Source organism: Bradyrhizobium sp. CCGUVB4N (assembly GCF_024199945.1).
Classification (GTDB): domain Bacteria; phylum Pseudomonadota; class Alphaproteobacteria; order Rhizobiales; family Xanthobacteraceae; genus Bradyrhizobium.
In genome coordinates, this window is record NZ_JANADP010000001.1 from 3652154 (window position 1) to 3882839 (window position 230686).

206 protein-coding genes (2 of these 206 cut by a window edge) are annotated in these 230686 nt (G+C 63.8%); 108 read left to right on the forward strand and 98 right to left on the reverse strand.

Translation table 11 applies throughout. The annotated features are described in order from the left end of the window. Positions 1-971: the 3' portion of a dihydropyrimidinase gene (gene hydA, locus NLM31_RS16440; RefSeq protein WP_254130355.1), read on the forward strand. It extends 439 nt beyond the left edge of the window; the window shows 971 of its 1410 coding nt (coding positions 440-1410); its start codon lies beyond the left edge, outside the window; the stop codon is at positions 969-971. A gap of 22 nt (positions 972-993) precedes the next feature. On the opposite strand, the gene NLM31_RS16445 is transcribed toward hydA (NLM31_RS16440), so the two are convergent. Further along, entirely contained in the window at positions 994-2127 is a 1134-nt protein-coding gene (locus NLM31_RS16445; protein ID WP_254130356.1) for an MFS transporter, read from the reverse strand. Positions 2128-2773: 646 nt separating this feature from the next. Between NLM31_RS16445 and NLM31_RS16450 the strand changes: the two genes are divergently transcribed. The 7 genes from NLM31_RS16450 to NLM31_RS16480 all read left to right on the forward strand — a co-directional run bounded on the left by NLM31_RS16450 (position 2774) and on the right by NLM31_RS16480 (position 10944). Beyond that, positions 2774-3703 (forward strand): N-carbamoyl-D-amino-acid hydrolase, encoded by a 930-nt coding sequence (locus NLM31_RS16450; protein WP_254130357.1) that lies wholly within the window; start codon positions 2774-2776, stop codon positions 3701-3703. A 60-nt stretch (positions 3704-3763) separates the two neighbouring features. Next, the gene (hydA, locus tag NLM31_RS16455) at positions 3764-5233 is read left to right on the forward strand and encodes a dihydropyrimidinase (protein WP_254130358.1); all 1470 of its coding nucleotides are present in this window, start codon (positions 3764-3766) and stop codon (positions 5231-5233) included. Between the two features lie 238 nt (positions 5234-5471). Further along, positions 5472-7076, forward strand: a complete 1605-nt coding sequence (locus tag NLM31_RS16460; protein ID WP_254192894.1) for an ABC transporter substrate-binding protein — start codon at positions 5472-5474, stop codon at positions 7074-7076. 17 nt (positions 7077-7093) lie between these two features. Next, a complete protein-coding gene (locus NLM31_RS16465; protein WP_254130360.1) occupies positions 7094-8035 on the forward strand; it encodes an ABC transporter permease in 942 nt (313 codons plus the stop codon). Next, the gene (locus tag NLM31_RS16470; protein ID WP_254130361.1) at positions 8032-8955 is read left to right on the forward strand and encodes an ABC transporter permease; all 924 of its coding nucleotides are present in this window, start codon (positions 8032-8034) and stop codon (positions 8953-8955) included. The genes NLM31_RS16465 and NLM31_RS16470 overlap by 4 nt, the downstream gene beginning before the upstream one ends. 19 nt (positions 8956-8974) lie before the next feature. After that, on the forward strand, positions 8975-9964 hold the full coding sequence (locus tag NLM31_RS16475) for an ABC transporter ATP-binding protein (RefSeq protein ID WP_254130362.1): 990 nt from the start codon (positions 8975-8977) through the stop codon (positions 9962-9964). Beyond that, positions 9961-10944 (forward strand): ABC transporter ATP-binding protein, encoded by a 984-nt coding sequence (locus NLM31_RS16480; RefSeq protein ID WP_254130363.1) that lies wholly within the window; start codon positions 9961-9963, stop codon positions 10942-10944. The genes NLM31_RS16475 and NLM31_RS16480 overlap by 4 nt, the downstream gene beginning before the upstream one ends. A gap of 4 nt (positions 10945-10948) precedes the next feature. On the opposite strand, the gene NLM31_RS16485 is transcribed toward NLM31_RS16480, so the two are convergent. Both NLM31_RS16485 and NLM31_RS16490 read right to left on the reverse strand, forming a co-directional pair. Next, positions 10949-12289, reverse strand: a complete 1341-nt coding sequence (locus tag NLM31_RS16485; RefSeq protein WP_254196200.1) for an aspartate aminotransferase family protein — start codon at positions 12287-12289, stop codon at positions 10949-10951. Between the two features lie 24 nt (positions 12290-12313). After that, complete coding sequence (locus NLM31_RS16490) at positions 12314-13258, reverse strand: GntR family transcriptional regulator (RefSeq protein ID WP_254192895.1); 945 nt, start codon at positions 13256-13258, stop codon at positions 12314-12316. Between the two features lie 66 nt (positions 13259-13324). Here NLM31_RS16490 and NLM31_RS16495 point away from each other — a divergent pair, with 66 nt between their 5' ends. Genes NLM31_RS16495 through NLM31_RS16515 form a run of 5 tightly spaced genes read left to right on the forward strand, consistent with a single transcriptional unit; the run spans position 13325 to position 19421 of the window. Continuing rightward, entirely contained in the window at positions 13325-14485 is a 1161-nt protein-coding gene (locus NLM31_RS16495) for a C45 family peptidase (protein ID WP_254192896.1), read from the forward strand. Further along, complete coding sequence (locus NLM31_RS16500) at positions 14485-16050, forward strand: ABC transporter substrate-binding protein (protein WP_254192897.1); 1566 nt, start codon at positions 14485-14487, stop codon at positions 16048-16050. The genes NLM31_RS16495 and NLM31_RS16500 overlap by 1 nt, the downstream gene beginning before the upstream one ends. 13 nt (positions 16051-16063) lie before the next feature. Further along, positions 16064-17008: an ABC transporter permease gene (locus NLM31_RS16505; RefSeq protein WP_254192898.1), complete on the forward strand. Its 945-nt coding sequence runs from the start codon at positions 16064-16066 to the stop codon at positions 17006-17008. Beyond that, complete coding sequence (locus NLM31_RS16510) at positions 17005-17817, forward strand: ABC transporter permease (RefSeq protein ID WP_254192899.1); 813 nt, start codon at positions 17005-17007, stop codon at positions 17815-17817. Before NLM31_RS16505 ends, NLM31_RS16510 begins: the two co-directional genes overlap by 4 nt. Further along, a complete protein-coding gene (locus NLM31_RS16515) occupies positions 17814-19421 on the forward strand; it encodes an ABC transporter ATP-binding protein (RefSeq protein ID WP_254192900.1) in 1608 nt (535 codons plus the stop codon). Before NLM31_RS16510 ends, NLM31_RS16515 begins: the two co-directional genes overlap by 4 nt. A gap of 51 nt (positions 19422-19472) precedes the next feature. Here NLM31_RS16515 and NLM31_RS16520 read toward each other — a convergent pair whose 3' ends face one another. Further along, entirely contained in the window at positions 19473-20819 is a 1347-nt protein-coding gene (locus NLM31_RS16520) for a glycosyltransferase (RefSeq protein WP_254130370.1), read from the reverse strand. Between the two features lie 277 nt (positions 20820-21096). Here NLM31_RS16520 and NLM31_RS16525 point away from each other — a divergent pair, with 277 nt between their 5' ends. The 6 genes from NLM31_RS16525 (at position 21097) to NLM31_RS16550 (ending at position 27976) form a co-directional block, all read left to right on the forward strand. Beyond that, positions 21097-22041 carry a cytochrome c gene (locus NLM31_RS16525; protein WP_254192901.1) on the forward strand — a complete coding sequence of 315 codons (945 nt, stop codon included), beginning with the start codon at positions 21097-21099 and terminating at the stop codon, positions 22039-22041. Positions 22042-22444: 403 nt separating this feature from the next. Next, positions 22445-23170 (forward strand): response regulator, encoded by a 726-nt coding sequence (locus tag NLM31_RS16530; protein WP_254130372.1) that lies wholly within the window; start codon positions 22445-22447, stop codon positions 23168-23170. A gap of 191 nt (positions 23171-23361) precedes the next feature. After that, positions 23362-23844, forward strand: a complete 483-nt coding sequence (locus NLM31_RS16535) for a DUF1127 domain-containing protein (protein ID WP_254192902.1) — start codon at positions 23362-23364, stop codon at positions 23842-23844. 234 nt (positions 23845-24078) lie between these two features. Beyond that, positions 24079-25077, forward strand: coding sequence for a cytochrome-c peroxidase (locus tag NLM31_RS16540; protein ID WP_254192903.1), 999 nt, complete (start codon positions 24079-24081; stop codon positions 25075-25077). Next, positions 25074-27578 carry a two-component system VirA-like sensor kinase gene (locus NLM31_RS16545; RefSeq protein ID WP_254192904.1) on the forward strand — a complete coding sequence of 835 codons (2505 nt, stop codon included), beginning with the start codon at positions 25074-25076 and terminating at the stop codon, positions 27576-27578. Before NLM31_RS16540 ends, NLM31_RS16545 begins: the two co-directional genes overlap by 4 nt. A gap of 146 nt (positions 27579-27724) precedes the next feature. Then, complete coding sequence (locus NLM31_RS16550; RefSeq protein ID WP_254192905.1) at positions 27725-27976, forward strand: hypothetical protein; 252 nt, start codon at positions 27725-27727, stop codon at positions 27974-27976. A gap of 5 nt (positions 27977-27981) precedes the next feature. Here NLM31_RS16550 and NLM31_RS16555 read toward each other — a convergent pair whose 3' ends face one another. Then, complete coding sequence (locus NLM31_RS16555) at positions 27982-28986, reverse strand: helix-turn-helix domain-containing protein (RefSeq protein WP_254192906.1); 1005 nt, start codon at positions 28984-28986, stop codon at positions 27982-27984. Positions 28987-29302: 316 nt separating this feature from the next. Here NLM31_RS16555 and NLM31_RS16560 point away from each other — a divergent pair, with 316 nt between their 5' ends. Further along, positions 29303-32161, forward strand: coding sequence for a winged helix-turn-helix domain-containing protein (locus tag NLM31_RS16560; RefSeq protein ID WP_256561391.1), 2859 nt, complete (start codon positions 29303-29305; stop codon positions 32159-32161). A 12-nt stretch (positions 32162-32173) separates the two neighbouring features. On the opposite strand, the gene NLM31_RS16565 is transcribed toward NLM31_RS16560, so the two are convergent. From NLM31_RS16565 to NLM31_RS16590, 6 genes are all read right to left on the reverse strand, one after another. After that, positions 32174-32893, reverse strand: coding sequence for a hypothetical protein (locus NLM31_RS16565; RefSeq protein WP_254192907.1), 720 nt, complete (start codon positions 32891-32893; stop codon positions 32174-32176). Between the two features lie 140 nt (positions 32894-33033). Then, positions 33034-33984, reverse strand: coding sequence for an alpha/beta fold hydrolase (locus NLM31_RS16570; protein WP_254192908.1), 951 nt, complete (start codon positions 33982-33984; stop codon positions 33034-33036). A 45-nt stretch (positions 33985-34029) separates the two neighbouring features. After that, complete coding sequence (locus tag NLM31_RS16575; protein WP_254130380.1) at positions 34030-34170, reverse strand: hypothetical protein; 141 nt, start codon at positions 34168-34170, stop codon at positions 34030-34032. Positions 34171-34281: 111 nt separating this feature from the next. Continuing rightward, positions 34282-34980 (reverse strand): type 1 glutamine amidotransferase domain-containing protein, encoded by a 699-nt coding sequence (locus NLM31_RS16580; protein ID WP_254130381.1) that lies wholly within the window; start codon positions 34978-34980, stop codon positions 34282-34284. A gap of 198 nt (positions 34981-35178) precedes the next feature. After that, complete coding sequence (locus tag NLM31_RS16585; RefSeq protein ID WP_254192909.1) at positions 35179-35886, reverse strand: hypothetical protein; 708 nt, start codon at positions 35884-35886, stop codon at positions 35179-35181. A gap of 118 nt (positions 35887-36004) precedes the next feature. Continuing rightward, positions 36005-38842, reverse strand: coding sequence for a winged helix-turn-helix domain-containing protein (locus tag NLM31_RS16590; protein WP_254192910.1), 2838 nt, complete (start codon positions 38840-38842; stop codon positions 36005-36007). Positions 38843-39171: 329 nt separating this feature from the next. Between NLM31_RS16590 and NLM31_RS16595 the strand changes: the two genes are divergently transcribed. From NLM31_RS16595 to NLM31_RS16630, 8 genes are all read left to right on the forward strand, one after another. Continuing rightward, complete coding sequence (locus NLM31_RS16595; protein ID WP_254192911.1) at positions 39172-39843, forward strand: sensor histidine kinase; 672 nt, start codon at positions 39172-39174, stop codon at positions 39841-39843. Between the two features lie 141 nt (positions 39844-39984). Beyond that, entirely contained in the window at positions 39985-40674 is a 690-nt protein-coding gene (locus NLM31_RS16600; RefSeq protein WP_254192912.1) for a VOC family protein, read from the forward strand. Between the two features lie 255 nt (positions 40675-40929). Further along, entirely contained in the window at positions 40930-42243 is a 1314-nt protein-coding gene (locus NLM31_RS16605) for an epoxide hydrolase family protein (protein WP_254192913.1), read from the forward strand. Between the two features lie 65 nt (positions 42244-42308). Continuing rightward, positions 42309-43157, forward strand: coding sequence for an enoyl-CoA hydratase/isomerase family protein (locus NLM31_RS16610; RefSeq protein WP_254192914.1), 849 nt, complete (start codon positions 42309-42311; stop codon positions 43155-43157). A 114-nt stretch (positions 43158-43271) separates the two neighbouring features. After that, positions 43272-43694 (forward strand): OsmC family protein, encoded by a 423-nt coding sequence (locus NLM31_RS16615; protein ID WP_254192915.1) that lies wholly within the window; start codon positions 43272-43274, stop codon positions 43692-43694. A 21-nt stretch (positions 43695-43715) separates the two neighbouring features. Continuing rightward, positions 43716-44150: a cupin domain-containing protein gene (locus NLM31_RS16620; RefSeq protein ID WP_254192916.1), complete on the forward strand. Its 435-nt coding sequence runs from the start codon at positions 43716-43718 to the stop codon at positions 44148-44150. Positions 44151-44186: 36 nt separating this feature from the next. Further along, positions 44187-44702 (forward strand): peptide-methionine (S)-S-oxide reductase MsrA, encoded by a 516-nt coding sequence (gene msrA / locus NLM31_RS16625; protein WP_254130389.1) that lies wholly within the window; start codon positions 44187-44189, stop codon positions 44700-44702. 2 nt (positions 44703-44704) lie between these two features. After that, positions 44705-44998 (forward strand): DUF1330 domain-containing protein, encoded by a 294-nt coding sequence (locus NLM31_RS16630; RefSeq protein WP_254130390.1) that lies wholly within the window; start codon positions 44705-44707, stop codon positions 44996-44998. Between the two features lie 101 nt (positions 44999-45099). Here NLM31_RS16630 and NLM31_RS16635 read toward each other — a convergent pair whose 3' ends face one another. Further along, positions 45100-45723, reverse strand: coding sequence for a TetR/AcrR family transcriptional regulator (locus tag NLM31_RS16635; protein ID WP_254192917.1), 624 nt, complete (start codon positions 45721-45723; stop codon positions 45100-45102). Between the two features lie 139 nt (positions 45724-45862). On the opposite strand from NLM31_RS16635, the gene NLM31_RS16640 reads away from it, so the two are divergent. From NLM31_RS16640 to NLM31_RS16650, 3 genes are all read left to right on the forward strand, one after another. Next, entirely contained in the window at positions 45863-47008 is a 1146-nt protein-coding gene (locus NLM31_RS16640) for an HlyD family secretion protein (protein WP_254192918.1), read from the forward strand. Next, positions 47005-48501, forward strand: a complete 1497-nt coding sequence (locus NLM31_RS16645; RefSeq protein WP_254192919.1) for a DHA2 family efflux MFS transporter permease subunit — start codon at positions 47005-47007, stop codon at positions 48499-48501. The genes NLM31_RS16640 and NLM31_RS16645 overlap by 4 nt, the downstream gene beginning before the upstream one ends. A 92-nt stretch (positions 48502-48593) precedes the next feature. Then, complete coding sequence (locus tag NLM31_RS16650; protein WP_254192920.1) at positions 48594-49532, forward strand: aldo/keto reductase; 939 nt, start codon at positions 48594-48596, stop codon at positions 49530-49532. 82 nt (positions 49533-49614) lie between these two features. Here the strand turns inward: NLM31_RS16650 and NLM31_RS16655 are convergent, their stop codons facing one another. After that, entirely contained in the window at positions 49615-52455 is a 2841-nt protein-coding gene (locus tag NLM31_RS16655) for a winged helix-turn-helix domain-containing protein (protein WP_254130395.1), read from the reverse strand. A 369-nt stretch (positions 52456-52824) separates the two neighbouring features. On the opposite strand from NLM31_RS16655, the gene NLM31_RS16660 reads away from it, so the two are divergent. Beyond that, entirely contained in the window at positions 52825-53814 is a 990-nt protein-coding gene (locus NLM31_RS16660; protein ID WP_254192921.1) for a tripartite tricarboxylate transporter substrate binding protein, read from the forward strand. A 151-nt stretch (positions 53815-53965) separates the two neighbouring features. Here NLM31_RS16660 and NLM31_RS16665 read toward each other — a convergent pair whose 3' ends face one another. From NLM31_RS16665 to NLM31_RS16760, 20 genes are all read right to left on the reverse strand, one after another. Further along, positions 53966-54592: an NAD(P)H-dependent oxidoreductase gene (locus NLM31_RS16665; protein WP_254130397.1), complete on the reverse strand. Its 627-nt coding sequence runs from the start codon at positions 54590-54592 to the stop codon at positions 53966-53968. Positions 54593-54595: 3 nt separating this feature from the next. Further along, positions 54596-56173: an isochorismatase family protein gene (locus NLM31_RS16670; protein WP_254192922.1), complete on the reverse strand. Its 1578-nt coding sequence runs from the start codon at positions 56171-56173 to the stop codon at positions 54596-54598. A gap of 21 nt (positions 56174-56194) precedes the next feature. Beyond that, the gene (locus NLM31_RS16675; protein WP_254192923.1) at positions 56195-57043 is read right to left on the reverse strand and encodes an N-acyl homoserine lactonase family protein; all 849 of its coding nucleotides are present in this window, start codon (positions 57041-57043) and stop codon (positions 56195-56197) included. 30 nt (positions 57044-57073) lie between these two features. Next, a complete protein-coding gene (locus NLM31_RS16680) occupies positions 57074-57958 on the reverse strand; it encodes an amidohydrolase (protein WP_254192924.1) in 885 nt (294 codons plus the stop codon). Next, complete coding sequence (locus tag NLM31_RS16685) at positions 57955-59076, reverse strand: VWA domain-containing protein (protein ID WP_254192925.1); 1122 nt, start codon at positions 59074-59076, stop codon at positions 57955-57957. Before NLM31_RS16685 ends, NLM31_RS16680 begins: the two co-directional genes overlap by 4 nt. Continuing rightward, complete coding sequence (locus tag NLM31_RS16690; RefSeq protein WP_254192926.1) at positions 59073-59954, reverse strand: MoxR family ATPase; 882 nt, start codon at positions 59952-59954, stop codon at positions 59073-59075. Before NLM31_RS16690 ends, NLM31_RS16685 begins: the two co-directional genes overlap by 4 nt. A 12-nt stretch (positions 59955-59966) precedes the next feature. Then, complete coding sequence (locus NLM31_RS16695; RefSeq protein WP_254130403.1) at positions 59967-60989, reverse strand: xanthine dehydrogenase family protein molybdopterin-binding subunit; 1023 nt, start codon at positions 60987-60989, stop codon at positions 59967-59969. Continuing rightward, entirely contained in the window at positions 60990-62585 is a 1596-nt protein-coding gene (locus NLM31_RS16700; RefSeq protein WP_254192927.1) for a xanthine dehydrogenase family protein molybdopterin-binding subunit, read from the reverse strand. A gap of 12 nt (positions 62586-62597) precedes the next feature. Beyond that, on the reverse strand, positions 62598-63074 hold the full coding sequence (locus tag NLM31_RS16705) for a (2Fe-2S)-binding protein (RefSeq protein WP_254130405.1): 477 nt from the start codon (positions 63072-63074) through the stop codon (positions 62598-62600). 6 nt (positions 63075-63080) lie between these two features. Beyond that, complete coding sequence (locus tag NLM31_RS16710) at positions 63081-63899, reverse strand: xanthine dehydrogenase family protein subunit M (protein ID WP_254192928.1); 819 nt, start codon at positions 63897-63899, stop codon at positions 63081-63083. After that, positions 63900-64343, reverse strand: coding sequence for an SRPBCC family protein (locus NLM31_RS16715; protein WP_254192929.1), 444 nt, complete (start codon positions 64341-64343; stop codon positions 63900-63902). 3 nt (positions 64344-64346) lie between these two features. Then, positions 64347-64784: an SRPBCC family protein gene (locus tag NLM31_RS16720; RefSeq protein ID WP_015686997.1), complete on the reverse strand. Its 438-nt coding sequence runs from the start codon at positions 64782-64784 to the stop codon at positions 64347-64349. An 11-nt stretch (positions 64785-64795) separates the two neighbouring features. Further along, entirely contained in the window at positions 64796-67699 is a 2904-nt protein-coding gene (locus tag NLM31_RS16725; protein ID WP_254192930.1) for a flotillin family protein, read from the reverse strand. Positions 67700-67725: 26 nt separating this feature from the next. Then, the gene (locus NLM31_RS16730) at positions 67726-68559 is read right to left on the reverse strand and encodes a phosphoenolpyruvate hydrolase family protein (protein WP_254130409.1); all 834 of its coding nucleotides are present in this window, start codon (positions 68557-68559) and stop codon (positions 67726-67728) included. Positions 68560-68562: 3 nt separating this feature from the next. Further along, positions 68563-70779, reverse strand: coding sequence for an ABC transporter permease (locus NLM31_RS16735; RefSeq protein ID WP_254192931.1), 2217 nt, complete (start codon positions 70777-70779; stop codon positions 68563-68565). Then, entirely contained in the window at positions 70772-71554 is a 783-nt protein-coding gene (locus tag NLM31_RS16740; RefSeq protein ID WP_254192932.1) for an ABC transporter ATP-binding protein, read from the reverse strand. The genes NLM31_RS16735 and NLM31_RS16740 overlap by 8 nt, the downstream gene beginning before the upstream one ends. Next, positions 71547-72635, reverse strand: a complete 1089-nt coding sequence (locus tag NLM31_RS16745) for a branched-chain amino acid ABC transporter permease (RefSeq protein WP_254192933.1) — start codon at positions 72633-72635, stop codon at positions 71547-71549. Before NLM31_RS16745 ends, NLM31_RS16740 begins: the two co-directional genes overlap by 8 nt. Position 72636: 1 nt before the next feature. Continuing rightward, positions 72637-73647 (reverse strand): branched-chain amino acid ABC transporter permease, encoded by a 1011-nt coding sequence (locus NLM31_RS16750; RefSeq protein WP_254130413.1) that lies wholly within the window; start codon positions 73645-73647, stop codon positions 72637-72639. A gap of 201 nt (positions 73648-73848) precedes the next feature. Next, on the reverse strand, positions 73849-74676 hold the full coding sequence (locus NLM31_RS16755; protein WP_254192934.1) for an AraC family transcriptional regulator: 828 nt from the start codon (positions 74674-74676) through the stop codon (positions 73849-73851). 130 nt (positions 74677-74806) lie between these two features. After that, a complete protein-coding gene (locus NLM31_RS16760) occupies positions 74807-76057 on the reverse strand; it encodes an ABC transporter substrate-binding protein (RefSeq protein WP_200468655.1) in 1251 nt (416 codons plus the stop codon). A gap of 560 nt (positions 76058-76617) precedes the next feature. On the opposite strand from NLM31_RS16760, the gene NLM31_RS16765 reads away from it, so the two are divergent. The 3 genes from NLM31_RS16765 (at position 76618) to NLM31_RS16775 (ending at position 80444) form a co-directional block, all read left to right on the forward strand. Further along, positions 76618-78198, forward strand: coding sequence for a sugar ABC transporter ATP-binding protein (locus NLM31_RS16765; protein ID WP_254192935.1), 1581 nt, complete (start codon positions 76618-76620; stop codon positions 78196-78198). Continuing rightward, positions 78195-79187 carry an ABC transporter permease gene (locus NLM31_RS16770; RefSeq protein WP_254130415.1) on the forward strand — a complete coding sequence of 331 codons (993 nt, stop codon included), beginning with the start codon at positions 78195-78197 and terminating at the stop codon, positions 79185-79187. Before NLM31_RS16765 ends, NLM31_RS16770 begins: the two co-directional genes overlap by 4 nt. Positions 79188-79292: 105 nt before the next feature. Continuing rightward, the gene (locus tag NLM31_RS16775) at positions 79293-80444 is read left to right on the forward strand and encodes a substrate-binding domain-containing protein (RefSeq protein ID WP_254192936.1); all 1152 of its coding nucleotides are present in this window, start codon (positions 79293-79295) and stop codon (positions 80442-80444) included. Between the two features lie 81 nt (positions 80445-80525). Here NLM31_RS16775 and NLM31_RS16780 read toward each other — a convergent pair whose 3' ends face one another. Then, complete coding sequence (locus NLM31_RS16780) at positions 80526-81320, reverse strand: DeoR/GlpR family DNA-binding transcription regulator (protein WP_254192937.1); 795 nt, start codon at positions 81318-81320, stop codon at positions 80526-80528. A gap of 230 nt (positions 81321-81550) precedes the next feature. On the opposite strand from NLM31_RS16780, the gene deoC reads away from it, so the two are divergent. The 8 genes from deoC (at position 81551) to NLM31_RS16820 (ending at position 91028) form a co-directional block, all read left to right on the forward strand. Beyond that, positions 81551-82579: a deoxyribose-phosphate aldolase gene (gene deoC, locus NLM31_RS16785; protein WP_375167489.1), complete on the forward strand. Its 1029-nt coding sequence runs from the start codon at positions 81551-81553 to the stop codon at positions 82577-82579. Between the two features lie 2 nt (positions 82580-82581). Next, complete coding sequence (locus NLM31_RS16790; RefSeq protein WP_254192938.1) at positions 82582-84969, forward strand: aldehyde dehydrogenase family protein; 2388 nt, start codon at positions 82582-82584, stop codon at positions 84967-84969. 80 nt (positions 84970-85049) lie between these two features. Then, positions 85050-85505 carry an RbsD/FucU family protein gene (locus tag NLM31_RS16795; RefSeq protein ID WP_254130419.1) on the forward strand — a complete coding sequence of 152 codons (456 nt, stop codon included), beginning with the start codon at positions 85050-85052 and terminating at the stop codon, positions 85503-85505. A gap of 5 nt (positions 85506-85510) precedes the next feature. After that, entirely contained in the window at positions 85511-86434 is a 924-nt protein-coding gene (gene rbsK / locus NLM31_RS16800; RefSeq protein WP_254192939.1) for a ribokinase, read from the forward strand. A 7-nt stretch (positions 86435-86441) separates the two neighbouring features. Beyond that, positions 86442-87317, forward strand: a complete 876-nt coding sequence (locus NLM31_RS16805) for a carbohydrate ABC transporter permease (RefSeq protein WP_254130421.1) — start codon at positions 86442-86444, stop codon at positions 87315-87317. Then, positions 87314-88351 (forward strand): carbohydrate ABC transporter permease, encoded by a 1038-nt coding sequence (locus NLM31_RS16810; protein ID WP_254192940.1) that lies wholly within the window; start codon positions 87314-87316, stop codon positions 88349-88351. The genes NLM31_RS16805 and NLM31_RS16810 overlap by 4 nt, the downstream gene beginning before the upstream one ends. Before the next feature lie 49 nt (positions 88352-88400). Next, positions 88401-89840, forward strand: coding sequence for an extracellular solute-binding protein (locus tag NLM31_RS16815; protein WP_254196203.1), 1440 nt, complete (start codon positions 88401-88403; stop codon positions 89838-89840). A gap of 96 nt (positions 89841-89936) precedes the next feature. Then, positions 89937-91028 carry an ABC transporter ATP-binding protein gene (locus tag NLM31_RS16820; RefSeq protein WP_254130424.1) on the forward strand — a complete coding sequence of 364 codons (1092 nt, stop codon included), beginning with the start codon at positions 89937-89939 and terminating at the stop codon, positions 91026-91028. Positions 91029-91104: 76 nt separating this feature from the next. Here NLM31_RS16820 and NLM31_RS16825 read toward each other — a convergent pair whose 3' ends face one another. Next, positions 91105-91797 carry an SDR family NAD(P)-dependent oxidoreductase gene (locus NLM31_RS16825; protein ID WP_254192941.1) on the reverse strand — a complete coding sequence of 231 codons (693 nt, stop codon included), beginning with the start codon at positions 91795-91797 and terminating at the stop codon, positions 91105-91107. Positions 91798-92036: 239 nt separating this feature from the next. Here NLM31_RS16825 and NLM31_RS16830 point away from each other — a divergent pair, with 239 nt between their 5' ends. The 9 genes from NLM31_RS16830 (at position 92037) to NLM31_RS16870 (ending at position 100858) form a co-directional block, all read left to right on the forward strand. Continuing rightward, the gene (locus NLM31_RS16830) at positions 92037-92840 is read left to right on the forward strand and encodes an SDR family oxidoreductase (protein WP_254192942.1); all 804 of its coding nucleotides are present in this window, start codon (positions 92037-92039) and stop codon (positions 92838-92840) included. Continuing rightward, positions 92833-94035 carry a pyridoxal phosphate-dependent aminotransferase gene (locus tag NLM31_RS16835; RefSeq protein WP_254192943.1) on the forward strand — a complete coding sequence of 401 codons (1203 nt, stop codon included), beginning with the start codon at positions 92833-92835 and terminating at the stop codon, positions 94033-94035. The genes NLM31_RS16830 and NLM31_RS16835 overlap by 8 nt, the downstream gene beginning before the upstream one ends. 221 nt (positions 94036-94256) lie before the next feature. Next, positions 94257-95189: an ABC transporter permease gene (locus NLM31_RS16840; protein WP_254130428.1), complete on the forward strand. Its 933-nt coding sequence runs from the start codon at positions 94257-94259 to the stop codon at positions 95187-95189. Beyond that, positions 95189-95992, forward strand: a complete 804-nt coding sequence (locus NLM31_RS16845) for an ABC transporter permease (RefSeq protein WP_025576071.1) — start codon at positions 95189-95191, stop codon at positions 95990-95992. Before NLM31_RS16840 ends, NLM31_RS16845 begins: the two co-directional genes overlap by 1 nt. A 28-nt stretch (positions 95993-96020) precedes the next feature. Beyond that, positions 96021-97085, forward strand: coding sequence for an extracellular solute-binding protein (locus NLM31_RS16850; protein ID WP_254192944.1), 1065 nt, complete (start codon positions 96021-96023; stop codon positions 97083-97085). An 11-nt stretch (positions 97086-97096) separates the two neighbouring features. Continuing rightward, complete coding sequence (locus NLM31_RS16855; protein WP_254130431.1) at positions 97097-98191, forward strand: ABC transporter ATP-binding protein; 1095 nt, start codon at positions 97097-97099, stop codon at positions 98189-98191. 138 nt (positions 98192-98329) lie between these two features. Further along, positions 98330-99025: a 5-oxoprolinase subunit PxpB gene (gene pxpB, locus NLM31_RS16860; protein WP_254130432.1), complete on the forward strand. Its 696-nt coding sequence runs from the start codon at positions 98330-98332 to the stop codon at positions 99023-99025. Further along, complete coding sequence (locus NLM31_RS16865; RefSeq protein WP_254192945.1) at positions 99022-99999, forward strand: biotin-dependent carboxyltransferase family protein; 978 nt, start codon at positions 99022-99024, stop codon at positions 99997-99999. Before pxpB (NLM31_RS16860) ends, NLM31_RS16865 begins: the two co-directional genes overlap by 4 nt. A gap of 91 nt (positions 100000-100090) precedes the next feature. Continuing rightward, positions 100091-100858 carry a LamB/YcsF family protein gene (locus NLM31_RS16870; RefSeq protein ID WP_254130434.1) on the forward strand — a complete coding sequence of 256 codons (768 nt, stop codon included), beginning with the start codon at positions 100091-100093 and terminating at the stop codon, positions 100856-100858. On the opposite strand, the gene NLM31_RS16875 is transcribed toward NLM31_RS16870, so the two are convergent. From NLM31_RS16875 to NLM31_RS16900, 6 genes are read right to left on the reverse strand one after another with little or no spacing between them, the layout of a single operon-like run. Further along, entirely contained in the window at positions 100851-101276 is a 426-nt protein-coding gene (locus NLM31_RS16875) for an acetyl-CoA carboxylase biotin carboxyl carrier protein subunit (RefSeq protein ID WP_254192946.1), read from the reverse strand. The two genes, NLM31_RS16870 and NLM31_RS16875, sit on opposite strands and share 8 nt — an antisense overlap. Next, a complete protein-coding gene (locus NLM31_RS16880) occupies positions 101267-102244 on the reverse strand; it encodes a biotin-dependent carboxyltransferase family protein (protein ID WP_254130436.1) in 978 nt (325 codons plus the stop codon). The genes NLM31_RS16875 and NLM31_RS16880 overlap by 10 nt, the downstream gene beginning before the upstream one ends. Continuing rightward, complete coding sequence (gene pxpB / locus NLM31_RS16885) at positions 102241-102903, reverse strand: 5-oxoprolinase subunit PxpB (protein WP_254192947.1); 663 nt, start codon at positions 102901-102903, stop codon at positions 102241-102243. Before pxpB (NLM31_RS16885) ends, NLM31_RS16880 begins: the two co-directional genes overlap by 4 nt. Beyond that, positions 102900-104255: an acetyl-CoA carboxylase biotin carboxylase subunit gene (gene accC / locus NLM31_RS16890; RefSeq protein WP_254192948.1), complete on the reverse strand. Its 1356-nt coding sequence runs from the start codon at positions 104253-104255 to the stop codon at positions 102900-102902. Before accC ends, pxpB (NLM31_RS16885) begins: the two co-directional genes overlap by 4 nt. Continuing rightward, positions 104255-104713 carry an acetyl-CoA carboxylase biotin carboxyl carrier protein gene (gene accB, locus NLM31_RS43225; RefSeq protein ID WP_254192949.1) on the reverse strand — a complete coding sequence of 153 codons (459 nt, stop codon included), beginning with the start codon at positions 104711-104713 and terminating at the stop codon, positions 104255-104257. The genes accC and accB overlap by 1 nt, the downstream gene beginning before the upstream one ends. A 47-nt stretch (positions 104714-104760) precedes the next feature. Further along, entirely contained in the window at positions 104761-105519 is a 759-nt protein-coding gene (locus tag NLM31_RS16900) for an SDR family oxidoreductase (RefSeq protein ID WP_254130440.1), read from the reverse strand. Positions 105520-105720: 201 nt separating this feature from the next. On the opposite strand from NLM31_RS16900, the gene NLM31_RS16905 reads away from it, so the two are divergent. The 3 genes from NLM31_RS16905 to NLM31_RS16915 all read left to right on the forward strand — a co-directional run bounded on the left by NLM31_RS16905 (position 105721) and on the right by NLM31_RS16915 (position 108486). Beyond that, positions 105721-106692, forward strand: coding sequence for a LysR substrate-binding domain-containing protein (locus tag NLM31_RS16905; RefSeq protein WP_254192950.1), 972 nt, complete (start codon positions 105721-105723; stop codon positions 106690-106692). Between the two features lie 96 nt (positions 106693-106788). Next, positions 106789-107460 (forward strand): 4-carboxy-4-hydroxy-2-oxoadipate aldolase/oxaloacetate decarboxylase, encoded by a 672-nt coding sequence (locus NLM31_RS16910; RefSeq protein ID WP_254130442.1) that lies wholly within the window; start codon positions 106789-106791, stop codon positions 107458-107460. Between the two features lie 39 nt (positions 107461-107499). Beyond that, positions 107500-108486 carry a peptidyl-alpha-hydroxyglycine alpha-amidating lyase family protein gene (locus NLM31_RS16915; RefSeq protein WP_254192951.1) on the forward strand — a complete coding sequence of 329 codons (987 nt, stop codon included), beginning with the start codon at positions 107500-107502 and terminating at the stop codon, positions 108484-108486. Between the two features lie 61 nt (positions 108487-108547). Here the strand turns inward: NLM31_RS16915 and NLM31_RS16920 are convergent, their stop codons facing one another. The 5 genes from NLM31_RS16920 to NLM31_RS16940 all read right to left on the reverse strand — a co-directional run bounded on the left by NLM31_RS16920 (position 108548) and on the right by NLM31_RS16940 (position 112027). Beyond that, complete coding sequence (locus tag NLM31_RS16920) at positions 108548-109057, reverse strand: Lrp/AsnC family transcriptional regulator (protein WP_254130444.1); 510 nt, start codon at positions 109055-109057, stop codon at positions 108548-108550. A 54-nt stretch (positions 109058-109111) separates the two neighbouring features. Next, entirely contained in the window at positions 109112-109264 is a 153-nt protein-coding gene (locus NLM31_RS16925; RefSeq protein ID WP_254192952.1) for a hypothetical protein, read from the reverse strand. Between the two features lie 199 nt (positions 109265-109463). Then, positions 109464-109790 (reverse strand): hypothetical protein, encoded by a 327-nt coding sequence (locus NLM31_RS16930; RefSeq protein WP_254192953.1) that lies wholly within the window; start codon positions 109788-109790, stop codon positions 109464-109466. Between the two features lie 32 nt (positions 109791-109822). Continuing rightward, positions 109823-110638 carry a MetQ/NlpA family ABC transporter substrate-binding protein gene (locus tag NLM31_RS16935; RefSeq protein WP_254192954.1) on the reverse strand — a complete coding sequence of 272 codons (816 nt, stop codon included), beginning with the start codon at positions 110636-110638 and terminating at the stop codon, positions 109823-109825. A 45-nt stretch (positions 110639-110683) separates the two neighbouring features. After that, positions 110684-112027, reverse strand: coding sequence for an LLM class flavin-dependent oxidoreductase (locus tag NLM31_RS16940; protein ID WP_254192955.1), 1344 nt, complete (start codon positions 112025-112027; stop codon positions 110684-110686). A gap of 508 nt (positions 112028-112535) precedes the next feature. Here NLM31_RS16940 and NLM31_RS16945 point away from each other — a divergent pair. The 4 genes from NLM31_RS16945 to NLM31_RS16960 are packed head-to-tail and all read left to right on the forward strand — an operon-like array spanning position 112536 to position 116259. Continuing rightward, on the forward strand, positions 112536-113462 hold the full coding sequence (locus NLM31_RS16945; protein ID WP_254192956.1) for a TauD/TfdA family dioxygenase: 927 nt from the start codon (positions 112536-112538) through the stop codon (positions 113460-113462). Between the two features lie 22 nt (positions 113463-113484). Beyond that, entirely contained in the window at positions 113485-114543 is a 1059-nt protein-coding gene (locus NLM31_RS16950; RefSeq protein ID WP_254192957.1) for an ABC transporter substrate-binding protein, read from the forward strand. Then, positions 114540-115400 (forward strand): ABC transporter ATP-binding protein, encoded by an 861-nt coding sequence (locus NLM31_RS16955; RefSeq protein ID WP_254192958.1) that lies wholly within the window; start codon positions 114540-114542, stop codon positions 115398-115400. Before NLM31_RS16950 ends, NLM31_RS16955 begins: the two co-directional genes overlap by 4 nt. After that, the gene (locus NLM31_RS16960; RefSeq protein WP_254192959.1) at positions 115393-116259 is read left to right on the forward strand and encodes an ABC transporter permease; all 867 of its coding nucleotides are present in this window, start codon (positions 115393-115395) and stop codon (positions 116257-116259) included. The genes NLM31_RS16955 and NLM31_RS16960 overlap by 8 nt, the downstream gene beginning before the upstream one ends. On the opposite strand, the gene epsC is transcribed toward NLM31_RS16960, so the two are convergent. Genes epsC through NLM31_RS16990 form a run of 6 tightly spaced genes read right to left on the reverse strand, consistent with a single transcriptional unit; the run spans position 116256 to position 121600 of the window. After that, complete coding sequence (gene epsC, locus NLM31_RS16965; protein WP_254192960.1) at positions 116256-117200, reverse strand: serine O-acetyltransferase EpsC; 945 nt, start codon at positions 117198-117200, stop codon at positions 116256-116258. The genes NLM31_RS16960 and epsC overlap by 4 nt on opposite strands. 6 nt (positions 117201-117206) lie before the next feature. After that, positions 117207-117779 carry a flavin reductase family protein gene (locus NLM31_RS16970; protein ID WP_254130454.1) on the reverse strand — a complete coding sequence of 191 codons (573 nt, stop codon included), beginning with the start codon at positions 117777-117779 and terminating at the stop codon, positions 117207-117209. 41 nt (positions 117780-117820) lie between these two features. Continuing rightward, positions 117821-119053, reverse strand: coding sequence for an acyl-CoA dehydrogenase (locus tag NLM31_RS16975; RefSeq protein WP_254192961.1), 1233 nt, complete (start codon positions 119051-119053; stop codon positions 117821-117823). 23 nt (positions 119054-119076) lie between these two features. Further along, positions 119077-120081, reverse strand: coding sequence for an NrtA/SsuA/CpmA family ABC transporter substrate-binding protein (locus NLM31_RS16980; RefSeq protein WP_254130456.1), 1005 nt, complete (start codon positions 120079-120081; stop codon positions 119077-119079). A gap of 17 nt (positions 120082-120098) precedes the next feature. Continuing rightward, positions 120099-120827 (reverse strand): ABC transporter ATP-binding protein, encoded by a 729-nt coding sequence (locus tag NLM31_RS16985; protein WP_254192962.1) that lies wholly within the window; start codon positions 120825-120827, stop codon positions 120099-120101. Then, positions 120824-121600 (reverse strand): ABC transporter permease subunit, encoded by a 777-nt coding sequence (locus NLM31_RS16990; RefSeq protein ID WP_254196204.1) that lies wholly within the window; start codon positions 121598-121600, stop codon positions 120824-120826. Before NLM31_RS16990 ends, NLM31_RS16985 begins: the two co-directional genes overlap by 4 nt. 357 nt (positions 121601-121957) lie before the next feature. Between NLM31_RS16990 and NLM31_RS16995 the strand changes: the two genes are divergently transcribed. Then, positions 121958-123049, forward strand: a complete 1092-nt coding sequence (locus NLM31_RS16995) for an LLM class flavin-dependent oxidoreductase (RefSeq protein ID WP_254192963.1) — start codon at positions 121958-121960, stop codon at positions 123047-123049. 1 nt (position 123050) lies between these two features. Here NLM31_RS16995 and NLM31_RS17000 read toward each other — a convergent pair whose 3' ends face one another. From NLM31_RS17000 to NLM31_RS17010, 3 genes are all read right to left on the reverse strand, one after another. Further along, entirely contained in the window at positions 123051-124391 is a 1341-nt protein-coding gene (locus NLM31_RS17000; RefSeq protein ID WP_254192964.1) for an LLM class flavin-dependent oxidoreductase, read from the reverse strand. Between the two features lie 38 nt (positions 124392-124429). Continuing rightward, positions 124430-125395 carry an aliphatic sulfonate ABC transporter substrate-binding protein gene (locus tag NLM31_RS17005; protein WP_254192965.1) on the reverse strand — a complete coding sequence of 322 codons (966 nt, stop codon included), beginning with the start codon at positions 125393-125395 and terminating at the stop codon, positions 124430-124432. A 211-nt stretch (positions 125396-125606) separates the two neighbouring features. Further along, the gene (locus NLM31_RS17010) at positions 125607-127181 is read right to left on the reverse strand and encodes an MFS transporter (protein ID WP_256561398.1); all 1575 of its coding nucleotides are present in this window, start codon (positions 127179-127181) and stop codon (positions 125607-125609) included. Positions 127182-127360: 179 nt separating this feature from the next. Here NLM31_RS17010 and NLM31_RS17015 point away from each other — a divergent pair, with 179 nt between their 5' ends. Further along, on the forward strand, positions 127361-128215 hold the full coding sequence (locus NLM31_RS17015) for a LysR family transcriptional regulator (RefSeq protein WP_254192966.1): 855 nt from the start codon (positions 127361-127363) through the stop codon (positions 128213-128215). Positions 128216-128226: 11 nt separating this feature from the next. Here the strand turns inward: NLM31_RS17015 and NLM31_RS17020 are convergent, their stop codons facing one another. After that, positions 128227-129633 (reverse strand): LLM class flavin-dependent oxidoreductase, encoded by a 1407-nt coding sequence (locus NLM31_RS17020; protein WP_254192967.1) that lies wholly within the window; start codon positions 129631-129633, stop codon positions 128227-128229. Between the two features lie 255 nt (positions 129634-129888). Here NLM31_RS17020 and NLM31_RS17025 point away from each other — a divergent pair, with 255 nt between their 5' ends. The 11 genes from NLM31_RS17025 to NLM31_RS17075 all read left to right on the forward strand — a co-directional run bounded on the left by NLM31_RS17025 (position 129889) and on the right by NLM31_RS17075 (position 139646). Next, complete coding sequence (locus tag NLM31_RS17025; RefSeq protein WP_254192968.1) at positions 129889-131208, forward strand: O-acetylhomoserine aminocarboxypropyltransferase/cysteine synthase family protein; 1320 nt, start codon at positions 129889-129891, stop codon at positions 131206-131208. Between the two features lie 36 nt (positions 131209-131244). Beyond that, positions 131245-132042 carry a MetQ/NlpA family ABC transporter substrate-binding protein gene (locus NLM31_RS17030; RefSeq protein WP_254192969.1) on the forward strand — a complete coding sequence of 266 codons (798 nt, stop codon included), beginning with the start codon at positions 131245-131247 and terminating at the stop codon, positions 132040-132042. Positions 132043-132071: 29 nt separating this feature from the next. Beyond that, entirely contained in the window at positions 132072-132323 is a 252-nt protein-coding gene (locus NLM31_RS17035) for a hypothetical protein (protein ID WP_254192970.1), read from the forward strand. Positions 132324-132366: 43 nt separating this feature from the next. Then, the gene (locus NLM31_RS17040; RefSeq protein WP_254192971.1) at positions 132367-133149 is read left to right on the forward strand and encodes a MetQ/NlpA family ABC transporter substrate-binding protein; all 783 of its coding nucleotides are present in this window, start codon (positions 132367-132369) and stop codon (positions 133147-133149) included. Positions 133150-133173: 24 nt separating this feature from the next. Beyond that, positions 133174-134802 carry an FAD-dependent oxidoreductase gene (locus NLM31_RS17045; RefSeq protein WP_254192972.1) on the forward strand — a complete coding sequence of 543 codons (1629 nt, stop codon included), beginning with the start codon at positions 133174-133176 and terminating at the stop codon, positions 134800-134802. Then, positions 134799-135119 carry a ferredoxin family protein gene (locus NLM31_RS17050; protein ID WP_254130467.1) on the forward strand — a complete coding sequence of 107 codons (321 nt, stop codon included), beginning with the start codon at positions 134799-134801 and terminating at the stop codon, positions 135117-135119. Before NLM31_RS17045 ends, NLM31_RS17050 begins: the two co-directional genes overlap by 4 nt. 50 nt (positions 135120-135169) lie before the next feature. After that, positions 135170-136798: an FAD-dependent oxidoreductase gene (locus NLM31_RS17055; RefSeq protein ID WP_254192973.1), complete on the forward strand. Its 1629-nt coding sequence runs from the start codon at positions 135170-135172 to the stop codon at positions 136796-136798. Then, entirely contained in the window at positions 136795-137178 is a 384-nt protein-coding gene (locus NLM31_RS17060) for a ferredoxin family protein (protein WP_254130469.1), read from the forward strand. The genes NLM31_RS17055 and NLM31_RS17060 overlap by 4 nt, the downstream gene beginning before the upstream one ends. A 141-nt stretch (positions 137179-137319) precedes the next feature. After that, positions 137320-138312 (forward strand): NAD(P)-dependent oxidoreductase, encoded by a 993-nt coding sequence (locus NLM31_RS17065; protein ID WP_254192974.1) that lies wholly within the window; start codon positions 137320-137322, stop codon positions 138310-138312. Between the two features lie 16 nt (positions 138313-138328). After that, entirely contained in the window at positions 138329-139111 is a 783-nt protein-coding gene (locus NLM31_RS17070; RefSeq protein ID WP_254130471.1) for a class II aldolase/adducin family protein, read from the forward strand. Between the two features lie 133 nt (positions 139112-139244). Next, a complete protein-coding gene (locus tag NLM31_RS17075; RefSeq protein WP_254192975.1) occupies positions 139245-139646 on the forward strand; it encodes a VOC family protein in 402 nt (133 codons plus the stop codon). Between the two features lie 26 nt (positions 139647-139672). On the opposite strand, the gene NLM31_RS17080 is transcribed toward NLM31_RS17075, so the two are convergent. Then, positions 139673-140587 (reverse strand): LysR family transcriptional regulator, encoded by a 915-nt coding sequence (locus tag NLM31_RS17080; RefSeq protein ID WP_254192976.1) that lies wholly within the window; start codon positions 140585-140587, stop codon positions 139673-139675. 90 nt (positions 140588-140677) lie between these two features. Between NLM31_RS17080 and NLM31_RS17085 the strand changes: the two genes are divergently transcribed. Beyond that, a complete protein-coding gene (locus NLM31_RS17085; RefSeq protein WP_254192977.1) occupies positions 140678-141601 on the forward strand; it encodes a hypothetical protein in 924 nt (307 codons plus the stop codon). Next, entirely contained in the window at positions 141598-142611 is a 1014-nt protein-coding gene (locus NLM31_RS17090) for a DUF2891 domain-containing protein (RefSeq protein WP_254192978.1), read from the forward strand. The genes NLM31_RS17085 and NLM31_RS17090 overlap by 4 nt, the downstream gene beginning before the upstream one ends. 10 nt (positions 142612-142621) lie before the next feature. Here NLM31_RS17090 and NLM31_RS17095 read toward each other — a convergent pair whose 3' ends face one another. Genes NLM31_RS17095 through NLM31_RS17115 form a run of 5 tightly spaced genes read right to left on the reverse strand, consistent with a single transcriptional unit; the run spans position 142622 to position 148003 of the window. Continuing rightward, positions 142622-144337, reverse strand: coding sequence for an ABC transporter ATP-binding protein (locus tag NLM31_RS17095; protein ID WP_254192979.1), 1716 nt, complete (start codon positions 144335-144337; stop codon positions 142622-142624). Then, the gene (locus NLM31_RS17100; RefSeq protein ID WP_254192980.1) at positions 144316-145158 is read right to left on the reverse strand and encodes an ABC transporter permease; all 843 of its coding nucleotides are present in this window, start codon (positions 145156-145158) and stop codon (positions 144316-144318) included. Before NLM31_RS17100 ends, NLM31_RS17095 begins: the two co-directional genes overlap by 22 nt. Beyond that, positions 145155-146165, reverse strand: a complete 1011-nt coding sequence (locus tag NLM31_RS17105) for an ABC transporter permease (protein ID WP_254192981.1) — start codon at positions 146163-146165, stop codon at positions 145155-145157. The genes NLM31_RS17100 and NLM31_RS17105 overlap by 4 nt, the downstream gene beginning before the upstream one ends. A 12-nt stretch (positions 146166-146177) precedes the next feature. Beyond that, positions 146178-147830 carry an ABC transporter substrate-binding protein gene (locus tag NLM31_RS17110; protein WP_254192982.1) on the reverse strand — a complete coding sequence of 551 codons (1653 nt, stop codon included), beginning with the start codon at positions 147828-147830 and terminating at the stop codon, positions 146178-146180. A 29-nt stretch (positions 147831-147859) separates the two neighbouring features. Then, positions 147860-148003, reverse strand: coding sequence for a hypothetical protein (locus tag NLM31_RS17115; protein ID WP_254192983.1), 144 nt, complete (start codon positions 148001-148003; stop codon positions 147860-147862). Positions 148004-148191: 188 nt separating this feature from the next. Between NLM31_RS17115 and NLM31_RS17120 the strand changes: the two genes are divergently transcribed. From NLM31_RS17120 to NLM31_RS17140, 5 genes are read left to right on the forward strand one after another with little or no spacing between them, the layout of a single operon-like run. Then, positions 148192-149142: a PDR/VanB family oxidoreductase gene (locus NLM31_RS17120; RefSeq protein WP_254192984.1), complete on the forward strand. Its 951-nt coding sequence runs from the start codon at positions 148192-148194 to the stop codon at positions 149140-149142. A gap of 17 nt (positions 149143-149159) precedes the next feature. Continuing rightward, on the forward strand, positions 149160-150500 hold the full coding sequence (locus NLM31_RS17125) for an aromatic ring-hydroxylating dioxygenase subunit alpha (RefSeq protein ID WP_254192985.1): 1341 nt from the start codon (positions 149160-149162) through the stop codon (positions 150498-150500). Then, entirely contained in the window at positions 150497-150973 is a 477-nt protein-coding gene (locus NLM31_RS17130; RefSeq protein ID WP_254192986.1) for an aromatic-ring-hydroxylating dioxygenase subunit beta, read from the forward strand. Before NLM31_RS17125 ends, NLM31_RS17130 begins: the two co-directional genes overlap by 4 nt. A gap of 7 nt (positions 150974-150980) precedes the next feature. Continuing rightward, complete coding sequence (locus NLM31_RS17135) at positions 150981-152591, forward strand: ATP-dependent acyl-CoA ligase (RefSeq protein ID WP_254192987.1); 1611 nt, start codon at positions 150981-150983, stop codon at positions 152589-152591. A gap of 2 nt (positions 152592-152593) precedes the next feature. After that, positions 152594-153322 carry an SDR family NAD(P)-dependent oxidoreductase gene (locus tag NLM31_RS17140; RefSeq protein WP_254192988.1) on the forward strand — a complete coding sequence of 243 codons (729 nt, stop codon included), beginning with the start codon at positions 152594-152596 and terminating at the stop codon, positions 153320-153322. 10 nt (positions 153323-153332) lie between these two features. On the opposite strand, the gene NLM31_RS17145 is transcribed toward NLM31_RS17140, so the two are convergent. The 4 genes from NLM31_RS17145 to NLM31_RS17160 form a co-directional block, all read right to left on the reverse strand. Further along, on the reverse strand, positions 153333-153815 hold the full coding sequence (locus tag NLM31_RS17145) for a MarR family winged helix-turn-helix transcriptional regulator (protein ID WP_254192989.1): 483 nt from the start codon (positions 153813-153815) through the stop codon (positions 153333-153335). Next, positions 153815-154309 (reverse strand): MarR family winged helix-turn-helix transcriptional regulator, encoded by a 495-nt coding sequence (locus tag NLM31_RS17150; protein WP_254192990.1) that lies wholly within the window; start codon positions 154307-154309, stop codon positions 153815-153817. Before NLM31_RS17150 ends, NLM31_RS17145 begins: the two co-directional genes overlap by 1 nt. A 151-nt stretch (positions 154310-154460) precedes the next feature. After that, positions 154461-156023 carry an indolepyruvate oxidoreductase subunit beta family protein gene (locus tag NLM31_RS17155; RefSeq protein WP_254192991.1) on the reverse strand — a complete coding sequence of 521 codons (1563 nt, stop codon included), beginning with the start codon at positions 156021-156023 and terminating at the stop codon, positions 154461-154463. Further along, positions 156020-158179, reverse strand: coding sequence for an indolepyruvate ferredoxin oxidoreductase subunit alpha (locus NLM31_RS17160; protein ID WP_254192992.1), 2160 nt, complete (start codon positions 158177-158179; stop codon positions 156020-156022). Before NLM31_RS17160 ends, NLM31_RS17155 begins: the two co-directional genes overlap by 4 nt. Before the next feature lie 127 nt (positions 158180-158306). On the opposite strand from NLM31_RS17160, the gene NLM31_RS17165 reads away from it, so the two are divergent. From NLM31_RS17165 to NLM31_RS17185, 5 genes are read left to right on the forward strand one after another with little or no spacing between them, the layout of a single operon-like run. Further along, complete coding sequence (locus tag NLM31_RS17165; protein ID WP_254192993.1) at positions 158307-159326, forward strand: carbon-nitrogen hydrolase family protein; 1020 nt, start codon at positions 158307-158309, stop codon at positions 159324-159326. A 15-nt stretch (positions 159327-159341) separates the two neighbouring features. Then, on the forward strand, positions 159342-160448 hold the full coding sequence (locus NLM31_RS17170) for a cupin domain-containing protein (RefSeq protein WP_254192994.1): 1107 nt from the start codon (positions 159342-159344) through the stop codon (positions 160446-160448). A gap of 52 nt (positions 160449-160500) precedes the next feature. Further along, positions 160501-161409 (forward strand): fumarylacetoacetate hydrolase family protein, encoded by a 909-nt coding sequence (locus tag NLM31_RS17175; protein ID WP_254192995.1) that lies wholly within the window; start codon positions 160501-160503, stop codon positions 161407-161409. Continuing rightward, entirely contained in the window at positions 161409-161846 is a 438-nt protein-coding gene (locus NLM31_RS17180) for a thioesterase family protein (RefSeq protein WP_254192996.1), read from the forward strand. The genes NLM31_RS17175 and NLM31_RS17180 overlap by 1 nt, the downstream gene beginning before the upstream one ends. After that, entirely contained in the window at positions 161843-162550 is a 708-nt protein-coding gene (locus NLM31_RS17185) for a hypothetical protein (protein WP_254192997.1), read from the forward strand. The genes NLM31_RS17180 and NLM31_RS17185 overlap by 4 nt, the downstream gene beginning before the upstream one ends. A 135-nt stretch (positions 162551-162685) precedes the next feature. Here the strand turns inward: NLM31_RS17185 and NLM31_RS17190 are convergent, their stop codons facing one another. Next, entirely contained in the window at positions 162686-162901 is a 216-nt protein-coding gene (locus NLM31_RS17190; protein WP_254192998.1) for a hypothetical protein, read from the reverse strand. Positions 162902-163183: 282 nt separating this feature from the next. Here NLM31_RS17190 and NLM31_RS17195 point away from each other — a divergent pair, with 282 nt between their 5' ends. After that, positions 163184-163456 carry a hypothetical protein gene (locus NLM31_RS17195; RefSeq protein WP_254130494.1) on the forward strand — a complete coding sequence of 91 codons (273 nt, stop codon included), beginning with the start codon at positions 163184-163186 and terminating at the stop codon, positions 163454-163456. 136 nt (positions 163457-163592) lie between these two features. On the opposite strand, the gene NLM31_RS17200 is transcribed toward NLM31_RS17195, so the two are convergent. Further along, positions 163593-164036 carry a CBS domain-containing protein gene (locus NLM31_RS17200; protein WP_254130495.1) on the reverse strand — a complete coding sequence of 148 codons (444 nt, stop codon included), beginning with the start codon at positions 164034-164036 and terminating at the stop codon, positions 163593-163595. Between the two features lie 318 nt (positions 164037-164354). Further along, complete coding sequence (locus NLM31_RS43020) at positions 164355-164591, reverse strand: DUF1127 domain-containing protein (RefSeq protein ID WP_254130496.1); 237 nt, start codon at positions 164589-164591, stop codon at positions 164355-164357. A 151-nt stretch (positions 164592-164742) separates the two neighbouring features. Here NLM31_RS43020 and NLM31_RS17205 point away from each other — a divergent pair, with 151 nt between their 5' ends. Next, complete coding sequence (locus tag NLM31_RS17205; RefSeq protein ID WP_254196206.1) at positions 164743-166320, forward strand: winged helix-turn-helix domain-containing tetratricopeptide repeat protein; 1578 nt, start codon at positions 164743-164745, stop codon at positions 166318-166320. A 140-nt stretch (positions 166321-166460) separates the two neighbouring features. Here NLM31_RS17205 and NLM31_RS17210 read toward each other — a convergent pair whose 3' ends face one another. The 3 genes from NLM31_RS17210 to NLM31_RS17220 form a co-directional block, all read right to left on the reverse strand. Next, positions 166461-166991, reverse strand: a complete 531-nt coding sequence (locus NLM31_RS17210) for a DUF2380 domain-containing protein (RefSeq protein ID WP_254192999.1) — start codon at positions 166989-166991, stop codon at positions 166461-166463. A 137-nt stretch (positions 166992-167128) separates the two neighbouring features. Further along, the gene (locus tag NLM31_RS17215; RefSeq protein ID WP_254193000.1) at positions 167129-167578 is read right to left on the reverse strand and encodes a hypothetical protein; all 450 of its coding nucleotides are present in this window, start codon (positions 167576-167578) and stop codon (positions 167129-167131) included. A gap of 290 nt (positions 167579-167868) precedes the next feature. Then, entirely contained in the window at positions 167869-168468 is a 600-nt protein-coding gene (locus tag NLM31_RS17220) for a DUF2865 domain-containing protein (RefSeq protein WP_375143642.1), read from the reverse strand. Between the two features lie 581 nt (positions 168469-169049). Here NLM31_RS17220 and NLM31_RS43430 point away from each other — a divergent pair. Together NLM31_RS43430 and NLM31_RS17225 are read left to right on the forward strand one after the other, a co-directional pair. After that, positions 169050-169484, forward strand: coding sequence for a bleomycin resistance protein (locus NLM31_RS43430; protein ID WP_375167490.1), 435 nt, complete (start codon positions 169050-169052; stop codon positions 169482-169484). Positions 169485-169800: 316 nt separating this feature from the next. Beyond that, positions 169801-170976 carry a succinylglutamate desuccinylase/aspartoacylase family protein gene (locus tag NLM31_RS17225; protein WP_254193001.1) on the forward strand — a complete coding sequence of 392 codons (1176 nt, stop codon included), beginning with the start codon at positions 169801-169803 and terminating at the stop codon, positions 170974-170976. Positions 170977-171223: 247 nt separating this feature from the next. Here NLM31_RS17225 and NLM31_RS43025 read toward each other — a convergent pair whose 3' ends face one another. Then, positions 171224-171409: an ABC transporter substrate binding protein gene (locus NLM31_RS43025; protein ID WP_256562169.1), complete on the reverse strand. Its 186-nt coding sequence runs from the start codon at positions 171407-171409 to the stop codon at positions 171224-171226. Between the two features lie 114 nt (positions 171410-171523). On the opposite strand from NLM31_RS43025, the gene NLM31_RS17235 reads away from it, so the two are divergent. After that, complete coding sequence (locus tag NLM31_RS17235) at positions 171524-173314, forward strand: adenylate/guanylate cyclase domain-containing protein (RefSeq protein WP_254196208.1); 1791 nt, start codon at positions 171524-171526, stop codon at positions 173312-173314. A 200-nt stretch (positions 173315-173514) separates the two neighbouring features. Here NLM31_RS17235 and NLM31_RS17240 read toward each other — a convergent pair whose 3' ends face one another. The 6 genes from NLM31_RS17240 to NLM31_RS17265 all read right to left on the reverse strand — a co-directional run bounded on the left by NLM31_RS17240 (position 173515) and on the right by NLM31_RS17265 (position 180982). Next, complete coding sequence (locus tag NLM31_RS17240; protein ID WP_254193002.1) at positions 173515-174483, reverse strand: polysaccharide deacetylase; 969 nt, start codon at positions 174481-174483, stop codon at positions 173515-173517. Between the two features lie 229 nt (positions 174484-174712). Next, positions 174713-175897, reverse strand: coding sequence for an acyltransferase (locus NLM31_RS17245; RefSeq protein ID WP_254193003.1), 1185 nt, complete (start codon positions 175895-175897; stop codon positions 174713-174715). A gap of 375 nt (positions 175898-176272) precedes the next feature. Next, positions 176273-176986, reverse strand: a complete 714-nt coding sequence (locus NLM31_RS17250) for an ABC transporter ATP-binding protein (RefSeq protein WP_254193004.1) — start codon at positions 176984-176986, stop codon at positions 176273-176275. After that, positions 176983-178752, reverse strand: a complete 1770-nt coding sequence (locus NLM31_RS17255) for an ATP-binding cassette domain-containing protein (RefSeq protein WP_254193005.1) — start codon at positions 178750-178752, stop codon at positions 176983-176985. Before NLM31_RS17255 ends, NLM31_RS17250 begins: the two co-directional genes overlap by 4 nt. Further along, positions 178749-179792 (reverse strand): branched-chain amino acid ABC transporter permease, encoded by a 1044-nt coding sequence (locus tag NLM31_RS17260; protein WP_254130507.1) that lies wholly within the window; start codon positions 179790-179792, stop codon positions 178749-178751. The genes NLM31_RS17255 and NLM31_RS17260 overlap by 4 nt, the downstream gene beginning before the upstream one ends. A 41-nt stretch (positions 179793-179833) precedes the next feature. Further along, positions 179834-180982 (reverse strand): ABC transporter substrate-binding protein, encoded by a 1149-nt coding sequence (locus NLM31_RS17265; protein WP_254193006.1) that lies wholly within the window; start codon positions 180980-180982, stop codon positions 179834-179836. Positions 180983-181612: 630 nt separating this feature from the next. Between NLM31_RS17265 and NLM31_RS17270 the strand changes: the two genes are divergently transcribed. From NLM31_RS17270 to NLM31_RS17300, 7 genes are read left to right on the forward strand one after another with little or no spacing between them, the layout of a single operon-like run. Next, complete coding sequence (locus tag NLM31_RS17270) at positions 181613-182395, forward strand: aspartate/glutamate racemase family protein (protein ID WP_254130509.1); 783 nt, start codon at positions 181613-181615, stop codon at positions 182393-182395. 30 nt (positions 182396-182425) lie between these two features. Beyond that, positions 182426-182854, forward strand: a complete 429-nt coding sequence (locus NLM31_RS17275) for an organic hydroperoxide resistance protein (protein ID WP_375167491.1) — start codon at positions 182426-182428, stop codon at positions 182852-182854. A 25-nt stretch (positions 182855-182879) separates the two neighbouring features. Further along, complete coding sequence (locus tag NLM31_RS17280; protein ID WP_254130510.1) at positions 182880-184058, forward strand: thiolase family protein; 1179 nt, start codon at positions 182880-182882, stop codon at positions 184056-184058. Continuing rightward, the gene (locus NLM31_RS17285; protein ID WP_254193007.1) at positions 184055-185296 is read left to right on the forward strand and encodes an SDR family NAD(P)-dependent oxidoreductase; all 1242 of its coding nucleotides are present in this window, start codon (positions 184055-184057) and stop codon (positions 185294-185296) included. The genes NLM31_RS17280 and NLM31_RS17285 overlap by 4 nt, the downstream gene beginning before the upstream one ends. 34 nt (positions 185297-185330) lie before the next feature. Continuing rightward, positions 185331-186113 (forward strand): cyclase family protein, encoded by a 783-nt coding sequence (locus NLM31_RS17290; RefSeq protein WP_254193008.1) that lies wholly within the window; start codon positions 185331-185333, stop codon positions 186111-186113. A 57-nt stretch (positions 186114-186170) separates the two neighbouring features. Next, the gene (locus NLM31_RS17295; protein ID WP_254196210.1) at positions 186171-187328 is read left to right on the forward strand and encodes an ABC transporter substrate-binding protein; all 1158 of its coding nucleotides are present in this window, start codon (positions 186171-186173) and stop codon (positions 187326-187328) included. A gap of 9 nt (positions 187329-187337) precedes the next feature. Continuing rightward, positions 187338-189002, forward strand: coding sequence for an ATP-dependent acyl-CoA ligase (locus NLM31_RS17300; protein WP_254193009.1), 1665 nt, complete (start codon positions 187338-187340; stop codon positions 189000-189002). Between the two features lie 13 nt (positions 189003-189015). Here the strand turns inward: NLM31_RS17300 and NLM31_RS17305 are convergent, their stop codons facing one another. Then, complete coding sequence (locus NLM31_RS17305; protein WP_254130514.1) at positions 189016-189522, reverse strand: MarR family winged helix-turn-helix transcriptional regulator; 507 nt, start codon at positions 189520-189522, stop codon at positions 189016-189018. Positions 189523-189875: 353 nt separating this feature from the next. On the opposite strand from NLM31_RS17305, the gene NLM31_RS17310 reads away from it, so the two are divergent. The 5 genes from NLM31_RS17310 to NLM31_RS17330 all read left to right on the forward strand — a co-directional run bounded on the left by NLM31_RS17310 (position 189876) and on the right by NLM31_RS17330 (position 196737). Then, entirely contained in the window at positions 189876-191054 is a 1179-nt protein-coding gene (locus tag NLM31_RS17310; RefSeq protein ID WP_254193010.1) for an acyl-CoA dehydrogenase family protein, read from the forward strand. A gap of 18 nt (positions 191055-191072) precedes the next feature. After that, the gene (locus NLM31_RS17315) at positions 191073-191504 is read left to right on the forward strand and encodes a RidA family protein (RefSeq protein WP_254193011.1); all 432 of its coding nucleotides are present in this window, start codon (positions 191073-191075) and stop codon (positions 191502-191504) included. A gap of 511 nt (positions 191505-192015) precedes the next feature. After that, entirely contained in the window at positions 192016-193197 is a 1182-nt protein-coding gene (locus NLM31_RS17320) for a calcium-binding protein (protein WP_254193012.1), read from the forward strand. A gap of 214 nt (positions 193198-193411) precedes the next feature. After that, the gene (locus tag NLM31_RS17325; protein WP_254193013.1) at positions 193412-195232 is read left to right on the forward strand and encodes a type I secretion system permease/ATPase; all 1821 of its coding nucleotides are present in this window, start codon (positions 193412-193414) and stop codon (positions 195230-195232) included. A 260-nt stretch (positions 195233-195492) separates the two neighbouring features. Next, positions 195493-196737, forward strand: a complete 1245-nt coding sequence (locus NLM31_RS17330) for an HlyD family type I secretion periplasmic adaptor subunit (protein WP_254193014.1) — start codon at positions 195493-195495, stop codon at positions 196735-196737. Between the two features lie 59 nt (positions 196738-196796). On the opposite strand, the gene NLM31_RS17335 is transcribed toward NLM31_RS17330, so the two are convergent. The 3 genes from NLM31_RS17335 to NLM31_RS17345 form a co-directional block, all read right to left on the reverse strand. Beyond that, positions 196797-197300 (reverse strand): type VI secretion system-associated protein TagO, encoded by a 504-nt coding sequence (locus tag NLM31_RS17335; RefSeq protein ID WP_254193015.1) that lies wholly within the window; start codon positions 197298-197300, stop codon positions 196797-196799. Between the two features lie 110 nt (positions 197301-197410). Then, a complete protein-coding gene (locus tag NLM31_RS17340; RefSeq protein WP_375167546.1) occupies positions 197411-198424 on the reverse strand; it encodes a TAXI family TRAP transporter solute-binding subunit in 1014 nt (337 codons plus the stop codon). Between the two features lie 48 nt (positions 198425-198472). After that, positions 198473-200005, reverse strand: a complete 1533-nt coding sequence (locus tag NLM31_RS17345; protein ID WP_254193017.1) for a hypothetical protein — start codon at positions 200003-200005, stop codon at positions 198473-198475. Positions 200006-200110: 105 nt separating this feature from the next. On the opposite strand from NLM31_RS17345, the gene NLM31_RS17350 reads away from it, so the two are divergent. Together NLM31_RS17350 and NLM31_RS17355 are read left to right on the forward strand one after the other, a co-directional pair. Further along, positions 200111-200317, forward strand: coding sequence for a hypothetical protein (locus tag NLM31_RS17350; RefSeq protein ID WP_254193018.1), 207 nt, complete (start codon positions 200111-200113; stop codon positions 200315-200317). Between the two features lie 386 nt (positions 200318-200703). Beyond that, positions 200704-201219 (forward strand): DsrE family protein, encoded by a 516-nt coding sequence (locus NLM31_RS17355; protein WP_254130523.1) that lies wholly within the window; start codon positions 200704-200706, stop codon positions 201217-201219. Positions 201220-201266: 47 nt separating this feature from the next. Here the strand turns inward: NLM31_RS17355 and NLM31_RS17360 are convergent, their stop codons facing one another. The 7 genes from NLM31_RS17360 to NLM31_RS17390 form a co-directional block, all read right to left on the reverse strand. Continuing rightward, positions 201267-202682 (reverse strand): lipopolysaccharide biosynthesis protein, encoded by a 1416-nt coding sequence (locus NLM31_RS17360; protein WP_254193019.1) that lies wholly within the window; start codon positions 202680-202682, stop codon positions 201267-201269. A 58-nt stretch (positions 202683-202740) separates the two neighbouring features. Further along, positions 202741-203565 carry an AAA family ATPase gene (locus NLM31_RS17365; RefSeq protein WP_254193020.1) on the reverse strand — a complete coding sequence of 275 codons (825 nt, stop codon included), beginning with the start codon at positions 203563-203565 and terminating at the stop codon, positions 202741-202743. A gap of 52 nt (positions 203566-203617) precedes the next feature. Next, complete coding sequence (locus NLM31_RS17370; protein ID WP_254193021.1) at positions 203618-205150, reverse strand: hypothetical protein; 1533 nt, start codon at positions 205148-205150, stop codon at positions 203618-203620. Next, positions 205147-207129 (reverse strand): Wzz/FepE/Etk N-terminal domain-containing protein, encoded by a 1983-nt coding sequence (locus NLM31_RS17375; RefSeq protein WP_309143691.1) that lies wholly within the window; start codon positions 207127-207129, stop codon positions 205147-205149. Before NLM31_RS17375 ends, NLM31_RS17370 begins: the two co-directional genes overlap by 4 nt. 33 nt (positions 207130-207162) lie before the next feature. Then, a complete protein-coding gene (locus tag NLM31_RS17380) occupies positions 207163-208620 on the reverse strand; it encodes an O-antigen ligase (RefSeq protein ID WP_254193022.1) in 1458 nt (485 codons plus the stop codon). 50 nt (positions 208621-208670) lie between these two features. Next, a complete protein-coding gene (locus NLM31_RS17385) occupies positions 208671-209516 on the reverse strand; it encodes a hypothetical protein (RefSeq protein WP_254130529.1) in 846 nt (281 codons plus the stop codon). A gap of 111 nt (positions 209517-209627) precedes the next feature. Further along, entirely contained in the window at positions 209628-210869 is a 1242-nt protein-coding gene (locus tag NLM31_RS17390) for a glycosyltransferase (protein WP_254193023.1), read from the reverse strand. 764 nt (positions 210870-211633) lie between these two features. Between NLM31_RS17390 and NLM31_RS17395 the strand changes: the two genes are divergently transcribed. Together NLM31_RS17395 and NLM31_RS17400 are read left to right on the forward strand one after the other, a co-directional pair. Then, the gene (locus NLM31_RS17395) at positions 211634-213757 is read left to right on the forward strand and encodes a type I secretion system permease/ATPase (protein WP_254196212.1); all 2124 of its coding nucleotides are present in this window, start codon (positions 211634-211636) and stop codon (positions 213755-213757) included. Then, on the forward strand, positions 213744-215168 hold the full coding sequence (locus tag NLM31_RS17400) for an HlyD family type I secretion periplasmic adaptor subunit (RefSeq protein ID WP_254193024.1): 1425 nt from the start codon (positions 213744-213746) through the stop codon (positions 215166-215168). Before NLM31_RS17395 ends, NLM31_RS17400 begins: the two co-directional genes overlap by 14 nt. A 117-nt stretch (positions 215169-215285) precedes the next feature. On the opposite strand, the gene NLM31_RS17405 is transcribed toward NLM31_RS17400, so the two are convergent. The 7 genes from NLM31_RS17405 to NLM31_RS17435 all read right to left on the reverse strand — a co-directional run bounded on the left by NLM31_RS17405 (position 215286) and on the right by NLM31_RS17435 (position 222543). Further along, entirely contained in the window at positions 215286-215942 is a 657-nt protein-coding gene (locus NLM31_RS17405) for a helix-turn-helix transcriptional regulator (RefSeq protein WP_254130532.1), read from the reverse strand. A gap of 247 nt (positions 215943-216189) precedes the next feature. Next, positions 216190-217449, reverse strand: a complete 1260-nt coding sequence (locus tag NLM31_RS17410) for a polysaccharide biosynthesis/export family protein (RefSeq protein WP_254130533.1) — start codon at positions 217447-217449, stop codon at positions 216190-216192. Between the two features lie 139 nt (positions 217450-217588). Then, the gene (locus NLM31_RS17415; protein ID WP_254193025.1) at positions 217589-218596 is read right to left on the reverse strand and encodes a GDP-mannose 4,6-dehydratase; all 1008 of its coding nucleotides are present in this window, start codon (positions 218594-218596) and stop codon (positions 217589-217591) included. Positions 218597-218619: 23 nt separating this feature from the next. Continuing rightward, positions 218620-219306, reverse strand: a complete 687-nt coding sequence (locus NLM31_RS17420) for a sugar transferase (RefSeq protein WP_254130535.1) — start codon at positions 219304-219306, stop codon at positions 218620-218622. Further along, positions 219303-220439 carry a DegT/DnrJ/EryC1/StrS aminotransferase family protein gene (locus NLM31_RS17425; RefSeq protein WP_254130536.1) on the reverse strand — a complete coding sequence of 379 codons (1137 nt, stop codon included), beginning with the start codon at positions 220437-220439 and terminating at the stop codon, positions 219303-219305. Before NLM31_RS17425 ends, NLM31_RS17420 begins: the two co-directional genes overlap by 4 nt. A gap of 72 nt (positions 220440-220511) precedes the next feature. After that, the gene (locus NLM31_RS17430) at positions 220512-221231 is read right to left on the reverse strand and encodes a sugar phosphate nucleotidyltransferase (RefSeq protein WP_254130537.1); all 720 of its coding nucleotides are present in this window, start codon (positions 221229-221231) and stop codon (positions 220512-220514) included. Between the two features lie 445 nt (positions 221232-221676). Continuing rightward, positions 221677-222543 carry a response regulator transcription factor gene (locus tag NLM31_RS17435; RefSeq protein ID WP_254130538.1) on the reverse strand — a complete coding sequence of 289 codons (867 nt, stop codon included), beginning with the start codon at positions 222541-222543 and terminating at the stop codon, positions 221677-221679. A gap of 742 nt (positions 222544-223285) precedes the next feature. On the opposite strand from NLM31_RS17435, the gene NLM31_RS17440 reads away from it, so the two are divergent. Further along, a complete protein-coding gene (locus NLM31_RS17440) occupies positions 223286-223882 on the forward strand; it encodes a response regulator transcription factor (RefSeq protein WP_254193026.1) in 597 nt (198 codons plus the stop codon). A 106-nt stretch (positions 223883-223988) separates the two neighbouring features. On the opposite strand, the gene NLM31_RS17445 is transcribed toward NLM31_RS17440, so the two are convergent. Next, positions 223989-224225, reverse strand: coding sequence for a DUF6894 family protein (locus NLM31_RS17445; protein ID WP_254130540.1), 237 nt, complete (start codon positions 224223-224225; stop codon positions 223989-223991). A 517-nt stretch (positions 224226-224742) separates the two neighbouring features. Between NLM31_RS17445 and glmS the strand changes: the two genes are divergently transcribed. Both glmS and NLM31_RS43230 read left to right on the forward strand, forming a co-directional pair. Beyond that, positions 224743-226569: a glutamine--fructose-6-phosphate transaminase (isomerizing) gene (gene glmS / locus NLM31_RS17450; RefSeq protein ID WP_254193027.1), complete on the forward strand. Its 1827-nt coding sequence runs from the start codon at positions 224743-224745 to the stop codon at positions 226567-226569. A 387-nt stretch (positions 226570-226956) separates the two neighbouring features. Beyond that, positions 226957-230686: the 5' portion of an alkaline phosphatase family protein gene (locus tag NLM31_RS43230; protein ID WP_254193028.1), read on the forward strand. Its footprint extends 3449 nt past the window's final position; the window shows 3730 of its 7179 coding nt (coding positions 1-3730); its start codon is at positions 226957-226959; its stop codon lies off the right edge, out of view.

The window sequence follows — 230686 nt, forward strand, 5'->3', positions numbered from 1 at the left end:
ACGGCTACACCTCGTTCAAGGTCTTCATGACCTATGATGACCTCGTACTCAACGACAAGCAGCTGCTCGAAGTGTTCGATGTCGCGCGCCGCGAGGAGGCGCTCGTCATGGTCCATTGCGAGGGCTACGACGCCATTCGTTTCCTCACCGCCAAGCTCGAACGAGAAGGCCACATCGCGCCCTATTATCACGGCACTTCGCGACCCCAGGCCGTCGAACGCGAGGCGACGCATCGCGCCATCAGCCACGCCGAGGTGATCGGCGTTCCCATCATGATCGTTCATGTCTCGGGGCGCGAGGCGATGGAGCAGATCCGGTGGGCCCAGCAGCGCGGCCTGCCGGTGCATGCGGAGACCTGCCCGCAATACATCACGCTGACGGCCGACGACATGAAGGGGCTGAACATGGACATCACGGGCGCGAAATACGTGTGCTCGCCGCCGCCGCGCGATGTCGAGAGCCAGCAGGCGATCTGGGAAGGCATCACGTCGGGCGTATTCCAGACCTTTTCGTCCGACCACTGCCCATTCCGCTACGACGATCCCAAGGGCAAGCTGACGCCGAATGCCCGCACCTCGTTTCGCTGGGTGCCGAACGGCATCCCCGGCGTCGAGACACGGCTGCCGATCTTGTTTTCCGAGGGCGTCTCGAAGGGACGTATCACGCTGCAGAAGTTCGTCGATCTGACCGCGACCAACCACGCGCGCATCTACGGCCTCTATCCGCGGAAGGGCTCGATCGGTGTAGGCTTCGACGCCGACATCGTGTTGTGGGACCCGAAGCTCACGAAGCCGATTCGGCAGGCCGACCTGCATCACGGCTCCGACTACACGCCCTGGGAGGGTTTTGATGTCACCGGCTGGCCGGTCACGACGATCGCACGCGGGCGGGTGGTGTACGCGCAGGGCAGGATCGTCGGCGGCAAGGGCGCGGGCGAGATCCTGAGCCGTGGCAAGTCCAGCCTCGTGTGACGGCAGGCGGTCGCGCGCTGTGCTATTTTGTGGTCACGGCGCGCGCCGACAGCGTGACGACACACATCAGTGCAGCGAGCATCCAGAACGCCATCGGGAGTCCGGCGGCGTGGGCGATAAAACCGATGCCGGCGGGGCCAAGCAGAACACCGGCATAGCCGGCGGTGGTGATCGACGCCACTGCGAGCCCCGTGGGCATCGCGGTCTGCGTCGCCGCACCGCGGAACAATATCGGCACGAGGTTCGAGGCGCCGAGGCCGATGAGCAGGAAACCGGCGATGGCAATGGCCTTGCTCGGCGCGAGCAACAGCACGGCGAGGCCCGCGACGGCAAGCAGGCTTCCTCCGACCAGCGTGGTGCGATCGCCGATGCGTGCGACGACGACGTCACCGCCGAGCCGGCCGACGGTCATTGCGATCGAGAACACGATGTAGCCGATCCCGCCCTGCGCCTCGCTGACGAGGCCCGTGCCGATGACGAGCAGCGCGCCCCAGTCGAGCATCGCGCCTTCGATCAGGAAGGTGATGGCGGCCAGCAGCGCCAACAACAGCACGATGCCATGCGGCAGCACGAACAGCGGTCCCTCCTGCGCCTGTGCTCGGCGCAGCAGGCGCGGCGCGGCGAGTGCCATCGCGATCAGCATCAGCACGGAGCAGATCAACGCGCTTGCGAGCGGTCCGAGATGAACCGACAACAGAGCCGTCATCACCGCGGATCCGGCAAATCCGCCAATACTGAAGAGCGCATGAAAGCCCGACATCAGCGGCTCGTTCGCCGCGCGTTCGACCTCGACGGCATGGATGTTCATGGCGACGTCGATGGAGCCGAGCGCCGCGCCGAAGGCGAGGAGCGCCAGCGCCAATGTCATGGGCGTACCGGCGATGACCAACAGCGGCAAGACCAGGGCGAGGCCGATTCCGCCGCCGATGATGATAGGCTTGGTGCCGTAGTGTGCGCTCAAGATGCCGGTTGCGAGCATCGCGACCACCGAGCCGATGCCGAGGCTGAGCAGCAGCAAGCCTAGGACCGCGTCATCAACCGCGAGCCGCTCCTTCGCGAACGGCACCAGCGGCGCCCAGCAGGCGAGCCCGAAGCCGGCGACCAGGAACGAGAGGCGCGTGGCGAGCCGCGTCGCCGGCCGGTCGGCTGAAGTCATCGGTGAAACTCCGGGAGGAGAACGAAGCGCGCGATCGCGGGGAGGGTGGGTGCTTAGACCATCAACCAGGAGCGAATGCCAGAGTTCCGCCGTCGCAGCGCGTTGACGAATTATATCATCTTGATGTCGTTCCGCGCGCCGTCGCTGCGAGCGTGGCCGCTCCGCGCACTCAGAGTATTCCAATTTACCGAAATTCGGATTTATCGCTATGTCGCCCGTCCCGATCCATCCAAAATCGGTGGTCGTAACTTTGCGGAGCATTTTGGCGATGGGGCGTAGAACCGGGGGGCTGAGCTGACCGCTGTGCATAGCTCGTAGGCATCCGGCGACCCCGCACGGCCGCTTGACGCCTGCAAATTATACAGACGATTCCAAGGACTCCGATTGCAGTGCAGCGGATGTGACGATTTGCGCCGAAAAATCCGTGGTGCGCCGCACGTTTCTCGCGTGGGCTTCCCACATTCGCGTGCCCACTTCACGGGCAATACGGCCGCCGAGCAGGAGGGACGATGTGACAGAACGGCACGAAAGCTGCTTGGGTGGAAAAACGGCGCGGGGCCGCGTTATGCTGCGCGCGCCGACCCGCCATTGAAGCTGCGATCGCCAGCCTCGCCAAAAAAGTCGTCAAGAAATCAGGACATCGCTGATGCGTATCGTCACAGTTGCCGCCGCCCAGATGGGTCCGATTCAGAAGGCCGACAGCCGCGAGGCGGTGGTCAAGCGCATGATCGCGCTGATGGACGAGGCGAAAGCAAAAGGCGCGGATCTGATCGTCTATCCGGAATTGGCGCTGACGACGTTCTTCCCGCGCTGGTACGCGGAGGACCGCGCCGACTTTGACAGCTGGTTCGAGCGTGAAATGCCGAACGCAGCGACCAGGCCGCTGTTCGAGCGCGCCGCGCAGCACCAGATGGCGATGAATTTCGGCTATGCCGAGCTGACGCCCGACGGCCGCCACTTCAACACGGCCGTTCTGACCGACAAGGCCGGCAAGATCGTCGGGAAATACCGCAAGGTCCATCTGCCAGGCCATGTGGAATATGAGACGCATCGGTCGCACCAGCATCTGGAGAAGCGCTATTTCGAGCCGGGCGATCTCGGCTTCAACGTCTGGCGCGAGCTGGGCGGCATCATCGGCATGGCGATCTGCAATGACCGCCGCTGGCCGGAGACCTATCGCGTCATGGGCTTGCAAGGCGTCGAGATGGTGCTGATCGGTTACAACACGCCGTCGGTGAATGCGGAGCGAAGCGAAGAGGGCGTCGAGAAGCGCCTGTTTCATAATCGCCTCTCCGTGCAGGCCGGCGCGTATCAGAACGCGACCTGGGTGGTCGCGGTGGCCAAGGCGGGCGTCGAGGACGGCCACGCATTGTTTGGCGGCAGTCTGATCGTCGATCCCAACGGCGAGATCGTTGCCGAAGCGAGGACCGAAGAGGACGAGCTCCTGGTCTATCCGTGCGATCTCGATGCCACCGCCTTCGGCAAAACCACGATCTTCAACTTTGCACAGCACCGCCGCATCGAGCATTACGGCCTGATCACCAGCCGTACCGGTGCGGTGCCGCCGGAGAAATGATGCCGATGGTCGCTCTGCAAACCGGCAATCATTTCGCTCAGGCCTATCACGGAGTGCCTCATGACTGAACCCACTTACGATCTGATCATCCGCGGCGGCCGCGTCGCCACCACCACCGATGTGTTCGAGGCGGATGTCGCCATCTCCGGCGAGACCATTGCGGCCATCGGCCGCGGGCTTCCGCCGGCCAAGCGCGAGATCGACGCACGCGGCAAGCTGGTGCTGCCAGGCGGCGTCGACAGCCACGCGCATATCGAGCAGCTGTCTGCCGCCGGCATCATGAATGCCGACACGTTCGAGAGCGCGACGGTGTCGGCGGCCTTCGGCGGCACCACCACGGTGATCCCGTTTGCGGCCCAGCATGTCGGGATGAAGTTGCCGCAAGTGGTCGAGGACTATCACGCGCTCGCCAGGAAGGGCGCCGTGATCGACTACGCCTTTCACATGATCGTTGCGGATGCGACCAGGGAGACGGTCGAAGAGCATATTCCCGCGCTGGTGAAGCAGGGCCACGCGTCGATCAAGATCTTCATGACTTACGACCGGCTCAAGGTCGATGACGAGCCGCTGCTCGACATTCTTCTCGCGGCTCGCCAGTCCGGCGCGATGCTGTGCGCCCATGCGGAGAACCACGGCATCATCGCCTGGATGGTCAAACGGCTGCTTGCGCGCGGCTACACCATGCCGAAGTACCACGCCGTTAGCCACGCGCGTGTGTCGGAAGCCGAGGCCTTCACACGGCTGATCGGCATGGCGGCGCTGATTGACCAGCCAATCATGATCTTCCATGTCTCGACCGCCGAGGGCGCGAAGGTGATCCGCGAGTCACGTGGGCAGGGGCTGAAGGTTTTCGCGGAGACTTGTCCGCAATATCTGTTCCTCACGGCCAACGATCTCGACAAGCCTGGCGTGGAGGGAGCCAAGTGGATGTGCAGCCCGCCGCCGCGCACGCATTCGGACCAGGAGGCGCTGTGGCAGGCGCTGTCGCTCGGCGATCTCCAGACGATCTCTTCGGACCACGCGCCGTATCGTTACGATGAGACCGGCAAGCTGCGCGCCGGCCCCAATCCGAATTTCAAGCAGGTCGCGAACGGCCTGCCGGGACTGGAGCTGCGGCTGCCGCTGCTGTTCGACGCGATGGTGTCGAAGGGGCGGCTCGGCCTTGAAAAGTTCGTCGAGCTGACCGCGACGGCACCTGCGAAGATCTACAATCTGCATCCGCGCAAGGGCTCGATTGCGATCGGTGCGGATGCCGATATCGCGATCTGGGATCCCAATCGCGAGACAGTCATCGCGGACGAGATGATGCACGATCTTGCCGGCTACACGCCGTTTGCGGGCCGCAAGCTGAAGGGATGGCCGGTGTCGGTGCTCTCGCGCGGCCGCGTGATCGTCGACGGCGACAAGTGTCTCGCCAGCGCGGGTAGCGGTAAATTCCTGGCGCGGAGCGGCGGCGAGGCGGCAAAGCCGACCGGCCGGCTCGTGGCGGACATGGATCCCGAGCGGAATTTCGGAGCAAGACTGCTGTGATCGTGGACCCGGAGGCGCGATGAAGATCGTCGTCTTGGGTGCTCCTCGAACGGACCAGGAGCTCGCGCCGTCCTGGCGCGGTCTCGTCCGTGCTGCTGCGCAGCGACGGGCCAAAAGTCGATGAGAACCGGCTGGCGGACACGCGGTTACTGGCATACCATTTGCACGCTAATGGGCTCTGTTTCACCTGCCCTTGGCCAATGAACGGCCGGCATCACGGCATTACTGGGAGGAATTCATGGATCGCAGGACCGTATTGAAGGGACTGGCTGGCGCGGGCGGTCTGGCATTGTCGGGGGGCATCTCGGCGCCGGCGATCGCGCAAGGCGCTTCGGCCCGGACCCTGCGTTTCGTGCCGCAGGCCAATCTCGCCAATTTCGACCCCATCTGGGGCACCCAATACGTCGTGCGCAACGCGGCCGCGATGGTCTGGGACACGCTCTACGGCATCGATTCCTCGTTCCAGCCGCAGCGGCAGATGGTCGAGTCCGAGGAGGTGACCGACGACGGCACGACCTGGACGTTCAAGCTGCGGTCGGGGCTCAAATTCCATGACGGCGAGCCGGTGCTGAGCAAGGACGTTGTTGCAAGCCTCAATCGCTGGGCGGCGCGCGATCCGATGGGCCTGATGATCAAGGCGAACGAGCAGGCGCTCACGGCCGTCGACGACCGCACCTTCAAATGGGTGCTGAAGCAGCCTTTCCCGAAACTGCTGTTCGCGCTCGGCAAGAACAACGCGCCGGTTGCCTTCATCATGCCGGAGCGCATCGCGCAGACCGACCCGTTCAAGCAGATCACGGATTATATCGGTTCCGGTCCGCTGAAGTTCGTCAAGGGCGAGTGGGTCCCCGGCGCGAAAGCTGTGTTCGAGAAATTCGCGGACTATGTGCCGCGGCAGGAGAAGCCATCCTGGCTGGCCGGCGGCAAGCAGGTGATGATCGATCGCGTCGAGTGGATCATCATGCCTGATCCGGCAACCGCGGCGGCCGCGCTGCAGAATGGCGAGATCGACTGGTGGGAGAACCCGATCGCCGATCTGGTCCCGGTTCTGAAGAAGAACAAGAACATCAGCGTCGATATCGGCGACCCCCTCGGCAATATCGGCTCGTTCCGCATGAATTTCCTGTATCCGCCCTTCAACGACGTCAAGGCGCGGCGCGCGGTGCTGATGGCGATGAGCCAGGAAGACTACATGCGTGCAATCGTCGGCGACGACAATTCGCTGTGGAAGTCGCTGCCCAGCTTCTTCACGCCGGATACACCGCTCTACACCGAAGTGGGTGGCGATATCCTGAAGGGTAAGCGCGACCTCAGTGCCGCCAAGAAGCTGCTCGCCGAGAGCGGCTATTCCGGCCAGCCGGTGACCTGCCTCGTCGCGCAGGACCAGCCGATCACCAAGGCCATGGGCGACGTGACCGCGGACCTCCTGAAACAGCTTGGCATGAACGTCGACTTCGTCGCGACCGATTGGGGCACGGTCGGCGCGCGTCGTGCGGTGAAGACGCCGCCGGGACAGGGCGGCTGGAACATGTTCCACACCTGGCATGCGGGCGCGGATTGCGTCAATCCTGCGCCCTACACGGCCATTCGCGCGACCGGCGACAAGGCCTGGTTCGGCTGGCCCACCAGCGCGGGCACCGAAAAGGAAGTCAGCTCGTGGTTCGAAGCCAAGAACCTCGACGAGGAGAAGGCCGCCATCGGTCGTCTCAACAAGGCGGCGATGGATGACGTCGTCTACGCGCCGACCGGCTTCTTCCTGGGCTACACCGCGTGGCGCAAGAACGTCTCTGGCGTTGCCAAGGGACCTGTGCCCTTGTTCTGGGGCGTATCGAAGACCGCATGATCCTGCGCTGAGGCCAGATGCTCTCCTATATCCTCCGGCGCATCGTCTCCACCTTGCCGGTGATGGCGATTGTCGCACTGTTCGTGTTCAGCCTGCTGTACATCGCGCCGGGGGATCCCGCCGTGGTGATTGCGGGCGACCAGGCAAGCCCGGAGGATGTGGAGCGCATCCGCCAGGGCCTCGGCCTCGACCGTCCCTTCCTGGTCCAGTTCGGAAGCTGGGTCTGGCGCATCCTGCACGGTGATCTCGGCACTTCGATCTTCACCAACTTGCCGGTGTCCGCGATGATCGGGCAGCGTCTCGGACCGACGCTGTCGCTGATGACCGTCACGCTTCTGCTCACGATCGTGGTTGCGGTGCCGCTGGGGGTGCTCGCGGCATGGAAGGCGGGAAGCTTCATCGATCGCGCCATCATGGCGTTCGCGGTGTTTGGCTTCTCGTTGCCGGTCTTCGTCGTCGGCTATGTCCTGGCCTATGTCTTCGCGCTGGAGCTCGAATGGCTTCCGGTGCAGGGCTACACGCCGCTCACGGAGGGCTTTTGGCCGTGGCTGCAAAACCTGATCCTGCCGGCGATCGCGCTCGGCTGTGTCTACATCGCGCTGGTCGCGCGCATCACCCGCGCGACCATGCTCGAGGTCCTGCAGCAGGACTATATCCGCACCGCACGCGCCAAGGGGATGGGGCAGGGTGGTATCCTGTTCATTCACGCACTCAAGAACGCGGCGGTGCCGATCGTGACCGTGATCGGGATCGGCATCGCGCTCCTGATCGGCGGCGCGGTCGTGACGGAGAGCGTGTTCGCGATCCCCGGTCTCGGCCGTCTCACGATCGATGCGATCCTGCGGCGCGACTATCCCGTCATCCAGGGTATCGTGCTGCTGTTCAGCTTCGTCTACGTCCTCGTCAATCTGATGATCGACGTCACCTACACGCTCGTTGACCCGAGGATCCGCTATTGACCGATACGACCGTTAGTCCGCAGTCGCTTCCTGCCGGCCTCGTCCTCGCACCGCAACTGCCCGACATCCTTCGGCCGGTGAGGATCCGGCGCGGTTTCCTCGGCTTCCTGCGTGGCCATCCAACGGTCGCGATCGGTGGTGCGCTGCTGCTCGCGCTGATCCTGATTGCGGTGTTCGCGCCCTATCTCTGGACGGTCGATCCGACTGCGCTCGCACCAGCCAAGCGCACGCGCGCCCCGTCTGCCGCTTTCTGGTTCGGCACCGACGTGCTTGGCCGCGATATCTATTCGCGCGTGCTGTTCGGTGCGCGGGTTTCGCTCACGGTCGGCCTCTCGGTGGCGGTGCTTGCCTCGGCCGCCGGGCTCGCCATCGGCATCGTCTCCGGCTTCATCCGCTGGGCCGACGGCATCTTGATGCGTTTCATGGACGGGTTGATGTCGATCCCGCCGATCCTGCTGGCGATCGCGCTGATGGCCTTGACGCGCGGCAGCGTCGGTAACGTCATTCTGGCGATCACCATTGCAGAGATCCCACGTGTCTCGCGCCTGGTCCGCAGCGTGGTGCTGTCGCTGCGCGAGCAGCCCTATGTCGATGCCGCGGTGGCCTGCGGCACGCGCACGCCGATGATCATTCTGCGCCACATCCTGCCCAACACGCTGGCGCCGATGCTGGTGCAGGCGACCTATATCTGCGCCAGCGCCATGATCACCGAGGCGATCCTGTCGTTTATCGGCGCCGGCACGCCGCCGACCATACCGTCCTGGGGCAACATCATGGCCGAGGGCCGCGCCCTGTGGCAGGTCAAGCCCTACATCGTGTTTTTCCCGGCGGCGTTCCTGTCCGTCACCGTGCTCGCCGTCAACCTGCTCGGCGATGGTCTTCGCGATGCGCTCGATCCGCGCATGGCCAAGAGCCTGTGATGCTGCGGAGCTGATGGCGATGGCGTTGCTCGAAGTCGAAAACCTTCAAACCCACTTTCGTACCCCCAGCGGCATCAACCGCGCGGTCGATGGCGTGTCGTTCCATGTCAACGAAGGCGAGACGCTCGCCATCGTCGGCGAGTCCGGCTGCGGCAAGTCGGTGACCTCGATGTCCCTGATGCGGCTGATCCCCGAGCCGCCGGGCAGGATCGCGGGCGCCATTCGCTTCGCGGGCAAGGATCTCCTAAAGCTCTCGGATCGCGAGATGCGCGCGATCCGCGGCAACGATATCTCGATGATCTTTCAGGAGCCGATGACGAGCCTCAATCCGGTGCTGACGGTCGGTCGCCAGATCCGCGAGACGCTGATGATCCATCAGGGTCTGGACCAGCAGGCCGCCGAGGCGCACGCGATCGAAATGCTGACGCTCGTCGGCATTCCCGAGCCGAGGCGACGCGTGCGCGAATACCCGCACCAGCTCTCCGGCGGCATGCGCCAGCGCGTGATGATCGCGATCGCGCTTGCCTGCAATCCCAAGCTCCTGATTGCGGACGAGCCGACGACCGCGCTCGACGTCACCATCCAGGCGCAGATCCTGAAGCTGATGCTCGATTTGAAACGCCGCGTCGGCGCGGCGATCATCCTGATCACCCACGATCTCGGCGTGGTCGCCGAGATCGCCGAACGGGTCATGGTCATGTATGCCGGCCGCAAGGTGGAGGAGGCACCGGTGGCCGAGCTGTTTCGTTCACCGCGCCATCCCTATACGCAAGGCCTCCTCGGTGCGGTGCCGAAGCTCGGATCCTCTCTCGCCGGTACGGCGACGCGGCTCGCCGAAATTCCCGGGCAGGTGCCCGATCTGCGCAAGCCGATCACCGGCTGCGTCTTCGCCGGCCGCTGCGCGCTTGCAACCGATCTCTGCCGGCAATACGCGCCGGGGCTCGAGGAAAAGGGGCCACGCCACATCGCCGCCTGCCATTACGCGGCCAAGGGAGCCATCGCGGCATGAGCCCTCCGCTGCTCCAGGTCAACGACCTCAAGAAGCATTTCCCGATCAACAAGGGCCTGTTCGGGCGACAAACCGAATATGTCTACGCCGTCGACGGCGTGTCGTTCGAGATTGCGCGCGGCGAGACGCTGTCGCTGGTCGGCGAGTCCGGCTGCGGCAAGTCGACGGTCGGTCGCGCCATCCTGCGGCTGTTCGACGTGACATCCGGCCAGGTGATCCTCGACGGCCAGCGTATCGACGACGCGCATCCGAGCACGATGCGTCAGCTACGGCAACGCATGCAGGTGGTGTTCCAGGATCCGTTCTCGAGCCTCAATCCGCGCATGCGCGTGCGCGACATCCTGGCCGAGCCGATCCGCAATTTCGGCCTCGCCAAATCGGCGGCCGATCTCGAGACGCGCGTGACGGCGCTGATGGACACGGTGCGGCTGCCGCGGGAAGCGCTCAACCGCAGGCCGCACGAGTTCTCCGGCGGCCAGCGTCAGCGCATCGGCATCGCGCGGGCGCTCGCAGCCGAGCCGGAGCTGATCGTCTGCGACGAGGCGGTCTCGGCGCTCGACGTCTCGGTCAAGGCGCAGATCGTCAATTTGTTGCAGGATCTTCAGCGCGAGTTCGGGCTGGCATTGCTCTTCATCAGCCACGATCTCGCGATTGTCGAGCATATGACCCACCGCGTCGCGGTGATGTATCTCGGCAAGATCGTCGAGGTTGCGCCGCGCCGGGAAATCTTTGCGGCACCACGGCATCCCTACACCAAGGCCTTGCTCTCGGCGGTCCCGCTGCCGGAGCCCGGCGCCCAGCGCAATCCCATCATCCTCGGTGGCGACGTGCCAAGCCCGATCAATCCGCCGAGCGGGTGCCGTTTTCACACCCGCTGCCCGTACGTGTTTGATCGCTGCCGGACAGAGGAGCCGCAGCTTCGCTCCACTGAAGGCGAGCAATGGGTGGCGTGCCACCTCGATGCGCTGCCGGCGGGATGAAGAGCTAGTCGATACTGCCCAGCGCCCGGCGGATGGCGGCAAAGATGTCGCCGATCTGCTCCTCGGTGATGATCAGGGGCGGCGAGATCAGCAGGGTGTCGCCGCTGCTGCGGATCAGGATCCCGTCCTCATAGCAGCGGCCTGCGCATTCGGCGCCGCGCGCACCCGGCGCGCTCTCGCGCGGCTTCAGGTCGATTGCGGCCAGCAAGCCGATGTTGCGGATGTCGACGACATGGGGCAGGTCGCGCAAGCCATGCGCATGGTTCTCCCACACCGGCGCGAGCCGGTGCGCCCGCTCGAACAGGCCGAGATCCTGGTACACGTCGAGCGCGGCGAGACCGGCCGCGCAGGCGAGCGGATGGGCCGAATAGGTGTAGCCGTGGAACAGCTCGATCGTGTTGTCCGGCCCCTGCATCAGCGCGTCATAGACCTTGCCGCTGGTGATGACGCCGCCCATCGGCACGGCGGCGTTGGTCATGCCCTTGGCGCAGGTGATGAGATCAGGCGTCACGCCGAACGCATTGGCCCCGAAGGCGGCACCCAGACGGCCGAAGCCGGTGATGACCTCGTCGAAGATCAGGAGAATGCCGTGCTGGTCGCAGATTTCTCGCAACCGTTCGAGATAGCCGACGGGCGGTGGTAGCACGCCGCCCGAGCCGGTGACGGGCTCGACGATGACGGCGGCAACGGTGCTGGGATCATGGAGCTGCAAGAGCCTTGCGAGTTCGTCGGCAAAATGTGCGCCCCATTGCGGCTGTCCGCGCGAGAAGGCCGCATGCTCCGGATCATGCGTATGCGGGAGGTGGTCGACCTCCGGCAGTAGCGGACCGAAATCCCTGCGGTGGCGCACGATGCCGCTGACGGAGAGGCCGCCCCAACCCATGCCGTGATAGGCCTTCGCGCGCGAGATGAAGCGGATGCGGCCGGCCTCGCCGCGGGCACGGTGATAGCCGCGCGCGATCTTCAGCGCGGTGTCGACCGATTCCGAGCCGGAATTGGTGAAGAAGACATGGTCGAGCCCTGCCGGGGCGATCTCGGTGATGCGGCGCGCGAGCTCGAAGGCCGCCGGATGGCTCATCTGGAACGAGGAGACGAAATCGAGCTTTGCGGCTTGCGCCTGGATCGCCTCGACGATCCTCCGCTGTCCGTGCCCTGCGTTGACGCACCACAGCCCGGCCATGCCGTCGAGAATCCGCCGGCCGTCGTCGGTGAGATAATGCATGCCTTCAGCGCCAACGAAGATGCGCGGCTTCGCCTTGAATTGCCGGTTCGGCGTCATCGGCAGCCAGAACGGCTCCATGGCCTCGCGGGTGAGGGGGCTGTTGGAGGAGGCGAGGTCACTCATGGTCATGACAACTCTTGTACGTGATCAGGTGGTTTTGGATGAAGCGGAGTTGGACGGGTTGCGCTTGAGTTTGGCGGCACTTTCGAGGTGTCGGCGCAGCAGCGCTGCAGCGGCCTCGTTCTGACCGGCTTCGAGCTGGTCGAGAATGGCGAGATGCTCGCGGCAGTTCACGATCACGCGCTCATAACCGAAGGTCCAATCATAATTGCCGAAGCGGCGCAGCCGGTTCTGCTGCTGAACGGCGACCAGCAGATAGCGGTTGCCGGATGCGGCCGCGAGGCCTTCATGGAAGGCCGCGTTCATCTCGTAGAGCGCGATGCTGAGCGTGTCGCTCCACGGCATCGCCAGCATGTCCTGATGGCGGCGGCGCATCTCGGCGGTCCAGGCCGGATCGAGCCGGAAGCCCGGCTCGATCAGGCCGGCGGGCTCGATCAGCAGGCGGTAGCGATAGCTTTCGTCGCGCGCCTGCGTATCCCCGAGCGTCGGCTGGAAGCGCCAGCCATGCCCCGGCTTGCGCTGCACGGCGGCGACTTCGGCGAGCTTGGCGAGCACGCGCTGCACGACGGGCCTCGTCGCATCATAGCGCTGCATCAGATCGCGCTCGGACACCTCGTCGGGCAACCGCTTGGCGCGGCGATCGCGCGCGATCGCCAGGAACAGGCGGTCGGTCTCGTCGGGGCTCGGCTTCGGCGGCGCCTTGTGCGGAACGGGGGGCGTGTCGGCGACGAAATAACCACGGCTCTCGCCGGCACGCACGAGCTTGCGCCGCGCCAGCAACTTCAACGCCGCGCGCACCGGCGTGCGGGAGACCTGGAGGCGCTCGGCAAGTGCGACCTCGGCAAGACGAGTTCCCGGCGCAAGCCGTTCGCTTCGGATCAGGTCGATGATCCCTGCGGACAATTCGCGCTGAAGCCGGCTTGGCGGCGCCTTTTCCAAGGCAGATTTCGCGGTCGAAGATTTTTGTTTCATGTCATCACAAAGTACATTAGGCTTCCCGGGAAAGCAAAAGGAACTTCAAAAGGAACCTGGCGTCCCATGGTCGAGCCCTTTCCCCTGATCGAAATCTCCGGTCCACCGCGCGAACGTGGACGCCAGTACGGGCAGAAGGCGGTGGCCCGTATCAAGAAAGGGACCACGCACTACTTCGCGCAGTTGAAGGAGCTCTCGCTCGATGCGAAGGGCGTGGCCGAGCTGGTGCGGGATTATCTGCCCGTCATCGAAGCCTTCGAGCCGAGCTATATCGAGGAGATGCGCGGCATCGCCGAAGGTGCCGATGTCCCGTTCGAGGATATCGTCCTGCTCAATGCCCGCACCGAGATCATCAAGCTCGCAAACCCTGCGATCCGCGCGCGCCTGAAGACGCCGGAAGATCCGGATGGCTGCACGGGGGTCGTCGTGCTGCCGCAGGCGACCGCCAGCGGTCGGCTGATCCATGCCCAGAACTGGGACTGGAAGCGCGAATGCGCGGAGACGGCCGTGGTGCTGAAGGTGCGGCGCGACGACGGTCCTGACCTCATGACCTTCACCGAGGCCGGCGCGCTCGGCCGCTGCGGCTTCAATTCCGTCGGCATTGCGATCACCGCGAACTATCTCGAAAGCGACCGCGACTATCGCCAGGTCGGCGTGCCGCTGGCGCTGATCCGCCGCAAGGTTCTCGAGAACGAGCATCTCGCGCTGGCGATGCGTGCGGTCTATTGCACGAAAAAGTCAGCGGCCAACAACATGATCGTCAGCCATCGCGAGGGTGTGGCGATCGACTTCGAATGTGCGCCGGACGAGACGTTCCAGGTGCATCCGCAGAACGGTCTTCTGGTCCATGCCAACCACTTCGTTAGCCCCGTAGCGCTCGGCAAGCTGAAGGACACCGGCATCTTCAACACGCCGGACAGTCTCTATCGCGACATCCGCGTCCGCGACTTGCTGCAGCCGCACATCGGCAGCATCACCTTCGACACCGTCAAGAGCGCGCTGTTCGACGAGTTCGCCTATCCCTGGTCGGTGTGCCGTCCGCCGCGCCGCAATCTCAGCAACAATCTCAGCGCCACCGTGGCGATGATCCTGATGGAGCCGGCGAGCGGGCTGATGCAGGCGGCGCCGCTGCCCGCGCTCAATCGTGAGTTCACGGAGTATCGGCTGGAGATCGACGAGATCGGGCGGGCCGCATTCGAGCGGTCGGCTGCGGCGGGGGCGGCGTGATGCGGCGGCGTCGGCCATCGCCGGCATGGGCGGTCGGTCTGGCCGCATTGGCCCTGTGGGCCATGCTGGGCAAAGCCGGCGCCGAGACATTGTTGAGGGCGCGGATCAACGCCGATATCCGCTCGACCGATCCCGGCACCAACCGCGATGCGAATACGGATGCGGTGGTCGCGCATATCGTGGAAGGGCTGGTCGCCTTCCGCGACGATACCTCGATCGGCCCGATGCTGGCCGACAGCTGGGCCGTTTCGAACGAGGGCAAGACCTACACGTTCCGCCTGCGGCAGGGCGTCAAGTTCCACAACGGCGCGACCATGACCGCCGATGACGTGGTCTGGTCGCTGAAACGCTGGCTCGACCCGGCGACGCAATGGCGCTGCCTGTCCGAGTTCAGCGCCAGCGGCATCGCGCGGATCGAGAAGATCGAGGCGCCGGACGCGCAGACCGTGGCCATCACGCTCGATCAGCCGACGGCGTTGTTCCTCCCGACCATCGCGCGGCCCGATTGCGGCCAGACCGCTGTCATTCACCGCGATTCCGTCGGCGCAGACGGCAAATGGATCGCCCCGATCGGCACCGGCCCGTTCAAGCTCGCGGAGTGGAAGCGGGGGCAGTATGTCGATGTCGTCCGCTTCGACGGCTATGTCTCGCGCAGCGAGCCGCGCACGGGCTATACCGGCGCCAAGGATGTCAAGGTCGACCGCGTGCGCTTCAACGTGATCCCGGACAGTTCGGCCGCGAAGGCGGGGCTGCTCAGCGGTTCGCTCGACGTGATCACGGCACTGTCCATCCCGGATCTCGAGGATCTCAAGTCACGTCCCGAGGTGCAGCTGAGCATCACCCCGTCACTGAGCCTCACCGGCATCCTGTTCCAGACCAGGGATCCGCTGCTGAAGGATGTGCGGATCCGCCGCGCCATCGCGCTGTCCATCGACACCGCGCAGATCGTCGACGCCGTGATGCTCGGCACGGCACGTCCTAACAATTCAGCACTGCCGATCGGCAGCCCCTTCTACGGCGAAGCGCAATCGCATGGCTACGAGCAGAACATCGCGGAAGCGAAGAAGCTGCTGGTGGAGGCCGGCTATCGCGGCCGGCCGATCAAGATGATCACCAACAAGCGCTACAGCTTTGTGTTCGATGCGTCCGTGCTGGTCCAGGCGATGGCGCAGGGCGTCGGCATCAATATCGAGTTGGAGGTGATGGACTGGGCGGCGCAGCTCGACCGATACAACCGCGGCGACTACCAGTCGATGGCCTTCGTCTATTCGGCGCGGCTTGATCCCTCCCTGAGCTTCGAGATGCTGACTGGGCCGAAAGCGACGCAGCCGCGCAAGGTCTGGGACAATCCGGAGGGGCAGGAGATGTTGCGCCAGTCGATGATGATCGACGACACCGCGAAACGGCAGGCGCTGTTCGACGACATGCACAAGCGTTTCATCGCCGACGTGCCGATGATCGTGCTGTTCAACGGTGCCGAGCTGACAGCGCTGCGCAAGGGCGTCAAGGGCTATGCCGGCTGGCTCTATCCTCAGCCGCGGTTCTGGGGCGTCACGGTCGAGTAGGCAAGGGCACTGCATGCTGGGTTATCTCGCAAGACGGCTGCTCATGACGATCCCGACGTTGCTGCTGGTCGCGATCGGGGTGTTTGCGCTGGTCCGGCTCATTCCAGGCGACCCCGTGCAGGTGATGCTCGGCGATGCCGCCGATCCCGCGCAAGCGGCGCAGTTGCGCGCCCAGCTCGGGCTCGATCAGCCGATCCCGGTTCAGTTCATGCACTGGATCGCAAAGCTTGCGACCGGCGATTTCGGGCACTCCATCACCAACAACCTCGCTGTGTTGCCGCTCATTCTCGAGCGTTTCCAGGTCAGCGCCGTCATCGTGCTGGTGGCGGTTGCGGCGGCCGCCTGCATCGCAGTCCCGGCCGGGCTCGTCGCGGCCTGGAAGCAGAACAGCCTGCTCGATCTCTCCGTCGTCGGCGGCGCCACGCTGCTATTATCGATCCCGAGCTTCTGGCTCGGGCTGCTGCTGCTGTTGCTGTTCGGGCTCAAGCTGAAATGGCTGCCGGTGATTGGCTATGTGCCGTTCACCGAGAATTTCTGGCAGGCGGCGAGCTTCATCGTCTTGCCGATCGCGACGCTGACCATGGTCGAGATCGGCGTGCTCACGCGCATGGCGCGGGCCGCGTCTATCGAAGTGCTGCGGCTCGAATATGTCACGCATGCGCGCGCCAAGGGCGTGCCGGAGTGGCGGGTGCTCGCGCGGCACGTCCTGCCCAACGCCTTCGCCCCGACCTGGACGCTGATCGGTCTCGTGCTCGGCCATCTCCTCGGCGGCATTGCCGTGATCGAGACGGTGTTCACGCTGCCCGGTCTCGGCCGGTTGCTGGTCGATTCCATCTTCGCACGCGATTATCCGGTGGTGCAGGGCTGCCTCCTGTTTACAGCCGTGATCTATGTCGTGGTCAATCTGGTCGTCGATCTCTGCTATCCGCTGTTCGATCCGAGGGTGACGGTGGCATGAGAGTGCGCGCCAACACCGCGATCGGCGGCGTTCTGATGGCGTTCCTGCTCGGCGCTACCATCACCGGAGCGTTCTGGACGCCGTTTGACCCGCTGCGCATCAATCTGCGTGCGCGGCTGCAAGCGCCTTCGTCGCTGCATTGGTTCGGCACGGACGAATTCGGCCGTGACGTGTTGAGCCGCGTCATGGTCGGCGCCGGTGCCAGCGTCGTGATTGCCGTACTCACGGTGGTGCTCGCGGTTACACTCGGAATGATGATCGGCTGCACGGCCGGCTACGTTAGGGGCTGGGTCGATCGGATCGTCATGGCTGTCACCGATGCGCTGCTTGCTTTCCCCGGCATCTTGCTGGCGCTTGCCGTCATGATCGTCGTCGGCGCCAACAAGACCGGCCTGATCCTCGCGCTCGGTCTTGCCTACATTCCGTCGGTGGTCCGCGTAATGCGCGGCACCGTGCTGTCGATCCGCGAGAAAGAATATGTCGAGGCCTCGCGCGTCATCGGCAATTCGGAAGTCTATTCGATGATCCGCCACGTGATGCCGAACGCGATCGCGCCGGTCGCGGTGCTCGCGACCAGCATGTTCGGCTGGGTGCTGCTGGCCGAGAGCGCGCTGAGCTTCCTGGGCCTCGGCGTGCCGCCGCCGGCCCCGACCTGGGGCAACATGCTCGCGGCAAGCCGTCCGTTCATGGAAACCGCGGCCTGGCTCTCGATCGCGCCGGGCCTCTGCATCGCGCTGACGCTACTCGGCATCAATCTGCTCGGCGATTCCTTGCGCGATCGCCTCGACCCGAGGATGGCGCACGGATGACGCTGCTGTCGGTCGAGAATCTGCGCATCGAGGCGTCGGCCAACAAGGCCTCGATCGTCGACGACGTCTCCTTCGCCGTCGATCGCGGTGAATTCCTCGCCGTCGTCGGCGAATCCGGCAGTGGCAAGACGGCGGCTGCACGTGCCGTGCTCGGGCTGTTGCCACCAGGTCTTCGCAAGGCTGGCGGCCGTATCGTGCTCGACGGCATCGACCTTGCGACCACATCGGCGCGCCAAATGCGCGGACTGCGCGGTCCCGTCGTCGGCATGGTGTTCCAGGAGCCGATGGTGTCGCTCAATCCCGCCATCAGCGTCGGTGTGCAAATGGCGGAGGGGCTTGGCCTGCACGAACGGCTGGGAAAGCGGGAGATCCGCAGTCGCTGCCTCGATATGCTCGCGCGCGTACAGATCCGTGATCCCGAGCGGACTTTCGATGCCTATCCGCATGAATTCTCCGGCGGCATGCGTCAGCGCATCATGCTGGCGTCGGTGATGCTGTTGAAGCCGAAGCTGCTGATCGCGGACGAGCCGACCACGGCGCTCGACACGCTGACGCAGCGCGAGGTGCTTGATCTCATGGTCGGGCTCGCCCGTGACCACGGCACCTCGGTGATGCTGATCACCCACAATCTCGGCCTGGTGTCGCGCTACGCGCAGCGCGCGCTGGTGCTCCGCCAGGGCAAGATGGTCGAGACCGGGACGACGCGACAGATCCTGTTCTCGCCGCAAGAAGCCTATACCAGGCGGCTGGTCGAGGCCCTGCCGCGCCGCGGTGATACGACAAAAGCGCGACAGGCCGGCGAGCCGCTCGTCAGCGTGCGAGGCCTCAAGGTCGGCTTCGGTGGGCGCCAGCGGTTGTTCCGGCGTGATGCGGGCGTTTTGGCGGTCAACGGCGTCGACCTCGACATCGCCGCGGGAGAGACGGTCGCGGTGGTCGGTGGCAGCGGCTCGGGCAAGACGACGCTTGGCCGTGCCATGCTGCGGTTGATCCCGACGTCAGGCGGCGAGATCCGGTTCCGGGGCAGGGACGTGACGGCCACCATCGATCGTGACTTCCGCCTTGCTTCGCAACTGGTGTTCCAGGATCCCTATTCCTCGCTCGATCCTCGCATGCGTGTCGGCGAGATCGTGGCCGAGCCGCTTCGTCACGTCGCACATTTGGCGGCCGATGAACGTGATCGGCGTGTCGAGGCGATGCTGGATGAGGTCGGCCTTGCCGGCCTCGGCAAGCGCTGGCCGCACGAATTGTCGGGTGGTCAACGGCAGCGGATCGCGATCGCGCGAGCCATCGTGCGCGAGCCGGCCTTTGTCGTCGCGGACGAACCGGTCTCGGCACTCGACATGACCATCCAGGCGCAGGTGCTGAAGCTGTTCGAGCGGCTTCAGCTGCAATATGGATTTGCCTGCCTGTTCATCAGCCACGATCTCGCGGCCGTCGAGCAGGTGGCCGACAGGGTCGTGGTGATGCAAGGTGGCCGGATTGTCGAGCAGGGCTCGCGCGACGACATCTTCGATCGTCCGCAGCACGATTATACGAAGGCGCTGCTCGCGGCGGCACCCGTGCTGGACTTTGAGGGAACAGCGGCCGTGCGCGCTTCGGGTTGAACGGGCGCAAGAGGGAAGCAGCGCTCCCCTCTTGTAACGGACCGGGCGAATTTACCGTGCGACGCGGCGGCCGCGGCCGGGTTCGAGCGTGCCGATCCGCCGCGACGCTTCGCGATCGTCCACGAGACGGCTGATGATCCGGAGAATCTCGGATCGCGTGTCGATGTCGGCAAATTCGTCGGCCATTCGCGAGGCACGCATGCGGTAGGCAGGGCGATCGAGCACGGTGCGCACCGCCTCTCGGATCGCGTCCGGCGTTGGCTCGTTGGTCGCGAGATTGATGCCGACGCCGGACCATGCGACGCGTGCGTTGACGTCGGCCTTGTCCTCGGTCATGCCCGCCGTGACCAGCGGAATTCCGAAGCTCATGGCCTGGTTGACACTGCCATAACCGCCATTGCTGACCAGCACGTCGACGCGAGGCAGCAGCCATTCGAACGGCAGATAGGTGGCAAGTCTTGCGTTTGACGAGACGGGTGCGGGGATCGCTTCGACCGGGCGACCGCCGGTCGTCGCCACCACCAGCACGTCCGGCTCGTTGGCAAGCGCGATGAGCGTCGGTGCTATCAGTAGCCCCAGATTGTGGTTGGCCACGGTGCCCTGCGTCACCAGCACGACCTTCCGCGACCCATCGAGCTCTTGCGCCCACGACGGCAAGGGCGCCTGGCGCGGAATGATCGGCGGCGTTCCGACGAAATGTACATTGGGTGGAAACGGCCGGGGAAATTCGAAGCTCGGCACGGACAATTGCATATAGGCGTCGGCGAACTCGATGACTGAATGGAACATCGGCTTCGACAGCGGACCGACGCCGAAGCTCTTCAGCACCCTGTTCAGGTTGCGCAGGACCGGCTGGTCGACATCAGCGTCATACGCACCCGCGATGACCGCATATTGCTGGCGCTGCTCTTCCGTGGACGCAGGCGGCAGGCCGAGAAAGTTTGGCGCGCCGTCATCGCGCTCCCAGTGCAGAAACGACGTTCCGCACAGTACAACTGGCGGCCGCATCTCGCGCGGTCCGAGCAGCATCGGAAAGATGCCGAACAGCATGTCGTCGCCGATGATGATGTCGGCCTGAAAGTGTTCCAACGCCTCGTACAGGCCCTGGTTTTGTGCCGGGATGGAGTCGACGAAGATGCGCTCGCAGGCGGTACGTAGCCAGTCGGGCCCCGGAGGAAGGCTCTTCAGCTCGGGGACCACCGAGAGAATATCGCGCAGATCGAAATCCGCGCCCTCCGGAAGCGGGAAGAACTGCGCGCCGTTGGCTTCGATGCGAGCTCGAAATGCGGTCCCTGTCAGGAAGGCAATCTCGTGGTTCTCGGCGACGAGAATGCGCGCAATGGCGAGCAGCGGGTTGAGATGGCCCGTCGCAGGTGTCGAAGCGATGAGAATCTTCATGGAATAGGTCCTCTGATTGTCGAGCATCGGCCGTGGGCGGTCGATGAGCAGAGGGAGAGTGCTGGGATGGCCGTTACGGCAGAACTTCCGCACTGCGCCAAATTGGTTACGGCGGCAATTCATCATGGCGTTGCGGCGGCGATGGACAACGGTACGCCGATCCGGGCGAATCCTGGTCCTGTTACAACGGTAACTCACGCCGCCAATGCTGAAACAGCGCGGTAGTCCCGTCCTCATAGTTACGAAAATCGCTCCTTTCGAGTTCGTGAGGACGAGCATGCCGAATATTGTCAGTCTCATTCTACTGGTGGCTCTTGCGGCATTCATGGTCTGGTTCGGTTGGCGTGCACTGCAGGTCCGGTCGCGCGTCTTGAGATGGAGCGGTGTGGGGCTGGCGGCCGTCTTGACGATCCTGGTGTCGTCGGTCAGCGCGCTGACTGCGACAGGTCTCGTCAGGCAGCACGCGCGCTCCGCGCCTCTTCCAAGCGTCAAGGTCGAACTCACGCCCGAGCGGGTCGCGCGCGGCAAGGCCGTGACCGCCAGCTTTTGCAGCGGATGCCACAAGGCGACGTTGACCGGTGGTGGCAATCTCGCCGAGGATCTTCCGATCAATATCGGCTCGTTCGTGGCCGCCAATCTCACGCCCGCCGGGCCACTGAAGCGGTGGTCGGATGGCGAGATTTTTCGCGCCATTCGCAACGGCGTCGATGCGAACGGAGGCTGGCTCACGATCATGTCCTTCACCAACGCGAGCCGGCTGAGCGACGACGACACCGTTGCGGTGATCGCCTATCTTCGCAGTCTCCCGGCCGCGGGCGCGCCCACGCCGGGGCAGCTCGATCGATTCAACCTCGTCGGCCTGGCGATGCTGGGGGCCGGGATGTTGCCGGACGCGAAGCCGGTGACCGCCGCGCGCATTGCTGCGCCCGCAAAAGGGCCGACGGCCGAATACGGCGAGTACCTGCTATCCTATCAGGACTGCCGCGAATGCCACGGCAAGGATCTCAGTGGAGGCGTGCCCGGCCAGTTGCCGCCGCTCGGTCCCGACCTCGGCATTGTCGCGCAGTGGACCTGCGACGAATTCATCGCCACCATGCGCTCCGGCGTCGATCCGAATGGGCACCAGATCGGGGAGAAAATGCCGTGGCGTCCGATCGGACGGATGGACATCGACGAGCTTGTGGCCTTGTATCAATATCTGACGCAGTCACGGCACCCGTAGTATGTCGCGCGGCATCCACAAGCCCGCGAAATGACGTCGACTCATCATCAGGTCATGTCACTTCGGCAGCTGCGCCCGTGCGCTGCCCGATTTTAGAATCGTTCTGAGTTAACTGAACAACGCCGACACTGCTGGTCCGTCGAGGCGATGTTCACTTGGGTAGTAAATCATCTACATCACAATTCATCACGTATCGGAGATTTTGCCGAGTATGACGGCAAAATGACCTATTCGGCTGACATTGAAGGCAACATCTATATTTGTCGTTCGCGCATAAGAAGGCAGGTCGTCGGCACATGACAACGGATTTCAACCGGGTGCCGCCGGCTTCAAAGGAACTCATTTTCGCATCAGCCGAAGCCGGCACGACAAAGTCGGCTAAGGCAAGTTTGAGAGATCAAATATGTTGGCAGACGCCGGCCATGTCATCGTTGTCGATGACGATCCCACCTTGCGGCAAATGGTGATCAAATATCTGGAAGAGCATAATGTACCGGGGAGGGCTGCATCCAACCGTGCCGAATTGCATCGTCATCTCGAGGGAGCGCAACCCTGCTTGATCATTCTCGACCTGCGCCTCGGTCAGGAGGATGGGCTTGACCTGCTGCGGGAGATCCGTTCTCACTCCGATGTGCCCGTGATCATCACGACCGGGCACCGTCCCGATGAGATCGACCGTATCGTCGGTCTTGAGCTGGGCGCCGATGATTACATCATCAAACCGTTCAGCCTGCGGGAACTGTTGGCTCGCGTCCGTGCGGTGCTGCGACGCCAGGAAATCGGACGGGCCGCTCGCGCGCGGGATCCCGAGCGCGGCGGCTATCGGTTCAACGGCTGGAAGCTCGAGCGCCGCGGCCGCAAGCTGGTCGACGCCAGCAACGCGCCGGTTCCCCTGAGCAAGGGCGAATATGCCCTGCTGCTGGCCTTCCTCGAGGCGCCCGAACGCCCGCTCAGCCGTGAGCACCTGCTCCAGGCGACCCGCATCCACGAAGACATCTTCGATCGCAGCATTGACGTTCAGGTGTTGCGGCTGCGACGCAAGCTGGAGAACGACCCGAGCGCGCCGCGCATCATCCAGACCGAGCGCGGCGTGGGCTACGTCTTCACCGTGCCGGTCGAGCCGTTCTAGGGCGGCTGATGTCGTGATGGTGAAAGCGTGGCAACGGCCGGCTGCAATCGTAACTGTTTTCTGCGCAACAGTGATCCCGGTGTAACAGCCGGACGTCAGGGTGTCTCCTGCAAGCATTGCGTTGGAGAACTCGTCGCATGTTGAAACAGAACTTGCCCTCAAACGTGGTCCGCGTGGTGCGGCCTCTCGAGATGGAAGCCGGCCGCATCACGGATATTTCGGATCGCCGCAGAAGCGATCGGCGCGACCGTGCGGTGCGGCCCGGCACACTGGGGGATGCACCAAGACCGCTAAAGCCGTCGGCGGAAGCAGACCGTCCGACCAGTTGGTGGTCTGCGGTCTTGCTATCCGTGATGGAGGGATTTGCCCTCTATGGCGCGGCGCTCCATCCGAACGCGACGTTTCCGGTAGAGGCGATGCCGCGCACCGTGCCGCCACGTTCGCCGCGTCCGGACGTCAGCGCACGGATTGATTTGAACGCCCGGCGCCACTGGAGCTGGTGGTCTGCCCTCGGCGAAACGACCGCGGTGCTCTGGAAGCATTGGCGGCGGGAGCGGGAGATCAATCGAGCCGTCGTGGCCCTGTCGAGCTACGACGATCGCACCTTGCGGGATCTCGGCATCAACGGCCGGGCCGACATCGAGCGGGTGGTGAGGTATTGCCGTGATTGCTGACGCTGTTTTCCTCGCAGTTGCCGGACTTGGCTTCTATCGCGCGACCGTGCGCTCCATCATTTTGCGCAGCCGCAGGAGCGGCCTGATCGTAGCGATTCGACATGGCCGCCTCTAAGGAGTGATCGGTGCGGCGGCGAGAGGTTGCCGTATCGATCAATAAGACTTGAAGGGTGACGGCCCGATCCGTCGTGGCCCCGCATTGCCGAACCGTAATGCGAAACCTATGTGCAAGGCTTGTCCGGAATCGCTCAGACCAGGATCTTCCATGAGTTGAAGCGTTGGCGCTCTGTCGTGGCGATCGGCGCGCTGCTCCTGGTCTGTCTGCACCCGTCTCAAGCACCGTCTCTCGCCCCGTTCCAGTTGTCGCCGCAGGCGCCGGCGGTGCGCGGTGCGGAAGAGCCCATCACGCCGATGCCTCCGGCTCCGGAGATCGATCCTCGCAAGGTCGAGCTCGGTGAGCGCCTGTTCAACGACGCGCGGCTGTCGGTTGACAATTCGCGGACCTGTTCGTCGTGTCATGACATCCGCACGAACGGGGCAAGTGCGAAGCGGCGCGACCTTGGCCGCGATGGCGCCGAGCTGCCGCTGAACACGACCACCGTCTTCAACTCGACGCTCAATTTTCGCTACGGCTGGGAGGGAAAATATCGCTCCGTTGAGGCAGATGTCTCGGCGTCGCTGGTCAATCCGCAGATCATGGGAAGCAGTCTCGCCGGTATCGCTGCAAAGCTGGATCTCGATCCAGGCATGCGGACCGCCTTTGTCGCCGCTTACGGCCACCGGCCGGACCCGGGCAATATCGTCGATGCTATCGCGAGCTTTCAGCGGACCCTGGTCACGCCCGGCAGCCGGTTTGACCGCTGGCTCGCCGGAGACAAGTCCGCACTGTCGGACAAGGAGCTGGACGGATACAGGCTGTTCAAGTCGCTCGGATGCGCGTCATGCCATCAGGGGGTGAATGTCGGCGGCAATCTGTTTCAGCGTCACGGTATCTTTCATCCGCTGGCGTCGCCAGATCCCGCGATCCTGCGGGTGCCGAGCCTGCGCAATGTCGCGACGACTGCACCCTATTTTCATGATGGCAGCGCGCCCACGCTCGACGATGCAGTCCGCAAAATGGGCTTCGCGCAATTGAATGCGACATTGACCGATCAGCAGGTGGGGGCGCTGGTCGCCTATCTCAACAGCCTGACCGGACAATATCGCGGCGTGCCTGTCGGAGGTGGACCATGAAAGTCGCTCCTGGTGCGGTCGGCGTGTCCTTTTTGCTGGCGCTGCTGACCTGGCTTCTCTTCAACGGCCTCAACCTGAATTCGGACCGCTATGATCGCCAGACCCAGGCTCTCGCGGATTTCACCCGGTTCGAACGCGGCATGAGCCGCGAAGTCCTGACGTCGCGCGCCGGTCTGTCGCGAAATTATGACGCCCTGGTGCGGATGGTCGAGGCCTATGACGCGGCGGTGGTGCGGTTGCGCGAAGCCGCGGGCTCGGACAGGGAGGAGAATGCCGCGATCGACATCCTGGCCGAGCGCGCCCGCCGGCAGGAGGAATTGATCGAGCAGTTCAAGAGCCAGAATGCGCTGCTGCAGAATTCCTTTGCCTATTTCGGCATGTTCAGCGCCCGTCTTTCCGCGTCGGATGACAAGCCGCTGGTCGCGGGCGTCTCCGCGCTTGCGGCTGCCATGCTGCAGTTGACGATCGATACGTCCAGTGCCGGTGCAGGTGAGGTGCAGGGCCAGCTCGACAGACTGGCCCTCCTGCAGGCGCCGCCCGACGAAGCGGCCTCGATACACGCGATCATTGCGCACGGCCAGTTGTTGCATGACCTGCTTCCGGCGGTGGATGGCATTCTGAAAGCCGTGGTCGCCGAAGCCAGCAACCGCGAGCAGGACGCTGTTCACGCCCTGATCATCAAGCGCCAGCTCAGCGCGCGAGCGGCGGCGCGCAAAAATCGTCTTTTGCAGTATCTCACCTCGCTGCTGCTGCTCGGTGGCCTGGTGTATTTCGGCCTGTTGTTGCGTGCGCGTGCCAGGGCGCTGCGACGTCGTGCCGCCTTCGAGCATGTGATCGCGAATATCTCGATGCGTTTCATCTATTCGCACGGAGACGAGCTCAGGGATCATGTCGAGCACGCACTGGAGGAGCTGGCGGGGTGCATCGGTGCAGACAGGGCTTATTTCGCTTGGCGGTCAGCGACCAACGGGAATGTCTACCGGTGGTCCCGCGACGGCGTGCGCCTCGACGAGGGGTGGCCGGAGCGGGCGCTTGGCCTGGCCCAGCGGTTCGACGGCGGCGAGGACGTCATCATCTATATTCCCAAGGTCAGACCGTCACATCCCCACGATGTGATGAATCTCCTCGAACAAGCCGGTATTCGCGGCTGGCTCTGCATCAAGACCCTGTCGGGACAACAACAGGGAGCCATTCTCGGCTTCGAGGCGGTGCAGGCCTCGGCGCTGAGCCAATGGGCCGAGTTTGCGCTCTTCCGCATGGCGTTCGATGCCATCCGCAATGCCGTGCGGCGCGTGAAGCTGGAGCAGGAGAAGGAGCGGCTCGAGGCAAGCCTGCAACAGGCGCGGCGGATGGAAACGATCGGTACGTTCGCAAGCGGCATCGCGCATAATTTCAACAACATCGTCGGAGCGATCCTCGGTTATGTCGAAATGGCCGATAGCGGGATCAAGCCGGGAAGCCGGCCTGCGGCGAGCCTTGCCGAAATCCGCAGGGCAGGCGAGCGGGCACGCGAGCTGGTGGGGCAGATCCTGACCTTCGGCCGGCGTAGCCGGGGCAGGCAGGAACGCGTACGCGTCGAGGTGCTGGTTGCGGAGACTGCAGCTCTTCTCGCCGCATCCTTGCCATCGCACGTCAAGCTCACGATCAGCCAGGGCGTTGAGACCGCGACCGTATCGGGTGAACCGGAACAGTTGCAGCAGGTCATTCTCAATCTCTGCAACAATGCAGCGCAGGCATTGGAGGAGCCGGGCTTCGTTGACCTGCGCATCGCCGAGCGCGAAGTCATCCATCCGCTGCGGATCGGACGGACAGACCTGGGATCGGGCCGCTTCGTCGTTATCTCGGTCTCCGACCCCGGACCCGGGATGGACGACGCCACGCTGGAGCGCATTTTCGAACCGTTTTTCACGACGCGTATCGACGGCACCGGTCTTGGGCTGGCAACGGTTCGCGAGATCGTCGAACAGCATGGTGGCGCAGTCGCCGTGCAGAGCGCGCCGGGTGAGGGGACCCGCTTCGATGTATGGCTGCCGTCCGACGGTTCGCGCGAACCGGTGTCGCTGCAACAGGCACCGCCTCTCGCGTTTCGGGGCGCAGGCGAGACGATCCTGGTGCTCGAGACCGATCGCAGGCGCTTGTTGCGCCACGAGGAGATCCTGGCGGCACTCGGCTACGAGCCGGTCGGTTTCACAGGGCTTGCCGAGGCCGAGGCGGCGTGCCGGTCGGCTCGGGCGCGCTTCGACGCGGCACTGGTGTGTCACTTGCCGGGTGGTTCTTCGCTCGATCTCGCGGCATCGCTGCACAGGGCGGCACCGGGCTTGCCGATCATCCTCGCAAGCCCGTCGACGCACGATCTCGCCGCGCACCTTCTGGCCGCGTCCGGAATCACCGGGATGGTTCACCACCCGCTGATGTCGTCCGAGCTCGCCATGACGCTTGCACGATGTCTGGCCGCAACGCCGGCCGGCAGCGGATTGCGACAGATCGCGACTGCTCGCTAGCCCAGTTTGGCGGCTCGCGATCGCGCAGTTTCACCGGTAACGCGATCTCGCGGACACGAAGTCACTATGTAGCGCGCAGCTTCTATCGATTGCCCTCGGTTGTTCATCTGAGAACGGCCGATCGTGACTGCGATAGGAGAAGGATGATGTCGAAAAGACTTGGCTTGATCAGCGTGGCTACCTCGCTTCTGTTGGGCTCGGCGCCCGTCGTCGCCGGCAGTGCCGACATGACAACCCATCGCTTCGCCCTCAGTTTGCCGGGGCAGGCTCCCGTTGGTCATCGCCAGCCGCGCCTCAGCGACGTGGCCGGAGCGACGCAATTGTCATCGTCGGATCTGGAGCTGCGGCGGCTCGACGCGGAGATCGATCGCAAGCTAGTCATCTGTCGCGGCTGTTGAAGGCCTCACAGCGCATTTGCGTAAGGTCCATTGACGGCCCAATCCTTGTCCGGCGAAAGCCTGCGCCGCGGGAGGCTTTCAAGCTCGGGCCGTTCGTTCCTGGCGGCGGCGCGCCATCGCGCCGGCGTCTGGCCGCTGATGCGCTTGAACACGGTCGAGAAATGCGCCTGGGTGCTGAACCCGACGGCAAGTGCGATCTCGGCCAGCGGGCGCTGCGTCGTCGTCAGCAGCGACTTTGCATGCTCGATTCGATGATTGAGCAGGTATTCGCGAGGACGGTATCCGGTCGCTGCACGGAACTGTGCGGCGAAATGCATCCTCGAGAGACCCGCAACATTGGCGAGCTCCGACAGGCTGATGCTGCGTTCGAAATGAGCGGCGATATGTTGCTCGACGCGCCGCAGGCGCCATTTCGGCAGAGCATTGACCTTGGCGCGCGGCAATTCTGGCCGGGCCAGATGCATGGCAAGGATCTGGCCAATGCAATGGGCAAATCGATGACCGGCGGCGTCGCCTTGCTCGGCGAGCGCCTTGGCAAGGCCCGCGGCGAGCGGATCGCGCAACAGAACGAGGTCGTCGAGCCCTTCAGCTGCTCCCTGCGCCCATCGTGTCGGGAAATGCTCCGCAGAGATGTGGACGTGCAGGAAAGCGCAAGGCGCCTGGAATTGGGCGCTCAGCTGTCTCGACGGTGCGCTGACGTACAGGGTCCCTGACGGCATGGTGCCGTCGAAGATGATCCGGCGCTCCCTGGTCAGGATGGCACGCGTCGTCTTCAACGCTATGCCGACGAAATACCGGTCGGACGGCGTCGTCGCTGCGTGCCACGAGGCCTCCCGTGGGTCGTCCCATCGCGAGATCGTGACATCGTCCAGCGCAGCCTGCCCGCTGCAAACGATCTGACGCCACTTGGCTTCCCGGGCGATTGCCTGCGCCACGTGAGGTCCTTCGTGATCTCTCGGGCCGGCCGGGAGATCGATCCGGGCGTGGGTTTCGTGCAATTCGGTCAGCATCGCTTATTCCTTCTGAGCTTTGCGGTCGTTCGCTATGACCGGTGAACTCGCATCCTCGGTATGCTGACAGGATAGGCGCGGGCAGGCTTGGAAGCCCGTTAGGGGTGATTAGGATGTGTTAGATTGTGTGGGAGCGGACGTGGTGCGGCAGCTGGTCGCGGGAGGCTGGATTCTTGCCAATATTTCAAAGGTTTGGATCAAGCGGAGGACGGTATTGCCGTGTCGGCTATTGCTGCGTCCCGTTCCATGACGCAGATCTTGCTCATGCTCGCGTCGATCGAGTCTGCCCCGTGAACTGCAAGTGACCGAGCTCCCCTTGGAAAATGCCCCTCGTGGCAAAGGTTTCGCGAGCCTCGATCTCGACGCGGTTTCGTTCGGGCCGTTCTCCCTGCGGTCGCGCCTGCTCGAGCGCGACGGTGTGCCGGTCAAGCTGGGTAGCCGCGCGATGGACATCTTGCGCCTGCTGATAAGCCGGGCCGGCGAGGTCGTGCCGAAAAACGAAATCCTGGCTTTTGCCTGGTCCGGTCTGGCCGTCGAGGAGATCAGCCTGCGGGTCCACGTCGCCGAGCTCCGAAAGGTTCTGGGCGACGGCAAGGACGGCGCTCGCTACATCACGAACATCCCGAGCCGCGGCTATTGCTTCGTCGCGACGGTGGAACGCGGCGAGACCCGGCCGGCGTCGAAGCCTGCGCCGCAGGCTGCCGGAAGCGTGGCGTCGCCCTTGTCCTTGCCCCATCGCCTGGACAGGATGATCGGGCGAGAGGACGTGCTGCCGGAGCTGGCATTGCGCCTGCTCAGTGAGCGCTTCGTCACGCTCAGGGGGCCCGGCGGCATCGGCAAGAGCACTGTCGCGATCGCACTGGCGCACGAGATGTGGGAGACGTTCGAGGGCAGCGTCCATTTTCTCGACCTCGGCCCGTTGAAGGACGCGGCGCTCGTCGCCAGCACTTTGGCCGCCGCGCTGGGTCTTGTCGTGCATCATTCCGATCCGACCGGCAGTGTCGTCAGCTTTCTGCGCGGCCGCCGCCTGCTGCTGATCCTCGACAGTTGCGAGCATGTGATCGACGAGGTCGCACGCCTCGCGGAGACCATTCACCGCGAGGCGCCGGGCGTCAGCCTTCTCGCGACCAGCCGCGAGTCGCTGTTGGTGGAAGGCGAACAGATTTTCGAGCTTATTCCGCTGCCGGGCCCGCCGCAGGGCGCCGGTCTCAGCGCAAACGAAATGGTGAATTATCCGGCGGCACGTCTGTTCATGGAGCGCGCCGCCGCGGCCGGTCACAGGTCCGACGTCCCCGATGAGGACGCGGAGATCCTTGCGGAGATCTGCGGCAAGCTGGATGGCATTGCCCTCGCGATCGAGCTCGCCGCCGCGCGCGTGGGTGTCTACGGGTTGCGGGAGATGGCTGCACTGCTCGACAGCCGGTTGAAGCTCGAATGGCGCGGCCGGCGCACGGCGCCGCCGCGGCAACAGACCCTCGGCGCGACGCTTGACTGGAGTTTTGGCCTGATCGGGGAGGCCGAGCGGATCGTGCTTCAGCGCCTCGCCGTCTTTGCAGGCTCCTTCACGCTTCAGGACGCGATCGCGGTCGCGGCCGCCGAGACCGAGCCGGTCGAACGTGTCGTCGATGCGCTGGAGCAACTGGTGGCCAAGTCGCTGGTGTCGACACGGCCGGAGGGCGCTTCGCGCCGCTACCGCCTGCTCGACGCCACGCGCGTTTATGCTCTCCAGAAGCTGGTCGAAGCCGGCGAGGCGCAAGCGGTTGCACGCCGGCATGCTGGCTACGTTCAGCGCTCGCTGGAAGCCAGCATGATGGAGGTGGCGGGCGGCGATCAGGCCTCGCGTTCGCAGAGCCGCGCGAGCCTGCTCGCCGATGCCCGTGCCGCGCTGGAATGGAGCTATGCCAACGATCTTGGCGCCGATCTGCGCGTGCTGCTGGCGGGGAGTTGCGCCCGGCTGTTCATCGAGCTCAATCTGCTCAACGAGGCGCGGCTGTGGTCCCAGCGCGCGCTTGCGATGCTCGACGACACCAGCCGCGGCAGCAGATGGGAGCTCGAGCTCCAGTCCGCGCTCGGCCACGCCTTCATGTTCACGGAACGCAACAGCGAGCAGGCCGAGAGCGCACTGAAGCACGGTCTGGAGATCGCGGAGGCCCTGGGCGACCACGCCAACAAGTTCAGGCTGCTGTCGCGGCTCAACATGTTCTATCGCCGGACCGGCGATTTCCGGCATCTGGTCCCGATCGCGCTGGAGGCCGAGCGGGTCGCGCGCCTGATCGGCGATACCGCGGGAATCGCCGGCAGCAAGGCCCTCGTCGGCGTGTCCTATCATCTCGTCGGCAACCAGACCGAGGCGCAAGCCCATTTGGACGAGGGCGTGCGTGACGATGCGGCGCTGCGCGGGGCGCAACCTGGTCATTTTGCCTATTCGCGCACGCCGCAGATTCCATTGGCGCGGGTGCTGTGGTTGCGCGGCTTCCCCGACCGTGCGGTGGAATGCGTCCGTCCGCTCATCGGCGCGGCTGCGCCACGCGACGTCGTCATGCATTGTATTGCGCTGTGCTGGTCGGCCTCGGTGTTTGGCTGGGTCGGCGACTGGGCCACCGTCGAGGCGTTGACCGGGCGGCTCGCGACGCATGCCGGCATGCATGGGCTCGCGCCTTACGAGGCCGTCGCGGCCGGCTTTCGGGCCCAGACCATGATCGCCCGCGGTAATGTGAGGGAGGGGATCGACTTGCTGCGGACCGCGCTGCCACGCCTGCACGCGGATCGTTACGAACTCTACGCATCGGCCTTCATTGCGGAACTGTCGCAGGGGCTGGCTGCGCTCGGTCAATCGGCGGAGGGACGTGCTGTCCTGCAAGAGGCGATCGCTCGCATCAGCCCCGAGGGCGCCGCTTTCGACATGCCGGAGCTGCTGCGCCTGCGCGGCGAGCTCGAGGCGCGCGGCAACGAACTGGACGCTGCCGAAGCAAGTTTTGCAGCCTCGATTGCGATGGCCGAACGGCAGGGGGCCCTGTCCTGGCGGTTGCGAAGTGAGATGTCGTTGGCGCGGCTGCGGCGTCGTCAAGGCGTTCGAAATCCGCTCGACGATCTCGCCAAAACCCACGCGCGCTTCTCGGAAGGATTTGAGACCGCCGATCTGAGAGCGGCACGGGCGATGCTGGACGAGGGCTGAAGGGATGATTTCTCAGTCGAACCGCAGATCCGAGAGGTCAATCGACACCATCAGCGCATCGCGCATCGGCATCAGATCGTCGTCGCGGAGATAGATTCGCCGGCGCGTCGGAGTCGTGATCCCGCCGATCGTGACGGGATCAGACGCATATTGCGTGGCGGGAAAATGTCCGGCGATTTCGACCCGATAGTCATGCCGCCGGATCAGCATGTCGGGGCCGAAATAGAAGTCCTGCTCGAGGCTGTGACTTGCGATCGCTGCCGGAAAGCAGGCGCGCAGTCCGCGCCAGATCTCGGCACCTTCGCGCCAGGGCGCGATCTCGCGCACCTCGAATCCGTCCATGGCGAGCAGGAAGGGCGTGGTCAGATAGGTCCATAGCGTGTAGCCGTTGAAATAGGCGCGGTGCAGTGGATCCCAATGCGTCCGCATGTCGTGCCGTGCGAACGAAGCGCGTGGATTCTTCCGCTCGGCCACGATACGTCCATCCGCGGCGACGATGGCGATGCGGTCGGGACTGAACTCGGTGCGCTGGCCAGGTTTCCCGAACGGCTCGAGCGATGCCCACTGGCGATGCAGATCGATCCGCATCGTGCGCGGATCCTGATCCTGATCGAGGCCCTTCAGCGCCCACAAATCCCCTCCCGTCACGATCGTGGCGGTGAGGCGCCTGTGTGCGTTCCATCGGCTCAGGCCACCATGGGCTTCGATCGCATTTGCCAGCAGCGGAATCATCCTGGCCGTTTCCTCTCGCATGGGGTGATGTCACTCCATAGCGATAGGCCCGAACGCAGGCCGCCGCCCGTTAAGCGTTGTTAAGCGCCGTTGAGCTGCCGGCGGGGCGTATCCCGGGCGGCACCGTTGGGCGCGCGGTGCTAATGGCCGTCGAGCCGCGCCAGGAAGTCGCGGACGAGCGACGCGATCTCATCGGTTGCCTCGTCCAGCGCGAAATGGCCGGCTTCCAGGATATGAACCTCGGCATCGGGCACGTCGTCGCGATAGGCGGTCGCGCCGGCAACGGTGAAGGACGGATCATATTTACCCCAGACGACCAGCGTCGGCGGCTTGGTCTTGCGCAGCCACTCCTGCCACTTCGGATAGGACGCGACATTGGTGCGATAATCCAGGAACAGCGTGGTCTGGATTTCCGGCTGTCCGGGACGGGTCAGGAACGCATATTCGTCGGTCCAGGTGTCGGGGTCGTAGCGCTCCGGGCGCGGGCTCGCGCCGAGGTGCCGCTGCCGCGTCGCTTCGAGGGACGTAAAGTTGGCTTTGAGCGCTTCGAGCTCGTGCGCCGGATCGGCCCAGTATTTCCGCCGCGCAGCCCAGAGCGGGCTGAGGCCTTGCTCATGCGACACTGCATTCTGGATGACGATGGCGCGGACCCGTTCGGGGTGCACCAGCGCCATCCGGAAGCCGACAGGACCGCCGTAATCCTGCATGAACAGGACGTAGTTGCTCAGGCCAAGCTTACCCGTCAGCTCGCCGATCACACCGGCGATATTGTCGAACGTGTAGTCGAAACCAGATGGTGGCGGTGCGCTGCTGTTGCCGAAGCCGGGATAATCGGGCGCGATGAGATGGTACTTGTCCGCAAGCAGCGGCAGCAACGGCTCCCACATCCGCGAGGAGGAGGGAAAGCCGTGAAGCAGCAGCACGGTCGGTGCGTCCGCCGGCCCGGCCTCGCGATAGAAGATCTTGAGGCCCTGGACGTCGACCGTGTGATAGCTGATCGAGCGCCGGCTGGACCGCAGGTCTTGGGCAGAGGCGGGCAGCGCCATGCCGACAAGAGCGGCCGAGAGGGTGAGCAAGGTCGGGATGTTCATGGCGCTGCGCCTTTTGTATTTGGAGAAATGGGTCGGGGAGCCGTGTTATCCAGCGGCCACCATGATGGACTTGAGGCCGAGGTCGCTTATTCCCTCACGGCCGTGCCGGGCAGCCTCCGCGCGGCGGACGACATCTGTCAGCTCCGGCGTAAAGCTCTCGTCGCCGTCCTCGATATGCCCGGTCAATCGCGCGGTGACCTCCTGGAATACCCAGCCATTGCCAGCGATGGAGTTGCGCGAGTTTCAATTTTGAAGGGGATGGAGAGGTGCTCGTTGCACCTCTCCTGGAGCGCGTGCTTAGGCGGCCGACTTGGCCTGCTGGGCCAGTGCAGCGAGCAGTGCCTGTGCCGCCGGTCCGGACGAGTGCGGGTTCTGGCCGGTGATCAGGAGGCCGTCCTTGACGACGTGAACGCCCCAATTGGCGGTCTTCGAGAAGACGGCACCGAGCTTGAGCATCTCGTCCTCGACGAGGAAGGGCACGACCTTGGTGAGCCCCACCTCTTCCTCTTCACCGTTGGTGAAGCCCGTCACTTCCTTGCCTTCGACCAGCAGCTTGCCGTTCGGCGCCTTGACGTGGCGTAGCGCGCCGGTGGAGTGGCAGACCACCGCGATCGTTTTGCCGGCGGCGATGAAGGACTCGATCAGCTTGGCCGAATCCTTGTCCTCGGCGAGATCCCACATTGGGCCGTGGCCGCCGGGATAGAACACGGTGTCGAAGTCTTCCTGCCTGACGCTGTCGAGGCGAACCGTCTTGTCGAGCTGTGCTTCGGCGGCGGCGTCCTTCTCGAAGCGGAGCGTGAGGTCCGTGCGGAACTCGGGCTCGTTGCTCTTGGGATCGAGCGGCGGACGGCCGCCCTTCGGCGAGGCGAGTGTGATCTCGGCCCCGGAATCCTTGAAGACGAAATAGGGCGCCGCAAGCTCCTCGAGCCAGAAACCGGTCTTGCGTCCGGTATTGCCCAACTGGTCGTGCGAGGTGATGACCATCAATACTTTCATAGCTGTCTCCCGTGATTGCGTTCGCTGGGTGACGCAGCCCGTCGTGACGGAACTGCGCCGGCGTAGGTCTCGTCCGAGCCCGCAACGTTGTTCGCTGCTCGTGAGACGCAATCTGCACCCGGGCCGGGCTGTTAGCCCGTTATGTATTGTTAGGTGGTGAGAGGGCCGTGTTGGTCAGGCTTGTTGCCGTTCGCGTCGTTATTCGAAGACAGCGTCGAAGATTTCGACGTCGATCAGCACTGGCTTGGCGACGACCGCGCCTTCGGGTTGCAGCGTCCGCGTGCGCCGAAGGGTTGGAACCACGATGCCGTTGAAGCTCTCATGGGCCCAGGAGTAGTGCGCGACACGTGCGCCGAGCAGATCGTGATCGGTCCGTCTCTGCAACGCGCTGCCGTCGAAATAGAAGACTTGCTCGGACGCGAAGCTGATCAGGCCCGGCGGGAATTGCGCGCGTAGGCGCCGCCAGGTCTCACTGTTCTCCTGCCACGGCGGCAGCTCCTCGATCGCGACGTCGGGACGGGCGAGGAGGAACGGCGTGGTGAGATAGTTCCAGATCTGGACGCCGCAGAAGAAGACCAGATGCAGTTCGTCCGCCAGCGCGTGTGTGCCATTGGTCGGGAAAGCAAGACTGGGGTTGCGCCAGGTCCGCAGCACCTGGCCATCGAGGCTTTCGATCGTGATCGCGTCGGGCGCAAACGCGCCGGACCGCTCGCCGCCGGTGATGCCGGTGAAGCGGACCGATTGCGTCCGCGTCGATCCCTCCGCGGTGACGTCCTTGAATTCGCGCGCATGTCCGGCGTCGGAGAACAGGGCCCCACCAACGGAAAGATGCAGCGTGAACCGGCTCAAGCTGTTCCAGCGGGCCAAGCCCCCGCAGGCGTCGATCGCATCGTCAAGAAGTGCCATGTCTCGCTGCATCCACCATGAATTGTCGTCACCATGGCGGGGCGGGGGCGGCTTGGCGTGTTAGAAGTTGTTAGGAGTTGCAAGAGCCCGGTGGCACGGTATCCCGTTGAAGATGCTCTTAATTCAGCGCGTTCAGGAGCCCCTTGGCCGCGACCAGGTCGCGGCTCGACAGGCCTTCCTGATATTGCCCGACCAGCGGCGCGAGCAGGGCCTGCGCATCGCCCTTTCGTCCGGCCCGCTGCCAGACGCGGGCGAGGCTCATTGCACCCCGCAGCTCCCAGCCGCGCGCACATTGCCGGCGCGACAAGGCAAGCGATTGCTGGAGACAGGCTTCGGCCTCCGTCGCCCTCGCGGATTGGACCAGGATGTCCGCCTTGACCCGGAGCATTTCCGGCATGTCGAAGGATTCGCCGTGATCGCCGATCTGGGCGATGGCTTCGTCGATCGTGCGCAAAGCCTCCCCGGACTCGTTCTGGGCCGCCAGGCCTTCCGCGAGCGCCGTTGCAAACACCGTGGTCATGATCCGGTGCCGCGTGGCGTACAGGGTCGCCTGGCTGCGGCGGAGATGCTCGATGCCGCCGGCGATGTCCCCGCGGCGGAGCAGGAGTTCGCCCTTCTGGCCAATGCCGACGGCGTGATAGGGGCCGAGGAAGTGCCGTGCGGAGTGGTCGATCAGCCGATCGATCAGGCTTTCGGCGCTGGCCCAGTCGCCGACCCACAGAAACACGTAGATCGTCCAGATCAGGGAAATGCCGAGCGTCAGGGGTTGCTCGAGCTGCTCGGCCTGGCGCACCGTGTATCGCGCCGCCTCGATGGCACGATCGGGCCGGCCGCTGAGCCAGAGCCCGCGCGCCAAGGCGACCAGCGCGACAATGCGGTCGTCATAGCCGAGATGGCCGATATTCAGTCGCTGCGAGCCCGGATTGTGCACCATCGCGCTCTCGCAAAACTGAACGGCCTTGTCCTGATTCCCGATCAGATGATGCGCCACGCCCAGCATCCATTCGACGTTCAGGGTGCTGGTGGGGTCGTTCAGCTTCCTGGCGACGCCTTCGCCCTGTATGCCGGTGCCGAGCGCGCCGTGAAAATCTCCGACGCGGGTCAGGTAGATATGCAGCCCGCGCAACAGCCAGAGCTGCCAATGCAGGTCGTCGAGGGCCTCGGCAAGTTGCAGGCTTCGCGTGAAGGCCAACCGGACGCCGTCCGTATTGCCTTGCGTGAACATCACGGAGACGCCGAGCGCCGCCTGCAAAGTCATTTCCTTGCGACTGTCGAAATGATCGGCCGAGGCGAGGGCCTGCTGGGTCCAGCTATGGCATTCCGTGAGCAATGTCAGCTCGAGGAAGAACTGCGCGGCCGAAGCTGCCAGGTCGACGGCGAGCGCGCGGTCGCCGTGCTCCGAGAAGCTCCAGGTTAGCGCGGCCCGCACATTCGGCAGATGGTCGGCATAGGGCAGGAAGCCGCCGGCGCTCTGCATGCCCGTCGATTTCACGGAAATGTCGTGCAGGAAGTCGCGGAAATATTCCGCGTGGGCGCGCGCCACGCGGGGCGCTTCTCCGCTCTCGATGAGCTTGTCGCCCACGAAGGCGCGAGTCGTATCGAGCAGGCGGTATCTCAGACGTCGTTCTGCCGGCGACGTCGCAATCAGGGATTTCGACAGCAAATTCGAGATCGCCTCGACCGCTTCGGCCTCGTCGATGCCCTGAGATGCGGCGACCGCGAGCGCAGCTTCGAGCGTGAACGGCCCGACGAATGCCGACAGGCCGCGCAATGTCGCGCTCTCGGCCTGGGGCAGGAGGTCGTAGCTCCAGCTCAGCGCCGCGCTCAGCGTCTGGTGCCGGGGTATAGCGGTGCGGCGCCCCCGCCACAGAAGCGAGAAACGGCTGTCGAGCAGCGAGGCCGTGCCGGCAATCCCGTAGGCATTGACCCGTCCGGCGGCAAGCTCGATCGCAAGGGCAATGCCGTCCAGACGCCGGCAGATATCGGCGACGAGCGGCGCATCCTCTTCACTGAGCTCGAATTCGCTGAGGCTTTCGGCAATCCGCTCGACGAAAAGCTGGCTCGCCGGATAGGCCAGAATGTCGGCCATGCTGAGCCCGTCGCGTTGCGGCGGACAATCCAGCGGAAACAGCCGGTACACCCGTTCGCCCTCGGTGCGAAAGGACTCGCGGCTGGTGGCGAGAACATGCAGTCCCTCGGCTTCCCGCACCATGCGCTCCGCCAGCGGAGCGAGCTCGTCGATGATGTGCTCGCAGCTGTCGAGGACGAGCAGCGTCCGGCGGTTGCGCAATGACGTCAGCAACCCCGGTATCGGGTCGTCGGAATTGACGGTCAGGCCAAGCGCGGCGGCAATCGTGCCGGGAACGAGCCGCGGCTCCGTCAGCGCGCCGAAATCGACAAAGCAGACCTGCCCCTCGAATTCCGCATGCTGACCATGCGCGACCGCAAGTGCGACCGAGGTCTTGCCGATGCCGCCGGGGCCGACGATGGTGACGAACCGATGCAGGGACAGTTCAGCCGCGATCTTCTCGACGGCGTCGTCTCGGCCGATCATCCTCGCGAGCGGGGCAGGTATGGACCGGACCTGGGACACAGGCGCGTGTGGCCGGCTCTCCGCAGGCGCGGCGCGAAGCAGCGGCGCGGCGAAACAATAGCCGCGGCCGGGCACGTTGACGACGTAACGGGAGCCTTCGCCGCCATCGCCCAGCGCTTTGCGCAGGGACGTGATGTGAAAACGCAGGCTGCCCTCATCGACATTCACATCGGCCCAGATCCGCTTGACCAATTCCCGCTTGTCGATCACCTCGCCGGCACGTTCCGCGAGAAAAATCAGGATGTCGAGCGCACGTCCGCCAAGATGAAGCGGCACGCCATCCTTCTCGAGCAGCCGCGCCCGGGGAAGCAGCCGAAAGGCCCCGAAGGAAATGGCTGAGTCCTGGTCGTTGGTGTCCGGCACGCGCCATGATTCCGATGAAAGGAAAGTGCTTCTGTCTGTTTGATCTACCAGAACGAGACCGTGAGTAAATCGGTCGAAAGCGGCGAAATCGAGCAGCGCACGCAGGATTGCTCGAACGAAACGCTACAAATTTCGCTTAAACGCGAACGGCTTATGCCGTGATCGGGAAAAGTCCGTCAGTGTCGGAATGCTCCAAGCAGCAGTCATGTTTTGCCGCCGTCATGCGCACGCGATCATAACACAATCTTGCAACGTCTAACGAGCGTGAGCCGCACGACTGTATCAGTATAGTTTTCGAGTTAGGCCTATTTCCAACGGGGGAGGCTATCATGCCCGAAATCAGCTCTCGGACGAACGACCGGCGCGTTCGATCTCACTTTGTCGCCAATCTCGACGATGTCTCGCGTGACTGGGAACTCGTGCTGCGCGAGTCGCATCATCGCATGAAGAACACCCTGACGCTCCTGGGTGCGTCAGTCCGCCGCGACTTCACGCGGGCGGGGACCAGGGACATGTCGGTCGCCGTTGACCGGCTGGAGCGGCGCATCGTTGCCTTCGGCCGGCTCTACCAACTTCTGTCCGACAATGACGATCTTGCGATGGTCTCCGTCGAGGCTTTCTTCGGAGGGCTTTGCGGAGCGCTGTCGGAGGCGGTGCTGGAACCGGCGGGCGTCCGCTGCGAGGCATCGATCGAGAGCGGCGCCCTGCCGGCTTGGCAGTGTCACCGGCTTGCACTGATGCTGACGGAGCTGGTCACGAATGCGGCAAAGCATGCTTTTCCGAACAAGAAGGGTGCGCTGATCCGCATCGAGGTGGCGAGCCGCGAGGGCGGTTGGCTCTGCGCGGTCACCGACAATGGTGTCGGCGCGACCGGGCCGCTTCAGGGGGCCGGCAGCCGGATCCTGGAAGGCCTGGCGCGCAGCATCGATGCCCGGATGCAGGGCGAGGCCGGGCAGGGCGGCACACGCGTGACGATAGCAATGCCGCTCGCTGTCGCCTGAGGAAGCGGCCGCGCTCGCAATCTCAATCGCTAACGAGCCATAACATCCCATAACGAGCATTATTCCCGAACTTTCGCGAAAGTCGTGGTCTCAGAAGCGGGTCTCGGTCGCGAGCCCGTACCTCAAATCAGGGAGTTCGACATGACCACCACCGAGATCAATCGTCCCGCCGACGCCCAGTCAGCGAAATCGCGCACAGTCGACCTCAAGCTCGAGGTCGTCGTGATCCCCGTGTCGGATGTGGATCGCGCGAAAGCCTTCTATGCGAATCTGGGCTGGAGGCTGGATGCCGACTTCGCCTCGGGAGACGGTTGGCGCGTGATCCAGTTCACGCCGCCGGGCTCGGCCTGTTCGGTGATCTTCGGCAAGAATGTCACGCCAGCGGCGCCCGGTTCGGCGCAAGGCCTGTATCTGATCGTCTCCGATCTCGAAGCGGCACGGCAGGATTTGCTCGCGCGTGGCGTCAAGATCAGCGAATCCTTCCATGGTGGCGGCGATGTTCACGCCGGAACGGACGAGCCGTATCTCTTCGGCACTGTCCGGCTCAACGGCGCTGATCCGAAACGCGGCAGCTACAGCTCGTTTGCTTCTTTCAGGGATCCCGACGGCAACGGTTGGCTATTCCAGGAAATCACCACGCGGCTGCCCGGTCGTATCGATACGACGGACACCACATTCACCTCGTCAAGCGAACTTGCGCGCGCGTTGCGCCGCGCGGCGGCGGCGCATGGTGAGCACGAGAAGCGCACCGGCGTGCACGACGAGAATTGGCAGGACTGGTACGCCGATTACATCGTGCGCGAGCAAGCCGGCCAGCCGCTGCCGACCTAAATCGCGAGCATGGATGTTGGATCGAGGTTCACGGCGCGCGATGGCTCATCGGGCGCCGTGATGCGTTTAGGTCCCGAAGATCGTCCCTCGTCAACTTGCAGCGCTGTGGCACGACGACTCGCAACGGCTAACGCAGCCTAACAATCCATAACGAGCCAACGGCCGGTGTCTGAGCCAATCTGTTTTTCAGGACGAACCGATTTGTCGATCTCGAATTTCGGTCAACGTCACAGACCAGAGCCAGGGAGATCCAAAATGACGACGCAAACACGAGCCGACATGATGAACCCCGACCGCCGTCAACTGCTGGGCCAGGCCGCGATGATAGCTGTTGCTGCAAGCACGGCGAGCCTGTTTCCGACGCATCCGGCGAAGGCCGCCGCAAGCGGCGCAATCCGTCCATTCCACGTCAACGTGCCTGAGGAAGATCTGCTCGATCTGCGCCGCCGTCTCGCAGCGACACGCTGGCCGGATCGCGAGATCGTCACCGACCAGTCGCAGGGCGTGCAGCTCACGACCGTCCAGCAGCTCGTGCGCTACTGGCAATCCGACTACGACTGGCGCAAGACGGAAGCGCGGTTGAATGCCTTGCCGCAATTCGTCACCGAGATCGACGGCGTCGACATTCACTTCATTCACGTGCGTTCCAGGCACGAGAATGCCTTGCCGATGATCGTGACCCATGGCTGGCCGGGCTCGGTCATCGAGCAGATGAAGATCGTCGGCCCGCTGACCGATCCGACCGCACATGGGGCCAAGGCCGCGGACGCGTTCGACCTCGTGATCCCCTCGCTGCCCGGTCATGGCTTCTCCGGCAAGCCGTCCGAGCTCGGCTGGGATCCGCAGCGTGTAGCACGCGCCTGGGTCGTGCTGATGAAGCGGCTCGGCTACAATCGCTACGTTGCGCAGGGCGGCGATTGGGGCAATGCGGTGACGGAGCAGATGGCGCTGCTGGCACCGCCCGAGCTGCTCGGCATTCACACCAACATGCCGGCAACCGTTCCCGACGACATCGCCAAGGCGCTTCAGCCCGGCGGGTCGAAGCCGTCCGGTCTCTCTGCGGACGAGAACTATGCCTACGATCAGCTCGACGATTTCTACAAGCACGGTCTCGGCTACGCGATCGAGATGTCGAACCGGCCGCAGACGCTCTATGGGCTCGTCGATTCGCCGGCCGGCCTGGCGTCATGGATGCTCGATCACGACGCGCGCAGCACTGCGATGATCGCGCGGGCCTTCGACGGCAAGGCCGAAGGGCTGTCGCGGGATGACGTCATCGACAACATCACGCTCTACTGGCTCACCAACACGGCGGTCTCGTCGGCGCGTTTGTACTGGGAAAACAAGCTGGTGTTCTTCGCGCCCAAGCACGTGAACATCCCGGTCGCCGTCAGCGTCTTCCCGGACGAGATCTACGCCGCACCGCGCAGCTGGGCCGAGAAGGCTTATCCCAAGCTGATTCACTACAACCGCCTCGACAAGGGCGGCCACTTCGCGGCCTGGGAGCAGCCCGCGCTGTTCTGCGCCGAAATGCGCACGGCGTTCCGTCCGTTGCGGCAATCGATCTGAGCCAAGCAGGACGCACGGAGCGACGCGCGTCCTCGCCCTTCAAGACCACATCAGGAGTGCACATCATGAACCGCCCCGAACGCACCTTCACAGCAGAACAGATCCGACTGGAGCGGCGCCTGCCGACATATTGGCGCGTCACCTTCGACATGCCGCCGGTGAACATCTTTGGTCCGAAGCACCTGTCATTGCTCAACGATATCATCACCGCGATCGAAACCGATCCGCAGGTGAAGGTCGTGGTGTTCGACAGTGCTGTCGAAGGCTTCTTCATCACGCATTACGACTTCTTGGCGCCGCTGGAGGACTCTTTGAGCATCCCGCCGGGGCCGACCGGGCTGCAGGCGCTGCCCGACATGCTGGTGCGCCTGAGCCGTGCACCGGTGGTGTCGATTGCCTCGATCCGGGGCCGCGCGACCGGTGTCGGCAGTGAGCTCGCGCTCGCAAGCGACATGCGCTTTGCCAGTCGCGAGAAGGCGATCCTGTCGCAATGGGAGGTCGGTGCGGGCCTGGTGCCTGGCGGCGGGCCGATGGCGCGGTTGCCGCGCTTGATGGGCCGCGGCCGTGCGCTGGAGGTCCTGCTGAGTGCCGACGACATCCATGGTGATCTTGCCGAACGCTACGGTTACGTGAACCGGTCGATGCCGGATACGGAACTCGATGGCTTCGTCGAGGCGCTCGCCATGCGTATCGCCACTTTCGACAAGGACGCGATTGCGGAGACCAAGCGTCTGGTCGATGTCGCAAGCCTGCCGCCGGATGAGGAAATCAAGCCGGAGTGGGGCGCGTTCATAGGAGCTCTTGGTCGTCCCGCGAGCCAAACCCGGATCAAGGCGCTCATGGCGCGTGGTTTTCATCGCGCGGGCGATGTCGAAAACCGGCTGGGCTTCCACGTCGGACAGATCGGCATCTGATGGAACCGCTGCGGCGCTCGACCGGTTGGAGGGCGACACGGCAGTGATGCCGGGATAGCCTTCCACCGGTGCGGAGCGCCGCCAAACGACTACAAGCAATCAAGGAGAAAACAGATGATCCGCAAGGCAAAAGCAGTATGGCAGGGCACCGGTCGCGACGGCACCGGCCACCTATCGAGCGAATCCGGCGTGCTCGCCGAGACGCCCTATTCGTTCAAGACGCGCTTCGAGAACGAGAAGGGCACCAATCCCGAGGAATTGATCGCAGCCGCCCACGCCGGCTGTTTCACCATGGCGCTGGCCTTCGGTCTTCAGCTCGCGGGCTTCACGCCGACTGAGCTCTCCACGGAGGCCGCGGTCACCCTCGATCCCGATGGGAAGGGATTCAAGATCAGCAAGTCGGCGTTGACCCTGCGCGCCAAGGTGCCGAACCTCGACGATGCTGGTTTTGCCAAGATCGCCGGCGAGGCCGAGAAGAACTGTCCGGTGTCGAAAGTGCTCAACGCGACGATCACGCTCGACGCCAAATTGACCTAGCCAACCCGCGGAGACGGCATCATGCCACGCCAGCATCAGCCGGATGAAGACAGGTTCCGGGCGATCCTGCCCGAGGATATCGACTGGAAGCCGTTTCCAGCATTTCCGCCTGGGGCGCGGCTTGCCGTCATGGTTGGTCATCCCACCGAGCCCGGCCCCTATGTGGTCCGGGTGAGGGTGCCCGGCGGCACCAAGCTGATGCCGCACAAGCATCCGGAGGACCGGATCTATACGGTCATGTCGGGCGTCTTCTACATCGGACTTGGTGAGACCTTCGATGGCGATCAGGTGAAAGCCTATCCTCCGGGCAGCGTGATTGTCCTGCCCGGCGAGACCTGGCATTTTCATTGGGCGAAGTCCGGCGAATACATCACGCAGGTGTCGGCGATCGGACCGCTTGGTCTGGAGTATCACGATGATCATGATGACCCTCGCTTGCACGTGGCGACGCAGTAAGGTCAGATCATCCGAATTGACGAGATGGAGCATCAAATGACGACAGAGCGCGCAGTTTTGGCCGGAGGCTGCTTCTGGGGCATGCAGGATCTCATCCGCAAGCAGCCCGGCGTGATCTCGACGCGGGTCGGCTACACCGGCGGTCGGGTGAAGAACGCCACCTATCGCAATCACGAAGGTCATGCCGAAGCGATCGAGATCATGTTCGATCCCGCGAAGACCAGTTTTCGCACCATGCTGGAGTTCTTCTTCCAGATCCACGACCCCACCACGCTCAACCGCCAGGGCAATGATCGGGGCACGAGCTACCGCTCAGCGATTTTCTACACATCGGACGAGCAGAAGCGCGTTGCCCAAGACACCATTGCCGATGTCGAGGCATCGGGTCTGTGGCCCGGTAAGGTGGTGACGGAAGTCGCCCCCGTTGGCGAATTCTGGGAGGCAGAACCTGAGCATCAGGATTATCTCGAACGCTATCCTGACGGTTACACCTGTCATTTCATCCGGCCCGACTGGAAGCTGCCGCGACGCGCGGTGGCTGCCGGGAGCTAGCGATGGCCAAGGGATACTGGATCACCCTCTATCGCTCGATCTCCGATCCAGAGGCGTTGGCGGCCTATGCGAAGCTCGCAGGTCCGGCCATCATCGCCAATGGTGGCCGGTTCCTCGCCCGTGGCAATGCGGCGAAGGTCTATGAGCAGGGCATCGCGCAGCGCGCCACTGTGACCGAGTTCGACAACCTCGAGCTCGCCGTGGCGGCGCACGACAGCCCCGCCTATCAGGACGCGCTCAAGGTGCTCGGCAATGCCTGCGAGCGCGACGTCCGCATCGTCGAGGGATTGGGCTGAACCCAAGGACATGTTGCCCGGGGAGCGAGCGATGACCGAAGCTTGTGAGATGAGCGTTCCCCGGTGGCATTCGTCGTTGCGGTTGGCCGTGCCGCCGTCTGTCATCCGCAAATCACATCCACCGCCTTGCGGGCAAGCTCCTTCAGTTCGGCGCGGGAGGTGCCGGCGCGGGCCCGGATTGCGATCGTATGCATCGTGGCCGCCGCCAGGATGGCGAGCGCCGCGGGATCGGCATCGCGCTTCAGTTCGCCCTTGTCCTTTGCAAGACGGAATCGTGCCTCGAAATCAGCGTCGATCGCGCGAAGTCCTGTCGCAACGCTCTTTCGGATCGCCGCATCTTCTGCGGTTTCGGTAACCGCAGTTCCGAGCACAAAGCAACCACGGGCGTGTCCCTTGCCCGAAAAGTAGATGGAAAGGGCCGCGTCGTAGGCGAGCATCAGCGCTTCGTTTAGGGGGTGGTCCCCCGCGAGGGCGTCGCGCGTGGCGGCGAGGCTGACGTCCCAATAGCGGGCGAGCGCCTCGAGGTAGAGTGCGTGCTTGTTGCCGAAGACTGCATAGAGGCTCGGCGGGCTCATGCCGGTGGCCGCCGCGACCTTGTCCAGCGAAGTTCCGGAGTAGCCGGTCTTCCAAAAGGTTTCGGTTGCTCGCTTGAGGGCCGTTTTAGCGTCGTAGGCGGGTGGCCGTCCGCGGCGTGCCGGACTCGTTTCGCTGGTTTTTCGCGCCATATCGTCAAGACCCCGGTTGTCGTGCCTGGTTACAGATATTTGTATGGACCGTTATAAAAATCAAGATGCGGAGGCTTGATTGCCGGTTCATGGGACCGTATTTGTAACGAACGTTAGTTAATTGAATGCGAGGATTTCGATGCGTTTCAATTTCGCGCCAATCGCCGGCTGGTGGGGCGATCGCATGAGTTTCGGCGGGAGCGAAGCTGTTGGCCAGTCGGTCCGAGCGGAACTCGGGACGCGGCTGCGCCGGCCCTTGATGCTGGCCGTGCCGATCATTGTGGCCGTGTTCGGCGCCTCACTGTATCTGGCCCAGGAGCAATACGTTTCGACCGACGATGCATTCGTTCGAGCTGCGAAAGTGACCATCAACGCCCGGGTTTCCGGTCAGGCGATTGAGATCGCCGTGCACGACAACGAGCGCGTTCATCAGGGACAGGTCCTGTTTCGCATCGATCCGGAGCCCTACCAGATCGCCGTCGATCAGGCGGAGGCCCGGCTCGGCAGCGCGCGGCTCCAGATCGAATCTCTCAAGGCGACCTACCGCCAGCAGCAGGCGGAGTTGCAATCTTCAAAGGATTCGGCTGCCTTCGACGAGCGCGAGTTCGACCGCAAGAAAATGCTCGTGGCTTCCGACTTCACGCCGCGCGCAGTCTACGAGCGGGCCGAAACGGATATGAAGGTCGCCCGCCATCGCACGACGTCGATCGAACAGCAGATCGCCAACACGATCGTCGCGCTCAGCGGCGATCCCGATATCGACGTCGATCGCCACCCGACGGTTCGCGCGGCAAAGGCGCAGCTCGATCGCGCGCGGCTCGATCTCTCTTATGCCACCGTGACAGCGCCCGACGACGGCATCGTGACGAAGGTCGACGATCTGCAGATCGGCGGCTTCGTCAACGCCGGAGCGCCCACATTCTCCCTGCTGTCGAGCCGACATGTCTGGGTCGAGGCGAATTTTCGGGAAACCGGTCTGACCCACATGCATCCCGGTCAAGAGGCGACGATCGACGTCGATGCTTATCCTGATCGCAAGTTCAAGGCGCATGTCGACAGCATGAGCCCCGGCACCGGATCGGACTTCTCGGTGCTGCCGCCCGAGAATGCAACCGGGAACTGGGTCAAAGTCGTTCAGCGTTTGCCGGTGCGTCTCGAACTCGATGATCTCGATCCGACCCGTCCCCTGTTTTCGGGCATCAGCGTGACGGCGCGGGTCGATACCGGCTATCGCCGCACCTGGCTGCATCTGCTCCGACCCGCGTTCGCGACGGAGGGCAAATGAGTACGACAGTCCCGTCAGCCGCCGCCAACGAGAGGCACCACACGATCGCCGCGGCTGCTCTCTTGGCGACCTACATGCAGGCCGTCAACATCTCGATACCGAACGCCGCGCTGCCGCACATTCAGGCGACGCTCTCGATGGCCAATGACGAGGTCGGCTGGGTCTTTTCGTCCTATATCGCCGCGAGTGCCGTGACCATGTCGATCACGCAATGGCTGGCGGCACGTTATGGCCGGAAGCAGGTCTATCAGGTCGCCGTGGCGATCTTCGTGCTTGGCCTGGTGCTCGATACTCTCGCGACCACGTCCATCCAGTTTGTGCTGGCCCGGATCCTCCAGGGTGCAGCGAGCGGGCCGCTTGCGCCGCTCTCGCTGGCGATCCTGCTCGAGGTGACGCCGCCGGCGCGACATGCCCGCATCAGCCTGGCCTGGACCGTGTGTTCCTTGCTCGGCATCAGCAGTGGCCCCGGCATTGGCGGTTGGCTCAGTGAATATCAGGGCTGGCCGTCGATCTTCTATTTCAGCCTGCCGATGACGGCATTCATCTTCCTGACGATGGCCCAATCGCTGAGCGAGAAGCGGGCGGAGCGGAGCCAGTCCTTTGACTTTTTCGGTCTGACAACCTTCTCCGTCGGCATGATCGGGCTGCAAATGCTGCTTGACCGCGGCGAACGCCTCGAATGGTTTGCCTCGACGGAGATCTGGGTCGAAGCGATCGCCTCGGTCCTGGGCTTCTATCTCTTCATCGTCCACGTCATGACGACCAGGGAGCATTTTCTTCGCACAGCACTGTTCAGGGACCGCAATCTCGTGCTCTCGACGGTCATCTCATTTGCGGTTGGCTTCGTCCTGCTGCCGACCCTGGCCTTGACGTCCCCGATGCTCGAGGAGTTGCTCAACTACCCCGTCGATACCACGGGCTATATGACCATTCCGCGCGGTGTGGCGCTCGTGGGAGCGCTGGTGCTGACGAGCCTGGTTCCAGCGCAGGTCGACAGCAGGCCGTTCCTCATCGGGGGAATGACGCTGGTGGTCTATGCCAATTGGCTGATGCTCGGCTATTCACCGGCGATGGATTGGCGGCCGGTGGTCGAGGCCGGCCTGCTCCAGGGCGCCGGTATCGGTATGTTGCTGCCGACGCTCGCCAGGGCCGCGTTCGGCACGCTCGATCCGAAACGTCGTCCGGAAGGCAGCGCGCTGATCAACCTGTCGCGCCTTTATGGCAGCACCATCGGCATCGCGGTGGTCCAGTTGTTCTTGTACGCCAACACGCAGGCCGTGCACGTCGCACTCGCCAAGACCCTGACGCCCTATCGTGTCGCCGCTTATTTCGGAGGCTCGATCGGCAAGCCGGGCCTTGCCGCGCTCAACGGCATGGTGACGCGGCAGGCGGCCACAGTCGCGGTCATCGACCAGTTCGAGATCCTGATGTTCGCCATGCTCGTCGTGATCCCGCTCGTGTTCTTTCTCCGCAAGCCGCGGCCCGCCGGTTAACGCCGGGGAGCCGTGAAATGACATCGCATCGTCAATTTCGATCACCTCGTGCCGCTTGTGCGTAAGCCGAGGCCAAACAAAGGAGCATCAGCATGACGTCGTCCGATTCACTTCGTTATACGAAGATTCCAACCCATGGGTCCGGTGCGATTCCCGCCGTGGGATTTGGCACGCTCATTCCGGATCCGCTCGTGACCAAGCAGGCCACCAAGGCTGCACTGGAGGCGGGATTTCGACATCTCGATTGTGCCGAGCGCTACCGTAACGAGGCGGCGGTTGGCGATGCGTTGCAGGAGGCGTTCAAGGAGGGGAATCTTCAGCGCCAAGACCTGTTCGTGACGACGAAGCTATGGAACACCAATCACCGGCCGGAACGAGTCAAGGCTGCCTTCGACGCCAGCCGCCGGCGGCTGCAACTCGACGATATCGACTGCTACATCATCCATACGCCGTTTGCCTTTCAACCCGGCGACGAGCAAGACCCGAGAGACGAGCGCGGTCAGGTCATCTATGATTCAGGCGTGACGTTGGCGGAGACGTGGGGAGCGCTGGAGCGCCTTGTCGACGAGGGCCACTGCAAGTCGATAGGCCTGTCGGATATCACCCTGGAGAAGCTGCGCGAGATCGTTGCGGTTGCGCGGATCAGGCCAGCCATGGTGCAAGTCGAATCGCATCCGTATCTGCCCGAATGGGAGCTGCTCGACTTCTGTCGCGAGCATGGGATCGTGCTCCAGGCGTTTGCAGCGCTGGGACACGCCATGAAGCCGAACCTCCTGGCCGACCCGGTGATCACCACCATCGCGGAGCGCCTCGACAAGACACCGGCTCAGATTGCTCTGGCCTGGGCTGTCCAGCGCGGCACCGCTTTCCTGACGACTTCGACCAATCCCCGGCGTATTCGGGAAAACTTCGATATTTCGACGCTGCCTGAAGACGCCATGCGGGAGATACGGGCCGAGATCACGACAAACGTCAGGTTCAACACGGTGGTCGAAACCGGCGTGCCCGGATTTATTCCCCGAGCAGGATGACGCGAGCAGTGTGGAGCCGCGTTCTGCGACCGGGGGCGCGGCGTGGGGCTTGGGTCGAACCCTTGGATCGTGGACGCCCTGGTCAGGACCGCAATTGTGCGATGAGGCCCTGGGCGATCCGCATGTCGGCGATACCCGACCCCTCGGTCATCGCGGCGCAGGCCTTCTCCAGAACCGCAAGCGCCTCTGCGCGCTGGTCGCGTCCGATCCTGAGTTGCGCGATGCTGATGGCGCATCGCAACTGCCAGAAGTCGGCGCCCTGCTGCGCCGCCAGATCCATCGCCTCGTGAAAGCAGGCGTCGGCGGCTTCCGACTGGGGTGTCTCTCTCAGCATCAGCTCACCCTTGATGCGGAGCAGCTCCGGCAGATACCAGCGTTCCTGCCTGTCGTTGCAACGCGCCAACGCGTTCTCGATCGTGTCGAAGCCGTTGTGGATCTGGTTGGCCTGTCCGAAACACGCCGCCAGCTCGCCGAGCAGGGGAAGAAAGCGCGGCAGGAAGCGCGCATCGCCGGCGCGATTGAGCTCGTCGCGCAGCAGCGGCAGGCTTGCTTCGACATTCGTGCGCCTGGCGATGACCAGGGCATTGAAAGCGCGCGCCCACAAACCCCAGATTCTTATGGCGTGGCGATCGGTATGTTCGAGCAACTCGGCTCCGTAGCGCTCGGCAGCATCGTAGTCCCCGGCCAGAAAGGCGATCGGGCAGGCGGACTGTCCGAGCACACTGCAGAACGTCAGCGCGTGACCATTGGCCCGGCCTTCATGGATGTTCTGCTCCGCGAGTGCCAGGGCCTGATCCGCATGGCCCTGCAGCCACAAGATTCGGGCACGGAAATACTGCGTCGATAGCCTGACATCGAGCGGAAAGATCTTTGGCTTTTCGGCCAGCACATGCAGGGAGGCATTCACCCGGTCGATGCGAATCCGGGCGCCGTTCTGGTCGCCGAGATAATGCAGCGCCACGGCGGTCAACCGGTCGGCCAGCATGAGATCGGTCTTGTCGGGTGAACTCGCGGCCGCCTCGGCGAAGCGATCGGCCAGCACGCGCGCCTTGCCGAATGCACCGTTGTTGAACTGGTCGATGCACAGGCCCCAGAGCGCCCGCAGCCGGAAATCCTTGTCGTCGAGCCTGTCCGCCAGCTCTAACGTGGCCTCGAGGATCGGGCGTGCCTCGCGCGCGCGTCCTTCGCCGTACATCAGCGACCAGCCGAGCGCCGCCAGGAGCTGCATGCGCACTCGCTCGTCGCCGTGGTCTCCCAGCGCGGCGAGTGCGGTTCTGGCGCGCTCGCGACACTCCGAGAACAGCGATAGGCGAATCCAGAGCGTGACCGCGACCGCCGTCAGCGCGATGCCGAGCTGCGCATCGCCATCCGGCGAAAAGGCCCAGTCCAGCGCGGCGCGCAGATTGTCCAGCTCCGCGCCGTAGACGCCAAGCCAGTCCGACAGCGGCGCGGATGTTTCGGCCTCAGCCCGCTCGAACAGGTCGCGAAAGTATTCGGCGTGGCGCTGCGCAATCCGCTTTGCTTCGCCGGCCTCGTTCAGCTTGCCGAGCGCGTAGGTGCGCGTGGTATCGAGCAGGCGATAACGCAGTGTTCGCGCGCCGGACGGTGCAATCAGCGATTTCGTGACGAGATTGTCGATCGCCTCCATGGTCGCCGTTGCACTGAGCCCGTCGCCCGACGCGACGGCGGCAGCCGCCTCCGGCGTGAACGGGCCGACGAACACCGACAATCTTCGCAAGATTGCGCTCTCGGATGCGGGAAGAAGGTCGTAGCTCCAGTCGAGCGCGGCGCTGAGCGTCTGGTGTCGCGGAATGGCCGTGCGGCGGCCGCGCCATTGCAGCGAAAACCGGCTGTCGAGCAGGGACGCCGTGCCGGCGATACCATAGGCATTGACGCGCCCCGCCGCGAGCTCGATCGCGAGCGCGATGCCGTCAAGGCGGCGGCAGATGTCCGCCACCAACGGTGCTTCTTCCGCGCTGAGCTGAAATGGTCCGGAGCTCTGTGCGATACGTTCGATGAAGAGCTGGGCTGCCGGATAGGCGAGGATGTCGGCCACGGCGAGATCGTCGCGCCGGGGCGGGCAGTCGAGCGGAAACAGTCGAAAGATCCGTTCGCCTTCGCTGCGAAAGGATTCGCGGCTGGTGGCGAGCACATGCAGTCGCGGTGCCTCGCGAACCAGACGTTCGACCAGCGGCGCGAGGGTCTCCAACACGTGCTCGCAGCTGTCGAAGATCAACAGCGTCGGTTTCGCCTGCAGATGCGTCAGCAGCGCCGGGACCGGATCCTCCGCATTGATGGACAGCCCGAGTGTCGATGCGATGGTGATGGCGGCGAGTTCGGGCCTTCTCACCGGTCCGAAGTCGACGAAGAAGACGTTGCCGTCAAAATGGGCCAGCCTGCGATGGCCCACGGTCACGGCCACCGCGGTCTTGCCGATGCCGCCGGGGCCGACGACGGTGACGAAACGATGCAGTGCCAGCCCGGTCGAAATCTTCTCGATGACGTCGTCGCGCCCGATCACCCGTGCGAGCGGCGCGGGAAGCGAGCGGGGCAGGGAGACATCAATCGGGGCAGCAGGAAGAGCGGGAGCGACCTGGGCGAGCGATGCGACGAAGCAATAGCCGCGCCCGGGGACGTTGACGACATAACGGGCGGATTTGCCGGTATCGCCGAGGGCCTTGCGCAGCGCTGCGATGTGGAAGCGGAGGCTGCCGTCGTCGACATTCACGTCGGCCCAGACGCGTTTGACCAGCTCGCGCTTGTCGACGACTTCGCCGGGGCGCTCGGCCAGGAAGATCAGGATGTCGAGCGCGCGGCCTCCGACGTGAAGATGCGCGCCGTCCTTCTCCAGGAGTCGGGACTTCGGAAACAGTCGAAATGGCCCAAAAGAAATGGCCGAGTCATGGTTGTTATCGTCTGGCACGCACTATAGCCCCCTCGGCAGGGAGTCAAATATGTTTGACTTTGTCTATCAGAACGAAGCGTACAGTAAACTGGACGAAAGCAGCGGGTATGGCTTCAGGTCCGTGCGATGCCGCTTCGACCCACTCTGTTCGTTTGAAATATCGCTTTAAGATGAATGGCTTAGGCTGGTGGATGAGGTCGGCTCATCTGTTCAGCTGTCAGCTCTACGCAGGGGACCATGCCGAAAAACGGATGGGGACTCTCACTTTGCCCACAAGCCTTGGTTGCCCCGCCGTTTGCGGTGCCATTGACGATGGCGGCGTCCTGCTGCGAATGGTTTCTTGGGAGCCGGTCCCGCCACTGATCAAAGATATTTTCGGAATAGGACATGCCCTCCCTCTCGCGGCGAGACTTCGTCAATGCGGCCGCGTTTGCCGCGACGGTCGCCGGATTTCCACGTTGTGGAAACGCGGTTGATTATCCCTCCAGGCCGATCCGGCTGGTGATCCCGTATGCGGCTGGCGGCCCAGGCGATCAGATCGGACGTCCCTGGGTCGAGCGAATGTCATCGCAGCTCGGTCCGAGTTTTGTCGAGAATATCAGCGGTGCAGGCGGCGCCATCGGGACGGCAGCGGTCGCACGCGAGAAGCCCGACGGCTATTCGCTTCTGCTGGGAAATGGCAGTACGCAGGTCATCGCCCCGCTGACGACGCCAAATCCCGCCTACGCCGTTGACGATTTCCGCGCCATCTATCGCTTGATCAACAGTGCGCTGGTATTCGCTGTCAGCCCCTCGCTGCCGGCAGCCAATCTGCAAGACCTGATTGCGTACGCGAAGGCCAACCCCGGCAAGCTGTCCTATGGGACGCCCGGTATCGGCACCGGCAATCACCTCGTCGGCGAATTGTTCAAGCAGCAGGCAGGCGGACTTGACATCGTCCATGTTCCCTATCGAGGGAGCTCGCAAGCGACCAATGACGTCGTCGCCGGTCAGATATCTCTCGTTGTTGCCGTCATGTCGGTTCAATTGCAGCAACTCGGCCGTGCCGGCAGAATACGGCTGCTGGCGGTCACGACCGAACGGCGCTTGAGCGGCGCGCCCGACATTCCGACCGCAATTGAATCCGGCATGCCGGATCTCAGCTATGAGGGCTGGTTCGGCCTGTTCGCGCACAAGATGACGGACGATGCGATCATCGACCGGATCGCGCAGGCGACACGGGCAGCGATGTCCGATCCCGGATTGCAAGAATCGTATCGCTCTCAGGGCATGGAACCGGATAGCGATTCCAGCCCGGACAAGTTTCAGCGAATTGTCGATGCCACCACGGCAAGCCTTGCTCCCGTGATCAAGACGATCGGGCTCAAATCGCAGTAACCCGACGCTGTGTCTTAGCAATCCAGAGTGCTTCTGGTGAGGGCTTCAGGATTGCTTCGTCGCCAGGCTGATCGCAATGACGATGTGGCGACAGCGAACTTCTCGTACCTCGGGATGAAGGAGCTGTCAGGGTCGTTATCGCGAGCCCGGCTCAGAACCGCTTCGCTATCTCGGCAAGGCGGCGGTGGGCGGTGTCGCGGGCGGCGCGGATCGGCTCGGCCGGGCCCGCCGTCGGGCCGATCGGCACAAAGCGCACGTCGCTGACGCCGATGAAGCGGAGTGCCTCGCGCAAGTACGGCGTCGCCATGTCGATGCGGCCGCGGTTCATGCCGGTGGCGAAGTCGCTGCCAGAGGCGAGAATGACGATGGTCGGTCGATCCTTGAGGAGCGGAAGATAGCCCTGCGCCGGATCGAAGCGGAACGTCAGGCCTGGCTGGATGACGATGTCGAACCATTGCTTCAGCTTGTAGGGGATGCCGAAATTCCACATCGGCGTCGAGATCAGCACGCGCTCGGCCAGCGAGAAGCGCAGCGCCATCCGCTCGGCTTCCGCAAAACTGTCCCGCTGCGCGTCGGTGAAGGCCTCCGCTTTCATCCGTGCATATTTAGCCTCGACGATGGGGCCTGCAAATTCCGGCATGCGCTCGTGCCAGAGATCGACGACGTCGATGTCCCAATCGGGGCGGGCCTGTTGAAAGCGGTCAAGGAACAGTCGCGCACCGGCGCTCGACTCGGAATCGGCACGCGGGGAGCAGCAGAGGTGCAAGAGCTTTGCCACCGCTCATCCCAGCGCTCTGATGACGGCGTCCGCGCGGGTGACGACGGCGACGTTCTGCATGGCAAAATTGATCGAGGCCGAGTGCCAGTCGGCATTCATGGTCGAGCAGCAGTCTTCCGGCACGATCATGAAATAGCCCTTGTCGGCTCCGGTGCGTGCGGTGTGCTCGACCGACATGTTGGTCCAGGCGCCGGTGTTGATGATCATATCGCGGCCGGTGGCTTTCAGGATCGTCTCCAGCCGCGTGCCTTCCCAGGCGCTCATCCGCATCTTCTCGACGACGAAATCGCCGGGCCGCGGCTCGAGGCCCGACACGGGCGCTACCCCCCAACTGCCACGCACCATCGCCTTGCTGTCGACGAGACCCTCGAACAGTGGTGCGTTCAGCGTCACGCCCGGCGCTCCGGGCTCGACCACGAACCAGACATGGATGATGGTGACGCCGCGCGCGCGCGCCGTTTCCGCCAGGCGACGGACGTTCTCGACGACGTGCTGCTGCTTGGCATGACCGGGCGCGCCGGATTCGGCGAACGCGCCGCCATCCATGATGACGTCGTTCTGGAGGTCCTGGATGATCATGGCGCAGCGGTTCGGATCGAGGCGTAACTCGCCGTCGGCCAGGATCGGCGCCGCAGCTGCAGGGCCGGCGCTCGCGGCGCCGCTACCGCTGCGCTTGCCGCTCATATAGGGTTCGTGGCGCGGTCCGGCCTTGGTCGGGATGGCGTAGACCGAATGCGTCGAGGTCAAATAGAGCGTGCGGAAATCCGGTCCGCCCCAGGCGAGGTTGGCGACGAGCTCGGGCACGCGAACCTTTCCGAGCAGCTCGCCGCGCGGCGAATAGACCCAGACGCCGCCGGGTGCGGTGACCCAGACATTGCCGTGCTGGTCGCATTTCATGCCGTCGGGCAGGCCGGGCTCCAATTCGGAGCGGATGCCGCTTGCGAACACCCGCGCGTTCGACAGCGTGCCATCGGCATTGACGTCGAACACGCGGATCAGCGCCTGCACGGTGTCGTTGACATAGAGCAGTTTCTCGTCGGGCGAGAAGCACAGTCCGTTCGGCTGGTCGAACAGATTGCGGTCGACCACGAGCGTCGGCTCGCTGCCGGGCACGACGCGATAGACGCCCTGGAAGCCGAGCTGGCGCGGCCGCTCGACGCCATAGACCGGCATGCGGCCATACCAGGGATCCGAGAAATAGATCGCGCCTGATGAGTGCACGCAGACATCGTTGGGGCTGTTGAGCTCCTGTCCCCCAAAGTGCGAGGCCAGCACCTCGCGCCGTCCGTCCGGGCGTTCGCGGATTAACGATGAGGTCGCGTGCTCGCAGACGATCAGATTGAGCTCGGCGTCGTAGGTCATGCCGTTGCATTTGTTCGACGGACGCTTGATCTCGGCGACGCCGCGCCGTGCATCCCAGCGCCGGCGCACGTCGCCCGGCATGTCCGAGAACAGGAGGTAATGATCGACCGGATGCCAGATCGGCCCTTCCGTGAAATCAAAGCCTGTTCCGACCTGCGCAACGGGTGCGTAGGGATCGATCAGCGTTTCGAATTCGGATCGCAAGGTGACGTGGGTCATCGGTCGGGTCCTTCGATCACATCAGGCGGGGAACCAGTTGCGCGCGGGCAGGGACTGCACGATCGGGCCCGGGACCTGATCGTGGAGCCGGCCGACGACGTTGCCGCCTTCGATCTTGGCGGGGCGGTCGTGCACCGGCAGCAGATAGCGCGAGTTGCTGAGGAGCTTTTTGATCGACGCTTTCTCGGCGCGCTTGCTGGTGCCGTGATTGCCAGTGGTGCGCGGCTCCGCGTCGTGGATCTCGTTGAAAGGCGTGACGATCTGGTCGTTGAAATCGTAGATCACATCACCGCAGATGGTGGCAATGCCGTCGGCTGTCTCGACGATGATGTTCATCGAGCCCTCGGTGTGGGCGTTGGCCGCGTCGCAATAGACGCCGGGCATGAGCTCGACGGGGCCGGTGATCTCCAGGTCGAGGAAACGCAGCGCGCTCTTGGTGTGCAGGCGGTCGATCAGATGCTTGATGTCGGGCGCAGGATATTGCGGATGCATCAGGCCGGAGACGGAATATTCGAGCTCCTTGCGGTTGACGACGACCGTTGTGTTCATCGGGAAGAGGTCGTCCTTTCCGGCGTGGTCGATGTGCAGATGCGTGTGACAGACGAACCGCACGTCGCCCATACGCACGCCGTGGCGGGCAAGCTGGTTCTCGATCATGTGCTCGTGGTACTGCAAGCCGCGCATGCCCAGCGTCTCCATGATCTGGTTGGAGCGATAGCCGGTGTCGACCACGACCGGATATTTGCCGCCGAGGATCAGAAAGCCCAGCGTGAGGACGCGGCGGGTGCGACCGCAGTCGCGACCGAGCACCAGGAAGCTCGATTCCAACTCGATATCGCCGTAGTCTAGGATCTTGATCTCCAGCGCCATTCGTTTCCCTCCCTGTTCTCTTTTTATCCGTCAAAGCCGATAGACGCGCGTTGCGGTGCCTCTGAAGATCGCATCCCGTTGCTCGGGGTTCAGCCGGGCTGTTGCGGCACGAAATGCGTCGACGAGCTCGCGATAGCTGGTCCACAATTTCTCGATCGGGAAATTGGAGCCGAACAGGCAGCGCTCGGCACCGAAGATCGCGACGGTGTCGGCGACCACGGCGGCGATATGCGCAGGGTCGTTACGATGAATGAACGTGCCGAGCCCCGAGAGCTTCGCGACCACGTTCGGGCAGGTCGCGAGCCGGGCCATGCCGGCGCGCCAGGCGGCGCGTCCCGCCGGCGACGGATCTTCGAGCATGCCGGCATGCTGAAGGATGAAAGTCACCTTGGGGCAGGAGTCCGCGAGTTCTGCAGCGTCCGGCATCTGCGGCGTGAACACCTGCAGGTCGAAGCTCCAGCCGTAATCGGCGAGCCGCGCGACGTTGCGCCGGACCATGGGATCGATGCAGAGATCGGGCTTGGCGGCGAAGCGATAGAGCGGGTTCTCGTGCCAGTGCAGCTGCATCCGCACCCCGCGCACCAGCGGATAGCGCTTCAGGCGGTCTAACTGCGGGCGGACGTCGTCCACGGCGAAATTGGCGTAGGCAACGATCGCGTGCGGCCAGCCGTGCTTGTCGGCTGTCTGCTGCACCCAGGCGGCTTCGTCTTCGAAACGGTCGTTGGCCCAATTGGTCTGGACGTAGACCGAGCGGGTGACGCCGCTACCCCTGAGGTCGTCGAGATATTCCTTGATCGGATAGTCGCGCCGAATGGCTTCGTAAGGTCCAAAGATGCGGGGCTGCATCGGGCCGACCAGCCAGGGCAGGTCGGCCTGCCGCCAGATATGATGATGGCCGTCGACAATCTCGGTCACGCAACTCTCCTTCGTCCCAATGCCAGTACATGCGCGACGATCGACGCGCTCGATCCGCCGTCGACGAGATCGTCGACGAAGCGCTCGATGGCGATGAGCGCTTCGGTCTGCGGGCGAAAGCCCGGGCCCGCCGCAAGCGGCGTCAGCCAGCTCACGCGCCAGGCTCGCCGCGACAGCCTTGCGACCGCGTCGCGCAACGCGTCCGGCTCGCCGCGCTCCAGTCCGTCCGAGACGACGACAACTGCTGCTCCGCGCGCGTACCCGCCGAAGCGGGGGACAGCGAGGAAGGCCTGCAGCGCATCGCCGATACGTGTACCGCCGTCCCAGTCGCTGACGAGATGGGCTGCCGCACTCAGCGCCTGCTCGCGTCGCTTCAGCCGCAGCGCACGGGTGACGCGGGTCAGCCGCGTGCCGAAGGTGAAGACCTCGACGTTCGGCGCCGCCTGCATCAGCGCATGGGCCAGCTTCATGTTGTCTTCAGTCCGGCTCTTCATCGAGCCGGAAACGTCGATCAGCAGCAGGAGCTTTCGCGGACGATGGCGACGCTTCATATGGCCGAGCCGCAAAATCTCGCCGTCGCTGCGGACAGAGTCGCGCAAGGTGCGGCGAAGATCGGCAAAGGGACCGCGGCGGGCCCGCATGCGGCGATGGCCACGCCGCCGCGGCAGCCGCCGGGGAGCCTCACGCGACAGGCGGCGAAGTGCATCTGTGGTGGAAAGCTGCGCGAAGCGGCGCTCAACCAGCGCCTCGGTGCGGGTCGCGGAGAGGCCGGATTCATTGGCGTCGTCGGAGAACAGCGGCTCCTCGTCGCCGCGGCCTTCCTCCTGCAGGCGGACGGTCTCGTCGTCCTCGCCATCGTCGGCGCGCTCCAGCGCTTCGCTGCCGTGGAAGTGAAGATCGAACAGGCGATCAAAACTCGCGCGACGTTCGGGCGGCGGGGCGAGGGTGGCCAGTGCCGCATGCCTGATATCCCGGAGGTCGCGCGGGCCGAGCAGTTCGATCGCGGTGAGGAATGTGGTGGTTTGCTCCGGGGCGACGGCAAAGCCGTTGGCGCGCAACAACGCAACGAAGGAGACGAAGATGCGCGCGGCGCGCGGAAGCTCTGGCTCGGTGCTCATGCGGTTGCCTCCGCGAGCATGGCGTCGAGCCGGGGCGAGATGAAGTGCAGATCCTCCTCATCCTTGAGTGCCACGCCGATCGAGCGCTTGAACGCGTCGGGCCAGCGCGCGCCGCCCTTGTGCAGGAGCGTTGCGGCCTCGGCCCAGTCGACGGCCTCGGCGATGCCGGGCGCCTTGCTGAGCGGCTCGCGACGGAGCTTGCCGACGGCTGCGACGACGGCGCGGGCGGTGGCCTCCGCAACGCTGGAGGCCCGCAGCATGATGATGCGCGCCTCGCGCTCTTCGGTGGGATAGTCGATCCAGTGATAGACACAGCGGCGGCGCAAGGCTTCGTGCAGATCGCGCGTGCGGTTCGACGTCAGCACGACGACGGGGCGTTCGGCGGCGCGTACCGTGCCACGCTCGGGGATCGAAATCTGGAAGTCGGACAAGAATTCGAGCAGGAAGGCTTCGAACTCCTGGTCGGCGCGGTCGATCTCGTCGATCAACAGCACCGTCGAGTCGGGCGCGCGCAACGCCGCCAGCATAGGACGCTCGATCAGGAACGTCTCGCCATAGATATCGATGCTCTCGTCGCCGGCCTGGCGGATCGCCAGCATCTGGCGCGGATAGTTCCATTCGTAGAGCGCGGCGGAGGCGTCGATACCCTCGTAGCATTGCAGGCGGATCAATCGGCGGCCGAGCACGGCGGCGATGGCTTTTGCCGCTTCCGTCTTGCCGACACCCGGCGCGCCCTCCAGCAGCAGCGGCTTGCCGAGCGCGAGGCCGAGATAGGCGGCGGTCGCGAGGCCCTCGTCGGCGAGGTAATAGGCCGCGCGCAACGCTCTCTCAAGCGCCTCCGGGCTGTCGATGCCGACGATGTTGCTGCGGACCGCCATCAACCGAAACCTCTAGCGCCGCGCCTGCGGCCGCGCGCCGCCCTGGGCTTTGATCGCGCGCAGCACTTTTTCCGGCGTAATCGGCAGATCGTCGATACGCACGCCGACCGCGTTGAAGATCGCGTTGGCAACCGCCGGCAGCACGGGGTTGGCGCACATCTCGCCGGGACCCTTGGCTCCGAATGGCCCATCAGGCGCGGGGCGCTCCAGCACGGCGATATCGTGCGGGCAGATATCGCCGGGGCCGGGCATCAGATATTCGACGAAATCGCGCGGGCCGTGTACGGGCTCGGGATAGTAAGGTTCGGGCGTTTCGTAGAGTGCATGGCTGACACCCATCCAGGCACCGCCGACCAGCTGTTGCTCGACCAGGCGTGGATTGAGGGCACGGCCGAGCTCGTAAGCGGAATCCATCCGCACCATCGCGACCTCGCCGGTCTCGTCGTCGACATCGACCTCGGCGACGAGGCAGGCGTGGGCGTAGCAGGTTGCGGGCGACATCTCGCCCGTCTCCGGATTCACTTCGGAGAGCGGCACCAGGAAGATGCCGCGGCCGGAGATGGTCTTGCCCTGCTTGAACTGCGCCGCGATCGCGACGTCCTTGGTCGAGATCGAACGATGCGGCGCGCCCTTGACGTGGATGTTGCCGCGTCCGTCGGTTTCGAGATCGGCGGCGTTGACTTCCAGTTCCTCGGCGGCGGCTTCCATCATCACGCCGCGGGCCTCGCGGGCCGCCGCCATCACCGCGTTGCCGACGCGATGCGTCCCGCGTGAGGCGAACGAGCCCATGCAATGTGGGCCGGTGTCGGAATCCGCGGTGTCGACATAGACATCCTCGACCGGCACGCCCAGCGTCTCCGCGCAGATCTGCCGCGTCACCGATTTCATGCCCTGGCCGAGATCGATGGACGACAGCGCCACCGTGAACTTGCCGCTCGGGTTGGAATGCACCAGCGCCTGGCTGGGGTCGCCGCCGAGATTCATGCCGATGGGATAATTGATCGACGCGATGCCGCGTCCGCGGTGCCGGGCCATCTAGCGCCTCCTGGTGCCAAAGACGGAGGAGAAACGGGTCGCGCCATGCGACGGCGCAGTCGGCCGCGGCGCGGGCGGCGGAGGAGCCGGTGGTGGCGGCTCTCGCGGCGGTTCGCGCGTAACGGTCGGCGGCAACCGATCGTAGCTGGTGCGCTGCTGCGCCGGGGCGGTAGGCCGTGCGCGCGACGAATCCGTGGGGGTCGGCGGGATGACGGCGCGGCTACCGCCGCCGTCCTTGCGCGAGGAGGCCTGCTTGAACTCCTCGCGGAGCGGCCATTTTGCTTTTTCGGCCGCGACCTGGACGCATTCGATCAACGCGGTGTTCTTGGCTTCGCGCCGGTGCGCCTTCATGTCGCCGTCGCGATAGGCGTTGAGGATCCGGAACTCCATCGGATCCATGTTGATGATGTGAGCCAGCTTGTCCATCTGGCACTCGATGGCAAAGTCCATCGCGGTCACGCCGAAACCGCGCATGGCGGTCGCTGGCGTGCGGTTGGTGAAGACGCAATAGACGTCGCCATAGACGTTCGGAATGGTGTAGGGGCCCGGCAGATGCGCGGCGCATTTCACCGCGGCGTAGCTCGATAGCCGCGTATAGGCGCCGCTGTCGAAATAGGCGCGGATCTTGCGCGCGACGATGCGGCCGTCACGCATCACGCCATCCTTGATGTAGATGCGTTCGGCGCCGCGTGGCGGCCCATATTGCATCTCCTCCTCGCGTCCGAACACGTAGCGCACGGGTCGCCCGGTCAGCATCGCGCCGAGGATGGCCAGCGGCTCGGTCAGCGTGTCGACCTTGCCGCCAAAGCCGCCGCCGACGGTGCCGCCGATGAAGTGGAAGGTGTTGGACGGCACGTCCAGGATCTTTGCGCAGGTGTCGACCGAAAAGAACAGCGCCTGCGTGGAGGTGTAGACGACATAACGGCCGTTAGTGTCCGGGGCCGCGATCGCGCCATTGGTCTCGGTCGGTGCATGCTCGATCGGCGACATCTGGTAGCGCTGCTCGAGCACATGATCGGCGGTCGCCAGCGCCGCGTCGGCGTCGCCGAAGCGCAGCCGCTGATGGTCGTAGGTCTCGTGATAGGTGAAGGTGTTCTTGGGATAGGTCTCGTTGACCACGGGCGCACCGGGCTTCAGCGCGTCCTCGACGTCGAACACGGCCGCGAGCGGTTCGTAATCGACCTTGACCTTGGCGATCGCTTCAAAGGCCTCGCGCTCGCTGTCGGCAACGATGGCGACGATCGGCTCGCCCTTGTAACGGACCTTGTCGACGGCAAGCGACGGCTCGTCGTCCTTGCCGAAATTGATCAGGCTCAAAAGCGTGTTGAGGTTCACCGGCACATCGGCGCCGCGGATGATCCGGCGCACGCCGGACGAGCGCTCGGCCTCGGCCGTGTCGATGCGACGAATCCTCGCATGCGCCTGCGTCGAGCGGACGACCTTCAGGTGCAGCATGCCCTGCAGCTTGTGGTCGTTGAAATAGCTGGACGTGCCCGTGACGTGACCGAGCATGTCCTGACGTTGCGTGCCTTTGCCGATCTCCTTCAGATTGTCGTCGCGCTCATCGGCGAAGATGTCCTTGCGAAGTTCCAGCATGGTCGCGTTCCCTTAGGCGCTGACCCGGCCGCCGGCGGCGGCGAGGATGGCATTGATGATCGGCTCGTAGCCGGTGCAGCGGCAGATGTTGCCGGAGATGGCTTCAATGACCTCATCGCGGCTCGGCGAGGGATTGCGATCGAGCAGGGCTTTTGCGGCCATCAGCATGCCCGGCGTGCAATAGCCGCACTGAGCGGCAAATTGGTCGGCAAAGGCGCGCTGCAGCGGATGCAGGTTCGGGCCCTGCTTCATGCCGTCGAGCGTCTCGACGGAGCGGCCGGCGACGGTCTCCGCCAGCGTCAGGCAGGAGAGGTGAAGCTCGCCGTCGATCAGCACGCTGCAGGTGCCGCAGCCGCCCTGGCCGCAGCCGAATTTCGGCGTCATGTCGCCGATCAGCTCGCGCAGCGCGACCAGAAGATTGGTGCCGCCATCGACGAAGATCGCGACGTCGCGGCCGTTGTGTCGGAATTGCAGGGGAATTTTGGACATGACCGCTTATTCCTGTCCCGACAGCAGGCGGCGCAGGTGGACGCCGACGATCTCGCGGCGATACCAGGCGCTGCCGAGCGCGTTGTCGGATGGCGATGTTCCCTCGGTGGCGGCGGATGCGGCCGCCGCAATGGTCGCGGCGTCCAGCGAGCGGCCCTCCAGTGCCCGCTCGGCGGCGCGGGCGCGGATCTGGGTCGGTGCCATCGAGCCCAGTGCGATCCGCGCGCCCGCGATCCGGCCGCCGCTGATCGGTAGATGCGCAGCCAGCGTGATGACCGAGCCGCCTTTTGGTTTGATCCGCGCAATCTTGCGATAGCGGAATGCCTCGCTACTTGCCGGCCGGGTGCATGAGACCGACAAGACCAACGTTCCGGCCTGCCGCTCGCGCGCCTGCAAGAATTCTTCGATCGGGATATCCCGCGAGCCGAAGCCGCCCGCGACGGCCACGGTGGCATCGAGTGCCAGCAACGCGACGGTGAAATCGCCATAGGGATTTGGCGCGAAGAGATTGCCGCCGACGGTGCCCATGTTGCGCACGGCAGGGCCGCCGATCGAGCGGGCGGGGGCGTGGAGGAAGCCGAGGTCGCGTTCGGCAAGGACGCGTGCGAAGGTGACGCCGGCGCCCAGCGTGATACGCGGGCCGGAAGCATCGATCCGGGTCAGCGCCTGGTCCTGGGCGCGGACGACCGTCGAGATCGACACATCGCCCTCGTTCAGCGCCCGCATCACCAGCGTGCCGCCGCCGAGATAGCGCGCGGTGCGGTCAGAGGACAGCGCGCCGGCCGCTTCGCTGGCACTGGCGAAAGTCTTGACTGTCACGGCCATCTAGGCGGCCTCCTTCAGATGCCGGCGGATCGCTTCGAACCCGGCCTGGTAAATGTCTTCGGCGACCATGTGGGTGATGCGGTCGCGGTCTTCGGGCTTGGTCGTGAAACGCGACTCCCAGTGCCAGAAGGTGCGGTCTCCGTCGGTGACCGGCAGCAGGCGGACATGCGCGACGTAGTTGAACATCGGGATCGGCGTATCGAGCAGGCAATAGCTGAAGCTCTGTTCGAGGTCGGACAGTGCCAGCAATTGCTCGCGCAGCTCGGCGCCATCCCTCAGTTTGAACCGCCTGACGCAACCGATCTTGTCGGAGGATTGCGCGCGCTCGATCGAGGAGGTCGCAACCGCCGGATGCCAGCGATCGTGCCCGTTGAAATCACGCAACATGGCCCACGCCGCATCGGTCGGCGCGTCCAGGATCGTGCTTTTGACGATATGCGGCACGGATCAACCTCCGAACACGCGCTTGAGTGCGTCAAACCCGCCCTGGAACACGCCGCCGCCGATGTTGCCGACGAGCTCGGTCTCGCGCTCCGGCGCGCAATCGAACTCGGCGGTCCATTCCACAAAGGTCTGGTCGCCGTCGGTGACGGGCGTCAGCCGCAGGGTCGCGACATAGTTCTCGACGCCCATCGGGGATTCCAGGATCGAGTAGGTGCAGAACATGTCGTAGTCGGACAGGCCCAACAGCTTCTCGCGGATGCGGTCGCCGTTGCGCAGACGGAAATCCCTCACACAACCGATCTTGTCCGAGGGCTCGCCGCCTTCAATGCGGCTCTCAGCAATCGCGGGATGCCAGTTGGGGAGGCCGTTGAAATCACGCACACGCGCCCAGACGCGATCGTTGCGCGCATTGACGACGGTGGAGACGTAGACGCGGGGCATGGATTTTGACCTCAGCTCTTCTTCCGCGGACCGCGCTCGGCCGACGGCTCGCTGCCGCCCTCAGCTGCTGGCGGTGACGCCGCCGGCTTGTCGCCACCACCGCCGCCCTTGCGAGCGGCCTCCTTGATGCCCTGCATGTCGCGCGCTTCGCGGATCAGGCCCGGCATCTTGGCCAGGCTGCCGCCCTCGACGCCGATGTCGGACAGGATGGAGTCGATCAGCGGCGCCTGGACACGGTAGCGCAGCGCCGAATCGATCACCTCGTCGGTAGCGCTGCGGCCACCATTGCCGCCGCCGTTGCCGTTGAGGCCGTCGACCTGGAGGATGCGGATGCCCTCGATCTTCTCCATCGGCTTGACGCTCTCGCGCACGATGCCCTCGATCCGGTCGAGCAGTTTTCGGCGGAACAGCGAATAGCGGGCCTGGTCGGTGAGCACGTTCTCGGCCTCGTTGAGCATCCGCTGGGCCTCCGCCTCGACAGCCGCACGGACACGTTCGGCCTCGGCAGCAATCCTGGTCTCCTCGGCCTGTTTCTCCGCGATCATGACTTCGACCGTCCTGCGACGCTTTGCGATCTCGCTCTCGCGCGCCGTGATGACGCGCTCGGTCGCTTCGGTGGCCCGCATCCGCGCCTCCTCAGCCATCGCCTTGGCGGCGGACTCTTCGAGCGACTTCTGATGGATCGCGATTGCCTTCTCCATCAGGACGGTCTCGACCTCCTTCTCACGATTGACCTCGAGCTTGCGCAGCTCGCGCTCGCGGCCGATTCGGGCCTCGTCGAGGCCGCGATCGGAGGCGATGCGTGCGCGCTCAACCTCCTCGCGGGAGGCGATCTCGGCCTCCTGGAGCGACTGAACCCGGGCGACCTCGAGCTGCTCGATCGCACGGCGGCGTTCCAGGCGGGCAGCTTCCAGCGCCTGCTCGCGAGAGACGTCGGTGGTCTCGACCTCCTTGCGGGCGACGATCTCGGCCTGCCGGACCTGGCGGTCAGCATCGATCCGCTCGGACTTTTTGGCGGAGAGGGCGATGACGCGGTCTTCGTCGGCGATCTCGATCGCCTTCTTCTGCTCGATATTGAGCACCTCGCGCTTCTTGGAGGAGTTGATGCGCTCGGCTTCGAGAGCGAGATCGACGGTAATGCGCTGGCGCTCGATGGCGTCGCGCCGCTTCAGCTCGGCGGCCTCCAGCACGCCCGTGCGCTCGATTTCGAGCGAACGGGTGTCGCGCTCGGCCTGGATGCGCTCGGCGGCGATGGTCTTCTCCTGCGCGATACGGGCTGCCTCGATCGCCTCGCGCGAGGCGATGTCGGCCTCCTCGACGGCGCGGTTACGAGCGATCTCCAGGGAGCGGACACGTTCCTCCTGCGCGATGCGGGAGGCCTCGGTGGTCTCGCGCGCTGCAATGCCGGCAACTTCGAGGCTCTGGTTGCGCTCGATTTCGAGCTGCCGCGTGTTTTGCTCGGCGGCGATGCGCTCGGCGGCGAGCGTCCGTTCGCGGGCGATGCGGGCAGCCTCCACGGCGCGCTGCGCCTCGATCTCGGCTTCCTGGATGGTGCGCACCTGCTGGATCTCCAGTGCGCGGGTACGTTCATCCGAGGAGATGCGCTCGACATTGACGATCAGCGTCTGGGCGATACGCGCCTTCTCGGTGGCCTCGCGGGCCGCGATCTCGGCCTCGTCGACAGCGCGGGTGCGCTCGATCTCGCGGCGGCGGGTTTCCTCTTCATTGGCGATGCGGGCGTCGGTGACGACGCGGTCCTGCTGGATCCGGGCCTTCTCGATGGCTTCGCGCGCCGCGATTTCGGCTTCTTCGACGGTACGCATCCGCTCGATCTCATGCTGGCGGACCTCGCGTTCCGACGCGATGCGTGTCGTGTCGATCGAGCGCTGGTTGGCGATCCGGGTCTTCTCGATATCCTCGCGGGCGAGCAGTTCCTTCTCTTCGATGGTGCGGGTGCGCTCGATCTCCTTCTGGCGTGTCTCGCGCTCGGAAGCGATACGGGCCTCGGCAATCGCCTGATCGTTGGCGATCCGGGAGCGTTCGATCGCCTCGCGCGCCGAGATCTGGGCCTGCTCGGCCTCGGTTTCGCGCAGCGCTCGTTCGCGGGCCACTTCGGTGCGTTGAAGCGCGCGGCGCATTTCGATATCGCGTTCCTGCTCCAGCCGCGCGGTCTCGCTCTCGCGCTCGATCTCGAGCGCCTGACGCTCTGCCTCCAGATTGCGGGTGCGGATCCTGATCATCGAGTCCTGCTCGATGTCGTTACGCAGCTTGCGCCTGGCCTCGATGTCCTCCATCAGCTTCGTCAAGCCTTCGGCGTCAAAGCGGTTCGAGGGGTTGAAGAATTCGAGGTCGGTCTGGTCAAGATCGGTGATGGCGACGGATTCGAGTTCGAGGCCGTTCTGAGCGAGGGCTTCGGCGGCATTGGTCTTGACGCGCGTGACATAGTCGCCGCGGCGTTCGTGCATCTCTTCGAGGGTCATTTCGGATGCGACCGACCGGATCGCGGAAATGAACTTGCCGGCCAGTAGCGCGTGGAGCTGTTCCGGCTCCATGGTGCGGCGGCCGAGCGTCGCGGCGGCGATCGAGACGGCTTCGCGGGTGGCCTGAACCCGGACGTAGAAGTCGGCCTCGATGTCGACGCGCATGCGGTCGCGGGTGATCACGGCGTCCTGCCGCGAACGCACGATGCCCATCGGCAGCACGTTCATGTTCACAGGCGTGTAGTCGTGGATGAAGGGCAGCACGAAGGCGCCGCCATTGATCACCACGCGCTCGCCGAGGAAGCCGGTTCGGACGAACGACACCTCCTTGGAGGAGCGGTGGTAGAGCCAGTTGACGATGTAGACGCCAACCACGATCACGATGATCGCAACAATCAGCCAGAGGATGAGCTCGCCGACCAGAATCCCTGACATGTTTCCCTCCCTCGATCTTGCAGGCGTTATCGCGCGCCGATCGCCTTGAATTTGCGTACCTGTTCCGTCAAAGCCCGCTCCACTGGCAGCCGCTCCATCGAGGACGCCCCGTAGAAGCCGTGGCAGTAGCGGGTGTTCTTCATGATGAAATCGGCATCCGCCGGATCCGCGATGGGGCCGCCGTGGGCGAGCACGAGGATGTCGGGATTGACGCTGAGTGCCGCCGAGGCCCAGGTGTCGATTCGCGCCGGGCAATCCTTGAGCTTGGGCGCGGTCTGCGCGCCGATCGTGCCGCCGGTGGTGAGCCCGAGATGGCAGACGATGATGTCGGCGCCGGCGATCGCCATCGCGGCGGCTTCCTTCTCGCTGAAGACGTAGGGTGTCGTCAGCAGATCCTTCTCGCGCGCCTTGGCGATCATGTCGATCTCCAGCGCGTAGGACATGCCGGTTTCCTCGAGGTTCGCGCGGAACACGCCGTCGATCAGGCCGACGGTCGGAAAGTTCTGCACGCCGGCGAAGCCGAGCGACTTGAGCTGGTCGAGGAACACATCCATGTCGCGGAACGGATCGGTGCCGTTGACGCCGGCGAGGACCGGCGTCTTGCTGACGACGGGCAATACTTCGCCGGCCATCTCAAGCACGATGGCGTTAGCGTCGCCATAGGGCATGAGGCCTGCGAGCGAGCCGCGACCCGCCATGCGATAGCGGCCGGAATTGTAGATCACGATGAGATCGACGCCGCCGGCTTCCTCGCATTTGGCCGACAGGCCGGTACCGGCACCGCCGCCGACGATCGGCTCGCCGCGCTTCGCCATCTCACGAAACCGTTTCAACAGGGTCGCGCGTTCAAACCGGGCCATCGGTCACCTCGCTAGTCTCCGGCGCGCCCCGGCGCGTCCGAACAATGTTCGGAACGCAGCTGTGATGGTCGAGGCGAACTCGGGATCGTTGATGTTCTGCTTGACGCGGATCAGTTGGCGGTTGCCTGTCGAACGTACCGTGCGCTCCAGCGCGCGGAACAGGGCGGCGTCGGCCTCTGGGTCCCAAAACGGCTGGCTGCGGGCATCGAGCGCGGAGACGCCGCCCTCGGGCAGGAAGAAGCGCACGGGTCCGTCCATCTGGTTGAGCCGTTCGCCGATCCAGCGGCCCATGCGCTCATTCTCCTCCACTGTCGTCCGCATCAAGGTCACCTGCGGATTGTGGACGTGGAATTTGCGGCCGCGATAGCGCTCGGGGATGGTGTCGGGGGCGCCGAAATTGACCATGTCGAGGGCGCCGACCGAGCCGACATAGGGCAGGCGGCTGCGAATGACGGCACCGAAGCGGTCCTCCGTCGCGGGAAATACGCCGCCCATCAGGAGGTCACAGATCTCGGTGGTCGTGAGATCGATGACGCCGGCGATCTGGCCGGAGTCGACCAGCTTCTCCATCGAACGGCCGCCGACGCCGGTGGCGTGGAAGACGAGGCATTCAAAGTCGTCGCGCAGATCGGCTGCGATCTTCTGCACAGCCGGCGTGGTGACGCCGAACATGGTGATTCCGACTGACGGCAGTCCGGCGCTCGCCGCTCGCTCCTTGGCCTCGCGCTGATCGAGCCGGGCCTTGACCATGCCGGTGATCGCATTGGCGCCATTCGACAGCACCGCGCGCGAGATCGAATTGAGGCCCTGCACGTCGGTGACCGAGTACATCATGGTGATGTCGGCAGGGCCGACATAGGGCGCGACGTCGCCGGAGGCGACCGAGGAGATGATCAGTTTTGGCACGCCGACGGGGAGGGTGCGCATGCCCGGCGCGACCAGTGATGCTGCACCCGAGCCGCCGGCGGAAATCACGCCGGCAACATTGCCCTGCCGCTTGATCCAGTTGGCGAACGCGTCGGCCATTGCGGTGACTGCAGCACCGCGGTCCGGGCCGAACACGGCCGAGCCGCCGCGGCCGTGGTTCAGCGCGATTTCCTGCGCGGAGACATCGCAGGTTGCATGCTTGCCGCTGGTGGAGACGTCGACGAGACGTGTGCGCAGGCCGCTTTCGGCAATGATGTCGCGGATGAAGCGCAACTCCGTGCCTTTGGTGTCGATCGTGCCGACGACCAACACGACCGGCGGTCCGGAGGTTTGCGCCGTCACCGGCTCTCGCTTGCGCCGTGCGGTTTCGTCGAGGCGCGCGACCTGCGTCGAGAGCGTACGTGCAGCGGCCTCGATGCGTCCGATCGGGACCGGCTGCGACCACCGTGTCGGCGGTGTCGGATTGGAGATGTAGATCCGGATCGGTCCGCCGGTACGCGTCGGTTGCGGGAGCGGCTTCATTTCACCGCCGGCGGTGGACCCATCGATGTCGGGTTCGAGCTCGGCGTGGAGCCCGACGCCGAGCAGGCGCTGCTGCAGCCCGCGATCGGCGGACAGCCGGCCAGAGTCGATGATGCGGTTGATGCGGCCGTTGACCATGATCGCGACATTGCGCGAGACCGCGGTGGCGACGCCGATGTTCTGCTCGATCACGAGCACGGACATGTCGCCGTCCTCGCCGAGCTGCAGCAGCATTTCCTCGACCTGGGCGACGATGACGGGCGCAAGCCCTTCGGTCGGCTCGTCCATGATCAGCAACTGCGGATTGGTCAGCAGCGCACGCGAGATTGCGAGCATCTGCTGCTCGCCTCCGGAGAGTTGGCCGCCGCCATGGTCCTTGCGCTCGGCGAGCCGCGGAAACGTGTCGTAGATGCGCTCGACGGTCCAGGCGCCGGAGCGTATGCCGCCGGCGAGCCGCAGATGTTCGTCGACGCTCAGCGAACGCCAGAGCCGCCGACCCTGCGGCACATAGCCGACGCCGAGCCGCGCGATATGCGCGGGTGGCCGCCGCGTGATGTCCTCGCCGCGGACGCGGATCGAGCCGCCGCTGACCGGCACCAGGCCCATGATCGCCTTGCACAGCGTGGTCTTGCCCATGCCGTTGCGGCCGACGACCGAGAAGACGCCGGTGTCAAGCGAAAGGTCGACGCCCTGCAGCGCGTGTGAATGGCCGTAATAGACGTCGAGGCCTCGGACCTCGAGCGCTGCGGCGGAGCGGCGGACCTCATTCATGGCCGCCTCCGAGATAAAGCTCTTGCACCTCGGGGTCGGACTGGATCTCCTCCGGCACGCCTTCCTTGAAGATGCGGCCGTTGTGCATCATCGTGACGCTCTCGACGACGCGCAGCGCCACGTCCATGTCGTGCTCGATGATGATGTAGCCGATATGCGCCGGCAGCGAGGTCAGGATCTCGACCAGCTCGGCCCGCTCAGCCGGTGAGAGACCCGCGGCAGGCTCGTCGAACAGCACGAAGCGCGGCGCGCCGGCGAGCGCCAGCGCGATCTCGAGCTGGCGCTGCTGGCCATGTGCGAGCTCGGCGACGCGCTGATCCTTCACCGCGGCGAGGTGCACGGCCTGCACGAGACCGTCGGCCGCGTGCATCAGCGCATCGTTCTGGCCGGGACGCAGGAACGAGAACCGTCCGCGCGAGACGCCACGGCAGGCGAGGTAGACATTGTCCTGCACCGTGAGGCCGGGGAACAGCGCGGAGATCTGATAAGTCCGCCGCAACCCGCGGCGGATACGTTCATAGGGCGGGAAGTGCGTCACGTCCTCGCCGAAGAAGCGGATCGTGCCCGATGTCGGCGGAAAGTCGCCGGTGATGCAGTTGAACAGCGTGGTCTTGCCGGCGCCGTTGGAGCCGAGCACGGCGCGCCGCTCGCCGGGCCGCACGGTGATGGTGACGTCGGTCAGCGCCGCCAGCGCGCCGAACAGCCGGGTGACACCGCGGAGCTCGAGGGCGGCACCGGCGCCGACGGCGGAGAGGCGCTGGGCGACGCTATCCATGGCCGCGCCCTCCGCCCGGGCGATCTGACGAGGGACGTTGGCTCTGGCGCCAGCGTTGCCACAGGCCGATCACGCCATCTGACGACCAGAACACGATGGCGAGGAAGCCAAGTCCGATCAGCAGCCGGAAACGGTTGCCGTCGAGTCCGATCTTGACCAGGAAATCCAGCGCGAATGTGCGCAGGAGCACGAACACCAGTGCACCGATGTAGGGGCCGACCGGCCGGGTGATGCCGCCGACGACGGCAATGATGAGGATATCGATGCAGGCGCCGACACTGACCGAGCCGGGCGAGATCTGGCGATAATTCCAGACCTGGAGCACGCCCGCGAGCCCGGCGATGAAGGACGCGACCGCATAAGCGGCGACGCGGTGGGCATTGACGTTGAAGCCGAGCGCGGCCATGCGGCGCGGATTGTCGCGCACGCCCTGGAGCGCGAGCCCGAACGGCGCCCGGGAGATGTAGTCGACCGCAAAATAGCAGAGCGCGGCGACTGCAAGCACGATGTAATAGAAGGGGATGTCGGCGCGCCAGTTGACGCCCCAGAAGCGCGGCGTCCCGACGTTGTTGATGCCGGTGTGGCCGTTGAAGATCGCCCAGTTCTGGTTGGTGAAATAGTGGAAGGCTGCACCGATCGCGAGCGTGATCATGATGGTGTAGATGCCCTCGGTGCGTACCGCGAGTGCGCCGCCGAGCGTGCCGAAGATGGTTGCGAGTGTCAGCGCCATCGGTACCGCCAGCCACCACGGCCAGCCCAGGCTGATATTGGCGTTGTCGCTGGTGCCGAACACCGCGACCATGTAGGCGCAGAAGCCTGCGATGGTGAGCTGCATCAGGCTGACCATGCCGCCATAGCCGGCCAGGAACATCAAGCTGAGCGCGATGGTGCCGAGGATCAGCGTCGTCGCAAAGATCTCGATCAGGAAGAAGCCGTTGGCGATCAGCGGCATGATCAGGAGGATGACCGCCACGATCCAGGCCGCGGGATTGTTGACGTCGGGCCAGCCGCGTACAGCCGGGCGCTGCGCCGTCGCTGCGGGCTTGTGAATCTTGACGCGGGCATCGTGGGTGACGGACATGTCAGCGCCTCGCGAGCAGGCCCTGCGGCCGAAGCGCCAGCACCAGCACCATGATTAGGAACGTCACGACGATGGCATAGGTCGGGATGTAGACCGAGCCGAGTTGCTCGGCGAGGCCGATGATCAGCGCGCCGAGCGCGGCACCTGGTATCGAGCCCATGCCGCCGACGATCACGACCACGAGGGATGCGAGCAGGAAACGGATGTCCTCACCGGGGGAGAGTGACTGGAAGGTGCCGCCCACGACGCCTGCGATGCCGGCAAGCCCGGCGCCGAGCGCGAAGACCAGCACAAAGACGATCTGGATGCGCACGCCAGTCGCGGCAAGGATGTCACGATCGTCGACACCGGCGCGGATGATCATGCCGATCCGGGTGCGGTTGAGCGCGAGCCACATCGCGATGCCGATGATCACGGAGGCCAGGAAGATCACAAGCCGCACCAGCGGATAGCGCAGATAGACCGGTTCGCCCGAGGATTTCACCGCGGTGATCAGTGGCAGCTCGATGGGGCCGATCAGCCAGTTCGGGGTCTGGATCTGATAGAAGTCGCCGCCGCAGGCCCACAGCATGAGATCGGCGAATACGATCGAAAGCCCGATCGTCACCATGGTCTGGCGCAAATCCTGGCCCTCCATGCGGCGGAACACCAGGACCTGAAGCAGGACGCCGACCAGCGCCGTCAGGATGAAGGCGACGATGAAGGACAGGATCCAGGAGCCGGTCGAGGCGCTGATGGCGTAGCCGACATAGCCGCCGAACAGATAGAGCGAGCCGTGCGCGAGGTTGACGTTGCGCATCAGGCCGAAGATCAGCGTGAAGCCGCTGGCGACGAGGAAATAGAGACCGCCGAGCGTGATGCCGTTGAAGACCGCGTTGAGGAACACGCGCTTGCGGCCGATCGCCTCTTCGAGCCCCGGGGGCCATACGGCGAAGATCAGCCACAGCGCGACTGCGACGGCGATGATGACAATCAGCGCCCATGCAGGATGGCGTTCGACAAAGCGGGTCATGATCGCCGCTCCATCGTCACGTCCCTCCAACCCTCTGCGTTCAAGCGAGGTGAGGGGGCACGCAGACCGTTGCCGGCCGCAAGCCCTGCCATGAACATGCGCTCCCTATCGACCGCGATCCTCTTGTCGGGATCGCGTTCTGCACATCCTAATGGGACGCACGGGAGGGCATTTGATCGTGAGTATCTTTTCGCGCGTTCGTCAGCCGCGCAAAACCTTGGCCGCGCGGCGATAATCGGTCGGCGCCATCCCGACATTGGCGGCGAAGAAACGGGTGAACCCGCTCTGCGAGGAGAAGCCGAGATCGAAGCCGATATCGGCGATCGGCGCTTCGCTCGCCACCAGCGCCTCCAGCGCCTGCTCCATCATCAGCGTGTTGAGATAGAGGTGAGGGGTAACGCCGGTCTGGGTGCGGAACAGCCGGTAGAAATGCGGTCGCGACAGGCCGGATTCGCGCGCGATGGTATCGAGCTCGATCTCGGCGCCGGGGCTCTCCGACATCATCTTGATGCACTTGCGAACGCGAAAATCGGTGACGGAACCATTCGCGCGCGGATCCCGCGTAAGCTCGGCCTGCTGCCAGCTTTCGTCGTAGCAGATGTCGATCAGGCTTCTCAGCTCGCCATCGAGGCTATTCAGCGAGGGTGCGCCGCACACAAGGGCGGCTGCGTGCCGGATATGCTTGTCCAGCGCGACCGATCGCGCGAACTGGGTGCGTCCGAAGCGCAGGCGGTCGGCGCCGGGCGCATCGGGCGCGAACCACTCCGCATTGACATAGAGCACGAAGAAGACGGCGCCGCCGTCGAGATCGGAGGGGAGGAAATTGTGCGGCTCCCATGGATTGACTGCGACCACGGAACCTTCCGTGAGCTCGTAACGTCCATCGTTGACATCGATGCATGCGGGACGGCCCCCGACATGGAAGATCAAGTGACCTTCGCGATGTGCGTGGATGTTGAAGGGGCGGTTCAACTGATAGACCGTCGCCCGGCCGAAGCGGCCGTGGAAGACGGCGAGCGCCCGGCTCATGCCTTCTCTCCCGGAAGCTTTTGTCTTTTTTGATAGCGTTCAACAACCGGGGAGAGAATGCAAGGGCGCACGTGTCGCGCTCTTTGCAAATCTCTCCCCGATCAGTCATGGCGTCGCTGATGCGACTACGTCAGTACTTCTTACATTCCGGTACTGTACGGCTTGGCAAGCCGATCTTGGCGAACACGGCGGGGTCGTAGCCCAGCGTCTGGTTCACGTTCGGGATCACCTTCACGACCTTCGAGAACAGCGCGCCCTTGCCGTCGTCGACGACTTCGGTGACGAAGTTGGTGCCGATCGCCTGACGGTTGGCATCGAGCTTGATCTTGCCGTTGGGCGCATCGAGCTCGATCTTCGCCAGCGCGGCCTTGTACTTGGACTGGTTGTCGCTGAGATCGCCGTTGACCTGACGCAGCGCCAGGATCAGCGCCATGGTCGAGCCGTAATAATTGGTGGCGAGCAGCGACGGACTCGGGAACCGCTTGTTCGGCGGGAAGGCGTCCTGGTAGTCCTTCACGAACTTCTGCCAACCCGGATCCTCCCAGGTATCGGCCTGACCGCTCGCGGCCAGCGTGCCGACCAGGGCGTTCTTGGCGTTGCCCTTGGACGACAAAATGGTCTGGTCGATCATGATCGAGCCGCCCATCAGATGGGCCTTGCCGCCCGCCTGCTGGTACTGGTTGAGGAAGTTGACGGCGTCGGCGCCGCCGAGGCCGAGATAGATCGCGTCGACGTCGTCGGGCAGCGCGGCGATGACCGAGGCAAAATCCTTGGTGCCGAGTGGCACCCATTGCCGGTTGGTGACCTGTCCGCCGGCGCCGCAGAATTCGAGCACGAGGCCGAACACCTGGGTGTAGATGAAGGAATAGTCCTCGCCGACGGTTGCGATCTTGCGATACTTCTTTTCGTCATAAGCATATTTGCCGAGGCCGACCTGCCACTGCGCGCCGTCCATATTGTAGCGGAAGAAATTCGGGGCCGGATCGACATAGGTCGTTTCCTGGGCGCCGGAGGCTGCGTTGATGAAGGTCAGCTCCGGATGGGTCTTGGCAAAATTCTTGACCGCGATGCCCTCGTCGCCTGACAGCGGCGACAGCAGGATCTGCACCTTGTCCTGCTCGATCAGCTTTCGCACCGCGCGGACCGCGGAATCGGGCGTCGCGTCGGTCGAGGCGATGACGAATTCGAGTTCCTTGTCGCCGACCTTCTTGCCGAGCACGTTGAGTGCGGTCTGGAAGCCGCGGATGCCGTCCTCGCCGAGCACGGTGTAGGTGCCTTCGAGCGTCGCGGTGACGCCGACCTTGATCTTCTCCTGCGCGAAGGCCGTGCCCGACAACAACAGGCTGCTCAACGCGATCAGTCCTAGACTGCCTTTCAACATTGCTCTCCTCCCTGGGACGTTCTTGTCGCTGTTTTTCACCGCGCTCTCGCGCGTCCGTCGCGCGGTGCGACGGTTTTGCAAGACCAACGGTTCTTGAGGTGGAGGCTAACCGAACTCGGATACGGCGCACGCCTCGGAGCCCTGCGCGGCTTAACAGGCAGTCTCATTTTGAATGGTGCGTCGCAAATCGTTCCGCGGTGCAACGTCGCGCACCGACGTCGTGATCAGCATCATCGCCCATCGTTCATGCAGTCGCGGCAGCGCGTGGTCTCGGCGACCCGCCGCGATCAAGATGCTGCTCTGCGCTCGGTCGCTTGGGGTAACCGCAACCAGCACGTGCACGATCGATCCGGCAAACCGAAGTCATTGAGGTGGCGGCCGAGGTCGCCGCCTGGGAGCGCCCGAGGGCCGATCGGAGCCAGCGCTCAATTCAGCCGGCGACAACACGCGATCGGCCATTGACAGGCCGCCCGAGGTGATAGAATTATAACAAGATAAGTTGCAAAAATAACAATATGTCACCATCGTACCAGCGTCTCGCAGGGCGACGGGAGGAAAGTTTGGAATTGTCCGGTTCGGGTACAGCAGAGCCAGGGACGTCGACCTCGCTTGTGATGGTCAGTGGCATCAACAAGCGCTTTGGCGGCGTGCGGGCGCTACGCGACGTCAACCTCGAGGTCCGTGCCGGCGAGGTACATGCGCTGCTGGGCGAGAACGGCGCGGGAAAATCCACGCTGATCAAGATCCTCAGTGGTGTGCATGCCCTCGACAGCGGCACGATCGAGATCGCCGGCAGGCCGGTGGAATTCGACAGCCCGGCGAAGTCGCGCGAGGCGGGGATCGCCGTCGTCTATCAGGACCTCAGCCTCGTCGAATCCCTGAGCGTCGCGGACAATCTGTTGCTCGGCCGTGAGCCACGCGCGGCGTTAGGCTTTGTCCGCCAGCGCGCGCTGATGGCGAGGGCCGAGGCGTTTCTCAACGAGCTCGGCATTCCCTTGGATACCAAAGCGACTGTCGGCTCGCTGCCTTTCGCCTATCGCCAGATGACGGAGATCGCCAAGGCCTTGATGGGCGAGGTCCGACTTCTGATCCTCGATGAGCCGACCTCCTCGCTGACATCGGACGAGGTTCGGATTCTGTTCGATGCGATCGGGAAGGCGACGCGTCGCGGCGTCGGCGTGATCTATGTGACCCATCGGCTCAACGAGGTGTTCGAGATCTCGCAGCGCGTCACGGTGCTGCGTGACGGCGCCAATGCGGGCACGTTTGTGACCGCCGAGACCGACATGAAGCGGCTGGTGAACGCAATCGTCGGAACCGATCGATCCGCGCCCACGGGCCCGCGGTCCGAACCTGTCGCGAAGCGCGACGTGGATCCGTCGTCGGTTTTGGCGTTGTCGGACGTGTCCAACGACCGGCTCCGCGCCGTCGATCTGTCCGTGCTGAAGGGTGAGATCCACGGCCTCGCCGGATTGATCGGCAGCGGACGCACGGAGATTCTGGAGACGGTGTTCGGTCTCCGGCCGATCGAGAGCGGCGCGATCGAGATCGAGGGCCGGCGATGGCTGCCGGGAGGGCCCGCCGATGCGATCGAGCAGGGTATCGCGCTGGTGCCGGAAGACCGGCACGTGCAGGGCCTGGTCCTGGATCATTCGATCGAACGCAACGTCACCTTGCCGCGGATTCCCCATTTCTCGCGCTGGGGCTGGATGCAGCAACGCGCTGCGGCGAAGCGCGCGGAAACCGCGGTTGCCAGGCTTTCGGTGAAAGCGCCGGGCGCGTTCAGCCTGGTCAGGACGCTCTCCGGCGGCAACCAGCAAAAGGTCGTGTTCGGAAAATGGAATGATCCGCGGCCGCGCGTGCTGCTCCTGGACGAACCGACGGTCGGCGTCGACGTCGGCGCACGCGAGGAAATCTATGCCGTGATCCGGAATGCCGTCCGCGACGGCAGCGGGGTCCTGGTCGTCTCGTCCGACCTCGTCGAATTGATCGAGCTCTGCGACCGGATCTCCGTGATCGTCGACGGCCGCGTGGCGCGCACGCTGTCGCGCGGCGAGATCGATGATGCCGAAGAGCTGCATCATCTCCTCCAGATGTACCAGGCCTCCGGGCCAGGCCACTTGCAAGAGCTTCCCGCATGACCGAACTGACTGCTCCCAACATGGTCGCCGCGTCGACCCGATCCGATCGCCGCCGCAGGATTCTCCAGAATCTGCTGCGGGGCGAGCGGCCGTACATGCTGTACATCGCCTTCGTGATCCTGCTGGTCGTGTTCAGCCTGTCATCGCCATGGTTCCTCTCGGTTGACAATTTCCTGAACATCGGGCGCCAGACCACGCTGGTATCGATCATCGCGGTCGGCATGACCTTCATCATCATCGCGCGACAGATCGATCTGTCGGTTGCCTCGACGTTGGCGCTATCGGGCATGGCGGCCGCGCTCGCGATGAGCCAAATCAACAACAGCTGGATCGTGGGTGCCGTGGCCGGCCTCGGCACCGGCGCGCTGGTCGGGCTGATCAACGGCATCCTGACGACGCAGCTGTCGATCCCGTCGTTCCTTGTGACGCTCGGCTCGCTGAGCATGGCGCGGGGACTGGCGATGATGGTGACCAACACCAAGCCTGTCATCATCACCAACGAGACCTATTTCGCGATCTTCGGCGAAGGCACGTTCCTCGGCATACCGGTTCCGATCGCCTGGACATTGGCGGCAATGATCGTCGGCATCCTGCTGCTGCATTATAACGTGTTCGGCCGGCGCATTTATGCGGTTGGCGGCAATCCGACCGCGGCGCTCTACTCCGGCATCAACACCAAACGGATCACGACGGCGGCCTTTGTTCTGACCGGCACGCTCGCTGGATTGGCGGCGCTGGTGCTGTCGGCGCGTTCACATGCCGCGCGGCCAGATGTCGTGCAGGGCATGGAGCTCGACGTCATCGCCGCTGTGATCCTCGGCGGTTGCAGCCTGTTCGGCGGGCGCGGCTACATTCTGGGAACGCTGTTCGGCAGCTTGATCATTGGAACGCTCAACAACGGTCTCGTCCTGCTCGGCGTGAGCTCGCCGATGCAACTCGTGATCAAGGGCGCGATCATCGTTGCCGCGGTTGCTTTCACGAAACGCTAGTCGAAGTCAGGCGCAGCGCATGAACAACAAGTTCATTGCGAGGCGCGGGTAGGGGCAAGGTCGCTGGCCCTCCGGTGAATCGGCGACCAAAAAATGGAGGAAACAATGAAGCCAATCTTGCGACAGACCTTGCCTTTGACTGCCTTGGTGGCCGCTGCCGCCCTCTCGGTGATCCCGTCGGCTCGCGCCGAAGTGCCCGCGACCTGCGTCAAGGGTGTCGATCTCGCCAAGCTCGGGCCGAAGTCGATCGTCGGCCAGGGACCCCACGGCGAGAAGGCGGCTTCCCCCGAGGTGCTCGCGCTGTCGGAGGCGGATGCCGCGAAGATCAAGGAGAAGAACTTCAAGGTCGGCATCTCCATGCAGACGGTCAACCTCGACTGGTCGCAGCTCCAGATCCAGGGCATCACCGATACGCTGAAGAAGTACGGCGTGACGGTGACGGGCGTCGCATCCGCCGAATATCAGGTGGACAAGCAGATCGCCGATATCGAGAACACCATCCAGCAGCATCCGGACGGCATCATCTCGATCCCGGTCGATTTCACCGCAACCGCCCCGACCTACAAGAAGATCGCCAAGGCCGGCATCAAGCTCGTGCTGATGGACAGCATCCCGACCGGCCTGAAGCATCCCGAGGAATACGCGACGATGGTCTCGGCGGACAGCCAGGGCAACGGTCAGATCGCGGCGCAGATCCTGGCGTCCTGCATGCCGCAGGGCGGCACCATCGGTCTCGTCAATTTCGGTGTCGACTATTTCAGCACCAACGAGCGCACCAAGGGCGTGCGGGAGTGGATGAAGGCGAACCGGCCCGACATCAAGATGAAGCAGGTCGACTTCACCGATCCGCCGAAGGTCTCGCAGATCGCGGGCGACTTCCTGACCGGTAATCCGGACGTCAAGGGACTCTACGCGGTGTGGGATCAGCCGGCACTCGATACGCTGAGCTCGATGCGCGCCCAGGGCATCGATATTCCCATGACGACGGTCGACCTCGGCCTGCAATCGGCCATCGAGATCGCCAAGGGCGGTCCGTTGAAGGCGACCGGCTCGCAGCGTCCTTATGATCAGGGCGTCGCCGAGGCGATGGCGATGATGAATGCGCTGCTGGGCAAGGAAACGCCCGGCTGGGTCGGTGTGCAGTCCCTGCCGGTGACGCAGTCGAATGTGCTGGAGTCCTACAAGACAGTGTTCAAGAAGGATCCGCCGGCCGAGCTGACCGATGCCTGCAACAAGGCGAAGCCCGCCTGCAACTAGCCTGCAATAGCGATGCGCGGTTCCGCGGGACCGCGCATCGATCCGGCCGACCTGATCCGGGCGAACCAGCCCCCGTCCGGATCAGGCTGCGCTGGTGACGTATTCGACGGGGAGGCTGCGGAAGTGCTTGCGCGTGTCTGCCGACACGGAGCCACCGACGATGATCCGCGAGAACGAGCTGACGTCGGAGAAGAACGCCGGCTTGAGGCTGCCGAGCTTGCTGGCGTCGACCACGAGGATGCTCTCCATCGCGGTCGCAATGACGGCCTGCTTGATGGCGACTTCGTGAAAATTCGAGCAGCTCGCGCCGCGGGTCCAATGCAGGCCGCCGGCCGAGACGAACGCCTTGTTGACCCCGAGCCGCCGCAGATAGGACAGGCCGTCATCCGACGAGAACGACTGCGAGGACGGATGGTAGAGCCCGCCCATCAGCATCACCTGCGTCGACGGACGGTGGGTGACGATCGAGGCGACGTTCAGCGAATAGCAGATCACCGAGAGCGGCATGTCCTCAGGCAGGCAATCCGCCAGCGACTGCATCGTGGTGCCGCAGTCGATGAAGATGGTGTCGCCTTCCTTGATCGAGGCGGCTGCGGATCGGCAGGCGAGGCGCTTGTCCTGGGTGTGCTGGTCGATTTCCTGCTCGAACGTGTACTTGATCCCGGTCGGCGACGCCGCGTTGACGACGTAGCCGCCGAGCAGGGCGAGCGCCGCCTCGGGTCCGGCAAGGTCGCGCCTGACCGTCATCTCCGACACCTTCAGCAGCTCTGCGGCGTCCTTCAGATGCAGTGCGCCGCTCGTCTCGACGGCGCGACGCAGCCGCTGCAACCGCTGGACGCGGGTCTCACTGGGTCGTGCAACCGGTGTTTCAGTCATTTTCGTCACCGAGCCTGCTTATCCGGTTGACAATGATCTTACAATGATGTGAGTTTAGCAACGTCAATTTGTTACAATAATAACATCTGGTCCGAAGGGCGTTTCGCTGTCCGCGATGGCAGGCAGCAGAAGCTCCAGCGGGCAAGGGATGGGAGGGTCGCATGTTGCAATCGGCACATTCAGTCTATCTGCCGTTTCAGCCGATTCGCTAGCATCGCACGGGCGTACCGATGGCGCAGGGCGTCTTGATATCGAATCCATCCGCGGTGCCGGCGCAGCCCCATGCGCGGGATCACAATCATCCGCATCCGATCGCGCGCAACAGCGGCCGCGCGCTCGAGATGGACTGGGTCGACGAGATCAGGATCAATCTGTCCGCCGCCGAGCGCCGCGTTGCGAGCCTGCCGGGACGACGCACCGTCAAGAAGGACGCGCAGGCAGCTTGGTTGCTGAAGGCGATCACCTGCATCGACCTGACGACACTCAACGGCGACGATACAGCCGAACGCGTAAAGCGCCTCTGCGCCAAGGCGAGGGCGCCGTTGCGAAGCGACCTGCTCGAGGCGCTCGGCTTTGCCGGGCGCGGGCTGCATACCGGCGCGATCTGCGTCTATCACCGCTTCGTCGCAACCGCAGTCGAAGCGCTCGACGGATATGACATCCCGGTCGCGGCGGTCTCGACCGGATTTCCTGCGGGACTCATACCCCACGATCTCAAGCTCAAGGAGATCGAGGCGTCCGTCAGGGACGGTGCGCAGGAGATCGACATTGTCATCACCCGTGAGCACGTGCTGACCGGAGATTGGCGCGCTCTCTACGCCGAGGTCCGGGACTTCCGCGCGGCCTGCGGCGATGCGCATCTCAAGACAATCCTGGCGACCGGCGACCTCAAGACTTTGCGCAACGTCGCAAAGGCGTCGATGGTCTGCATGATGGCCGGCGCCGACTTCATCAAGACCTCCACCGGCAAGGAGGGTGTCAATGCCACGCTGCCGGTGACGCTCGCGATGCTGCGCATGATCAGGGTCTATGAGGAGCGCACCGGCTTCAAGATCGGCTTCAAGCCGGCCGGCGGAATTTCGACGGCGAAGGACGTGCTCAACTACCAGTTCCTGATGAAGGAGGAGTTGGGACGCGAATGGCTCGAACCGGAACTGTTTCGCGTCGGCGCATCGAGCCTGCTCGCCGACATCGAGCGCCAGCTTGAGCATCACGTTACCGGCCGCTACTCGGCCTTCAACCGTCACCCCGTGGGCTGAGCATGAGCATCGCACATTACTACGAGACCATGGATTATGGTCCCGCTCCCGAGGCGGATGGTGAGGCGCGCGCCTGGCTGAAACGGCACGAGGCGACGTTCGGGCATTTCATCGCGGGCAAATTTGCCGCGCCGGCGTCGGGCAAGCATCTGACGACGATCGAGCCGGCCACCGGAAAGACGCTGGCCAAACTCGCGCAAGGCATCGCAGCCGATGTCGAGGCTGCCGTCGGTGCCGCGCGATCGGCGCAGCCGCAATGGGCGAAACTCGGTGGCCACGGCCGTGCCCGTCACCTTTATGCGCTGGCGCGCATGCTGCAACGTCATGCTCGTCTGTTCGCGGTGCTGGAAGCGATCGACAATGGCAAGCCGGTCAGGGAAACCCGCGATCTCGACGTGCCACTCGCTGCGCGCCACTTCCTGTATCACGCCGGCTGGGCGCAATTGCAGGAGCGCGAATTCGCCGACCATGTGCCGGTCGGCGTGATCGGCCAGATCATCCCTTGGAACTTTCCGCTGCTGATGCTGGCCTGGAAGATCGCGCCGGCGCTGGCGACCGGCAACACCGTGGTGCTGAAGCCGGCGGAATTCACCTCGCTCACTGCGCTGCTGTTCGCCGAGCTCGCGGCGGAAGCCGGCCTGCCGCCCGGCGTATTGAATGTGGTGACGGGCGATGGCGCCACTGGCGCGCTGCTGGTCGAAAATCCTGATGTCGACAAGATCGCCTTCACGGGATCGACCGAGGTCGGGCGGTTGATCCGTCAGTCGACCGCAGGCAGTGGCAAGTCGCTGACGCTCGAGCTCGGCGGCAAGTCGCCGTTCATCGTGTTCGACGACGCCGATATCGATGGCGCTGTCGAAGGCGTGGTCGATGCGATCTGGTTCAACCAGGGCCAGGTCTGTTGCGCCGGATCGCGGCTGCTGCTGCAGGAAGGCATCGCCGAGACATTCCGCAAGCGCCTGATCCGCCGCATGGAGACGCTGCGTGTTGGTCCGCCGCTCGACAAGGCGATCGACATGGGCGCGGTGGTCGCGCCGGTGCAGCTCGAGCGGATCAAGGCGCTGGTCGAAACCGGCGTCAAGGAGGGCGCCGAGAAGTATCAGGCGCCGGGGGCGATCCCCGCTGAAGGCTGCTTCTATCCCCCGACCTTGCTCTGGAATGTGCATCCGTCCTCGACCGTGGCGATCGAAGAGATCTTCGGCCCCGTGCTGGTCGCGATGACCTTCCGCACGCCCGATGAGGCGGTGATGCTCGCCAACAACACGCGTTATGGCCTTGCCGCCAGCGTGTGGAGCGAAACCATCGGGCTCGCGCTCGACATCGCGCCAAAGCTTCAGGCCGGCGTGGTCTGGGTCAACGCGACCAATTTGTTCGACGCCAGCGTCGGCTTCGGCGGCTACCGCGAGTCCGGGTTCGGGCGCGAGGGCGGCCGGGAGGGCCTCACCGAATATCTCAAGCCGAAGGCGTGGAGTGGGCGGAAAGCGCGAGCCAAGCTGGCGCCATCCCCTGAAGCCTCGACCGAGGGTGCCGGGTTTGGCACGCCGTCGATCGACCGAACCGCCAAGCTTTTCGTTGGCGGCAAGCAAGTCCGCCCCGATGGAAATTATTCGCGCGCGGTGCTGTCGCCGAAAGGGCGGCACCTCGGCGAAGCCGGCGAAGGCAATCGCAAGGACATCCGTAATGCGGTGGCGGCCGCGCGCTCCGCCGAGGGCTGGGCGCGGGCGACGGCGCATAATCGCGCCCAAATCCTCTACTACCTTGCCGAGAATCTGTCCGCACGCGGCGATGAGTTCACCCGGCGCATCGGCGATATGACCGGCGTCTCGCCCGCAAAGGCGCGCGCGGAGGTCGAGGCGAGTATCGAACGGCTGTTCAGCTATGGGGCCTGGGCCGACAAATACGAGGGTACGATCCACGCACCGCCGTTGCGCGGCGTGGCGCTGGCCATGCATGAGCCGATCGGCGTGGTCGGGGTGGCCTGCCCGGACGAGGCCCCGTTGCTCGGCTTCATCAGCCTGGTGGCACCGTTGATTGCGATGGGCAACCGTGTCGTCACTGTGCCGAGCGAACGGCATCCGCTTGCCGCGACCGATTTCTATCAGGTGCTGGAGACGTCGGACGTGCCGGCAGGCGTCGTCAACATCGTCACCGGCGAGCGCGATGCGCTGGCAAAGGTCCTTGCCGAGCACGACGACGTCGATGGGCTCTGGGTGTTCGGCTCGCAGGAGGCCTCGACGGCCGCGGAGCGGCTGTCGGTCGGCAACCTCAAGCGCACGCTGGTCGACCACGGCCTGGCGCTCGATTGGTACGACAGGGCGGCGAGCGAAGGTCCAATCCTGCTCCGCCATGCGGTGCAGGTGAAGAACATCTGGATTCCCTACGGGGATTAAAGACGTCACCTCGTGGTGATATGGGTTGGCATCCGGACCGTCAGAGTTCGGAGGATTTGAAGACAAGAGAGGGACGCAACATGCTCAAGGGCATCAATCCACTGCTCAATGCCGACGTGCTGTATGCCTTGCGCGCAATGGGGCACGGCGACCGCCTCGTGGTGTGCGACACCAATTTCCCGGCCGACTCGATCGCGCGCCAGACCGTGTTCGGCGAGCTGCTTCGCATCGACAACGTCAGCACGGCCAAGGCGATCGAGGCCATCCTCTCGGTGATGCCGCTCGATACGTTCGTGGACGATGCCGCGATCCGCATGGAGATCGTCGGCCAGCCGCAGGAGGTGCCGCCGGTGCAGCGCGAGGTGCAGGCCGCGATCGACCGCGCCGAGGGACGCTCCTGGCCGCTGGTCGGGGTCGAGCGCCATGCCTTTTATGAGAAGGCCAAGGCAGCCTACTGCGTGATCGCCACCGGTGAGCGGCGCTTCTACGGCTGCTTCCTGTTCTCCAAGGGCGTCATCGCGCCGGACGGAGAGTAACGACCATGAGCAAGACTGGCGTCGCAGTGCTCGGCATCTTCGTCGTCGATCTGGCCTTCCGGGCCGGCAACATGCCTGCGATCGGCGAAACCATCGCAGGCTCAGGATTTGCCATGGGACCGGGCGGCAAGGGATCGAACCAGGCCGTGGCCGCCGCACGCGCGGGCGCGGACGTGACCTTCATTTCCCGGATCGGTCGTGACGCCTTCGGTGATCTCGCCATCAAGACCTGGGAAGCCGAAGGCATCAAACCGCGCGTCGCCAGGGCTGCGGATGCACCGACCGGCGCTGCCTTCATCTATGTCCACGAGACGCGCGGCGACAACGCGATCATCGTGGTGAGCGGAGCGGCCGACGGTCTTAGCCCCGCCGACGTCGATGCGGCGGCGGATGCGATCCGGACCAGCCGCGTCTTCGTGACCCAGCTCGAGCAACCGGTCGCGGCTGCGCAGCGCGGTCTCGAGATCGCGCGCGCCGCGGGCAGCATCACCGTATTCAACCCGGCTCCTGCGCTCAAATTCGACGATGGCCTGTTTGCCTTGTGCGACTACGTCGTTCCCAACGAGACCGAGGCCGAAGCACTGACCGGGATCGCGGTGAGCGATCTTGACGGCGCCCGCCGCGCCGGAGATGCGTTGCTGGCCAAGGGCGCGGGGACTGCGCTGATCACGCTCGGCGAACGCGGGGCGCTGTTCCACGGGCGAGATCGCTCGTTGCACGTGCCGCCGTTCGCCGCCGGCAAGGTGGTCGAAACCGCGGGTGCGGGCGATGCGTTCGTCGGCGGCTTCGCAGCAGCGCTTGCGGGTGGCGCCGATCCACTGGACGCGGCGCGCTTCGGTTCGGCCACGGCCGGGATTTCCGTGACGCGCGCGGGAACTGCGCCTGCCATGCCGCGGCGTGCCGAGATCGAAGCCCTGTTGAAGCGATGATCTGCTCATGATGCGGAACGATCCGATCAAGCATGTCTTCATCTGGCCGGCGGTGCTCGTCGTGCTGGCGATCTCGATCTTTCCACTGATCTACTCGTTCACCACGAGCTTCCTCAGCTATCGTCTGATACCGCCGATCCCGCCGCGGGTCGTGTGGTTCGGTAACTATGCGACGCTCTTGCAGGAGCCGCGCTTCTGGAATGCGATCTTCACGACGACGCTGATCGCGTTCATCGCCGTCGGGTTGCAATATGTGATCGGGTTTGGCGTTGCACTCGCGCTGAACGCGCGCGTTCCGGGGGAGCGGCTGTTTCGCGTGGCCTTGCTGCTGCCCATGCTGCTGGCCCCGGTTGCGGTCGCCCTTGTTGCCCGCATGATCTTCAATCCGACCATGGGTCCGCTCAACCAGTTCCTGTCCATGTTTGGCCTCTCGAACCTGCCATTCCTCACCAACGGCCATTGGGCGCTCGCCTGCATCATCGCGGTTGAGATCTGGCAATGGACCCCGTTCGTCATCCTGATGATGCTGGCCGGCCTGCAAACGCTCCCCGAGGATGTCTACGAGGCGGCGGAGCTCGAGAACGCCAGCGCCTGGCAGCAGTTCTGGGGCATCACCTTTCCGATGATGCTGCCGATCTCCGCGGCGGTCGTCTTCATCCGCCTGATCGAGAGCTACAAGATCATGGACACCGTCTTCGTGATGACGGGCGGCGGGCCGGGCGTGGACACCGAGACGCTGACGCTGTTTGCCTATCAGGAGGGCTTCAAGAAGTTCAACCTCGGCTACACCTCGGCGCTCAGCTTCCTGTTCCTGATCGCGATCACGATCATCGGCGTGACCTATCTGGCGCTGCTGCGCCCGCATCTGGAGAAGCGTCGATGAGCGGGCAGGGCCTTACCGGACTGTCGAGCTGGAGCCGCCGCCTTGTCGCGGCCGGTGTCTTCGCGTGGTGTCTGATCACGGCGTTTCCGCTCTATTGGGTGGTGGTGACGGCGTTCAAGACCCCGCCGGGCGTGGTCGGCGGCCCGACCTATATTCCGTTCGTCGATTTCACGCCGACCCTGCAGCCCTTCATTGATCTTTATCAGGGTATCCGGGGCGAGTTTTTCCGGACATTCCTGAACTCGACAATCGTCGGCCTGTCGGCCGCGGCGATCGCGACTGCCATCGGCGCGATGGCGGCCTATGCGCTGGTACGGTTCGAGTTCAAGGTGCGCTTCGGCGCGGGCCTGATCTTCTTCCTGCTCGCGCTCGGCGGTTATCTGCTGTTCAACAATTCGCTCGGATTCACCCGCGCGCAGGCGCTGCTGCTGGCGTTCCCGATCGCGCTTGCCGCTGCCATCCTGGCCAACCGCCTGCCGCTGCCGGGGCCGATCCTCGGCAATGAGGACATCCTGTTCTGGTTCGTCAGCCAGCGCATGTTTCCGCCGATCGTCACGGCTTTCGCGTTGTATCTGCTCTACAGCGAAATCGGCCGGCTCGGCTTCCAGCTCATCGACAGCTATGTCGGCCTGACGCTGTGTTACGTCGCATTCTCGTTGCCGATCGTGGTCTGGCTGATGCGCGACTTCTTCGAGGCCATCCCGATCGAGGTCGAGGAAGCCGCGATGGTCGACAACGTGCCGAGCTGGCGCATCTTCCTCGGCATCGTGGTGCCGATGTCGATGAATGGACTGCTGGCGACCTTCATGATCACGCTGGCCTTCGTCTGGAACGAGTTCTTGTTCGCTCTGTTCCTGACCAATTCCAGATGGCAGACGCTGCCGATCCTGGTGGCGGGACAGAACAGCCAGCGCGGCGACGAATGGTGGGCGATCTCGGCCGCGGCGCTCGTCGCCATCATTCCGATGATGATCATGGCAGGCCTGCTCAGTCGCATGATGCGGTCGGGCCTGCTGCTCGGGGCAATCAAATAGCAAAAACTCATCTAGGGAGGACTGGACGATGTTGCGACGGACGTTTCTGATGCTGACCACCTCGCTCGCGATGGCTTGCGTTGCGAGCCAGGCGAACGCTGCCTGTAGTCCGGATTACTCCGGCGTCACCCTGACGGTGGCGTCGCAGACCGGACCGTATATCGCCTCCGCGCTCAAGCTCGGCGCGGACGAATGGACCAAGAAGACCTGCGGCAAGGTCAATGTGGTCGAGTTTCCGTGGTCGGAGCTCTACCCGAAGATTGTTACATCGCTGACGGGATCGGACGCGACGTTCGATCTGGTCAGCTTTGCGCCGGCCTGGCTGCCCGACTTCGTCTCCTATCTCAGCGAGATGCCGAAAGAGATGCAGTCCGGCAAGGATTGGGACGATGTCGAGCCGGCCTATCGCGAGCGCCTGATGGTGTGGGAAGGCAAGATCTATTCGCAGTCGATGGACGGTGACGTTCACACCTACACCTATCGCACCGACCTGTTCAGCGATCCCAAGGAGAAGGACGCCTTCAAGGCCAAGTACGGCTACGACCTGGCGCCGCCAAAGACCTGGAAGCAATATCTCGATATCGCGGAGTTCTTCCAGCGCCCCGACAAGGGTCTCTGGGGCACGGCGGAAGCGTTCCGCCGCGGCGGCCAGCAGTTCTGGTTCTTCTTCAGCCACGCGGCGGCCTACACCAACAACCCGAACTATCCGGGTGCGATGTTCTTCGACCCCGAAACGATGGACGCCCAGATCAATAATCCGGGCTGGGTGAAGGGACTGGAAGAGTACATCCGCGCTTCCAAGCTTGGCCCGCCCAATGCGCTGAACTTCTCGTTCGGCGAGGTCAATGCCGCCGTGGCCGGCGGCCAGGTGGCCGAGTCGATCGGTTGGGGCGATACCGGCGTGATCGCCGCCGATCCCAAGCAGTCGAAGATCTCCGGCAAGGTGGGCTCCGCGGTGCTGCCCGGCTCTGACGAGATCTGGAACGCCAAGACCAAGAAGTGGGACAAGTTCCCGGCAGTGCTGCCGGCACCCTTCATGGCGTTCGGCGGCTGGCAGATTGCCGTGCCGAAGGTGGGCAAGAACCAGCAGGCGGCATGGGATTTCGTCAAGACGCTGACAAGCCCCGAAGTCTCTGGCCAAGCCGCGATTACCGGCGGTACGGGTGTCAACCCATACCGCAAGTCGCACACCGCGAATCTGGAGTTGTGGAGCAAGATCTTCTCGCCGCAGGAGGCCAAGGAATATCTCGGCGCCCAGGCCGACTCTATTAACGGCAAGAACGTCGCGCTCGACATGCGTTTGCCCGGCTATTTCTCCTACACCGAGGTTGTGGAGATCGAGCTCGGCAAGGCGTTGGCCGGCCAGACCACGCCGCAGGCCGCACTGGACGCGGTCGCGAAGGAATGGAATCGCCTGACCGACGAGTTCGGCCGCGCGAAGCAACTGGCAGCCTATCGCGCGGCGATGGGCCTTCCGCCCAAGAACTAACTGAAGAACTGACCTCCGCTGAGACTTCCCCGGATGATGCGTCAGCATCATCCGGGCTTTGTTGGCCGTCGATATGAGGGACGGAAAAAGGAATCCATGGCGCACGTCGAGATCGAAAACGTCAGCAAGGCATATGGGCCCTACAAGATCATCGAGGGGCTCGATCTGAACGTCGCCGACGAGGAGTTCGTCGTGCTTGTCGGCCCGTCCGGCTGCGGCAAGACCACGACGTTGCGCATGATTGCAGGGCTGGAGGCGGTCACCAGCGGAAACATCCGCATCGGCAACCGCGACGTGACGCAGCTGCGTCCGGGCTTGCGCAATTGTGCGATGGTGTTCCAGAACTATGCGCTCTACCCGCATATGACGGTCGGGGAGAACATCGGCTACGGCATGAAAGTGCGGGGCGACTCGCGCGCCGGCATCGCAAAAGCAGTCCAGGACGTGGCGCGTGTTCTCGACCTCGAGCAATATCTGGACCGCAGGCCCAAGCAACTCTCCGGCGGGCAGCGCCAGCGCGTTGCGATCGGCCGTGCCATCGTGCGCAGCCCGGACGTGTTTCTGTTCGACGAGCCGTTGTCGAACCTCGACGCCAAGCTCCGCATCGAGATGCGGACCGAGATCAAGGCGCTGCATCGCCGTCTCGCCAAGACAATCGTCTATGTCACGCACGATCAAGTCGAGGCGATGACCATGGCGGATCGTGTCGTGGTGATGAATCGCGGCCGGATCGAGCAGGCGGCCGATCCGATCACGATCTACGAGAAGCCCAGCAATCTCTTCGTCGCGGGCTTCATGGGCGCACCCAGCATGAATTTCATCCATGGCGAGATTGCCGCGCGTGATGGCGCGCTGGTCTTCACCGAGCCGTCGGGGACGTCGTTAAGATTGCCGAAGTCCCGCGAGGCGGCCTATGCAGGGAGCGTCGGCAAGCCGGTTGTGCTCGGCGTGCGGCCCGACCATGTGCTCCGGCAAGATGCGCCGATGGGCTCATCCGTCCGCTTGATGGTGAAGGACGTGGAGCCGCTCGGGCCGCATACGCTCGTGATTGGAACCGTAGGCGCATTTCCGTTCACGGCTCAGATGCCGGTCGGTGTCGCTGCGGCGCCGGATCGCTTGATAGACGTCGCTCTTGATCTGGAGCGAACGCACCTGTTCGACAAGGTCTCGGGGAAGGCCATTAGTTAGCCTTCGGTTCTCGCGGGCGTCGTTTCCTTGCGTTCGCTTCAGTTCTCTGCGGGGACCTGGCGGTTCCCGCCGGGCCTCAAAGCATCGGCTCGAACTGGCAGTGCACGAGCATCTCGGAGACTGAGGCGTTGTTCGGCAGCATGAGTGCGGTTTCCACCATGCCGGCGATGTCGTCCGGCTGGCTCATCTCGTGGCGGGGGATCTCGTCGTCGTTGAGCGTCATGTCGGTGGCAACGTAGCCCGGGCAGATCACCGTCGCCCGAATGCCGGCCGCGCGTCCCTCCCGGCGCATGCCGTGGGTGAGTGCAACAATTGCGAACTTGGTCATGGCGTAGCCGACGTTGCTCCCCACGCGCTTTCCGGAGAGGGACCCCAGATTGATGACCCGGCCGTGACCGCAGACGGCCAAATGAGGGAGGGTGGCTCTGACGAGGCGCAGCGGACCCTTGACGTTGACGCGCCACATTTCATCCAGCTCGTTCTCGCCTTCGTCGGAGACACGGACCTTCGGATTGATGCCGGCGGTGTTGACGATGGCGTCGACGCCACCCCACCGCGCAACCGTTGCGTTGACCCAGGAGCCTGGGCTCTTGGCGTCCTCGGCATCATAGCGGTGCGTCATGAGCCTCTCGCTCTCGGGGAGGCGGCTTGGATCGCGAAGCCCGGCCGATACCCGGAAGCCCGAGGCCAGGAGCCGTTCGACGACGGCGCGTCCGATGCCGCGCGAAGCCCCCGAGACCATGACGATCCGATTGCCGACTTCCAACATCCTGATCCGTCTCCCATGGGCGAGCGAAGAGCCTCGGAAAATCTAAGGGGATACGTGCGGCGACGAGTAAGAGAAATTCACTCTGCCTGCATCGGGTGTGCTTATGGCTCGCGCCCCCGACGACGTTCGGGCGGGATATTGGATGTCCTTATGAGGGCAGAACAAATCTGCTGTATGCCTGCCTCGGCCTCCGCACGTAACTTTCTGCCGCTCTGGCTGACGGCAAGAGAACCTTGCGGATGGGATTTTCGGACTATCGAACGGCGTTGGTGACGGGCGCGTCCTCAGGTATCGGGGCTGCGACGGTTCGGCGCCTCCGCGCCGAGGGGCTCGAGGTGCACGCACTGGCGCGCGACGTTCGCCGGCTGGCCGGCCTGTCGGCCGAGACCGGATGTCGCACATGCGCGGTCGATGTGAACGATCTCGACGCCCTGAAGCATCTTGCGAGCTCGGCCGAATTCGATGTCCTCGTCAACAATGCCGGCCAGTCGCGGCGCGGCAATATCCTGGATACGGCGCCTGATGATGTCGACACCTTGGTCGACGTCAATCTGCGCGCGGTCCTACACCTGACGCGGTTGATCGCTCCGGGCATGGCGAGGCGCAATCGCGGCCACGTGGTCAACGTCTCGTCGATCGCCGGTCACTATGCCTTCGGCGAGAACGCCACGACATTCAATTCATCCGTGGCCTATCACGCGACCAAGGCGGGCATTCATTCGCTGTCGCAGCAATTGCGCGTCGATCTTTACGGCACCTGCGTTCGCGTCACCGAAGTCTCGCCCGGGCGGGTGGCGACGAGCATCTTCCAGAACCAGAACGCCGCCGACAACCCGGATGCCCGCTTCGTCGGGGGCTTCGAGACTTTGCAGTCCGAAGACGTCGCGGATGCCATTGCGTTCGCGGTGGGGTCGCCGGCGCGGATGAACGTCGCGACGATCGAGGTCGTACCCACGTTCCAGGTCGTCGGCGAATTGCGATTTGCGAGCCGATCCGAGGCCGCACGTTTGAAAGAGATGAGAAGTGGAGCTGACAATGCCTGAACTCGCAAACCGCCTCAAAACCGTGAAGGTGTCGGCCTCGGCGGCGATGACGGACAAGGCGCGAGAGCTCCGCGCCGCGGGCGTCAAGATCGTGGGCCTGTCGTCCGGCGAGCCCGATTTTCCGACGCCGCCGCATGCGATCGAGGCTGCACATCGGGCGGCCCTTGCCGGCGATACCAAATATCCGGCGCAGCCGGGGACTGTCGCGCTGCGGACCGCCGTCCAGCGCAAGTTCAAGCGCGAGAATAATCTCGACTATGCCCTCGACGAGATCCTGATCGCCAATGGCGGCAAGCAGATCATCTTCAACGCGCTGTTCGCGACCTGCAATCCCGGCGACGAGGTCGTCATCCCGGCGCCGGGCTGGATCACCTATGCGGACATCGTTCTTCTGGCGGAGGCGACGCCCGTCGCGGTGCCGTGCCCGGAGAACAACCAGTTCAAGCTCCGTCCGGCAGACCTTGAGGCGGCGATCACGCCCAGGACGAAGTGGCTGATCCTTAATTTTCCCAACAATCCGACCGGCGCGGCATGCACCCGCGAGGAGATGCGCGCGATCGCCGACGTCATGCTGAAGCACCCCGACGTCTGGATCCTCACCGACGACATCTACGAACATCTCACCTATGACGGTTTCGAGTTCTGCACCATCGCCGAGGTCGAGCCGAAGCTGAAGAATCGCGTCGTGACCGTGAACGGCGCCTCCAAGGCCTACGCCATGACCGGCTGGCGGGTCGGCTATTGCGGCGGCCCCAAGGACCTGATCGCGGCGATGAACAATGTCCACGGTCAGGCGACCGGCGGAATCTGCACGGTGAGCCAGGCCGCGGCCGTCGCGGTCCTGGACGGGCCGCAGGACTACCTGAAGGAACGCGCTGACATTTATCGCGACCGGCGCGATCTGGTGGTCAAGCTCCTCAATCAGATTCCGGGCATCACTTGCCACAAGCCGGAGGGGGCCTTCTACGTGTTTCCCAACATCACCGGCTGCATCGGCAAGACCACGAAGGGCGGGCGACGGCTGGAAACCGATGCCGACTTCATCTCGGCGCTACTGGAGGAGCAGCATGTCGCTGCGGTACCCGGGGGCGCATACGGCATGAGCCCGTATTTCCGCATTTCCTACGCGACCGATACCGAATCGCTGAGGGAAGGCTGCCGGCGTATCGCGAGCTTCTGCGAAAGCCTGCGCTGACCGGGCATTGATATGTCAGGAGGCTTGGCCCTCGGCGGAGAAGGAAAGATGCACCCGGCGGCATTCGTCGACCAAGATCGGAGCAGTATGCCGAACCAATTGTCATAATCGTTCCTAATGCCCCTAAACGAAGATGTTCTTGGTCCTGTAGGATGTCGACGCATAAGCTTTGTGCAAAGAGGGGTATTGCCTTGGTATCGCGCAGTCGAGGACGGCCAGCGATGACCACCAGCGACGATGCGGTGGCGGTCTTAGGTGTTCAAGCTCCACCGGTCACCGGGCGGGCATCGCGGTGGCGTCTGGCTCTGCCGGTCGGGCTTCTCGCCGTCCCGATGCTGGCATTCCTGACGTACTTCTTCTTCTATCCGGCGCTGGGACTGCTGTTCTCGAGCATCCAGACGCAGGACAGCCGCGGCATCATCGGCCGTCCCTTCACCCTTGCGCACTACGCCCGTCTGATCAACGTCGAGCTCTACGCCCGCGTGCTCTGGACGACGCTGCGGATCAGCATCATCACCTCCGCGCTCGCGACGGTGCTCGCCTATCCCGTTGCGCTGGTGATGGTCAAAAGCCGTCCGATGGTCACGCGCATCATCACCTTGATCGTCATCGCGCCCCTGATCGTCAGCGTGGTCGTTCGTGGATACGGCTGGCAGCTCGTGCTCCAGAACGGTCCGAAGGGCATGCTGAACTGGATCCTGATGACGCTGCATATCGTCGATGCGCCGATATCGGTCCTCTACACCGAGGTCGCCGTCGTCATTGGGTCGCTGCATGTGTTCTTCCCGATGATGGTTCTGCCGCTGGCCTCGGCGCTCGGCAAGATCGATCCCAACCTCGAAGACGCAGCCCGGATGCTGGGCGCGCCGTGGTGGAAGGTATTTCTTCGCGTGACGCTGCCGTTGAGCATGCCGGGCTTCGTGGCGGGCTTTACCCTGGTGTTCTCGCTCACCGCCGGCTCCTTCGTCATTCCAGCGATCCTCGGCGGGGCTTCGGCGGTCATGCTCGGCAATCTGATCGAGCAGCAGATCTTCGTCGTCTATGACTGGCCGTTCGGCGCCGCGATTGCCGTCGTTCTCGTCGGCCTGGTCCTCGCGGTCAACGGCGTCTCGATGTGGCTTCTGGAAGGACGGCGTCTCAGGAGGCCCGACTGATGGACGAGCGGTTTTCCGGCTTCGGCGCCTTCATCCTCTACACCATCACCGCCGGCATGATGCTGTTCATCCTGGCGCCGCTGCTCCTCGTCATGGCGGTGTCGGTTTCCGATTCCTATTTCGTGACGTTCCCGCCGCAGGGCTTCACGCTGAAATGGTATGCCAAGGTTCTCCAGGACCGCGACTTCCTCGAGGCGATGCGGCTGAGCATTCTGCTCGCGCTCGGCACGACGGCGGGCTCGCTGCTGTTCGGCGTGCCCGCGGCTTTTGCGCTGGTCCGTGGCAGGTTCTTTGGCCTGGCGGCGATCAAGGGTTTCTTGCTGTCGCCGCTGATTTTCCCGGCGCTGGTCACGGGCCTGGCGCTGCTTCAGGTCCTGACCAAGCTCGGATCGCAGGATGCGCGGCTCAACCTCCTGATCGGGCATGTGGTCGTGACGTCGCCCTATGTGATCCGCACCGTCGTCACCAGCCTCCAGCTGGTGGATGAGAACCTGGAGGATGCGGCGCGGACCCTCGGCGCAAACCGGCTGACGACATTCTGGCGCGTGACGCTGCCGCAGATCGCCTCGGGCGTCGCCGCCGGCGGGCTGTTCGCCTTCATGGTGTCCTTCGACAATTATCCGGTCACGATGTGGCTGGCGAACTCGGAATATTCGCCCGTGCCGCTCGTGCTGATGCGGCAACTGGTCAACGTCTTTGATCCTTCCGTGCCGGCGATGTCGACGATCATCATCCTGATGGCGATGGTCGGCGTGCTCCTGCTGGAGAAACTGGTCGGCCTTCGCCGCGCGCTGGCTGCCTGATGTGCATTGGTAGATGGAGATTGGACCCATGAAGCTGACACGTAGGACTCTCATTAAAGCCGGTGCATCCGCGGTAGCCTTCCCGACGATCATCAGCCGATCGTGGGCGCAGGACGCCAAGCAACTGCACGTCGGCGTCTACAACTCCGCGCTGGGCAAGCTGATCCAGAAGGAGGTCATTCCGAAGTTCGAGGCCGAGTTCAAGTGCCGCGTCTTCACGATCGAGGGCGCGACGCTCTCCAACATCGCCGCCCTCCGCGCCACGCGTGATACGCCGCGCTTCAGCATGATGATGATGGACGATGTCGGCATCCCCCAGGCCAAGCAGGAAGGGCTGATCGACAAGCTCGATGCGGCCAAGATTCCGAATCTTGCCAAGGTCTATCCGCGCTATCTCTTCGAAGAGGATTATGGCGTCGGCTTCTCGATCTCGAGCGCGGCCATGTTCATCAATCCACAGGTGACGAAGCCGCTCGAGAGCTACGAGCAGATCTTCGACGCAAAATACCGCAAGCAGATATTGCTCAACACGCCAAAGAACACCCAGAGCGTGCTGATGCTGATCGTGGCGACGGCGCTGACGACGGGCAAGTCGCTGAAGGAAGCGCAATATCTCGTCGATAGCGGCTGGGACAAGCTCGCGACCCTCAAGCCCAACGTCCTCACGATCTACGACAGCGAGGCGCAGGTGCTCCAGGTGGCCCAGGGCCAGGCGACGATCGGCGGTATCGAATATTCGAAGGCCATCTATCCGCACACGGCCAAGGGCATGCCGCTCGACATGACGTTCCCCAAGGAAGGCGCCTTCACCGGCATCAACAGCATGACGCTGGTCAAGAATGCGCCGGAGCCCGAGCTTGCCTGTGCCCTGATCAACCGTATTCTCGAGCCATCGGTCGCCAAGATGCTGTCCGAGCAGACGCTCAGCGCGCCGTCGGTGAGCGGCATCGACTTCAAGCCGGAGACGGCCAAGTTCCTGGCCTATCCCGACACCAAGGCCGCCGATCTCGGACTGTTCACGCCGGATTGGAAGTTCATCGTTCCACGCCGCGGCCCGTGGCTGGAGCGCTATAATCAGGTGTTCACGAGCTAGGACAGGTTGTCATGAGGTCTTCCGAAGTCAGGCTTGACCACCTGGTCAAGGAATACAACCGCACCGTTGCAGTCGACGACGTCTCGCTCACGATCGAGCCCGGCCATATGGTCGCGCTGCTCGGTCCGAGCGGATGCGGCAAGACGACCTGCTTGCGCATGATCGCCGGGCTGATCCGCCCGACATCCGGCGATGTCTTCGTCAACGACCAGAAGATGACCGGCGTTCCCGTGCATCGCCGCAATGTCGGGATGCTGTTCCAGAACTACGCGCTGTTTCCTCATCTGACCGTCGAGGAGAACATCGCCTTCGGCCTCGAGATGCGCGGGATCTCCAAGGCCGATGCCGCAAGGAAGGTCGGCGAAGCCCTCAATCTCGTCCAGCTGTCCAGCTTCGGGAAGCGCTATCCGGCGCAACTCTCAGGCGGCCAGCAGCAGCGCGTCGCATTGGGACGGGCCCTGGTGATCGAGCCGGCCATGCTGCTGCTCGACGAGCCGCTCGGGGCGCTCGACAAGGGGCTTCGCGAGAGCATGCAGGTCGAGCTGCGCGCCCTTCAGCGCAGGCTCGGTCTGACCACCGTGATGGTGACCCACGATCAGGACGAAGCCCTGACGATGGCTGACAAGATCGTGGTGATGCGCGATGGCAAGCTCGAACAGGTCGGCTCTGCGACGGAAATCTACCAGCGCCCGACCTCGAAATTCGTTGCGCAGTTCATCGGCGCGTCGAATCTGTTCGAAGGACCCGTCGAGCAGCGCAACGGGAGCGGGGCGCTCGTTCGTGTCTCGCCCGAATTGAGCCTTCAGGTCGACCAGATCCCGCAATCGGCAGGCGACGTAATGGTCTCGATCAGGCCGGAAGCGATCGTGGTCGAGCGCGTTGGCCAGAGCCCGGCGGCGCAACGCGCCAACAGCGTGATGGCGCGTGTCGACCAGGCCATCTATCGCGGGTTCGTCAGTCACTACTATCTCAAGACGCCGAGTGGCGGCCAGATCATCGTATTCGAGCAGAACCAATCGCAGCAGGCCGGTCTTCGATACGCGGTGGGCGAGGAGGTCGTGGCGCGGTGGGAATCGCCCAGCAATCACGTCATCGCGCGTCACTGAAGCAGGGGACGAGCGCGGCGTCTTGCGGGCAATCGACATCCCTTATACCCGCAGACGAACATCGTCTTGGATCGGCTTGTGTCGCTTGGCTAGATTTGATCGTGGCAGCGCCACGGGCGTTCGACCAGCGAGGCCCTTTTGTCGATTAATCAGCCCAACGCTCCCTTTGTCGGCACGATCGAGAAAAGCCCGAAGATCAGCCTGATCGGCACGCTTGCGATGCTGGTCGAGGCGCCGGGTGATTTCGACCTGGTGCAGCAAGGACGCATCTGGGCTTTTGCGGATGCGGTTTCGACCTGGCCCGACGTCCAGGAGGCCGTCATAGGCGTCACCAATGTGATGCTCGTCTTCGAGCAGCCGCCGGCGGATATCGGCATGCTCAGCGCTTCAATCGTCGAATTGTGGCATCGCGTGCCGAGTCGCAAGGCCGACGGCAAGCTCATCGAGATCCCCGTCGTCTATGGCGGGGAGCTCGGCTTCGACTTGCCGGCGGTTGCGGACCGTGCCGGATTGTCCGCGCGTGACGTCATCCGGATTCACAGTGAAGGCGAATACACCGTCTGCGCGGTCGCGAGCTCGCCGGGGTTCGGCTACCTCCACGGCCTCGATCCGCGCATCTACATGCCGCGCAAATCCGTGCCGTCGCTCAACATGCGCGCAGGTTCGGTGACGATCGGCGGAATGCAGACCGGCGTGGCGGTGCTGACAAGCCCGAACGGATGGAACGCGATCGGATGGGCCTCGGTTGCGATGTTCGATCCGAAGTCCGAGCAACCGTCGCTCATGCTCCCGGGCGACCGTGTCCGATTCAGAATCGATCGGGTCGAGCTGTGATCGAGATATTGGCCAGCCCCGCCTTCAACACCATCCAGGATCTTGGTCGCCACGGCGCGCGTCGTTTCGGTGTGAGCACGTCGGGCGCCATGGATCCGGTCGCGCTCGCCGCCGGCAACGCGCTGCTCGGCAATGACGACAATGCGGCTGGCATCGAGATCCAGACCTTTCCGTTCCGCCTGCGCTTCCAGACAGATGCCGCGTTTGCGCTCACTGGCGCGGATCACGATTCGACCCTGGCGGGGTCAACCGTCCGGCCGTGGTGGTGCATGCAGGCCAGGGCGGGCGAGGTTCTCGCGATCACCGCGCCGCGGCGTGGCGCGCGGATCTACGCGACGTTCGGCGGGGGCATCGATGTTCCGCGCGTGCTGGGCTCACGGAGCACGCATCTGCGCGGCGGCTTCGGCGGGCTTGAGGGCCGTACCTTGCAGGCCGGCGACGTCGTGCCGATCGGGTGTTCGCCGCACAGAAGCGACGGCCGCTTCGGCTTCGGCGTCGCGCCGCCGGATGTCGCGATCGCGAGCGCGGCTCCCGCGGATGACCGCGTGCTGCGGATACGTGTCCTGCGGGCCGGCGAGCATGATTTGTTTTCGGAGGCGATGCAGGCGGCGTTCTGGTCCACGACGTGGAAGATCAGCGCCCAGAGCGACAGAGGCGGCTATCGTCTCACTGGCGGCAAGCTGACATTGGACGCACCCGTCGAGATGCGCTCGCATGGCGTCGTGACTGGCGTCGTGCAGGTGCCGCCGAGCGGCGAGCCGATCATCCAGATGAGCGACGCCAACACGGCCGGTGGCTATCCGAAGATGGCAGCCGTGATCCAGGCCGATCTCTGGCGCCTCGGCCAGGCGGCGCCGGGCTCGTTCATCGCCTTCAACGAGGTGAGCTACCAGGACGCGGTCGCGGCCATGGCTCCCGTCAACGATTACCTCGCGAAGTTGCGTGCGACCGTGGATCTCTATCGAGCGCTTTAGCGCATGATCCGGAAAAGCGTGAAGCTGTTTTCCGAAAAGATCATGCTCAAGCACAAGTGGACGTCAACAATAACAAGAGCAGGGTACGAACATGAAAATCGGCATCAATTCGGACATGGGCGAAGGCTTCGGTAATTATCGCATCTGCGATGACGAGGCGCTGATGGGCATCATCTCGTCCGCCAACGTGGCGTGCGGCTTCCACGCCGGCGATCCCATCATCATGGATCGCATGGTTCGCCTGGCGAAGCAGAAGGGGGTTGAGGTCGGTGCCCATCCGGGCCTGCCCGATCTGCTCGGGTTTGGCCGCCGCGTGATCCAGATGGATGCCGCCGAGCTGGAGAAGCACATGGTCTATCAGATCGGCGCCTTGCAGGCGATCGCGGCCAATGCGGGTCACCGCGTGACTCATGTCAGCTTCCACGCGGCGATGGGCAACATGGTCAACGCCGACCCTGATATGGCCGATGTCGTCGCTCGCGCGATTGCGACCATCAATCGCGATTTCATCGTGTTCTCGCAGCCGGATGCCGCGATCGTGCACGCCGCGCGCAAGGTGGGGCTGCGTATCCTCACTCTGTTCCTGGCCGACCGCGCCTATGACGAGAACGGCCATCTGGTGTCCCGCAAGCTTCCCAACTCCGTCATCACGTCCACCGAAGCCGTGGCCGAACGGGTCAAGCGCTTTCTCGATAGTGGCACCGTGCGGACGATCGAGGGCAAGTCGATCAAGGTCGAGGCGCGCTCGATCCTGATCCACAGTGACACGCCTGGATCGGTCAACCTCGCCGGCACGGTGCGCCGCGTGATCGAGCAGGGCGGCGGCGAAGTCACGCCCGCAACGGTCCTGCTCAATTGATCGAGCTGCCCTCGGGCAACGGGCGGATGCGCGCGATCGCGGTGCCGTAGCCGACCGTTGCGCCGGGCTCCGCGATCACGGCATCGACGATGCCGGTGGCGGGCGCCACGATGGGCGCATACAGCAAGCCGATCCTGACGAGGCCGACGATCGCGCCGGCCTCGACCCGTTGACCCGGTGCGACGAACGGCCTGTCCCGCCAGGGATGGGCCGTGAGGAAATGCCCTGCGACGTCGGCTTTGGCGATAACGGAATGGTCGACAGCCGGGGTCGCAAGCATCGGTGACTCTGCCATGCGTGGGCCGGTGTCGACGACAAGCTTCAGGGATTGGCCGGGCTGCTCGATTTCGATCGTGGCGACGCCGGACCTTTCGAGGATTTGCGCGAGATGCGCGATCTCGGTCAGCTCTATCGGCATGTTCTGATCTCCTCGATAAGACGCACATGGGTCCTGAGCCGCTCGAGATACGCTGACATCTCGGCCTCGGCCGCAAGTGCATCGGCGTAAGCCGTCTGCTCGAACCGCAGCTTGCTGCCGAGCCGCGCCTGCCCGACGCGCCACAGGTCAGCCCGGATCACGGTTGCGATCTTCGGATAGCCGCCGGACGTCTGGGCGTCGCGCATCTGGATGATCGGCTGCCCGTTCGGCGGAATCTGGATCACGCCGGGCACGATGCCGTGCGAGCGCTTCTCGATCGGCGATTTCGGCTTCACGGCGGGGCCCTGCAGGCGATAGCCGTAACGGTTGCTCTGCGGCGTGATCTTCCAGCGACTGGACCAGAACAGCGCCTGCGTGGCGGCGTCGAACCCGTCATATTCGCCGGCGATCACGACCCTGACGACGGTCTCGTCTGCGGCAGCGTTCGGCCGCACCAGCGTGATCTCGGCCGGCTGGACCCCGAGATCCCCAATGATCGCGGGCGAAGCGTCGCAGGGCAGAATGTCCCCGGGCTGGAGCGGCCGTCCGTGCCAGCCGCCGAACTCGCCGCGAAACTGCGTGCTGCGGGAGCCCAGCACCATGGGCACGTCGATGCCGCCGCCGAATGCCAGATAGCTTCGTGCGCCGCGGGGCATCGCCTTGATGATCAGGATATCGCCGGCGCGGGCGTGCGAACGCCACCATGGCGGAATCGCGCGTCCTGCGATCTCGGCCTCGACATCGGCGCCGGTGAGCGCAAAGGCCAAGTCCCGGTCGAAACGAAGCTTGAACGGCAGCATCGGGATTTCGATGCCGGCTGCGTTCTCGTCGTTGCCGAGAAGGATGTTGCCGGTACGCAGGGCGACATCGTCCATTGCGCCCGACGTGCCGACCCCAAAGCGATACTGGTCGAAGCGACCGAGATCCTGGACGCTGGCAGGCCCTGTGACTGACAGGATCTCGATCACCGGATCACCCGTTCGATCTCGAAGCGGATGGTATCGCCCGGTGCGAGTGCGGCTGGCGTCGGCCAGGACGGATCGAAGAAGGTCCAGCTCGTATGGCCGATGGCGTGCCAGCCGCTCGGTCCGGGCGAAGCGGAGACCCCGGTCTGCGATCCGCCGATCGACACTGAGCCGCCCGCGGAGCGTTGCAGCGGTGTCTGCCGTCGCGGCATGGTGATGCGCGGGTCCATGCCGCCGAGATAGCAATATCCGGGATGGCTGCCGAGTGCGAACACGGTGTACAGCGGGGCGGCATGGATCGAGATCACGTCGTCGACGGACAGGCCGCAATGGTCGGCCACGGACTGAAGCTGCGATCCGATCTCGCCGCCATAAGTCACCGGCAGCCTGATCTCGCGGCCGCCGATCGCGAGGCCTTCTGCCGCGTCCCAGCCGTCGTTGAGCGCAGCAATCAAGGTGTCGAGCTCGCAGGGCGGCGTGTCGAAGGTCAGCATCAAGTTGGTGATGCCGGGAATGGCCTCGCGGATTCCTGGCCATTTCGATGCGGTGGCCGCCAGCGACCAGATGCGCCGCTGGTGCGGCAGGTCGAATGCGCCGGGCGCCTCGAACAGGAGGGCCGATGTGCCGAGCAGGCTGATCTGCGGCCGGTCCGGCGTCGTCATGGCGCGGCCACCCGCGCGTTCATCCAGTGTTCGAGATGATGGATGTCGTAGCCGCCGCGGCAGAACGCCGGATCGGCGAGGATCGCCTGGTGCAACGGCACGTTGGTTCGGATGCCTTCGGCGCGCAGCTCGGACAAGGCGACCCGGGCACGCGCGAGCGCTTCCTCGCGGGTGCTGCCATGGGCGATGAGCTTGCCGATCAGCGAGTCATAGTGACGGGGAACGGTGGCGCCGGCGGTGATGTGCGAATCGACGCGGATGCCGATACCGCCGGGAATGTCCCAGCGGGTCACCGTGCCGGGCGAGGGCGCGAAGGTTGAGGGGTCTTCGGCATTGATGCGGAATTCGACGGCATGGCCGACACGGGCAATGTCGCCTTGCGCAATCCCCAGCGGCTCGCCTTGCGCGATGCGGATCTGCTCTTTGACGATGTCGATCCCCGTCGTCATCTCGGTGACGGGATGCTCGACCTGGACGCGCGTGTTCATCTCGATGAAGAAGAACTGCCCGTCCTCGTAGAGGAACTCGAACGTGCCGGCGCCGCGATAGCCGATCCGCCGGCACGCCTCGACGCAGCTTGCGCCGACCCGCTCGATCAGCGCGCGATCGATGCCGGGCGCGGGGGCTTCCTCGACCACCTTCTGGTTCCTGCGCTGGAGCGAGCAGTCGCGGTCGCCGAGCCAGAGATGATTTTCGTGCTGGTCGCACAGCACCTGGATCTCGATATGGCGGGGCTTTTCGAGGAATTTCTCGATGTACACCGCAGCGTTCTTGAAGGCCTTGCTGGCTTCCGCGCGGGTCAGCGCCAGCGCCTCGTCCAGCGCGGCTTCGCTGCGCACAATCCGCATGCCGCGCCCGCCGCCGCCACCGGCGGCCTTGATGATGACAGGATATCCGATGTCCCGGGCGATCGCGTGAACCTCGGCCGGATCATCCGGCAGCGCGCTGTCCGGCCCCGGCACGCAAGGCACGCCCGCCAGTCGCATCGCGCGCTTGGCCGCGACCTTGTCGCCCATGGTCCGGATACAATCCGCCGGAGGGCCGATGAAAGTGAGGCCCGCGCGCGTAATCCGATCGGCGAACTCCGCGCTCTCCGAGAGGAAGCCGTAACCGGGATGGATCGCCTGGGCGCCGCTGACTTCGGCTGCGAGCAGGATTGCCGCAATGTTGAGATAGGTGCCGCTCGCCGGCGCGGGCCCGATGCAGAGTGCCTCATCGGCGAGTGCGACATAGCGTGCGTCGCGGTCCGCCTCCGAGTGAACGACGACCGTCTTGAGGCCCATCGCCCGACAGGCGCGCTGGATGCGAAGCGCGATCTCGCCGCGATTGGCGATCAGGACCTTGTCGAACATCAGGGCGAACCCACAGCACCGATCCGGAACAGGGCTTGCCCGGCTGCGATCTCGTCACCATTCTCCGCGAGGATGGCAAGCACGACACCGGGCGCTTCGGCGGCGATGTCGATGAAGGTCTTCATCGCTTCGATGATGCAGATCTTCTGCCCGGCCTCGATCCGCGCGCCGACCTCGACCAGGGGCGGCTCGTCCGGCGCGGCGGCCCGGTAGAAGACGCCGTGCATCGGTGCCGGCACGACGACGTCGGCGGCAGCGTCGGGAGCAGGGTTTTCCTGGTGATCGAGAGCAGGGGCCTCGACCTCAAACCCGGTTGCAGGCTGTGCCGGGGCCGCAGGCGCTCCTGCAGGCGCGCGCTTGAGGATGCGAATGCGGGTGCCATCTTGCGTGAGCTCCAGCTCCGCGATGGCGGAGCGCGTCACGAGATCGACGAGTTGTTCGATTTTGGCGAGATCCACAGTCACGCTCCGCGTTGACGGCCTGCCGAGTTCGGGGCGTTCATGCGTCACTCGGCCGGCGGCCGGCTCTTCTGTGCAAAATTGAGGCCGCCGACGACCTGCTGGGTCGGCAGGACTTCCATGAAGGCGACATTCATGCGCGCCGGCGATCCGACCGCGAACGCGATCGAATTGGCGATGTCCTCAGGCTGAAGCGCATCATAGTCGTCGAAGAAGCGACGCTTGGCTTCAGCCAGATCACCGAGCAGCCGGCCGAAGACCTCGGTCTCGACCCGAGCCGGCGATATCTCGGTGACGCGAACCCTGGTCCCGTAGAGGTCGACGCGCAACTGCTGCGATAGCGAATGGATGCCGGCTTTGGTGGCGTGATACACGGTGTTTCCGCCGCCAAATGCGTAGTGGCCGGCGATGGAGGAGATGTTGACGACGTGGCCTCGATCACGGTGCGCCATGCCCGGCACGACCAGCCGCGTCAGATGCAGCACCGCCCGCAGATTGACGTCGATGAGCGCGTCCACGTCTTCAGGTGTCGTGTCCAGGATATTGCCGCGCCGGGATTGGCCGGCGTTGTTGACGAGGACGTCGAACTCGGCCGACTTTGCCAGGGCCGCAAGCGCATCGAGGTCGCTGATGTCGACGGCGCAGGGTCGGCATCCGGTCTCCGCAGAGAGGGCGCTCAGTCGGGTGGCGTCGCGGGCCACGGCGTAGACTTCGAGCCCTTCCGCACTCAGGCGGCGAACAGTCGCAGCCCCTATTCCGGAGGATGCGCCCGTCACCAGGGCCGTCCGATAGTCCGAAAATCCCATCCGCGGGGGCTCCTCTGCTACCGTCCGACCCGCTGATGGCGTCGGCTGCAACGCGAGCGGCGGACGAGTTCAGCACTAGCTATAGGCCCCTCAGGTTCCCAGTGGTAAGAACAATTCCTTCTGATCCCATAGCTTCAGCCTATTGCTGCTGCACTGCTCCCTGACTGGATATCCGGAGACGCCGTATTGGATACGAAACGCTTGGAGGCCTTCATCAAGGTCGTGGATCTCGGCAGCATGACGAGCGCGGCGAAGGTGCTGAATGTGGCGCAGCCGGCGCTGAGCCAGCACATCGCGAGCCTGGAGGCCGATTTCAAGTGCAAGCTGCTCGACCGCAGCGCCCGCGGGGTTAAGCCCACCGAGGCCGGACGAATCCTCTACCGCTACGCCAAGTCGATCCAGCGTCAGATCGAAGAGGCCAGGCGCACCATTCTGGACAACAAACCGGAGCTGACCGGCAACGTCACGATCGGTCTGGCCCCGCTCAGCTCGGCGGCATTGCTGGCGACCCCGCTGCTGATGCAGGTCCGCGCACGCTATCCCGGCATCGTGCCGCACATCTACGACAGCTCCGGGATCATGCTCAGCGAGATGATGCTGAAGGGGAGCATGGACATGGCTGTCCTGTACGGCGATCGCCCGGTGACCGGCCTCGATTACAAGCCGCTGATGCGCGAGTACTTCTATCTTGTCGCGCCCCGCAGCATCTATCCCGAGCAAATGCCTCTGGAGGAGGTTTCGGCGGCCGAGGTCGCGCAATTCGACCTGCTGCTTCCGTACCGGGAATCCTTCCTGCGGCAGACGGTCGAGCGGGTCTGCGCCGAGGTGGGACTTCGCCCGCGCATCGTCGCCGAGATCCATTCCCAGTCGACCCTCTCTTCGGCCATTGCGGCCGGCGTGGGGGCGGCAGTGCTGCCCATGTCGATCGCAAAGGAGTTGCCGAACCTCGACGAACTCTGCATTCGGCGGATCAACGCGCCGTCGGCCTCGCAGCAGATGTCGCTTTGCATTTCCGACAATGCTGCGTTGTCCGATGCTGCTTTCGCCGTCTACAAGATATTGCTCGAGATCATCGTCAAGACGTGGGGGCCGTTCGATCTCCACCTCGGCTCGGCGACCGCCGTCATGGGCGGCGCAGCGTCGGCTCTGGATGGTCCGAAGGACGAGCCATAACGAAACACGATGCGGCAATCCTAAAATCTGAATTTGCCGCCTCAAGGCGGTTGGATATGGAGGTGTAACGAAGATTGCGACCGCAAGGAGGTTATCATGGTGCATGTGATCAGGACATTCGATCGGCCCGCCGCCGAGCTTGTCGAGCGCATCAAGAAGTTTCCTCCGTCCACCCTTCATGAGGCGCAGGGTCGATTGGGCGCCCTGACATCCCGCATCAAGCCGATCTATTCCGGGATGCGCGCCTGCGGACCGGCGCTGACGGTGAGCTGCCACCCGGCCGACAACATCATGCTGATTACGGCGATTTCGCTGGCCAAGCCCGGCGACGTGCTGGTGGTGAGCGCGGGCGATCATCCCGAGCAGGGCGGCTTCGGCGAGGTGCTGGCGACGGCCTGCGTTGCCAAGGGCATCGTCGGGCTGGTCACGGATGCCGGCGTTCGCGACGGCCTTGCGGTACGCGACACCGGCTTCAACGTCTTCTCCTACGGCCTCTGCATGAAAGGGACCGTCAAGGAAACTCTCGGCACCATCAATCAGCCGATCGTCATCGGCGGCATTGCCGTCCGTCCCGGCGATATCGTCAGCGCCGATGACGACGGCGTCGTGATCGTGCCGAAGGAGAACATCGCCGACGTCTGCGCCAAGTCGGCGGCACGCGAGGACAAGGAAGCCGGCGTGATGAAGGCGCTCAAGGCCGGCGGCGACATCCTCGAACTTTCCGGCATCGGAAAGGTGCTGGAAGCCAAGGGCTGCACGTTCGGCTGAGCGGCCCCGCGCCGCACATTTGCAATGATGGGAAATCAGGTGGCAGCCATTCTCGGCTCGGGCGAGCACCGCTACCGCGTCGTCGACAATTGGGCCAAGCTGCCGGATGGCTGGCAGCTCACCGACGTTGCATCCATCGCCGTCGACAGCAAGGATCGCATCTACGCCTTCAATCGCGGCGCCCATCCGATGGTGGTGTTCGACCGCGACGGCAATTTTCTGCGCAGCTGGGGCGAGGGGCTATTCTCCCGCGCGCACGGCCTGCATATCGATGCCGACGACAATCTCTACTGCACCGACGACGGCGACCACACCGTGCGAAAATGCACGACGGACGGCAAGGTGCTGCTGACGATCGGCGTCCCCGAGAAGCCTGCGCCGTTCATGAGCGGCGATCCCTTCCATCGCTGCACTCACACGGCTTTGTCGCCGCAGGGCGAGATCTACGTCTCCGACGGCTATGGCAACGCCCGCATCCATAAATTCACGCCGGACGGCAAGCTGATCAGGAGCTGGGGCGCGCCCGGCACCGATCCTGGCCAGTTCAACATCGTGCACAATATCGTGGCCGATGCCGACGGCTGGGTCTATGTCGCCGATCGCGAGAACCATCGCGTGCAGGTGTTCGACGGCAATGGAAAATACGAGACGCAGTGGAACAATCTGCACCGGCCGTGCGCGCTGTGCTGTTGCGGCGGGGCTAAGAATCCCACTTTCGTCATTGGTGAGCTCGGCCCCGCCATGCCGGTCAATCGCAAGGTGCCCAATCTGGGTCCGCGGCTGTCGATCGTCGATGCCAAGGGCAAGCGCATCGCGCGGCTCGGCGGTGAGGATGGTCCCGGTCTTGCGAGTGGAAAATTCCTCGCGCCGCATGGGATCGCGCTGGACTCCAGAGGCGACATGTATGTCGGCGAGGTCGGCGTCACCGACTGGAAGACCAACTTCCCGGACGAGGACATGCCGGACGTGGTTCGCACCTCGCGCTGCCTGCAGAAGCTGGAGCGCGTAGCTGAGGTCGCTCGTTAGAAGCTACTGGCCGGCGCGCTTCCCGACGCCGGCGCAGCGCCCACGCGATCTCTGAGAGCACTTATTCCACCGCCACGAGCGGAATCGGCAGCGCGGTGATCGACTTGATCTTCTCCATCGCGAAGCGCGAGGTGACGTTCTTGAGCGGGACGGCGTGGATCAGCTTCTTGTAGAACACGTCGTAGCTCTGCATGTCCGGGATGACCACGCGCAGCATGTAGTCGACATCGCCGGCCATCCGGTAGAACTCCATCACCTCGGGCATGGCGCTGACCGCAGCCGCGAAGCGCTTCAGCCAGGCATCGGAGTGGTCGGAGCTCTCCACGGAGACGAACACCGAGAGGCCGAGGCCAATCTTGTTCTGGTCGACCAGCGCAACCCGCTTCTGAATGACGCCATCGCCCTCGAGCCGCTGGATGCGCTTCCAGCACGGTGTGGACGACAGGCCGACCCGGTCACCGATCTCGGCCACCGAAAGCGAGGCGTCCTCCTGAAGCACCGTCAGGATCTTGCGGTCGATGGCATCGAGGCGACGGCCAGTCTCGGCGAGCTGCAACGCAGCGTCGGTCATGTCTTGTTACCTTTATATCGGGGGAGGCGCGGGGCCGGCACTTGGGCAGAATTGTCAGCCGTGAGGCGCGAACAGGAAGATTTCGTAAAGGTCGTCCTGATCGCCGCTCTCGTCGCCGGCCTGCGGCCGCAGCGAGCGGCGAAACCATCCGCGTGCCTGTTCGAGCCGGCTGGCGAAGCCGAGATGCAGCGAGACGATGTAGCTCATGTTCACTCCGGACGACATTGTAGGGCGAGAACCCGGTAACGCTATCACGGGTGACGAGACGTTGAACATCGGCAGGCCTAGGCAACGATCAGTTTGGTTGGTTCGTACTGAAGCGGTCATGTGTCCCAGCAGAAAATTCCATGGCGACGTTTCGCGGGGGACGATTTTCATGACGTCCACCTGGCGCAAAGGCGTCGGATCAGTCGTTCGCGAGCAGCGCGAGGATGTCTGCGTGCCGCAGTTGTCGTGTGGAACCGGCGTTCAACGGTCGGCGGCATGAGTCCGACGCCGCGACAAGCATGGGCATGCCCATGCTGCCGAACGATGCGTAGAGCGGGTTCCGATCGGCGCGCGCGTGCAGATGCGCTCCCGTCATCAGGCCGAGCACGAACAGGAACGCGACCGTCAGGACCAGCGGCATGATCAAGGCCTCATGCCTGCCGATATGGTCCGTCACGGCTCTCGCCTCGATCGCCCGCTCTGCGGGAGAACGAAGGTTGGTCCATTCCAGGGTGAACTCGAACATGCCGGCGCCGTGTCTTGCTCTGTCGCTTCCCCTCACTTCATGTAGTCGGGCAAGGTGAAGCCGTCATAGAAGCGGTCGGCCAGGATCGCCGTCTTGAACGCCGGTGATTTGTAGCCGGCGACGATGTCCTGCGCCCAGTCGGCATTTGCGTTGGCCTTCTTCACGGCGAGAACGTTGACATAGGGCGTCGTCATCTTCTCCAGCGCGAATGCGTTGGTGAGCTTCAATCCGCTGAAGATCGCGAAATTGCCCTGAACCGCGGCGAAATCGACGTCGTCGAGCGCGCGTGGCGCCTGCGCGGCTTCCAGCGGCACGATCTTGATGCCGCCCGGATTCTTGATGACGTCGAGCTCGGTGACGTCGACCGGCTTGCTGTCGCGGATCTCGATCAGGCCGAGATCGCGCAAAACCCACAGCGCGCGCTGCAGATTGACGGGATCGTTCGGCACCGCGACGCTCGAACCCGGCTTGATCGGCGTGCCCAGCGGATGCTTCTTCGAATAGAGCCCCATCGGAGGGGTCGGGACGTGGACGATGCCGACGAGATCGGTCTTCTGCCGCTCGTTGTAGGAATCGAGGAAGATCGTGTGCTGCATCACATTGGCATCGATCTCGGACTTGAACACCGCGTTGTTGGCTTCAAGGCCGGTCGAGAACTCGACATAGCGGATCTTGTAACCCTTCTTCTTCAGCTCCGGCTCGACGCCAATCTTGAATTCGTCGATGTACGGTCCTGGCACGAAGCCGACCCGGAGCTCCTGTTTTGCGGGTTGCTGTGCCAGGGCGTCTCCGGCGGCGAGAGGAGCAAGGGCCAAAAGGCCGGAGAGGAGAAACAACGCTGTCTTCATGTCTGCTTACTGGTCTCAGGTTGGAATATGAGTGCGGAAGCGGCGTCAGGCGATGGCCTTGACCGCGTTGGAGTAGATGCTGGCGGGACGTGCGAGGCCGTAATGCTCCCGCAGCGTTGTTCCGGTGTAGTCCTCGCGGAATAGGCCGCGCTTGCGCAGGATCGGAACGACCTGCTCGGCAAAGACGTCGAAGCCGCCGGGCAGCCAGGGCGGCATCACGTTGAAGCCGTCCGCCGCGCCGCCCTCGAACCAGGTCTGGATGTTGTCGGCGATCTTTTCCGGCGTGCCGGCAATGACCCAATGTCCACGCGCGCCGGCAAGCCGCTGTACCAGCTGGCGAATGGTCGGCTTCTCGCGATCGACGATGTCGACCACGAGCTTGAAGCGGCTGGCAACGCCGCGCGCGCTCGCGGTGTCGATGAGATGGCGCGGGACGGGACCATCGAGATCGTAGCCGGTGAGATCGAGGCCGATCATCTGGCGCAATTGCGTCAGGGAATATTCGGGCTGGATCAGCGCGTTGAACTCGTCCTGGAGGCGGTCCGCCTCGGCTTGCGTGCTGCCGATGAAGGGACTGATACCGGGCAGGATCTTGATCTCGTCGGGGCCTCGGTCGAAGGCGCGGGCCCGGCGCTTGATGTCAGCAAAGAACGCCTTCGCTGAATCCAGGGTTTGATGCGCGGTGAAGATCGCCTCCGCGTATCGGGCGGCGAAGGCGCGGCCGTCGTCGGAGGCGCCGGCCTGCACATAGACCGGCCGGCCCTGTGGCACGCGCGAGATGTTGAGAGGGCCACGTACGCGAAAATGCTTGCCGACATGATCGAGCGTGTGGATCTTGCTGGTATCGGCGAAGATGCCGGAGCCGGGATCGTTGACGAGCGCGTCATCCTCCCAGCTGTCCCAGAGCCGTGAGATCACGTCGAGATATTCGCGGGCACGCTCGTAGCGCTCGTGGTGCGGCGGATGTTCGGGCAACCCAAAATTCTGCGCGGCCTGGGGCGCGCTGGTGGTGACGATGTTCCAGCCGGCGCGGCCGCGGCTGAGATGGTCGAGCGATGCGAACAGGCGCGCCAGATTGTAGGGCTCTGTGTAGGTGGTGGATGCCGTCGCGATCAGGCCGATGCGTTTCGTCACGGCCGCGATGGCCGCGAGCCAGGTGATCGGCTCGAAGCGAAAGCGCTGGGCGTAGCGGACGTTGTCGGCGAGTGCCGGGCCATCGGCGAAGAAGATGGCGTCGAACTTGCTCGCCTCGGCGCGCTGCGCCAGTTCCTGATAATACGTGATGTCGAGAATGCGGTCTGGTTCAGAGTCCCTGTGGCGCCACGCGGCCTCGTGATGGCCGCCGGGATAGATGAAGAGATTGAGAACAAGATGCCGTTGATTGCTCATATCGAAACGCCCCGAGTTCGGCCTGCGCAAAATCTATGTCGCCGATCGCGTCATTGTCGATGGAATGGATTTGCGTTGTTGAGTGCGATGCGAGCATGAAGTTGCGGGAAAGTCGGCGAGCGGAGATCATGCGTGATGCGCCCGCCGATCTATTCGAGATGTGTATGTTCAGGACAGGCATCGCGGTGGTCGCGATGCCGTGTCCTCAGGCGAGAGTGGCTCGGCGTTTCGCCGCTGATGGTTTCGCGAATGCAACTATTCCCCGCGCCGTTCAATCTTTGGAAGCCATTTCCGAAAGCGCTGAGTTAGCATCCTCTGACTGAGTACGACGCTGCATTGATGCAGCCACTACGGAAAGATCCCGCCAGACGCGATCGCCGCCAGAGCAGACGGCGAGCGCGCAAGAGGATCGATCACCATCATCACCTGTTCTCACTCCGCCATTGCATCAGCGATCGGCGAACGGCGGAGCTTTGTCCAAATGGATCGCGGTCTCGGGGAAGATGACATGACTGACGGAATCACCATCGACAACGTCATTCCGCGCGCGGATATCGTCAAACGGTCGGCGCGGATCGGCGCAGAGATCAGGAATATCAGGCTCTCGGGCGATCTGCCGGACCAGACGATCTCGGCGATCAATCGGGTGCTGCTCGAGCACAAGGTCATCTTCCTTCGCGATCAGAATCATCTCGACGACGCCGAGCAGGAGCGCTTCGCCGTTCGTCTCGGCAAGCTGGTGCCGCATCCGACCGTCGGTGCGACGAAGGGAACGGCGTCGATCCTGGAGCTTGATTCCGGACGAGGTGGCGGCCGGGCCGACCAGTGGCATACCGACGTCACCTTCGTCGACGCCTATCCAAAGATCTCGGTTCTGCGCGGCGTCGTGATCCCCGAGTTCGGCGGCGATACGATCTGGTCGAACACGGCTGCGTCCTATCTCGATCTGCCGGCTCCGCTTCGCAAGCTCGCGGATGAGCTGTGGGCGGTGCACAGCAATGACTACGATTATGCGGTCAAGACCCGCGCGAGCGAAGCCGATCGCAAGCAGTTCGAGGAGGTCTTCACGGCGACCGTCTACGAGACCGAGCATCCCGTCGTTCGCGTCCATCCCGAAACCGGCGAACGGACGCTGGTTCTCGGCAACTTCGTCCAGCGCTTCGTCGGCCTGTCGAAATATGACAGCCAGAAATTGTTCGACCTGTTCCAGTCGCACATCACCGCACCCGAGAACACCGTGCGGTGGAACTGGCGGCAAGGCGACGTGGTGATCTGGGACAATCGGGCGACCCAGCACTACGCCGTGAACGACTACGGCGACCAGCATCGCGTGGTCCGGCGCGCCACCATCGATGGCGAGGTGCCCGTCAGCATCGACGGCCGCAGCAGCGTGACCCGCGTCAAGGCGGCGAAGCCGCAGGCGAAGGCGGCCTGAGCAGAGCAAGGGAGCGAAGACAATGAAGATCACGATCTCTGCGTTACGTCGTTTGGTTGCCGGCCTGCGGGAAAGGAGCCGGCAGCTCGGTTTGGCCGGCCTCGGCCTGACCGCTCTCGTCGGCAGCGCCATGGCCGAGCCACAGCTCGAAAAGACCGAAATTCGCTACCAGGGCTGGGCCGGGCAGGTGACGTTCGTCGAACTCGCCGACGATCTCGGCTATCTCGCCCCGCTCAAGCTGAAATGGGTCGGCAACACCATCAGCGGTCCGCAGGACATCCAGACCGTCGTCACCGGCGATATCGACATCGGCGGCGCCTTCTATGGCGCGATCATCAAGCTGATCGCCGCCAAGGCGCCGATCAAGGCGGTGGTCGGCTATTACGGCTCGGACGACAACACATACAACGGCTACTACGTGAAGGAGGATAGTCCGATCAAGAGCGCGCGCGACCTGATCGGCAAGAAGGTCGCGGTCAACACGCTGGGGGCGCATCTGGAGTTCGTGCTGCGCGAATACCTCGCCCGCAACGGCTTGACGCCGGCCGAAGCCAAGCAGGTGACGCTGGTTGCGATCCCGCCGGTCACCGGCGAGCAGGCGCTGCGGCAGGGGCAGGTCGAAGTCACCACGCTCAGCGGCATCCTGCGCGACAAGGCGCTGGAACGCGGCGGCCTCCGCAGGCTGTTTGCGGACTCGGACATCTTCGGAAACTTTACGGGCGGGTCCTATGTGCTGCGGGACAAGTTCATCAAGGACAACCCCAACACGTCCCACAAGCTGATCGAAGGGGTGTCCCGTGCCATCGCCTGGGCGCAGACGACGCCGCCGGAAGAGGTTCGCGCCCGGTTCGAACGCATCATCGTGGAGCGCAAGCGCAACGAGGACGCCACGCCGATCAAGTACTGGAAGAGCACGGGCGTCGCGACCAAGGGCGGCGTGATCGGCGATGGCGAGCTCCAGGTCTGGATCGACTGGCTGGTGAAGGACGGGCTGCTGAAGCCCGATCAGCTCAAGCCGTCGGACATCTACACCAACGAGTTCAACTACTTCCGTCCCGGCAAGACCGCGGAGGCCAAATGACCACCGCCAAGATCAGATTCGAGCATGTGCGGAAGGAATTTCTGGTTCGCGGCAAGGACGGTGGGCCGGCGCAGAGTTTTACCGCGCTTGACGACATCACGCTCGATGTTCGGGCCGGCGAGTTTCTGGCGCTGGTTGGGCCGAGTGGCTGCGGCAAGTCGACCTTGCTCGATTTGCTCGGTGGACTGACGACGCCCAGCAGCGGGCGCATCCTGCTCGACGGCAACGCCATCGAGGGGCCGGCACGCGATCGCGGCATCGTGTTCCAGCAATACGCGCTGTTTCCCTGGCGGACAGCTGCGCAGAACGTCGAGTTTGGGCTCGACATCGCCGGCCTGAAAGCCAGGGAGCGGCGTGAGCGAGCGCTACACTACCTCGATCTGGTCGGGCTGTCCGGTTTTGCCGACCGCTATCCGCACGAGCTCTCCGGCGGCATGAAGCAACGCGTCGCGATCGCGCGAAGCCTCGCCTATGATCCGGAGGTGCTGCTGATGGACGAGCCGTTCGCGGCGCTGGACGCCCAGACGCGCGAGACGCTGCAAGGCGAGCTGTTGCGGATCTGGCGCAGCACCGGGAAGACCATCCTGTTCATCACCCACGGCATCGACGAGGCCGTCGTGCTCGGCCAGCGTGTGGCGGTGATGACCTCGCGCCCGGGCCGGATCAAGCAGATCGTCGATATTCCCGCGGAACTGCACAGCGAGACCGGGGACGTCCGCTCACTGCCGGAGTTCGGCCATGTCAGGCACGAGGTGTGGTCCTTGCTGCGCGACGAAGTGTTGAAGGCGCAAGGCGCCCAGGTCCGCGCGCCGGAAGACGCGCGCGTGGCAAAGGCGAAGGAGTTGGCCCATGTCTAATCTGGAGATACTGACTCTGCTGGAGCTCGCGGAGGGGAGCCCGAAAGACCGGGCGGCGCAACGGGCCGGTGCGTTCGGCGCGGCGACGGGCGGCCTGGTGCGATGGTTCGGCGCCTTAGGGCAGCGGTTCCTGCTGGTCGTGTTGTTTCTGGCGATCTGGGAGGTCGTGCCGCGTTTGGGATTGGTGGATGTGACATTCCTGCCGCCGTTCTCGGAGGTGATTGCGGCGGGCTGGCAGCTTGCTCAATCGGGAGAGCTCTACGACGATGTCGCCGCAAGCCTGTTTCGGGCGCTTGGCGGCTTCGGGATCGCAGTCGCCCTGGTGGTGCCGCTCGGCTTGGTCACGGGATGGTATGCCCGGCTCGGTGACGTCCTGAACCAGATCATCGAGATCGCGCGCAATACGGCGCCGCTGGCGTTGTTGCCGGTTTTCATCCTGCTGCTTGGGATCGGCGAGCTGTCGAAGGTGACCATGGTGATCTACAGCTGCGCCTGGCCGCTGCTGCTGAACACGATCGCTGCGGTTCGCCAGGTCGATCCGCTTCTGGTCAAATCGGCGCGGACGATGGGGGCGACGCCGAGTCAGCTGTTCCGCAAGGTGATCCTGCCGGCGTCGCTGCCGACGATCTTTGTCGGCATACGCCTGGCGAGCGCTTCGGCCATGCTGGTGCTGGTCGCATCCGAGATGGTCGGCGCGAAGTCCGGGCTCGGCTATCTCATCATCAACAGCCAGTACAGCTTCCTGATCCCGCAGATGTATTTCGGCATCCTCGCGATCACCGTGATCGGCCTCTCTCTCAACGCGATCCTCGAGGCGCTGGAGCGCCGCCTGATGCGCTGGAAGGCGCCCGCTGCCTAGCCTTGCTTGTTGCGGGCGGTGGCCTGCGTCACGATGCTGTTCGGCGGCACGTCCTGGGTCACCCAGACATTGCCGCCGATGGTCGAGCCCCGGCCGATCGTAATCCGGCCAAGGATCGTGGCGCCGGCGTAGATCACGACGTCATCATCCACGATCGGATGCCGGGCGTCGCCCTTGATCAGATTGCCGTCGTCGTCGGTCGGGAAATGACGGGCGCCGAGCGTCACGGCCTGGTAGATGCGGACGTTGTCCCCGATGATCGCGGTCTCGCCGATCACCACGCCGGTGCCGTGATCGATGAAGAAGCCGGAGCCGATGCGTGCGCCTGGATGAATGTCGATGCCGGTTCGGGTATGGGCAATCTCCGCCACCAGCCGCGCAATCAACCGTGCGCCGAGCTGGTGGAGGATGTGGGCGAGCCGGTGATGGATGATCGCGGTCATGCCGGGATAGCCGATCAGGATCTCCGGAAAGTTCCGCGCGGCGGGGTCGCCGACGAAGGCGGCGCGGAGATCGCTGATGATCAGGCCGCGCACGTCCGCAAGCTCAGAGGCGAATTTGCGCGTCAGCTCGATCGCGTCGTCGCGCCGGAAGCCGGCCGTGAGCTCGTCGCCGATGAAGAGCGCGGCACGGTGAACCTGGTCGCACAGGCTGTCGAGCGCGATGCTGAGACGGTTACCGACGAAATAGTCGATATTCTCCCCGTCGAGATCGAACTGGCCGTAATGGCGTGGAAACAGCGCCTCGGTCAGGCCCTCCAGGATCGCCTGAAGCGCTTCGCGCGACGGCGCGCGGCGGGCTTCGCCATCCCGGCGGATGCTGTGAGTCTCCTCGCGAGAAACGCGGAGTGCGGCGACGAGCTGCTCGAGCTGCCAGCGCTTCTGGGGCGGCCGGTCGAGACCCTTGTCGTCGGACGGTTCGTGAGGGAGTTCGTGCTTCATGCGGTCTCATCTGACATGTGCCAGCGGAATGCTGATCTCGGCGAGCAAATCGAGGTCGAAATCGTGTTTGATCTCGATGTACTGCCCGTTCCAGTATACCAGCCCCGACAGCTCGCGCGAGAGGTCGAAGCTCAGGAGGCTGCCGACGATGATTCCGTGAGAATAGCGCTCGATGATCTCCTCGACCTGGCATTCGACGGTCGCCAGCGAGTGTCCGAGCAGCGGCACGCCCGAGGTGCCGGCAGACCAGGGCACGCCCTCGAAGCGCTGGGGCCCCTTCAGGCGGCTGTCGCTGAAGCGGTCCGCCAGCTCCTGCTGGTCGGAGCCGAGAATGTTGATGCCGAACGTGCCGAAGCGCTGGATCAGCGCAAAGGACGATGCCTGTCGGTTGACGCTGACCAGCACCCGGGGTGGGCTTGCGCTGAGCGACGTCAGGGACGTCACGGTCATCCCCGTGATGTCGTCGTCGCGGCCGGCCGTGATGATGCTGACGCCGCCGGCGAGGCGCCGCATCACGGCGCGGAACTGATGTTCGATCTCGTTGCCGTCGGTGACGAGATGGATGTCCGATCTTCCCATGTCCTGACCTCCTTGTGTCGGACGCGAGGGCGTTGTCCTGTCTAGAAGAAGCCCTTCGCCGGCAGCGGTGTGCCGCTGATCTCGTATTGGCCGATCGAGCGGGCCTTGTAAGTGGTTGGATTGTGCGAGGACAGTGTTCGCGCGTTGCGCCAGTGGCGGTCGAAATTGGTGACCTTCTTGGTCGCTGAAGCTCCGCCGACGTCGAACAGCAGGCTGCCGCCACGGATGGCGAAATCGTCCGCGATGATCTTGGCCTTGGCCGAGAGCAGCGCGGCGGTGTGGGCCGCATCCGCTGCATTGGCGGCACCGGCGTCGAACGCGTCAGTCGCGACGTCGAGTGCTTCGGCGGCGGCCAGCACCACGGCTTCGGCCGCGAAGGCGCCGCTGGCGATCTGGCCGACGGTCTGTTGAAGCAGGGGATCGTCGGTCGGGATCTCGGTCGGCGCGTAGTAGAAGGTGCGCTTGCGGGAATGGATGAGGGCCGTGGCGTCGCGCAGGGTCGCTCGCGCGATGCCGGCAACGACCGCGGTCAGGAACAGCTGGGCGAACGTGTTGGAGTAGGGCACGCCATAGCCGGAGTCGGGCTCGTCGAAGACCACTTCCTTGCGTCCGACTTTCACATTGTGGAAGTGGGTCGTGCCGGTCGCGGTGAGCCGCTGCCCGAGCCCGTCCCAATCGTCGACCAGCTCGATGCCCTCGCGCTTGATTGGGACGATCGTTGCGCCGGTCGCCCCCGATGGATCGGCCGCGCGGACCAGGACGTAATCCGAGTACAGCGTGCCGGTGCTGTAATATTTGGTGCCGTTCAGCAGGTAGTCGCCGCTGCCATCGGGTGTAAAGGTCGTGCCCGGCGTCACGTTGCCGACGCGGGGGCTTTCGAGTTCGGTCGTGGCAAGCCCGATGATCGCGCCTTCCGCGACCGCCCTCTGCCAGTCACGGCTCTGCTCATCCTTGGGCGTGCGCACCAGCCGCTCGACCACGCTGAAATGATTGCGCAGGATATGCGCGACATTGGCATCGGCCTCGCCGAGGCGGATGACGAAGGCGAAGAGATCGCGGATCGTGCTGCCGGCGCCGCCGGCATTCACGGGAAGCCGCAATGCGCCGAGACGGGCGCGGCGGATGAGGTCGATCACCTCGAAGGGCAGCGCGCGATCGCGTTCGCGTACGCTCGCGCCCTCTGCGATCTGGTTGAGCAGCGCCTCCAGTTCCGGCGAGCCGGTCTTGAGCGGCTCGGACGCGTTCAGGGAGGGGGCGGATACGGATTTGTTCATTGTCCTGGCCTGTTGAAGTGGTCTCAGAGCTGCGCGAGGTGATCGGTCACCTTGACCGGTTCGGGCAGAACTTTGCGGGCGACGAGCCAGTCGGCGGCCTTTTGCAGCTCGCCGACGAACTGCTCATCATTGACGGCGAAGTAGCGGTACTGGCGCTTGAGCGCGATGAATTGGTCGCGGACGGCGTCGCTGTATTTGCCGATCTTCTGCGCGATGTATTCGGCCTCCCTGGCATTCTCGGAGATCCATTTGCCTTCGGCACGAAACGCGGCGTTGACGGCGCGCACCAGCGCGGGATTGTCGGTCGCGAATTTGCGGGTGGTGAGATAGGACGTGTAATCGATCTGGAAATCGAGATCGCGTCCTTCGAGAAAAAGGTCGTGCGCCTTGTATTCGAGCCGGGCGATATCGACGCCGGGACTCCACATCGACCAGGCGTCCACCTTGCCGGAAGCAAGTGCGGGTGCCGCGTCCGGCGGATTGAGATAGACGAACTTCACCGCGGAGCGGTCGACCTTGTGCTTCTCGAGTGCTGCGACCAGCAGGAACTCGCCGAGGCCGGAGCGGTTGACCGCGACCGATTTGCCGACGAGGTCCTCGATCTTGTCGATGCCGGAGCCGTCCTTGGCGATGATCGCCGTGGTGCGTGGTTCGTAGACGACGAACTGCGTGAACACCAGCGGAGAGCCGGCGATGATCGCGGCCAGTGCCGGCGTGGTGCTGCCGCCAAAACTGAAGTCGGCGCTGCCGCCGGTCACCGCCTGCAAGGTCGGCGCATGGTTCGGGAACGGGCCGAGCCACTCGACCTTGATACCATCCTTGGCCAGGACTTTCTCGAATTCACCGCGTTCCTTGGCGATCACGTTGAGGCCGCCCAGACCCCAGGTGATGCGTACGGTGTCCGTGGTACGACCGGGGGCGGCATGGGCGAAATCGCCGATGGTCATGCCGGCAAGCGCGCCGACGCCGAAGGCTGCCGTGCCAAGGAAGCTGCGCCGGGACGGTTTGGCGATCGAGGAGCGAGACATAGGAGCCTTCCGGTAACCTAGTTGGTGGAATGAGAGTTCACGCCAAGCTCGCCGAGGAGCTCCGCGCGGGAAATCGTCGTCGATGCGTCGCGCACGGCGCGGTGCTCGAACGCAATGGCACCGTTCCGCATCACCAGGATGCGGTCGGCCAGCGCGATGGCCTCGTCGACATCGTGGGTGACCAGCAGAACGCCCGGCTGATGATTGGCGACGAGCTCGCGAACGAGCTGATGCATGCGGATGCGGGTGAGCGCATCCAGCGCGGCAAAGGGCTCGTCGAGCAGCAGGAGCTCGGGCTGCTGGACCAGCGCGCGGGCAAGTGCCACACGCTGGGCCTGTCCGCCGGAGAGGTTGCGCGGCCAGTCATCGAGCCGGTCGCCGAGGCCGACCTCGGTCAGCGCTTCGGCGGCGCGTTCGCGTGCATGCTGCAGCCGCAAGCCGAGCGAGACGTTGCACCAGAGGCTGTCCCACGGCAGCAGCCGATGCTCCTGGAACACGACGGCCGGCCGGCGCGGTGCCACGATGCGTCCGCCCTGAATCGAATCGAGGCCGGCGAGCGCGCGCAGCAACGTGGTCTTGCCGCATCCGCTTTCGCCGAGCAGGGCGACGAACTCGCCGCGCTCGATCCGCAGGTTCAGCCTGTCGATGACCACGCGGCTGCCGTAGCTGCGCACGAGGTTGCTGACGACGACCGCCGGACCGGATTCGAAAGAGGTGCGCGATCGCGGCGCGACATGAACATTCATCGTGCCGCTCCGTAATTCGGATGCCAGGCGAGCATGCGGCGTTCGAGGAAGCGTGCAATGGCGTCGGCTGCGACGCCGATCAGCGCATAGATCACGATCGTCAGCACGATCACGTCGGTGCGTAGGAATTCACGCGCATCCATGGCGAGAAAGCCGATGCCCGATTGCGCGCCGATGGTTTCAGCCACGACCAGCGCGAGCCACGCCGTCGCCAGCGCATAGCGGATGCCGGTCAGGATCGACGGCAACGCGCCGGGCAGGATGATCCGGCGGATCAGCTCGATCGAGCTCAGGCCCTGGACGCGGCCGAGCTCGAGCAGCTTGGGATCGACCTGGCGGATGCCGAGCACGGTGTTGATGTAGATCGGGAAGGTGACGCCGAGCGCGACCAGGAAGATCTTTTGCGTCTCGCCAACGCCGAGCCAGACGATGACGAGCGGCAGGACAGCCAGAAACGGCACGGCGCGGATCATCTGCACGCTGCGATCGATCGCAGCTTCCGCGATCTTCGAGAAGCCGACAAGGGTGCCAAGTACGGCGCCTACGACCGATCCGATCGCGAATCCCGCCGCCGCGCGCAACAGACTGACGCCGAGATCGTTCAACAGGGTTCCGGTGGTGGCCAGCTTGAACGCGGTCTTGATCACCTTGCTTGGCGCGGGAAGCACCTGGGGCGAGAGCCATCCGGCCTGCGCCAGCCATTCCCAGACGATAACCAGCACCGCGGGTGCGAGCCACGAGAGGAGCTGGAGACCACGCGGACCAAGCTTGATTCTGATCGAGGTCGGAGCGCGTGCGCCATCGCCTGTCTGTGACGTCGATTTGTCGTCGAGCGTCGCGCGGTCGATGTCACTCAGTTCGATATTGCTCAAGACCCGAGACCTCGTTTCACGTACTGCATTCGACGCAGCAGGTGCGACGCCGGTGACTTGCCGTCGCCGCAAAATGTCCCATGAAATCGAGCCGACAGAAATAGAGCGGTATTTCAATTGTCGTTCGGTCCGGAGTGATCCGCTGTCGTCGCAGCGCGCATGCGCGACAAAGAAAATCTTTTGGTGTCTCGTCTGCTTGATCTTGCGCCAGGCATTGGCGAGAACGCCTCAGGTCCAAGGGATTTACGGGAGAGCACGATGACGACCGCACCTCTTCGCTTCGGCATCTGGGCGCTGGTGCACGGGCCGCGTGCCGCGCATCAGGAACCGGAAGAGCCCTACGATGCATCTTGGGAGCGCAATCGGGCTCTCATCCTGGGGGCCGAGGAGCTTGGCTACGACTCCACGCTGATCGCGCAGCACACGATCAACCCGCATCAGGAGGATCTCGACCAGCTCGAAGCGTGGAGCGCTGCAGCTGCAATCGCGGCGCTGACCACGCGCATCGAGATCATCGCTGCGATCAAGCCGTATCTCTATCATCCCGTGGTGCTGGCAAAGCTCGCGCTCGGGATCGAGAACATCAGCCGCGGCCGGTTTGCGATCAATCTGGTCAATGCCTGGAACCGTCCGGAGCTGGAGAAGGCAGGGATCGGCTTTCCGGAGCATGATGCGCGTTATGCCTACGGCAAGGAATGGATATCCGTGGTGTCCCGCCTGATGGAGGGTGAGCGCCTCAATTTCAGCGGCGATCACTTCAGCGTCTCAGACTACGCACTGCGGCCGACCAGCCTTTACCGCAATCGCCCCCTCATCTATGTCGGCGGAGAATCCGGGCCCGCGCGCGATCTCGTCGCCGGCCATGGCGACGTCTGGTTCATCAACGGCCAGCCGCTCGACGATGTCGCCGGCCTGATCGCGGATGTCGCGGCCCGTCCGCGCGGCTCGGCGCCCCCATTGCGCTTCGGTCTGTCTGCCTTTGTCGTCGCGCGCGAGACCCGCGAGCAGGCGCAGGCCGCCTATGAGCGGTTGCTGAGCCTGGCGGCAAAGGATGCACCGATGAAAGCCATCCAGAAGCAGAACACCGATCCGAAGGTCGTGATGATGCAGACGATGCAGAAGACGCCGCGCGTCGGTAGCAATGGCGGGACGGCCGCGGGGCTCGTCGGCAGCTACGACGAGGTTGCGGAGCGCATCGAGGCCTTCCATGCCGCCGGCATCGAGCTGTTCATGCTGCAATTCCAGCCGTTCGAGGCCGAGATGCGGCGCTTTGCGCACGAGGTCATCCCCCGTGTGCGCGCCCGGCAATCGACCGGGCCTTCCGGGAAGCTGGCCCAGTGGCTCGGGTGAATCAGGCTGACGCGACCGCCGGCGCTCGCTTTGCGAAGCGGCTCGCCGGCCGCGGCAGACCAAAATGCTCGCGCAGCGTCGTGCCGGTGTATTCGGTCCGGAACAATCCGCGCTTTTGCAAGATGGGTACGACGCTGTCGACGAAAGTCTCCAGCCCAGTTGGCAGCACATCCGGCATCAGATTAAAACCGTCGGCGGCGCCGGCCCTGAACCAGGCCTCGATGTCGTCGGCGATCTGCTCCGGCGTGCCGACGATGATGCGATGGCCGACGCCGCCGCCGAGCGCACGGATCAATTGACGGACGGTGAGGTTGCCGCGCCGCGCGAGGTTCACCGTGCCCTGGAACATGGTGTGATTGGCGTTGACCGGCAGAGGCAAAGGGTCGGGCAGGGGCTTGTCGAGCTCGAGCAGGGCGGGATCGATCTGAAGCGTGCCGGCAAGACGCGCCAGGCTGTACTCGACCGGCACCAGCTCCCAGAGCTCGTCCTGCCGCCGCTTCGCCTCGGCCTCGGTGCTGCCGATGACGGTCGCGAGTCCCGGCAGAGTGACGATGGAATCCCCGGGGCGCCCGTAAGCCGCGGCCCGCGTGCGCAGGTCGCGTGCGTACGCGACACCTTCCTCAATGCTCTGGGCGAGCGTGAACACCGCTTCTGCATAGGCCGCTGCGAAATCGCGGCCATCACTGGAGCCGCCCGCCTGCACCGTGACCGGTCGTCCCTGCGGCGAGCGTGGCACGTTCAGGGGGCCGGCGACCGAATAATGCGGGCCGCGATGAGCGATCGGATGCACTTTCGAAACATCCACGAACCTGGCGCTCGCCTTGTCGCCGACGAAGGCGTCGTCCTCCCAGCTGTCGAACAGGGCGTGGACGACATCGGTGAATTCCTTGGCGCGCTCGTAGCGAGCCTTGTGTTCCAGGGCACCGGTGAGGCCGAAATTGCGGCTTGAGGCGGCATCCGCCGTCGTCACCGCATTCCATCCTGAGCGGCCGCCACTGGCGTGGTCGAGCGTCACGAAGCGGCGCGCAATGTTGTAAGGCTCGTTATAGGTCGTGGACACCGTCCCGATCAGTCCCACGTACCTTGTCGCGGCGGCGACCGTTGCCAGAATGATGGTCGGCTCCAGCGATGTAAACGATCGGTAGTCGATGCGATCGTTTACGGCCGGCGAGTCCGCGAGAAAGATGGCGTCAAACTTCCCGCGCTCGGCAATCTGGGCCACCCGCACATAATGGCCGAGATCGAAGAAAGCGCGCGGATCGCTGTCCGGCAGGCGCCAGGCCGATGGGTAGACGCCGGAGTGAAGCAGATTGACGTTCAGGTGCAGTTGGCGTTGCGGCATGAATTTTCCGAAAGTCGACGGTCTAGGGGTGGCGGAGATCAAGACCCCTTCGGGGACCAGATCTTGATGGCGGTGGTGTCGATCTTCACGGGAATCAAGCCTTCGGCGTGGAACGCATCGGCAATGCGCTGCTGCTCCGACAGGCCCGGGCCGGTGACCGCGCCGACCTGATAGGAGCGATGGCTGTTGGCCTCCTCGACTGTTGCCGCATCGATGCCCCAGAGCCCGGCGAGCAAGGTCGCCGCGTCCTTCGGCTGGGCCTTCACCCATTTGCCGGTCTCGGAGAGCTTTGCGAAGATCACGTTGAGCACTTCGGCGTGCTTGTCCGCATAGGCGGCCGAAGCGAGGTAATAGCGCTTATAGCTTGCAAGGCCATTGCTGCCATCCGACAGGATCCGACCCTTCGTCTGGTGCAGGGCACTGGTCAGGAACGGATCCCAGGCGACCCAGGCATCAACATTGTTGCTGACAAAGGCTGCGCGACCATCCGCCGGTGTCAAATAGGCAGGCGTGATGTCCTTGAAGCTCAGCCCCGATTTCGCCAGTGCCGCAAGCAGCAGGTAATGGCTGCCGGCGCCCTTGGTCACCGCGATCTTCCCGCCCTTGAGTTCGGCAATGGTTTTGATGGCCGAAGCTTTTGGCACCACGATTGCCTGCGCCGCCGGGGAGGCGGCCTCTTCGGCGACATAGGCGAGCTTGGCGCCGGCGGCTTGCGCAATGATCGGCACCGTGTCGGCGACGTCAGCGCCGAAATCGATGCTGCCGATGTTGATGGCTTCCAGTAGCGGCAGGCCGCTGGTGAATTCGTGCCAGGAGATGGTGACGCCGAGTGGCGCTAGCGCCTTCTCCAGTTCCCCGTTCGTCTTCAGGATCGCCGTGAGGGTCGAGGATTTTTGATAGCCGATGCGAAGCTCCTCGGACATCGCGGGCTGAATGGAGGCCATGGCAAAGAAGCCGAGCGCAGCCGCGGCGAGGGCTCGCAGGCGGAACGTGAGATGATGCATTTCGAATATCCGGTTCAACGTAACGGCCTTGCCGTCCCGATCTCTGTCTGGGGAGGCCGGGACGAGTCACTTTGCCGGCAGACGGGTCCGCGTGGCAATTTCGCAGTCCGGCGCAGAAGGGAACGAACATGCTCTCGCGTGTTGAGAATTGAGAATGGAGTTGTCGGTGCGGAAAAGACGTTGTCGCGGTGCACTGCCTGGACGCATCCGATCAGGGTGATGAGCGAGGAACACAACGCGGCTCAGCGCAGTTCGACGCGGTACGCTTCCGTGTGGCAAAGCTTTCGCCAAAGATCAGAAAACTCGCCAGGGCGATGATCCAGACGGATAGCCCGCCATAGAGCATCACGAGCCTGAAGCCATGGATCAGTGCGTCCTGCACGGCAGCATCCGCTGCCGGAAGGAGGCTCAGCTCGGGGATATCAGACAGGCGGCCGTTGCCGCCGGCGATGCGTTCCGCGAGATATTGGAGGCGGTCGGCATCGAGCCCACCGGGCAGCGCGCTGCGTAGCCAGGAGGAAATGCCAGCAATCAGGATGAAGCCCATCAAGGCGATGTTGATCGCCAGTGAAATCATGCGGGCGCTCATATCGATGCCGGATGCCATGCCGGCCCGTGTGCTCGACACCGCCCCCGTGGTGACATTGGTCACGGGCGTGTTGGTGAGGGCGAGGCCTATGCCTGCGAGCAGACATCCTGGCGCCAGCGTCAGCCAGGTGACATGCTCGACGCCGCTGCCAACCCACATCGACATGAAGCCGAGGCCGATGACGAACAGGCCGAGGGGAATGGCGATACCGCCGCCGAACCGCAGCAATATCCGTTCGCCGAGCGGCGGAATCACCAGCGTCGGGAGCGTGTAGGCCAGCAGAGCGAGACCGGCCGTGAGATTGTCGTAACCAAGCGCGCTACGAAAGAAGATCGGCAGATAGATCATGAAGGACCAGAAGCTGAAGTTCATGCCGGCCGATCCCAATAGAGCCCCTGAAAACGCGCGTATCCGGAACACCGAGAAGTCGAACATCGGTCGCGCGCGATGCAGCTCGACCAGCACGAAGGCAACGAGGCTGAGAAGGGCCGTTGCGACGATCGCAACGCCGGTCAGGCTGCCGAAGCCGAAGTCGGGGCCTTCCGTGATGTAGAAGGCGACGCAGAAGACCGATGTCGAAAGCGTCACGATGCCTGCGATGTCGAGGTGCTTTGCCTCGGGATCGCGGGACTCCCGCACGCCCGTAACGGCAAGCGCGATCGTGACGATCGCGATGAATGCGTGGATCAGGAATACCCATTGCCAGCCGGAGACCGCGACGATCGCCGCGCCGATGATCGGGCCGAAGCCAAGGCCAATGCCAAAAATGATGCCCCAGGCGGCGAAGGCGCGTGCGCGCGGTGCGCTCTCCTGAAATTGATGCGAGAGGACCGCGACTTGGCAGATCAGCATTGCGCCGCCGCTCATGCCCTGAAGGAAGCGGCTCACGATGAGCAGGAGCGCGTCCTCCGCCAGTCCGCAGATCAGCGAAGCCAGGCCGAACACGGCGATGCTGACGACGAACACCCGCTTTCGGCCATAGCGGTCCGCCAGCGTCCCGGTCGCCATCAGAACGGTCGTGACCGCGATGGTGTAGGCATTCATGATCCACTGCAGTTGCTGGAAGTTGGCATGCAGCACCGTCTCCAGCGTGGGAAGAATCGTCGGAACACTGGAGATTTCCAGGCCGAACATGAGGGACGCGAGGCACGCTGCGGCCAGCGCGATCGTGTTTCGTCGTGATGGTGAGACCGTCAAGGCTGTAACCTCCAATTGTCTTGCGGATTGCCGGCGAGGGCGCGCGACGTCGCTCGCTCCGGGAAAGCATGGTCTCCCGTGCGCCACGTCCGTGTCAGGCGGGGCGAACATAGGGGCCCCTTGACCACAACAAAATCCGATCAATATAGATTTCAGAGACAACAAAGCCGGATGATGCAATGCTCTCGCTCGATGTCGATGCCGTCAGAGCCTTTGTGATGGTGGCGGACCTTCACAGTTTTACGAGGGCCGCCAAGGCGCTGGGGACTACGCAAGGGGCGATCAGCGTCAAGCTGAAGCGACTGGAAGATCGCGTCGGGCATCGATTGCTCGAACGCACGCCGCGATCGGTGCGGCTGTCGGCGCAGGGGACTGCGTTTCTGCAAGGCGCGCGCGAGCTCATCGCGGCGCACGAGCGCGCACTCGCCGGGCTCAACGCGCCGCCGCGCCATTTCGGCCTTGGTATTGCAGCGCATGTCGCGGGCCCGGAAGTCCCGGGCCTGCTGTCACGGCTGCACGCGCACGATCCGAATCTGACCATCGAGGTTCAGCTCGACAATTCGCGCAACCTTCTCGACCTGTTCGATCAGGGACGGTTGGACGCAGCCATCGTCCAGCGCGAGGACGATCGCCGCGATGGCGAGACGCTGGCGCACGAGCGCTTCGGCTGGTTTGCAGCGCAAGGGTTCGAGCACCGTCCGGGAGAGCCTTTGCGTCTCGCCGCGCTGGCCCCGACCTGCGGCGTCCGCAATGTCGCCACACAGGCGCTGGATGCGGCCGGCATCAAATGGACCGAGGTGTTCCTGGGCGGGGGCTCCTCGGCGGTCCATGCCGCCGTCGTGGCGGGGCTTGCGATTGCGCCGCTGTCGTATCGAATCGCGCCGGCAGGCACCATCGACGTCGGCGCCAGGCTCGGGCTTCCCAAGCTGCCACCGTCCGAGGTCGTGCTTCATTCGTCCTTGACCGACCGCCGGTCACGGGCCGCGCTGGGAGCCATCGCGGCGGCATTCCGCGAACATCGCACGCAGGCGTGAGATTCGCGCCGTTATTCGGCAGCGTCGGATTGGACCGCGGCCATCGAAGGCGAACGCCGAAAACGAGCGCCGGGGTGCGTGCCGTGCAGCCGCGGACCGCGCCCCGGGAACAGCTTTTCGCGCAGCGTGCCGTCACGATAGGCCGTCTTGTAGACCCCGCGCGATTGCAGCTCCGGCACGACGAGATCGACGAAGGCGTTGAGCGATTCCGGCGCCACCAGACGGAACAGGTTGAAGCCGTCGACATCGGTCTCGTCCGCCCACGCGATCAGCTCGTCGGCGACGTCCTGCGGCGAGCCGACCACGAAGGGCGAGCGGGCGCCGGCGCGGCTCAGCCTCGCGAGGTCGCCGACATTGACCGGCCGGTCGCTCCGCACCGTGAAATTCTCGACCATCGACTGGATGGCGTTGCTCTCGACATATTCGATCGGCTGGTCGGGCCGGTAGGTCGAGAAGTCGATGCCGGTCCAGCCCGACAACAAGGCGAGCTGGCCGGTCTGGTCGACATGCCGCGCATAGTCCTCGAGCAGATCGTTGGCCTCGGCGCGCGTCGGCGCCACGATCACGGTCGCGCCGGCAAACATGCGGATGTCATAGGGATCGCGGCCATGGGCCTTGGCCGCCTCGCGGATCTCGCGGACTGAGCGCGCCAGGATCGGCTTTGTCTGGCCATTGAGAAAGATCGCTTCCGAATGCTGGGCTGCGAAGGCGCGACCGCGTTTCGAGGTGCCTGCCTGATACAGCAATGGCGTCCGCTGCGGCGAGGGCTCGGCGAGATGAATGCCGTCGACCTTGAAATAGGGGCCCTCGTGCAGCACGCGGTGGAGCTTTGCGGGATCGGTGAAAATGCGCCTGTCGCGATCACGGCGGACGGCGTCGTCCTCCCAGCTTCCCTCCCAAAGCTTGTAGGCCGCGGTGAGGAAGTCCTCGGCCGCGTCATAACGATCATCATGGGCGCGGCCGGCCGGAAGCCCCATGCCGCGCGCGCCGCTGTCGAGATAGCCGGTGACGATGTTCCAGCCGATCCTGCCCCTGGTCAGATGGTCGAGCGTCGAAAACGTGCGGGCCAGTTGATAGGGATGCTCGAAGGTCAGGTTCGAGGTGATGCCGAAGCCGAGGTGGCGGGTGACGAGCGCCATCGCGGACACCAGCAGTGTCGGGTCCGCGTTGGGAAGTTGCACGGCATGGCGTGCGGCAGCTTCGGCGTTGCCGCCATAGACATCGTATACGCCGAACACATCCGCCAGGAAGATGCCGTCGAGCAACCCTCGTTCGGCGGTCCTGGCGTAGTCGGTCCAATATTCGAGCGTGTTGTAATCGATCGATGCGTCGCGCGGATGAGACCACAGGCCGGCCCAATTGTGGCTCGGCGCAGTCATGTTGAAGGCGTTGAAACGTAGCTCGCGCGGTCTCGTCATGGTTCGGCCCGATCATCAATTGCGAAGCAGATCCGCTCCGCGTGACCATTTTTAACATTTCGCGCGAGCGACTTTGTTTCCAATTCGGAGGAGGAGCCGAAAGAAACGCGTTACGAAGCGACGGTGACGCAGCACGCGCATCGCTATTTTCCGGACACGCTCGACAGCCGCGGAATCCGCCCGCATCATTTTCGTCGACAAGCACGGCTTGCCGCGCAGGTTGCGCGCTCTCGAGATGAGATAAGGGAATTGCAGATGACGTTGGAGACCCGGAACTTCGAGACGCTCGCGTTGCACGGTGGATCGTACCGCACCGACCCCGCCACCGGCGCGGTGGCGGTTCCGATCTATCAGACCACGTCATTCCAGTTCGAAAACACGGACCACGCCTCGCGCCTGTTCGCGCTCGAGCAACTCGGGCCAATCTACACCCGCATCGGCAATCCGACCCAGCAGGCTTTCGAGGACCGGCTTGCCGCACTCGAGGGCGGGGCGGCTGCCCTCGCGGTTGCCTCCGGGCAGACGGCGTCCGCCTTCGCGATCTTCAACATCGCGCAGGCCGGCGACAACATCGTGTCGTCGACCGATCTCTACGGCGGGACCTGGACGCTACTTTCGCAGACGCTGAAGCAGTTCGGCATCGAGGTCCGGTTCGTCGATCCCGCGGACCCCGAGAATTTCCGCCGCGCAACCGACGCGAAGACGCGGGCCTATTTCGGCGAGACGCTTCCCAATCCTAAGCTGAACGTATTCCCGATCAAGGAGGTCGCGGACATCGGTCGCTCGCTGGGCGTGCCGCTCATTCTCGACAATACGGCCTCGCCCCTGATCGCGCGTCCGTTCGAGCACGGCGCCGCGGTGGTGGTCTATTCGACCACCAAGTATATCGGCGGCCACGGCACCGCCATTGGCGGGGCCATCGTCGACGGCGGCAATTTCGACTGGGCCGCGCATGCGGAGCGCTTCCCGCTGCTGAACAAGCCTGACGAGGCCTATCATGGCGCGATCTGGACGGAAGCCGCGAAGCCGCTCGGCCCGATCGCCTACATCGTGCGCGCCCGCGTCAAGCTGCTGCGTGATCTCGGCGCATCGATCGCGCCGCAGAACGCGTTCCAGTTCATCCAGGGCATCGAGACCCTGCCGCTGCGCATCCGGCAGCACAATGAGAACGCGGTGAAGGTCGCGAACTTCCTCTCCAAGCACGCCTCGGTCGCGAGCGTCATCTTCCCCGGACTGCAAAGCGGGGAGAACCGGCGCAGGGCGGACGCCTATCTGAAGGGCGGTTTTGGCGGGCTGGTCGGCTTCGAGCTGAAGGGGGGCGTCGAAGCCGGCCGGCGGTTCATCGACGCACTCAAGCTGTTCTATCATGTCGCCAATATCGGCGACGCGCGCTCGCTGGCCATTCATCCGGCGTCGACGACGCATCAGCAACTCACCGCGGCCGAGCAGCTCGCCGCCGGCGTCACGCCCGGCTATGTCCGCCTGTCGGTCGGGATCGAGCATCCCGACGACATTCTGGCGGATCTCGGCCAGGCGCTGGCTCATGCCGAAGCCGGTGCGCGCAAGGCGGCGTGAAACGCGTCATCCGAATTGAAACGGGAATTGGAAGTCATGAGAATCCTTCGTCGTACCGCGCAAGCCGCGGGTCTTTGGCTCGCATTCACAGCGGCGGCCTTCGCCGGCGAACCGCTGAAGATCGCGACCAGCGCCGGCCCTGTCGCGCAATTGGCGTCCTTTGCCGCCAAGCTCGCCAAGGAGAAGGGGCAGGACGTCAAGATCGTGGAGCTTTCGGACTGGGTGGCGTTGAACGAAGTCGTCAACAGCGGCGACGTCGACGCCAATCTGTTCCAGCATGCGACCTACCTTGCGCTTCAGAACAAGCAGCGCGGCTTCAATCTGGTGCAGGTCGACAAGGTCGGCGTCATCGCGCCGGTCGGCCTGTTCTCGAAGAAGATCAAGACGCTCGACGAGATCACGTCGGGCGACAGCGTCGCCATTCCGAACGAGCCGCTCAACGGCGCCCGCGGTCTGATCCTGCTGGAGCGAGCCGGGCTGATCAAGCTCGCGCCCGGCAAGGGCTTTTCGGTCAGCAAGTTCGATATCACCGACAATCCCAAGAACCTCAAGATCGTCGAGCTCGACCCGGCGCAGACCTATCGTTCGCTCGACGACGTGACGCTGGCACTCGTCAACATCACCTATCTCATTCCGGCCGGCGGCGACCCGAAATCGGCGCTCATCATTGATCGCACCGTCGACGAGGGCCTGGTGCTGCGCTTCACGGCTCGGCCAGACAAGAAGGACGATCCGCGGCTGAAAGCCTTCATCCAGGTGTTCAATTCGCCCGAGGTGAAGCAGTTCATCGAGGAGAAGCTGCCGGCGTTCATTCCGGCCGGCTTCAGCAGCTGAGAGCACGCGCGGCGCAAGGACATGACGCCATGATCTATGTCGTCGACGTCGATCACATGAGCCTTGCGTTCGCGGCGAGCAGCAAGATTCAGGCGGCGGAGATTGCGGGCTCGCCGCGGTTTGCGCGCGCGATCGGTCGGTCTTGCCGGGATCGACGGGGTGCGAAGACGTCAAGCCATCAGCCGCGCGTCGCGACGCTTCGGGAGCGTGTCGCCTTCCACGATATGTCCGCCGAATTCGCCGATGCGGCGGCGGACATCCTGGTTGCCCGCGTCGGGTAGCCGTCTCAATCAATCATATCGCTCGACTAGGAGAACATAGATCATGAAGCGTCGCTTGTTCCTCGTGATGGCCGCCGTTGCCCTGTTCACGGCGCCGGCTTCCGCGGATCAGAAGATCAAGGTCGGGATATCGGGTGGCGATTCCGAAATCGTCTGGGCAAAGGTGAAGGAGATCGCCGCCAAGGATGGCCTCGATGTCCAAGTGGTCGTCTTCAACGACTATCTGCTGCCCAATGCCGCGCTCGATGTCGGCGATCTCGACGCCAATGCCTTCCAGCACAAGCCTTTCCTGGATAACCAGATCAAGACGCGCGGATACAAGATCGTTGCCGTCGGCGAGACGATCGTCGCCCCGATCGGGCTCTATTCCCGGAAGGCGAAATCGGTTGCCGAGATCAAGGACGGTGCCTCGATCGGCATCCCGAACGATCCGTCGAATGGCGGCCGCGCCTTGCGGCTGCTTGAGGCGGAGAGGCTGATCGCGCTCAAGGACGGGGTAGGGATCCTGCCGACCGCGCTCGATGTGACCGGAAATCCCAAAAAGCTCAAGATCCGGGAGATCGACGCCGCCCAGCTGCCGCGCAGCCTGGATGACGTCGACGCCGCCGTCATCAACACGAACTACGCCGTCCCGGCGGGCCTCATCCCGGGCAAGGATTCGATCGCGATCGAGTCCTCGGTCAACAATCCCTACAACAACTTCATCGCCGTTCGCGAGAAGGACAAGGATGCTCCCTGGGTCGCGAAGCTGGTGCGCGCCTATCAGAACGATACGGTCCGCCAGCTCATCAAGGACAAATTGCCCGGACAAATCCCGGCATTCTGAACAGGTTCAATCCGGAGACGAGCGATGACGAATTCATCTGGCCGCGCCGAGAAGCTGTCGAGTTCGGCAGGATCGATCGTGTTCGACGCCGATGTGCTGGTGCTGGGCGGCGGTCCCGCGGGGACGTGGGCCGCGGTCAGCGCTGCCAGGCACGGCGCACGCGTCGTGCTGGCGGACAAGGGATTTTGCGGCACGTCAGGGGCGACCGCGGCGGCCGGTACCGGCGTGTGGTACGTCGACCCCGCTCCCGAGCGTCGGGAGGCGGCGATGGCCAGCCGCGAGAAGCTGGGCGGCTATCTCCAGGATCGCCGCTGGATGGCGCGGGTGCTGGACCGCACCTACGTCCAGAGCAACCAGCTCGCCGACTGGGGCTATCCTTATCCCGCCGACGACGACGGCAAGCCGCAGCGGAATTCGCTGCAGGGCCCCGAATACATGCGCTTGATGCGGAAGCGGACCAAACAGGCCGGCGTCACCATCCTCGATCATTCGCCGGCGCTAGAATTGCTGGTCGATGGCAGCGGCGTGGTTGCGGGCGCTGCGGGCCTGCGTCGTCAGAAAGGCGACCGCTGGGTGGTCAACGCCAAGGCCGTGGTGATCGCAACCGGCGGATGCGCATTCCTCAGCAAGACGCTGGGCTCGAACGTGCTGACCGGTGACGGCTATCTCCTTGCGGCGGAAGCGGGTGCGGAATTCACCAGCATGGAGTTCTCCAACGCCTATGCGATCTCGCCGGCCTTCGGATCGGTGACCAAGACCCTGTTCTACAGCTGGGCAAGTTTTACGGATCAGCAGGGCAGCGTCATTCCCGGAGCGTCGTCGAAGGGCGGCCGGTCGGTCATTGCGCGCGCGCTGCGGCAGGGGCCTGTCTATGCCCAACTCGACCAGGCCGATGCCGAGACCCAACGGCACATGCGCGCGTCCCAGCCGAACTTCTTTCTCCCGTTCGACCGCACCGGCATCGATCCCTTCGCGCAACGTTTCCCGATCACGCTTCGCCTCGAGGGGACCGTTCGCGGGACGGGCGGTCTGCGCATCGTCGACGACAGTTGCGCGACCACCGTTCCGGGCCTCTACGCGGCAGGCGATGCTGCGACCCGCGAGCTGATCTGCGGCGGCTTCACCGGCGGCGGCAGCCACAACGCCGCCTGGGCGATGTCTTCGGGCTATTGGGCCGGCGAGGGCGCCGCCGAGTTTGCGCGTCAGCTGGGCACGACGATCGGGCGTCAGGCGTTCCGACGCGGCACGGTTGGTTTGCACGACCGCAGCGGGCCGCCGTTGCACGGCGGCGCGCTTGCGCGGAGCGTTCAGGACGAGGTGTTCCCCTACGAGCTGAATTATTTCCGCGAGGCCGGACGACTGGGCGACTCTCTGCGTCGTCTGGATGGCCTGTGGTCCGAGGCGTCGCGCGCCGATGCGCCGGACGACCAGGAGCTGCTGCGAGCACGCGAAGCCGCTGCCATGCTTGCGACCGCGCGCTGGATGTATCGCAGCGCGCTGGCGCGCCAGGAAAGCCGAGGAATGCATCGCCGCGACGATTATCCCGAGCCGGATGATCGCTACCTGCATCTCGTGACGACCGGCGGGCTCGACGATGTCTGGACATCGACGCGTCCGCTCGCGTCTGCCCGATATTCGGAGGCCGCCGAATGATCGAGGTCATCGATACAGAGCGGTGCACGGCCTGCGACATCTGCGTCAACGTGTGCCCGACCAACGTCTTCGACAAGACCGATGGCATTCCCGTGATCGCCCGCCAGGGCGACTGCCAGACCTGCTTCCTGTGCGAGCTCTATTGTCCGGAAGATGCGCTGTTTGTTTCTCCCTTTGCGGAAGCACCGCAAGCGGTCGACGTGGCCGCACTGAAGGAAGCCGCCGTGTTGGGAAGTTACCGGCGCGCGGTCGGCTGGACCGATGAGAACCGGCACCTCCGGGCGGCCGATCGGAGCTATCGGCTGTTCGGTCATTGAAGTTTGCGCCAACCGGACCGCACGTCGGCGACGACGGGCGTGTCAGGCGGGTGCGCGAGATAAAAGCGGAGATCATGGTGTCGTCCTCGCTCGAAGAGCTGTCGATCACGGCTGACGTGCTGATCGTCGGCGGCGGAATGGCCGGCGCATGGGCAGCGGTCTCTGCGGCGCAGGCGGGGGCGAGGGTGGTCCTGGCTGACAAGGGCTATTGCGGCACCAGTGGCGTCACCGCCGCTGCGGGGCCGGGCCATTGGTGGGTGCCGCCGGACCCTCCCACGGCGCGGGACGCCGTTGTCGCCAATCGCGTCGCCGCCGGGCTCGGCCTTGGCGAAGCTGAATGGATGTATCGCATCCTCGACCAGACCTGGCGCACGCTGCCGACGCTTGCCCCGTCCTACAAATTCGGCGTGGACGACGAGGGCAGAGTGAACTACCGCGCGGTGCGCGGGCCGGAATATATGCGGGCGCTTCGCCAGCACGTGCTGAATCACGGGGTCACTATTCTCGATCATTCGCCCGTGATCGAGCTGCTGGCACGCGCCGATGGATCGATCGGCGGTGCGCGCGGGCAGCGCCGGCAGGATGGTGGCCGCGGCTATCGGATCGAAGCGGGCGCGGTGGTGCTCGCGGCGGGCGGGACCAGTTTTCTGTCGCATCTGTTGGGATCCCGAACGAATACCGGCGACGGCTACCTCATGGCGGCCGAGGCGGGCGCGGAGCTGTCCGGTATGGAGTTCACCGCCGCCTACACCATTGCGCCGGCGCATTCCACAATGACGCGCAGCATGGCCTATGCCTTTGCGACCTACTCCGACGCCGATGGCAACGAGCTCGACCTGCCGTTTGGTCCCGATCAGACCGTCCGTCTTGCCCGGGCACTGCAGCGCGGGCCGGTCTACTGCTTGCTGGACCGTCTGCCCGACGACATCAGGGTGCGGTTGCATACGATCTCGCCGAACGTGCCGCTGGTGTTCGACCGCTGGGGCGTGGATCCCTATCGCGACCGGTTCGAAGTCACGCTGCACAATGACGGCACCATCCGTGGCATCGGCGGCGTGCGCGTGCATGATCTGGATTGCGCGACGTCGGTCCCGGGACTGTTCGTCGCCGGCGACAATGCATCGCGCGAGAAGGTCGCCGGCGCGATCTCCGGCGGCGGCAACGTCAATTCGGCATGGGCGCTGTCGTCCGGCACTTTCGCGGGCCGCGCAGCCGCGCGCGTGGCGCGCGGCACGAAAGCTCGCTTCACGGAGCTGCGGCCGCTTGGCCGGGCCGGGCTGCGCCCGCGCGGTCTGCCCAAGGCCGTTGATGTTGCGTCAGCCAGAGACGTCGTGCGCGCCCAGATGCACCCGTTCGACAAGAATCTGTTCCGCACGGAAAAAGGGCTCACGGAATCCGCGCGCGTCCTGGAAGACCTGTGGCGTGAGGTAGCGGATCACGGCCAGGACGGTTCGATCGCGCTGCGCGAAACCGCGGCGCTGCTGGCCACGGCGCGCTGGTCGGTGGCCACGGCGGCTGCGCGCAAGGAGAGCAGGGGCCTTCATCGGCGTGAGGACTATCCCGCACAGGATCCGCAATTGGCCGGTCGCCTGCTCAGCAGCGGACTGGACCAGGTCCGGGTCGCGCTCGACCGTCCATCAGCAAGCGTCCGGCCGGATCAACTCGAGGCAGTGTCATGATCGAACTCATCGTCGCGGAGCGCTGCACCGATTGCGGAGCATGCATCGAAGTCTGCCCGGCCAACGTGCTCGATCGCGGCGGCGACGGCCTGCCCATCCTCGCGCGCGTCGAGGATTGCCAGACCTGCTTCATGTGCGAGCTCTATTGCCGTGCAGATGCGATCTATGTCGCGCCCGATTGCGACCGCCGCGTCTCCGTGAGCAGGGAGGAGGTGCTGGCGTCCGGTCGTCTCGGCCAATACCGCAAGCACTCCGGCTGGGACGAATGGGCGGAGCAGTTTCCCAACGAGCAATGGCTGATGGAAACCGTGTTCCGCCGCGCCGGCGAGGCCGCGGCTCGGCCCAAAGCGCAGCAGCCCGACATCGCCGGCAGGAAATAACAGAGCCGCGTGCAGAGACGAATCCTTGCGCCTCGTCGAGACCGGTCGTCCTGTTGTTGCCCGATGCCGTTGATCTTTGAAAAGACTATCTTGCTTCCAGCGCCTAGCATGTCCGCCTCGTTACCATCATGAACGCGTGACATGAACACTCCTCGAATTGAAAGCCGGCGCGCCTCCACCAGCGTGCGATCGCCGATCATCGTCAATCAGCTTGGCGCGGAGGTTCGTGCCGCGCTGGCCGAGCACTGGTCGCGTCCGCTGATCATCGATCATCCCGCCGATCGTGCGGCGTGGGAGGTCGCGCCCGAGGCCGACGTGCTGCTGACACGGCCGCTGGCGGGTTGGCAGAAGGCGCCTGCGGACAAGCCAGCAGGCTGGCCGTTCGGCCTGCGCTGGATCCAGACCGCATCGACGGGCGTCGATTTCTTTCCGGCATGGCTGCTCGACGGGCCCGTGGTCACGGTCGGCCGCGGCATCTCGGCCGATCCGATCGCGGAATATGTTGTCGCCGCGATCCTCGGCTTCGAGAAACGCATCCACGAGATCCGGCCGCGCAATCGTGAGCAGTGGAAGATCGCCCCGCTGGGATCGCTTAGCGGCAAGACGATCGGCATCGCGGGTTTTGGCGCGATCGGTCGTGCCGTCGCGGAGCGGGTCAAGCCGTTCGGCGTCAACATCAGGGTTCTCAGGCGGTCGGCCTGGCCATACGTTCTTCCCGGCATCCAGCCCGTCGACAGCATCGAACAACTGGTCGAGGTCTCCGATCATCTCGTCCTGGCGCTGCCGGCGACGACGAAGACGGCCCGTCTGATCAACGCCGACGTGCTGGCGCGGGCCAAGGAGTCGCTGCATCTGATCAATGTCGCGCGCGGCCGGATCGTCGATCAGTCCGCGCTGCTGCAAGCCCTCGACGAGGGCCGGATCGCCGGCGCCACGCTCGATGTCACGGATCCCGAACCGCCGCTGGATGGCGATCCGATCTATCACCATCCCAAGGTCGTCCTCACGCCGCACGTCTCGTGGACGGGAGGCGAGGACGTCAAACGGCTGGCCGACAAGACGCTGGTCAATCTCGATGCCTATGCGCATGGCGTGCCGCTGGCCGACGTCTTCGACAAGAACCTCGAATACTAGAGAAGGAGCCGCACCAATGAACAAGGTCGTCGAGAAACCCAAAAAATACTCCCTGGTCGAGCGGACGCCGGCGGCGACGTTCGAGGAGGAGCGGCTGCACCGCAAGCAGCGTCTTGCCGCGACGTTCCGGCTGTTCTCGCGCTACGGCTTCGATCAGGGCCTCGCAGGCCATGTCACCGTGCGCGATCCGGAGTTTCCGGAGCGGTTCTGGATCAACCCGTTGTCGAAGCATTTCAGCCAGATCAAGGTGTCCGATCTTCAACTCGTCGACCACGACGGCAATATCCTGATCGGCGACAAGCCGATCAACCAGGCCGGCTTCGTGATCCACTCTGCGATCCACGCCGCTCATCCGGACGTGATCGCGGCCGCGCATACGCATTCGACCTACGGCAAGGCCTGGTCGGCGCTCGGCCGGCTGCTTGATCCGTTGACGCAGGACTCCTGCGCCTTCTACGAGGATCACGTATTGTTCGATCCGTTCTCCGGCGTCGTGCTGGAAGCGGAAGAGGGCCGCAAGATCGCGCAGGCGCTGGGGTCCAAGAAGGCCGCGATCCTGCAGAATCACGGCCTGCTCACGGTGGGACCGACCATCGAGGCCGCGGCCTGGTGGTACATCGCCATGGACAACGCCGCGCGCGCCCAGCTGCTCGCGGAGGCCGCCGGCACGCCAAAGCCGATCCCGCACGAGATCGCCAGCCTGACGTCGCGGCAGGTCGGCACCCACAAGGGCGGCTATTTCAGCTTCCAGCCGCTGTGGGACTGGATCACCGAGGCGGAGCCGGACCTGTTCAACTAGGGATACGGCGTCCGGGCCGGGCAGCTACCCGGTTCTCCGCGATTGCATCAGGCCGCGACATCGTGAGATATCACGACGCGCGGCCTGCTTCGTTCACGCAGGCCGATGCTGCAACGCTGAGGAGCAGGGCGACATGACCATTGGTCTGCCAAGCGAAGTCGAAGTCATCACGTTGTTCGTCGATGACATTGCGTCGGCGAAAGCCTTCTACGCGAAAGTGTTCGCGTCCGAGACGGTCTGGGAAGATGCAGTCTCATCCGTGCTGAGATTTGGTGGACTCCTGATCAACCTGCTCGACGTGTCTCGGGCACCGCCGCTTGTCGAGCCGCTGCCTGTCGCGCGGTCCTCCGCAGGGGCGCGCGCACTCCTGACGATCAGGGTCGGCAACGTCGATCAGGTCTGCTCAGCCTTGCGGGAGATTGGCGTCGATCTGCTCAATGGACCGATCGACCGTCCGTGGGGACGGCGAACGGCGTCCTTTGCCGACCCTTCGGGACATGTCTGGGAGATCGCGCAGCTGATTGGACGGACATAGCAGCCTGCTGGCCGGAGCGCCGTTCGCTACAGCGTCCTGCCAACACGATTGACCAGTTCGATGAACCAGCGCAGCGCCGGGTCAGTCATGGCCCGGCGGGTATGGAGAAGGTCGATCGTGAACGCCTCCACATCGTAGGGCAGCGGAACGACGGATACGCCTGCCGGCGAGGCGAAGCGCCGGGCGATGCGTTCGGCCATGGTGGCCACGAGATCGGTGCCGGCAACCGCAAACGGCACGGCCACGACATGGGCAAGCGTGACCGCCGTGCGCCGTTTGCGTCCGTGCCGGGCCAGCATGGTATCGATCGCGCCCGGAAGGCCGTCGCCGCCGGCCGACGAGAACAGGACATGCGGAAGCCGGGTGTAGTCGTCCTTGCTGAGCCGGGCCTTCCGCCTGGCGCGTCTGGCGTCGCGAATGCAGACGAAATGCTCCTCGAACAGCGTTGTCCGGGTGATGCGCGTGGAGGCGGGGAGATGGCCGCCGATCAGTGCGTCGATATCGCCGTGCTCGAGGCTCGCGACGCTCAAAGCCGTGTCGATGATGGGACGCACCACGAGATCCATTCTGGGCGCTTCCCGTCTCAGTGCCGCGACCAGCGGCGGCACGACGATGAGGTCGCCATAATCGGTCACCGCAATGGACATGCGGCCGCGCGCTGTTGCGGGATCGAAAGCTGATCCGGGTGCGAGCACGCCTCTGATCTGTCCGAGTGCCTCGCTGATCGGCCGGGCCAGCGCGAGGGCCTTGGCCGTCGGCTGCATGCCCGACGCCGAGCGCACGAACAGATCGTCGCCGAACAAGGCCCGCAGGCGGGTCAGGACGCTGCTCATGGAGGGCTGTGCGAGGCCGACGCGCGCGCCGGCGCGGGTCACGCTGCGCTCTTCCATCAGCGCCTCGAAGGCGACCAGGAGGTTGAGATCGACGGAAGCTAAATTCATTTGGGCAATGGTAGGCATATTTAAAATCGATTTCAAGAATGCAGCAGAGAGTGGTCTATTGGGGTGGAAGACCCCGATTGGACGAGGCGTATGCAACCCTCCCTCCTGCGCCTCATCCCGCGCGGACCGACCTTGTTGGCCCTGGGCGTCCTGCTCGGCCTGGTGTGTCCGGCACTCGCGGATCTGGCGCGACCGCTGATGCCGGCCACGATCTTCCTGATCGTGCTCGGGACGTTGCTGCGAATCGATGGCGAGGCGGTCATCGCGGCATTGCGCCGGCCATCGCTGTCCGTGTTGTTGCCGGCAATTGTCATGGTCGGCTGTCCGCTGATGATCGGTGCGACCGGTCGTGCCGCAGGCCTTGCTCCGGAGCTCGCGCTTGCGATCGTGCTCGCCGTCTCGGCGCCGCCGTCGAGCGGTACCGCGGCGGTGGCGCGCATGCTCGGGCTCGACGGTGCGGTGCCGCTGGTGGTGACGGTGTTGTCCATGGTGCTGGCGCCGGTCACGATCCCGCTTCTCGCCGGTTGGTTCGGCGGGCTCGAGATCAGCGCGTTCGAGCTCGCGCTGCGTCTGGCGCTGTTGATCGGGAGCGCCGAAGGCCTTGCTTTCCTGCTCCGCCGCCATGCGGCGCCGGTTCTGGCCGCCCATGGCGATGTGGTCGACGGGATCATCGTCGCCGCGCTTCTGGTCTTTGCGGTGGCGACCATGGCCGGCATTCGCGCGCAGATCGCCGCGGATGTGCAGGGTGCAACGCTGTGTGTTGCCCTTGCGTTCGCCTGCAATGTGGCCCTGCAAATTGCGGGGGCGGTGCTGCTGCCTGGAACTCTGCCCGAGCGCCTGACGGTGGGGCTGATACTCGGCAATCGCAATGTCGGGCTGGTCTGGTCGGCCCTCGGCGCTGCCGCCTCGCCACGCATGGCTCTATACTTCGCCGCGACCCAGTTCCCGATCTATATCCTGCCGCGCCTGATCGAGACCCTGATCGGCCGCGACAAACGAAAGGCCAGAGCATGACAACGTCCCGTCTCACCCGCGAACACGCGGCGCAGTTCGCCGGCATCGCCCTCGGCCATGTCGGGCGCGAATATCCCAACAATGTGGATCATGCGCTGGCTGAACCGGCCGATGCGCGCACGCCGAGCCAGCTGCATCCGATCTTTTACGGCAGCTATGACTGGCACTCCTGCGTCCACAGCTACTGGATGCTGGCACGGCTGCTGCGCCGCTTTCCCGACATCGCGTCGGCATCCGACATTCGCGCGTTGTTCGACGCGCAATTCGTTCCCGACAAGGTCGCCGCCGAATGCGCCTACTTTGCCCGTCCGACTGCGCGCGGCTTCAAGCGGCCCTATGGCTGGGCCTGGCTGCTGAAGCTGGCGACCGAGCTCGAACGCCAGTCCGACGATCGCTGGGCGCGCAGCCTTGCACCGCTGGCGGAGGTCATCGCGCAACGCTTTCGTGACTTCCTGCCGCGCGCCACCTATCCCGTGCGCGTCGGTACCCACTTCAACACGGCGTTCGGCTTGCGCATGGCGGCTGACTACGCCGGCCTGAAACAGGATGAAGCACTCGCCAGGCTGCTGCATGAAACAGCGCTGCGCTGGTATGGCGAGGATCGCGACTGTCCGGCCTGGGGTGAGCCCAGCGGCGACGATTTCCAGTCCTCCGCGCTGATCGAAGCCGAGTGCATGCGGCGCCTGATGCCGCCGGACGAATTCTTGCCGTGGTTCGACCGGTTTCTGCCGCGTCTCGCCGACCGACAGCCGGCAACGCTGTTCCGGCCTGCGACGGTGACCGATCGCTCCGATGGCAAGATCGCTCACCTCGACGGGCTCAATCTCAGCCGGGCCTGGTGCTGGCGCTCTCTCGGCGATGCCCTGCCGGGAGACGACGCGCGGCGTGCGGTCGCCCATGCGGCGGCTCAGGAGCATCTGGCCGCGGGTCTTCCCCATCTCGCCAGTCACTATATGGGCGAGCACTGGCTGGCGAGCTTTGCTGTCCTTGCGCTCGACCGTGAGGAATGAGCCCTTTCGCTCAATCTCCGGCTATGGCCAGCTGAGGGCGCAGGCGCGGCGCATGCGCGATACCGCTGCCACCTGACGGGATCGAAGCCAGTAGGGACCGGGTATAGGACTGCCGGGGATTGTCGAAGACTTCAGTGACGGTCCCGTGTTCGACGATGCGTCCGCGGTGCATCACCGAGACGGTGTGGGCGAACTGCCGCACCAGCGCGAGATCATGGGAGACGAAGACATAGGTCAGGCCGAGATCGGCTTGCAGCGAGAGCAGGACCTCGATGATGTCGGCCTGAACGGTGACGTCGAGCGCGGACGTCGGTTCGTCGAGCACGATCACGTCAGGCTTGAGGACCAGCGACCGGGCTATCGCCACGCGCTGGCGCTGGCCCCCTGACAAGGCTCCCGGCTTGCGGCCGAGCAAGTGCGCGCCGAGCCCGACATCGGCCAGGGCCTGGCGGACCCGTTCGTCCCGCTCCTTGTGCGATCCGATCTCGAACCGGTCGAGCGGTTCGCGAATGAGCCGCTCGATCGTCCAGGTCGGGTCGAGCGAGGTGAAGGGATTCTGGTAGATCAGTTGCAGGTGGCGCCACACCGTGCGCAGCGATTTCGGCGAGCGGTTGGTCAGCTGTTCGCCGGCGACCGAGATGGTCCCGGTGTCGGGCTGCTCCAGCCCGAGCAGCAGCCGGATCGTCGTTGTCTTGCCCGAGCCCGACTCGCCCACGAGCGCATGCGTGGTGCCGGCGGGAACAGCGAACGAGACGTCATCGACGGCCGTCAGCGTCTCCCCGTCGACCGCAAAGGTTTTGGTGACGGCACGGACCTCGATCTTCGGGGGCGCGCCGGGGTTCGTCTTGCGGAAGCCCGGGTCGCGCAGCCCCGCGTAACGATCGGGGTTCAGCGCCGGCACATCGGCGTGCAGCTTCCTTGCGTAGGACGAGGCCGGCGAAGAGAACACCGTCGCGGTCTTGCCCGCCTCCTGGACGACACCGTCCTTGAGCACCACCAGCGATTTGGCCCGCTCGGCGGCGATGGCCAGATCGTGGGTGATGAGCAGCAGGCCGATATTCAGCTCCTGCTGGAGCCGCGAGAGCAGGTCGAGGATCCGTTTCTGGATCGTGACGTCGAGCGCCGAGGTCGGCTCGTCCGCGACCAGCAGCGCCGGGCGAGGGAGCACTGCGAGGCCGATCAGGACGCGCTGGAGCATGCCGCCGGAGAGCTGGTGAGGATAGGAGTCATGCACGCGCTGGGGATTGTCGAGCCCGACCTGCGCGAATGTCTCCAGGATAACTTGCTTGCGGATCTTCTTGTCGGGCTCGTCCAGCAGCGCCGCCGCCTCCTGCGCCTGTGCACCGATCGTCCGCACCGGGTTGAGTGCGTTGGCGGGATCCTGGGGGACGAACCCGATGGCGCGTCCGCGCAGCGGCCGGAAGCCGCGCTCGGAGATTCCGAGCACCTCCTGACCGTCGAACACGATCCGACCGGTGGCGCGCCCGTTGCTGGGCAGCAGCCGCAGCACCGCGCGGGCGATGGTGGATTTGCCGGAACCGGACTCTCCGATGAGCGCGAGGCTCTCGCCGCGGCCCAGTTCGAATCCCGCGTTGCTCACGACCTCGTGGGGCCCGTAGGAGACCGACAGGCCATCGACCCTGAGCAGCGGAATCGAGCGCAGCGGGGTTGGCGCGATGACTTTGGTCCTGTTCAAGGTGAAGGTTAGTCCGTCTTGCGGAGCCATCGGCTGATCCTGTTCACAGAGAGCACGGTCGCGATCGTGACGAAGGCGGGCGCGTACACCAGCCACGGCCATTTGAGGTAGTCCTTGCCGATCGAGATCAGCAGGCCCCAGTCGGAGGCGGGCGGCGGGTCGCCGTAGCCGAGAAAGGCAAGACTGGCGATGACGAGGATCGAGAGACCGAATTGCAGGACTGCGAGCGGGAACACCGAGCGTGACGCGTTCGGCAGGACATGCCGCAACAGGATGTGCCAGCGCGAACCGCCGAGCAGGAAAGAGGCCTCGACGAACGTCGCCTGCCGCGTCTTGATCACCTCCGAGCGCATCACCCGCGCGAACACGGCCACGGCCGAGATGCCGGTGGCGATGGCCGCGTTGGTCGTGTCGAAGCCGATCGCGGTGACGACGATGACGGCCAGCAGGAAGTTCGGGATCGCCAGCAGCACGTCGACGAGGCGGGCGAATACGATATCCACCCAGCCGCCGAAGAAGCCCGCCAGCAGCCCGATGAGCCCGCCGGTGACCGCGGCGATCGTCACGGCGATGAGGGCGCTCCGCACCGAGGACGCGGTGCCATAGACGACGCGGGTATAGAGGTCGCGGCCGAGATGATCGGTGCCGAACCAGTGCTCGGCGCCTGGTGCGAGCAGCTTGTCGGCGGGAACGCCGTTGAACGGGCTCTGGCTCGTGAACAGGCCGGGGGCGAGCGACCAGGCGATCACCAGCGCGATCACCGCGAAGGCGAGCACGACGCTGGGCGGGATGCTGAGGCTTGTCAGCCAGCCGGTCGCCGAAGCCCGTGGCGTGGAGGAGATGCCGCTCATGATGCCGCCGCCTGGGTCGCCCCGGCAGAGCTGTCCTGAGCCGTGGTCGGGCGGTGCCGCACGCCGCCGATCAGCTTCACGCGCGGATCGAGCAGGGGATAGACGAGATCGGCGATCAAATTGACGAGCACGAACACCACCGCGGCCAGCGAAACGACCGCCTGCAGGACGGGCAGGTCCTGTGTGCTCACCGAACGCTGGACCAGGCTGCCGATGCCGGTGCGCCCGAACACGGTCTCGGTGATCAGCGAGCCGCCGAGCAGCTCACCGATGGTGAGCGCGACGATGGTGATGACCGGCAGCGAGGACGGCTTGAGCAAATGCTTGGCAAAGAGCCGTGCCTGGCCGAGACCGCGGCCGCGTGCGACGGCGGCGTATTCCTGGGCGGACTCGTGGTCGAGATTGGCGATCAGCACCTCCGCGATTTGCGCCGAGATGGGAATGCCGAGCGCGATCGCGGCGAAAAAGGTCGCCCAGAAGCTATTGGGATCGATCACGCGGAAAAGGCCGAGCTGGAAACCGAAGGTGTGGATCAACACCAGGCCGATCACGAAGTTGGGCACCGACAGGAACAGCGACGGAAAGCCGCGCAGCAAACCCTGGCCGAAGCGTTTGGGAACGAACTGGGTGCCGTAGGCGATCGTCACGGCGAGCAGGAGCGCGACGGCGAAGCCTGCGGATGCCAGGATCATCGTCGAGGGGAGAACCTCGGCGATCAGGGTCGTCACCGGCCGGTTGGACCGCATCGACAGGCCGAAATCGCCGGTCACGAAGTGGGACAGCGACGTCCAGAGCTGGATCGGGATCGGCTGGTCCAGACCCTGGGCGGCGATGATCTGCCTGATCTCGTCCTCGGTGAATCCGTTCTGGGGATCGCGCAGGACGTTGGTGATGGGGTCGCCGGGCAGGATGCTGACGACCACGAAGGTGAAGACATAGGCCAGCAGGATGACGACGAGCGCCTGCGCCAGGCGCTTTGCGGCATAGGACAAATAGGCATTGTTCATGCCGGTCAGCTCCTACTCGCTGATCGTTGCCGTGTAATAGCTGGCATAGGCGACGCCGTTGTAGACCTCGCCCTTCAGCTTCGGCGACTGCACGTAGATGCGCTGGACGATCTGCGTGCGCGGGATGAAGTAGCCTTGCTCGAGGACATAGGTCTGCAACTCGTCGAGAAGCGGATTGCGGATCTCGGCCGAGGAGGCGCCCGCAATCCTGTCGCGCAGATCGTTGAGCTTCTTGTCGCTGTCGCCGAGCGCGAACCAGTCCTCGCCGTTATTGGCATTGGTCAGGATGCTCGCCACCGTGCCGGCGTCGATGAAGCTGCGCGTCACCTCGTAGGCGGCAACGCCGGGGCCGCCGAACCGGACCTTCTCGCCGAACGTCACGACGTCATAGGCCCGAATGGTCACCTTCCAGCCGATCTTGCCGAGTTGCTGTGCGATGAGCTCGTCGATCGCCTTCGCCGTCGCGAGGTAGGGATTGGAGTAGAGCGTCAGCGTCAGCTGCTTGCCGTCCTTGGCGCGGATGCCGCCGGCGCCTTTGGTCCAGCCGGCCTCGTCGAGCAGCTTCTCCGCCCTGGCGGGGTTGTAGGCCAGGAGGTCGCTGTGGTCGGTCGCACCGGGCACGTTGCTCTGGATGAAGGACGTCGCCAGCTTCCAGTCGGGTGTGTAGACGGTGTCGATGATCTCCTTGCGGTTGATGGCGGCCTGGAGCGCCTGGCGCACCTTCACATCGTTGTACGGCTCCAGCTTGGTGTTGACCGCAAGGCCGTTGACGAAGCCGAGATAGCGTGGGGTTGCGGTGGTGAAGCCGGCGTCCTTGAGGGACTTCAATTCCTGCGGCGAAGGGCTGTAGGCGACATCGGCCTGGCCGGACTGAACAGCGGCGACCCGCAGCGATGGCTCGGACACGATCTTGTAGGTGATCGAATCCAGATAGGCCGGGCCGGTGTGGCCGACGGCAGCCGGCCCCCAATTGTAGTCCTTGCGCTTGACCAGCTTGACGAAGTCGCCTTCCTTCCAGGACGCGACAACGTACGGTCCGCTGCCCGATGTCCTGGAGAGGTCTGCCTGCTGGGCGGCGGGTTGCGCGATGCTCTTCGGTGAGATGAGGATCGAGCCATGGTAGCCGAGCGTCGGGATGAACCCGAGCGTCGGCGCCTTGAAGACGACCTTTACGGTCGTTGCATCGACCGCCTCGGCGTGATCGTAGGTCTTCGGGAACAGGCCAACCGGGTTGATGCCCTCGTTCTTTCGGCCGGCGTACCAGATGTCGAGATTGGCGACGACGGCCGACGCATCGAGTGGCGTGCCGTCCGAGAAGGTCACGCCTTTCTTGAGGTGCAGGGTGAACTGGGTGGCGTCGCTGCTCTGCTCCCAGCTCTCGGCGATCCACGGACTGACCTTGCCGTCGGCATCGACATAGACGAGCTTGTCGGTCACGTGACCCCAGATGTGGCCCTGGAAGCTGGAGATGGAGCTGTTGTTCGGAATCCAGGTGCCCCCGAGCGAGTCGATCAGGAAGGTGATGTTGCCGCCATTCGGCGCAGCGCCGGCACTTCGCGCCGGAGACAGGCCCGTCACGGTCGTCAAGGCGATGGCTGCCGCCACGGAGGTCGCTGCCAACAGGCGACGCCGGGAGAGCAAGAGCGAAGAGAAGCGCGCGGTCATGGATAGCCCCTGATGATTGGTGACGTCGATCAAGGCGCCGCAGTCATGGAGACGCGCGAAGCGATCGACATTTCCGCATAGGAGAGGCGAAACCAACGGACCTGGCCATTCCAAATTTCGCGCGAGATCGACAACAAACGTCCCGGCGTCAGGGCAATGCGCGCGACGTCCATTTCGTCGCCGGCACGAACGCGCGCGATCGCGCTGGCCTTCCGACCGAATACGCGATTGCCGCGGGGCAACCTCGTGAGCGTCGATCCGGGAGGTGTGATTCCGGGAACCTGTCCCCGGATGGACGATTGACAGGCAATTATTACATGTCTAAAAATATGCAAATTCATATAATTCGTGAGATGCCTGAATGGACGCGCATCCGCTGAAGCTCAAGGTCAGGTCGTATGCCGCGGAGACGCCGTTCATACGGAGCCTTGTGTTTGACGTGGATGGCGGCGTCGTGCCGCGATGGCAGGCAGGCGCGCATGTCCGCGTGGCGCTTCCCGATGGAGGCGACCGGCCATACTCGCTGATGGCCTTGCCGGGCCTGCCCGAGGGCGCGCTGGCGCTCGGGGTGCTGCGCGAGGAGGCCTCGACCGGCGGATCGCAGTTCATGCATGCGTTGAAGATCGGCGATGTCGTCAAGGCGAGTGCGCCGGTCAACAATTTTCATCTGCACCAGGACGCGGCGCCTGCGCTGCTGTTTGCCGGCGGCATCGGCATCACGCCGATCCTGTCGATGGCGGCGGAGCTCACCGCCCGCGCTAATCCGTTTCGCCTGCACTATGCCGGCCGCGCGCAAGGACTGTTGGCGTTCGTGCCGCATCTCCGGGAGATCTGCGCCAAAAGCCTGTCCATTCATTACGACAGCGACGAATCCCGCCTGGACATTGCGGCGGCGCTCGGCGCCGCAGCCGCAGGCTCCCATGTCTATGTCTGCGGTCCGGCGGGCATGATCGAAGCGGTGAGGGCGGCGGCGCTTGCCGGGAGCATTCCGTCCGACCGCATGCACCACGAGCTCTTCAAGGCGGAGCAGCCGGGTTCGCCCGACAGGCCGTTCGAGGTCGAGCTCAAATCGTCGGGGCAGATCGTCAGCGTTGCAGCCGGTCAGACCATCATCCAGGCGCTGGAAGCGGCGGGGCTCGACGTGCTCTACGACTGCCAGCGCGGCGATTGCGGCATCTGCCAGTGCGGCGTGATCGAAGGGGTGCCCGACCATCGCGACGTCATTCTCAGCGACGACGAGAAGGCATCCAACAAGGTCATGCAGATCTGCGTGTCACGCGCGAAATCGGAACGTCTGGTGCTGGATCTATGAGGGAGGCGAGGCACGCCATGGCGAAATACGGACGGAATGCCCACGCGATCGCGGGACTGGTGCGCGACGCCGAAGTGCATCGCGACGTCTATGTCGACCCCGAGGTCTTCGAGCTCGAGATGGAGCACCTGTTCCCGAACAGCTGGGTCTATGTCGGGCACGCGAGCCAATTGTCGAAACCCGGCGATTTCATCACCGCCAATATCGGCCGGCAACCGGTGCTGGCGAGCCGCCATACCGACGGCTCCATCCACGTGTTCTACAATCGCTGTCCGCATAAGGGTGTGAAGATCGCGTCCGAGCCCTGCGGCAATACCGGAAAGTTCTTCCGCTGCCCCTACCACGCCTGGTCCTTCAAGACCGACGGCGCGCTGCTCGCGATCCCGCTCAAGAAGGGTTACGAAGGCACCGGCTTCGGCGACACCCCGGCAAATGGAGGACTGTCGAAAGTCAGGAACGTCGTGATCTATCGCGATTTCATCTTCGCGCGGCTCAACGATGACGGCGTGTCCTTCGAGGACTATTTCGGCGAGAGCCTCTCGACCATCGACAACATGGTCGACCGCTCGCCGGAGGGCAAGCTCGCCGTCATCGCCACGCCGATCCGTTACATGCACACCTGCAACTGGAAGATGCTGGTCGAGAACCAGACCGACACCTGCCATCCGATGGTCGCGCATGAGAGTTCGGCCGGCACCGCGGTCAAGGTCTGGAAGCGCGAGCAGGGCGATTCCACCGAGACGCCGATGGCGGTGCAGCTCTATGGTCCCTTCATGAGCCCGTACGAGTTCTACGAGCAGAGCGGCATCCGGATCTGGCCGAACGGCCATGGCCACACCGGCGTCGCCAACTCCATCCATTCCAATTACTCGGATATCCCCGGCTATCTCGACCAGATGGTCTCGGCCTACGGCGAGACGCGGGCGCACGAGATTCTCGGCGAGGTCAGGCACAACACCGTGTATTTCCCGAACATCATGGTGAAGGGTGCCGTCCAGATCCTGCGCAACTTCATCCCGATTGCGGTCGACAGGACGCTGGTCGAGAGCTGGGTCTATCGCCTGGTCGGCGCGCCCGACAAGCTCTACGAGCGCGCGTTGATGTACAACCGCTTCATCAACGCGCCAACCTCGATCGTCGGCCACGACGATCTCGAGATGTACGAGCGGGCGCAGGAGGGCCTGAAGTCCAACGGCAATCAATGGGTCAATCTCCGCCGGCTCTACGAGAGCAACGAAGAGCCTGACATCACGGCGGTGATCAACGGTACGTCGGAGCGCCAGATGCGCAACCAGTTTCATGCCTGGGCGAAATTCATGACCATGGACATGGACAAGCACGTCGAGGCCGCCGAATGATCACCGAAGGGACGATCATTGATCTGATCTACCGGGAGGCCGAGCTTCTCGACACGATGCAATGGCAATCGTGGCTCGACCTGTTTCACCCCGAAGGGCGCTACTGGATGCCGCTGGAATGGCAGCAGCAGGATCCGGTGCTGCAGCCGTCGTTGATGTACGAGGATCTGTTGCTGCTCAAGGTGCGAGTCGAGCGTCTGGCCGGCGAGCGGACCTTCAGCCAGAAGCCCAAGAGCCGCTGCCATCATCTGCTTCAGGCACCGCTGATCGTGGCGTGCGATCCGGCCGCGGGGGTCTTCAAGGCGCGGACCTCCTACATCTATACCGAGACGCGCGGTGACCTGCTGGAGCGCTATTCGGGGTGGGCGTCGCACGATCTCGTCCAGGTCGGCGATGCCCTCAAGATCAAGCTCAAGCGGGTCGATCTCGTCAATTTCGATGCGCCGTTCGGAAACATTCAACTCTTCATGTGAGTATGCCTTGACCGCCACCGTCTACGCCCGCTTTCATGAAACCGCGCTGCGCCGAGGCGAGGCGGGATTCCTCAACGTGCTGCCGGAGACGGCCCAGATCTACGGTATCCCGGCAGGCGAGATTCCCTATCGCGCCATGCTTGATCGTGTGGAGCGCTGGCGGGCAGCCTTTGCGAACAAGGGATACGGTGAGGGCCACCGGGTCGGGCTTCTGCTTCAGAACCGGCCGGTTTTCGTTGAGCTGTGGTTCGCGCTCAACGCCCTCGGCGTCTCCGTGGTGCCGATCAATCCGGATCTGCGGCTGAGCGAGCTCGAATACATCATCGGGCATTCCGAGATGAACGCGGCGTTCGTCCTCGCCGAGCGGCGTGATGAGGTGGAGCTGGCGGCGCGTCAGGCGGGGCGGCCGATCCCGGTCGTGACTGATCTGGACGACGTTCCCGCGCCCTTCGGCGGTGCGCGGCCGCCGATCGTGGGAGGCGAGGCGAGCGAATGCGCGCTGCTCTATACATCCGGAACGACCGGGCAGCCGAAGGGCTGCGTGCTCACCAACACCTATTTCCTGCATTCCGGAAACTGGTATCGCGACGTCGGCGGCCTGATCGATCTCAGGGGCGACGGCGAGCGCATGATCACGCCGCTGCCGCTGTTTCACATGAACGCCATGGCGGTGTCGCTGATGGCGATGCTGTCGGTCGGCGGCAGCCTGACCATGCTCGATCGCTTCCATCCGCGCACCTGGTGGACGTCGGTGCGCGACAGCCGCGCCACCTGCCTGCATTATCTCGGCGTGATGCCGTCGATGCTGATGAGCGCGCCGGCATCGGAGCAGGACAGGGCGCACACCGTGCGCTTCGGCTTCGGCGCCGGCGTCGACAAGCTGCTGCACGCGCCGTTCGAGCAGCGCTTCGGCTTTCCGCTGCTGGAAGCCTGGGCGATGACCGAGACGGGAAGCGGCGGCGTCATTGCCGCCAATGTCGAGCCGCGCAAGATCGGCACCAGCTGTTTCGGACGCCCGGCGCCGGAGGTCGAAATTCGCATCGTCGATGACGGCGGACACGACGCGCCGGTCGGGACGCCAGGCGAACTCCTGGTCCGGCGCGCCGGCGCCGACCCGCGCTACGGCTTCTTCCGGGAGTACCTGAAGAATCCGCAAGCGACCAACGAGGCGTGGGACGGCGGCTGGCTGCATACCGGCGATATCGTGTCGCGCGATGCGGACGGCGATCTTCATTTTGTCGATCGCAAGAAGAACGTGATCCGCCGTTCCGGCGAGAACATCGCCGCGGTCGAGGTCGAGTCCGTCCTCAACCGCCATCCGGCCATCCGGCAGGCCGCGGTGGCGGCGACGCCCGATCAGGTCCGCGGCGACGAGGTTGCGGCGGTCATCATCGCCGGGCAGGCGGGCGCCGACCGCGCGCTCGCCGAGGAGATCGTGCGCTGGAGCCTGGAGCAGATGGCGTATTACAAGGCGCCGGGCTGGATCTCGTTCGTCGACGGCCTGCCGCTGACCGCGACCGAGAAGATCCAGCGCGGCGGCCTGAAGGATCTTGTCGCCAAGCTGATGCGCGACGGTGCGTTCTTCGATCTGCGCGACCTCAAGAAGCGGCAGGTTTGATCATGAGCGAGATCGGCACGACACTCATCACCGGCGGCAATTCGGGGATCGGCGAGGCGCTGGCGAAAAGGCTCGTCGAGCGCGGGCAGCGCGTGGTCTCGGTCGGGCTGGAGGCGCCGAGCTGGACGCATGATCTGCTGGCGTCCTATCGCGCCGATCTCTCCGATATCGAGGAGACACGCGCGATCGCGCAGGAGATCTGCCGTGATCACGCCGTCGATCGCCTCGTGCACAATGCCGGCGTCATCCTGCCGAACCTGCTGCCGGACGCCAGGCCGGAGGACATTCTGATGCTGGCGCAGCTGCATCTGGGCGCGCCGATGCTGCTGACCCAGGCCGCGCTGGAAGGGATGCGTGCCCGCCGCTTCGGGCGCATCGTGTTCGTCTCTTCGCGCGCCGCGATGGGCGCGGCGACGCGTTCGGCCTATTCGGCGACCAAGGCCGGGGTGCATGGCATGGCGCGGACCTGGGCGCTGGAGCTCGCGGCTGATGGCATCACCGTGAACGTCGTCGCGCCAGGGCCGATCCTGACCGACAATTTCTGGGGCATCGTCCCGAAAGGTTCCGAGCAGCAGGAGCGGATGGCGCGCAACGTACCCGTCGGGCGGCTCGGCTCGCGCGAGGATGTGGCGCACGCGATCGAGTTTTTCCTCGACGAGCGCTCCGATTTCGTCACCGGCCAGGTGCTCTATGTCTGCGGCGGCACCAGCCTCGTCGGTCTCGGTCCGTAACGCTCGCCGCCTAGATCTGGTTCTGGCGGATGTTCTCGACCATCTTGGCCAGCACCCGCGCGCAGACTTCGATGTCGTCGGGGTCGATGCCTTCGATCAGGTTGTCGTAATTGTTCGCCATGATCGGCCAGATCTTGCGCAGCAGTGCTTCGCCGTCCGGCGTCAGCCCCACGACGCGGCGGCGCTGGTCTTCCTCGGCGATCTCGCGCTTGACGAGGCCGGACGACACCATGGACTCGACCATGCGGCTCGCGGTCGACTGCTCGGTCACCGCGAGGACGGCGACCTCGTTGACGGTGAGGGTCTTGTAGATGAACAGCACCGACAGCGTCCGGAATACGACATTGTTAACGCCATGCTCGCTCAAATCGCGGTTCTGATCGAGGTTCCAGCGATTGGCGAGCCGGTTGAACAGATACGGGATGTAGGTCTGCAGCTGGTCCCTGGTCCGCGGCGGACCCGACTTCCATCTGCTCTTGGATTCTCTGGCCATTATCTCTTGCGACTTTGCTTCTTGGTCTCGGTATGAAGTTTTGAGGAAAGGGACTTGAGCACGGACAGCGCATTGTCCAGCTCCCGGGCCGAAACGTTCTCGAGCCGTTTGGCGAGATGCTTCTTGTGGATTTCGGCTGCCTTCCTGAACAGCGCTTCGCCTTTCGGCGTCAGGCGCACGATGAAGGACCGCCGGTCCTCGCTCGACATCTCCCGGCTGATGAGGTCGTCGGCGAGAAGACGCTGCACCAGCCCCGAGACGTTGCCGCCGGTGACCTTCAGGTTTTGCGACAATTGCCCGAGCGCGAGGCCGTCCCGGGTGCGATCGAGCTGGGCCAGCACGTCGAATTTTGCGAGCGAAAGGCCGAACTCGGAGCTCAGCATCGCATTCAGCGACGCGAACAGCTCGCCATGCAGCGACAGCAATTGCAGCCAAAGCCGGGTTTCAATCTGCCCGGCGACGGGAACGATGTTCTCTTTGAGTGCTGCCGGCATTGCATGACCATCGAGGACAAAATGTCTCGTCAGTTGAAGGGATTATCGCGGGTCTTTCGCTCCGATTAGCAACTTGAGAATCGTAGTCAAGATTGATCCTGACGCCCTTGGGGGCGAACGGCAATCCGATCCAGCGCCCGCTCCGGTGGAATCATGCAAAAGTCCTGATGGTCTGGATCACGCCGTCGAGCGCCGTGCCGGCGCTGTCCTTCAGCGCGGCCTCGCGCAGGCGGCGCGCCCAGTCGGCGGCATCATCGCGTCGTTCCACCAGCTTGATCGCCGCCAGCGTCCTGTCGAATTTCGACAGGCCCCGGCTGTGGGTATCGGAATAGCCTTTCACCAGGCGTCGGCATTGCAGGATCTCGACGCCCAGCTGGTAATTGGTGCCGACCGCGTCGGTTGCGGCCTTGAGCCATCCGTCCCTGTGAGCCGTCTCGATGGCGTGACGCAGCGAGCGGCGGCGCAGTCCGCGCATCCCGCCCACGACGTAGAGCACAAGGAACCAGGGCAGCGAGTAGGTCCGCACCCGGCGCCCTCGGTTGACGCGTCGATCGAGCCAGCCGAGCAGGCGCGGCCGCGCGCCAAGCCAGCGGCCGAAACCTGCAGGCAGCATGCCCATGACCTCCTCCATGCGGGGATGCATGAATTCGGTGGTCTGGAGCACCTGTCCGTCCGACATCTCGAGCTCGCTCTCGATGCGCGCGCGGCGACCGGCGCGCGTCTTGAGGTCGGCGACGCGGATGACGTCGTCATAGGTCATGGCGTTGGCCAGGTATTTTGCCGCGGCTTGCGTGAAGGCATAGGCGTGCGCGCTACCGCCGGCGCTTCGGTCGGCCGCCTGCAGCGTATTCAGAATGTCGAGATACTCGCCGCCATAGGCGACGTCCTGGAAGTCGACCACCTTCCTCAAGCCCGCGCGCGCCATGCCGCGCGCCGGTTCGGGAAGCTCCTGGTTCAATCTTGCGACGAGGCCGGCGAGATCCGGATCGAGCGTTGCGGGAGAGGGCACGTCGGCCTGTCTGGCCGGCGTGGGCGCTGCAATTCCGGCGGCGCCGGTCTTGACCCGGTCGAAGGCGGCCTCGAACGTCTCGACGCTGGCCTTCGCGCCTTTGCCACCGGCGCGGATCACGTCGAGATAGCTGTCGCGGCTGAACGGCAGCACATCGGCGGCTGCAAGCGCGCCGAACATCGCAGCCGAGATGACGCTGCCATGCGCGATCGCAAGCGCGTTCAGATCGAAGATGATCTCGGTCTTGGCGGCAACCCCGATCGCACCGGTGACGGCGCCGCCGTCGGCAATGCCATTGCCCGGCGCGATCTTCTCGCCGATCGCAAACGAGCGGTGGTTGGAGGCGATCACCGTGGTGCGATCCGGCGTCACGAGGCCGCGCAGGATGGATCGGCCGGCCTCCATGAACTCCGCCGCCATCACGACGTCGACGTCGCCCGGCGTCGGCATCAGTGACAGGATCGGCTTGCGGCCGTCCAGCGGCGGCATCGCCTCGATGTAATAGATCGTGGCGCCGGTGCGCTGGGCGACGCCGGGCACCGAGGTCGATTGCGCGATCCAGCCGTGGTTCTCGGCAAGCTGGACGATCCAGTCGGTCAGCACGCCGCCGCCCTGGCCGCCCATCGCCACGATCGCGAGCGAGATCGGCCGCTCGGTCGCCTCGCCCGCGGCAGACAGGGCCAGTCGGACGGTTTCGTCCCTCATGCCAGCGCCTCGAGCCCCGGACGACGGCGGTCGCGGCGCCGCTGCAGCCAGCCGATCACCGCCATCGTGACCTTGGATTTGAACTTGTCCCAGCCGGTTGGATTGTGAATGACGTCGGCACGATAGAACGAGGGGCAGAGCGCGGCGGCCTCGGAGACCTCGCCGCAATTGCCGCAGCCGACGCAGGAATTGTCGATCGCCGCGACGGGATCGTCGCGCAATGGATCGTCAAGCTGCTTCACCGAGAGCGACGGGCAGCCGGAGAGCCGGATGCAGGCATGGTCGCCGGTGCAGACATCCTCGTCGACGCCGAAGCGTTCCTTGACGGTACGGATGCCGTCCTTGATCGCCTTGGCGATCTGCGGCTTCACGCGGCGCTGCTTGTTCAGCATGCATTCGGAGGACGCGACGATGACCTTGGGACCTTCCTCCTTGGTCGTCAGCGCTTCCTTCAGCGTGTCGCGCATCTTGCCGACATCATAGGTGCGGTCGAGCTGGCGCACCCATTGGCCGCCGATGCCCTTCACCGCCTTGACGATCGAATTGTTGGTGTCGCGCCGCTTGTTGATCGCGCGTGAGGACAGGATGTCCTGACCGCCGGTCGCCGAGGTGTAGTAATTGTCGACGATGACGAAGACGCCGTCATGCTTGTTGAACACGGCATTGCCGATGCCGCTGGTCAAGCCGTTGTGCCAGAAGCCGCCATCGCCCATCACCGCGATCGAGCGCTTGTCGGCCTTGACGTTGAAGGCCGAGGTCGAGGCCGGACCGAGGCCAAACCCCATGGTCGTCGCGCCGATATTGAAGGGCGGCAGGATCGAGAACAGATGGCAGCCGATGTCGGCCGAGACGTGGTGCTGCCCAAGCTCCTCCTCGACGAGCTTCATGGCGGCGAAGATCGGCCGCTCCGGGCAGCCGGTGCAGAGCCCGGGCGGTCGCGCCGGCACCACCTGCTTGAGCTTCTCGACCGCCGGGTGATTGAGCACGGGCGCCGCATCCGGCGCCGGCGGCCGGTTGCCGAGCAGCCGCGGCTCCGTCTTCTCCAGAAACTCCCTGACGCCGCCGAGCAGGACCTGCGCGGTGTAGTCGCCGCCCATCGGCAGCACGTCCTTGCCATGGACGCGCGCCTGGATGTCCTTGCGGCGCAGCACCGTATTGATGGCCTGCTCCAGATATTCCGGCTGGCCTTCCTCGACGATCAGGACGGCCTCCTTGTCGAGGCAGAACTCCGCGACCTCGGTGTCGATCACGGGGTAGGTGACGTTCATGACGTAGAGCGGGACCTGCGTATTGCCATAGGCATCCGACAGCCCGAGATATTGCAGCGCGCGGATCACGTTGTTGTACATCCCGCCCTGCATGATGATGCCGACCTTGCCCTGCTTCGGCCCCATCCATTCATTCAGCTTGTTGTCGCGGACGAATCCAACGGCCGCGGGCATCCGCGTCTTGATCTTCTCCTGCTCGTGCTCGTAGGCCGCCGGCGGCAGCACGATGCGGTTGACGTCGCGCCTGGGATTGTTGAGCGCATCCTTGATGGTGTGCGCCGGCTTGACGTTGTCCTTGCAGACAAAGCTGCCGTGCATGTGACAGGCGCGGACGCGGACCTCGAGCATCACGGGCGTGTTCGAGAATTCCGAGAGCTCAAAACCCTTCTCGATCAGGTTGACGATGCACTCATGGTCCGGGCGCGGATCGAGCAGCCACATCTGCGACTTCATCGCGAACGCATGCGTGCGCTCCTGCATGATGGAGGAGCCTTCGCCATAGTCCTCGCCGACGATGATCATGGTGCCGCCGGTGACGCCGCCCGAAGCGAGATTGGCGAGCGCGTCAGAGGCGACGTTGGTGCCGACGGTCGACTTCCACGCCACCGCGCCGCGCAGGGGATACATCACCGAGGCCGACAGCATGGCGGCGGCGGCGGCCTCGTTGGCGGAGCTCTGGAACACGACGCCGAGATCGTCGAGCACGTCCTTGGCGTCGGCGAGCACGTCCATCAGATGCGAGATCGGAGAGCCCTGGTAGCCTCCGACATAGGCGACGCCGGATTGCAGCAGCGCCTTGGTGATGGCGAGGATGCCTTCGCCGCGGAACGTGTCGCCATCGCCGAGCCGGAGATCCTCGACCTCGCGAGCAAAAGACCGTTCAGCCATTGCACCCTCCAGAAATATGCGTTAGCATACGTTTACATGTGAAGTAAGTCAACGCTGCGCCATGCTATCACGCCTGCGGACCTCTGCTCCGACAAGGCGGTCATGAGCCGGCGACAGGGTAGGGCCAATGCTGAAGCTGCCTCGCTTTAGAGCCGCCGCCGTCCAGGCTTCACCTGTCTATCTCGACCCGGGCGCGACAGCCGACAAGGCGGCTTCACTGGTCCGTGAAGCAGCAAGCCATGGCGCGAAGCTCGTCGCGTTCCCCGAGGTGTTCGTTCCCGGCTATCCCTACTGGAACTGGATCACCGATCCCGTCACCGGCAGCGCGTGGTTCGAGAAGCTCGCCAAGGCGTCGGTGCTGGTGCCGGGTCCGGAGGTTGATGTTATCCGGAAGGCCGCGCGCGATACCGGATGCTACGTCGTGCTCGGCGTCAACGAGCGCAGCCCGGTGTCGCTGGGCGCGATCTACAATACGCTGGTGTTCATCGGACCCGACGGCGCCTTGCTCGGCAAACACCGCAAGCTGGTGCCGACCTGGGCAGAGAAGCTGACCTGGACCGGCGGTGACGGATCGAGCCTGCGCGTCTATGATACCGAGATCGGACGTCTCGGCGGTCTCGCCTGCGGCGAGAACACCAACACGCTCGCGCGCTTTGCGCTGTTGGGTCTGGGTGAGCTCGTGCATGTCGCAAGCTACATCGCGCTTCCGGTCGCGCCTCCCGACTACGACATGGCGGAGGCGATCAAGTTGCGCGCGATCGCCCATTCCTTTGAAGGCAAGATTTTTACGATCGTCTCCTGCTCGACGGTGTCGGAGGAGATCATCACCGCGATGGAGACCGTCGTTCCCGACGCGCGTGCGCGCCTGCAGCGGAAGTCGAGTGCCTTCTCCGGCATCATCGGGCCCGATGGCCGCGTGGTCGGCGATGCCCTGATCGACGACGAAGGCATCGTCTATGCCGACATCGACCTCGACCGCTGCATCCAGCCGAAGCAGATGCATGACATCGTCGGGCACTACAACCGCTTCGACATCTTTGACCTCAGGGTCAATCGGCGTGCTTTGGCGCCGCTGGACCTTGCAGACGGTGAACGCGAGGCTGCGGAGCAGGGTGGCTTCACGCCGATACCACTGAGACCGGAATAGGACCTGGAGGATAGGATGCGCGAGAACGTCGTCGGCCGGGCCAATGTCGAAGACACGCCCGAGCTCAAGGCCTACTACAAGGACCTCGAAAAGTACGAAGCCGGAGCCTTGTGGACGGTCGCCAACAAGATCGAGCCGTGGGCGCCGCAATCGGCGTCGGTTCCCGTGCTCTGGCGCTACGACGATTTGCGCGAGCACGTGCTGCGCTCGGTCGAGCTGGTCTCGCCGGAGAAGGCGGGGCGGCGGGTGATCTACCTCAACAATCCCGGCCGTCGCGACGTCTCGGCCGCGGTCGGCTGGCTCTATTCGGGATTGCAGGTGATGCATCCCGGTGAAGTCGCCACCGCACACGCGCACTCGGCCTCCGCCCTGCGCTTCATCATGGAAGGAACGGGCGCCTACACCATCGTCGACGGTCACAAGATGACGCTCGGGGCGCGGGATTTCGTGCTGACGCCGAACGGCACGTGGCACGAGCATGGCGTCGAAAGCAACGGCTCCGTCTGCATCTGGCAGGACGGCCTCGACATCCCGCTCGTCAACGCGCTGGAAGCGAACTTTTTCGCGGTCCATCCGAAGGTCCAGCAGGAAGAGTCCGGCTATCCCGTCGACGACATGACCAGGACATGGGGCAATCCCGGGCTTCGCCCGGCCGGCTCACAATGGTCGAAGGGCTATTCGCCGATGTTCAAGTACGAGTGGGAGCCGACTTACGAGTCCTTGCGCAAATACGCCGCCGCGACCGACGGTTCGCCCTATGACGGCATTCTCATGAACTACGTCAATCCGATCACGGGCGGACACGTGATGCAGACGATCGGCGCGAGCATGCAATTGCTGCGGCCGGGCGAGAAGACGAAGTCGCATCGCCACACCGGCAGCTTCATCTACCAGGTCGCCAAGGGCCGCGGCTATTCGGTGATCGGCGGCAAGCGCTTCGAGTGGCAGGAGCGCGACATCTTCTGCGTGCCGTCCTGGGCCTGGCACGAGCATGGCAACCTCGCGGACGGCGACGACGCTTGCCTGTTCTGCTTCAACGATCTTCCCGTCATCGAAAGTCTCGGCTTCTATCGGGAAGAAGCCTATGGCGACAATTCCGGTCACCAGCCGGTTGCCGCCTGACGTTCGATCGCCCACCTCCAGAATTCACCAGCAAAAGCCGGATCAAGCTTCCATGCGTCTCGTGACCTACACCTTGGGCTCCAGCGGTGCCCGTCTCGGCGTTCTCGTCAATGGGCTGGTCGTCGATGTCGAGCACCTCGGTGCATCCAGCGGCGTGACATGGCCGAGCGATATGCTGTCGTTCATCGACAACGGCGTGACCCTGGTGCCGGCGCTCAGGGATGCACTGGCGGAGGCCAATGGCCGCTTTCCGGCCGGCTCGGCGGTGGCGGTCGAGGATGTCAAGCTGCAGGCGCCGATCCCGCGCCCGCGGAAGAACATTTTTGGCATCGGGCTGAACTACCGAGCCCATGTCGCGGAATCGGCGAAGAGCCTCGATACGAGCCAGGACCTGCCGAAGCAGCCGGTTGTCTTCTCGAAGCCGCCGACCTCGGTGATCGGTCCCGGCGCCGCCATCCAGCACAACGCGAGAATGACGCAGCAGCTCGACTGGGAGGTCGAGCTCGCCGTCATCATCGGCAAGACCGCGACCCGCGTCGCGACGGAGAAGGCGATGGATCACGTCTTCGGCTATTCGGTGATGATCGACATTTCCGCGCGCGACAATCGCCGCGCCGGCCAGTGGATCTTCTCCAAGGGCATGGACACCTATGCGCCGTTCGGCCCTTGCATCGTGACCGCGGACGAGATTCCCGATCCGCATGATTTGCGGCTGTGGCTGACCAAGAACGGCGTCATGAAGCAGGACTCCAACACCAAATACATGATCTTCGACATCCCGGTTTTGATCTCCGACATTTCGTCGGGCATGACGCTCGAGCCCGGCGACATCATCGCCACGGGAACGCCGGAAGGCGTCGGCGCCGGCATGAGCCCGCAGGAATGGCTGTGGCCGGGCGACGTGGTCGAGGCCGGGGTCGACGGTGTCGGTGTCATCCGCCATCCCGTCGTTGCGATCTGATGACGAATTTCTCGTTCGACCGCGAGCTCAGGTTCGGAGACTGCGATCCGTCCGGGATCGCGTATTTCCCGTCCTACCTCAACATCCTCAACGGCGTCGTCGAGGCGTTTTGGGCGAGGATCGGTTTTCCGTGGCCGGAATTGATCATGGTCCGGAAGATCGGGACGCCCACGGTGCATCTCGCCTGCGATTTCTCCCGGCCGTCGATGTTCGGCGATCTCCTGACGTTCGACCTGCGGATCGTCCGGGTCGGGGGATCATCGCTCCATCTGGAGCATGTCATCTCCGGCGCGAATAGCATGCGCTGGCGCGCGCGCCAGATCCTGGCTGCGACGTCGCTGGTGGATCATCATGCGATCCCGTGGCCTGATGACATCAGAGCCGCGCTCATGCCGCATGTGAGTGTGGGCGAGGGCGCCGAGGGAGCGCCGGCATGATCTCGCTCTTCATGACATTCTCTGATCCGGCAGGCGAGCGGCGGGTTGATCCCGACGAGATTGCCGCCGTGGCGGAGGCGGCTGGATCGATCCCGGAGATGACCGAGGGCTTGCTGTTCACGCCGCTCGAACAGTCAGTCGACCATCCCTACAAGGCCGACGGCTCCGGCCCCGTGTTTGCGCTTCAGCTGCGATTTCACGACCTGTTCGCCTGCGAGGCGGCGATGGACCGCGGCGGTATCCTTGCCGGCCTCGCGACAGGTGCCGGACACGCCGGCCTCACCGGCCTCGACGTCACGCATCAGGTGATGCTGACACGCGCGTTCCCCGTCGATGTCGCCGCACATCCGGCAGGAACGACAGTGCCGTGCAGTTACCTCGTGCACTATCCCGGCCCGGCCGAGGACATGAACGCCTGGAATCTGCATTATCTGGAGCACCATCCGTCGATCATGCGGACCTTCCCGAACGTCCGCCAGATCGAAATCTACACCCGCATCGATTGGGTCGATCGGCTTCCGTCACAGCGGGTCGAGCACATGCAGCGCAACAAGCTGGTGTTCGACAGCCCGCAAGCCCTCGCGCACGCGCTCGGCTCCGACGTGATCACGCGTATGCGTGCGGATTTCGTCAAGTTCCCGCCATTCGCGGGCGGCAACAAGCATTTTCCGATGCTGACGCGGGTGGTGCGGCCCAGGCGCTAGATCGCCGAGAGCGCAAAAACAGATCGCAATCCGAAACGGGCCACATCCGGACTCCCAGCCGCTACCGCGAGCCAATCGGCCTCGTCGACGAGCACCAACAGCCGAGGTGGAATGCCGCGGAGAGTTTTCGCTGTCTCAAGGCTGCAGGAGTGACAGAAGCCTCTGACGGTCTTGATCGCGCAAACGCTGGCATTCACGCAGCCGCTCCAGCTCCTTTTCGGCCCTCGCAGTACTCTGACCCTCCCTTTTCAAGTCGAGAACCAGCCGCTCCTGTTCTGCAAGCTGGCGCTCACCTGCGACCACATCGCGTTCAACACGGCTCAGTTCGTCATAGATCGAGGTCCTGTCCATCGAAGCACTCCACGTGCTCGATCAACCCGATCGACGTTTTACCGTTCCTCTCGCCTGCCGTTTATTCCCGGTCGATTTGACGCGCCCGCTCAGGGCGTTCGCCGGGCTGCCGCCGGTCGCGAGGTCCGCTTGGGGCCACGAGCCGACCCTGGTCGCGGACGAACAAAGAAGCCGCCGCTGACGGCCAAACAGGGTATAATCCCAGGAAGCCGCGCTCCTTTGGAACGCCGCATCACGGCAATCATTGAGCCGGCGGGCGAAACTCCCTGGAGGAGGAAAGCGATGCGCGCGATTTTGGCCTTGAGCGTTTTGATAAGCCTGTGCGGGTTCGCGAACGCGGGATCTGTGCAGCAAGGGCACCGCCGGCACGCGGCGCCTCATCCCCATCATCAGATGCAGCCATCAGGTCGAACATCCAGTTTTGCCTATGCGCCGCGTCAACGCACCCGGTCCGCCGACCCCTGTGCCAAGCCGGAAGCGTATTTCGGCGCCTGTCAGGGTTACGCGCCGGGCGAAAAGGAGCAATTTCTCGGTAGTGTGCTCAGCCCTTATTGAAATCGTTTTGAGAGGGGTACCTAGCGAATAGCCATTGTCCGCTTCGCGCCAGAAGCTGACGGTCGGCGGGCAGCGCGGCAAGATCAGCTTTGGGCCACAACCGGACATCAGCGGCGACGGCACCGCGGCGCGTCTGTCAGCCCCCGGGGCCGTCCTTCATGATGTAACCCATCAGATCGTCCACGTTGTGCTCCAGATCCCGGATGATGTTCTTGACGACGTCTCCGACCGAGATGACGCCCACGACCTTGCCCGCGTCCAGCACCGGCAGGTGGCGAATACCGCGCGCGGCCATCATCGCCATGCAGGCATCCAGCGGATCGTCCGGCTTGATGGTCACCGGGTTGCCCGTCATCACCTGGCTCACCGGCGTCTGCTTCGCATCGAGCCCGGGCAGCAGCACCTTGATGGCGCAGTCACCCTGGGTCACGATACCGACCAGGATGTCGTCGTCGATGACCAGCACCGACCGGACCCGGTTGTCGCGCATCCGGTGCAAGGCTTCGATGACCATGTCGCCGGAACGGACATGGATCAGGGCGCCACTTTTCTGCGCCAGAGCGCTTTTTGCCGTGCTCATTGGTCCCCCTCGTGGGTCTTGTCCTGCCCCGCCTTGATGCTCCGCATTGAAGGATAGTCGAAATTACGTGCCCCGTCAGCACCGCGCGCGATGCCGCACGGACCCTGAATGGGTGGGGCAGAGTACCCCAGGTTCAAGGGTTCAAGTATTGGCAGCGGCTCAAGGGCTGTTATGGGTCACAATTCGACGCGGCGTCGAGCGCCCTTGGACTTCCGCTAAGACGCTATGTCCCCTGGGGGCCAATAGGCGGAAGTGGCCGCTCACAAACGGGCCGGTCTGTCGTCGTGCTCGCTGAAGGCGTCGCCGATGTTTATCAAGTTAAGCGGAACGAACGCCGGTAGGATCGATAGTCCGGTTTGAGACGACGTAGTCGATCTCTCCGCGTGTAATGCCGATGTCAATCAACTCGCCGTCCGTGAGCTGGCACAACTGGGTTCGCAGCCTCTCGCGTTTGCGCCACTCACAAAACGCATCCCAATATGCTTCAAGCGGGCTGTAATAGGTCCGCCTTGCGGTTGGCGGTCCGAACTCAATGCTCCCGTGGATCGTGCTCATCGAAATTTCTTCCTGGGTTGGGCAATTTCACCCAACGAAATTTGCCAGCACGCTCGTTGGCGTGCTTAACGGCTGGCTTACATTTTTCTCACCGGCAGCTTATTCTTCGTGCCCCTGCGGCTTCGGACGTGATCCGAGAAGGAAGGGCGGTTTGCGTTACCTCTTTGAGGACTACGCATTGGATACCGACCGGCGCGAACTGCACCGCGCGACGGACGTGATTGTTGTCACGCCTCAGGTGTTCGATTTGCTTGAATACCTGATCCGAAACCGGGAGCGCGTGGTCAGCAAGGATGATCTCCTGAACGCCGTTTGGAACGGACGTATCGTTTCCGATGCCGCGCTGACGACCCGCCTGAATGCCGCTCGCAGCGCAATTGGCGACACGGGCGAAAAGCAGCGCCTGATCAGAACACTGCCGAGGAAGGGCTTCCGCTTCATCGGCGCGGTGCATCAAGACGACGGGCGCACCGTTTTGCCGAGTGGTTCGACGGCGGGCGGCGTCGTGACGCCGAACCACACTTTGACGCCGCGTCTTTCCATCGTTGTCCTGCCGTTCGTAAATATCGGCGGTGATCGGGAGCAGGACTACTTCATCGATGGCGTGACCGAGAGCTTGACCACAGACCTGTCACGCATCAACGGAGCGTTTGTGATTGCGCACAGCACCTCGTTAAAGTTCAAGGGCAAAGCCGTCGATGTAACGAAGTTGGGACGTGAGCTGAACGTCCGCTATGTACTCGAAGGGGCGGTGCAGCGCGGCGGCAATCGTCTGCGGATCAATGTGCAATTGATCGACGCCGAAACGCGCGCCCATCTTTGGGCTGATCGGTTCGACAAACCCATGACCGATTTGCTCGAGATGCAGGATGAAATAGTCGCCAGGCTTGCCAACGCGCTGGATGCCCAACTGATTGAGGCGGAGGCGCGGCGCGCTGAGCGATCTCCACATCCTGATGCGGTAGATTTGTGCTTCCAGGGCCGCCATTCGTTGAACAAGGGACGTACGCCCGAGAACATGGCAGAAGCTCGCTGCTTTTTTGAACGCGCGTCGGCACTCGAGCCGGAGAACGTCGAAGCTCTGGTCGGCAAGGCGGAGATCGCTCTCACAACCGCCACCGCCTTCATGGCCGACGATCGGGACGCGCACCTCGCCGCCGCCGAGGCCGCGTTGCTCAAGGTCCTGTCGATGGCTCCGCGCCATGCCCGGGCCCATATGTCGTTCGGCTGGTTGCAATTGTTTACCAGGCGTGCCGTGGAGGCGATTGGCGAATTCGAGCGGGCGCTCGCGCTTGATCGCAATCTGGCCACCGCCCATGCTTTGACCGGATTTGCGAAAGTCTTCATCGGCCGTGGCGCGGAAAGCGAGGCTCACATCCAGCAAGCGTTTCGGCTGTCTCCCCGCGACAGCAGCGCGTACCGCTGGATGCACTGGCTTGGCGTCGTCAAATTGATCCTTGGCGCCGAAGCCGAGGCGGTTGATTGGCTGCGGCGGTGTCTTGAAGCAAACCGCAACTACCCCATTGTGCATTTCCAGCTTGCTGCTGCCCTCGCGCTCGTGGGCTCGCTGGATGAGGCGCGGGCCGCCGTGCGCGCGGGGCTCGCGCTGGATCCAGGCTTCAACATAGGTCGGACGCGAGGGCTCATGCTGAGCCGCGACCCGACATTTCGTGCCGGAAGCAGCCGTATCCGCGATGGCATGCTGATGGCCGGGGTGCCGGAACGATGATGTCGCCTTCGGGTCATGAACTGACGCCCGGCCGGCAGCCCCACAGGGTCACCTAAGGGTCAATAACGGAAGTCGCCGCCTCATTCCGGCTGAGGGCCAAAACCGGACTCACAGGGCCACGCACATGCGCCGCGCGTGGCCTATTGCTGCGATCTGCTTTCAAGCAGCCGGGCGCGGACCTCTTCCGATACAAAGCGCTCCGCCCGCTGCCATGCCTCGTCATTGTCGCCGCGGAACTGGAAGTATTTCCGGAACACGACGCGCTGGGATGTTACATCGATGGCAGCAGTCCTCGCTATCTGCACCAGCGTGCTCATTTTGTGAACGATACCGATGATCAGAATCTGCGTGCCGGCCTGTGACGCCGCGCGCAGCCGATCGCGCAACGCCGGTCCGTCGGTCGGACAATTTGATGCGCAGGGCGACGGCACCAGCTCAAAACGGCGGTCTGCCGTGACGTCGTCCCGCAGCGCGGTCATGAAAGCCCGCAATCGCTCTTCATGCGCGGCCGTCTGATCGGTGGGCTCGTTCGACGTGTCGATGTAAATGAAATCGTCGACGGAGACAGCCAAAGCGTGGTCGGCGGTCGCGGCAGATGCATCTGAGACGAGGTTGGATCCCAGGAATAGACCGGCTGTGGTAACAGCGTGCAGGAGGAAGCCGTGGCGCATGGCGATGACTCCGTCTCCCCTCTACTGAGGCCATCTTAGAAGATCGTTCTTTCTGCCTCCTGTCGAATTAATCCTTGGTAACGCCAGGCGCCCGCCCATGGCAGCGTTCGCAGCGGGTCAAAAGCGCCGCTTTGACTTCACAGCGTTTGAGGCGCGCGGCGGCGGAGATAGGCGCCTGAAACCGACGCAAGGCCCAGCGCATAGAATGCCATCCAGAAAGCAGAGGCGCCGCGCCAGATCACGTTCGGTTCGCGGGTTTGCAATATGGCGAGGACAATACCGATCGCCCACGCGTAAGCGAAGCAGACCCAGAAGATATACTTCAGCAACGAGGGGCACCCAACAAATATCAGCTCCCAAGGATCAATTTCCTCACCCGCACCGCTACGTATCTTTCTTCCTTCCCTTTCCGAAATGTCGATGAGGATGACCGACAAAAAAGCCGGAAAGATTCCCCACGTCAGCACTGGAAACAAGGCATTGTCGCCGAGTTGGACGCTGGTGAATGACACCGCATTTACGACGATGCTGAGTGCCAGCCCGCACGCGGCGTAGAGTATTGCAAACAGCAGTAGCAGCTTGGTCATGGTGGTTCGATGAAAACGCACGAGGCGAACGGCTTTGATGAAACGTCTTATGCGGTATTAGTCGCACCATCCATGATGCGGTTCACCCGGTCCTCTGTCCGATAGGGGTCATCAGCCGAATACACTGTGTCGGCTGCTCTTGGTCCGTTGACGGCCGAGATGCAGACTTCAAAATTGCCTGCTACCGGGGTCGGCTACGGGCCATCAGCGGACATCCACGCCTTGGCAGGCTGCACCCGGCGTTGAATTCGCTTGCGGTCGACCTCTTGTCGTCGGCAACCGCGTGCTCGTCACCTCAGGTTTGACGCGCTGTTTGCCGTCATGCCGGTTCGCGCCGGCGCGGCCACGGGGGCGAAATCCGGAGTTTGGTCGTTGCCAAGTCGTATGCCGCTATAGGCGACGAGCCCGTCGGTGGTGGCCACCGCGTCGCCACGGCGCAGCGAGCCGTCCAGCGCGAGATCAATTGGCGCTAGGCCGCCGGGATTGCGGCCATTGCAGGTGCAGTCGGCACGCAGCGCCTTCCGATACGCAAAGGCGTTCTCGCTGTCCGCATAGCGTTCGCCAGTTGCGGCATAAGCGCTGTCGATGTTGGAGCCGAAGAAGACCTTGGTCGGGCTTGTCGGACAGAAGGCTTGGCACATCTGCGCCGGCGAGGTCGCGCCGCGCATCAGCGGAAAGTATTTGCCGTCGCAGCTGCGCACGCAGAAGGCAGGCCCCGCGCTTGCGACGACCGGCCGCGGCGTCGGCGATTGCGCATTATTGTCATTGCCGAAAGACGAGGTTTGCTGCTGCTTCCGGCCGCCACCGAAGAAGAAGTCAAGCAGCCCCTCAGCCGAACTCATCTCCGGCGCCAGCGCGACGGGGCCAACGATGACGGCAGCAGCAAGCAGGCGGCGAAGCTTGCGCTGAAAAGACCACTGGGTACCTTGCTCCACCCGACGCAAAGAACCTCCTTGCAGCGCTGCGCGCTGCGCTTCCTCAACTCGCATCGTCTGCTACGCTCGCTCTATGGCGGACAGAGGGAAAGAAAAAGGCCAGAGAGCACTTCGCGCGCCACATTCTCCAACCGTCATTCTCGGCCAGTGCGCGTCGAGCACGCACGCAACGCGCGGTCGCGCGACAGTACCTGCGAGAGGATTAAGTCGATGGGTGTGATTGGCTGCCGCGAACGGCTTCGCCGGTATCTCAACCACGAAGTTATGAAACGTCATGTCTGGTGTGGCTCAGAAGCGGCGGTTGAGGCAAGCGTCGCCCGGCGTCCGGTCTACCGCCGGTAGCCGACATCACTACAGGATCGGCAAGGTTCGGCTAAGAGCCAGAAGCAGACTTCAAAATTGCCTGCTACCGGGGTCCGCTATGGGCCAAAAGCGGTCGTCAAGGCGTCCGGTGAATGATATCTGAGTTTCCCGCAGGAGCTGCGTCGTGCCTAAGTGCACTGCATCGACTACGAATGCGGGAGGACTGGCGAGCCATGGAACGATCAACAGATAGATTACCAACTGGGGGCTTTGCCCGGCTCGTCCCTGAGCTAGATGTTTCTGACTTGGGACAGAGCAAGAATTTTTGGTGCAAGATACTTGGTTTCCAGATCGCGTATCAGCGACCAGAAAATCGCTTCGTGTACATCGAGCTACAAGGATCCCAGGTCATGCTGAAACAACAAAATGGCAACTGGGAAACCGGGACTCTGCAAAGACCACTGGGACGCGGGATCAACTTTCAGATGTTCGTCGACTCCGTGGCACCTCTTCTCGATGCACTCAGGCATGAGAAATGGCCTCTCTTCAGAGAGTGTCATGACGCCTGGTATCGGATCGCAGGAGAGGAGCGCGGCAACAGGCAATTCTTGGTCCAAGACCCTGACGGGTACCTCCTGCGTTTCGCAGAGGATTTGGGCAAGAGATAGCCTCCTCGAACGGTCCTTTCGCAGCAGCCGCGTCGAGCGGCCCCTGTCCGCTTCGGGTCAGAAGCGGACGTCGGGCAGGCGCCACTGCACGGTCACTTCGCCTGTCGAACCGGTACCAGGCCGTGAACCCATAAACGCGCCGCGCTGACGCGTTGTCAGATAGCCCGCGCATTGTTGCTATAGCAGCGAACCGACGAAAATCTTGCACCCTGATGAGATCAGTAGCAGACTCGGTGCTCTGCGGTCGCGGGATGTCGCGACCATTATGCGTTTCATTCTCTGATCGAACCATCATAAGAAAAGGAGAATTGACACCATGCCGGACAATTCCGAAAAAGGTCTCGATCGTCGCAACCTCTTGATTGCATCTATCGCTACCGCTGGAGCCTCGGCCGCCTTCGCTGTCAACGCTAACGCTGCTGGCGAAGCGCCGGCTGCGTCGGGGAGGACCGTCTATACCGGCGACGTGATCCAGGGGAAGAAGGTCATCAGCGCGCTGGACGTCAACGACCTTGAGCCCGGGCAGAAGCATCGCTTCTATTTTCAGGGCGTGCAGATGCCTACGGGCAAACACTGGAATGTGTCGGTGGTGGTCGCGAAGGGGGTAAGGCCAGGCAAGCGCGCCCTTCTGATCAGTGGTGTGCACGGCGACGAGATGAGCTCGATCCATACGGTCATGACCGTGATGAACCAGCTCGACCCCAAAAGTATGTCGGGCACGGTGATGGCGGTCACCGATGTGTCTCGCCCCGCCTTGGAAAGCATGCAGCGGCGATGGCCCAACGTGGGGTTGGGTGCCGACCTCATAGACATGAACCGAGTATGGCCGGGAGACGAAAACGGCCCCACCCCGACCAGCCGACATGCGGGGTTGCTGTTCAATCGTCTGTTGCGGCCGAACGCCGACTTCGCCATCGATTTCCACACCGGAGCAACCGGTTTTAGTGCCAGTGCCTTCAATCTCGGCGATATGAATATTCCTGAGGTCAAGGCAATGCTGGAACTCTTTCCGGTTACCCAGATCTTCAATAATCCGGTGTATCCGGTTGTTCTCCATAACGCTCTGATCGACGTGGGCATTCCTGCGTTCTGCTCGGAGATTGGCCCCGCTCGGGTACTCACTCCTGATATGATCGATCTGTTCGTTGAGGGTACGATGAACGTACTCAAACACCACGGTATCGTATCCGGCCCGATGGGCAAGACCGGCAAGGACGTGACTGTTTTCATTGGCAACAGTGGCTTCCCGATTATTGCGACCGAAGCCGGCTTCGTCGAACCTCTGGTTAAGCTTCACGACAGGGTCAGCCCTGGGCAGAAGGTCGCTGTACAGCGCAACAGCTTTGGCGAGATTGTTGCCGAATATATCAGCAGCGTCACGGGGGAGGTCTTTGCACTGCGTACTGACGTGACATCTGAGCCCGGCAATCCTCTGCTGTTTATTCTTTTCGAGAAGCCGACGCGGGAGGGCAAGGAGTCTTATCCCGAGTAGTTCGCCCGAATACGTTTCAGTACGAATCTAACGCCTCGGACCTCCCGTTCCTGGCGACAGAGAAGCCCAAAGCAAACTTTGCGCTCTTGCTCATCTGCGTCGATTTTGCATCAGGAAAGTTTGTTGAACGGAAAGTCCGCAACGGGTCAAAGCCGCGGTTGAGGCAAAGCGTCGCCGGCGTCCGGTCTTCCGCCAACCGACATCACAACAGGATCAGCATGGTTCGGCTAAGGGCCAATAGGCGACATCACTCGATCACCTCATCCGCGCGGCCGATCAGCATCGCTGGGATTTCGAGGCCGAGCGTTTTCGCGGTCCTAAGATTGATGACGAGGGCAAATTTGGTTTGTTGATAGAAGGGGATATCTCGCGGCTCGGCACCTTTGAGAATCCTATCGATGAGGTTGGCGAGGTGGCGAGAAGTGTCTACCAGGAATCCGTCAGTGCAACTGTCGTTTCAAGCCTGACAAGCCAAAATGGCCATTTCTCTCTGAGGTGGTATCGTCCCTAATCCGGAAACATATGTGCCAAGCGAGATTTGTCGATGATGGTGCAAGATCGGCCAGATCGGATCGAGCGCAGGTTATCGGCGATACTGGCGGCCGATGTGTCCGGTTATTCTCGACTCATGCACCATGAAGAGGAGGCCACCCACGCCAAGCTAATGACGCTGTTCGCGCAAGGCGTGAGGCCCGTCATCGCCGAACATGGCGGGCGTGTCGTGAAGAACACTGGCGACGGGTTTTTGGCAGAGTTTCCCAGTGCCGTGGAAGCGGTTCGAGCTGCGATACAATTTCAGGCGCGGGTCCGCCAACTTACCAACGGCGATCCGGAGGACAAGCGCATCGCTTTTCGGGTGGGCGTAAACATTGGTGACGTAATTGTCGAGCCCCACGATATCTTCGGCGACGGCGTCAATATTGCGGCCAGGCTTGAAGCTGTCGCAGAACCGGGCGGCATCTGCATCTCCTCGGCCGCCTACGATCAAATCCAGGGCAAGCTTGATGACAGGTTCACCGATCTAGGCGACCAGAACCTCAAGAACATCGGGCGTCCGGTTCGGGCCTATGCCGTGATCTTGGATGAATTTGGCCCAGGCAAGCTGTCTCAGCGTGTGGCATCAAGCCCATCCTCACCACCTCGCCGTTCCCTTGTTGTGCTGCCCTTCGCAAACCTCAGCCGCGATCCCGAACAGGACTACTTTGTTGATGGTGTGAGCGGGAGTCTCACCACAGACCTGTCGCGGATCAATGGCTCATTTGTCATCGGTCAACACACCGCCTTCACGTACAAGGGAAAGCTGATCGATGTCAGGCAGATTGGTCGCGAGTTGAATGTTCGCTACGCGCTTGAAGGCTCGGTGCAACGTTGCGAAAATCGTCTGCGTGTGAATGTTCAGTTGATCGATGCAAAGACGGGCAATCATCTATGGGCCGACCGCTTCGATAAGCCCATTGCTGACATGCTCGACATGCAGGACGAAATTGTGGCCAGGATTGCCCGTACGTTGGATGCCCAACTCATTGCTGCCGAGGCCCGGCACGCAACAAGAATGCTAAATCCCGATTCCATGGATTTCTATTTCCAAGGCCGCCATTCCCTGAGCAAGGGACTAACACCCGAATACTTGAAAGAAGCTCGCGATTTTTTTGAATTGGCGTTGACAATTGATCCTAGAAATGTCGACGCAATGAGCTGGATGGCGTCGGTCGAGGCTGCGCTAGGACTGTTGTTCTTGACCGACCACCCCCATGAACATCTCACGGCGTCAGAGACCCTGGTACTCAAGGCGCTGCGCCTTGCCCCCGACCACGCCTGGGCTCATTTCACGTTAGCTATGCTACGCATCTGCGCGAATCGGATGGTCCAAGGCGTGGCCGAGTGCCAGCGAGCTTTGGCACTAGACCGCAATTTGGCTGACGCGCACGTGATGATGGGCATCGCCAAATTTTATAGCGGTCGCGGAGCAGATACGGAGTCTTACGTCATCGAGGCACTACGCCTGTCCCCACGCGATATTTTCGCCTTTCATTGGATGAGTACGGCGGGTTTTGCCAAGCTGCAGATCGAAGAAGACGCTGAAGCAGCCGCCTGGTTTGCCCGAGGAATCGAGGCCAACGGAAACTTTTCTAATCTGCATTTTGGGCACGCAGCAGCGCTCGCGCTTCTTGGAAGACTGGACGACGCTCAATTGGCCGCGAAAACAGGGCTTACACTTGATCCAACGTTTACTATCCGTCGCGTCAAAGATGCTCCAGTGCGCGGCGAAGCGGGGTTCGTTACTGGAGCCAAGCGCTTCGTCAAGGGATTGTACATCGCGGGAGTTCCGGAAGGATGATGCCCGCTTCGGGCTGAAAGCGGGCTTTCCCTCACGGTCCGCCGACAGCCCGAGGGCTGTATTCGCGGCATTGGAGATAAACGTCGCTCATAGCCCGTGGGCAAACCTCGTCCAGTTCCTTCCATTCGCAAGCGGCAACAAGCATTTCTCGATGCTGACGCGCGCTATGCGGCCCAGCGGGGCTTTACAATCCAGACGGCCTATTTTGGTTTGATGGCCTTGAGCATCGATTCAGTGTCGGTCAGCCAGACGCTTCCGTCGTTTTTCAACCGTGCCAGCACGCGCCGCATCGCGGCTGCGCCATCGGGGGTGCCAACGACAAAGGGATGGATTCCGATCACCACCGTGGTCGCCTCGCGAGCCGGATCACCGCGCGCTTCCTCGGCGAGCTCGATCACGTAATCGAGCCACAGTTTCTCGATCTCGGTCGATGACTTCATGCGCGACAGATTTTGCCCCATGTCGACGGTAACGACTGGATAGGGCAATAGCATCAGCGGTCCGTTCGGCGTGTCGAGCTGCGATACGATGTCCGAATCCATGCCATCAATGGTGGTGACGCCCGCGGCAGCCATCGCCTGCATTGTGTCGGAATTGGCATAGACGCTCGGGCTCGACCAGCCGGTCGATTTCACGCCCGTCGTCGACGCGATGAGCGCGAGGGTGTCGTTGATGTAGCCTTTCTGCTCATCGAGGCCACGACCGAGTGGCAGCATGTGGCTGGTGTTGTTCATGCCGTGGGCGACGATCGGCGCGTTCGGCTGAAGGCTGCGAAGCTCCTTCCATTCCGACGGATGGGCGCGCGGAAATTCCGCATTCAAGGCGATGCTGAGCGGCACATCCAGATCCCTGAAAAGGCGGGCGACGCGCAGGTTTCCCCAACTCAACGAATATTGGCGGAAGTTTTCGTTGACGAGATCCGGGCTCCGGCCGGCAAGGTCGGGGCGGTAGACCGGTCCCTGGCCAAAGCCGAATTCCTCGACAAAGAGCACGAAACTCACGGCCACTTTCTTGCCGCCGGGCCAGGCGGCGACATGGACGGGGTTGCGTGGAAATTTCGTGATCCAGTCGACCTCCTGCTGCGCCGAAACCGTTGCAGGCATCACGAGCGACAGGACGGCGGCCGTCGCAACGAGCAGTCCGAATTGGCGGGACCGGCATCGCATCATGATCGGCGGCCGTCGGTGGAGATTGGCAAGCGAGGCCTCCCAGGAGTGATCTGTCGGTGCATGATCTCGTCCGTCAATCGCCGCCGGGCGCCGCGGGCCGAGACGCTTTTTCCCCGGACCGGACTTGTCCGAGACGCACGGTCTGAAGGTCGTAGATAGAGCGTTCGGCCTTAAAAAATCGTATTGGACGCGACGGATTTCGTCGCGGCGAACGACCGGCTTGCTCCGGCTACAGGACCTTGCTTGCGCCGGGAATTTGCCGCAGCGCGCGCGTGAGCGCCCAGCTGAATGCGACTGTCAGCACGAAGCCGACGGTCGCCTTGACGATCGCCGGTAGATTGTAATCGAACAGCCAATACTGCAGCCAAAGCGCGATCGGGTAGTGCACCAGGAAGATGCCGAAGGCGTCTGCCTGCATCGGGTCGAGAAGCCTGGCGGTGCCCGATTGCTTGAACCTCTGGAAAAACGCCAGGATGAGAAACATGATGGCGACGCTGAAGACTGTGAAGCAGGCGGCGTAAAGGCCTTCGTACCAGTCCGGCAGCGGCGATGGATTGCCGAGGATTTCCCGCTTGATGTAGATCAGTCCCCAGAGCAGACAGTACGGCACGATCGCGAGCACCATCCACTCCCAGCTGACCTTTGCCATGCGGCCGTCGGCCGCGAGCAGGCCGCGGTCCATATTCGCGACGCCGATACCGGCGCCGAAAAAGAAGTAGCTGGCATAGAGCATCACCCGCCCGAGCTGCACCGAGAATGGCCCAAACTCGAACCAGGTGCTGTGTCCGTAGTGCATCAGCCCGGGAATGTAGAACGCCGCGGTCACGGCCAGCATGACGGCGAAGAAGTCGGCCGGCCGGCGGCGGCCGTGCAGGGAAAGACGATTAAGCGGGTCGAGCAGGTGGGGTCGCAGTCGAAACAGCAGGCACGCCGCCAGGTCGAAGGCGAACAGGACCCAGAGAAACCAGATCGGTCCGCTCGGCCACGGGCCCTTGGTGATCATGTTCCAGTAGTACTCCGAAAAGCCGATTTCGGGGTGTTGTCGGAGCGAGATGGCGTAGTAGGCGAGCGGGATGACCGTGAAGGCGCAGATCAAGAACGGCAGGCCGAGCCGGAGCAAGCGGTCCTGGAGATAGTTGGCCACCCCCTTACGGGCGATGCCGGACCAGGCGAACAGCCCGGACAGGAAAAAGAACATCGCCATGAAGAAACTGTCGGTGGCGAGCACGATCATGTCGAAGCCGAAGAAGTACTTCGGGTCGGTGTGGCCGAAATAGGTGTACGGAATCACGGCATGATGCAGCAACACGACCAGGGTCAGAAACGTACGGGCCCGGTCGATCGCGGGGTTGCGGGACTTCGCCTTGGGAACTGACCGCACATCGGCCGTCATACCAACCTCGAGGGTCGTCATGATTTGCTGCTCCCATCCTCAGAACGGCGCGTTTTGCCCGCCACAGACTACGTCCTGCGCGGGCATGACCTTGACGTGGATCAATGGTAGAGCACGACTGTATCGCTGGCTGCCCGTATGGAGCGCTTCTGCGCACGGACTCAGCTGGCCACATTCGCTGTCCAGACCTGGCCTTCTGTACTGTCGGACCGCCGTCCGCACCCCCGGCGAGCGGCGATGATGGCATCATGCCACTGTTTTGCCCGACGGATCAAGCGGATTTCGCAAAATCAGCAGTTTCCTGCGACTAAACCATTGATGTCGCTGTCACCGGCTACTGTGCATGGGGTTGTTTTCGATAGTCTTGGGGCCGGGCCGCGAAAGCCCGGCCTGATGTCAGTGTCCGCCGAGATAGGCCGTGATCAGCTTGGGATCGTGGATGAGATCCCTGGCGGGGCCGGACTGCACGATCTCGCCGGTCTCGAGCACGTAGCCGTAATCGGCCGTCTCCAGCGCGGCGCGGGCGTTCTGCTCGACCAGCAGGATCGACACGCCGAGATCGCGCAGCGATGCGATGGTGCGAAAGATCTCGCGCACGATCAGCGGCGCGAGGCCGAGGCTCGGTTCGTCCAGCATCAGCAGCTTCGGCTTGGCCATCAGCGCGCGCCCGAGTGCGAGCATCTGGCGCTCGCCGCCGGAGAGGGTGCCGGCGGCCTGGCGTTGCCGCTCCTTCAGACGGGGAAAGCGATCGTAGACCTCGCCCAGCGTCTTCTGGACGCCGGAGCGGTCGCGCAGGCTGTAGGAGCCGAGCAGAAGATTGTCGGCGACCGACATGTCGGAGAACAGCTCGCGCTTTTCCGGGACCAGGCACAGCCGGCGCTCGACGCGATCCTCGACGGACATTTTTCCGATGTCGCCGCCCTGGAAGACCATGCGGCCGCGCGATGCGAGCAGCCCGATGGCCGCCATCAGCAGCGTGGTCTTGCCGGCACCGTTCGGGCCGATGACGGTGACGATCTGGCCTTCTTCGATCGACAGCGAGACGTTGCGGACCGCTTCGACGTTGTCGTAGCAGACGGTCACGTCCGTCATGGAAAACATCCCGCTCACGCGACGCCTCCGAGATAGGCCTCTTGAACCCGTTCGTCGCTGCGGATCGCCGCTGGCGCGCCTTCGCAGAGTTTTGAGCCGAAATCGAGCACCACGATGCGGTCGACCAGCGACATCACGAACTCCATGTCGTGCTCGACGATCAGGATGGTCAGATGGTCCGCCCGCAGCGAGCGAAGCAGCTCCGCAAGCCGCAGCTTCTCCTGGCGGCGCAGGCCTGCCGCCGGCTCGTCCAGCACCAGCAGCGCCGGGTCGGCGGCCAGCGCACGGGCGATCTCCAGGATACGCTGGTTGCCGAGCGGCAGATTGCCTGCGAGCTCGAACGGCTTTTCACCGAGGCCGACGCGCTCGAGCTGCGTCAGGGCCTCGTGCCGCGCGCTGGCCTCCTCACGCTGGTTGAGGCGGAAGGCGCCGGCGAACAGGCCCGTGCCGGTGCGGGCGTAGGTGCCGAGCATCACGTTTTCCAGAAGGCTCATGCGCGGCCGCAGCTTCACGTGCTGGAAGGTCCGCGCGACACCCGCCTTGGCGATGCGGGATTGCGCATCATGCGTAATGGGGCGTCCCGCAAAGACGATCTCGCCCTTGTTGACCCTGAGCGCGCCGGTCAGGCAGTTGAACATCGTGCTCTTGCCGGCGCCGTTCGGGCCGATGACGGCAAGGATCTCGCCGGACCGGACCTCGAAGCTGACATTGTTGACCGCGACCAGCCCGCCGAACCGGCGCTCGGCGCCGTCGACTTTCAGAAGCAGCTCGCCCGGCGTCGGTTGGGGGCGACGCGGCAGCGGCGGCGCAGGCTGCGGCCGCTCGCGTTTGATCTTCGGCAGATAGCGCGCGACGAACGGCACGATGCCCTGCCGCGCCCATTGCAGGAACAGGATGAACAATGCGGAGAAGGCGACGATCTCGAGCTGGCCGGAGGCGCCCTTGGCGATCAGCGGCAGATAGTCCTGCACGCTGTTCTTTAGCAGGGTGACGACGGCGGCACCCACGACGCCGCCGAGCAGGCTACCGGCGCCGCCGACCATCGACATCATCAGATATTCGATGCCCATGCCTGCATCGAACGGGCCCGGGCTGATGAAGCGGCTCATATGGGCGTAGAGCCAGCCCGAGAGCGAAGCCAGAAAGGCCGCGATCACGAAGGTCACGAGCTTGATCCGGAAGGCGTTGATGCCGAGGCTCTCGACCAGCGTATTGCCGCCGCGCAGCGCGCGCATGGCGCGACCGAGCCTGGAGTCCAGCAGATTGTATCCGAGCAGGAGGACGGCCGCGACGATGCCCCAGATCAGGAAGTAGATCTGCGCGCTCGACACCAGCGCGAGCGATCCGATGCTGATCGGCGGGATCGACGAGATGCCGTTGAAGCGGCCGAGTCCCTCGACATTGCCGAACAGGAAGCCGATGGCGAGACCCCAGGCGACGGTCGAGAGCGAGAGGAAATGGCCCTGGAGCCGCAAGGTGACGACGCCGAGGATGGCTGCGACGCAACAGGTCAGCGCCACGCCGAACAGGAGGCCGAGCCACGGGGAGTATCCGTTCAATGCGGAGACCCAGGCGGTCGCATAGGCCGCGACGCCCACGAACGCCGCCTGTCCGAACGACACGATGCCGCCGACGCCGGTGAGCAGCGCAAGGCCGATGGCGACCAGCGAGTAGATGCCGATATAGTTCATCAACGTGATGCTGAACGGGCTCAGCACGAGAGGGGCGAGCGCGAGGCACACCACTGCCGCCACCGCAGCAAGCTGAACGTGAAGGCGCGTCATTCCTCGATCTCCTCCTCGGAATGCAGCGAGGCGAGGGATCGCCAGATCAGGATCGGGATCAGCAGCGAGAACACGATGACGTCCTTCAGCGCGCTGCTCTCGAAGGATGCGAAGCTCTCGAGGATGCCGACGCCGACGGCGCCGATCGCAGCCCCGGGATAGCTGGTCATGCCGCCGACGATGGCGCCGACGAAGGCCTTGAGGCCGATCAGAAAGCCGGAATCGTAGAACACCGTGTTGACCGGCGCGATCAGGATTCCGGATACGCCCGCCATCAGCGATCCCAGCAGATAGGCGATCGTGCCGGCGCGGGCGGGCCGTATCCCCATCAGGCGGGAGCCGGTCCGGTTCACGGCCGTGGCGCGCAGCGATTTTCCGACCAGCGTAAAGTCGAAGAAGAGATAGAGCAGGCCGCTGAAAACGAGGGCTGCAATCACGATCAGCATGGTCTGGCCCGAGACCAGCACGCCGGCGAACTCGGTCGAGAACGACGTCAGCGGTTCGGTTCTGACGCCTTCGGGGCCGAAGAAGAGCAGGCCGAGGCCCACCAGCGCGAAATGCAGCGCGACGGAGACCGTCAGCAGCAACAGCACCGTTCCGTCCGCGATGGGGCGGAAGACGATCCGGTCCAGAAGCGGCGCGATCGGCGTGATCAGCATCAGCGCAAGCACGAGCCTGACGGCAAGCGGCGGCTCGGCGCGCATCGTCAGCCAGGCGAGGCCGACGACGGCGAGCGGAAGTACGAGATAAAAAAGGAGGGCACGCGGCAGCAGGCGAAGCTCGCCGGAGCGCAGCAGCGAGATGATCTCGATCAGGGTCGCGAGGCCGGCCAGGATGACGACGAGTGCGCCGGTTCCGGGAAAGCGCTTCGCATCGAGGGCCGCCAGCGTCAGGGCCGTGAATGCGGCGATGTCGCCAAAAGGAATGAAGATGACCCGTGTCACCGTGAAGATGAGGACGGTCCCGATCGCCACCAGCGCATAGACTGCGCCGGTGGCGATCCCGTCGATCCCAAGGATGGCTGCGATGTCGCTCGTCATTGAGACGCCGTTGCTCCTTCTGGCTGCCTGCCGCCGTCCGGCTACGGCGCGTACTTCCAGGCGCCGCCGGTCAGGCGCACGACGACGAGCGAGCGCTCGTCGACGCCGGTCACGGAACCTGGCTTGAAGTTATAGACGGCATGGACGCCCGGCAGCTCCTTGGTGCTGAGGATCGCGTCCCGCAGCGCGGTGCGGAATTCCGCCGTTCCGGGCTTCGCGGTCTTGAGCGCGCGCTCCGCCGCGTTGGCGAAAATCAGCCAGGCGTCGAAGGAGTAGGCGGAGAAGCCGTCGGTGGTCGGAATGTTGTGGGTCTTCTGGTAGACGCTGCGGAAATCCAGCGCGATCTTCTTGGCGAAGTGCTCGTCGGGCAGTTGCTCGGCGACGATGACGGGACCGGCGGAGACCTGAATGCCGTCGGCCGCCTTGCCGCCGACATTGACGAAGTCCGGATTGACCAGCGCCACTGTGCCGTAGGTGTTGCCCTTGAAGCCGCGGTCGGCGAGGCTAAGCAGAGGCAGCGCGCCTTGCGTCCCCGAGCCGCCGTCCAGTACGGCATCCGGCCGCGCGGCAAGCACCTTCAGGATCTGCGCGGTGACCGAGGTGTCGGTGCGGGCATATCGCTCGTTGCTCTGGATCTTGATGTCGCCGGCGGCTTCGGCTGCCTTGGCGCCGTTATAGACGAGGTCGCCCCATGCGTCGGAGAAGCCGATATAGCCGATATTCTTCATGCCATCGCGCTTCATGCGATCGGCGACGATCTTGACGAGCAGGGACGCCGGCTGCGGCACCGACACCACCCACTGCTCGGGCGTTTCCGGCAGCTTGCCGATCGGCGAGACCGCGATCATCGGCACCTTCAGCTCGCTCGCCACCGCCGCCATGGCGATGGTCGACGGTGCCGTCGCGGTGCCGATCAGGAGGTCCACCTTCTCCTCTTCCACCAGCTTGCGCGCGTTGCGGGTCGCTGCCGACGGGTCGGAGCCGTCGTCGAGCTGGATCAGGCGAATGGTTTCGCCATTGATGGTCTTCTTGTACTCATAGGCCGCATTGATGCCGCGCCCATAGGGGATTCCGATCGACGATCCGTTGCCGCTGAGCGAGGTGACGAAGCCGATGGTGATATCGGCCTGTGCAGCCGGAGCGGCGAAGATTCCGGCGACAAGTGCAAATAGGCTCAGAGTCTTGCGCATATGCGTTCTCCTCCGTTGGTGCTGGATAGGAATGCCTCGAAGCCGCCGCGCGGGGAGCCCGAGCGACGAACGAACCGGTTGAAAGCATTGCTGCGGCGCCGAAATCCGGGCGCGATCGATAGAGAGTCTGCTCGGCCGCGCGTCAGCAGCCATGGCGGTGCTTGTTGCTCGAACAACGGGCCCATCGGCAAATGCGGGCAGGCCCTTTCTGGAGCGATGAAAGGCCAATGACGCGGCCGCGATCCGCGGCCGGCGATGCTGCCACTGCCGGCTGTTCGAGCACGGCGACTGTCCACACGATTGAGTCTCTCAAAATCGGTGCCCTGCAACATCATTGTCATGGCCACCGGTCCTTGACCGGCGAGGAATTACTTAAAGCCTAAAGTATTGCCGGTGGCGTCGTCAACACGTGTCACGGGGCTGTCAGAAAAAAATGTTGCTGCATACAATTTCGTCAGTGTGCGGCGCTTCCTCGCGGATCGAATGAACGAAAACGCCGTGCTCGCCTTGCCGCGACGGTGCCGGTCGCCAGCGCCGCCGCACGCATTTGACGGGTGAATTAGTTTATGGTTGAAATATTCATCGGCAGCCGACGACCGATCCTCCGACCACCGCTTGAGGAGAAGGACGATGCGCATCTTCTGGCAGAGCTTTGTTGATGCGAGCGTGAACGCGCCCTACATGGCGCGGCTGTCGGAATACCTGAACAACATCGCTGCATCAGGCACGACGGTTCATGTCGAGGGCATTACGCCGCCGGACCGGGAGTTCGGACGGCTTGCGGAATTGCGCTGCGCCGTCCAGGCGATCGATAACGGCATCGCGGCCGAGGAGGGCGGGTTCGACGCCTTTGTCATGGGGCATTTCCAGGATCCCGGACTCTACGAGCTGCGCTCGGCGCTCGACATTCCCGTGATCGGGACCGGCGAGGCGACGTTGCTGGCGGCCTCGCAGCTCGGCCGGCGGCTCGGCCTTGTAACGCTCGATCCCGTCTTCGAGGTCTGGCACTACGAGCAGGCCGAGCGCTACGGCCTCCGTGATCGCGTGGTCCATGTGACCGGTCTTGGCTGCAAGCCGGAGGATTTCGCCGATGCGTTCGCCGGAGACGAGGCCGCGCAAGCCCGCATGATCGAGGATTTTGTCGCGTGCGCTCTTCCGCTGGTCGAGCGCGGTGCGGACGTCGTGATCCCGGCCGGCGTGCTGCCAGGCCTCCTGATCGGGAAGGAGCATGGCCTGAAGGTCGGCCACGCGCCGGTGGTCAATTGTGCGGCGGTGGCGCTGAAGAGTGCCGAGATGTGGGTCCAGCTCCGGCGGCTCAATGGCACCGAGCCCAGCCGCGGGCCGAGCTTCAAGCGCGCCAGCGCCCAGGCGCGGGCGGATTTCCGCGCGTTGCTCGCCCGTAACGACCGTTAGTCCTGCCAGATTGTTCTTGGAGACCAAGCCATGATGACCCCCGAAAAGATCCTGTACGAGACCGAGGTGACGGCGACCGGCGGTCGGGACGGCAAGGCCGCCAGCGCCGACGGTCTTTTGTCGGTGTCGCTGTCCTTGCCGAAATCGATGGGCGGCACCGGCGGCGAAGGAACCAATCCCGAGCAGCTCTTTGCGGCCGGCTATGCCGCGTGCTTCCTCGGCGCGGTCAAGCTCGTCGCGCGGACGCGGAAGGTGGTGCCGTCTGCCGAGCCTTCGGTGACTGCGAAGGTCGCGATGGGGCCGGTCCCCGTCGGATATGCGCTGGCTGTCGAGCTGAAAGTCAATCTGCCCGGTGTCGAGAAATCGGTGGCCGAAGAGGTCGTCGCCGGCGCGCATGAGCGCTGCCCCTATTCGAACGCAACCCGTGGCAATATTGACGTGAAATTGACGGTGGTTTGAGGCGAATGAACGAGGCGGGCCGACGGTGACCAATACCTTACGCACACCGTATGATGGCGTCGTGATCGCGACGCCCGTCACGATTCCCTATGTGCGCTACTCCATCGAAAGCGCGCAATGGTGGATCGGCCGAGCGCTCAGCGCGCTCGTCGCGCAGGCCGGCATCAAGGCGTCCGATATCGATGGTCTGTGCGTCTCCAGCTTCACCATGGGCACTGACAGCGGGGTCGGGCTGACGCAGCATTTCGGTCTGTGCGTGCGGTGGCTGGATACGATCCCGCTCGGTGGCGCCAGCGCCATCGCCGGCTTACGAAAGGCTGCGCGCGCGGTTCAGGCCCATGACGCCGACATCGTGGCCTGCGTGGCAGGCGACACCAACCACGTCGATTCCTTCAGGCTGACGCTCGAGAACTTTTCGCGCTTCAATCAGGATGCCGTCTACCCCTACGGCGCAGGCGGCGCCAATTCGAGCTTCGCGCTGATCGCGCGCAACTACATGCGGACTTTCGGCGTTACGCGCGAGGACGTCGGCAGGATCGCGGTCGCCCAACGCGCGAATGCCTTGCGCAACCCGCATGCGCTGATGAAGACGCCGCTGACGCTCGAGCAATATCTCGCGGCACGGCCGATTTCTGATCCGATCCACCTGTTCGATTGCGTGATGCCCTGCGCCGGTGCGGAAGCGTTTCTCGTCATGCGCGAAGAGACAGCGGCCTCGCTGAGGCTCCCGGCCGCGCGACTTCTGTCGACGATCGAACGGCACAATGCCTTCGCCGACGATCCGATGCAGGTGCGGGGCGGTTGGGCGATGGACATCGGCGAGCTCTATGCAATGGCCGGTGTGAAGCCCGATGATCTCGACGTCGTGCAGACCTATGACGACTATCCCGTCATCACGATGATGCAGTTCGAGGATCTCGGCTTCTGCAAGAAGGGGGAGGGGGCCGAGTTCGTGCGCCAGCACGATCTGACCATCGGCGGTGACTTTCCGCACAACACGTCGGGCGGACAGCTTTCGGCCGGGCAGGCCGGTGCTGCCGGCGCCTATCTCGGTCTCGTCGAAGGATTGCGGCAGGTTCTGGGGACTGCGGGCCCTACCCAGGTCGGGAATGCAAGCCTCGCCTTGGCGTCCGGGTTCGGTATGATCAACTATGACCGCGGTCTGGCCTCGGGCGCCGCGATCCTTGCAGGGCCCTCGCGATGATAGAGCCGATCAAGCCGCCCCGGCGCAAGAACCCGCTGTTGCGAACGCGACTGCCGGCCTCGCCACCGCGACCGCGCAGCAGGACGTCGCATGGGTTCACGCGGGCGGCCGCCGAAGGCCGCTTCATGCTGCAACGCTGCGAGGCTTGTGGCTCCTTTGCTTATCCCGCGCGGGAGGCATGCCCGTCTTGCCTGTCGTCCGGCCTCGCCTTCGTCGACGCGCCCCGTCGTGGCATGCTGCTCGCCGAGACGACCGCGCGGGTGCCGAGTGACGTCTACTTCCGCGAACGGGCGCCGTGGCGGATCGGCCTCGTCAGGATGGATTGCGGTCCGACGATCGTGACCCATCTTCATGCCGACTGCGCCGAGGGCGCTGCCGTCCGCATGTCGTTTCAACTCGACAAGAGCGGCCAGGCGGTGGCCTTTGCCCATCCCGAAGGGGAGACTCCCAACATGGCAGACGACAAGCAGTGGCGGGAAATGACGGCCGATCCGAAATTCCGACGCGTGCTCGTGACCAACGGCCGCAGCGTGATCGGCCAGGAAGCCGTCGCGGCCTTGAAGACCGCGGGCGCCAAGACGGTGTTCGTCGGCATTGCCGAACCGTGGCGTCCGTTCGCCGGCGAAAACCTGCTTCGCGGTCAGGACGGAATCGAGATCGTGACCCTCGACGCGGCCGACGAAAAATCGGCCACTGATCTCGCGGCCGACATCGGCGGCAAGGTCGATATCCTCGTCAACACGACAGAATATGTGCGACCGGGCGGACTGCTCGACCGCAGGGGCACGAGCATCGCACGCGACGAGATCGATCAGGCCTATCTCGGCTTTATCAACCTCGCGCAGGCCTTTGGACCCGCCATGCGGATGCGCGGCGCCGACGGCATCAGCAACAGCGCCGCCTGGGTCAACATTCTCTCGGTCTATGCGTTGGCGAGTTGGCCTGCCTTTGGTGCCTACTCAGCCTCGCAAGCGGCGTGCCTGTCGCTCTCGCACTGCCTTCGTGCCGAGCTCAGGCCCGGCGGCGTCAGGGTGATGAATCTTTTCACCGGGCCCGTTGACACCGAATGGTTCCAGACCGTGCCCCCGCCAAAGGTCGCACCGCGCGCAGTCGCGCAGGCGATCGTGTCGGGGCTCAAAGGTGGCCTCGAGGAGATGTATGTCGGAGATGTCGCCGAAGAGATCCGGCAGCGTCTCGCTGCCAATCCAAAAGCGCTCGAACGAGAGCTCGACAGGTGAAATCGGAATTTCAACCAAGCTGGAGGACGTGACGATGCAAAGCAAGAATCTCCTGGAGCTGGCGGGTGCGATTTCTTCCGGCGCGGTGCGCGTCGTCGATCTGACCTTTACGCTCAGTCCGGATTTTCCGGTCATCGTGCTGCCGCCGGAGTTCGGCCAGGCGGCGCCGGTCCGCATCCAGGAAATCTCGCGATACGACGGTCGCGGCCCGGCCTGGTACTGGAACAATGTCACCTTCGGCGAACATACCGGCACGCATTTCGATGCGCCGATCCACTGGTTCACCGGCAAGGACCTGCCGAACAATGCCGTCGACACGATGCCGGCCAAGGACATGATCGCGCCGGCCTGTGTCATCGACTGCTCGGCGCAGGCGGCCCAGGATCCCGATTTCCTGCTGACGGTTCCACTCGTCGAGGCCTGGGAGGCGAAACACGGCCGCATCCCAGAGCGGAACTGGGTGCTGCTGCGAACCGATTGGTCGAAGAAGGGTTGGCGCGACTACGCCAATCTCAGGGATGACGGCGCGCACACGCCGGGCCCGAACGCGGCCGTCATGAAGTGGCTGGTGGAAGAGCGCGGCGTCATCGGATTCGGCACCGAGACCATCGGTACGGATGCAGGGCAGGCCGGGCATTTCGAGCCGCCTTATCCGGCGCATCACTTCCTGCACGGCGCTGGCCGTTACGGCCTGCAATGCCTTTGCAATTTGGATCAGCTTCCGGCCACCGGCGCCATCATCGTCGCCTCGCCGCTGAAGATCCAGAACGGCTCCGGCAGTCCGCTTCGCGTCATCGCGCTGGTCTCGTCAAACTGAAGTGAATTCATGGCGCTTGCCAATCAGAACAAGAAATATTCGCGAAAGACAGGTGCCATGAACGTGATCAAGAGTCTGCTGGTCTCCACTGCATTGCTTCTCGTCGTCCCGCAAGCAGCGCAGGCCGAGATCCTCGTTGGATTCGTCACCGGCCTCAGCGGGCCGGTGTCGTCGATCGGAATTCCCAACGCGAAGGGGATCGCGGCGGGGCAGGCCTATATCGGCGAGATCGGCGGCGAGAAGATTCGGGTCATCCAGCTTGATGACGGCTCCGATCCGACGGCGTCTGCGCGCAACGCTCGCAAACTCGTCGAGCAGGAGAAGGTCGATGTCCTCATCGGCACGTCTGGTGCCCCGCAGACGCTCGCGATGGCGACGGCAGCAATCGAGATGAAGACTCCAATGATCGCGGTGTCGCCGATCGCGCCGGTGCCGCCTGGCGACGGCGGCCCCTGGGTCGTCCAGACGCCGCAACCAACGCCGCTGCTCGTGCAAGGCATCGTCGACCACATGAAGGCGAAGGGCCTGAAGACCGTCGCGTTCATCGGCTTCTCCGACGCGTTCGGCGACCTCATGTACAGTTCGCTCGAGCAAAGTGCGAAGACCGCCGATATCAAGATCATCGCCAACGAACGCTACGCCCGATCGGACGCCTCGGTTACAGCCCAGGTGCTGCGCGCGCTCGCCGCACGTCCTGACGCGATCATGCTCGGCGGCACCGGGACGCCCGGCGCGTTGCCGGTCATCGCGCTGTCCGAGCGCGGGTATAAAGGGCCGCTCTACGGCAATCACGGGCTGATCAGCGCCGATTTCCTGCGTCTGGCCGGCAAGGCCGCCAACGGCATCATCTGCCCGACTGGACCTGTGACCGCCGCGGAGCAACTTCCGGCCAACAATCCGATTCAGAAGGTGGCCCTGGATTTCCGTGCGGCCTTCGAGAAAGCGAACGGCGAGGCGCCGACGGATTCTTTCTCGTCCTATTCCTTCGACGGCTGGCTGGTCTTCGCCGACGCCGCCAAGCGCGCGATGGCAACCGGTGCCAAGCCGGGCTCGCCGGAATTCCGAACCGCGCTTCGTCAGGCGCTGTTCGCGACCAAGGAGGTCGTCGGGACGCAGGGCGTCTATACTTATACGCCGGCGGATCGGCATGGCGTCGACGATCGCTCGCGCATCATGGTCCAGATCGAGGACGGCAAATACAAGCTGTTGCCCTGAGGCGGGAGCATGATGGTGACGGAGCACGGGGCACCGGCGAACACCAACGGGGCGGTTGGCCGGGAGAACGTGACACTGGCCCCGATGCGTGCGGTGACGTCGTTTCCGCCGTCGGACCGGATTCTGTCCACTATCCTCACGCGGCAGGCGGAACGCCATGGTGAGCGCGTCCTGCTGGTCGCGGGTGAGACGCGCTGGTCCTTTGCGCAGACCGCGGCGATCGCGGCCGCGTCGGCCCGGGCTCTCGTCGATGCCGGAATCAAGCCGGGCGATCGGGTCGCGCTGATGTGCTCGAACCGTCCGGAGTTCCTGCAGGTCTATCTCGGCTGCGCGTGGCTCGGGGCCATCGCGGTCCCGATCAATACCGCGTTGCGCGGTGTCCAGCTCTCCCACATCTTCCGCAACTCGCGGCCAGCGCTGCTTGTCGTCGAGGCTCAGTTCGCGGGCGCGATCGACAGCGTGGAGGCGGGGGGCGATCTGCCGCCTCGGACCTGGATCATCGGAGCTGCCGATGAGCCAATCGATGCCAGGTTGTCCGCGTTGCCGTTGCCGGCTCTCGGAGCCGCGGCGCCAGCGGGCGCTGTCCGCCCTGGCGACACCGTTGCGATCCTCTACACATCGGGGACCACCGGGCCTGCAAAGGGTGTGTGTTGTCCGCAGGCGCAATTGTTCTGGTGGGGCATCTATTCGGCGCGTGCGCTCGGCATCCGCGAGGGCGATGTGCTGTTCACGACGCTGCCCCTGTTCCACACCAACGCGCTGAATGCGTTCTATCAGGCGCTCCTGAACGGATGCACTTACGTGTTGGAGCCGAAATTCTCCGCCTCCGGCTTTTGGGCCGCCGCGCAACGGCACAATGCGACGGTCGGCTATCTGCTCGGCGCGATGGCGTCGATGCTGCTGGCGCAGCCGAAGACGGCGAACGATTCGACGCATTGTCTTCGCGTTGCGCTCGGCGGCGGAGTGCCGCCGCAGATCCACGCTCCGTTCCGCGAACGCTTTGGCGTACCGCTGGTCGACGGCTACGGGTCGACCGAAACGAACTTCGTGTTCGCCGGCACGATTCCGTCGGATCGTCCGGGGACGATGGGTTATCTGGCCGAAGGCATCGAAGCCCGGATCGTCGACGAGAATGATTCAGCTCTTCCCGATGGAGAGGCCGGCGAGCTCGTGCTTCGCGCGAGTGAACCGTTTGCTTTTGCCACCGGCTATTTTGGCATGCCGGAGAAGACGGTCGAGGCCTGGCGAAATCTGTGGTTTCACTCGGGCGATCGTGTGGTTCGGGATCCCGACGGACACTATCGCTTCATCGACCGCATGAAGGATTCGATCCGCAGGCGTGGCGAGAACGTATCCTCCTGGGAGGTCGAGCAGACCATCCAGTCCCATCCCGCGGTCGCCGCCTGTGCGATTTACCCGCTGCCCTCGGAACTGGGAGAGGACGAGGTTGCGGCCGCGATCCTGCTGGAACCAGGACAATCGCTGGAGCCTGTCGACATCGTCAGGCATTGCGAAGGACAGATCGCCTATTTCGCCATCCCGCGCTACGTGCGCATTTTGAGCCAGATGCCGCTGACGGAGAACGGCAAGATCAAGAAGGGCGTGCTGCGTGAGGCGGGCGTCACGGCGGATATTTGGGATCGCGAGGCGGCCGGAGTGAAGGTGCGACGCTGACAGTTGCGTCCGCTCAGGGTTTTTGCAGAGCGTCCCTGACAGCGCCCTTGAGCTCGTCGAGCTCGCCGATCAAGCCGTCGTACCGATCCGCGGGGAAATCCGCCAGCAACTCGGCAAGCCATGCGCCGTGGCTCTTGGCCATTCGCCTGAAGGTCTTGCGGCCTTCGACCGTCATGCAGACAATCTGCACGCGGCGATCGAGGTTCGACGGCGTGCGGGTGATGTATCCGTCCGCGACCAGACGGTCCACGATCGGTGTGAGGTTCCCGGCCGAGACCATCAGGCGCTTGGGCAGCTCTCCCAGCACAAGCCCGCTCGGTTCGCGGTCGAGCTGAGCCAGAACATCGAAGCGGGGCATCGTGAAATCGAACTCATCGCGAAACCGGCGCCGCAGCTCCCCTTCGATCAGGGTCGTGCAGGCGAGCAGCCGGAGCCAAACTCGCGTTTGAGCCCTGTACTCGGCCTCCTGATCCACCCCATTCCTGGCTGATACAGGCGCGGACTCTTTCGCGAGTGCCAATCGAATCTCCCGGGCTTCGTAGCCTGTTGAAAGCTGACGCAACTCTCATGGTCGATGGCAAGATAGTTCGTGCCAAAAGTAAATTCAAGGCTGAGCCCGGGCGTCCCGGAATTGGTGCAGCTCCGTATCCAATTTGCACTGTATCTCAAGATCGATGCCGGGGAGCCAAAGCCGCCGTCGAGGTCTTTGCAGAAGCCGCCTTGACAAGGCGCGCGCCAACGAAATATTTTATGCTTAAAATAATTAAGCGAAGGTTCGGCGCATGGCGTGCCCGGCGAAAGCCAGGGGATCATGCGCATGGTGTGTATCGGCGGCGGCCCGGACGGCCGCGCAGTCAGCGCAGGAGGGATCAGATGAGCTCCGTGGCAAAGGTGATCCGGCGTGAATGGCTTGACTGGCCGTTTTTCGAGCCGCGTCATCATGCGATTGGCGATGCGCTCGACCGCTTCGTGCAGTCGGGGGCCCTCGACAAGATCGATCACAGCGACGTCGATGGCGCCTGCCGCCGGCTCGTGCGGGCGATGGGCGAGGCGGGGCTGCTCGATTGCGCGGTCGCGGCTCCCGATGGCGATGCCACGACAATCGATTCCCGTTCGATCTGCCTGTCGCGCGAGTCGCTCGCCTATGCCGATGGCCTCGCCGATTTCGCCTTCGCCATGCAGGGGCTCGGTTCAGGCGCGATTGCGCTCGGCGGTTCTGCAGAGCTGCGCAAGGCCGTGCTGCCGAAAGTTCGCTCCGGCGAATGGCTTGCGGCCTTCGCACTGTCCGAGAAGGAGGCGGGATCGGACGTCGCAGCGATGTCCTGCACCGCGCGCGCCGACGGCAACGACTACGTCATCGACGGCGAGAAGACCTGGATCTCCAACGGCGGTATTGCCGACGTCTACACGCTGTTTGCGCGAACCGGCGAGGCGCCGGGCGCCCGCGGCATTTCGGCCATTGTCGTCTTTCCGGATGATCCCGGCTTCGGCATCGCCGAGCGCATCGACGTCATCGCGCCGCATCCGCTGGCGACGTTGCGCTTTACCAATTGCCGGATCCCTGCGAGCCGTCGCCTTGGCGCGCCGGGCGGCGGATTCAAGCTCGCGATGCAGACGCTGGATATCTTCCGCGCATCGGTCGCAGCCGCAGCGCTCGGCTTTGCGCGGCGCGCGCTCGACGAAGCGCTGTGGCATGCGCGGAGCCGGCACATGTTCGGCGCGACGCTGGGGGATCTGCAACTGACCCAGGCCGCGCTCGGCGACATGGCGACCGACACCGACGCAGCCGCGCTCCTGACCTACCGTGCGGCCTGGCGCCGAGATGTCCAGAAGCTGCCGACGACGCGCGAAGCTGCAATGGCGAAGCTGACGGCCACCGAGACTGCGCAGCGCGTCATCGACCGGGCCGTCCAGATGTTCGGCGGTCGCGGTGTGCGCAAGGGCGAGATCGTCGAAAGCCTCTATCGCGAAATCCGCGCGCTACGCATCTATGAGGGTGCAACCGAGGTTCAGAAATTGATTGTCGCGCGCGACCTCTTGAAGCCGCGCTGAGGGGGCTGAGGATTCCGCATGAGCACGACGACAAAGCCGGAAGCCGGCGCGACCAGCGGTCTGCAAGTGCTTCAGCCCGGCGGCTGGCCGCAGCCGAAGGGCTATTCCAACGGTATCATGGCCGAGGGACGCCTTGTCGTGACGGGTGGTGTCGTCGGCTGGGACGTTGCAGGCCGCTTTGCCGACGGGTTTGTCGCGCAGGTCCGGCAGGCGCTCGAAAACATCGTCGCGATCCTGGCGGAGGGCGGAGCGAGACCCGAACATCTCGTGCGTCTGACCTGGTATGTCGTGGACATGGACGAATACGTGTCCAGTCTCAAGGCGCTCGGCAAGGCTTATCGCGACGTCATCGGTGTGCACTACCCGAGTATGGCGCTCGTGCAGGTCGTGCGTCTCGTCGAGACGTCTGCGCGCGTCGAGATCGAAGCGACGGCTGTCGTACCGCGCTGACGACGGCGCGAGTTAGGCGCAGCGCCTGGCCGTTGTGACGTCCAACCGGGCGTCCTCCGGAGTGCAGCAATTCGCGAGGGATTCCCGCCCCGTGATGCTCGTAGTGCGAATCAATGATAGTATCGGCGGCGTCAGTTACCGCTTACCGGCATCGTTTGGCTCAACGGTATGATCGTAGATATCTCGCGTGGCCGAATCGATGATTGCTTGCGAGCGTGATCGGAGCGGCTCCAATTAGGTTGTGAATATCGGGCAAGTGCGGATCAGCGGCGCACCCGTATCAGCATCTCGCCCAGATCATTGGCAATATTGGGAAATCGTCCGGAAATGATGGTTTGGACCGATTGCGGTCTAATCGGACGCCCAAGTTTTCGGCACAATATTCCCTTGGTTCCGCCCAATCGAACCGAAATTCCTGCCCCAAACGTAAACATACGTTCACCCGCAATGAGAGGCCGGTTGCACTCAGACTTGGAGGTGCTGGGGGCACTCACCACAAAGGGGAAGCGATTTGACGCTACACTATACCGCAGGCAACAACATCAATGCACAGGGCACCTACACGCCAGCTGCGGCAGGCTTCAACCTGGCCGACGTTTCGTCGGTCGACGAGTTGAATGCACTGCCGGCCGGTGTGAAGGGCATGGTTTACCTCGATCAAGGGGACGGCGTTACCCAGAGCTTCATCGATGCGCTGAAGCCGTACATCGGTAACTCGAAGGTCTACGCCTTCTACCTCAAGGATGAGCCGGATCCGACGGGCCAGTACAATACGCTGGTGACGGCGGCCAACCTCAAGGCAGAGTCCGATTACATCCACGCCAACTTTCCCGGCGCGAAGACCTTCATCACCATGATGAACATGGGATCTTCGGAGAACCCGACCTTCGCGAACACCTACAATCCGGCCAACACCCACATCGATCTGTTCGGCATCGATCCGTACCCGGTGCGGTCGGACATGAGCACGGTCGATTACACCATGATCGACAAGGCCGTGGCGGCCGCCGAGGCCGCGGGGATCTCGGTGGATCATATCGTCCCGGTGTTCCAGACCTTCGGTGGCGGCAACTGGGCCGATGACAGCGGTGGCCACTACGTGATGCCGACGGCTGCGCAGGAACAGACGATGCTCGCTCACTGGGCGGCGGTCGTGCCGAATCCGGCCTTCGATTACGCCTATGCGTGGGGCTCGCAAAATGGCGACACCGCACTCGAGAGCTCGTCCGCGTTGCAGAGCGTTTTCCTGCAGCACAATACCGCCACGAGCACGACGGTCGGAGGCACCACTGGAAGCACCACCGGTACCACGACCGGCAGTTCGAGCGGAACCACGACGACCGGGACCGGGTCGACAGGTGGCACGACCACCGCATCGGGTGGCACGACCACCGGTACGAGCAGCGGGACCACGTCCGGCAGTGGTACGACCACGGGCTCGACCAGCGGCAGTTCGTCCAGCGGCTCGACAACGACGACGACGACTGATCATCACCATCATCATCATGGGCTCGATTTCTCGCAGCTGACGTCCAGTTCAACGGTAACCGCATCGGCAGCTGTGGGGACGACCACGACGCCGACCGCGACCGCAACGCCAAGCGTCGCAACGGACACCACCACGGATGTTGGGCCTCATCATCTGACCGATCTGATCGGCCACCACACCGACCATCACTCCTGGCACCTCTGAGTTCAGAGGATCGCCTAACTCAATAAAGACATACGCGGGGCGCGAATGCCCCGCGTATGAGAATAGCCTAGGGGACCGTTGGCGGCCGCACAGGTCGCGAGTCGGGGTGCCATTCTGCGCACTGCGGAATGTTGGAATGCGAGCGCCAGCGCTCGATCGCATGCAAATTTCAACCGCTTGCCGCTGCCCGATCAAGGGCCGCCCGGATATGCATATGTACGCTTCGGCAAAGGGCTCCGCGCTCGCGGAGGGATTTCGTCAGATACGTCCCGGCCTCCTCGCAGCCGGCGGACTATCGATATTCATAAACCTGCTGGTGTTCGTCTCTCCGCTCTACACCATGCAGATCTACGATCGCGTGCTGACCAGCCGGAACGGAATGACCCTCCTGCTGCTCTCGCTGATCGCGCTCGCGCTCTTCGTCAGCTACGCGACGCTCGAACATTTTCGCAGCCGGATCCTCGTGCAGATCGGGCTCAGGTTCGACCAGCTTCTCTCGGGAGAGGTCTTCGAGACCGCGCTCGGGCATTCCCTGGCCACGGGCAGCTCGCATCATGTCCAGCTGCTTCGCGACGTGGACACCCTGCGGGAAGTCTTGTCGGGGGGCGTGATTACGTCGCTCATGGACGTGCCCTGGACGCCGATCTTCCTGGCAATATGCTTCCTGCTCCATCCCCTGATCGGCCTCGTTGCCCTGATCGGTGCGGTCATCATCCTTTTGCTGGCCTTCCTCAACGAGCGCGCCACCAAGGCGCCGCTCATTACGGCCGCGTCGAAGAATCTTCATGCGCTGGATCGATTGACGTCCTCGCTCCGCAACGCCGAGGCCATCCGGGCGCTTGGCATGGGGCCTGCCGTGCGCATCGCCTGGAGCTCGACGCATGGCGAGGCACTTCTCGACGGCGCCCGTGCGGGTGAGCGCGGCGGCACGCTCCTTGCGATTTCAAAATTCTTGCGGATGGCCCTTCAGGTGTCGATCATGGGCGTGGGAGCCTATCTCGCGATCCAGCAGGAGATCTCGGGAGGCGTTCTGTTCGCGGCGTCGCTCATCATGGGGCGCGCGCTCGCGCCGGTGGAAGCGGCCGTGTCGCAGTGGAAGGCCATCGTTGTCGCGCGTACATCATATGCGCGGCTCGATGCCGCGCTGCGGACCCGGGCCGCAGAGCGGCCGCCGACCCGGCTGCCCGCGCTGGCCGGTGAAGTCTCGGTCGAAGCCGTGACGGTCCTCGTACCCGGATCGCAAATGCCTGCGGTGGCAGATGTGTCGTTCCGCCTGGCTCCAGGCGAAATTGTTGCCGTCGTTGGTCAGTCCGGCTCCGGCAAATCGACGCTGGCGCGAGCGTTGGTCGGTGCCTGGCCCATCGTTCGCGGTTGCGTGCGCATCGATGGCAGCGACACGAGGCATTTCGATGCCAATTTCCTCGGGCAGCGCCTCGGGTATCTTCCGCAAGACGTCGAATTGTTTGCCGGCACCGTTCGCGACAATATCGCCCGGTTCCGCGATGATGCGACAGACGAAGCGGTTGTCGAGGCTGCTCAACTGGCGTCCGCGCACGCCATGATCCAGCGGCTTCCGAAGGGTTATGACACCGTCATTGGCGACAATGGCGCGGGTCTTTCGGGCGGCCAGCGACAGCGTATCGGATTGGCGCGTGCGCTGTTCGGCAAGCCGGTGCTGGTCGTGCTCGACGAGCCGAATGCCAATCTGGACGGAGACGGCGACCGCGCGCTGGCCGATGCCCTCCAGGAGCTCCGGAAGCAGGGGGTGACCGTCGTGATCATCAACCATCGCCCCAATCTGCTTGCCCTCGTCGACAAAATCGTCTTCATGAACGAGGGTCGCCTTGGCCGGTTCGGCACACGCGACGAACTTCTTCCTGCGCTGCTGGGGCAGGCCGTCACGCCGATGCATCGCGAACCGCGAGTGCCGGCCGATCGCCGCCACCAGGCCGAAATTCATCATCGCGCCGACGGCGCCCCCCGCAACGTTTACCTCTCGAATTCGGCGCGGCCCGCGCACGCGACGAGGCAATGATGGACGACAACATGCTGTCGCTGAAAGAGAGAAGTCTTCATATTGAATTCACGGAGCTCCTGAAGCGCTTGAACGGAAGTGACAAGCCCCAAAGGGGCGATGCCGTGCGCAGCGGCATCGCCAGCTTGCGGTCGCAGGCAAGGCGGCTTGTTCCCCTTGCGAGGGCAGCGCGCTCGACCTTTTCGAATTGGTACGCGCGGCGAGATCAAGGCGGCACGCCTGGCGGCGACTGGCATGCCCCGGCGCGACGAGGCTTCGCCGTGGTGTTCTTCACGTTCGCCGTATTCGGCGGTTGGGCCGCGCTGGCCTCGATCGATGGTGCGGTGGTGGCCACGGGGTCGGTGGTCGTCGAGAGCGACAAGAAGGCGGTGCAGCACCTCGAGGGCGGTATCGTGCAGAGCCTGATGGTGACCGGCGACGCTCACGTCGCGGAAGGGCAGGTCTTGTTGCGGCTCGATTCAACCCAGGAACGGGCGAAACAGGAGATCGCGCGCTCGGCCGTTTATTCGGCGATCGGTGAGGAGGCACGCCTGCAGGCTGAAGCCGCGGGAAGGGACAAGATCGCGTTTCCTGCCGACCTCACCCAGAATGCTTCCGACCCAGCTGCGCAACGCGCGATGGGCGACCAGAAGCGGCGCTTTGACGAACGCCGTGCCGCGCGGAAAATCGAGATATCGATTCTTGAAGAGCGCATCGCGCAGGCGCAGCGGCAGATTCAGGGAAACGATGCGCAAAGCAAGGCGACGCGGGCGCAGTACGATAGTGTGAGCCAGGAATATGCCAAGCTCAAGCCGCTCGCCGATCAGGGGATCGTTGCTTTCGCACGCGTCGCAACGCTCGAGCGCAGCAAGTCCGAGCTCGACGGCAAGATCGGCGCTTACGAGGCCGATATCGCCCGCTATGGACGCGTGATCGACGAGTCGCGGTTGCAGATCGAGCAGGTCGGACAGAAGGTCCTGGAGGAGGCGACCGGCAAGCTGACCGAGACGAGGGCGCAACTTGCCGATGCGCGCGAGAAGCTGCGGGTCGCCGATGATGTTCTGGCTCGAATGGAGGTGCGTGCGCCGCGCGCCGGACGCATCGTGAATTTGAAAGTGCACACGGTGGGAGCGGTCGTCAAGGCGGGCGACGTTCTGATGGAGGTCGTTCCCGACAACGACGTGCTCGTGGTTTCGGCGAGGGTGTCGTCCCTCGACATCAACCATGTGCAGGTCGGTCTACCCACGGAGATCCGGCTTCCTTCGTTCAAGGCTCGCTCCACCCCGATTGCCGTGGGAGAGGTCCTCTCGATCGCAGCCGATGCCGTTCGCGATGAAGCGACGCATCAACCGTATTACGAGGTCAAGGTCTCGGTAGAGGTGGCTAAATTCCCCGAGGCGATCCGGGAAAAGCTCAAGCCCGGCATGATGGCCGACGTGCTCATCGCAACCGGGGAGCGCACCGTGCTGGCCTATCTCACGCAACCGATGACGGACGCGATACGTCGCGGCATGCGGGAGAACTAGCGCGCAGGAGGCTGGAGCTTGGGAGAGGCGGCCGATCTCTGATCAGATGGAGCGCCTGCTCACGATGCCGGCCAATTGCAGGCGGTCGCGAGCTTGCGTCGGACCGAATCCAGGCCGACGAGGTCAAACGTGTTTTCGTATGGGAGCGGCTTTCCCGCGTAGACCCTGATCAGAAGCCGGCCGCCCTCCGGCATCGCTCGGAACAGGCGAACGGCGTCCCCCTGATAAGTCAGACTTCTTCCTCCCTCCGTCGCGCGCCAGCGTTCTTCGACGATTGGCTCGTCGTTGATCTGGTGCACGACTTTCACCTCGGTCTCTGGAGGCTGCTTCCAGGATGGCGAGGTGGGTATTGTCAGCTCGGTCCGACCGCCGCGACAGCGGATCGCGATCGAGGAGGGCGCATCCTTCGCGGCCCGACGTCCCATCGTCTGCGCCGAGATCTGCGGCTTGTAGTCCACCGGGGAGGTCGTCTCGCTGATGACCCAGTCCCGCGCTCGCGGTAGTGCCGAAGTGGTCGGCTCTGCCTCTCCCAGCAGATCGTCGACGCATTTCAGCCGTTCCATTCCTTGGTATCGGGCACATTCCTTCAACCGGTCGGTCGCATCGCCCGCCTGTGCGAGGGTCGGCGGGCTCAGACTTGCGAGTGTCATCAAGGCTACGGCACTTAAGGGCCTCATCGCGACAGTCCAACCGTTGCGCCCGGCGAGCGATCGAGCCATTCCTGCGCGGGGCCGAAGCGGGCGAGGCTGGGAACGCCCGCACGGAGGCTCACGTCCTTCCATTTCGGATCGAAGCCGGGTGACTGCAGCCGGTCGAGCCGGCCGAACAACTGCTCCACGAAGCGGGCCATGCGCGCGTAGCGATCGGATTGTTTCGGCCAGTTGTAGCCCGCCAGAATGGTCGGAACCGCGATGGTCGAGATGCGTTCGCCCTGCGGCACGAGGCTCGGATAGTCCGCCGAGCTGATCGCAGACGGTAGGTAGTAGTCCTCGAACCGCGAATCGTACTCCACAGGCAGGAATTTGTACCCGGGCTCCCAACGCCCCTTCAGGAAGGCATCGATCGGCTTCGACGTGATGAACACGACCGCCGCGATTTCTCCGCTCTTCATTTGCTGGAGTGCGACCTGATGGGGGATGAACATCTTCTCGACGTTTAGCCCCAGCCGGCTGAAAATCAGTGGACCGGAATAGGCAGCCGCTGTGCCTTGCGTGTTGAAATTGACCTTCTTCCCCTTGAGATCATCGAGCGACTTGATCTCGGGACGCACAAAGACGTGCAGTTCGGCCGGGAAGAGATTGAGAATGTAAACGATGCGCCGGTCGATCGACGGTACCTGGGCCTTGTACTCGTCGAGGGCGTCCGTATTGATGATCGCCGCGTCCACTCCTCGCAGGTAGAGTAGCGAATTGACGTTCTCCGTCGCGCCGGTCGTCACGATCGGGATGACGTGGAGCTTGTCTTCCTCGTTGACGACTCGAGCGATCTCCGCCGCAAGCCGAAGCGGAGCACCTTCAATGAGGCCGCCTGCGAGCCCGACCGTCCAGGCATTGATGCGCTCCTTTGCGATGACGTCGGCGTTCTTTGCCGCTGCCGGCGGAGCGGGTGGCTGTTTCGCAGACTGGGCGTTCGCCGTCATCTGCAAGCCGAGCAGCGCCGCTGCAATCGTGGACGCGAGCCTGATCATGCCCATAGGTCTGTCTCCGTCATCTAGCCATTCGAGATTGATCCGACGCTACTTCAGCGCCTTGATCCGCTCCTCCGCATCATCAATGCCGCCAGCCTTGGCCTTTTGATACAGGTCGCGCGCCTTCGCCGGGTCGCCGGTCACTCCGCGTGCACGCCACGATTCCAGAACCGGCGGATCATAGGTCTCTGCGAGCATGAAGGCGGCCCGCGCGCTGCCGCGCGCAAGGGCCAGCTCGAGCAACTGGCGGGCGCTGCTGATATCGGCCTGCCGCAGCAACGCATTCGCCCGTGCAAGCAGCTTCTGTTCGTCCGCAGGGGTGCGGGACGGCGCCGGCGTCGGAAGCGGAACGGAGCGCTCCGACGCTGCGGCAACCTTGGGATCCGCCGCGGGAATACGATCCGCCGCCTGAGCCTGCGGTGTCGATCGGGCCGATTCAGGAGAGCGTTGCGGGTTGGAGGCGACAGTCCGGGGTGAATCCTGCTCGAGCGAGCGGCCCCTTGCCTCGGTGTTGGGAGCGGAATCGGCTACACGCCCCTTTTCGGTCTGTGCCGGCGGCGGGCTTGCGGACGCATTTGTTGAAGTCCGTTTTCCAATCGCCTGCTCAAGCCTGATCTTGGTCGACGCAAGCTCGCGCGCGAGAGCGTCGGCGCGCTCGTGTTCAGCAGCGAGCGCATCGTTCTGCTTCGCCGTCGTCGCGCTGAGCTCAGTGACTCTGAGGATCTCGGCATAGGCGACGACCAGGCCAGCCGATCGTTCCTCGACCTCCTTCCGCGCAGAGGCCAGTTCGCGGAGGAGACCCTCACTCTTGGCCCGCTCTTTGAGCAGCTCCTTCTTGTTCGCGGCTAGTGCAGCATCGGCGGCCAGTGCGGCCTCCCGAGCGGCGAAACGCGCGTCGTCGCGCTCGCTCGTCAGCGACTTCGTTTCGCGTGCTAGCGTGTCTGCCCTGTCTCGCTGCTGCCCGAGTTCGCGTTCCAGCACCTGCCTCTGCTCGGTTTCGGCTGCACTGGCCTTGACGGACGCGGCACGCGCGGCATCCAACTCGGCCTGGATGGAGCCGAGCTGCTTTGAGGCGGCGTCTGCGCGATCTCGCTGTTGCGCGAGTTCGTTTTCCGCGGCGAGAGCCCGCTCCGACTTTGCCGCGGCCGCCTTCGCAACGTCAGAGGTCTCGGCGCGAGCTGTATTGGCCGCCGCCCGCAGGGTGACCAGTTCGCTTGCGGCGGCATTAGCCCTGTCGCGTTGCAGCTTCAACTCCTGCTCCAGGGCCTGTTTCTGCGTGGCCTCGGCGGCGGCGACTTTGGAAGAGTCGGTAGCTGCGGTCCGTGCGGTTTCGAGCGCGGCCCTGAGCGAAGTCAGTTCGGTGACGGCAGCCTCGGATCCGTCGTGTTGCTGCTTCAGCTCGACTTCGAGCGCTTGCGTCCGTGCAACCTCCGAGGCGAGGGCCGTTGAGGCCTCCGTCGCGGCGCTTCGCGCGACGTCGAGATCCGATCGGAGCGATGCAAGTTCGGCCGCAGTGCTCTCTTTCCCGGCTCGCGGTTCGATGACCGGCTCTTGCTTGGGATCCAGGGAGGGGATCTGCATCGCCCTTGAAGCTGCGATCCGGGCCGCTTCGAGCTCTGCCCTGAGGAATGAGAGGTCTCGCGTGAGATTACTGACCTTGTCCCGTTCGAGCTCGAGAGCGTGGGTTTGTCGGATCCCCAGCTCAATGGCACCAAGGGCGTGCTCGCGGTCGCGCTGGGCGGCGCTAAGCTCTGCCCGGACACTCGTCAGCTCACGTGCGAGTCTGTCGGCCCGATCACGCTCCTGTTCGAGCGCCTGCTGCTGCCTGATCCGTTCGGCTTCAACTGCCGGGACGCCGAACTCGACATCGTCGCGCGAACCGGCATGTGCTAACCCGACAAGCAGTGCCAGGACGAAAGTCGTCGCCGCAGCTGTTCGCGCAAGAGCGCCGCCGAGCGATCGGCCCTGCCGGACAGAACCGGGACCCCCGCTCAGCGAGACAGTCGTTTCGTGCGCAATTGCCTGTAACCTCATCGTAACAGCTCAGACTGGCTTTGGGCACCTTGCCGTACAGCGACACCAATGACATCGCCTTGGTCGGTGCCCTGTCGAGGTCGCAGGGTAGGTAGCCACAAGGAGGTAGCGGGGCGTCGCTTCGGGAATAAAGTAGATCGTCTGCGCTGCCGCTGCGCTTTCCTTGACCGGCGCAGCCTCGCGCAACAGATTGGGACGGACCAGCCGAGGCTGCGCGTGTTCCGCACAAACCAGGGGAAGACAGCATGAACAGATCAGTCATCGTTTTCGCCAGTCTGACCTTCACTGGCGCGTTTCTGGTGAACGCGATCCAGGCAGGCCAAGCCTCATCTCCGTCGGTAAATCCAAGGCTCAACGCCAACGCCAAGATGATGGCCAGTCACAAGCGCGTGCAGTCGCATCGGCTTGTCGTTCAGGTCGACGTCAATGATCCGGCGATCATGAACCTCGCGTTGAACAACGTCAGCAACACGGTTCAGCACTATTCCGAAATCGGCCAGAAGGTCGAGGTCGAACTGGTGGCGTTCGGACCAGGGTTGCACATGCTGCGAGACGATACCTCGCCGGTGAAGGCACGCATCAAGTCCATGAGCGAGACCATGCCCGAAGTCGCGTTCTCGGCATGCGGAAACACCAAAGAAAATATGGCGAAGACTGAAGCGAAGGATATCCCTCTCATTTCGCAGGCGAAGGTCACCAAATCCGGCGTGGTCCGGTTGATGGAACTGCAGGAGCAGGGCTGGAGCTACCTGCGCCCCTGAAACGGGCGGTATGCGCGCCGGCGCCGAGCGCCGGCAGGCATGAGATCTCAGACCGACGCTTTGACGCGAACATCCGGCTTGACGCGAACATCCGGCCGCGCCGGAGCCTCTTCCTTGGCCGGAGCCTCTTCCTTGCGGTTCGACGCGAATAGCCCAAGGAACCCGGGCAGCAGCCGCAGATGCCGGAAGGTGAAGAAGGCCATGGCGATGTGCCAGATGATCAGCGCGGCTGAGCTCGCGATCGCAGCGCCGGTCAATCCAAGCCAATAGATGAATGCGATGCTGGCGAGGATGTTGAAGGCGGCACTTAGGGTCAGCAGGACGGCAGCCCCCCATTCGTGCTCGGTCATCGTCATGAGGAGCAGTAGGGATCCGAAGGCGGCTGCGACCACCTGACCCAGGAGCAGGATGCGCAGGGCGGATGCGCCGGCCACAAAATCCCTGCCGAACCAGGCCAGAAGTGGCTCGGCCACGATCGCCAGCCCGAGCGCGATGGCCACCGAGGTACAGAGGGTCCATAAAGCGGCCTTGGTCACGAGTGCCTGCAAGGTCGCGCGATCGTTCTTTGTGAAGAGGCTCGAAATGGTCGGTGCGAACAGCGTGTTGATCGCAGTGCGGGGCAATGCCACCAGGAATGCGATATTGAAGACCAGGCTGTATATTCCGGCCTCCCTGGTTTCTCCGAACCATCCGAGCAGCACCACGCCGGCGCGGTTGAGGAGGGCTTCGGCCCCGGCGATGATCATGAACGGGATGGCAGTCTGCCGCCAGGTTGCGGGGGCGTATTGAGGCTCCGCCGCCCTGATTGCGTCCGGACACAATCTCCGAACGGCTTGGCTGGCGAGCACGAGCCCGACGACGGCGCCGGCGACGCTTGCCATCATGATCCCCGGTGCCTGGATGCGTGATCCGAGGAAAAGACCGGCCACGACGACAATGATCACAAGCAATCCGTCCCGCATCACGCGGTCGGGTATCAGTGCCGGAACAACGCCGCCGAAAGCGCGGACGATCGAGCAGCGTATCCATAACAGCGCCAGAAGGGGAATGAGAACGAAGCCGACCAGAAAGGTGTTCGTCAACTCCGTCGAGAACGGCCTGGGCCAGATCTCGATAATGCATGCCCCGATGAGCGCGACCAGAAGGCTTATGCCGAGTGAACGCCGCTCCGCGTATTGGATGACGCCTCGCGCAAGGCCGCTCGCCCCCATGGTCTGATACGCGGACACGAAGCGCAAAAGTGCGATATCGAAACCGAGCGCGCAAAAATATGCGAGGATGGTTATCCACGCGATGACATAGGCGTAGACGCCGTAAGTGTGGGCGCCGACGATCCTGGCGATCAGGAGTTGCGCGCTGGCGGTTACGCCGGCGCTGGCAACATAGACTGAGAATGCTGCAGCTCCTCCGATTACCACTCGTCTGATCCGCGCGTGGCCAGCGCTCCGATCATGCATTTCCATTTTCTGTCCTTGCAGTACTGGCTTACTGAACGCTCTGAAATTCAGGTCTAAAAACGACTTAAGGAAAGTGCTTCAACAGGGAGTGGTCCGAGATGTTGGCTTCGAGAATCGCTGGTTTGACAGTGGCGCGCTTCTGTTGCTCGGCGATGACCACAATCTGCCGTTCCAGCTGCTCGACGGCAGCGGCGAGAGATGATCGATCGAGCGACGAGATGCTCACGACGTTCCTGCCTTTCTTGCGCAGCACCTCGTGCAGGACGTCGATGATGCTGCGTGAATTGAGGCTGGTTTCCACGTCCAGCTCGAGCATCTGTTCGAACGGTCCCCCGAGACGATGTCGGTCGCGGAGCCGCTCCTCGAGCAGCTTGGTGGGTGCGTCGAGGCGGACCAGGATGTCCGGTTCGGGGACAAAATCGAGCGCATACGAGATCAGGGCTTCGTCGGCAATGCCGCAAAGCAGTGCCAGAGAGCAGATCGCCTGGACGAATGCCTGATCGAACAGGACGATGTGCGCAATGGTGGACCTGCGAAACCAGGCATGCGACAGCCTGGACATGTATTGCAGCAGTCTGAGCGAAGAGAGCGTGTTGGATGGCGGAAGTATCCTGATCAGATTCAACGCCGTCCCGAGATCGCGTGAAATCCCCCGCGGTCGGAACATCATGGAAACCAGCTCCGCCAGCGGACGCGTCAGGCGCCGCGTCGTGAAGGATATCGTTCGAAGGGCCGTCGATGGTGTGACGGTCTCGCTTGATGCGCGCTCCGCCGGCCGATGGCTGAGCACGAGGTCCACGGTGTAGTCGCGCTCGCGCAGACGTGCCGCAAGAGTACGTGCAAGAGTGGTCTTGCCGGCACCTGGAGGACCGAAAAACTCGATGATCATATCCGAACTCAGACAAATGAAATGATTGAATTGAACCGTTCCGTCGTTTGCCCTAGAGGATCCGCCATACCTCCTTCTTCACCGCGCGAATGACATCGGCTAAAGGCTGTTGGGCGTCGATCGAGATGACGCGCGCGCCGGAAAACGCCAGTCGCGGGATAGCCGCGATACGCTGCGTGATCACCGCAGGATCCATGTCGGGTTCGCGTCTGGCGCAAACCTCCGGCGGAACCACCAGCTTGATCACGATATCCGGTGGAAGGCGCTCGGCAAGCGAATAGGCTTTGGCTTCAAATCGGCGTAGCCAGGACGGAATCCCGACCAGACGCGGCATCAGCGGACCTTCGTTGAAGCCGGCGATCTCGTTCTGGGGATATCGATCCGTGACCACGACAAGTCCCCGACGGGCCCCGCGATGCGCGGCCGACAGCTTGGACCGCTTTTCGATGGCCGTGGCCGTCGCCCAGATCGCCATGAGAGCGCTGTACACGCGGCTCGGTGGTCGATCCGAGATCTTGCCATGCGATGAGCCTTTCGGCTTGGTCTTGAACAACGGCGTGATCAGGGGGACCATCAGCTTGAGCGGCCACAGTATGAGGGAAGGGCGGCCTGCTCCGGTACCGAAATAGATCGGAACGACGTCCATTTCCTCGCCGAGCCACTGCCGAAGTGTCGCGACAATGGTCGATTTCCCACTGCCGTCGACGCCGATGACGGCCACGACGTGCCCACCACCCGGAGCGCGTCGGCTCCAAGGCCGCGGCGCCCAGAGAAAGCGCTTGTTCAGGTACCCGGCGACGAGGTGTGTGGCGCGCGTCGCGCTTCGCAGGCCTGCCTCGAGATCGTTGTAGGTCCGGTGCGGCGCGAAGTGCTTTCGGATACGCCGCCGCAGATGACGCTGATGTTCCAGCGCCGGCTGGCAATAAAGGGCATCGGCGACCATGTCGGCCAGATCGCCGCCCAGAAGCTCAGCCGCGCGCCTTCTGAGCGCCGCGCGAGGAATCCGGCCTGCGAGGTCCGCGCGGTCAAGTTCAAATTTGCGCGTCATTGCCTGCCAGTTGCGGAGCACGACAGGATCCGATCGCCGCAGTTCGAGGCAGCCGCGTACGATCAGCAGCAATGCCTCGTCCACGGGCTCCAGGATGCGGATCGGCAGCTCCGGATGAGCAATCGCGCGCTTCGCCAGGGCCTCTTCCCACGGCAGGTGGTAGTTCTTGAGCAGGCTGGCGCCGGCGACCAGTCGAACGTGCAGATGAACATGCACGATCCGGCCGCTCGGTTCATCATGGCCGAGATAGCTCATGACCGACGGATGGTCACGATAGGCGACGTCGGGAAAGAGCTTGAGACCGCGCTCGAGGAGGATGGCCTGAGCGCGATGCTGATCCCGTTTTGCGACGAGCAGATCGAGATCTCCGTCGCCGGTCAGGCCGCGGTGAATTCGATTGCTGCTCTTCCAGTAGACGTAGGTGATGTCGTGCCGATCAAAGTCGTGCAACACAGTGAGAATCAACTGCAGGGTGGCGCTGTCGGTGGCCGGGCCACCGGTCGGGTCTGTTCTGTGCAGGGCATCCTGTCTCATCATTCGTGCCCTTTCCCCGCGAACGATCTTGCAAGGTGCAGCGCTTGAATCCCGATCTCCTGCATCCATCGAAATGGAAAAGAGGCGATCGCGAGGAGGCGTTGACGCAGGCCGGCGCGAGGCGCCTCTGCAGCGCCGACAGAAAATTCGCTCGCATCGCCATAGCCGTATTGCGCATGCTTCTTGAGATCGACCTGTGTCGCGATGGCCGCTGCAAAGTCACTGCGGTCGTTGCCGAAGCGCCCGCCGCCGCGAAGGAGATCCAGCGCATTTTGAGCGACTTCCCGTCTCGTGCTTCCCCATTCGACGACGAAGAGAAGCTTGTCGGCGATCGAGGGGAGCAAGCGGGCCTCAATGGCCGCAAGCACGGGCGGACCATCGATGATCACGCAATCGTAGCGGTCGCGCAGTTGGCGAATGAGTTCGGCGATCTGTTCGACGGCGCCGATTGGGTCAAGTCGATAGCCGGGTATCCGGACGTAGTCGAAGCCGGCCTGGGGAATGTGCCGGATCGAGTCCGCCAGCGATCGGTGCTGCAGACCGACGATTTGGCGCTCGCCGGCGTTGTCGAATTCGGTCACGCGCATGCCTCTGTGAAGGTCGATGCCGATCAGGAGCGCACGGCGCCCAAGCAGACCGACATAGGCCGACAGGCCCCGGGCGAGCGTGGTCTTGCCTTCGCCGGCGATGCTGGAGGTGATCAGGATCGTTTTTGCATGGCCGGGCTCGGCCAGACGTAACGTTGCGGCCGCGGACCGGAGCGCTTCCGCGTACGGCGAGAATGGCTTGACCCGAATATAATCTCCGGAGTCAGTGAGGTGGTTCGTGGGTATTTGCGGGACCAGGCCGACGCAGGAGAGGCCGAACGCGTCGGCGATTTCCTTCTCGCTGCGCAGCGTCTTGTCGAGCCGTTCCTGGATGAGGGCGATGAAGCTCCCGCAGATGAGCGAGACGATCAGGGCGGGGAGCACGAACAGGATCGGATTCGGCGAGCTCGGTCGCGACGGCGGAGAGGCGAGCGAGAGGATGCTGACGTCCGGGTTGACGAGCTCTTCCTGTTCGCGGATCTCCTTCTGGCGCTGGAGAAGACTTGCGTAAAGCTGTGCGCTGGCGGCGGTTCGGCGTTCGAGTTCGCGCGGGTCGGCGCCAGGCGCCTGGTCTTCGCCGCCGGCATTGCGGCCCGCATCGGTGCGCCGCTGGATGGCCTGGTGCAGGGCCGCACTGGTCCGCTCGATGTCGGCCTTGACCGTCGCCATTCGTTCGTCGAGCCGGGCCAGTTCGCCGCGGGTGTAGGCCCGTTGCTGCTCGGCGTTGCTCTGAACGTAGAGTTCGACGATCCGGTTGACGATGTCGGCGGCCCTCTCGGGGGTCGTCCACTGGAAGGTGACGTTGATGATGCGTGAGCGGCGTTCCTGGAGAACCTGAAGGCGACGCTGGAGATCGTCGAACTGCAGGCCTGCATCGGCTCGCCTGTGATGGAAGAGCGGTCCAATCCAGATACCGAGCCGTCGCTTGAGCTCCTTCAGGCCGAATGGACCAGCCTCGCCGCTCTCGGCCTGAGCGGGTTTTGGCGCGACAGCCGGGTCCACTTCGACGCTGGATGCCAACCCGTGAAACTTTGGATCGCTCCGAAAGCTGTCGAGAACGTGGCGCAGGTGATAGGGGGACGTCAGCATGGTCACCTGAGTGTCGACGGCCTGCTGCAGCGCCTCGGGACTGAGGGGCGAGCCGCCCTGAACCTGGACGACCTGCGCGGTCGCCGTGTATTTGGGCGTGATGAGCACGCCGGCGATGCCGGCCAGCATCGCTCCCACGCCTGCGATGGTGAGGATGAACTTGCGCCGCCGGCGCAGGGTCCCGATCACCTGCTGGAAGCCGGGTTCGGATGCGGTCGTGGCCTGGTCGTCCTGCCGCGGGCCTTCGTAGTCAGGCCTTAATGGTATGCTGTCGGCGATGAGACCCGTCTTGTCCATCAATTGCATCCGTACCTCCCTGCCATCGGTCCATCCTCGCGATCAGCTCGGTCTCGAGCCCAGTTGGCTCGCGCCGTATGCGGGTCGCGGGCGTGGAAGAGAGCGGCCCCAAGCGTTCGCGAGGCGAGCATGGCCGCGCAATGCGTTGCCTCTGGCGATCGGTCGCTGCTGGCTCGCCGGCATCGGCTTTGCCACCAGGCAAACGGCGATCACAAACCAGAAGATGGGATGTCGAAGCAGGAAGGTGGCGATGGCGTAGATGCAGAGGCCGCACAGCAATGTCGGCAAGCCTGCTTCACCGGTCGCATAGGCGCACCTGAAAGCGGTTACCAGGAGCCAGACGAAGCTCAACACGACCAGGAGCCCGCCCTGGGTAAACAGGTCGAGCATCGTGTTGTGCGCCTCGAAGTTCGGCACGAACGAGGGCTTGGGGTGTTCGACAAACTCGGGATGGACCGTATCCAGCTTCCTTGCCGAGACGATTGATGTCGGAATTTCGAGATGCGGACCAGGGCCAAGGCCGAGCATGCCGGATTGGATCCCGCGCTTGATGGCTTGGCTCCAGAGCGCAAATCTTAGTTCCGTCTTCTCCTTGGTTTGCTCGGGGTTGTCGCGTGCCATCGACTTGGCGAGGTCGCCGGCTTCGACCGCAATCGAATAGGCCAGCGGCGCCATCGAAATCACGATCCCGGGCAACGCCAGCACAACCACCCAGGCGAACGCCGAACGAAAGCTGATCTGCCGCGCCCGCGAGAACAGCCAGGTTCGGCACTTGAACGCCAGGAGCAGGGGGCCGGCCAGCACGAAAATGAGCGTAAACGAATCGCTCCCGGTGATCCGGCCCGTGTAGACGGGGATAATGGCGCAGGCGAGAGCGCCGATCCTCGAACCACGCGTGGTGGACGTTTCGGCGAGATGAATCGATAGAAATCCAAGCACCATGCAGAGGACTGCAAGTTGATGCGGATTTGACGACCAGCCTCGGAATTGATCCCACCACATCGGATCGACCGAAGGAAGATTGTAGAAGCCCCAGGCGTCGGCCAGTTGTGCGAGAATGACCGGCGTGCCGAGTCCACACAGAAGCCAGGTGATGCGACGCAGCCGGGCCTCGGGGTGCGGCCCGATCACGGTTAGGCAGCTGATGGCGGCCAACAGGGGATAGGCCATGACATCGTGCATGAACCACACGGGGTCGTGCTCGTCGCCGATGAGCTTTGCCGTCAGCGTTCCGAGGCTCTGCGCAAGGGTGAACAGCGACCAGAACAACAGGAGCCGCGACAGAGCCGGCGTCAGCACGAGGTTGGCGCGCGCCGCTTCGCGGCCGAGTATGAGGGTCACCCAGATGATCAGACAGAGTTCGCCCGGCCCGACCGGCAGGCCCGCGACCCGCAATTGGGAAGCGGGTGTCAGCAGCAGCCCAAATGCGAACAAGGTGTCCAGGATCATCTGCCCGTGTCCGTCTTTCGCGCACCGAGGCGCGAGCATGTGCCGCGCCATCGACATGCTTTCCGATTACCGCGCGGTCGACCCCTCTCCATGGCCAGCCTTCAATTCGTCCGGTTCAGAGCGATTGAGTTTTGATTGCGGCGCAAGAACACCGCCTGCAACTCCTGCGACCCCGCGAGGGCTGAATCTCCGTTCTGCGATCCCCAGCTATAGGCGAAGTCGAAGACGGGGGCCGGTATGAGCGCGTCCCAGCGCAGGAATATCTGGTGCATCTGACTTGCGCTCGGCAGCACGTATCGGCCGCCGCCGTCATCGATCCAGCGGCCGCCGCCAAAGGTCTGGTACACCGGGACCATGTTGTCGCGGGGAATTCCAGCGGCTTCGGCTGCAGCGACATAGCGATCGATCTGATGATAGTCGCAGCCGTTCAATTCGGTCCGGCACGGATAGGGATCGATCCCGAACAGATCGACATGCGAATTGGCGGGGTTGTAGGTGTCCTTGAAGGATGGCGTTCGCGACGACGTCATCGTCATGAGAAGGATGAATGTCTTCGCGCCCGGCACGTTGGCATGTATCCAGTCCGACTCGGCCTTGAGATTGTCAGCCGTGCAGAGCGAAAAATGCTTCCCGGTCGGATCCGGGTCGTCCATCAAATAGAAGCCGAACAGTTTTTCATTGCCGATGTAGGGGCTGACTGCGTCCATGAATTTCGCGTCTGCGCCGTTGCATTGGCCGATCCACACGAGGCCCCTGACGCCGTCAGGCAATGAGTCCAATTGCGCCGGGCTGCTGACGTCGGCCAGATTGAAGCCGGCGACGGAGGGAACGTAGTTACCAGCGGGGTCGAAGTTGCCGTTGGAGGCGAAATGCAGCGCTGCCCTGGAGCTCGCGCGCGTCGGCGCGTCGAAGGCCAGACCTTGCAGGAGTAACGCACCGGTGGCCATAAAACATGCCACCACAAACCATGCTACATATGGAGCACGTGCAAATGTCCTTACAGGACGCCGCATGTCGCATCCTCGGTTGTCGATCCGAGCCTCTCGTTGCTGAGTGGGTTAATGGCGCGCACGGTCAATCAACGTCCTGTAGAGAGCCGCATGATCAGCGACGACGGTCGCCAGTGAGAATTCCTGCCTGACATGCCTGCCGGCACGATCGGCCATCGCGCGCCCCTTCTCTCGGTTCTCGAGCAGGTAGAGGATCTTTGCGGCCAATACCGGCGGCGCGCCGGGCGGTGCCAGAAAACCATTCCAGCCGTCGCGAATGACCTCAGCGCAGCCCGGCATGGTCGTGGTCACGATGGGGGCGCCGGCGAGTGCCGCCTCGAGGAGAACGCGCGGCACGCCCTCGCGGTATTCGGTCGGAAACGCGAATACATCCGCGAGCCTGAGCAAAGCCGGGATATCCGATCTTGATCCGATCGCCTTCACATAGGGGGCATGCCGATCGATCTCGGCTTGCGAAATGGCGAGCGGACCTTCGGACTCGCGCGGCCCGACGAGCAGGAAGCGCACATTGGGACGCACCTCGTGCACCCGCGCGGCCGCTTCGAGCAGCGCCGGAATACCCTTCTGCCTCGTCATCCGCGTCACGGTCATCACGATTTCGGCGTCGCCAAGCCCAAGTTCCTCGCGGAGCTGGGCCGGCGAAGGCCCTGATATCAGTGCGCGATCGAAACCCTCGACATCGACACCGGCGCCCCGGATCAGAACCGGCATCTTTCCCGCGATCCCGTGACGCTCGAAAAACGCGCGATCATCGCTGATTTCGAACACTGTGGCCGCGGTCGTGCGAGCCGCGAGCTTATGGAGCGCGCGATACACGGGACGCAGCGTCAGGGCGAGGGGAGAGCGCGACGAGTAGAGGAAAGCACGTCCATTGATCGTGCGAACGGCCAATACGCCGGGAGCGCTTCGCGCGGCCAGAGGCAGGTAGATCGATGGCTTGGTGTCGAAGCTTTGCGCCAGATCAGGCTGTTCCTCGACCAGGATCTTCGCAAGGCTCTTGATCGACGCCAGGTCGGCGCGCGGGTTCACGAACCGGTCGAACTTGAACCCCCGATAGCGGATGCCCGCGTGTACAAAGGGCGCGGGGTCGCCGCTTCCGACCGCGGTGATGCGGAAGCCGTGATCGCGCAACGCGCACATAGCGGGAATCCGAAGGTGATGATCTTCGCCTCCGATGTAAAGAAGATGCGGCTGTAGCGGATCGTGCTGGTCGCTCCAGAGTCCATTTGGTTCGTCATTGAGGACGTGAGGACTGTGCATGGTCTCGCTGTCCAGCCGTGGTCTCAACATACATCCAGCTCCTGTACTCGACATCGGTGGCTTCTTGGCAAAGCCCGCCAGCCTGTCGCCAACTGAGAACCTCATCATCCGCTGGGTCGCAGCTCTCTTGAGCGGTGTGCTGCTGCCCATCCCTCGATCGAACGACGCCCGATCGAGAGCTCCGACATCCGCAGGGAAGCGCCGTTTTCACGTTGCAACCTAGAGAGTTGTCAGTGATCCACTCCTATCAACGGCGTATGCGAGAGCCTATTCGAATAAAGGGGTAATCACACGGCCGCGCGCGATCCGCTGCGGTTCGTTGCGATTTGCGATGCGGGGACTTTGAGCAGGGGTTCGTTGTCACGGTGGCGTGCTCTCGGGAAGAATTGGATCGTCGGTGTACGATGGCTGCCTGAACGGAAGCTGGACCCCACGGCGAGGGTCCTTCGATTGCGCAACGCCGAGCGAGAAGAACCGCAACGGCTGGCCTCTAGCTCCTTTGGAGTACCTCGAAGCGGGCGGCAGACCGGGACAAATTGTCCTGCCGTGCGCGTCTCCTGCCGCGACGACAGCGCGGGCCTCTCGGGAGGCAAACATCGATGCGTACTTCGGGACTACCTATTTGGGTGTAGGCAAGCAGCGAGTGTACCGCGCATTAGCCGTACGGATGATCCGTGAGTGAGGTTAATGTCGTACCCGAAGGGCCCCTGCAGCAGTGGACAGTCGGCATTCAGAGCGGACCTGGTGCAATCGATCGCGCGATGCTGGCGGACCAGATGTGGGATGGTCGAAATATGGTGTCTCCAGGTGAATCAGGGATTTTCTCGCTCGTCCTGTTGCTCCGGCTGCACGGTATTGCAGCCGACGAGCGGCAACTCTGCCACCGATTAGGCACGCGCCAGATCGGGGTGACCGAAATGTTGCGGTGCGCCAAGGCTTTCGGCCTGAAGGCGCGCACGATGAGAACCCGCTGGGCGCGTCTTCCCCGCATCGCCTTGCCGGGTATCGCGGTGCTCAACGATGGTGGCTTCCTCCTGGTGGGCAAGGCGGACGGGGACGAGGTTTTGGTTCAGCGTCCCTCGGACCCCCGTCCGCTCAAGCTCAAGCAAGCCGAATTCGAGGCGATCTGGGACGGCCGCCTGGTCCTGATGGCGCGCCGGGCGTCGCTTTCGGATCTCTCGCGCCGGTTCGACTTCACCTGGTTTCTCGGCGCGATCCAGAAATATCGCTCCCTCCTGGGAGAGGTACTGGTCGCATCCTTCTTCCTCCAGGTATTCGCGCTCATCAGTCCGCTGTTCTTTCAAGTGGTGATCGACAAGGTCCTGGTGCATCGCGGCATCAGCACGCTGGAAGTCCTCGTGATCGGACTGGCTGCGATCGCGGTGTTCGAAGCCGTTCTGGGCAGCTTGCGCACTTACCTCTTTTCTCACACGACCAACCGCATCGACGTCGAGCTCGGTGCGCGGCTCTACCACCATCTGGTCTCGTTACCGCTGATGTATTTTCAGGCGCGGCGCGTCGGTGACTCGGTTGCCCGCGTTCAGGAGCTGGAAAATATCCGCAACTTCCTGACGAGCTCGGCGCTGACCTTCATCATCGACTTCATGTTCACCGCAGTCTTCATCGCGGTCATGTTTGTCTACTCGCCGATGCTGACGCTGATCGTGCTGGGGGCGTTCCCGTTCTACCTGGGCATTTCGGCGATTGCGACACCCCTGTTCCGGCAGCGCCTGGATGAGAAGTTTCGGCGCGGAGCAGAAAACCAGGCTTTTCTGGTCGAGAGCATAACGGGCGTGCAAACGTTGAAGGCCCTGGCCGTCGAGCCCCAGATGAACCGGCGCTGGGAAGAGCAGCTTGCCGGTTATGTGTCCGCGAGCTTCCGGGTCGTGAGCCTCGGCAATATCGCAAGCCAGGCGGTGCAATTGGTCAGTCACCTGGTCACGGTTGCGGTGCTGTTTTTCGGCGCGAAACTGGTGATCGAAGGCGGCCTGACCGTCGGTGAACTGGTGGCCTTCAACATGCTGGCCAACCGCGTGAACATGCCGGTATTGCGCATTGCCCAGATCTGGCAGGATTTCCACCAGGTTCGCCTGTCCATCGAGCGGCTGGGCGACATCCTCAATACGCGGCCGGAGCCGACCATCAGCGTGGGGCGCGCCGTGCTTCCGCCGATTCAAGGCGCCGTTACGTTCGATCACGTCGGATTTCGCTATCGCGTCGACGGACCCGAGACGTTGCGCAACGTCAGCTTCCATGTTCCGGCCGGGCAGGTGGTTGGTATTGTGGGTCCGTCCGGCTCGGGCAAGAGCACCCTGACCAAGCTCATCGAGCGACTATACGTGCCGGAGAGCGGCCGGGTTCTGGTCGATGGCGTCGATCTGGCCATGACGGATGCCGCTTGGCTGCGGCGGCAGGTGGGCGTTGTCCTGCAAGAGGACGTGCTTTTCAACCGGACCGTGGCCGAGAACATCGCGCTCGCCGATCCCGGCATGCCGATGCAGCGGATCGTCGATGCGGCCACGCTTGCCGGCGCACACGAGTTCATACTCGAGCTACCCGAAGGCTACGATACGATGGTCGGCGAGCGCGGGTGCAGCCTTTCGGGCGGCCAGCGGCAGCGCATCGCGATCGCCCGCGCCCTCGTCAATGATCCCCGCGTTTTGATTTTCGACGAGGCCACCAGCGCGCTCGACTACGAAAGCGAGCGCATCATCCAGGACAACATGCGGCGTATTTGTGAAGGGCGTACCGTTTTCATCATCGCTCACCGGCTTTCCACGGTGCGGCGCGCAAATCGCATCATCACGATCGATCACGGGCGGATCGTGGAAGACGGCACCCACGACGAGCTGATCCGCTCGAACGGGCGCTATGCGAACCTGCATTTGCTACAGGCAGGCACCCATGACGGCCGCTAGACGCATTATCCGGTTTCCCGATAACCGCCGGCGCCGCGCGGACGAGGCCGCCTTTCTCCCCGCCGCGCTGGAAGTCATGGAGAAGCCGCCGTCGCCGGTCGGCCGTGCCATCGGATTGACCATCATCCTGCTGTTCTGCTCAGCCCTGGCCTGGGCCACGCTCTGCAGGGTCGACGTGGTTGCAACCGCGCCGGGCAAGATCGTGGTAAACGGCCGTACCAAGGTGATCCAGCCCGCCGAAACCGGGGTTGTGCGGGCAATTCATGTGCGGGACGGCGCGACGGTACGGGCCGGCGACGTGCTGATCGAGCTCGATCCGACCATCAGTGGGGCTGAGCTTGACCATGTGAAGGCCGATCTGATCGCTGCCCAGTTGGATATCGCGAGGTTGCGGGCGGCGCTGGCGCCGGGCGACCCGATCGCCGCCTTCGTCCCCCCGGTCGGGGCCAGCCTGCAGGCGATCGAACTCCATCGTCAATTCCTCGCCAGTCAGATGGCAGAGCAGGCGACCAAGCTGTCGGAGCTTGACAGGCAGTTGGCGCAGAAGAAGGCGGAGAGCGACACCATTGCGGCGACGATATCGAAGCTTGATGCAACGATCCCGCTGCTCGAGGAGCGCGTGAACGTCCGCAAATACCTTTACGACAAGGCAATCGGGTCGAAGATCACCTATCTCACCGAGGCGCAGGACCTGGTCGGCCAGCAGCATGACATTCTCGTTCAGCAGAGCCGGTTGCGCGAGGTAGAGGCGGCGACGGCAAGTCTTGCGCAGGCCAGATCCAAGGCGGAAGCGGAGTTCCGCCGGACGCTCTATGATGACCTGTCCAAGGCTGAACAGCGGGCCGCGGGCCTCGCCCAGGACGCGATCAAGGCCGAGCAAAAGGCCAAGCTGCAGGTTCTGACGGCGCCTGTCGACGGCGTGGTGCAGCAATTGGCGGTACACACGATCGGCGGAGTGGTCACGCCGGCGCAAACTCTGGCGGCCGTCGTTTCGCTGAACCCGGATTTCGAGATCGAGGCAATGGTATCCAACCGCGATATCGGCTTTGTCGTCCCCGGGCAGACCGTTGCAATCAAGGTCGATACCTTCAATTTCACCCGGTACGGTCTGCTGGATGGGCGCGTGCTCAGCATTTCACGCGATGCCATCATGAGGGATCGCCGCGAGGAGGGGACGAGGGATCAACCCGGAGGCGCCGAGACCGCGTCCAGCGAGCCGAAAGGGCAGGAGCTGATCTACGCGGCCCGGGTCAGCCTCGACCGGACCACGATGATGATCGAGGGGCGGACCGTCCAATTGTCGCCTGGAATGGCGGTGACCGTCGAAATCAAGACCGGTTCGCGACGGATCATCAGCTACCTGCTTTCGCCGCTGACGCGATACAATCAGGAAATGCTGCGCGAGAGATAGGATCGGGCCGCCGGATGGATCCAGGCGGGAGCTTGATCTTGCAAGCTTGATCTTGGCGGGCTCCATCGGCGTCCAGGCACGCGGCTCAGGGCCCCGTGACGCTGGCGCCTGGCTGCATTATGGGAACAGCGCGATCCGCCCCAAGAGGGAGACGAGCTCCACCTGCCGTCGTGTCTGCGTCTTGACGAAGAGGGATGCGAGATGCGAGCGGATCGTCGCCCGGCTCAGCCGCTGGGTGCGGGAAATATCCAGCAGATTGCCACCGCGCGCCAATTCGATCGCGAGTTGGGTTTCCGCGGCCGTCAGGTTGAACAGTCGTTGCAGCGTGCGGGGTGACGGCTCCGGACGGGCATCGAGATCGAGCAGGATGACGGTGTACGTTTCGTCCGGCCAGACATTCGTCATCTGGTTCACGAGGCTCGTTATGCCTTCGTTGAAGGACGTCGCCAGCCACGACATCGAACCCGCAGGAAGTTCGACGCTCGCCCGCTTTGCGATCTCCCTTACAACGCCGTACAGCGATTTCGTACCCGCCGCGAACTCACTGTAGCGCTCCAATATGGCGCGTCCGGTCGGGCTGACCTCGACCACATGGCCCTGCTTCAGCACAACGTGTGCGCAGCCGACACGGCCTAGAGCCGCATGCAACTCGTCGCGCATATCGGACGGACTGTCCTCGGGCAGAGTGGGGGGAACACGGTTGGAGATGTTGAAAATGGTCTCCTTGGATTGGTAACGCGATGCAACCGAGCTGCTCTGGTTCAAGTTCAGCATGATGCCCCGTTCCCTCTTGCCTCAACCAAATGAATGAGCGTCCGACGATCATTCTCCAATTGCCGTACGTGTTGTAAACGTTCAATCGGTGGTAGGAGGTCAGCTTTGGGGGTAATCCGGTTGCACTTTTTGACGAAGGCAGGCGACGCCGGCCCGGCGTTCCGGGTCCGTCGATCGAGGGCTCATGTCATGGTCGATGGGAGCAGCAGCTCCGGAGCTCGGTATGCCGCCGCTCAGGCCGGTGATCTCAGGAGCCGCCCTGCTGCCGCAACGTGATTTCGATCACGTCACCCGGCTCGAGGTCGAAGTCTTCGGATGCCGTGATCTTCTCCCATTGCGGGCCGGACTTTCGGACGACGGTAACCTGGGGCCGCAGATCACCTGCTCCCGCCGGCAGTGCTGCGCTGCCGCTGACCGGCTGCAACTTTTGCCCCAGCGATCGCATTTTGATGCGCAGGTCCGTCATATGAGCATTTGAGTCTCGTAGTTCACGCAGCAGGGTTACGGTACGCAGGCTTGCCACGCGGTCGATCTGCCGGGCCGAGTCCTCGCGCTGGCGCTGAAGGCGCATGAGCTCCACCGTGGTTTGCAGCCGTCGGGTCGAGGACAGCAAGAGGGCGCGACGACTTTCGGTCACGCGTGGGCTCGGCAGCGAGCCGGAACCGAACAGCTTGACCACGCGATCAAGCTCTTCCTCATCGGCTTGCACGCCTTTCTCTTCCCCCTCCTGTTGCTTGCTGAGAGCGGCGAATTGTCCGTCCGCTTGCTTGACCGCGTCCTCCAGAAATCGGCGCTCCTTGCGGTAGTCGGTCTGCGCGGTTTTAAGCGACTCTGCCTCGGCTTGCACAATCGGAGCGATGGCAGATGCCGGCAAGGATATTTCCTGAGGTGTGGTCTGGTCGAACGTGTCCTTGTTTGCCAGTTCGGCATCGATGCGAAGGACGTGGAAATACTCCTTCACGTACTCGGTGGAGAAAGACTGGTAGTCGCGCAGGAGGTCAGCCGGATCATTGGTGCCCGGCTGGTTCCGGGAGCGCAGCAGGCTATAGCCGCCGGAAACGGCGACAGCCTGGCGCACGGTCATCGATGACCTGTACGCCAATTGTCCCGGCGTGAGAACGTCGCCGGTCACGTAGATCGGTCGATACTCCACCACACTCGCGGTGACGTCTCCGGGCACGACGACGATCGCTTGCTCACGTCCGTCGGGCAAACGTTGCCGCAGGACCCTGGATTGCAGCAGTGTCTCCATCCGGCTCTGCAGCTCGGCGGTGGTCATGCCGGCGACCTCGACAGTGCCGATTCCGGGGATGGCGATTGTGCCGTCGATCTGGATCTGCGCCCTGTGGCGTTGCTCGGACGCACCGCCGATCGATACCTCCACGGTATCGCCTGCCGCAAGGCGATACGGCGCAGCGAAGCAGGCATTGCTGACCAACAGAGCCATCGCCGTCGCGCAGGCAAGTGAGATGAGGCTGAATGTCTTCCGGGGCCTGGTGCGATCCATGGCGATCTCCTGCATTATCTGGCCACGCCTGGCACGGCGCGGCTCTCATTCCCGGCAAAGCGAGCCGTTGGCGCTCGCGATGACACCCCGGTCCCGCGAACGAAATGCCTCGCAATACGCCGGCGGTCGACCGATCTCATCATGTCATGAAATCCGCTTGCCGCCGGACTTGCTTGGCGGAGAGGCGAGCTCGCCACCAATTGACGGTTTGTTCCAGGCCATCGCGCAGCGTCACCTTCGGTGTCCAGCCGGTCGCCTTCACGAACCGGGTCGAGTCGGCGAGGAGCGCGCGCACCTCCGAGTTCGTCGGCCGCAAGCGCTTGGCGTCGTGTTCGATCGGCTTGCGACTGGCTGTCAGCTCGAGAATGACATCGATCAGCTCGCCGATGGAGATGGCGCGCTGACTGCCGGCGTTGTAGGCGTGGCCATATTCGAGGTCATCCACGAGCCCGGCCGCCATGAATGCCGCGGCGGTGTCCGTGACAAACGTCAGATCACGTACAGGCGTGGTATCGCCGACCATGATCGCGCGGCAGTCGGGATCGAGCACCTGCCGGATGATCGTGCCGATGATCGCGCGCTCGCTTTGTCGAGGTCCGAACGTGTTGAACGGCCTGAGGATCACGACGGGAAGGCCAAACGAGCGCGCGAAGGCCTCCGCCATCATATCCGCGCCGATCTTTGAAGCAGAGTAGGGCGATTGCCCCTGGAGCGGATGAGACTCGTCGATCGGCATTGTGAGCGCCGTGCCGTAGACCTCGCTCGTCGAGGTCACGACGACCCGCTCGGTGCCATGTTGGCGGGCCGCTTCGAGAACGTTCAACGTTCCGAGGACGTTGGTCTCCACATAGGATTGCGGCGCAACATAGGAGTAAGGGATGGCGATCAGGGCCGCGAGATGGAAGACGTAATTCTGACCCTGGACGATGCGTCCGACGAAGGCCGCGTCGCGAATGTCCCCGCGCACCAGATTGACCGCCTGTCGGGTCGACGGCGGGAGATCGTCGAGCCAGCCATGGCTGTCGAAAGAGTTGTATTGCGCCAAGGCGGTCACGGCGGCCCCTGCCGAAACGAGCGCCTCCGTCAGATGCGAGCCGATGAAGCCGTCGGCTCCCGTCACGAGAATCTTCGCCCCTTTGTAGCTCATCGCCGTAGCCCTCTCTCACCCTGTCATTCTGATCGATGCTTCCGCCTCAACGCATTCCAGCATTCCACTGCGATGACCTGCGCGGCGCGGGCGATCCAGCCGAAATCGGATGCGAGCGTTCGGCGCGGAAAATAGGCAAGGTCGACCCTCGCCTTGGCCGGAAACAGGACCTCCCGATAAAAGTCCGGCGCCGGCGCGTCAGTCGGATACAAGCTACTTTCGTGTCGGAACAGGACCTGACACGGGCCAAAGACGCCTGGTTTATGGTCGAGCACTTTTTCAAAGCCGTCGCGAAAGCAGTCCGAAAAGCTGAGCGACTCCGGGCGGGGTCCGACGAGAGACATATCGCCCCGCAGGACGTTCCAGAGTTGCGGCAGCTCGTCGAGCTTGGTCGCGGCGAGGATCCGGCCGACGGTCGTCATACGTTCGTCGGCCGCCAGCGTCAGAGGAGAGCCGTCGGTGCCGCAGTTCGGCCCGAACTTGCGGAATTTGTACATCCGAAATGGCTCGCCGCGCTGTCCCAGGCGTAGCTGCGTAAACAGGATCGGCCGGCCGCTCTCGAGCCAGATGACAAGCGCGACGATGACGAAGACAGGCGAAAGTAGCGTCATCGCGAGGCCGACGGTGAGCACGTCGATCGCGCGCCGAACATCCAGATGGGAGGAGCGAGACTGAGCCGCGTAGCGGCTCGCCGTCTCGGGCACCGTCATGCGACCGCTCCCATCGGGTAGTCGGCGGCGAGTGCGGCCGCCAGCGCATTCACGACCTTGTCGACGTCCAATGTCGACATTCGGGGATGCAGAGGCAGCGTCAGCTCGCGGCGCGCGAAATCCTCGGTGCGCGGGAGGGCCAGCTCCGGGTAGAGATCCCTGTAGAACGTCAGGCGATGGACGGGCGGATAGTGAACCGTGGTCTGGACGCCGCGCTTGCGAAGGCGATCGATGATGCGCTGGCGGCTCGTGGCCGGCGGCAGCACGATCGGTAGCAAGTGGTGGGTCGACGGCCAGGGCGCCTCGAATGGCACCACCACCGACGGGCAGTGCTCCGCGATGAGCTCGCGATAGGTGGCCGACAGCCGCCGTCTGCAATCGTTCCATTCCGGCAGCTTCTTCAGCTGCACGAGACCGAGCGCGGCGCGCAGTTCATCCATCCGGTAGTTGAAGCCGAGGATCGTCACGTCGTAGTCCGGACGGCGGCTGGTGAGCCGCTGCCGCGCGCCACTCGTCATCCCGTGCGCGCGGGCCTGCCGGATGGTCTCGCGCAAGGTGCGGCTGCGCGCGATGATCGCGCCGCCCTCGGCGGTGGTCATGTTCTTGTTGCCGTAGAAGCTGAATGCTGCGGCTTCGCCATAGCTGCCGACCTCGGGTAACCCGGGCGCATGAGCTGCGTCTTCGATCAGGAGCAGGCCCTTTCGGCGGGCAAAGGATTGCCAGGCGTCGCGGTGGGCCAGGTAGCCGGCAAAATGCACCAGGACGATGGCCTTGGTCCTTGACGTGCACTTCGCTTCCGCGTCGTCCAGTGACATCAACGGAACGTCCGCAGATCCGATATCGACGAAGACCGGTCGGGCGCCGACATAGAGAACGCTGTTGGCGGTCGCGACGAAGGTCAGGGACGGAACGAGGACCTCGTCTCCCGGGCCAATGCCGAGGGCATGCAGGATGAGGTGGAGAGCCGCCGTACAGGAGCCGACAGCGACGGAGTCCTCGGCCTCGTGCAAGCGGGCGAAGGCCTGCTCGAACTCGCGAACCCGGTCCCCCATGGTGACCCAGCCGCTTTCAATGACGGCGGTGAGAGCTGCCTTTTCTTCGTCCCCCAGGACCGGCTCAGATACCAAAAGCATGTGTTCGTCTCCAATCTGATGAGTGAGTTGACGCGGTGAACGCGATCCTTGCGGTCACCGCGAGAGGTCGCATCAGGCGGCGACGGAGCTGGCGAACACCGGTGACTGTTCGTCCCAAGCAACGTCCTGAGCCTTCAGGAAGTCCTCGACGCGGCCGATGTCGAGCCAGAGGCCGCTATGCTTGAACACGTTCACCGGTACTTCCTCGTTGAGCATCTGGAACATCAGATCGTCGAAGCCGAAGGGAACGCCGGACGGAATCCGTTCGAGCACGCACGGATCGATGCAGTAGATGCCCATGCTGACGAGATGCGTGAGTTCGGGCTTTTCACGGAAGCCGGTCACCCGTTCTTCCACCTCGTCGATCACGCCGAAGTCCATCTTGGTCGGGCGAATTGCGGTGGCGATCGTGAGCTTCGAGTTGCGGCGACGATGGCTGCTCACGAACTGATTGAGATTCAGATCCGTCAGCACGTCGCCGTTGAGAACCAGAAACGGCTCGTCGAGCTTGTCACGCAGCAGCGACAGCGGGCCAATGGTTCCGAGCGGCTCCATTTCCTGCGTGTAGTTGATGCGCATATTCCACTGCTCGCCGTCCCCGCAGACGCTGCGGATGAGATGGCCGAGATATCCGGTGGTGACGTAGACTTCCCTGATTCCGTTCCGCCTCAGCCATTTCAGGACGAGCTCGAGGACGGGACGCGCGCCGATCGGCATAAGTGGTTTTGGCAAAATTGATGTGTGGGGCCGCAAGCGCGTTCCTTTGCCGCCGCATTGAATAACCGCTTTCATCGAAGCCTCCGTATGGCTAGAGCTTGCAATAGATCAACTATCATCACTTTCGCCCGCGAAGTCCGATCTCAGCACGCTGGTCGGGGCTCGAGCGTTGTAGAAACGTACGCGCAATGTTTTGGCTCGTCTTCGTACGTTTGCATGAGACGATTGGGGTGGGCTGATCAGGTTCAGCTCAATCGCACTCGGATGTTGAATGCCGCAGCAGATGCGAAGGTGAATGATGCGCAGTCGCGCAGGCCCGCGCTGCTCGCGTAAATCAAGCGAAAATCATCGATAAGTGCTTAAAATAAGCTGAAATCAGTGCCGACAGACATACGCCACAGCAGCGGGGCTGCTGTGGCGTATGTGGCGTTTCGCAAGCTGTTCGACGAGTTGCCTGCCGTGGGATTAGTCCGTTATCGCTCGTTGTTTGCGACGAGGTGACAGCGCGGACTAATCCTTGTTAGCCGAGTTCATCGGCGCCGGAGCTCCGGCTCACTTGGGTTCGCAGATCGCTTCGCAAGGCGATGAGGCTCGCGGGCTGGGAAATCATCGAGGGTAGTGTGTGGCCATTTGCGGCGTGCACCAGAGTCCCGTTGTTCATTCCCCAGATCGCCGCTTGTGTCCGGTTCTGGACCCGGATCTTGCGCAGGATCGCCTTGACGTGGACTTTCACGGTTGCTTCTGCGATGTCGATCTTTCGGGCGATGCACTTGTTGGAATTGCCCTCGATCAGACACGACAGGATTGCCTTCTCGCGAGGAGAAAGGTGCGGCGCAAGCGGTGCCTGCGCTGAGGCCACGACGTCGTGCACCTCATCGCTGATTGGCGCGGCTTCGCGTTCATGATTGCCGTCAAGGGCGAATTCAAGAAATGCCGGCGGAAAGACCGTCTCGCCCAGCGTCACGAGCTCGATGGACTTCACGAATGCATCGCAAGAATTGACATTGACGAAGTAGCCGCTGGCGCCGGCACGATACGCCACGACAAGTTCGTCCTGGCGATAGTGATCGGATACGATGGCTATCCGGGCGCCAGGGCAGCGACCTTTGACGCAACGTATCTGATCCAGTGCGACATCGAAACTGTCGCCGTTGTGGATGATGAGAAACAGCAGTTGCTGTGTCTGGAGTGCGTTTGGTAATTCATCCGCACTCAAAACTGATAGCAGGATCCGGAAATTCGCTGCATGTAAGATCCGCGAAATTCCCTCTCTAACCAGAATATTCCTTCCAATAAGAACGATTTCACAAGATTGCCGCCTCCGCATTTTACCCTCCGCGACATACGCAATGATACGACTGCAATGAGAAATTGAAATGATGTGCACCAGCCTCCCCAGCCACCCTCCAACAGGCCGGCTGGTCGATCAGTTAAATCGCTTTTCTTGATCCGTTCGGCTTACCGCATTCGCGCGCTATTCAGCCTTCGATATCGCCGGTAGTTTGGGGCCCTCCAAATTTGTTAAACTTTTGTGAAGGTTAGATGCGAATTACCGATTACAATATATATCCTTAGTTATAGGTGCGGCCGGGGAAACTACGGGCGTCGCAGGGCTTGATTCACGCAATCTGAGGGTGTTGCGGGGAGGATATGTCCCTGCACATTGCCAGTTTTCCGAAGGCGTGCACCGGCCGATATGGCTCCTTATGGTTGTATGATTGAAGGAGGCGAACTAGTCTATCAGAGGTAGCCGAATGCCGGCGCTTTTGATGATTGCTGGAGCGCGTGTTCGTCGTCAACTCGCAGTGCGGCGATCGGTCACCGCAATCTTCCGGGCTGCAATTCGGCGCGGCGATCGTAAGTCTGTCGTAAGCTATCGCGTGCGAATCATGGATTGTAGAGTCCGCGCGCGTTCATTCATGGGTTGATTGATTTAAGCGTATTGCATTGCCGGGTCGCGATTTCTTGAGTTGTTGCAGGTGAGATAATCCCATCAACATCGAGATGAATGGCAGCGCCTGGCGCGAGGTGTTGATGACGGGGAGCGACTGATTAAGGAGCGCCCAATGAGTCGTACAAGCGTAGTGGTCGCAGATCGGCATCCGCTGCTGTTGCGAGGTCTCAGCGCCGTGCTTGGTGCGGAAGGCGGCTTCGATATTGTTGCGACCTGCAGCGATGCCGCGAGCTGCATCGAGGCCATTCGAACCTTGGCTCCCGATATCGCGCTTCTCGATCCAACAATTCCCGAACTGGTCGCGTTGAAGAATTCCTTTGGCGCGGCTGCAGGCAGCCGCACGCGCCTGGTGCTTTATGTCCCTGCCGAAGATCGCGATCTCGTCTTGAGCGATGCGTTCGATGGTTGCAGCGTCATTCTGAAAGAGGCCTCGGCGGACGCACTGGTGCAGTCTTTGCGGCAAATCGCGAGCGGCGTACGAATCGTGCCGCCATCTTCGACAGATCAGATTGCGCCGGCGGCTCAAGCGTCGAATTCGGAAAATGCGCTGACCGTGCTGACGGACCGAGAGCGCCAGATCATTCGTCTGGTTTCGGAAGGACTGTCAAACAAGGAGATCGGGCGCCGCCTGAACATCGCTGACGGTACAATCAAGGTCCATCTTCACCATATCTTCCAGAAGCTCGAGATCAGCAACAGGACCGCACTCGCGGCGTTGGCCATTTCGCAGAGCGACTGGGGCACCCCGGTCAAGTCAACGGAATCCGAGTAACCAAGATCACTGAAAATCCCCCTCGGGCGATCACTCCGCAGCGCGTGCGGGTCAACTGGGCCTGATCGCGCGCGCCTTGTCGAACCGGCGGGGTGGCTGCTGCCGGCTATTCCGTGACCGAGAAGTGAAGTGTGAACAAGGGCAGGCTGGTCAGCTCCGGGCTGTTGCTCACCTCGATCCGCCAGGACGGGTGCTCCTGGAATGGCCCAATGACCTCGCTGCTGAGAATCTCGCAGCTCAACTCAATGGCCGCCGACCTCGCGGCGTCGATATCCGGCAAGTTCACGCCGAGGTCGTCGGGCACTGAGCCACCATCGTGGACATGAAAGAAATAGCGAGGCATTGGCGCTCCCGTAAAACGGTTGCATCCCAGGGGTCGAACCAGACCTGACGTAGCAGTGGTGTCCCGGAATGGACCTACGACAAGGTGCCGTTACACGTCCATGATCATTGTTGGGTACCCCAAGGTCGCTCTGGATTCTCTTGGTTGACATGGACAGCTGCTTCCTGCGGACTAAGGTCGAGTGGCGCCGTGACTGCCCACTGCGGCGTGTTCAGCGGCCCCGGCTCCCCTGCTTATTAGCCCCCCGCCGGGGCCGCGATCCCCTCGCATCGACAGCACTGCGCCGGTAGGTCGTCCGGCCAATTCGATCCATCCTCGTGTGTTCGCGCATGCTGTTCGACCGACAATGATTGAATCGTTCGGTGCTGCGTCGGGAAGCGCAGCTCCGACGGAGTAACCCGCGGTTGCTGCGCGCGCTCCCCCGATTCGACAACCTCAATCGTGCAATTGCAGTGTATTGGGCGTGATCACCTGCGCGTGCGTTGTCTCGATTGTCGGCGAGCTGGGAGATCTGACCGTGTGCGGAATCATCGGCATTCTAGGGCGAACTGCGGTCTCGGAGCGATTGGTCGATTCACTGAGGCGGCTCGAATATCGGGGGTATGACTCGACGGGCGTGGCAACTCTCGATGACGGTCGTCTCGAACGCCGCCGAGCCGAAGGCAAGCTCAGAAACCTCGAGGCGCGACTGCTGGCCGAGCCATTGGGCGGTGATGCCGGAATCGGTCACACGCGCTGGGCCACGCACGGCAAGCCGACCGAGCACAACGCCCATCCACACGCGACCGAGCGTGTTGCTGTGGTGCACAATGGCATCATCGAGAATTTCCGGAAGCTGCGCCAGGCGCTGGAAGAGAAGGGCGCCACCTTCGCGAGCGATACGGACACGGAAGTCGTCGTACATCTCGTTCATTCGTACCTGCTGATGGGCTATTCGCCTCAGGAAGCCGTATGGGCGTCGTTGCCGCAGCTGCGCGGCGCCTTCGCGTTGGTGTTCCTTTTCAACGGATATCGCGATCTTCTGATCGGAGCACGCAGGGGTTCGCCCCTGGCGGTGGGGTATGGCAAGGGCGAGACCTATCTCGGTTCCGATGCGATTGCGCTCGCTCCCTTTGCCGACGGCATCAGCTATCTCGAGGACGGCGATTGCGTAGTGCTGTCGCGCGAGAAAGGGGTGATCCGGGACGCGAACGGCGCGATCGTTGCCCGCGAGGTGCTGAAAACGGGTGGGGCGTCGTTTGTCGCCGACAAGGCCAACTATCGCCATTTCATGGCCAAGGAGATTTGCGAGCAGCCGGACGTGGTCGGCCGCACGCTCGCGCATTATGTCGATATGGGCGCCGAGCGGGCGGCGTTGCCGATCAAGCTGCCGTTCCATTTCAGCGACGTGAGGCGCGCGACGATCACGGCCTGCGGCACCGCGAGCTATGCTGGCGCCATCGCGAAATACTGGATCGAACAGCTGGCGCGTATCCCGGTCGATGTCGATATTGCCTCCGAATTCCGCTATCGCGAAGCGCCGCTGCGCAAGGGCGATCTCGCGATCTTCATCTCGCAATCAGGCGAAACCGCCGACACGCTGGCGGCACTTCGCCACGCCAAGGAGAAAGGGGCGCACACCGTCTCGGTCGTGAACGTTCCAACGTCCACCATCGCGCGCGAGAGCGAAATCGTGCTGCCGACATTGGCTGGTCCGGAAATCGGCGTTGCTTCCACCAAGGCCTTCACGTGTCAACTGACGGCGCTCGCGGCCTTCGCGGTCGCGGCCGGCGCGGCGCGCGGCGAGATCTCGGCGAGCGAGGAGAGGGGGCTGGTCAGAGAACTGATCGAAGTGCCGCGTTTGATGGCGGCAGCTATTGCCAGCGAACCGCAGATCGAGAAGCTGGCTCGCACCATCGCGAAAACGCGGGACGTGCTTTATCTGGGCCGCGGCACCAGCTATCCGCTGGCGCTCGAAGGTGCGCTGAAGCTGAAGGAGATCTCCTACATCCACGCCGAAGGCTATGCCGCAGGCGAACTGAAGCACGGTCCGATTGCCCTGATCGATGAGAACATGCCTGTCGTGGTCATCGCGCCCTTCGACACTGTGTTCGAAAAGACCGTGTCGAACATGCAGGAGGTCGCCGCGCGCGGTGGCAGGATCATTCTGATGACGGATGCGAGGGGAGCGGCGGAGGCGGCCGTCGAGCCCGAAGCCACGATATTGCTGCCGGACATGGTGCCGACCTTCGCGCCGATCGTCTACGCCGTTCCAATCCAGTTGCTCGCCTATCATACGGCCGTGATCATGGGCACCGATGTGGACCAGCCACGCAATCTCGCGAAATCTGTGACGGTCGAATAGAGGCGAATGCCCCTTGCGTCACAGTGTCTCGCGCTCGTTGGCGCTACTGATAACACAACGAAAAAGCGGCCGACATTCGAACCCGAAGGGAGGAGTACTCCCTTTGGGTCGACAGAATAGTCGATCGTCCTGCTACAAAATTCTCAACGACACGCCGGGCAGTATCAAGCAACTGCCCGCGGCATCATTAGCGCCGAAGGCGGACGGAAGTCATCTATCTGTGGGTCCGGCATGCGCATTTGCGCATCCGGAGAGGGAAATTGGATTGCAAAGCCCCGCCAAATTTTGACTTGAGATTTTCAGGGAGTGCTGCCGCGGTCCGGCTGAATGTTCCGCGGAAGCGCGAATGTTCAGACATGTGCAGAATCGGACCGAGGGAGCATTAACGTGAGCTACTCCTCAAGCATTCAGACATCGTTCTCCGGGCCTTCGACCACCAGTACCTCCCCGCCTCACAGCGGCCTTGCCGTCGGGTCGAACTATGTCGTGATGATCGACGGATCGAGAATCGAATGGACGAACCTGACCGGCGGATCGCCGGTCCTGCAGTCGGTCTACGGCTTCTTCTCGCCGCTATCGCCGACCGGCGGCCTCTATGATCAGCGCGTCATATACGACAGCGTCAATCAGCGTTTCGTCGTGATCATGCAGTACCTGGCGCCAGGCGGGACTGCCACGAACATCGATATCGCGGTCTCCAAGGATTCCAATCCGAACGACGGCTGGTATTTTTCGCAGCTCAATACGACCGTCACGATCGGTGGTCAGACAACCGGCTCTGATCGCCCGATGTTGGCGACCGACGGTTCGAACGTCTACATCACCGCTCCACAATACAATCTCAGTGCGTCCGGTTATGCCGGTACGGAAAACTGGATCATCGGCGATACGGCCGGTGCGGGCGGTGGGATTTACGGCGGCGGCACGTTGAGCGTGACCGCGAGCGAAGTGATGCCGTCGACCCAGGGCATCTTCGCTGTGGCATCAGGCAACGGCAAGACTTACTACGCGAGCGACTACTCCAGCGGAGGTCAGATCGTCGTTGCCTTGCAGACCTACGACAAGGCCACCAATACGTTCAGCACGACCAGCACCATCGCGCTCGGCAATATCGACCAGGGCGGCACCTACACCGCCCAGCAGCAGGGGACGACCCTTTTGCTCGACGCCGGTGATAAGCGGATTGCCAGCATGGTCTATGCCAACGGCTATCTGTATGCCGTGGCCGAGATGAAGCCGACCGGTTCCAGCGTGCCGCTAGTCCATTGGTTCAAGATCGACGTCAGCAACCCCACTTCTCCGTCCCTCGTGGCGCAGGGCGACATTTCCGGCGCCGCAATCGGCACCAGTGTGGCCACGTTCAATCCATCAATCGCGGTGGACGCGGCAGGCGATGTCATCATCAATTTCACCGCCAGCGGCCCGAACATGTATCCGGCGGACTACTATGTCTTCCAGGGCGGCGGCGATCCGGTGGGCTCGTTCAGCGCCCCGGTCCTGTATCAGGCGAGTACCAGTTTCTTCGATGCGGGTGACGGGGCCAGCGTGCAGCGCTGGGGCGCCTATTCGACGGCGACGGTCGACCCGAACAATCCGAACTCGTTCTGGATCTCGAACGAATACGTCGCCAGTGGCTGGTGGCAAACGGCGGTCGCGCAGATTGCAATCCAGAACTCCGCATCGGGCCCGACGGTTTCTTCGATCGCGGCCTCGGGCACCGGCATCACCAGCGGTGCCGGCAATCTCAACGCCGGCCAGCTCGTCACGCTGACAGTCAATTTCAGCGCGGCCGTGACGGTCAACACCAGCGGCGGCACGCCGACGCTCACCCTCAACGATGGTGGCGCGGCGAGCTACACCGGCGGCTCGGGGAGCAACGCGCTCACCTTCAGCTACACGGTGGCGGCGGGCCAGAACACCGCCGATCTCATCGTCTCCGCGCTCAACCTCAACGGCGCTACGATCGCTGATGGCAGCGGCAACGCCGCCAATCTTTCGGGGGCCACCAACTACAATCCAGCCGGCGTCCTGCAGATCGACACGACGGCGCCGACGATTGCCTCGATTGTGGCCTCCGGCGCCGCCATCTCCAATGGCGGCGGAAATTTGAGCACTGGCCAGGTCGTCACATTGACCGTCAACCTCAGCGAGGCGGTGACGGTCAACACCAGCGGCGGCACGCCTTCGCTCACCCTCAACGACGGCGGTACGGCGAGTTACACCGGCGGCTCGGGGAGCACTGCGCTCACCTTCAGCTACACGGTGGCGGCAGGGCAGAATACCGCTGATCTCATCGTGTCCGCGCTCAACCTCAATGGCGGAATCATCAACGACGGGGCAGGCAACGCCGCCAACCAGTCGGGAGCTGTGAACTACAATCCGGCCGGCACCCTGCAGATCGACACGACGTCGCCGACGATTGCCTCGATCGCCGCGACCGGGACTGGCATCACCAACGGCACCGGCAGTGTGAGCACGGGTGCGGTCGTCACCTTGACGGTCAATCTGAGCGAGGCGGTGACGGTCAACACCACGGGTGGCACGCCGATGCTCACCCTCAACGACGGCGGTATGGCGAGCTACACCGGCGGCTCGGGCAGCACTGCGCTGACCTTCAGCTACACGGTGGCGGCAGGGCAGAATACCGCTGATCTCATCGTCTCCACGCTCAACCTCAATGGCGGAATCATCAACGACGGGGCAGGCAACGCTGCGAATTTGTCGGGAGCTGTGAACTACAATCCGGCCGGCACCCTGCAGATCGACACGACGTCGCCGACGATTGCCTCGATTGCCGCGACCGGGACCGGCATCACCAACGGTACCGGCAGTGTGAGCATCGGTCAGGTCGTTACATTGACCGTCAATCTGAGCAAGGCCGTGACGGTCAACACCACCGGTGGTACGCCGACGCTCACCCTCAACGATGGCGGCACGGCGAGCTACACCGGCGGCTCGGGGAGCACTGCGCTCACCTTCAGCTATACGGTGGCGGCGGGGCAGAACACTGCCGACCTCATCGTCTCCGCGCTGAACCTCAACGGCGCGACGATCGCCGATGGCAGCGGCAACGCCGCCAACCTGTCGGGAGCTGTGAACTACAATCCCGCCGGCACCCTGCAGATCGACACGACGGCGCCGACGATCGCTTCGATTGCCGCGACAGGCACCGGCATCACCAACGGCAGCGGCAGTGTGAGCACCGGCCAGGTCGTCACATTGACCGTCAATCTCAGCGAGGCGGTGACGGTCAACACCACCGGCGGCACGCCGACGCTCACCCTCAACGATGGCGGCACGGCGAGCTACACTGGCGGCTCGGGCAGCGCTGCGCTCACCTTCAGCTACACGGTTGCGGCGGGGCAGACCACGTCTGATCTCGCCATCTCGGCGCTCAACCTCAACGGCGCGGTCATCAGCGACGGTGCCGGCAACGCCGCCAATCTGTCGGGGGCCACCAATTACAATCCCACCGGCACCCTGCAAGTCAACGTGACCACATCATCCACCTCGAGCATCCAGACGCTGTTCGCCGGACCATCGAATACCAGCAGCTATCCCCCGCACAACGGTCTTGCCGTTGGGCCGAACTACGTCGTGATGATCGAGGGATCGAGGATTGAATGGACGAACCTGACCGGCGGATCGCCAACCTTGAAGTCGGTCTATAGCTTCTTCTCGCCGCTATCGCCGACCGGCGGCCTCTATGATCAGCGCATCGCCTACGACAGCGTCAATCAGCGCTTCGTCGTGATCATGCAGTATCTGGCGCCGGGAGGGACCGCCACCGCCATCGATATTGCGGTCTCGAAGGATTCCAATCCGAACGACGGCTGGACCTTCTCGCAGCTCAATACGACCGTCACGATCAACGGTCAGTCGACCGGCTCAGACCGCCCGATGCTGGCGGTCGACGGTTCGAACGTCTACATCACGGCGCCACAGTACGGCCTCAGCGCGTCCGCTTACGCCGGCACGGAAAACTGGATCATCGGCGATACCGCCGGCGCGGGCGGTGGCATCTATGGCGGCGGCACGTTGAGCCTGACCGCAAGCGAAATCATGCCGTCGACCCAGGGCATCTTCGCCGTCGCATCCGGCAACAACGGCAAGACCT

Excerpts from the sequence above, each read along its gene's own strand:
- NLM31_RS17355 (WP_254130523.1), top strand. The coding sequence starts at position 200,704 with ATGAACAGATCAGTCATCGTTTTCGCCAGTCTGACCTTCACTGGCGCG.
- NLM31_RS16600 (WP_254192912.1), top strand. The coding sequence starts at position 39,985 with ATGACCACCACCGAGATCAATCGTCCCGCCGACGCCCAGTCAGCGAAA.
- NLM31_RS17245 (WP_254193003.1), bottom strand. The coding sequence starts at position 175,897 with ATGACGACCCTCGAGGTTGGTATGACGGCCGATGTGCGGTCAGTTCCC.
- NLM31_RS17445 (WP_254130540.1), bottom strand. The coding sequence starts at position 224,225 with ATGCCTCGCTATTTCTTTCATGTCCACGATGGTGGCTCAGTGCCCGAC.
- NLM31_RS16945 (WP_254192956.1), top strand. The coding sequence starts at position 112,536 with ATGACTGACGGAATCACCATCGACAACGTCATTCCGCGCGCGGATATC.
- NLM31_RS16480 (WP_254130363.1), top strand. The coding sequence starts at position 9,961 with ATGAGCCCTCCGCTGCTCCAGGTCAACGACCTCAAGAAGCATTTCCCG.
- NLM31_RS17430 (WP_254130537.1), bottom strand. The coding sequence starts at position 221,231 with ATGAAAGCGGTTATTCAATGCGGCGGCAAAGGAACGCGCTTGCGGCCC.
- NLM31_RS17345 (WP_254193017.1), bottom strand. The coding sequence starts at position 200,005 with ATGCAGATCCCCTCCCTGGATCCCAAGCAAGAGCCGGTCATCGAACCG.
- NLM31_RS16475 (WP_254130362.1), top strand. The coding sequence starts at position 8,975 with ATGGCGTTGCTCGAAGTCGAAAACCTTCAAACCCACTTTCGTACCCCC.
- NLM31_RS17225 (WP_254193001.1), top strand. The coding sequence starts at position 169,801 with ATGCCGGACAATTCCGAAAAAGGTCTCGATCGTCGCAACCTCTTGATT.
- deoC (WP_375167489.1), top strand. The coding sequence starts at position 81,551 with ATGGCGCAGGGCGTCTTGATATCGAATCCATCCGCGGTGCCGGCGCAG.
- NLM31_RS17015 (WP_254192966.1), top strand. The coding sequence starts at position 127,361 with ATGCTCTCGCTCGATGTCGATGCCGTCAGAGCCTTTGTGATGGTGGCG.
- NLM31_RS16970 (WP_254130454.1), bottom strand. The coding sequence starts at position 117,779 with ATGGGAAGATCGGACATCCATCTCGTCACCGACGGCAACGAGATCGAA.
- NLM31_RS17215 (WP_254193000.1), bottom strand. The coding sequence starts at position 167,578 with ATGACCAAGCTGCTACTGCTGTTTGCAATACTCTACGCCGCGTGCGGG.
- NLM31_RS17275 (WP_375167491.1), top strand. The coding sequence starts at position 182,426 with ATGATGACCCCCGAAAAGATCCTGTACGAGACCGAGGTGACGGCGACC.
- NLM31_RS16920 (WP_254130444.1), bottom strand. The coding sequence starts at position 109,057 with ATGACCGACGCTGCGTTGCAGCTCGCCGAGACTGGCCGTCGCCTCGAT.
- NLM31_RS17095 (WP_254192979.1), bottom strand. The coding sequence starts at position 144,337 with ATGGCTCCGCAAGACGGACTAACCTTCACCTTGAACAGGACCAAAGTC.
- NLM31_RS16960 (WP_254192959.1), top strand. The coding sequence starts at position 115,393 with ATGTCTAATCTGGAGATACTGACTCTGCTGGAGCTCGCGGAGGGGAGC.
- NLM31_RS17400 (WP_254193024.1), top strand. The coding sequence starts at position 213,744 with ATGACGGCCGCTAGACGCATTATCCGGTTTCCCGATAACCGCCGGCGC.
- NLM31_RS16705 (WP_254130405.1), bottom strand. The coding sequence starts at position 63,074 with ATGTCCAAAATTCCCCTGCAATTCCGACACAACGGCCGCGACGTCGCG.
- NLM31_RS17050 (WP_254130467.1), top strand. The coding sequence starts at position 134,799 with ATGATCGAGGTCATCGATACAGAGCGGTGCACGGCCTGCGACATCTGC.
- NLM31_RS16720 (WP_015686997.1), bottom strand. The coding sequence starts at position 64,784 with ATGCCCCGCGTCTACGTCTCCACCGTCGTCAATGCGCGCAACGATCGC.
- NLM31_RS17340 (WP_375167546.1), bottom strand. The coding sequence starts at position 198,424 with ATGATCAGGCTCGCGTCCACGATTGCAGCGGCGCTGCTCGGCTTGCAG.
- NLM31_RS17240 (WP_254193002.1), bottom strand. The coding sequence starts at position 174,483 with ATGATGCGATGCCGGTCCCGCCAATTCGGACTGCTCGTTGCGACGGCC.
- NLM31_RS16645 (WP_254192919.1), top strand. The coding sequence starts at position 47,005 with ATGAGTACGACAGTCCCGTCAGCCGCCGCCAACGAGAGGCACCACACG.
- NLM31_RS16750 (WP_254130413.1), bottom strand. The coding sequence starts at position 73,647 with ATGACCCGCTTTGTCGAACGCCATCCTGCATGGGCGCTGATTGTCATC.
- NLM31_RS16995 (WP_254192963.1), top strand. The coding sequence starts at position 121,958 with ATGACGACCGCACCTCTTCGCTTCGGCATCTGGGCGCTGGTGCACGGG.
- NLM31_RS16900 (WP_254130440.1), bottom strand. The coding sequence starts at position 105,519 with ATGGGATTTTCGGACTATCGGACGGCCCTGGTGACGGGCGCATCCTCC.
- NLM31_RS16525 (WP_254192901.1), top strand. The coding sequence starts at position 21,097 with ATGCCGAATATTGTCAGTCTCATTCTACTGGTGGCTCTTGCGGCATTC.
- NLM31_RS16980 (WP_254130456.1), bottom strand. The coding sequence starts at position 120,081 with ATGTCTCGCTCCTCGATCGCCAAACCGTCCCGGCGCAGCTTCCTTGGC.
- NLM31_RS16450 (WP_254130357.1), top strand. The coding sequence starts at position 2,774 with ATGCGTATCGTCACAGTTGCCGCCGCCCAGATGGGTCCGATTCAGAAG.
- NLM31_RS16445 (WP_254130356.1), bottom strand. The coding sequence starts at position 2,127 with ATGACTTCAGCCGACCGGCCGGCGACGCGGCTCGCCACGCGCCTCTCG.
- NLM31_RS17180 (WP_254192996.1), top strand. The coding sequence starts at position 161,409 with ATGACGAATTTCTCGTTCGACCGCGAGCTCAGGTTCGGAGACTGCGAT.
- NLM31_RS16775 (WP_254192936.1), top strand. The coding sequence starts at position 79,293 with ATGAAGCCAATCTTGCGACAGACCTTGCCTTTGACTGCCTTGGTGGCC.
- NLM31_RS17190 (WP_254192998.1), bottom strand. The coding sequence starts at position 162,901 with ATGGACAGGACCTCGATCTATGACGAACTGAGCCGTGTTGAACGCGAT.
- NLM31_RS16725 (WP_254192930.1), bottom strand. The coding sequence starts at position 67,699 with ATGTCAGGGATTCTGGTCGGCGAGCTCATCCTCTGGCTGATTGTTGCG.
- NLM31_RS17385 (WP_254130529.1), bottom strand. The coding sequence starts at position 209,516 with ATGGCCACCGGTGCGTTACTCCTGCAAGGTCTGGCCTTCGACGCGCCG.
- NLM31_RS17005 (WP_254192965.1), bottom strand. The coding sequence starts at position 125,395 with ATGCATCATCTCACGTTCCGCCTGCGAGCCCTCGCCGCGGCTGCGCTC.
- NLM31_RS17290 (WP_254193008.1), top strand. The coding sequence starts at position 185,331 with ATGCAAAGCAAGAATCTCCTGGAGCTGGCGGGTGCGATTTCTTCCGGC.
- NLM31_RS17415 (WP_254193025.1), bottom strand. The coding sequence starts at position 218,596 with ATGAGCTACAAAGGGGCGAAGATTCTCGTGACGGGAGCCGACGGCTTC.
- NLM31_RS17315 (WP_254193011.1), top strand. The coding sequence starts at position 191,073 with ATGAGCACGACGACAAAGCCGGAAGCCGGCGCGACCAGCGGTCTGCAA.
- msrA (WP_254130389.1), top strand. The coding sequence starts at position 44,187 with ATGACGACAGAGCGCGCAGTTTTGGCCGGAGGCTGCTTCTGGGGCATG.
- NLM31_RS16565 (WP_254192907.1), bottom strand. The coding sequence starts at position 32,893 with ATGATTCCGCTGCTGGCAAATGCGATCGAAGCCCATGGTGGCCTGAGC.
- NLM31_RS17410 (WP_254130533.1), bottom strand. The coding sequence starts at position 217,449 with ATGGATCGCACCAGGCCCCGGAAGACATTCAGCCTCATCTCACTTGCC.
- NLM31_RS17395 (WP_254196212.1), top strand. The coding sequence starts at position 211,634 with ATGGTGTCTCCAGGTGAATCAGGGATTTTCTCGCTCGTCCTGTTGCTC.
- NLM31_RS17150 (WP_254192990.1), bottom strand. The coding sequence starts at position 154,309 with ATGCCGGCAGCACTCAAAGAGAACATCGTTCCCGTCGCCGGGCAGATT.
- NLM31_RS16700 (WP_254192927.1), bottom strand. The coding sequence starts at position 62,585 with ATGCTGGAACTTCGCAAGGACATCTTCGCCGATGAGCGCGACGACAAT.
- NLM31_RS16520 (WP_254130370.1), bottom strand. The coding sequence starts at position 20,819 with ATGAAGATTCTCATCGCTTCGACACCTGCGACGGGCCATCTCAACCCG.
- NLM31_RS16580 (WP_254130381.1), bottom strand. The coding sequence starts at position 34,980 with ATGAAAGTATTGATGGTCATCACCTCGCACGACCAGTTGGGCAATACC.
- NLM31_RS17210 (WP_254192999.1), bottom strand. The coding sequence starts at position 166,991 with ATGCGCCACGGCTTCCTCCTGCACGCTGTTACCACAGCCGGTCTATTC.
- NLM31_RS17270 (WP_254130509.1), top strand. The coding sequence starts at position 181,613 with ATGCGCATCTTCTGGCAGAGCTTTGTTGATGCGAGCGTGAACGCGCCC.
- NLM31_RS16950 (WP_254192957.1), top strand. The coding sequence starts at position 113,485 with ATGAAGATCACGATCTCTGCGTTACGTCGTTTGGTTGCCGGCCTGCGG.
- NLM31_RS17390 (WP_254193023.1), bottom strand. The coding sequence starts at position 210,869 with ATGTTGAGACCACGGCTGGACAGCGAGACCATGCACAGTCCTCACGTC.
- NLM31_RS16545 (WP_254192904.1), top strand. The coding sequence starts at position 25,074 with ATGAAAGTCGCTCCTGGTGCGGTCGGCGTGTCCTTTTTGCTGGCGCTG.
- NLM31_RS16955 (WP_254192958.1), top strand. The coding sequence starts at position 114,540 with ATGACCACCGCCAAGATCAGATTCGAGCATGTGCGGAAGGAATTTCTG.
- NLM31_RS17040 (WP_254192971.1), top strand. The coding sequence starts at position 132,367 with ATGAAGCGTCGCTTGTTCCTCGTGATGGCCGCCGTTGCCCTGTTCACG.
- NLM31_RS17370 (WP_254193021.1), bottom strand. The coding sequence starts at position 205,150 with ATGATGAGACAGGATGCCCTGCACAGAACAGACCCGACCGGTGGCCCG.
- NLM31_RS16605 (WP_254192913.1), top strand. The coding sequence starts at position 40,930 with ATGACGACGCAAACACGAGCCGACATGATGAACCCCGACCGCCGTCAA.
- NLM31_RS17295 (WP_254196210.1), top strand. The coding sequence starts at position 186,171 with ATGAACGTGATCAAGAGTCTGCTGGTCTCCACTGCATTGCTTCTCGTC.
- NLM31_RS16610 (WP_254192914.1), top strand. The coding sequence starts at position 42,309 with ATGAACCGCCCCGAACGCACCTTCACAGCAGAACAGATCCGACTGGAG.
- accC (WP_254192948.1), bottom strand. The coding sequence starts at position 104,255 with ATGTTCGACAAGGTCCTGATCGCCAATCGCGGCGAGATCGCGCTTCGC.
- NLM31_RS16640 (WP_254192918.1), top strand. The coding sequence starts at position 45,863 with ATGCGTTTCAATTTCGCGCCAATCGCCGGCTGGTGGGGCGATCGCATG.
- NLM31_RS17165 (WP_254192993.1), top strand. The coding sequence starts at position 158,307 with ATGCTGAAGCTGCCTCGCTTTAGAGCCGCCGCCGTCCAGGCTTCACCT.
- NLM31_RS16490 (WP_254192895.1), bottom strand. The coding sequence starts at position 13,258 with ATGAAACAAAAATCTTCGACCGCGAAATCTGCCTTGGAAAAGGCGCCG.
- NLM31_RS16795 (WP_254130419.1), top strand. The coding sequence starts at position 85,050 with ATGCTCAAGGGCATCAATCCACTGCTCAATGCCGACGTGCTGTATGCC.
- NLM31_RS17140 (WP_254192988.1), top strand. The coding sequence starts at position 152,594 with ATGAGCGAGATCGGCACGACACTCATCACCGGCGGCAATTCGGGGATC.
- NLM31_RS16820 (WP_254130424.1), top strand. The coding sequence starts at position 89,937 with ATGGCGCACGTCGAGATCGAAAACGTCAGCAAGGCATATGGGCCCTAC.
- NLM31_RS17070 (WP_254130471.1), top strand. The coding sequence starts at position 138,329 with ATGAACAAGGTCGTCGAGAAACCCAAAAAATACTCCCTGGTCGAGCGG.
- NLM31_RS17105 (WP_254192981.1), bottom strand. The coding sequence starts at position 146,165 with ATGAACAATGCCTATTTGTCCTATGCCGCAAAGCGCCTGGCGCAGGCG.
- NLM31_RS17200 (WP_254130495.1), bottom strand. The coding sequence starts at position 164,036 with ATGAGCACGGCAAAAAGCGCTCTGGCGCAGAAAAGTGGCGCCCTGATC.
- NLM31_RS16910 (WP_254130442.1), top strand. The coding sequence starts at position 106,789 with ATGGTGCATGTGATCAGGACATTCGATCGGCCCGCCGCCGAGCTTGTC.
- NLM31_RS16760 (WP_200468655.1), bottom strand. The coding sequence starts at position 76,057 with ATGTTGAAAGGCAGTCTAGGACTGATCGCGTTGAGCAGCCTGTTGTTG.
- NLM31_RS43020 (WP_254130496.1), bottom strand. The coding sequence starts at position 164,591 with ATGAGCACGATCCACGGGAGCATTGAGTTCGGACCGCCAACCGCAAGG.
- NLM31_RS16620 (WP_254192916.1), top strand. The coding sequence starts at position 43,716 with ATGCCACGCCAGCATCAGCCGGATGAAGACAGGTTCCGGGCGATCCTG.
- NLM31_RS17060 (WP_254130469.1), top strand. The coding sequence starts at position 136,795 with ATGATCGAACTCATCGTCGCGGAGCGCTGCACCGATTGCGGAGCATGC.
- NLM31_RS17075 (WP_254192975.1), top strand. The coding sequence starts at position 139,245 with ATGACCATTGGTCTGCCAAGCGAAGTCGAAGTCATCACGTTGTTCGTC.
- NLM31_RS17420 (WP_254130535.1), bottom strand. The coding sequence starts at position 219,306 with ATGACGGTGCCCGAGACGGCGAGCCGCTACGCGGCTCAGTCTCGCTCC.
- NLM31_RS16505 (WP_254192898.1), top strand. The coding sequence starts at position 16,064 with ATGCTGGGTTATCTCGCAAGACGGCTGCTCATGACGATCCCGACGTTG.
- NLM31_RS16685 (WP_254192925.1), bottom strand. The coding sequence starts at position 59,076 with ATGAGCACCGAGCCAGAGCTTCCGCGCGCCGCGCGCATCTTCGTCTCC.
- NLM31_RS16730 (WP_254130409.1), bottom strand. The coding sequence starts at position 68,559 with ATGGCCCGGTTTGAACGCGCGACCCTGTTGAAACGGTTTCGTGAGATG.
- NLM31_RS17185 (WP_254192997.1), top strand. The coding sequence starts at position 161,843 with ATGATCTCGCTCTTCATGACATTCTCTGATCCGGCAGGCGAGCGGCGG.
- NLM31_RS16930 (WP_254192953.1), bottom strand. The coding sequence starts at position 109,790 with ATGTTCGAGTTCACCCTGGAATGGACCAACCTTCGTTCTCCCGCAGAG.
- NLM31_RS16850 (WP_254192944.1), top strand. The coding sequence starts at position 96,021 with ATGAAGCTGACACGTAGGACTCTCATTAAAGCCGGTGCATCCGCGGTA.
- NLM31_RS17160 (WP_254192992.1), bottom strand. The coding sequence starts at position 158,179 with ATGGCTGAACGGTCTTTTGCTCGCGAGGTCGAGGATCTCCGGCTCGGC.
- NLM31_RS16555 (WP_254192906.1), bottom strand. The coding sequence starts at position 28,986 with ATGCTGACCGAATTGCACGAAACCCACGCCCGGATCGATCTCCCGGCC.
- NLM31_RS16670 (WP_254192922.1), bottom strand. The coding sequence starts at position 56,173 with ATGACCCACGTCACCTTGCGATCCGAATTCGAAACGCTGATCGATCCC.
- NLM31_RS17335 (WP_254193015.1), bottom strand. The coding sequence starts at position 197,300 with ATGGAACGGCTGAAATGCGTCGACGATCTGCTGGGAGAGGCAGAGCCG.
- NLM31_RS16675 (WP_254192923.1), bottom strand. The coding sequence starts at position 57,043 with ATGGCGCTGGAGATCAAGATCCTAGACTACGGCGATATCGAGTTGGAA.
- NLM31_RS17155 (WP_254192991.1), bottom strand. The coding sequence starts at position 156,023 with ATGAGGGACGAAACCGTCCGACTGGCCCTGTCTGCCGCGGGCGAGGCG.
- NLM31_RS16585 (WP_254192909.1), bottom strand. The coding sequence starts at position 35,886 with ATGGCACTTCTTGACGATGCGATCGACGCCTGCGGGGGCTTGGCCCGC.
- NLM31_RS16500 (WP_254192897.1), top strand. The coding sequence starts at position 14,485 with ATGCGGCGGCGTCGGCCATCGCCGGCATGGGCGGTCGGTCTGGCCGCA.
- NLM31_RS16805 (WP_254130421.1), top strand. The coding sequence starts at position 86,442 with ATGATGCGGAACGATCCGATCAAGCATGTCTTCATCTGGCCGGCGGTG.
- NLM31_RS17125 (WP_254192985.1), top strand. The coding sequence starts at position 149,160 with ATGGCGAAATACGGACGGAATGCCCACGCGATCGCGGGACTGGTGCGC.
- NLM31_RS17120 (WP_254192984.1), top strand. The coding sequence starts at position 148,192 with ATGGACGCGCATCCGCTGAAGCTCAAGGTCAGGTCGTATGCCGCGGAG.
- epsC (WP_254192960.1), bottom strand. The coding sequence starts at position 117,200 with ATGAAGCACGAACTCCCTCACGAACCGTCCGACGACAAGGGTCTCGAC.
- NLM31_RS16975 (WP_254192961.1), bottom strand. The coding sequence starts at position 119,053 with ATGAACAAATCCGTATCCGCCCCCTCCCTGAACGCGTCCGAGCCGCTC.
- NLM31_RS17115 (WP_254192983.1), bottom strand. The coding sequence starts at position 148,003 with ATGGACGTCGCGCGCATTGCCCTGACGCCGGGACGTTTGTTGTCGATC.
- NLM31_RS16710 (WP_254192928.1), bottom strand. The coding sequence starts at position 63,899 with ATGGCCGTGACAGTCAAGACTTTCGCCAGTGCCAGCGAAGCGGCCGGC.
- NLM31_RS17265 (WP_254193006.1), bottom strand. The coding sequence starts at position 180,982 with ATGCGCAAGACTCTGAGCCTATTTGCACTTGTCGCCGGAATCTTCGCC.
- NLM31_RS17260 (WP_254130507.1), bottom strand. The coding sequence starts at position 179,792 with ATGACGAGCGACATCGCAGCCATCCTTGGGATCGACGGGATCGCCACC.
- NLM31_RS16770 (WP_254130415.1), top strand. The coding sequence starts at position 78,195 with ATGACCGAACTGACTGCTCCCAACATGGTCGCCGCGTCGACCCGATCC.
- NLM31_RS16530 (WP_254130372.1), top strand. The coding sequence starts at position 22,445 with ATGTTGGCAGACGCCGGCCATGTCATCGTTGTCGATGACGATCCCACC.
- NLM31_RS17425 (WP_254130536.1), bottom strand. The coding sequence starts at position 220,439 with ATGCTTTTGGTATCTGAGCCGGTCCTGGGGGACGAAGAAAAGGCAGCT.
- NLM31_RS16550 (WP_254192905.1), top strand. The coding sequence starts at position 27,725 with ATGTCGAAAAGACTTGGCTTGATCAGCGTGGCTACCTCGCTTCTGTTG.
- NLM31_RS16535 (WP_254192902.1), top strand. The coding sequence starts at position 23,362 with ATGGAAGCCGGCCGCATCACGGATATTTCGGATCGCCGCAGAAGCGAT.
- NLM31_RS17195 (WP_254130494.1), top strand. The coding sequence starts at position 163,184 with ATGCGCGCGATTTTGGCCTTGAGCGTTTTGATAAGCCTGTGCGGGTTC.
- NLM31_RS16485 (WP_254196200.1), bottom strand. The coding sequence starts at position 12,289 with ATGAGTGACCTCGCCTCCTCCAACAGCCCCCTCACCCGCGAGGCCATG.
- NLM31_RS16875 (WP_254192946.1), bottom strand. The coding sequence starts at position 101,276 with ATGCCGATAGAGCTGACCGAGATCGCGCATCTCGCGCAAATCCTCGAA.
- NLM31_RS16855 (WP_254130431.1), top strand. The coding sequence starts at position 97,097 with ATGAGGTCTTCCGAAGTCAGGCTTGACCACCTGGTCAAGGAATACAAC.
- NLM31_RS16615 (WP_254192915.1), top strand. The coding sequence starts at position 43,272 with ATGATCCGCAAGGCAAAAGCAGTATGGCAGGGCACCGGTCGCGACGGC.
- NLM31_RS17235 (WP_254196208.1), top strand. The coding sequence starts at position 171,524 with ATGGTGCAAGATCGGCCAGATCGGATCGAGCGCAGGTTATCGGCGATA.
- NLM31_RS16825 (WP_254192941.1), bottom strand. The coding sequence starts at position 91,797 with ATGTTGGAAGTCGGCAATCGGATCGTCATGGTCTCGGGGGCTTCGCGC.
- NLM31_RS16835 (WP_254192943.1), top strand. The coding sequence starts at position 92,833 with ATGCCTGAACTCGCAAACCGCCTCAAAACCGTGAAGGTGTCGGCCTCG.
- NLM31_RS16815 (WP_254196203.1), top strand. The coding sequence starts at position 88,401 with ATGCTGACCACCTCGCTCGCGATGGCTTGCGTTGCGAGCCAGGCGAAC.
- NLM31_RS16690 (WP_254192926.1), bottom strand. The coding sequence starts at position 59,954 with ATGGCGGTCCGCAGCAACATCGTCGGCATCGACAGCCCGGAGGCGCTT.
- NLM31_RS17045 (WP_254192972.1), top strand. The coding sequence starts at position 133,174 with ATGACGAATTCATCTGGCCGCGCCGAGAAGCTGTCGAGTTCGGCAGGA.
- rbsK (WP_254192939.1), top strand. The coding sequence starts at position 85,511 with ATGAGCAAGACTGGCGTCGCAGTGCTCGGCATCTTCGTCGTCGATCTG.
- NLM31_RS16735 (WP_254192931.1), bottom strand. The coding sequence starts at position 70,779 with ATGAATGAGGTCCGCCGCTCCGCCGCAGCGCTCGAGGTCCGAGGCCTC.
- NLM31_RS17300 (WP_254193009.1), top strand. The coding sequence starts at position 187,338 with ATGATGGTGACGGAGCACGGGGCACCGGCGAACACCAACGGGGCGGTT.
- NLM31_RS16870 (WP_254130434.1), top strand. The coding sequence starts at position 100,091 with ATGAAAATCGGCATCAATTCGGACATGGGCGAAGGCTTCGGTAATTAT.
- NLM31_RS16940 (WP_254192955.1), bottom strand. The coding sequence starts at position 112,027 with ATGAGCAATCAACGGCATCTTGTTCTCAATCTCTTCATCTATCCCGGC.
- NLM31_RS17325 (WP_254193013.1), top strand. The coding sequence starts at position 193,412 with ATGTACGCTTCGGCAAAGGGCTCCGCGCTCGCGGAGGGATTTCGTCAG.
- NLM31_RS17090 (WP_254192978.1), top strand. The coding sequence starts at position 141,598 with ATGACAACGTCCCGTCTCACCCGCGAACACGCGGCGCAGTTCGCCGGC.
- NLM31_RS17035 (WP_254192970.1), top strand. The coding sequence starts at position 132,072 with ATGATCTATGTCGTCGACGTCGATCACATGAGCCTTGCGTTCGCGGCG.
- NLM31_RS16810 (WP_254192940.1), top strand. The coding sequence starts at position 87,314 with ATGAGCGGGCAGGGCCTTACCGGACTGTCGAGCTGGAGCCGCCGCCTT.
- NLM31_RS17405 (WP_254130532.1), bottom strand. The coding sequence starts at position 215,942 with ATGCTGAACTTGAACCAGAGCAGCTCGGTTGCATCGCGTTACCAATCC.
- NLM31_RS16985 (WP_254192962.1), bottom strand. The coding sequence starts at position 120,827 with ATGAATGTTCATGTCGCGCCGCGATCGCGCACCTCTTTCGAATCCGGT.
- NLM31_RS16595 (WP_254192911.1), top strand. The coding sequence starts at position 39,172 with ATGCCCGAAATCAGCTCTCGGACGAACGACCGGCGCGTTCGATCTCAC.
- NLM31_RS16650 (WP_254192920.1), top strand. The coding sequence starts at position 48,594 with ATGACGTCGTCCGATTCACTTCGTTATACGAAGATTCCAACCCATGGG.
- NLM31_RS17065 (WP_254192974.1), top strand. The coding sequence starts at position 137,320 with ATGAACACTCCTCGAATTGAAAGCCGGCGCGCCTCCACCAGCGTGCGA.
- NLM31_RS17145 (WP_254192989.1), bottom strand. The coding sequence starts at position 153,815 with ATGGCCAGAGAATCCAAGAGCAGATGGAAGTCGGGTCCGCCGCGGACC.
- NLM31_RS16570 (WP_254192908.1), bottom strand. The coding sequence starts at position 33,984 with ATGAACATCCCGACCTTGCTCACCCTCTCGGCCGCTCTTGTCGGCATG.
- NLM31_RS16660 (WP_254192921.1), top strand. The coding sequence starts at position 52,825 with ATGCCCTCCCTCTCGCGGCGAGACTTCGTCAATGCGGCCGCGTTTGCC.
- NLM31_RS17025 (WP_254192968.1), top strand. The coding sequence starts at position 129,889 with ATGACGTTGGAGACCCGGAACTTCGAGACGCTCGCGTTGCACGGTGGA.
- NLM31_RS43430 (WP_375167490.1), top strand. The coding sequence starts at position 169,050 with ATGGAACGATCAACAGATAGATTACCAACTGGGGGCTTTGCCCGGCTC.
- NLM31_RS17310 (WP_254193010.1), top strand. The coding sequence starts at position 189,876 with ATGAGCTCCGTGGCAAAGGTGATCCGGCGTGAATGGCTTGACTGGCCG.
- NLM31_RS16790 (WP_254192938.1), top strand. The coding sequence starts at position 82,582 with ATGAGCATCGCACATTACTACGAGACCATGGATTATGGTCCCGCTCCC.
- NLM31_RS16780 (WP_254192937.1), bottom strand. The coding sequence starts at position 81,320 with ATGACTGAAACACCGGTTGCACGACCCAGTGAGACCCGCGTCCAGCGG.
- NLM31_RS16840 (WP_254130428.1), top strand. The coding sequence starts at position 94,257 with ATGACCACCAGCGACGATGCGGTGGCGGTCTTAGGTGTTCAAGCTCCA.
- NLM31_RS17375 (WP_309143691.1), bottom strand. The coding sequence starts at position 207,129 with ATGCAATTGATGGACAAGACGGGTCTCATCGCCGACAGCATACCATTA.
- NLM31_RS16460 (WP_254192894.1), top strand. The coding sequence starts at position 5,472 with ATGGATCGCAGGACCGTATTGAAGGGACTGGCTGGCGCGGGCGGTCTG.
- NLM31_RS16925 (WP_254192952.1), bottom strand. The coding sequence starts at position 109,264 with ATGAGCTACATCGTCTCGCTGCATCTCGGCTTCGCCAGCCGGCTCGAA.
- NLM31_RS17030 (WP_254192969.1), top strand. The coding sequence starts at position 131,245 with ATGAGAATCCTTCGTCGTACCGCGCAAGCCGCGGGTCTTTGGCTCGCA.
- NLM31_RS17170 (WP_254192994.1), top strand. The coding sequence starts at position 159,342 with ATGCGCGAGAACGTCGTCGGCCGGGCCAATGTCGAAGACACGCCCGAG.
- NLM31_RS16635 (WP_254192917.1), bottom strand. The coding sequence starts at position 45,723 with ATGGCGCGAAAAACCAGCGAAACGAGTCCGGCACGCCGCGGACGGCCA.
- NLM31_RS17080 (WP_254192976.1), bottom strand. The coding sequence starts at position 140,587 with ATGAATTTAGCTTCCGTCGATCTCAACCTCCTGGTCGCCTTCGAGGCG.
- NLM31_RS17100 (WP_254192980.1), bottom strand. The coding sequence starts at position 145,158 with ATGAGCGGCATCTCCTCCACGCCACGGGCTTCGGCGACCGGCTGGCTG.
- NLM31_RS17110 (WP_254192982.1), bottom strand. The coding sequence starts at position 147,830 with ATGACCGCGCGCTTCTCTTCGCTCTTGCTCTCCCGGCGTCGCCTGTTG.
- NLM31_RS17020 (WP_254192967.1), bottom strand. The coding sequence starts at position 129,633 with ATGACGAGACCGCGCGAGCTACGTTTCAACGCCTTCAACATGACTGCG.
- pxpB (WP_254192947.1), bottom strand. The coding sequence starts at position 102,903 with ATGACGACGCCGGACCGGCCGCAGATCAGCCTGCTCGGCACATCGGCC.
- NLM31_RS16755 (WP_254192934.1), bottom strand. The coding sequence starts at position 74,676 with ATGAGCCGGGCGCTCGCCGTCTTCCACGGCCGCTTCGGCCGGGCGACG.
- NLM31_RS16630 (WP_254130390.1), top strand. The coding sequence starts at position 44,705 with ATGGCCAAGGGATACTGGATCACCCTCTATCGCTCGATCTCCGATCCA.
- NLM31_RS16845 (WP_025576071.1), top strand. The coding sequence starts at position 95,189 with ATGGACGAGCGGTTTTCCGGCTTCGGCGCCTTCATCCTCTACACCATC.
- NLM31_RS17130 (WP_254192986.1), top strand. The coding sequence starts at position 150,497 with ATGATCACCGAAGGGACGATCATTGATCTGATCTACCGGGAGGCCGAG.
- NLM31_RS16515 (WP_254192900.1), top strand. The coding sequence starts at position 17,814 with ATGACGCTGCTGTCGGTCGAGAATCTGCGCATCGAGGCGTCGGCCAAC.
- NLM31_RS17085 (WP_254192977.1), top strand. The coding sequence starts at position 140,678 with ATGCAACCCTCCCTCCTGCGCCTCATCCCGCGCGGACCGACCTTGTTG.
- NLM31_RS16830 (WP_254192942.1), top strand. The coding sequence starts at position 92,037 with ATGGGATTTTCGGACTATCGAACGGCGTTGGTGACGGGCGCGTCCTCA.
- NLM31_RS16510 (WP_254192899.1), top strand. The coding sequence starts at position 17,005 with ATGAGAGTGCGCGCCAACACCGCGATCGGCGGCGTTCTGATGGCGTTC.
- NLM31_RS17365 (WP_254193020.1), bottom strand. The coding sequence starts at position 203,565 with ATGATCATCGAGTTTTTCGGTCCTCCAGGTGCCGGCAAGACCACTCTT.
- NLM31_RS17175 (WP_254192995.1), top strand. The coding sequence starts at position 160,501 with ATGCGTCTCGTGACCTACACCTTGGGCTCCAGCGGTGCCCGTCTCGGC.
- hydA (WP_254130358.1), top strand. The coding sequence starts at position 3,764 with ATGACTGAACCCACTTACGATCTGATCATCCGCGGCGGCCGCGTCGCC.
- NLM31_RS16465 (WP_254130360.1), top strand. The coding sequence starts at position 7,094 with ATGCTCTCCTATATCCTCCGGCGCATCGTCTCCACCTTGCCGGTGATG.
- NLM31_RS16745 (WP_254192933.1), bottom strand. The coding sequence starts at position 72,635 with ATGTCCGTCACCCACGATGCCCGCGTCAAGATTCACAAGCCCGCAGCG.
- NLM31_RS16695 (WP_254130403.1), bottom strand. The coding sequence starts at position 60,989 with ATGGCCCGGCACCGCGGACGCGGCATCGCGTCGATCAATTATCCCATC.
- NLM31_RS17000 (WP_254192964.1), bottom strand. The coding sequence starts at position 124,391 with ATGCCGCAACGCCAACTGCACCTGAACGTCAATCTGCTTCACTCCGGC.
- NLM31_RS16935 (WP_254192954.1), bottom strand. The coding sequence starts at position 110,638 with ATGAAGACAGCGTTGTTTCTCCTCTCCGGCCTTTTGGCCCTTGCTCCT.
- NLM31_RS17360 (WP_254193019.1), bottom strand. The coding sequence starts at position 202,682 with ATGGAAATGCATGATCGGAGCGCTGGCCACGCGCGGATCAGACGAGTG.
- NLM31_RS16740 (WP_254192932.1), bottom strand. The coding sequence starts at position 71,554 with ATGGATAGCGTCGCCCAGCGCCTCTCCGCCGTCGGCGCCGGTGCCGCC.
- NLM31_RS16495 (WP_254192896.1), top strand. The coding sequence starts at position 13,325 with ATGGTCGAGCCCTTTCCCCTGATCGAAATCTCCGGTCCACCGCGCGAA.
- NLM31_RS17285 (WP_254193007.1), top strand. The coding sequence starts at position 184,055 with ATGATAGAGCCGATCAAGCCGCCCCGGCGCAAGAACCCGCTGTTGCGA.
- NLM31_RS17255 (WP_254193005.1), bottom strand. The coding sequence starts at position 178,752 with ATGACGCGCCTTCACGTTCAGCTTGCTGCGGTGGCGGCAGTGGTGTGC.
- NLM31_RS17380 (WP_254193022.1), bottom strand. The coding sequence starts at position 208,620 with ATGGCGCGGCACATGCTCGCGCCTCGGTGCGCGAAAGACGGACACGGG.